Source organism: Nevskia sp. (assembly GCF_021732705.1).
Taxonomy (GTDB): Bacteria; Pseudomonadota; Gammaproteobacteria; order Nevskiales; family Nevskiaceae; genus Nevskia.
Genome location: NZ_JAKFUM010000007.1, coordinates 115,344 through 342,236, shown reverse-complemented (window position 1 = coordinate 342,236; position 226,893 = coordinate 115,344). Strand labels below are relative to the sequence as shown.

The following is a 226,893-nucleotide window of genomic DNA, read 5'->3' as shown; positions in this document are numbered from 1 at the left end:
CTGTCATCGGTCTGCAGCTCAGGGCGGGTGTCGGCCTGTTGCTGAACTTGGGGCTGGAGGACCACCGCCTTGTTCGGCGCGGCCAGCGCGACAGCCCAGCACGAGACGAAGACGAGGCAGGCGAGGTTGCGGGATGAGGTCATGGCAGTTCGTCCGTCGAAGATGGTCCGAAAGTGCCGCGACTGTAGGCCGCAAGCGCTGAACTCAGAATGAACGGTCCGCGCCGGGGGGCGACGGCAGCGTGGGCGTTACAGCGTGCCGAGCGCCAACCCTGCCGCCAGCATCGCGCCGCGTTCACGCGCCTGCGCCCGTGCGTTGTCGTCGGGATCCGCACGAACAATGAGCGGCTCCGCGACCCGCTTCCAGCGGTAGCCGGCGGCAATCCGTTCGAGCGCCCGCACCGCACCACTGCCGTCGTTGCCGGCGCTGACCAGCATCAGATAGGGCAGGCCGTCGACCTTGCCCTCGGCCGGATAGTAGGTGCGGTCGAGAAAATCCTTCACGGCGCCGGAGAGATAGCCGAAGTTCTCCGGGCTGCCGATGATCAGGCCATCGGCCCACAGCAAGTCGTCCAGCGTGGCCGCGAGCGCGGGCTGACAGCGGGTCTCGACTTCGTCCGACCAGTCGGCAGCGCCGGCACAGGCGGCTTCGATCAGCGCCGCCGTGCGCCCGGTCTGGGTGCTGAAGACGACCAGCAGATGCTTCATCCGCGCCCGAGCGAGCGCTTGAAGCGGTGGATCAATCGTCGCTGCAGCTTGTTCGGCCGATCGCTGAACTGCTCGTCCGCAGCCGCGCGGAGTTCGGCTTCGCGGGCGCGTCGTGCCAGGCTGGCGTCGGTTTCCGCATACAGCAGGCGCGCGAAAGGCGCGCCGAGGCGCTGGTCGGAGCGCTCGAGGACCGTCACCTGCATCTCGTCCTGGCCACGTCGAATGCTGATCTCCGCCCCGATCGCGACGTCCTTCGCGACCTTGGCCCGGCTGCCGTCATAGCGCACATGACCAGCTTCGATGGCTTCCTTCGCGATGTTGCGCGTCTTGTAGAAGCGGGCCGCCCACAGCCACTTGTCGAGGCGGACCGAGTCGACCGGCTTCGGATGGCGTGCCGGCGCCTCGCCGTCGTCGGCCTCGTCATCGGCCTCGTCGAGGTCGTCGTCCTGGTCATCGTCGTCGATCATGCATGTGCTCGTTCAATCGCTCGTGGGGCGGCGGCAAACCGGACCTGCGATCACCGGCAGGCCGAGGGCGAAGCGCAGTCGCCGTTGTGCCAGTGCCGTGGCCGCCGCCGAGCCGCCGTAGTCGCGGACCCAGGTCAGCAGCGCGTCGATCTCGCGGACCTGGGTCCTTGCAAGCTCGCAGGCGCGTTCGAGCGCGGCGCTGTCATCGTCGTCGAACCAGGCCGAGAGCGCCGATTCGAGCGCGGGTGGCAGCGCCGGCTTCATGCGGCCGCCGGCAGCGCCGGGCGCGTGAACACGCGGGTCAGCAGCAGCGCGCTGAAGGTCAGCGTGGCGGCCAGCAGGAACGGCGCGCCCGGCAGATGCAGGCTGGCACCCGGCCCGATGAACCACGCGAAGCTGACCGTGAACAGACCCGGCGCGACCAAGCCGGCGATGCCGACGAGGCTGGTGTTCGCACCCTGCAGCTGGCCCTGCTCGGTGGGCAGCACGCGGCGCGTCATCAGGCTTTGCAGGCCCGGGTTGAACAGGCCCATCAGCGCGAAGATCGGCATGCCGGCCCAGAACCAGATCTGGTCCGGCGCCAGCGCCATCCACAGGAAGCCGGCAGTCCCGCACGACAGTCCGGCGAACATCGAGATGCGTTCGCCGAAGCGTGCGACGAACGGCCGCACCAGTCCGCCTTCGACGGCTACGTTCAGCAGCCCGGTGAAGGTCAGGGTCAGCCCGGTGGTCTGCGCGTCCCAGTGGTAGCGGTAGCTCGTGTACAGCACGAAGACGCTCGGCAGCACGTAGCGCGCGATCTGGAACAGCAGATTGATCGCCGCGAGTCCGGTCAGGCCCGGATAGGAACGCAGCAGCTTGAGCGCGCCGATCGGATTGGCCCGCGCCCAACGGAACGGCGAGCGCCGCTCCGGCGGCAGCGATTCCGGCAGCACGAACAGGCCGTAGGTCGCGCTGATCAGCGCCAGGGCGGCGGCGGTCCAGAACGGCAGGCGTTCGCTGATGCTGCCCAGCACCCCGCCCATCGCCGGGCCAATGACGAAGCCGACGCCGAATGCCGCACCGAGAATGCCGTAGCCGGCGGCGCGCTTTTCCGGTGGCGTGATGTCCGCCACATACGCCGCGGAGACCGAGAAGCTCGACGCGGTGATGCCCGACAGGATGCGCCCGACGAGGAGCCAGCCAAGGCTCGGTGCCAGCGCCATCACGATGTAGTCGAGCCCGAGGCCGAAGCACGAGATCAGGATCACCGGGCGACGGCCAAAGCGATCCGACAGCGCGCCCAGTACGGGGGAGAACAGGAACTGCATCAAGGCCCAGGCCGTGGCGAAAATGCCATAGGTTTCAGCGGCGTAAGCGGTATTGCCGCCACGGAACTGCTCGATCAGCCGCGGCAGCACCGGAATGATCACGCCAAAGGCCAGAACATCGAGCACGACGGTGACGAAGATGAAGGCGAGGGCGGCGCGTCGGCGCGGCGCGCTCGTGAGGGAGTCGGTCATGGCGCAACTTTAGAGGATGCGCGCGGCTCGCGGCATCGCCCGTCCGGATTGGCTCGCGTCGATCGCCGTGATCGCCGCGGCCCTCCGGGCGGCGAGCACAAAAAAGGCGCGAGGGTTGCTCGCGCCTGGTGGTTCCGCCGTGCAGTCGCGTCAGGCGGCCGCATAGATCTGATGGCTGTGATGGGTCTTCGGCTCCCACAGCAGGATGCCCTGCTCGATTTCCGGCGCTCGGATCAAGGTGTCGCCGCCGCGCGTCGTGGCGGTATCGACGAACGCCGATTCGAGCACGCGGACCACGCCGCGGATGTTGCCGTGCCAGCGGCAGTCCTTGATCGTGGCCCAGGCTTCGGAGCTGAGGCCGGTCGGCGCCACCCAGTTCGAGCATTTCGACGCCAGCCGGCTCAGACAGGTGGCGACGACGGCGATCATGTCTTCCTCGCGGCGCGACAGCTCCGGCACCTGCAGGGTCGAAGCCCCCAGCCGCGTGAACTGATCGAGATTGACGGCGTTCTGCAGGAAGGTCCAGCTGCGATTGGTCGCGTACAGCACGGCGCATTCGAGCGGCTGCTTGGCCGATGCGCCGTACGGCAGGTACTGGCCGTTGTCGAGCGCTTCCATCAGCACTTCCATCACGGCACCGCTGATTTCATGGCTTTCGTCGAGGAAGCAGACGCCATCGCGCGCGTGCTGGAAGGCGCCGGTGCGGGCTCCGGCACCCGGAAACGCACCCGAGACGTGGCCGCACAGCAGCGACTTGATCGCCGCCTTGTCGCCGACGTTCTCGGCAGCGAGGTTGATCGAGACGAAACGGCCCTTGCTGCGCACCAGGAAGTAGTAATAAGCCAGCGTGGTCTTGCCGCTGCCGGGGCCGCCGAGCAGGCAGGCGCGGCTGACGCCGTTCTGGGCGAAGCCGCGGATGCGGGCGACCAGCGCCTGCAGTTCCGGGCTGAACACGAAGAAGTTCTTGAACGCCGTGTTGTCGACTTCCGTCGTCGCCGGCATCCGGATGACGTTGTCTTCGGTCACCGGCCGCAGGCGCTGGATCAGCTGCTGCGCCACGCCATCGACATCCGACGCCAGCAGCAGCCGCGTGCCCTGCAGGCGACCGGTCGGCGCGCGGCGCTCCAGCCACTGACCCAGGGCAACCAGCTGGGTCGAGTTGATCGCGACGATCAGCACCGTCTCGCGTCCGGCACCGCGGGCCGCCACGACCTGATCGGCCAGCGCGTCGAGATCGAGCGGATTGTTGAACAGGCTCAGCACGTAAGGACTTTCGATGCCGCCGGTGGCCCGCGGATCGGTCAGCGACACGGTCTGCACGCGGCGGTCGGCCGGAAGCTGCAGCGCTTCGGCGCTCAGGCGGTCGCGGAGGTAGGCCTCGGGGGCCACGACGAGGACGTCGGCGGCAGGCTCGCGGGATGCCATGTCCTGCGCCTTTCTGGAATCTGCTTTCTTGGCTGAGCCGAACACGTTTCTCTCTCCTGGGTCAGTGATGCTGCCGGGCCGACCGTACTCCGGGACACCGGCCTGCCAGCGCCGGTCTGACGAGCAGGCCGGACGATCCGATTGGCGGCGCTGTCTGGGCGGCGCTCGCGGGATTCCGGCAGGCCTCTATCATTGCAGCCGAAACGCCTGCCGACAAACCGATGACCGACGTGAAACCCGATTCCGATCCTGCGAGCGAGGCCGAGACCTTGTTCGAACTGTTGGGCGGCGAGCCCGGCATTCGGGCGCTGGTCGACGACTTCTACGCGATCATGGACGCGGATCCGTCCGCGAAGACCGTCCGCGAACTGCATCCGCCGATGCTGAACGGCTCGCGTGACAAGTTCTTCTGGTTTCTGTGCGGCTGGAGTGGCGGGCCGGATCACTACATCAGCCGATTCGGTCACCCGAGGCTGCGGGCGCGGCACCTGCCGTACGCGATCGGCGAAGCGGAGCGCAACCAGTGGCTGACCTGCATGCTGCAGGCGCTCGAACGTCAGCCGTATCCGCCGGCGCTGCGCGAACGTCTGATGGCCAGCTTCTTCGAGACCGCCGACTGGATGCGCAACCGCCCCGGGTGACCGCGTCCTGAATCGACGGCCGGCGTCAGGTCGCCCACTGGCTGGTGCCGGGCTTCAGCCACCACCACAGCAGCGCGCCGATCAGCAGCAGCGGCAGCAGTGCCGGCAGCAGCACCAGACCCAGGATCGGCAGCGCGATCAGGGCGACGCCGACGCCCAGCGGCAACAGCAGCGCCAGCAGCAAGGCCCCGCCGATGATCCCGAGCACGCCGAGCACGAGGCAGACGATCAGGTTCAGCACCAGCCCGAGCACGGTGAAGAACAGCCAGACGGCGGCGCCGATGCCGAGCACGGCCAGCAGGATCAGGATCAGGGATTCGATCATCGGGCCGCTCCGGAATGTGTATCCCGGTTGGATGCGGTGAAGTCCCGCGCCGGATGCAGTCGCGCGTCCGCTGGCGACCCCTCGGCCGTCGCGCGTCTCAGGATCGCGCCTTGAACTCCAGCGTCACGGCCTGCGAGTCCGGTGGCAGCGGGTCGCGCGAGCTGATCAGCAGCAGGTCGTTTTCGGCCAGCAGTGCGGCGCGGTCGTCCTTGAACCGGCGCATCAGGGTCTGGAACGGCGTCTTGGCGGTGAACCGGAACGCAGCCCAGCCATTCCGGCCGGTTTCCTTGACGTGGTACAGCGCGCGGTCTGCGAGTTCGACCAGATCCTGCCAGTCGAGCGATGGCGGCGTGTTGCGCAGCGGGTATTCGGCGAAGCCGACGGAGCAGGTCAGCCGCAGCGGCGTCGGCGCGCCGACCGCGAACGGATGCGCCGAAATCACGGTGCAGATGCGCGAGGCGTAGCTGATCGCATGATGCTGCGACAGCGGCCGCGACACGATCAGGAATTCCTCGCCGCCCCAGCGCGTCACGTAATCGCCCACGCGCACCAATTCGCTCAGCAGCGCACTGAACTGCTGCAGCACCAGATCGCCGCCGCCATGGCCGTGGCTGTCGTTGATCTGCTTGAAGTGATCGATGTCGACCAGCAGGAACAGAAGGATGGTGTCCTCGTCGTAGCACTCGACGCCCTTGCGCCGGTAGAACGCCAGGTCCTGCGGCAACTGGTTCAGCAGGTATCGGCGATTGCGCAGGCCGGTCAGCGGGTCGGTATAGCTGGCCTGCTCGAGCTGCTGGTTGGCCAGCGCCAGCGCGTCGGTACGCTGCGCGACGATCGTTTCGAGCACGGCGCGCCGCCGGGTCAGCGAACCGAGCCGCCAGCGGTGGATGCCGTACGCCAGCGTCAGGACGATCACCGCGATCATCAGGTAGAACCAGATGGTCTCGTAGAAGAACGGTGTGATCCGGAACGCCAGCATCGCCGGCGTTTCGCTCCAGACCCCGGCATTGTTGGCGCCACGGACCTCGAACACGTACTCGCCGGGTGGCAGATTGGTGTAGTCGGCGTAGCGGCTCAGCGAATCCTTCACCGGCTGCCAGTTCTCGTCGTAACCCCGCAGGCGATATTCGAGCTGCACCGCATACGGGTCCTGGTAGCTCAGCGCCGAGAACTTGAAGCTCAGGTCGCGCGCCCGAGCCGGCAGCGGTGCTGCCAGAAAGGCGCTGGCGCTGATCCACTTGCCGCCGGTGGACACGCTTTCGACCTTGACCGTCGGCGGCACCGGATTGCGCACCAGCGTGTCGGTCGGCACGGACAGCACGCCATCGCGTGTCGGCAGCCACAGCACGCCGCCGGCCATCAGCCCCTTGCTGTTGCCCGCACCGTTGCAGCACTCGCCGCGCGGCCCGGTGGTGCGCGCGCTCAGCTCGTTGCCGTACGGCTCGCTGCGCACCGGGCGGCGGACACCGTCCTTGGGCAGACGCAGGTCGTCGACCGGAACCCGGTACAGCCCGCGCAGCCCGGCTACCCAGAGATAGCCCTTGTCGTCGTTGGTGATGAAGAACGCCGAGTTCTGCGGCAGGCCATGGTCGTGGTTGAACTCGATCCAGCGGCTGCCCTCGTAGACATACAGCTGCTCGGTGGCGGTGCCGACGACGAGCCGGCGATCCGGCAGTTCGTGGATGGCGGTGACGTCGATGTCGTTCGGCAGGCCTTCGCCAGCGCCGATCGCCTGAACCTCGCCATTGAGCCACTCGGCCAGCCCGAACTGCGTGCCGAGCAGCAGTCGGCCATCGCGGGTCTGGTACAGCACCCGGACGCTCGGGTCGCTCAGGCCCTCGTTCTCGCCGAAGCGGGTCAGTGCGCCGCCGGCGTAGCGGAACAGGCCGTTCGAGGTCGCGAACCATAGGCGCCGGGCGCGATCGCGCAGGATGCCGTTGATGCGCAGACCTTCGAGCCCTTTCAACGCCGACAAGGCCACCAGTTCGCCGCGCCGCATCAGCACGGCACCATGCGAGGTGCCGATCCAGATGTCATCGCCTTCGACCAGCAGGCTGTAGACGCTGGGATCGGGCAGGGCGCTGCCCGGCAGCACCTGCCGGAAACGGTTGCCCGATAGCTCGCTCAGGCCGTTGTCGGTGCCGACCCAGAGCCGGCTGTCGCCCCGGTTCAAGCTGTCGCGCTCCACCGACCAGACCAGCGGCGAACTCAGCCCTTCCTGCAGGCTGTAGCGCGTGGTCAGGCCGTTCCAGAACCGGGTCAGGCCGCGGGTGCGGCTGCCGAGCCAGAGGTTGTTCTCGCGATCCTCGAACGCCGTCAGGTACTCCCAGCGCGTGCCCATGCGCTCGTTGTCGATCTGTTCCACCAGCTCGCCGTTGCGCATGCGCACGAGCCCGCTGGACGTGCCGACCCACAGATTGCCGCTGCGGTCTTCGTACAGCACGCCGATCGATGACGAGGCCAGCGTCGGCAGGCGGTCGTAGCGCTGCCAGACGCCGCCCTCGCGCACGAACAGGCCGGTGCTGGTGCCTGCCCACAGCCGCGATCCGGAAATCACCAGATGCTGCACCGTGTCGTGCAGGCTCAGGCCCGGCAGCATCTCGAACGCGAAGGTGTTGCCATGCTGCTGGTAGACGCCGCCCCAGCCGCCGATCCAGCGGTTGTCCTGGCCGGATTCGATGATCGAGAACAGCGGCCCCGGCACGGCACGGTCCTGCTGCAGCTTGTCATTGACCACCCGGAACAGGCCGGCCGTGGTCGCCACCAGCACCTCGCCGCTGGCGCTCGGCAGGATGTCCTGCACGTCCATTTCGGCACTGGCCACCGGATTCTCGACCGGCACGGTGACGAAGCGACCATCGCGGTAGACGGCGACACCCTTGTTCGTCGCGATCCACAGCCGCCCGTCGCGGTCCGTGTGCAGCGCCTGGATCGTGCTGCTCGGCAGCGCCGGCGTATTGCCGGATTGAACGTGGTGAAGCGCACGCCGTCGAAGCGGGCGAGGCCGCTCAGGGTGCCGGCCCAGATGTAGCCCTCGTGATCCTGCGCGATGGCCTGCACTGCGATCTGCGGCAGGCCTTGCTCGATCGACCAGGAGTCGCGGACGAAGTTGTGGAACGACTTGTCGGCAGACAGCGCGGCGGCGGGGCGAGCGAAGACCGCGGCGAACGCCACCAGCAGCGCCCACAGCGAGAGCACGCAGACGCGCGGCGACGACGATGCTGACGCACCGGATGTCGTTCCGCGATAGCTCAATGCGCGATCCTCGTCGATGTATCCGGGATGCCCCGGCCGCCGTCGCCAAGGTCCCCTGCTCACAAATCCCTGAAAATTGCCGGTACGAGTGTACATCCGCGCTGATCGGCGATTCATCCCCGCCAACGCGTCGTCAATGCTGTCGCTGTGCGGCTCCGCCATCGATGCGATGTCGACGTTCGTCGACGCGCGTCCATGTGGATTCCAGCAGCCGCGACGACCGCTGACTCCGGGACTTCCCTGCGCCGTGCGCGTCCGATGATAACGCCCGTCGGCCGCAAAAATTGTGATCAAGCTCAATAATCTAGCGATGCCTGCAGGTTGTCCCCGCTGCGCCTCCGGATCGATCGGCGTCCGGCCGGCGGTCGCTGGCGCCAGATGATCACGGTGTCGGGTTGGTGCCCGCTGCGGCTCGGGCGTTCGTCGCAGGTCACGGCCCGTCACCATCCGGATGGCATCATTCGGTGCGGCAGCGTGCCGACCACGAGATGCCGGCCGTCGTCGGACGAGGCGAGCCGGCCCCGATTTCCCTGACCCTGGACTGTTCAACATGCGCTTTTCGGACGTACTCGACACCCTGACGCCGGCGGCTGCGGCCGGCACCTTCACCGCCACCGTCGGCGACGAGTGGCTGCAGGGCCGCAGCGTGTTCGGCGGCCTGCAGGCGGCGCTCGCGGTGAAGGCGATCCGGCAGATCGCGCCGGAGGCGCCGCTGTTACGCACCTTGCAGACCACGTTCATCGCACCGGTGCCGGCCGGAACCGTGCGGGTCGAGGCGCGGGTGCTGCGCGTCGGCAAGTCGGCGATCCACGCCGAAGCGCGGCTGTTCGACGGCGAACAGCTGGCCTGTCTGGTCATCGCGGTGTTCGGTGCGGCGCGGCCTTCGGCCATCGCCATCGAACTGCCGGCGATCACTGCGTCGCCGCTCGAAAGTGCACGACGCCTGCCGTACGTTGCCGGCATCGCGCCGGCGTTCATGCAGCACATGAAGCTGTCGTGGGCGCAGGGTGCCTGGCCGTACTGCGGTGGTTCCGAGGCGCGGACGCAGGTCTGGGTCGCGATCGCCGACGAACCGGTGATCACCGAGGCGGTGGCGATCGCGCTGGCCGATGCCATTCCGTCGCCGGCCCTGTCGACGTTCAGGAAGCCGACCGTCGCCAGTTCGCTGACCTGGACCCTCGAGTTCCTCGGCCAGCCGCTCGATGTGCCGCAGGCGCCGTGGCTGATGGATGCCGAGGTCAACGCCGGCCGCGACGGCTACCTCGCACAGACGGCGACGCTGGCCGACCAGCATGGCCGGCCCGTGGCGCTGACGCGGCAAAGCGTCGTCGTGTTCGGCTGAAGCGCGTGCGCGCCGGCGGCGTCGGGCGGACGCAGGCCGCCACGCTGGTGCCTGCGTTCGCGTCCAACGGCGACGAAAATCGTCGCGAAATCAGCGGGAAAGGCGCGCGTCGGGCGGTCGAGCGCGCGGCCGCCGGCCGATGATCGCCGGGTTTCCGGATTGGCGATCCGCTGATCCGGGCTGACCCTGCGGCCTCGTGCTGGCATCATTGCGCGCCGCACAACCCGCGGTGGATGCAAGGCCCCATGAAAAAAACCTCTTTTCCGAAGCAGGACATCAAGATTCTGCTGCTGGAAGGCGTGTCCCAGACCGCCGTCGAACACTTCCGCGCTGCCGGCTACACCAACCTTGAATTCCATGAAAAGGCGCTGCCGGAACCGGAGCTGATCCGCTCGATCGCCGATGCCCGGATGGTCGGCATCCGCTCGCGCACGCAGCTGACCGCGAAGGTCATCGCCGAAGGCAAGCGCCTCGGCGCCATCGGCTGCTTCTGCATCGGCACCAACCAGGTCGATCTCGAAGCGGCACAGGCGCGCGGCATTCCGGTGTTCAACGCGCCGTACTCGAACACGCGCTCGGTCGCCGAACTGGTGATCGCCGAGGCGATCATGATGATGCGGCGCATTCCGGAAAAGAACGCCGAATGCCACCGCGGCGGCTGGTCGAAGACCGCCGTCGGCAGCTTTGAAGTCCGCGGCAAGACGCTCGGGCTGATCGGCTACGGACACATCGGCACGCAGGTCGGCGTGCTGGCCGAAAGCCTCGGCATGCGCGTGATCTATCACGACATCGAAACCAAGCTGGCGCTCGGCAACGCGATGCCGGCGGCGAGCCTGAACGACCTGCTGCATCGCTCGGACATCGTGTCGCTGCACGTGCCGGAAACCCCGGCGACGAAGCTGATGTTCGGTACGCCGGAGATCAATGCGATGAAGCGGGGCGCGCTGCTGATCAACGCGTCGCGCGGCACCGTCGTCGACATCGACGCGCTGGCGGACGCGCTGCGCAGCGGTCAGGTCGGCGGCGCGGCGGTCGACGTCTTCCCGGTCGAGCCGAAGGGCAACGACGACAAGTTCGTCTCGCCGCTGATCGGCATGGACAACGTCATCCTGACGCCGCACATCGGCGGTTCGACCCTGGAAGCGCAGGAGAACATCGGCGTCGAAGTCGCGGCCAAGCTGGTGCGCTACAGCGACAACGGCTCGACCCTGTCGGCCGTCAACTTCCCGGAAGTGTCGCTGCCGGAGCATCCGAACAGCCATCGCCTGCTGCACATCCACGAGAACCGGCCGGGCATGCTGTCCCGGATCAACGACCTGTTCTCGAAGGGCGAGGTCAACATCGAAGGCCAGTACCTGCAGACCAGCGGCAACATCGGCTACGTCGTGATCGACATCGCCGCCGCCGATCATCAGGCCGAAGCACTGCGCGAACAGCTGGCGGCGATCTCCGGCACCTTGCGCACGCGCCTGCTGTACTGACGCGCCTCGGCAGCGACGCGGCCTGCGCTCAGGCCGCGTCGCTGCCCGATTTCAGCGCCGGCGGCGGCTCGTCGCCGGCATGGCGGACCGTATTCCGGCCGGCCGCCTTGGCCCGGTACATCGCCTGATCCGCCGCCCGCACCAGCTGCAGCGGGGACGCGGCATCGACCGGATACAGCGCTGCGCCGATGCTGGCGCCGACCTTGACGGCCCCGCTGGCCAGTTCGACCGGCTCCGCCAGCCGGTCGATGATCCGCTGGGCGACGCGGGCCGCTTCCGTGCGATCCGGGCACTTCGGGCAGATCACGGTGAATTCGTCGCCGGCAAGGCGGGCCACGAGATCCTCGCCGCGGACGGTCCCGGTCAGCCGCCGCGCCACCTGACGCAGCAGTTCGTCGCCCGCGTCGTGACCATGTCGATCATTGACTGCCTTGAAGCCGTCGAGATCGATGAACAGCAGCGCTGCCGGCTGCCGGGTGCGTTCGGCTTCCTCCAGGGTCACGCGCAGCCGTTCGTTGAACAGGCGGCGGTTCGGCAGGCCGGTCAGCAGGTCGAGATTGGCCTGCTCCCAGACCTTGCGCTCGCGTTCGCGGCGTTCGCTGATGTCGCGGATGATCAGCACCACGTGGTTGACGGTGCCGCGGGCGTCCGGCGTCGGCATGAAGGTCAGCTCGCACCACAGCGGCGTGCCGTCGCGCCGCTGCATCGGCGTTTCCACCACCTGCGGCACGCGCGACGAGAAACCCTTCGCGATCCGTTCGGACACGTCCGGTGCCGGGTCCGGCATCAGCAGGGCGTCCATCGGCTGGCCGATCACCTGCAGCGGCGTGTATCCGAGGATCTGGGTGAACGCCGGATTGATGTAGGCGAGGTGATCGCTGGCGCCGCCGGGCGTCAGGCTTTCGAAGATCACGATCGGCTCCGACGAATTGACGAACGCCGATTCGTACATCCGCAGACGGTGCTCGCGCTCGCGCCGCTCGGTGACATCGCGGCCGGACAGCAGATAGGTGCCGCCGGTGTGCGGTGCCAGCTGGTATTCGAACGGGAAGCTGCTGCCGTCGTCACGCCGGGCGGTTAGTTCGTGCAGCTGATGGAACGCTGCCCGGCGCACCACGGCGCGCACCAGGCGGGTGGCGTCCTCGGCCAGCGCGGTCAGCGGTTGATCCTGCAGCGCGTCGAGGTCGCGGTCCCACAGCCGAGCCGCGGCGCGGTTGCTGCGCCGGATGACGAGGTCATCGTCGAGCACGAAGACCGATTCCGGGATGCCGTCGAACACCGATTCCAGCTCCAGCCGCGCGTCGTCGATCTTCGCGTGGCTGCTGCGCACGGCAGCGACCATCGGCCGGAAGATCAGCAGCGCTTCGCCGAGCAGAGTCAGCAGCACCACGGCCAGCAGCCCGTTCTGCAGCAGCGCCAGCTGATCGACCTGCTGCTGGCTGTCGGTCTCGTAGCGGCGGGTGACGGTGTCGAGCGCAGCCAGCAGCGGCGACTGTGCGGCGTCCAGCACTTGCTGCAAGGCGTCCGGACGCGCGGCGAGTGCCGATTTCGGCATCGCCAGCAGGTCCCGCGCGGCGCGGGTATAGGCCTCGATCCGGCGGTTGAGATCGACCGGTGGCGCGTCGTACATCGCCTGCAGCTCGGCCGAGTGCGGCGGGGCGATGCCGAGCCGCAGATTGCCGCGGCTCAGGGTGTCGTGCGCGGTGGTCAGCGCGGTCAGCGTTTCATCGAGCAGCCGGGCGCTGCGGGCGCGGTCGTCCGCAGTCGGCGCGGTGCTGTATTCGAGGGCGAAACGCGACACCCGCTGCGACAGCATGCGCTGGCGTCCGGCCAGGTTGATGGCCGGCGCGTAGCCGCGCTGCGTGTCGAGCAGATGGACCAGCAGCAGGTGCGAGCCGAGCGACAGCAGCGCGATCGCGGCGAGGGCGATCAGGTAGCCGCGGGTGATCCGGCGCGACAGCGCCTCGCGACCGCTGGCGAGCACGGCGGTGGCTGTTTTCTGCGATGACGACATTGCGAAAAATTCCTTTTCAGCGCCCATAGTTGCGAGCGGTCGACCACGACGGGGCCGGAGTTCAGCGCCGCGATGTTGCGCGCTATAGTCCGGCCAGCCAGTGGTATTCCTTTCCTTGCCTGCCGCCTACCGATGATCGAACACGCAAGACCGACCGATGGTCGCGTCGACCCGTCCGCAGACTGTGCCCGGTCTGCATTTTTCGTGCGCGCGCGGCCCGATCGAGTCCTGTCATGCCCGAGTTGCGCACGCGTTTCCTCGCCATTGCCGTCTCGGCGGCCACGGCCATGCTGACGTCCGATCCCGCCGCCGCTGCGGCAAAGACGCCGACGGCCGCGCCGTACGGCAGCTGGCCGTCGCCGATCACGTCGGATGCCATCGTCGCCGACAGCCTGCGGCTCGGGCAGGTTGCCATTGATGGTGCCGCGATCTACTGGGTCGAAGGCCGGCCGAAGGAGGGCGGTCGCGGCGTGCTGATGCGGCGCCGGGCAGACGGTGCCTTCGACGAACTGACGCCGGGCGACTACAACGTGCGCACTCGCGCGCACGAGTACGGCGGCGGCGGCTTCGTGGTGAAGGGCAACATCGCCTACTTCTCGAATTTCAAGGATCAGGCGCTGTACCTGCAGCCGCCGGATGGCCCGCCGCAGTCGTTCCGCGCCGAGCCCGGCTCGCGCTTCGCCGATGCCACGATCGATGTGCCGCGGGTGCGGATGATCGCCGTGCGCGAAGCCCATCCGGCCAATGGTGGCGAGGCGGTCAACACGCTGGTGGCGATCGATCTGGAAGGCGAGCACACGATACGCACGCTCGCATCCGGGGCGGACTTCTACTCGTCGCCGAAAGTCAGTCCGGACGGCAGGCGGCTGGCGTGGCTGTCGTGGCGGCACCCGAACATGCCGTGGGACGGCACGACCTTGTCCGTTGCCAGCTTCGATGCCGATGGTTTCCTGACCGGCATCGAAACCGTTGCCGGTGGTGCCGACGAGTCGGTGTTCCAGCCCGAATGGTCGCCGAGCGGCGAACTGGTGTTCGCGTCCGACCGCAGCGGCTGGTGGAACCTGTACGGCTGGCACGGCGGCAAGACCCGGCTGATCCTGAAATCGGCCACCGAATTCGGCGAGCCGCAGTGGGAATTCGGCATGCGCCGCTACGGCTTCACGCCGGCCGGCACGATCATCGCCAGCGACATCGCCAACGGCGAGGCCCGGCTCACGGAAATCGATCCGAAAACCGGCACCCGTCGTGACATCAAGACCCCGTTCAAGGAAATCAAGGAGTTGCAGGTCGGCGACGGCTTCATCGCGTTCCTCGGAGGCTCCGATACCGAAGCCCGCTCGCTGGTCCGGCTCGATCTGAAGACGCAGCGTTTCGAAGTCCTCCGACGCGGCAGCAGCCTGAAGCTTGATGCCCGCCAGCTGTCGAAGCCGCAGGCGATCGAATTCCCGACCACCGGAGGCAGGACGGCGCACGCGTTCTTCTACCCGGCAATGAATCCGGCGTTCGTCGGCCCGCCGGGCGAGAAGCCGCCGCTGGTGGTGCTGAGCCACGGCGGCCCGACCAGCCAGACGACGATGACGTTCAACCCGTCGATCCAGTTCTGGACCTCGCGCGGCATCGGCGTGGTCGACGTCAACTATGGCGGCTCCAGCGGCTACGGCCGGGACTATCGCCGGCGCCTGAATGGGCAGTGGGGCATCGTCGACATCGATGACTCGGTCAACGCCGCGAAGTATCTGGTGTCGAAAGGGCTTGCCGACGAGAAGCGGCTGGCGATCCGCGGCGGCAGCGCCGGCGGCTACACCACGCTCGGTGCGCTCGCGTTCCGGCCGGGCGTGTTCAAGGCGGGTGCCAGCTATTACGGCGTCGGTGATCTCGAAGTGCTGGCGCGCGACACCCACAAGTTCGAATCGCGCTACCTCGACAGCCTGATCGGCCCGTATCCGGCCGAGAAGGCGCTGTACGAATCCCGCTCGCCGATCCACGCGGTGGATCGCATCGACAGCGCGCTGATCCTGTTCCAGGGTCTGGACGACAAGGTGGTGCCGCCGAACCAGTCGCAAATGATGTTCGATGCGGTAAAGCGCCGCGGCCTGCCGGTGGCGTATGTGCCGTTCCCGGGCGAAGGACACGGTTTCCGTGCGTCGGCGGCGATCAAGCGCAGTCTCGAGGCCGAGCTATATTTCTACGGCAAGGTCTTCGGCTTCACGCCGGCCGATGCCATCGAGCCGGTGGTGATCGAGAACCTGCCGAAGCCGTGAGGGAGGCCGGGTCGGGCCGATTGGGATGAGGCTCAGTCGGGGCTGGCAGATGTCGCCAGCATGACGGTCATCGCGCTGGGACTGGCATCGCGCGGATACCCGGCGCTGTTTCCGGCCGCGCTCGGCAAGTACCCGGGCGATGCGCTGTGGGCGCTGTTGGTCTTCTTCGGCTGGGGCTTCGTCAGGCCGGCCGCGTCGACACGGACCTTGGCGATGCTGGCGTTCGCGACTGCCGGTCTGGTCGAGTTTTCGCAGCTTTGGCAGGTGCCTTTGCTGAACGCGATTCGGGCCACCACGGCGGGCCACCTCGTTCTCGGCTCGCGCTTTGCGTGGTTCGACCTCGCGGCGTATGGCGTCGGTGTGGCCGTCGGTGTTGCCGTCGGCGCGGTGATCGAACGGTTCTGGCACGCCCGTCGGGTGATGCATCGTGAGACGCGTGCTGGCGGCGATCGCCGCTGAATCAGGTATTCAAGCGGCCAGAAAGATCGGTGAATAGATTCGCTAATTCATATAGATAAATAATTTTATCTATTCATTATCCATGCATTTCTTTATGCTTTCGGCATGGAAAACGACCTGATTCCGTACCTGGTGGCCGGTCCGCGCACGGCGGCGGAGATCGTCGAGCGCCTCGGCGTCAGCCAGCCGACGGTGTCGCGCCTGCTGCGACGCATGGCCCCAGAAGTCATGGCGCTGGGCCGCAGCCGGGCCGCGCGCTACGGCCTGCGCCGCGAGATTCGCGGCCCCGGCCGTGTTCTGGGCGGCGATCTGCCGGTCTATCGCGTCGACCACGACGGCCGCGCGCACGAGATCGGTCTGCTTGCCGTGCTGCACGGCGGCGGCTGGTACGAATCGCTCGAGGGCGGCACCTCGGCGGTCTATGACGACCTGCCGTGGTTTCTCGACGACATGCGGCCGCAGGGCTTCGTCGGCCGGGCGCTGGCGCAGTCGGCGCAGGATCTCGGCCTGCCGCCGCGGCTCGGCGACTGGAACAACGACCACGCGCTGGTCTGGCTGGTGCAGCGCGGCGAGGATGCGATCGGCAACCTGATCGTCGGCCATGAATCGCTGCGCCGGTTTCAGGCGCGGCCCGAGCCCGCGCTGCAGTCGCGCGAGGACTATCCGGCGCTGGCCGAGCGGGCGCTGAGCGGCGAGGCCGGCGGTTCCTCGCCCGGCGGCGAGCAGCCGAAGTTCACGGCCTTCGTTGCCGACGATGACGGTCGCGCGCGCCACGTGCTGGTGAAGTTTTCGGAGCCGCTGACCACACCGTCCGGCCGGCGCTGGGGCGATCTGCTGATTGCCGAAAGCCACGCCAGCGCCGTGCTGCGCGAGGCCGGCATCGACGCAGCGCCGAGCATCGCGATCGAACGCGGCGGGCGAATGTTGCTCGAAGTCGAACGCTTCGACCGCATCGGCGCGCAGGGCCGGCGCGGCCTGTTCTCGCTCGGCGTGATCGATGCCGAGTTCGTCGGCCAGCGACGCGACTGGCTGGCCACCGCGATGACGCTCGCCACCTTGCGCAAGCTGCCGCTGGATGCGGTTGAACGGATTGCGTGGCTATCTGCCTTCGGTGGGCTGATCGCCAATACCGACATGCATTTCGGCAATTTGAGCCTGTGCTTCGACGGCCGCTGGCCGCTGTCGCTGGCGCCGGCCTACGACATGCTGCCGATGCTGTACGCACCGCAGCGCGGGGAGGTGCGTACACCGGACTTCATGCCGCGCCCGCCGCTGACCCGGCATCTGGCGCAGGCGCAGGCGGCGCAGCCGTGGGCCGTGCGCTACTGGCAGCGGCTGGCGGACGATGCCCGCATCACGCCGGAATTCCGGGCCGTTGCCGCGCTCAATGCCGAGCGGGTCGCGTCACTGCGCGTCTGAAAGCCGTTGCGTCCGTACACTGCCGCATGACTTCTTCCAATCGATTGCACCGGCCGCGCCTGCCGCGGACCGTTGCCGGACTGGTTCCGACCCTGACCGGCCCGCTGCAGACCCGCCTGCGCGACTGGGTCGTCGGCGTGTTCCCGCGCAACGAGCAGTTGGCGATCGAATACGACCAACCGCTCGGTGATCCCGGCCTGTTCGGTCCGGACAGCGTGACCTGGCGCATCCACTCGGATTTCCCCGGCATGATGGCCGGCGGCATCGGCGCCTTGATGCTGCAGACGCTGCACCCGGCCGCGTTGGCCGGCGTCTGGGATCACTCGAACTTCCGGCACGACCTGATCGGCCGCCTGCGCCGGACCACCGCGTTTGTCGCCGGCACCAGCTACGCGCCGACCGGCGAGGCTGAACGCCTGATTGCCCGCGTGCGCCGCATCCACGCGAAAGTGACCGGGCGCACCGAGGACGGGCGGCCCTACGCGGCGAACAGCCCGAAACTGCTGACCTGGGTGCATGTCACGGAAGTGTCGAGCTTCCTGCGCGGCTATCTGCTGTACGCGAATCCGGAGCTGCCGCTGGCACTGCAGGATCGCTACTACGCCGAGAACGCCCGCGTGGCCGAAGCGTTGGGTGCGCGCAAGGTGCCGAAATCGGTCGCCGAGGTCGAAGCCTACTTCGCGAGCGTGCAGGGCGATCTGGCATTCACGGTGCGTTCGCGTGAAGTGCTGGCCGTGCTGGCCGGCATGTCCCTGCCGATTCCGATGAGCGGGGTGTCCAAGCACCTGTTTCTCGGGGCGGGTGCGGCGCTGCTGCCGGACTGGGCTGCCGCGCGCATTGGCCGCACTCGCGTCGAACGGCTGCGGGACGCCGCCGCCGAACGCACGCTGCGCGCGCTCGGTCCCGTGTTCCGCGCCGCACTGCGCGATGGCATCGGCGCGCGGGCCTGCCGACGGGTTGGGGTGCCGGTGGAAACGCTGCATCAGTTGCCGGTCGATTGACGCCGAATTCGCGTTGGGGCCCACTGAACCCGTTATGAAATTGAAAGACGTTCTGACAAACGAGTTCACCGTCCGCTACGACCCAGCGGAACAATGCCTGCTCATTTACCCTCAGCTCAATCCGCCTGCAGGCACCGTTCCAATTCGACATCGGCTATCGGTGCTGCAAGAAATGTGCAGTGCGGAGGCCGCAAAATTTGTCGGCCAAACAATTCTTTTGCTGATCCCCGAGCTTCGCGCGAAGGTTTTCGGTGAGCCAGAAGAGTGAGTCCCTACCAATTTGCTCCAGCCGACCCGCAACCCATGTGTTCGTTACGGGCTGATGGTTGATTGACGCTGCATCCGCGCTAGACCAAATGGAACCTGACTTGAGCGAGTTGAAACTCCCATGAAGCCACTAGTCATCCCGCCAGCGGCACAACGAGACGAGCACTCAATTCAGATGTTGAGCGCGTGGATTGCTGAGCGTGGCCAACATTGCACGATCAAGATTGGCTTCTGGGAAGAGAACGGCCATGACGAGGCAAAAGCGTGGGGCGTCTTCCTTGCCGACACAGTTCGGCACATCGCCAATGGACTTCAAGAGAAGCACGGAAAACTCGCGCCTGAAACGACCGCTGCGATTATCGCTTCGTTCCATCAGGAACTTGGCAAGCCATCGTCGGAAGCCACGGGAAGTTTCAGCGATGGGCACCACTAGCAAGTCGAACTCGTCGTCGACGTGCTTGAGTCGGTATCAGGCCGCCACGGCCTCGCTTGGCCACGGCAGGCTGACGGTGAAGCGCGCGCCCTGACCGCGCTGCGAGGCGACCTCGATCCGGCCGCCGTGGCGTTCGACGATCTCGCGCGACAGGGTCAATCCCAGGCCGGCGCCGCCGCTGTTGCGGCCGAACTGCACGAACGGATCGAACACCCGCGCCAGCTGCCGGCGGGTCATGCCTTCGCCGCTGTCGCGGACTTCGATACGGATGGCGTCTGACCCGGCGACCACGGTGATGCCGACTTCGCCGCCCGGTGGCGTGTGGCGGATGGCGTTGCCGACGAGATTGTCCAGCACGCGCGAGAACTGCGACGGATCGAGCTGCAGTTCCGGCAGGTTGTCGGCCGTGGTGCTGACGATGCTCAGCCGACGCTCCAGTGCCATCGGCTCGAAGCGGGCGCGGGCGTCCTCGGCGATCTGCGCGAGCTGCACCGGCTCCAGCTTCAGCGGCGTGTCGGCATGACTCAGGCGCGAGACGTCGAGCAGGTCGTTGACCAGATCGGCCAGACGCTTGGTTTCCGTGTGCACGGTGTCGAACAGGTCGGCCTCGCGCGTGTCCGGCGCAAACGTCGCGCGCTCGGCCAGCAGGTCCATCGCCATGCGAAGGCCGGAGACCGGCGTGCGCAGCTCGTGCGAGGCGCGCAGGACGAAATCCATCCGGAGCTTTTCCTGCTCGCGCTCCTCGGTGACGTCCCGGATCATCACGACGAGGCCGGGCCGGGTTTCGTCGGTGAATGGCGTCAGCGCCACTGCCAGCGTTCGCTGCATCACGCCTTCGCCGATCACCAGATCCGGCTCGTTGTCCTGCGACAATTGCTGGCTGGCGATGTCGTCGATGATCCGCTGGTCGAAGCGGTCGCCGCCGAGCAGGTCGTCGAGCGTGCGGCCGATCGCTAGTTCCACCGTCGTGCCGAGCTGGCGCGCGGCGATCGGATTCAGGCGCTCGATCTGGGCGCGCTCGTCGACGATGATCAGGCCGTCGTCGATGGAGCCGAGCACCACGTCGTTGCGGCGCTGTTCGGCCAGCAGGCGGTCGATGCTGGTCGAGTTGTAGGCCTCCAGCGCCGCGGCCATCTCGTTGAAGCTTTCGGCGAGGGCGGTGGCCTCGGCGAGGTTCGAGCGCTCCAGCCGCACGTCGAAACGGCCATCGGCCACGGCCTTGGTCGCGGCGGCGATCTTCTGCAGCGGCGCGCTGGTGGCTTTGGCCTGGGCGATGCCGAAGCGGATGCCGACCACGCTGACGAACAGGCCGCTGGCGCCGAGCAGCCCGATCTCGTACCACGGGCCGGTGGCGAACTTGGCCCAGGCCAGCGCCATCAGCGCGCCGCCGACGAAAGCGAAAACGACCAGCGCGGCGTAGCTCAGCAGCAGGCGATGCAGGATTTTCATGAGTCCGTTCAGTGCGTGGTGCAGCGAAAGGGATCGCGGAGATCCCTGAAAAAAGGGGCCGGAGCGATCCGGACCCACGAAGCGGCGCCGGGCGTGACCTTCAGATGCCGTACTGCTTGCGCTTGCGATAAAGCGTCGAGGCGTCGATGCCGAGCTGCTTGGCCGCCGCTTCCAGCGTTTCGGCTTCGCCGAGCACGGTCAGGATATGTTCGCGTTCCAGTGCCTGCAGGCTCAGGCCGCTGCCGGTCTGCCGTGACGCAGTGCCGGCAGGTCCGGCACCCGCTTCACCCAGCGCGAGATCGCGCGGTTCGATCAGCTCGCCGCGACACAAAATGCTCGCGCGCTCAATGACATTGCGCAGCTCGCGAATGTTCCCCGGCCAGCGGTGGCGGCCCAGTGCCGCGAGGGCGTCGTCGCTGAAGCCGCGCGCGCGGCCGCGGTGGATGCGGATGAATTCGTCGAGGAAGCCGGCGGCCAGCTGCGGCAGATCCTCGATCCGCTCGCGCAGCGGCGGCAGGTGGATGCGGATGACATCGAGCCGGTACAGCAGGTCTTCGCGGAACGTGCCGGCGCGGACCATCGCGTTCAGGTCGCGGTTGGTCGCGGCCACCAGCCGCACATCGGCCTGACGGGTGACCGGATCGCCGACGCTTTCGTAGGCCTTGTCCTGCAGGAAGCGCAGCAGCTTCGCCTGCAGGCCGATCGGCACTTCGCCGATTTCGTCGAGAAACAGCGTGCCGCCATCGGCCTGCGACACCCGGCCCGGCGAGTTGGCCACGGCACCGGTGAACGCGCCTTTGCGGTGGCCGAACAGCTCGCTTTCGAACAGCTCCCCCGACAGGCCCGGGCTGTTGATGGTCACGAACGGCGCGGCGTGTCGCGCACTCCAGCGGTGGATGGCCTTGGCGATCACGCCCTTGCCGGTACCGCTTTCGCCCAACACCAGAATATTCGCTTCGCTTTCAGCGACTTGCTTCGCAGTATCGAGCAAGGCGGCCATCGCCGGCGCCAGGCTCACCAGCTGGGCATCGCCGGCGGGCCGGCCCTGCTCGCGCTCCAGTTCTTCCAGCCGCAGGTCCAGCCGGCGCGCGTGCAGATGGGTGGCGGCGGCAATGCGCAGCTGCTCCGGCGAGCACGGCTTCACGAGGTAATCCATCGCACCCAGCCGCATCGCCTGCACCGCGGTATCGACCGACGAATGCGCGGTGACGATGACCACGCGCAGCCACGGTGCCGCGGTCTTGATCGCCGGCAGCAGCGCCAGCGCATTGGTGTCGCCAAGGCTCAGGTCGAGAAAGCAGACATCGAACACGCGACTGTGGATCAGCGCCATCGCCTGTTCGCCGCTCGCGGCCGTGGCCACGGTGTGGCCGTCGTCCTCGAGGCAGTAGCGAAACGTCTTCAGCAGCGCGGCTTCGTCATCGACGACGAGCACGCGGCCTCCGCTCTTGTCAGCCAAGTCTGGGTCCTCCGTGATGGCGCGGGCTGCGGTTCGGCCGCAACGGTCGTGATCCTGTGCCGAAACCACCGTGATCAGCCTGCATGTTCGTCGATCCCGCCGAATCGTGCCGAATCAGGCCGGACCGTTCGCGTTTTTGGTCGGTCAGCATTGCATTTTGCAAGACCTGCATGCCGGCATCTTGCAAGATGCCGGATCGCGGCTTCCTTTCGATCTTACAAACTATTGAAAAATATAGGAAAAATAGTTGGCACGGCTTGTGAGATGTAAAGGGCACAGGCAGCCGATTCGCGGCGCCACCGCTTGAAGCCGAAGGTCGTGACGGCCGACCCCGCAGCGAACTGCCGGGAACGTCGTCATCGGCTCCGGCCACACCAGGAGAAACCGGATGCTCCATTACGCCGTCGTCTTTTTCGTCATCGCCCTGATCGCGGCCGCCCTCGGCTTTACCGGCATCGCCGGCAGCGCGGTCGGCATCGCCAAGTTGCTGTTTCTCGTCTTCCTCGTGCTCGCGGTCGTGTCGCTGCTGTTCGGCCGCCGGGTCAAGGCCTGACGACCCGCGGCAGCAGGCGTCCCCCGCCGCGCTGCTGCCGCTTCGCTTGAAAACACGCTGAAACCCGCCCGAAAACCTGCCCAGAAAATCAGAGGTAACCCCATGAACAATCGCAACAAGACACCGAACACCCCGCGCAACCTGCTGATCGCCGCCGCGCTCGTCACGGCCTTCGGCGTCGCCGCCTGCAAGAAGACGGACGGCCAGCTGTCCGACAGCGCTGCCGCCGCCGCACCGAAGGAAAGCAGCTCGATCGGCAAGGCCATCGACGACACCGCGATCACCGCGCAGATCAAGGGCCGCATCGCCAGCGATTCGCGCACCGAAGGCTCGGACATCTCGGTCGAGACCAACAACGGCGTCGTCACCCTGAGCGGCACCGCGACCAAGAGCGCGGCGAAGGAAGCGGCCGAGGAACTGGCCCGTTCCGCCAGCGACGTGAAGGGTGTCGACAACCGCATCTCGGCGCCGACCGCACTCGATACCTTCGCCAAGGAAGCCGACAAGGTGGCCGAGAACACCGGTGACGCGATTGCCGACACGGTGATCACGACCAAGCTGAAGGCGGCGCTGATCGCCGATGAAACGACCAAGGGCACGGCGATCAACGTCACCACCCGCGATGGCGCCGTGACCCTGAGCGGCGATGTCAGCAGCGGCGCGGAGCGCGAGAAGGCGATCTCGATCGCCACCCGCACCAGCGGTGTCCGCAAGGTCGACGCCGGCGCTCTGAAGGTCGCCAGCCGCTGATCGCGGCGGCCGCAGCCTGAACGCAGCGAACGCCGATCCCCGTCATGAAGCGCCGACCGGAAGGACTGGCCGTGGTGCTGGACCAGCTCGGTGATGCGCGCCGGCACTGCGAAGTGTTGGCTTGCATCAGCGCCGATCCGGCCACCGGCCAGGTCTTCGCCAGGCTGGCGACGGCCAAGGCGGAACTCGTGCAGCAGATCGCGGCGCAGCTCGGGGTCGTCATCGACCCGACGGTGCCGACGGCGAGCCGCTGCCGGCGCAGCGATCGGCTGTACCGGCGCTGGTGGCCAGCCGCCGGTCGGGCGCTGGTCACGGGCGGCGATGTCGCGGCGCTGGTCGCGGCCGAAGACCGCCTGCTGCATCGCTGCGAGCAGTGGCTGGCCGGCAAGCCGGCACCGGCCCTGCGCCTGGCGCTGAAACGGTATCTGCCGCAGGTCTCGGCCTGTCATGCCGACCTGCGGCGGCTGTGCGGCGAGGGTGCCAACCCTCGCCAGAAGGCCGGATCCCGCCCGACCGCGCGCATGACCGCGCCGCCGGCGTGGCGGGTGGGGTCCGGATCGACGACGCCGAATCCATCGTCGTCGAGATAGTGGCAAACCGGGGAAACCGTCCCCGGCGAATGCAGGAAATTGTTTCTCACACAAGGAGTTGGACATGAACGAAGACATCATCAAGGGCAAGCTCAAGCAGCTCACCGGCAAGGTCAAGGCGAAGTGGGGCGAACTCACCGACGACGATCTCGTCGCCGCCGAAGGCAAGCGCGACGTGCTGATCGGCAAGCTGCAGGAGAAGTACGGCCTGACCAAGGACAAGGCCGAGGCGCAGATCAAGGAACTCGAGGATTCGCTCTGAGACCCGACCCGTTCCGGCGCATCCCCGCGCTGAATTGAAGCCGCTGCAAGGCTGATCCGGATTATCCGACAGCCGTCGTAACGGCCGCGCAGCGCATTCCCCCGACGCGCTGCGCGGCTCGCCGCCAACCGATTTCCGGGCAACGGCACCCGTCATCCACCAAAAGACCCATCGCCTGAAACAAGGCAAGGAGCTGTCATGCACATCAACACTCGTTCCCTGCGCGCCCCGTTCGCGGCCGCGATTCTCGCCACCTTCTGCGGCAATGCCGCCGCCGGCGACGGCTGGTATCTCGGCCTCGAAGGCGGTGCCGACTGGCAGCGCCAGTCGAACGACACCCTGACCCTCGGCGGCTTCGGCGGTCCGACGGCCGAATTCTCGGAGAAGTACAAGCTCGGCTGGGTCGGCGGCGTCACCACCGGCTATGGTTTTGCCAACGGCTTGCGCCCGGAACTGGAACTGGCCTATCGCCAGAGCCGCTACAAGAACATCTTCGGCAGCCTCGGCTCCGCCGACGCCGATGGCCGCAAGGACGCCCGCAGCGCCTTCGCCAACCTCTGGTATGACCTGAAGAGCGAGAGCGGCCTGTTCAAGACCGTGCATCCGTACATCGGCATCGGTGGCGGTGTCACCTCGCTGTGGCAGGAAAACTTCGGTGCCGGCGGCACCGAGCTGGTCAATGACCACGACACCGTCTTCGCCTACCAGGCCGGTGCCGGCATCGGCTTCGATCTGACCCGCCGCCTGACCGCGTCGGTCGACTACCGCTACGTCGGCACCGAGAAGGGCCACTTCGACGCTAGCCCGGCCGTCGGCGGCCGAGTTGATTCCGGCTACAACGGCCAGTCGGCCCTGCTGTCGGTGCGCTACACGATCGCCGAAGCCAAGCCGTCCGATCTCGACGGCGACGGCGTGCCGGACAAGCGTGACCAGTGCCCGAACACCCCGGCCGGTACCCCGGTGGACGCGAAGGGCTGCCCGATCGACACCGACAAGGACGGCGTCAACGACAAGCTCGACTTCTGCCCGAACACGCCAGCCGGCGCCACGGTGGACGCGAAGGGCTGCCCGATCGACAGCGACGGCGACAAGGTTCCGGATTACGCCGACCAGTGCCCGAACACGCCGCCGGGCACCAATGTCGACGCCAAGGGCTGCTCGATCGTGCCGCCGGCGCCAGCGATTGCCGACACCGATGGTGACGGCGTGGCCGATGGCATCGACCAGTGCCCGAACACCCCGGCTGGCAAGAAGGTCACCGCGAACGGCTGCGCCGTGAACCAGTCGCTGATCCTGAAGAACGTGCATTTCGCGTTCAACAAGGCGCTGCTGACCAACGACTCGAAGACTGTCCTCGACACCACGGCGAAGACGATCATCGATTCGCCGGGATTCCAGATCGAGATCGCGGGCTACACCGACAGCGTCGGCTCGGACGCGGCCAACCAGAAGCTGTCGGAGGCGCGCGCCAACTCGGTTCGCACCTACCTGATCAGCCGCGGCGTTGCCGCCAACGTGCTGACCGCGAAGGGCTACGGCGAAGCGAATCCGGTCGCCAGCAACGATGACGACACCGGCCGCGCCGACAACCGTCGCGTCGAGATGAAGATCATCCAGTAAGCAACAGAACCTCGTGACGCGGCGCGGTACCTGAGCGCCGCGTCGCGACCAGAGGCAGGCAGCAATTGGGCGATCCGAGGTCTGGATCGCTCTTTTTTTTGGGCGGGCAGTATCCTTGGCGCCTGCACGCACCGCCGCCCGCCGTGACCCGCATCGACTTCTACGTTTTGTCCGATCAGTTCGCCGCCAGCACCAACCACGTGCTGACCGCCTGCAAGCTGTGCGACAAGGCCACCGCCAGCGGCAAGCGCGTGTTCGCCTACGTGCCGGACGCCGCCACTGCCGATGCCCTCGACGCCGCGCTGTGGACCTTTCGCCAGGGTGCGTTCATCGCCCACGAAAAGCAGGGCGAGCCGCTTGAAGAACCGCTGCCGGCCGTGCTGATCGGCCACAGCGAGCCGCCGCCAAGCTACGACGGCGTGATGATCAACCTGGGCCTCGACATCCCGGAATTCTTCAGCCGCTTCGAACGCGTGCTCGAAATCGTCGATGCCGATCCGGCCGCGCGCGCCGAATCGCGCACCCGCTACAAGTTCTATCGCGATCGCGGCTACGAGCTCGCGAAGCATGATCTGTGAATCGGCCCGTCACGACTTTCCGAGCGAATCCAATGACTTCCATCGTCCGCATCGCCGTTCTGACCGTCGCTGCCAGCGCGTTGGCCGGCTGCAGCCTGTTCAGTCAGACCCCGGATGCCGGCCGTCGCGACGAGATTCGCAGCACCGTGCCGTACGGCATGGCGATCGTGACGGCGGAATCGAAGCTGTCCGGCCTCGGCTTTGCCTGCACCCGCCGCGGCGGCAATTATCTCGACGAATCCGGCACCACCCGCAGCGCCGAGCACTTTCTCGCCTGCGAAGAGCGTCCGGGGGTTGTCAGCTTCGCCTGCCTGAACCGCGATCAGGTGACGGTGGTCGAGCGTGAAGGCGTGGTCAGCGGCATCGAGGTCACCCGCGGGCCGAGCTGCACGCAGCCGGATGCGCCGAACCGCAGCGCGCCGTACCGCGCGCGTTACGAGTAGTGCCTGCGGGTGCGTTCCCGCATACGGCGTCGCACTACAATGGCGGCCCCCAAACCAGCGTCACCCCTAACATCAAACCCCACCCGGATGCCGTGATCCGGCGCGCGTTCCGCGTGCCGTGGCCGCATTCCGACAGCAGAGATTCCATGGACAAGACGTTCGACCCGAAGCGCGTCGAAGCACAGTGGTGCGCCACCTGGGAAAGCGACGGCTGCTACCAGCCGCGCGGTACCGGCAAGCCGTACAGCATCATGATTCCGCCGCCGAACGTCACCGGCACCCTGCACATGGGCCACGCGTTCCAGCACACGGTGATGGACGCGCTGACGCGCTACCACCGCATGCTCGGCGACGACACGCTGTGGCAGCCCGGCACCGATCACGCCGGCATCGCCACCCAGATGGTGGTCGAGCGCAACCTGAAGCTGGCCGGCGAGCCGTCACGGGCCGAACTCGGCCGCGACCGGTTCCTCGACAAGGTCTGGGAATGGAAGAAGTACAGCGCCGGCACCATCGGCCAGCAGATCCGCCGCATGGGCTCGTCGGTGGACTGGTCGCGCGAAGCGTTCACGATGGACCCGTCGTACTCGAAGGCGGTGATCGAGCATTTCGTGCGCCTGCACGACGATGGCCTGATCTATCGCGGCAAGCGCCTGGTCAACTGGGACCCGGTGCTGCAGACCGCGATCTCCGATCTGGAAGTGGTGCAGGAAGAGGAGAACGGCAAGCTCTGGCACTTCCGCTACCCGCTGGCCAACGGCGCGACGTACACCGATTCCGAAGGCCGCACGCTGAACTACATCGTGGTCGCGACCACACGTCCGGAAACCATGCTCGGCGATACCGCCGTGGCGGTGCATCCGGAAGACGAGCGCTACCAGCACCTGGTCGGCCAGCACGTGATCCTGCCGCTGTGCAATCGCCAGATTCCGATCGTGGCCGACGATTACGTCGACCGCGAATTCGGCACCGGCTGCGTGAAGATTACGCCGGCGCATGACTTCAATGACTACCAGCTCGGTCAGCGGCACAAGCTGGAAGTCTTCAACATCTTCACCCGCACCGCGCACATCATCGGCAACGTCACCGACGAGGAATGGACGCTGGCGGCCGACAAGAACGCCGAAGCGGCGGACGGCATCGGCGCCACGGCGCGCGCGGCCACCGCGCTGAACTGGCGCTCGATTCCCGAGCAGTACCGCGGGCTCGATCGCGTCGTGGCCCGCAAGCAGATCGTGGCCGATCTCGAAGCGATCACCGATTCATCGGCCGCGGCACCGATCACCAGCACCGACGAAGGCAAGCCGGTCTATCCGCGCGGCCTCGTCGACAAGATCGTCGATCACAAGCTGAAGGTGCCCAGAGGCGACCGCAGCGGCGCGGTGCTGGAGCCGTACCTGACCGACCAGTGGTTCGTCGATCTGACCCGCGAAACGCGCCATGACGGCAAGCCCGGCAACGGTGGCCTGCTGGCGATCACGAAGCCGGCGATCGATGCGGTGGAATCCGGCCGCATCCGTTTCGTGCCGGACAACTGGAAAACCACCTATTTCCACTGGCTGAACAACATTCAGGACTGGTGCATCAGCCGCCAGCTCTGGTGGGGTCATCGCATCCCGGCCTGGTATGACGCCGATGGCACTGTCTATGTCGGCCGCGACGAGGCCGAAGTGCGGGCGAAGCACGGTCTCGGTGCCGGCGTGTCGCTGAAGCAGGACGAGGACGTCTTCGACACCTGGTTCTCGTCCGACATCTGGCCGATGGCCACGCTCGGCTGGCCCGACAACACGGACGCCTTGAAGAAGTACTACCCGTCGAGCGTGCTGGTCACCGGCTTCGACATCATCTTCTTCTGGGTCGCCCGGATGGTGATGATGGGTCAGTACTTCATGAACGAGGTGCCGTTCAAGGACGTCTTCATCACTGGGCTGGTGCGCGATCCGGAAGGCAACAAGATGTCGAAGTCGAAGGGCAATGTCCTCGACCCGCTCGACGTCGTCGACGGCATCACGCTCGACGCGCTGGTCGCCAAGCGCACGACCGGTCTGATGAACCCGGCCACCGCCCCGAAGATCGAGGCCAAGACCCGCAAGGACTATCCGAAGGGCATCGAGCCGGTCGGCGTCGACGCGCTGCGCTTCACCTTCGCGGCACTCGCGACCAACGGCCGCGACGTGCGCTTCGACGCCGCCCGCGCCGAGGGCTACCGCAACTTCTGCAACAAGATCTGGAACGCGTCGCGCTTCGTGCTGATCAACGTCGGCTCGCTCGATGCGGAAACCGGTACTGCGACTCCGCCGATGTCGCTCGATGGCGAGGTCACGCTGTCGACGGCCGATCGCTGGATCATCTCGAAGCTGCAGCGTCTGGAAGCCGAGGCGGCGCAGCATTTCGCCGAGTATCGCTTCGACCTTCTCGCCGCGAGCCTGTATCAGTTCATCTGGAACGAGTACTGCGACTGGTATCTGGAGCTGACCAAGCCGGTGATGCAGGGCAGCGACGAACTCGCCAAGCGCGGTGCGCGCCGCACGCTGGTGCGCGTGCTCGAAGTCTGGCTGCGGCTGTTGCATCCGATCATGCCGTTCATCACCGAAGAAATCTGGCAGAAGGTTGCCCCACTGGCCGGCAAGACCGGTACGACCATCATGCTGGAGCCGTACCCGATCGCGAACCCGGAGCGCATCGATGAAGCGGCCGAAGCCGACGTCGAATGGCTCAAGGGCTTCATGCTCGGCGTGCGCCAGATTCGCGGCGAGATGGACATCCCGCCGGGCAAGCCGCTGCCGGTCCTGATTCGCGATGCGAGTGTGGCGGATGCCGAGCGCATCGCGCGCTTCGATGGCGCGGTGCGCTTCCTCGCGCGTCTGGAGTCGATCACCGTGCTGGCGGCAGCGGATGAGGCGCCGCAGTCGGCCACGGCGCTGCTCGGCAGCATGAAGATTCTCGTGCCGATGGCGGGGCTGATCGACAAGGCCGCCGAGCTGGCGCGTCTGGCCAAGCTCAAGGCCAAGCTCGAGAACGACCTGAAGATGAACGAGGCGCGGCTGGCGAGCGAGAAGTTCGTCAACGGCGCCCCGGCCGCCGTGATCGAGAAGGAGCGCGCGCGCGTGGCGCAGCAGAAGGCGGAACTGGCAACGCTGACCGAGCAGGAAGCGCGAATCAGCGCGCTCTGAGCGGCGTCAGCGGCCTCAGCGGAAGAACGTGTACAGCGCGACCTGCAGCACGTGGTTCACGGTGTCGCGGTTCTTGCCGTTGATCCACTGGTTCAGGTAGCCGATCTCGACATCGGCGGTCCTGTTCAGACGCCAGCCGAAGGCGACGTAGGCGCGGTTCTGGTCGAACAGCGGCGCGTTCAGCGCATCGCGGCCGCTGAGGTTGACCATCGCTTCGTTCTGGAATGCGAGGAAGGCGCCCTGCGTGAAGGCACCGGTGCCGGCGTTGAGCGGCAGCTGGGCGCGCGCAAACCAGCGGAAGCGATCGGAATAGACGTCCGGCGCGCCGGGCCGACCGATGAAGCGCTGTTCCAGCCGCAGCCGCTGGCTGACGTTCACGCGCTGGAGCCGATAGCTGCTGACCCACTGCTGCCAGATGCGATGTTCGACGGCATCCTCGGCGTCGCGGTTGAAGGTGCCGATGTAGGCGTAGCCCGCGCTGAGCGTCTGACCGGGTTGCACGTACCACGACAGCCCCGGTCGAATCAGCAAGGTGCGCGGGCCGGCCCATTCATCCTGACTGCGCAACTGGACATCGGACACGATCCCGATGTCTTCATTGATCGCCGCGTTGTTGAACCATGCGCCCCAGCCGGTCTGCTGGACGATCGGGCTTTCGGCGCGCACCGACAGCAGCGGCACCGTCAGCAGCGGCAGGGCAAGGCGGATCAGGACTCGGTTCGACAGCATCTGCGGCGGGCTCGGGGGGATGGCACGCCACCATCGTACGAAACCGGACGTCGTTTTTTCGTGCGAATGCCCATCGCGCGGCGCGCGGCGATCAGCGCGTGGCCACAGCCTTCAGCTCGCGCAGCGGCACGCGCTGCGATTCGCTTTCCACCTGCTTCACGCAGCGGGTCAGTGTCTGCGAGATCATCGACTGGTTGCGGATCATCGCGATGCGCTTCCAGGTCGCCCGTTCGCCTTCGAGGATGAAGCGGGTCACCGCTTCCAGCTTCGGGTTTGCGGTGACATGCGCGTACCGCCAGACGCTGACCTTCGGCAGGATCGTGATGTTGCCGCGATAGTCCTGCTCGAGGATCGACGAGGCGTTGTCGAGCTGGCGGCGGATGCCATCGAGCGGCAGGCCCAGCCGGCCGACGCCAATGGCCGAACGGGCACCACCCCGGATCGCGCTGTACGCCACGTTGCGCAGCATGCCGCCGAGCCGCACTTCCTCCGGCGCGCCGCGCAGGAACGGGATCACGTGCGGATTGGTCTGGCTGACGATGAAGTGATTGACGTTGTGAAGGCGGCGCAAGCGGATGCCGGGCAGGTCGGATTTCAGCGAGCCATCGGTCCAGCGCAAGCTCGGCATGTACGGCAGGCGGTTGCCGTCTTCGTCCCGGGTCATCAGCTGCACCGGCGGGAACAGCAGCGGCACGGCGCTGGAAGCGAGCACCGCTTCGCGCAGGTACAGGTACGGCGTCGTCAGGTAGTTCAGCAGGCGCGGCGGCTGGTTCAAGCCCGCCGGCGACACTGTGATGTTGACGATGCGGCCGGAGCGCTCGAAGCTTTCCTCGAACGTCAGGTCGTGAGTGTTGCGGGCAATGCCGAGCGCGATCTGGTTCTGGTCCATCAGCGCGCCATGGCGCCACATGTCGCGCAGCGCCAGCGGCTTCCAGAAGTGGTAGTAAGAGTTGTCCGGATCGAGCAGCGATTCCAGTTCATCCGGCGCTCGCGTGCCGACCACCGACGCCACGATCGAGCCGGCGCTAGAGCCGGAAATGACGTCCGGCAGCAGGTCTTCGCGTACCAGCGCCTTGACCACGCCGACGTGGAACAGGCCCAGCGTGGCGCCACCGGACAGCATCAGCGCCGAGCGGCCGAAGGACTTCGCGGTCTCGCCGAAGAACTTGCGCTTGGCCTCCAGCGGCAGCTCGGGGAAGCTGTGATCGGCGATCCAGCGCAGCGCATCGCAGACTTCGTGCAGGTAGGTTTCGACCAGCCGCTTGCTGCCGCAGTAGGCGTGGCTGTACAGCGCCGGGTTGGCGCTGTTGCCGAGGTTCCAGTGCAGCCCCTGCCGCAGGTGATGGACCAGCTTGGTGATCTGCTGCGTCTGCCGGTACTGGCGGATCTGAGCCAGACGGCTTCGAATCAGCTGCCAGTCGTAATCATCCGACTCGTCCTGATGCTTCCAGTCCTCCAGGCCCGAGGCCGCATCGAATGCCAGCGCCGCTTCCCGCCAGCTGGCATAGCTTCCGGCGTGGCGCATCGCCAGGCGGCATTCGCGGATCTTGGAGTTCATTGGCGGATCGAGGGTGCCCGAAAAGGGCCGGTATGGTCGCTGATGAATGCGGTTGCAACAACCGTTCTCGACGGTCGCAGCGACGGCCGCACCGCGTGCTCGTCACCGAAGTGCAGAGGGTCGGGTGGTAACATTTGATGATCGAATTTCAGACGCCGGCCGACGCAAGCACGCGTGGGCCGGAGATCGCGGGCGTGGATGGCCCGCGGCGGGCACTCACCACAGGACGCAACACTCTTGAACATCACCATCTTCGGCTCCGGCTATGTCGGCCTTGTCACCGCTGCCTGCTTTGCCGATGTCGGCAATGACGTGCTGTGCGTCGATGTCGACCAGAAGAAGATCGAAGGACTCAAGAACGGCATCATCCCGATCTACGAGCCGGGTCTGACCGAGCTGATCCTGAAGAACGCCGCCGAAGGCCGGTTGCGCTTCACCACCGATGCCGCCGAAGGCGTGGCGCACGGGCTGTACCAGTTCATCGCCGTCGGCACGCCGCCGAACGAGGATGGCTCGGCCGATCTGAAGTACGTGCTGGCGGTGGCCAGGACCATCGCCACGCACATGACCGAGTACCGGCTGGTGATCTCGAAGTCGACGGTGCCGGTCGGTACGGCCGACAAGGTCCGTGCGCAGATGAAGGCGACGCTGGCCGAGCGTGGCGTGAGCCTGGATCACGATGTGGTGTCGAACCCGGAATTCCTGAAGGAAGGCGATGCCATCGGCGATTTCAACAAGCCGGATCGCATCGTCATCGGCGCCGACACTGCGCGTGCCGCGAAAGCGATGCAGGCGCTGTACGCGCCGTTCAACCGCAATCACGACCGCGTGCTGGTGATGGACGTGCGCTCGAGCGAGCTGACCAAGTACGCCGCGAACGCGATGCTGGCGACCAAGATCAGCTTCATGAACGAGCTGGCGAATCTTGCCGAGAACCTCGGTGCCGACATCGAGAAGGTGCGCATCGGCATCGGCTCCGATCCGCGCATCGGCTTCCACTTCATCTACCCGGGCGCCGGCTACGGCGGCTCGTGCTTTCCGAAGGACGTCAAGGCGCTGGTCAAGAGCGCGGCCGACGCCCACTTCGACGCCGAGATCCTGAAGGCGGTGGAATCGGTCAACAACCGCCAGAAGACGACCCTGCATGCGAAGCTGGTGAAGCATCTGGGCTCGCTCGAAGGCAAGACCATCGCGATCTGGGGGCTGGCGTTCAAGCCGAAGACCGACGACATGCGCGAAGCGCCGAGCCGCGTGCTGATGGAAGCGATCTGGGCCGAAGGCGGTCGCGTGCAGGCGCACGATCCGGTGGCGATGCATGAAACCGCGAAGCTCTATGGCGAGCGCGCCGATCTGAAGTTGGTCAACTCGGCACTGGAGGCTGTGGCAGGGGCCGATGCGCTGGTCATCTGCACCGAATGGCGCGCGTTCCAGAGCCCGAATCTGGCCAAGCTCAAGGCCCTGCTGAAGCGTCCGCTGATCGTCGACGGCCGCAACATGTACGACCCGGCGTGGGTGCGCGGTGAAGGCTTCGTCTACGACTGCGTGGGGCGTCCAGCCAGCGTCTGATTTGCGCGGCGGCTGTCACAATCGCCCGACGCCGCGGTCGCGTCCGAACAAGGCCCGCTCGATGTTCGAGCGGGCTTTTTCATGGGTGGCCGATCTGACAAAGATCAGCCAATTCAATGATTTGACATCCATTCCGCAAGCGCTGGCGACACGTCCCGCCGGCAGCATCGAGGGGCTTTCAGGCGGGCGCTAGCACATCAATGTGACAGTAATATTTCAATTTGTTGACTGATTGATGAAGGCCGTCTACACCTTTCACATCGGGCCGCGAAGCAGCGTGCTGCAGCGGTCGCCCCGATGGTCCGGAATGGAGTGGCGAACATGATCAACAAGACGATGCAGGCCGCCGTCGCGGCACTTTCGATGCTGGGGCTGGCCGCTGCCGCGCAGGCGGACGAATCGTCTTATCGCGTGCTCAAGCAGGTCTCGGTCACCGGCAGCCCGGCAGCGCCGGTCAGCTACCGGTCGCTGCCGCTGGACCGCAGCTGGGCCAACCTGTCGAGCAGCGATGTCGAACTGGTCCGCAGCCAGTACGACGACCTGCGGGCGCACGAGGAGCCGCCGTTTCCGGCCGGTGGGCTGGCGCAGCTCGCCAGCGAGCTGTCGGCGCTGCAGCGCAAGCAGAACCTGTCGGGCGAACTGCAGGCGATGATCAACGTCGATGCCAGCGGTCGCGTCACGGCGGTCAGCTGGCAGATCAGCCCGAACCGGGGTTCGGTGGCCGGACTGAACGAGGTCCTGGAGCGCACCCGGTTCGAGCCGGCCACCTGCGCCCACACGGCCTGCGCGATGGCGTTTCCGCTGCACGTGGAGTTCCGCGACACGCAGCTGGCGTTCAACTGACGCAGGGATTGTCGGATCAGCCGTCGCGACGTCGAACGTCGCGACGGCTTTTTTCGTGGCGCGCGGATCGGCCGATCAGGCCCGGCTGAACACCCGGCCTTGCGGCAGGCTCGGTCGCAGGCCGCTGCGGCCGTAGGTCGCCGGTGCTTCCGGGGCCATCGCGATCAGCGCGCCGCGCACCTGCTGTTCGCGCACGTCGAGCAGCGCGCCGTTGCGACGATTGGCGTCGGACAGGCTGCGGGCGAGGGTGGTGAGCTGGCGCCAGGCGGCAATCAGCGCCTCGGCGCCGTGATGCTGAGCCAGCCAGGCCTCGAATTCGGCGCCGGAGCGGCGTGGGCCAGCGAGAATCTGCAGGCGATCGCCGAGTCGCTGCAATTGCTGCGCGGCGGCCGATTTCGCGCTGCAGGCGGCTTCCAGGGCATCGAGCGATTCGGGCGAGCGCTCGGACAGCGCGGCCTGTTCCTGCTCGAGAATGGTGATCAGGTCTTCGGCGCAGCGGATCTGCGCGTCGATGACTTCGGCGAGATTGAGACTGGATTCGTTCACGGCGGCGCTCCGTCAGAGGCCGCCAGCGGTCAGGCGGCCGAAAGGTCGAATTCGAATCGCGCGAGCCTGGCGGCGATTGCCGCCGGGTTCGGCTGGTAACTGCCTTCGGCAACCTTGGCGCGCAACTGCTGCACCTTGGCGACGTTGGTATCCGGCACGCTGGCCAGTGCCTTTTCGTACTGCTGCAAGTTCACGGCGTCCCCGGTCAACTGCACGCGATCATCGGCGGCGACACCGGCCACCGGCGTGCCGCTGCTGGTGCCAGTCGCGCCATAGGCGGACTTGACCGCCGCGCCGGACGCGATCGGCCGCGGGCCACTGCTGGGGAATCCATCGATCTTGGTGGTCATGTCGGGCTCCGCGGCGCAGGTGATTGCGCCGTCGAACCCGTATCGGCCCTCCGTCTGGAAACTTGAGTGTCGGAATGGCGTCGCGCCCGACGAACGGCACGACGTTCGGTGGCGACCGCCTCAGAGACCGACCTCGACCGTGCCGCCGTCCTTGACCACGCCCTGCACCACACGTCTGGACGACAGGTTCTCGACCGAAATCCGCTCGCCGCTGCCACCATCGGCCAGTGCCTTGCCCTGGGCGCGGACCTCCAGCGCGCCGCTGCGGCCGACCAGCATCACCAGCGCACCGCGCTTGATCACTTTCTCGCTCAGCAGCACGTCCGGCGTCAGCGGTGCGCCGGGCGTGACCGGCCGCCGCAGCATCTGGCCGGCAACGGCCTTCGGATCGCTGACGTAGCCGAGGCTCAGGGCCGCGACATCGCGCGATTCGATGCTCAGCGCATCGAGTGGAATCGGCTGGTTCGGTGCCACCGGGCGCGACAGCACCACGACCGGTCGCAGGTCGAGCACCTTCACCGGCACGAAGATCGACCACAGCGGCGTGCTGCCATCGCGGCAGTTGACAAGGATGCTCCACGCGCCGCGGTTGGCCGGCGTGGCGGCACTGGCTTCCAGCGGCTGCGGGCAGCTGGGCAGGCGCAGCCGATTGTCGAGCGTGGCGGCTTCCACCGTCGCGGTCGCCGGCGACTGCGTCTGCACGAACTTCACCGCGGTCTCGCGAATGCGATTCGCCGATTCGAGGCTGACCGCACCGGCACCGGCATCGGCGAACGCAAGCACCGGCAGCACGACCAGCAGCGCCAGCAGCACCGCGAACAGACGGGCATTCGGGGAAGGTTGAACGATCATGGATGGCCTCAGGCGATTCGGGACGAGCGGGGTGTTCTCGTCGCCAGCCTCGCTACAAGCCGCGTGCCACGGCGCCGCTCGACCACGAAAGGCAGGAACCGAAGTTGCAGCGGGCGACCGTCTGCCCCTCAGGATCACGGAAACCCGACATGGCCACCGGCTTGCTCGAAAGCATCGACCGCAGCACCCAGCTTGCCGGCCACAACCGGCTTGCGCTCCTGCTGTTCCGGCTCGATGAGCGCCAAATATTTGGCATCAATGTCTTCAAGGTGCAGGAAGTGATTCCGCGGCCTTCACTGTCGTGGCTGCCGTCGTCGCATCCGCTGGTCAGCGGGGTGGCCGACATCCGCGGCCGGATGATTCCGGTGATCGACCTGAGCCGCGCGATCGGCCAGCCCAGCGATGACCGCGCGGCGCACGTCATCGTCACCGAGTACAACCGCTCGGTGCAGGGCTTTCTGGTGCGCGCGGTCGAGCGGATCATCCACATCAATGTCGAGCATGTGCGGCCGCCGCCGGATGGTGCCGGCGAAGGCGGCTATCTGACCGCGATCACGCACTACAACAACGAGCTGGTCGAGATCATCGACGTCGAGAAGGTGCTGAGCGATGTCGTCGGCGTGCAGGCGGCACTGTCCGATTCGATTCGCGACCAGGCGGCCAGCATGGGCCGTTCGCGGCGCAAGGTGCTGGTGGTCGACGACTCGCGCGTGGCCCGCAACCAGGTCGAGAAAACCCTGAACCAGCTCGGCATCGAATGCGTGCTGGTCAACGACGGCCGCGAAGCGCTGCGCTACCTGCAGGCGCTGGCGGCGAAGGACGAACCGATCAACGATTCGCTGCTGATGATGATCAGCGATGTCGAAATGCCGGACATGGACGGCTACCGTTTGACGACGGAAATACGACGCGACGAACGCATGCGCGATCTCTACGTGATGCTGCACACGAGCCTGTCCGGCGTGTTCAACAACGCGATGGTCGAACGCGTGGGCGCCGATCGCTTCATCGCCAAGTTCAGTGCCGATGAACTGGCCACCGGCGTGCTTGATCGGCTGAAGGAAGTGGCATTGCAGACGGCGTAGGCGCGCGTTCGTGACGCGTCAGGCGCAGGCGTGAGGCGCGGAAAGCGCGTCGCAGCCGCCCGGATTGACGCACCCCGCCGTGCCGTCCCCTGCCTGCCGCTTCGCGGGCACCACCAGCAAGGCGCCGCTTTTCCGTCGCGAATCGTCACTGGCACAGGCCTTGTAAAGACTCCCTCGAACGTACTTGCGGGAGGATGCAATGGCCAGTCTCGATGCGGTTTTCGGCATCCATGCCGAAGCACTTGCGGTGCAGCGTCGGCGCATGGAGGTGCTGTCCTCGAACATCGCCAATGCCGACACGCCGGGCTTTCAGGCCCGAGATGTCGACTTCGCCAGCGTGTTGTCGGCCGCGGCCAAGGGCGATGCCACGGCCAACCCGGGTCAGTTGGCGAACCTGCGCACGCTGACCACCGATGCCCGCCACATTCCGCTGTCGTTCACGTCGTCCAGCGATGGCAACACGCTGGCCTATCGCGTGCCGATGCAGCCGAGCGTCGATGGCAATACCGTCGACGTGCAGGTCGAACAGGGCAAGTTCGCCGATGCCGCACTGCATTACCAGGCATCGCTGAGCTTCGCCGATGGCCGCGTGCGCGGCCTGATGACCGCGATCACCGGCCAGTAAGCAGCCCATCCAGCAACTCCCGGAGCGCCTCGCCATGTCCAGCTTCCGCATCTTCGACATCGCCGGCTCCGCGCTCAGCGCGCAGTCGCTGCGACTCAATACCGTGGCTTCGAACCTCGCCAATGCCGATGCCGTTTCCGGCACGGCCGACGGTGCCTACAAGGCGCGCCTGCCGATGTTCAAGGCCAGTGCCGATGCCGGCAGCCCCGACGCCGCCGGCGTGCAGGTGCTGGGCGTGGTCGAAAGCGAGGCCCCGGCGGACAAGCGCTACGAGCCGGGTCATCCGCTGGCCGATGCCGATGGCTACGTCTACGCGCCGAACGTCAACGTGGTCGAAGAGATGGTCAACATGATTTCCGCCTCCCGCTCGTATCAGTCGAGCGTGGAAGTGATGAACACGGCCAAGGAACTGGCCAGCCGCACCTTGACGCTCGGTCGCTGAGCGCCGGTCGCCCGCCAGTCCCTGCCTTCATCGAGCCCGCCATGACCACTGCCGTCGCCAGCAACCCCTACGCCGACCTCGGCCTGACCCAGAAAACGACGGCCAAGAAGGCCGATTCGCTCGGGCAGGCCGATTTCCTGAAGCTGATGACGACGCAGTTGCAGAACCAGGACCCGCTGAAGCCGCTGGAATCGAACGAGTTCCTCGGCCAGATCGCGCAGTTCTCGACCGTTTCCGGCATTCAGGATCTGCAGAAATCGTTCACGTCGCTGTCGACCTCGCTGACGTCCAGCCAGTCGCTGCAGGCCGCGGGTCTGGTCGGCCACGGCGTGCTGTATCCGTCGTCGACCGGTTTCCTCGATGGCCAGAACGGGCTCAGCGGCGGTGTCGATATACCGGCCAGCGGACAGCTCGTGGTCGAGATCGTCGACGGCAGCGGACAGGTCGTGCGCCGGCTCGATTACGGCACCCAGCCCGCCGGCACCAGCTACTTCAACTGGGACGGCAAGAACACCAGCGGCGAGACGCTGCCGTCCGGCAACTACGGCATTCGCGCGTCGCTGACGCAGGGCAGCAACGCGCAGGCCGCGAGCACGCTCGCTGCCGGCGTCGTGCAGAGCGTGTCGCTCGGCGCCAATGGCTTGAGCCTGAACCTTGCAGGCTTGGGCCCGATCGCGTTCGACAAGGTTCGCCAGATCATCTGATCCCCATCGCCAGCACCGCATCGCCAGCATCCGACTGCCGAATTCCGATTCCACCCGCTGCCGCCAACGCCTCCGATCCTTCGAGACTTGCCATGAACGCCACTTCCCATCGCTCGCTCGGCACCGCTTCCGGACCGGAAGCGCGCGCCGCCTCGCATCGCATCCCGGGTCTGTTCGATTTTCCGCAGGCCGGGCATCGCCGCCGTTCCACCGTGCTGTCGCAGTTCGTCGAATCGCTGGTCGCGCCGCAGCGCCATGGCCAGCGCCCGCAGTCCACGCTGTCCGGAGTGAATTGACATGTCCTTCAACATCGCATTGACCGGGCTGAATGCGGCCTCGGCCGATCTCGGCGTCACCGCGAACAACATCGCCAACGCCAACACCACCGGCTTCAAGGAATCCCGTGCGCAGTTCGCCGATTTCTTCCTGTCGAATCCGTATGGCACGACCGAAACCGCCGTCGGCGGCGGCGTGCGCGTGGCCAAGATCGCGCAGCAGTTCTCGCAGGGCGCGATCAGCGTCACCAACAACTCGCTCGATCTCGCGGTCAGCGGCACCGGCTATTTCACGCTGTCGAAGAACGGTGCCACCAGCTACACCCGCGCCGGCCAGTTCGGCACCGACCGCGATGGCTACATCGTCAATCCGTCCGGCGCGCGGCTGCAGGCCTATCCGCCGATTGCCGGCACCGGCGCCTTCAATCTGGCGACGCTGTCGGACGTGCAGCTGTCGACCTCGGACAACCCGCCAAGCCCGACCACGCTGCTGAAGACCGGCCTCAATCTGCCGTCGACCGCCAGCGTGCCGGCCACGACCCCGTTCAGCGCGGCCGATCCGACGACCTACAACAACACGACCTCGGTCACCGTCTACGACTCGCTCGGCACCGCGCACCCGGCGAACCTGTACTTCGTCAAGGACGCCACGGCGAACAACTGGACTGTGCACACGCAGATCGACGGCAATCCGGTCGGTCCGGGCCAGCCGATCACCTTCAACGCCGATGGCTCGCTGGCCACGCCGACCAACGGCCAGCTGGTGCTGCCGGCCTACAACACGACCAATGGCTCGAACCCGGTCACCTTGACCGTCGACCTGACCAAGAGCACGCAGTACGGCGACACGTTCTCGGTCAACAGCTTGTCGCAGGATGGCTACGCCACCGGCCGCCTCAGCGGCATCGAGGTCACGCAGGAAGGCATCGTGCAGGCGCGATTCACCAACGGCCAGGCAACGCCGCTGGGCCAGATCGCAATGGCGAACTTCGCCAATCCGCAGGGTCTGCAGCAGCTCGGAGACACCTCGTGGGGCGAAACCTTCGCGTCCGGTCCGGTGATCCGCGGCGAAGCGAATGCCTCGAACTTCGGGCTGATCCAGAGCGGCGCGCTCGAGGGTTCGAACGTCGACATCACCAAGCAGCTGGTCAACATGATCGTCGCGCAGCGCAGCTTCCAGGCCAACGCGCAGGTGATTTCGACCAGCGACCAGATCACGCAGACGATCATCAACATCCGCTGATCGCGTCTGCCTGCCGCGCCCCACGCCCGCCACCGGAACCTGAAACGCCATGGATCGAGCCCTCTACGTCGGCATGTCCGGCGCCATCGCCACCCTGCGTGCCCAGACCGCGAACAGCCACAACCTGGCCAATGCCGGCACCGTCGGCTTTCGCGCTGAGTTGGCAGCGGCGGCGGCCGTCAATGTCGACGGGCCGGGCTTCCAGTCGCGGGTCAATTCCCGGCTCGGCGACAACGGCTGGGACGACGCGCAGGGCGCGATCATGCAGACCGGCAACGAGACCGACATCGCGCTGAAGGAAGACAACTGGCTGGCGGTGCAGGCGCCGGATGGCAGCGAGGCCTACACCCGCGCCGGTGATCTGCGGATCGACGCGAATGGCCAACTGCGCACCGCCAATGGCCTGGCCGTGCTCGGTGATGGCGGCCCGATCGTGCTGCCGCCATCGACCTCGGTCAGCATCGGCAACGACGGCACCCTGTCGACGGTGCCGCTCGGCCAGAGTGCCGCAACCCAGATCACGGCCGGCCGCTTGAAGGTGGTGACCGGCAACCAGAGCAGTCTCGACCGCGGGGTCGATGGCCTGATGCGGGCCAAGCCCGGCGTCACGCTGAACCCGGCAGCCGGCAACGTGCTGACCAGCGGCGTGCTCGAAAGCTCGAACGTCAATCTCGCCGGCGCCATGGTCAACATGATCCAGCTGGCGCGGCAGTTCGAGCTGCAGTCGAAAGTGATGCGCGCCGCCGAAGACAACGCACAGGCGGCGACCAGCCTGACCCGGCTGGCCTGACGCCCGCCGGTCGTCACTCAGGCCGGCGCATCGCCCCACAGCGCACGCACCGCTTCGGCCAGTGCCAGAATCGAGCGCGGTGCCGATCCCTCGGCCTTGTTGTTCAGCGTGATGAACGCGTTCTGGCCGCCTTTCGTGGTGCCGGCAATGACCCGCGCCAGCGTGTTCCGCGTGTCCGGGTCGGGATCGATGATCCGGTCGAACGGCGCGTATTGCTGCTTGGCATCGGCGTACCCGAATGCGCCATGCACGGCATTCAGGTTCCAGCGACAGACCAGCGGCCCCGGCCACAGTGCACGCAGCAGCGGCAGCTGGCCCGCGATCGGCGGCAGCTTCGCGTGCAGGCCGAGACAGACCGTCGCGCGGTGGCGCTTCAGCACGCGAATGAAGTCGTCGGCCACCGATGCCTGCAGGAATTCCGGATCGCGAAACTCGATCGCGTAGACGCCATCCGGCGCGACGGGCGATAGCGGCGGCAGCGCCGCGAGCATCCGGTCCAGCTGGCCCAGCAGCTGCGGCATCCGGGTCAGCCAGGCGGTCGGCAACGGGCTCAGCTGGAACACCAGCGCGCCGATCTTGGGGCCCAGCCCGAGCAGCGCCGGCTCGACGAACTCGAGGAACGCCCGTTCCGGGTCGAGAAAGCTGTGATTGACCATCAGCCCGCGGCCATCCTCGTTGCGGATCATCGCGTCGGTGACCAGACTCGGCGCCTTCACCACGAATCGGAAATCGTCCGGCACCTGCGCCGCGTAGGCCGCGTGCTGCGCGACGGTCATCGGCCGGTAGAAGCCACGATCGACGCTGACCGTACGCAGCAGCGGGTGCTGCGCGTAGGCCGGCAGGCCGTGCTTCGACAGCGTGGCCTCCGGGTAGTCGCCATTCCAGACCAGCCCGTTCCAGCCCGGAAAGTGCCAGGACGAGGTGCCGAGCCGCAGCGATTTCGGCAGGCCGGCCGCCAGCTGCCGCAGCGCGGAATCGACCACCGCCGGCAGCACCTTCGCTCCAGCGCCGGCGCGACCGGGCTTCGCCGGCGCCGGTCGGATGGGTTCAGGATCGCCGAACAGGGAGTCTTGCATCGGCGAAGGCTACGCGAGGCGGACCGGCGCGCGTCAAGATCATTGTCCTCCGTGCGCCCGGTGCCCGCGAATTCGACCGCAAGCGACGGAGTGTCGCGTCCAGGCTGGCTGCCTAAAGTGCCGCCATCGCTCAAGATGAGTGCGGAGAACGACGATGAACGCAGTCCACAAATCTCAGGCCGCGAGCGGCCGCGACGCCCGCGCGGCGGCCACGATGGCGGATGCCCGCTGGCCCCGGGTGCAGGCGCGCGATGCCGCTGCCGATGGCAGCTTCGTCTACGCCGTGCGGACCACCGGGGTCTATTGCCGGCCCTCGTGTGCGGCGCGGCCGGCACGGCCGGAAAACGTGACCTTCCACGCGACGATCGACGAGGCCCGCGCGGCCGGCTTCCGGGCCTGCAAGCGCTGCCGTCCGGATGACGTTGGCCAGAGTGGCGAGCAGGCGGCGCTGATCGCGCGCCTGTGTCGCGAGATCGAGCGCGCCGAACGCGAGCCGACCCTGGAGCAGCTGGCCATTCAGGCCGGCGTGAGCCGCTTCCACCTCCATCGCGTGTTCAAGGCGGTGACCGGGCTGACGCCGAAGGCCTATGCCGCCGCGCACCGCGCCCGCCGGGTGCGCGGCGAACTGGCGCGCGGCGATGGCCGCGTGACCGACGCGATCTACGACGCCGGCTACAACTCGAATGGTCGCTTCTACGCCGAGTCGAACGGCGTGCTCGGCATGACGCCGTCGCGCTTCCGCGCCGGGGGCGCCGATACCGCGATCCGCTTTGCCATCGGCCAGTGCTCGCTCGGCGCGATTCTGGTCGCCGCCAGCGACGTCGGCGTCTGCGCGATCCTGCTCGGCGACGACCCGGAGGCGTTGGCGCGTGACCTGCAGGACCGCTTCCCGCGGGCCCGGCTGGTCGGCGGAGATGCCGCGTTCGAGCAGCGCGTGGCGCAGGTCGTCGGCCTGATCGAAGCCCCGCGACTGGGCCACGACCTGCCGCTGGACGTCCGTGGCACGGCATTCCAGCAGCGGGTCTGGCAGGCGCTGCGGCAGATACCGCCGGGCGAGACCGCGAGCTATCGCGACATCGCCGAGCGCATCGGCGCACCGACGTCGATGCGCGCGGTTGCGCAGGCCTGCGGCGCAAACGCGCTGGCGGTCGCGATTCCGTGCCATCGCGTCGTGCGGCAGGACGGTGCGCTGTCTGGCTATCGCTGGGGCGTCGAGCGCAAGCGTGCGCTGCTCGAACGCGAGGCCGAGGCGTGACGGCGACTCGCGCGGAGGCAGTACTGGCATCGGTGGACTGGCCGCGCGTCGAGCAGGATCTCGATGCCGCCGGCTGCGCCGTGATCTCCGGTCTGTTGAACGTGGCGGACTGTCACGCGCTGGCCGCGCAGTATGCGGAGCCGTCCGGCTTCCGCAGCCGCGTGGTGATGCAGCGCCACGGCTACGGGCGCGGCGAGTACCGCTACTTCGACTATCCGCTGCCGCCGACGGTGCAGCGCCTGCGCAGCGCCCTGTATCCGGCGCTGGTGCCGATCGCGAACCGCTGGTACGCGACGATGGGTCTGGCGCCGCGGTTTCCGGACCGGCATGCGGACTTCCTCGCGCGTTGTCACGCCGCCGGACAGACCCGGCCGACGCCACTGCTGCTGCAGTACGGTGCCGGCGACTACAACTGCCTGCATCAGGACCTGTATGGCGAGCATGTCTTTCCGCTGCAGGTGGCGGTGCTGCTGTCGGCGCCGAACGAGGATTTCAGCGGCGGCGAGTTCGTCCTCACCGAACAGCGACCGCGCATGCAGTCGCGTCCCGAAGTCGTGCCGCTGACGCAGGGCGATGCCGTGATCTTCGCCGTGCGGGAGCGACCCGTGATCGGCACCCGCGGGCCGTATCGCGTCAACCTCCGGCATGGCGTCAGCCGCATCCGCGGCGGCCAGCGGCACACGCTGGGCATCCTCTTTCACGACGCGCTCTGACGGTCCGATCGCGCGACGTCACGCGGAAGTCCGTCCTCCCGTTCAAGCTCGGCCGATGCAAGCCGATAGCAGGAGCGGGAGCACGGAGGTTCCAGTGGATGCAGGCACACGCCCAAGCATCGACAATGACGTCATGACGGCTGACACCCCTCACTCGACATCGACTGCCGACGCGGCTGCGGGCGCGTCGCCGGCGCCGACCGTGCCCGGCATCACGGAGGCGGACACGCGCTGGATGCGCCACGCGCTGGCGCTGGCCGAGCGCGCGGCGGGCGAGGGCGAGGTGCCGGTCGGCGCCGTGCTGGTCGCGGCCGACGGCAGCCTGCTGGCGGAAGGCTGGAACCGGCCGATCACGCTGCATGATCCGACCGCCCATGCCGAAATCGCCGCGATGCGGGCCGGCGCGGTCGCGCTCGGCAATTACCGGCTGACCGGCACCACGCTGTACGTCACGCTCGAGCCGTGCCCGATGTGCGCCGGCGCCATCATCCACGCCCGGATCGCCCGGCTCGTGTTCGGTGCGCGCGATCCGAAGGCCGGCGCCGTGCATTCGCTGTACGACCTGATCGCGGCACCACGGCTGAACCATGTCGTGGCCTGGTCCGGCGGAGTGCTCGAAGATGAATGCGGTTTAATGTTGCGCGCCTTCTTCAAGGCGCGGCGGAACGCCCGAACTAGTTCATTATGGTGACTGCCGAACGCTTCTTCAGGCGGTTTAAGCTCCTGAAAGTATTGGGTTCGCGTCCGTTCGAGCCGATTGGCAGGGGGAGTTTCCGATGCAGAGATTTTCGTTGAGCAGACGGTCTGCTCGTCGCGAGATCCACGGATGGATTCGCCCGCTGAAGCTGGTCGTCGTGGCCATGGCCGCCACACTGGCGCTGTACGCGCAGACGGTATCGGCGATCGGCGTCGGCGAGCCGCGTTATCTGTCGAGCCTGTTCCAGCCGTTGCGGATCGACATCCCGCTGGATGCCGATGGCAGCGATCCCGATCGCGTCCATGTCGAGGTCTCGATCGTCGGCGACGGCGCCGGCGAGGGCGCGCCGACCACGGCGACGCTGCGCCGCGAGTGGCTGGTCGACGAGCACGGTCATCCATTCCTGCGCGTGACCTCGCCGCAGGTGGTCAATGAGCCGATGCTGACCTTGCGCGTCGATGTCGGCGATGCCTCGCTGCAGGTGCGGCGCGACCTGACGCTGCTGTTCGATCCGCCTTCCGCACCGGTGGCCGTCGCGGCGCGCGTGCCGGAAGCCCTGCCGTCGCCGACGGCCGAGATCCAGACGGCGGCAGCGACGGTCTCCGCCGATCCGCTGGCCGCGCTGCCACCGGATTCGACGCCGAGGCCGGCAGCGCCAACGGCGAGTCCCGCCACTGACGCGGCGACGGTTGCGCGCTCCGACACGCCCGCCAGCAATCCCGCGAGCAATCCGGCCAGCAAGCCAGCCGTCAGGACCGAGACGGCGCGTGCCGCGCCCAGCACGGTCCGGAAAGCGGCGAAGTCGACCGCATCGGCTCCCGATCGCCAGTGGCAGCAACTCGGGCCGGTCGAGCCGGGTGACACGCTGGAGATGCTGAGCAAGCGCGTGCGCAACGGTGCCGATATTCCGCTGCCGCTGGTCAGCGCCCTGTTGCGCTGGCTGAACCCCGAGGCGTTCCAGTCGACCACCGGCGAGCCGATTCCCGGCGCCGCGCTGAAGTTCCCGAAACCTGAGCTGCTGGCAGCGCAGTTGACCGCCACCGGCAGCGTCGCGCTGCAGCTCGATTCCGTGGCCGCTGCCGCGCCGGCGGCATCGTCGTCGCCGGAACCGGTGGTGCTGACCGGCGAAGGCCTGCGGATGGCCACGGCGCTGTCGCCGCAGTCGCTGCAGCTGGCGCTGGAAATCGATGCCCGCCGGCTCGCCGAGCCGGCGCTGGCGCAAGCCCCGGCCGAACTGCCGGCAGCAGCGATTGCCGCGAGCAATGTCGTGGCCGCACCACCGGCTGCGCCACCGCTGTCACCGGCGACCGGCAATCTGGGCACCTGGTCCAGCGGCCTGACGCTGACTGCCGTGATGGCGTCCGGTCTGCTGGTGTTCCTGATGCTGAAGGTCGTCGCCGGCACGCCGCTGGCCATCGGCACCACCTATTCGCCGTCGCAGGCGCTGTCGCACGCGGCGGCGCAGGAATCGGAACGCCTGTTCGGCGATCACGAGCGACTGCCGCAGGCGGTCGTCGCTGAAGGCTTCGATGTGCCGCTGGTGATCCCGAAGAAGGCGGCATCGGCGGAATTCGTCGCAGCGGCCGCGCCGACGCCAGCCCGCGAGGTCGAGCCTGACGAGACGCTGCTTGCGGCCAGCGCGTTCAAGCCGGTGGTGACGCCGCCGGTCGTGGCCGAGGCACCCGCCACCTGGGATCTGGCGCAGTTCGATCTGCAGGAACACGACGACCTCAATCCGCCGGACAACCGCCGTACCCACTGACACCTGCAGCATGGCCGTCCAGAACCCGTCGATCCCGGTGGCAGCGCCATCACGAACGCGCTTTGCAGTCCTCGCCTTGCTCTTCGGCGCGATCGGGGCGCTGCTGATCGACTACGTGGTCAGCGAGCAGGTCGGCATCAGCATGATGGCGCTGATTGCCTCGATCACGATGGCCATGACCAGCCTCGTGGCGATCTGGGTGTTCCGCCGCCTGCAACTGCCGCTGGAAGCCGCACAGGCGGTCACCGAGGATCAGGCTTATCGCCTGCAGGTGCTGGAGCAGGAAGTCGCGGTGAACCGCGCAGCGCTGCGGGCACGGCAGGGTGAATCGCTGACGCCGCAGCGGGCGCTGGAGGAAACGACGCAGCTGCGCGAAGACCTGCAGCAGGCGCAGGAAGTCGCCGAACTGCAGCGCCGCAGCAGCGAGGCCATGCTGGCGGCCAGCGACGACCGTCTGGTGCTGGTCGGCCTCGACGGGCAGATCATCGCGGCCACGCGCAATGCTGCGGCGCTGCTCGATCTGATGCCGGCAGAAACCGTCGGCCGACCGTTCGGAACCGTCTTCGCCCTGTTCGACGTGACGCAGGACGAACCGCTGCAGCATCCGCTGAACGCCCGCGTGCTGGCGGCGCTCGACGAACAGGCGCCACCGGTTCCGGCCTTCGAGGCCCTGCTCGAACGGCGTGCCCGCTTCTCGATCAAGGTTCGGGTCGAGTGCCTGCCGATCCGGGATCGCCGCAGCCGCGCCGCGCGTCTGCTGGTGGCGCTGCACCTGACCGACGGCGGCGCGGCCGTCGGCGGGCCCGAAGCACTCGAAGGCGGTTCGACCGGGGACCCGCTGACCGGCGCCGCCGGCGCCCAGCGCTTCGAGCGACGCATCGAGGAATTGCTCCAGGAAGCGCGCCGCAGCGGCAATTTCCACGGCGTGATGCTGATCGCGCCGGACGATTTCGAAGCGGTCTACGACCGGCTCGGCTACGCGGCAGGCGAAGAGCGGTTGTGGCAGGTCGCGTCGCTGATCCGCAGTCATCTGCCGCCGGGTGCGGAGTTCTATCGGCCGTCGGCCAAGCATTTCGCCGCGCTGATTCCGGAGCAGCCGGACAGCGCCTGCCGGGCGCTGGCCCAGCAGATGTGTGCTGACGTTGCCGCGCGCCCGTTCTATCGCGACAACCTGACCGTCAGCAGCAGCCTCAGCATTGGTGTCGTGTCGATCGGCCTCGCCAACACGTCGTGCCAGGACATCATCGACCGGGCCACGCACGCGCTGAAGCGGGCACGCGAACTGGGCGGCGGCCGGGTGCACGTCGAATCGCTGGTGCAGTCGATGGAGGAGCAGGCGCGCGAGCAGTCGCTCGGCGAATGGCTCGAGAACAAGCTGCTGACCAACAAGCTGCGACTGGCGGCGCAGCCGATCGTGCCGGCGGCGGCCAATGCCGGTGCGCCGCCGTGGCTGGAACTGCTGCTGCGGATCGAGGATGACGACGGCGTCTGGCTGCCGCCGGATCACTACATCGACGTGCTGGAAAAGCTCGGGCTGACGCCGCTGGTGGACCGCTGGGTGGTCGATCAGGCGCTGAAGCCGAGCCCTCGCGCCACGCAGATCAAGAACAGCGGCGGACGGCTGTCGATCAACATCTTCGGCTCGTCGCTGCTGCGCGACAGCTTCCTGCAGGAGATGCGCGAACTGCTGGTGCGCAGCGCCGTGCCGACCACGCAGCTGTGCTTCGAGATCGAGGAAAGCTTCATCGTGCAGCACCAGCAGCACGCCGCTGCGTTCGTGTCGATGGTCGGCGAGTTCGGCTGCCAGATCGCGATCGATCGCTACCGCGGCGGCGTCGGCCTGACCGCGCTGCGCCATGTGCCGGCGACCTACATCAAGCTGCACGAGTCGCTGGTGACCCGGCAGAACTTCGATGTGATCGATCGGGCCCATCTGGATTGGCTGACCTCGGCCGCGAAGCTGGTCGATGCCAAGGTCGTGGCCTGCGCAGTCCGTGATGACGAGATGCTCGAACGGCTGCGCGCCGCGAAGGTCGACTTCGTGCAGGGCTTCGCGATCGCGTCGCCGAGTCCTTACTCGATCTGATCGATCGGCGTTCCCCGGTCCAGTCGAGAAAGCCCTTCATGCGAAGGGCTTTCTCGTCATCGGCCGCGGATCACGCCGCGCGGGCTCAGCCGCGTTCGAACACGAGGCCGCCCTCGCTGGACTCGACCTTCACCTTGTCTCCGGCCGCGAACTTGCCGGTCAGGATCAGGTTCGCCAGCGGGTTTTCGATCAAGGTCTGGATCGCACGCTTCAGCGGTCGGGCGCCGTACACCGGGTCGTAGCCGGCTTCGGCCAGCTTCGCCAGCGCGGCATCGCTGAAACGGATGCCGATCGAGCGCTCGGCCAGCCGCTTGTGCAGGTACGCGGTCTGGATGCCGGCAATCGCGCGGATCTGCGCCGCCGCCAGAGGCTTGAACACCACGGCCTCGTCGATGCGGTTGATGAACTCGGGCCGGAAATGCTGGCCGACCACGTTCATCACGCCTTCCTTGATCGCGGCGTAATCGTCCTTCGTGGCGGCATTGCCCATCAGATCCTGGATCAGATGCGAGCCGAGGTTCGAGGTCATCACGACCACGGTGTTGCGGAAGTCGACGGTACGGCCCTGACCATCGGTCAGACGGCCATCGTCGAGCACCTGCAGCAGCACGTTGAAGACATCGGCATGCGCCTTTTCGACCTCGTCCAGCAGGATCAGCGAATACGGCCGACGGCGCACGGCCTCGGTCAGATAACCGCCCTCGTCATAACCGACATAGCCCGGCGGCGCGCCGATCAGCCGGCTGACCGAGTGCTTCTCCATGAACTCGCTCATGTCGATGCGGACCATCGCGTCCTCGGTGTCGAACAGGAAGCCGGCCAGCGACTTGCACAGCTCGGTCTTGCCGACACCGGTGGGGCCAAGGAACAGGAACGAGCCGATCGGCCGGTTCGGATCGGAGAGGCCGGCGCGCGAGCGGCGAATCGCGTTGGCGACCGACGTCAGCGCCTCTTCCTGGCCGACCACGCGCTGGCGCAAGGTGTCTTCCAGCCGCAGCAGCTTGTCGCGCTCGCCTTCGAGCAGCTTCGACACCGGAATGCCGGTCCAGCGACCGACGACCTCGGCGATCTCTTCCTCGGTCACGCGCGTGCGCAGCAGCTCGAACTTGGTCTGCGTCGAGGCGTTGGCAGCGGCCAGCTTCTTCTCGAGTTCCGGAATCCGTCCGTACTGCAGTTCCGCCATCCGCGCGAGATCGCCGGAGCGGCGCGCTGCCTCCAGCTCGACCTTGACCCGTTCCAGCTCTTCGCGAACGCCGGCACTGCCGGCGACGCTCGCTTTCTCGGCCTTCCACTTCTCGTCGAGATCCGAGTACTCGCGTTCGAGCTTGGCAATCTCGGCATCGAGCGTTTCCAGCGAACGCTTCGCGCCTTCGTCGGTCTCGCTCTTCAGCGCTTCGCGCTGGATCTTGAGCGAGATCAGCCGGCGTTCGAGCCGATCCATCGACTCCGGCTTGGAATCGCTTTCGATGCGCACGCGGGAGGCGGCCTCATCGACGAGGTCGATCGCCTTGTCCGGCAGGTTGCGGTCGGTGATGTAGCGGTGACTGAGCTTGGCGGCGGCGATCAAGGCACCGTCGGTGATCTCGACGTTGTGGTGGGTTTCGTAGCGGTCCTTCAGGCCGCGAAGGATGCCGACGGTGTCCTCGACGCTCGGTTCGCCGACCAGCACTTTCTGGAAGCGGCGCTCCAGTGCGGCGTCCTTCTCGACGTACTTGCGGTACTCGTCGAGCGTGGTCGCGCCGATGCAGTGCAGCTCGCCGCGCGCCAGCGCGGGCTTCAGCATGTTGCCGGCGTCCATCGAGCCTTCGGCCTTGCCGGCGCCGACGAGCGTGTGGATCTCGTCGATGAACAGGATCACTGTGCCATCGGTCTTGCCGAGGTCATTCAGCAGCGCCTTCAGGCGCTCCTCGAACTCGCCGCGGAACTTGGCACCGGCGATCAGCGCACCGAGATCGAGCGACAGCAGCCGGCGGTTCTTGAGCCCTTCCGGCACTTCGCCGTTGACGATGCGCTGCGCGAGGCCTTCGACGATCGCAGTCTTGCCGACGCCGGGCTCGCCGATGATCACCGGATTGTTCTTGGTGCGCCGGCTCAGCACCTGGATGACGCGGCGGATCTCCTCGTCACGGCCGATCACCGGATCGAGCTTGCCGCTCAGCGCGCGGGCGGTGAGGTCGATCGTGTACTTCTCCAGCGCCTGGCGCTGATCCTCGGCATTCGCCGAATCGACCTTGGCGCCACCGCGCATCGCGTCGATCGTGCGCTCGATGCTGTCCTTCTTCGCGCCGGAGTCGCGCAGTGCCTTGCCGAGCGCAGACTTGTCGTCGATCGCGGCAAGCACGAACAGCTCGGTCGAGATGAACTGGTCCTTGCGCTGCTGCGCCAGCTTGTCGCAAAGGTTCAGCAGACGAGCCAGGTCGGCACCCACGCTGACCTCGCCGGTCGGCGTGCCGAGCTTCGGCAAGCCATCGAGCAGCGCGCTGACGCGGCTGCGCAGGCCATCGACGGTGATGCCGCTCTGCGCCAGCAGCGGCGTGGTCGAGCCGCCATCCTGATCGAGCAGGGCCTGCATCAGGTGTGCTGGGTCGATCTGATTGTGATCGCGGCCCACGGCCAGGCTCTGCGCATCCGACAGCGCCTGCTGGAACCGGCTGGTGAATTTTTCCATTCGCATCGGGGAACCTCGTGATCGCTGCCGTACCGAACGGCGGTGCCGGCTGATGCAGCTTAGTTGCGGACAGCACACCGGCTTTCAAGCGTGTTGGCGCACACTTGAACTGCCGGCTGCTACCGCCCATATCCGTGGTCAGGGCAAGGTTGCTGCGCGATTGCCCCTTAGAATTCCGCATTGCTGAATCGAGAACTGCCGTGATCAACACCACGCTGGACCCCTCTGCCGCCGACCCGGCGTTTCCGAACCGCGTGCCGGTGACGGTGGCGTCGGTCGCCGACTATGTCCGCGACTCGATCGATGTGAAGCAGCAGTTGCTGGCCGATGCGGCCCTGCTCGGCAAGATCGTCGACGTGGTCCGCCTGTGCATCGACACCTTCCGCGCCGGCGGCAAGGTGCTGGTCGGCGGCAATGGTGGCTCGGCGGCCGATGCCCAGCATCTGGCGGCGGAACTGGTCGCCCGGTTCGAGTTCGATCGCCCCGGCCTGCCGGCGATCTCGCTGTCGACCGACACCTCGGCGATGACGGCGATCGGCAACGACTACGGCTATGAACACCTGTTCGCGCGGCAGATCGAGGCGCTGGCGCGGCCGGGTGATCTGTTCATCGGCATCACCACCTCGGGCAATTCGAAGAACGTGCTGCGCGCGTTCGAGTCCGCCGCGAAGCTCGGTGTCACCCGCATCGCGCTGTGCGGCGCCGGCGGCAAGGCGCGCGACATCGCCGAACACGCGCTGTGCGTGCCGTCGACGCACACGCCCCGGATTCAGGAATGCCACATCCTGATCATCCACATCCTGTGTGCGCTGCTCGAGGAAAACCTGTTTCCCGAGCACAAGGCGCCGAAGCCGGCGGTGCTTTGAGTTCGTTCCGGCGCGGCTGAGCACGCGAGCACGGTCCGGAACCCCATCTGCGCGGAACGATCCTTGCGCGGCAGATGGACGCGGCCGCGCAGCGCGGTCTTGACCGGCATTGATCCGATGCAGCGGCGCTTTGGATTATCGTTGCCGATCTACCGACAAAACCAAGAACAAGAAGGATCACATGGCCAAGATGACCAAGTCGTACTCCAACATGGAGTTTCTGATGGGCGAGGAAGCGCGCGGGGTGCGCATCCTCTGCGAGTACCTGGAGCCGAAGTCTCGGCTTGAGCGCAACGGCGTCAAGCGCGCGATCATCATGTTCGGCTCGGCTCGAACCCGGCGTCTGAAGCCGGCGGTCGGCGCCAAGGCGGCGCCGGACTACTACGCGTTGGCGGCGGATCTGGCCGAGCGCTTCGCGCGCTGGACCATCGACACCCATCCGCCGGAGGAGCGCTATTTCCTGTGCACCGGCGGCGGCCCGGGGATCATGGAAGCGGCGCATGAAGGCGGCGCGCGCGTCGATCGCAACCTCAACGTCGGGTTCAACATCTCGCTGCCGTTCGAGCAGCATGTGAATCCGTTCGTGAAGGACGATCACGCGTTTGAATTCCATTACTTCTTCATGCGCAAGTTCTGGTTCATGAACGTGGCGGAAGCGTTCGTCGTGTTTCCGGGCGGCTTCGGCACGCTGGATGAACTGTTCGAGGCGCTGACCCTGACCCAGACCGGCAAGGCCCGGCCGATGCCGGTGGTGCTGTTCGGCAAGGAGTTCTGGGACGGGCTGGTGAACTTCGATCGTCTGGTCGAGCGCGGCCTGATCTCGCAGCAGGACGTCGATGCGCTGGTGATGGTCGAGACCGTCGACGAAGCGTTCGAGGCGATCACCACCGGGCTGGCCGGGCCGCGCCGCGAGCGCCGGAAGTAGCCGGAAGTCGTCGGCCGACCGCGGGCGTTGCCGATCAGACCGCGAGAGTGACCGTGACGCGCGCGCCGCCAAGCCCGGGCGCGCCGTTCGGGGCATCGCCGGCGCGGCCGAGTTCGATCGTGCCGTCGTAGACCTTCACCAATTCGGCGACGGCGCCAAGGCCGATGCCCTGGCCGGGCGTGATGCTGTCGGCACGGACGCCGCGGCTCAGCAGTTTTTCGGCGTCTTCCGGGAAGCCGGGGCCGTCGTCATCGATGATCAGCCGCAGGCTGCGTGACTGGTATTCGGCGCGGAAGCGGACTTCGCCGCGACACCACTTCGTGGCGTTGTCGAGCAGGTTGCCGAGCAGTTCGTAAAGATCGCCTTCATCGGCGCGAACCTTCAGGGTTTCCGCCGCCTCGATCGCGATGCGCGGCCGCTTCGAGGCGTAGACCTTGATCAAAGCACCGCTGATCTTGTCGGCCAGCGGCTTCAGGCGGACCGGCTCGGCCAAGGTTCGGCGTCCGGCGGCAGCGGCCTTGCGCAGCTGGTGGTTGGTGATTTCCTGCATCCGGTCGACCGGGTCGCGCATGCGCTCGCGGGCGTCGGGCTGCAGCGTTTCGTCCTCGACCAGCCCGCGCAGCACGGCCAGCGGCGTCTTGAGACTGTGGGCGAGGTCGTCGAGCGCGTTGCGGTAGCGCGTCTGCTGGTTGCGTTCCGCCGCGATCATCGCGTTCAGGCCTTCGGCCAGCGGCGTCAGTTCGTCCGGATAGCCGGCCTCGATCCGCGACTGCTGCGCCGCCTCGACACCGTGCAGCTCGCGCACCAGCTTGCGCAGCGGCGCCAGCCCCCAGCTCAGCACCAGCACCTGCACCAGGATCAGCGCCACCGCCGCGCCGCCGAGCCAGGTCCACAGGATGCGCCGGAAGGTCTGCAGCTGCGCGAGGTAGTCGATCTTGTCCTCGAGCACGGCCACGGTGTAGCGCTGCGGCTTGGGCTTGCCGCTGAACAGGCGGATGCCGCCGGAATCGGCGACCCAGCGCACGCCATAGGTCATCGCGAAGCGGTCGCCGAGATCGGTGAACAGCGTGCTGCCGACCTCCGGCGCCAGCAGCTCCGGCACCTTGCCGACGAAGCTCGGGCTGCGCCAGATGACCTTGCCGCTGGCATTGAAGATCAGCGCTTCGAGTCCGGACTGCACGCGGCCGAAGCGCGGGTCGGGCAGGGCGCCCTTGCTGATCGTCAGTTGGTCGCGGTCGTCGGCGTCGGCGGCGCCGAGCAACGCGAAGATCAGGCCCTGCTGCTTGTCGCGCTGCGCCTGCACGGCGCTGCCGCGGAACGCCTGATCGAGACCGGCGCCGCACAGCAGCATGAAGATCATCAGCACGAACGTGGCGACGATCAGCAGACGGGTTCGCAGCGATTTCATGGCGCGAGTGTCGGATGCGCGGGCTCGGCGCGCCAGTCCGTGCCGTCATCGAGGCGGGCCGATGCCCGTCGCCGATGACGGCGTGCCGGCCGGTTCAGGCGCGCGGCAGGTTCCAGCGGTAGCCGCTGCCGCGCTGCGTGGCGATCGGATTCAGGCTGCTTTCGGGATCGAGCTTGGTCCGCAGGCGCCGAATGAAGACTTCGATGACGTTGGAGTCGCGCTCCTCGTCCTCGTTGTACAGATGCTCGGTCAACGTCGACTTCGACACCACTTCGCCGGCGTGCATCACCAGGTATTCGAGCACGCGGTATTCGTAGGCCGTGAGATCCACCGGCAGACCGTGCAGGGTCACGGTCTTGGCGGCGGTGTTCAGGATCACCGGGCCGGATTCCAGCTGGGGCGAACTCCAGCCGCCGCTGCGCCGGACCAGCGCGCGGGCGCGGGCCAGCAACTCTTCCTTGTGGAACGGCTTGACCAGATAGTCGTCGGCGCCGGCCTCGAGGCCTTCGACCTTGCTTTGCCAGCCGTCACGCGCAGTCAGGATCAGGATCGGATAGCTGCGTCCAGCCTTGCGCACCGCCTTGATGATCGCGATGCCCGGCGTCTTTGGCAGGCCGAGGTCGATGATCGCGAGATCCACCGGATACTCGACCGCCATGTACTGGCCCTGCTCGCCATCGGCTGCGGCGTCGACGGCGTAGCCTTCGTCGGCAAGGTGGCGGCAGACCTGCTCGCGCAGGGCGGGATCATCTTCAACGACGAGCGCACGCATCGGGGGACTCCGTGTCGGTGGTGCCGCAAACCGCGCGGCGAGAAATTTACTGCACGTAGACGACGCGAACTTCGCCGTCGCGCAGCAGCTTGACGCGATAGCCGCTGCCGCTGGGCTCGACCGACAAGACGCGACCGCCGCCGTTTTCAGCCTGCGCGCGCCGCGCCGCTTCGTTCGGCGTCATGCCGCGCGGAGCGACATCGCGATCCGGCGCATCGCGGCCCGGCGCCAGAAACGGCGTGTCGAGCCGCAGGCCGCCGCGCCGATCTGCCTGCACGGGATGGCAGATCGCCATCACCGACAGGGCCACGAGCAGGGAGGCAATCACGGCGCGCATCGTCAGGGTCCGAAGGGCAGGTTCAGGGTAGAAGTCGAGATCAGTACGAGGCCGGCGCCACGTTCACGTTGACCGGCAGCCGGTCGCCCGGATCGTACGACAGGCGAGTGTCGTAGATACGACCGTGGTAGCGATAGCGCACGTCGTAGCCGTCCACGCGCTGTTCGAAATGCGCTTCGTCGACCGTGCGGCAGCGCTGCTCGTAGCCGTAGCTCGGTTCGCGGCGGCCGCCGCCGTTGTTACGGCCAATGCTGGCACCGGCGCTGGCACCGACCACGGCACCGGCGGCGGTGGCGACGGCGCGACCCGAGCCCTGACCGAAGCGGTTGCCGACGACGCCACCGACCACCGCGCCCAGCAGCGCGCCAACGCCCTCGTTGCCGCCGCCGCGGTAGCCGTCGTCATACACGACGCGTTCGTCGCGGCAGACTTCGCGCGGTTCGACGACGCGAACTTCGCGGTAGATCGGACGGCTGTCGAGAACCTCGGCGTACTCGACGCCGTCGTCATCGTAGCGGTCGTCGTGATGGCGACCGGCTTGCGCCGAGGCCGAAACGCCGAACACGGCGATGGCCGTCAGGATCGAAGTGAGCTGGGTCTTCATGATCAGAATTCCTCGTGGGCCGGCACCGTTGCAAGGTGGAAGGGTGGGCGGTGGTACCGGTGGCGAGGCTCAATCTACGCAGGCTGGCTGAACTCATGCTGAATCTTTCGCCAGCCTGCCGGCCATCCGGTCCCGGTCAGTCGGTGCCGTCCTTCGGATAGCGAAAATCCACCAGCTCGCCGGCGTCCGGCACGATGTCCTGCCAGCGATCCACCTGGAACGCGAGCGTGACCACGGCGCAGGTCGGCATCTCCGCGAACGGCACGACCGCCAGCAGCTGCGCCAGTTCGGTGAAGCCCGGGTTGTGGCCGAACATCGCGACATGGCCATCGCGATCATCCAGCGTGTTGACCAGATGCAGCAGCGTGCCTGGCGTGGCCTCGTAGATGCGCGGTTCCACGCGGATGTCGCGCAGGGTCTGACCGAGCGTTTCGGCAAAGATCTGCGCGGTGGTGATCGCCCGGAGCGCTGGGCTGGCCACGAGGCGCGGCGGCTGCTTCAGCGTGTGGCTGAAGCGCTGCGCCATCACCGGCGCATCGCGCCGGCCGCGCGGGTTCAGCGGGCGCTCGAAGTCTCCCAGCATCGGAAAATCCCAGCTGGACTTGGCGTGTCGAATTAAGGTCAGTTGTTTCATCGGTGCAGGTTAACGTAGCGTCCGGTCATGCTGGTGACGAACGATCGGATGCGCGAGGCAGAATGAACCGGAAATGGCTGAAGTACGTGGCGCTGGCGCTGATTCCCCTCGGCGTCTACTTCGCGAATGTCGAATATCAGACCTGGCGCGGCGAAGCGGCGCTGACGGCCACCGCGCTGAACTTCCGGTCGCTCGATCAGGCGCTCGCGGAGGCACGCGCCACCGGCAAGCCGGTGCTGGCCGATTTCTCCGCGATCTGGTGCCCGGCCTGCCGCGCGATGCATGCCGACGTGTTCACCGATCCGGCGGTCAAGGCCGCAATCAACGCCGGCTATGTGCTGAGCCGCATCGACTACGAATCAGCGGAAGCCCCTGCGTTCATGGAAAAGTACGGAGTGCGAGGCTTCCCGACGCTGCTGGTGCTCGATGGCGATGGCAAGTTGCTGCGACAGGTTCCGGTCGTGCTGGATCCGGCGGCATTCGCGCGCTCGCTGTAGGTGTCGCGGAAGATTCCGCAGGTCAGCCGTTCGGCTGCCGCAGGTAGACATCGAAGCGCAGCTGCGTCCCGTCGAAGCTCAGGGACGGCTTTCGGCCGGCGAGCGGCGGCGCTTTCGCTGGCCGCTTGACCACGACTCGGCGGGACGCGGCGTGCAGCGCCGGTTCGAGCAGCGCGTCGGCATCGGCATCTCCGCCGGTGAGATCGCGCAGGAGCTGCATTTCCTTGGACGGCAGCGCCGCCTTGCCATCGTCCGGGTACATCGGGTCAAGGTAGACGACGTCCCAGCGGCACCGATGTTCGGGCAGCGCCATGAAGGCCGACGAGACCGCTTCGATCACGCGGATCCGTTCGCCGATGGCGGCGGCGCGGGGATCGTCCAGCACCCGGCGTCGGGCATCCTGCAGCAGTGCGCAGACCGTCGGGTTGCGCTCGACCAGCGTGACCTCCGCGCCCAGCGCCGCCAGGGTGTAGCCGTCGCGGCCGAGGCCGGCCGTGCCATCGAGCATGCGCAGCGGGCCGATGCCGGGCTCTCGCGGCTTGTGGAGCCCCGCGGCCTTGGCCATCGGCTGCCGGCGACCGGCGGCGATGCGGCGGGCGAGATCGGGCGTCAGCCAGTCGGCGCAGATCGAGCCGTACTGCGGCCGATGTACAGCGCGCAAGGTGAGCCTTTCGCTGCCACGGTCGATTTCAGGACCCAGCACAAACGAAAAACCCCGGGCCAGAAGGTCCGGGGTTTCGATCACGACCGGCAATGTAGGCCGATCGGACAAGCGTCAGCCGAGCTTCGAGGCGTCGAAGAAGCTGGTCATGCGCTGGGCGAGCATCATGTCGCCGTCGAGCTGCAGCTTGCCGGTCATGAACGCGGTCATGCCGTTCAGTTCGCCTTTCAGCAGCGCGACGAGATCGTCGTCTTCCATCGTCAGCGTCACGTCGGCGTTGCCGGCGGTGCCTTCGACGAGCTGGGCGGCGCCGCCCTTGATCACCAGGTGAGCCGGCGACGAGATCGCGAACTGGACGACGGCATCGGTGCCGCTGGCGGCGCTGGCGTCAAACGCGGCGGGGAGTTTCTTCAGGAAGTCGAGGGCGCTCATGGGGTGCTCCGTAAAAGGAAGGCGAATCGTACCGACGCCAATGCTGCAGTGCAATCTTTCGGTAAGGCTCGTTACTGTGCGGATGAGCGGCTGTCGATCACCCCGATCGCGGCGCGCACGCGTGCGGCGGCCTCCGGTGCCAGCAGCACCGGCGTGACCGAGCCGCGATAGAGCCTATCGCGCGCATGCAAGGCTGCAGCGAGGCCTGCGTGCGTCTGATGATCGAGCACGAGGAAGTCCTGACCCTCGATCAACTGTGCCGCCAGCTGCTTGAACGCGCGAAACGCGGTGCCCTTGGCAACACCGGCTTCGACATCGAGTTCGCGCATCGAACGCCAGTCGGAGTAATCAGCTGTACCACGATGCACGATCGTTCACTCCCGAGCTCGGGTGCTGCCTGACGACGGCAGCACGACACGGCGAAGACCGTCGTCGTCGACCTGCAGATACTCGCAATGGTCCGGCCGCCAGTCCGCCAGCACGATGCGTTCGCGGCCGGCAGCATCGAGATGGTCGGCCGGTCGATGGGTGTGGCCGTGGATGATGCGCCGTACGCCGGACTGCGCGAAGGCGGTCGTGATCGCGTCAGCATTCACGTCCATGATCTCGGCCGGCTTCGCTCGTTTGTCGACCTTGCTGCGCTGTCTTGCGGTGCCGCCGATTGCCTGCCGCCAGCGCGCCGGCAGCCGCCGAAAGATCGCCTGCGCGAGCGGGTTGCGCGAAAAGCGCCGCCAGCGCTGGTAGCCGATGTCGTCGGTGCACCAGGAGTCGCCATGGCTCAGCAGCGTTGGCGTGCCGGCGAGGTTGACGACGATCGGATCGACGAGTCGTCGCAGACCGGCGACCTCGGCGAAGGCGGAACCGAGCAGGAAGTCGCGATTGCCGGCCATGAACGCGACGCTGACGCCGGCGTCGTGCAGCGCGCGCAATGCACGCGCTTCATCGGCATAGGCGAGCAGCCCCTCGGCGTCACCGACCCAGACCTCGAACAGGTCGCCGAGCAGGTATACCGCCTGCGCCTGCCGCGCCGGTCCCGTCAGGAACTCGAGGAAGCGCTCGCGCAGCGGCGACGGGGCATCGGGCAGATGCAGATCGGACAGCAGCAGGATCGGCGACGTCATGGCGTCAAACGCCCGCAGCCGCGAACGGTGGCGGGCGTGGTGCCCGGCCGCCGTCTCACGCGGCGGCTTTGGAGTTGCTGGCGTCGGTGGTCCGTTCGACCTGCGCCAGCGCGGCCTCGATGGTGTCCCAGTCCGGGTCGCGGCTGGCATCGTGTTCGCTGAGCACGCGGCGGAACTGCTTGCCACCCGGCTGGTTGCGGTACAGGCCGAGCATGTGCCGGGTGATGTGATGCAGGTTGTTGCCGGCGGCCAGTTCGTCGTGAATGTAGTCGTACATCGCATCCACGACCTCGACCCGGCTCGGCGCCGGCCGGGTATCGCCGAAGAGCTTCGCGTCGACTTCCGCCAGCCGGTACGGGTTCTCGTAGACCTCGCGTCCGAGCATCACGCCGTCGACATGCTTCAGGTGGGTCAGGCATTCATCCATGGTGTGGATGCCGCCGTTGATGCAGATCGTCAGCGTCGGGAACTCCTGCTTCAGCCGGTAGACCGTGTCGTAGCGCAGCGGCGGAATCTCGCGGTTTTCCTTCGGGCTCAGGCCGCTCAGCCAGGCCTTGCGGGCGTGGACGATGAACGTGGTGCAGCCGATTTCGGCGATCGGTTCGACGAAATCGCGGAGGAAGGTGTAGTCCTCGCTGTAGTCGACACCGATGCGGCACTTGACTGTCACCGGCAGACCGCTGGCCTTCTTCATCGCCAGCACGCCTGCGGCCACCTGCTTCGGGCCCATCATCAGGCAGGCACCGAAACCGCCATCCTGCACGCGATCGGACGGGCAGCCGCAGTTCAGGTTCAGTTCGTCATAGCCGTACTGCGCGCCAAGTTCGGCGGCATTGGCCAGCAGCGGCACGTCACTGCCGCCGATCTGCAACGCGACCGGATGCTCGGCCTTGTCGAAACGCAGGTGGCGCGGCACATCGCCATGGCGCAGGGCGCCGGTGGTCACCATCTCGGTGTAGAGGCGGGCGTGACGGCTCAGCTGGCGGTGGAAGTACCGACAATGCCGATCCGTCCAATCCATCATCGGCGCGACGCAGAAGCGCCACGGGTTCACGTCGCTTGCCGCAGCGGGCCCAGCCGCAGGCGAGGCGACTGATGTCGTCAGGTCCATCCCGATTCCTTGTTGCAGTGTGCGAAGCGTTGCGCCTCGACACGTCGCGAGGCGTGACTCCGACTCGGGCGGACCGCCATCCCTGCGGCCCGCGCGATGCGGAGGGCCCGCAGCTGTCTGCAAGGCCAACCCTCAGGATAAAGGCAAACGCCTGCCGCGGCCAGCGAGCATGAATCGGGCGGTTGACGAGGCTTTCTCGGTTTGCCGATTGCTGCGTCGGAACCGGCGATATCCGTGGAGCGATGTGAAGCGAAGCACCATGTTCGAATCCGTTCGGCCAACCCGATTGACTCGACAAATGTTGGAAAAGCGAAGCGAATGTGAAATTGAAGCGAATGTCACCTGATTTGATGATCAGTTCGTCATTTTCATGTTGCACAGCAGCATGTTGCCATTCGTCAAAGCTCAAGACTGCCCTATGGTTTTTGACGAATGCTGTGATAGTTTCGTGACAAGACGTGCGGGATAGACCGGAACCGGATGGATTTCGGCGGCGCACGATCAACGAGCGGCTTCGGGGAGATTGTTCATGCACCAGTCACAGCGATCGATCGCCGGTGCGGGGCCGCGCCAGGCCTTGCTCGATCGGCTGAAAACGTCGCGAAACGCGCGGCGCATCCCCTTGATCCTCCGTTGAACAGCGTGGTCGTTCGCGACCACTTCCGGTCGGCTGCCCGCCGACCTGCCGGATCGGTGGCCGGCCTCATCACCGACGGGACCAACCGCAAGGATTTGGCCCGTCATCGCAGCACTCGCGGTTCGTTCGGGGTTCACTCGGGAGAATAATGATGACGATCAAAGAGATGGCGAATCGGATCTGGCGTCGCTGCACGGCGTCCAGCCGATTCCGGCCCAGCGCCTCGGCGCGACGCCTGCTGTTGCCGGTGGCATTGGGGGCGTTTGCGTCGATGTCGACCATCGGCCATGCCGGGCTTCCGTCGAAATCGCTAGCTGCCAAGGCGAGATCGGCACCTGCCGGTGTTGCGGCCCCGGCGCAGATCCAGCCTTCAGCGGCGGCGCAGATCGCCATGCTGCAGCAGATCAAGGCCTCGAAGACCAAAGCGCAGGCCAAGATCGATTCGCGGCTGTTCATGGCGATGATGAAGCAGAAGGGTGATGCGCGAATGGCGGCGCTGCCGGACTTCCGCTTCGTCAAGCCGGAAGCCGATGGTCGCGTGGCGGTCGAAATCGCCGTGACCAAGGCCACCGGCGCCCGCGCCGTGCTGCAGAAACTGCGCTCGATCGACGCCGTCATCGTCACGCCGAAGCGGGTCATCTTTGATTGGCACACGGTGCGTGCCCGCGTGCGGATGACCGATCTCGAGTTGCTCGCCGCGATGCCCGAAGTCCGCAAGGTCCGCCAGGCCATTCCGGCGGTCACCCACGCGTCGAAGACCTTGGGTCCGGTCGTCGTGCCGCAGGGTCGTCCGGGCCGCGTGCCGTTCCGCAACGCGCTGACGCGCTCCGAAGGCGTGCAGGCGCACGGGACCGATGACGCGGCCTCCCTGTACGGCGCCACGGGTGCCGGCCAGCGCATCTGCGTGCTGTCCGACGGTATCGACTCGCTGGCGGATTCCCAGGCGTCGGGCGACCTCCCGGCCGACATCCTCGTGCTGCCGGATCAGGCAGGCGGTGGCGATGAAGGAACGGCGATGCTCGAGATCATCCACGATGCCGCGCCGGACGCGGAACTGGGCTTTGCCACCGCGTTCAACGGCGAGGCGTCGTTCGCGCAGAACATCCTCGATCTGGCAGACGCGGGCTGCACGATCATCGTCGACGACATCATCTACCTCGACGAATCGCCGTTCCAGGACGGCCCGGTCGCACAGTCGGTCAACACGGTCACCGCCAATGGCGTGCTGTATTTCTCGTCGGCCGGCAACGAGGGCAACCTCGCCGACGGCACCTCGGGCACCTGGGAAGGCGACTTCGCGGTCTCGGCTGCCGCAACGCCGACCGCGCTCGCAGGCGCCGGCGAGCTTCACGACTTCGGCGATGGCGGCGTTTCGATCCGCGTGGAAGGCGGTGACGGCGGCACGCCGGTAATCCTGATCTGGGCCGAGCACGCCACCCTCGACGAGGGTTTCGCCTCCACCGATTACGATCTCTACGATCTCAACGGAACCCTGACCACGGTGTTCGATGCCAGTGCCGACAGTCAGGACGGCGTTGGCGGCGACGACTTCCCGATCGAGTTCATCGGCGGTGGCGCCTTCACGGGCGAACGTCTCGTGGTCGCGCGCTTCGCCGCCGGCACCACCACCAGCGTGCCGGCCTTCAACCTGATCCTGTTCCGCGGTCTGCTCGATGCCACCCTCGCAACGACCGGCGCGACGCGCGGCCACAGCGCTGCGGCAAACGCGTTCAGCACGGCGGCGACGCCTGCCGCTGATCCATTCGATCCGATCACGGTGCAGGGCCCGTTCCCGAATCTGTTCACCGGTGCCAACGAAAGCGAAACCTTCAGTTCCGATGGCCCGCGCCGGATCGTGCTGAGCCCGACCGGTGACGAACTGACGCCCGGCAACCGCACCTTCAATGGCGGCGTGCTGCGCCAGAAGCCGGACATCACGGCAGCCGATGGCGTTTCCACGTCGGCCCCGGGCTTCGCCACGTTCTACGGAACTTCGGCGGCGGCACCGCATGCTGCCGCCATCGCCGGCATCGTTCGTTCGGCGCTGCCGAATCTGACCATGCCGGAAGTCCGCAACCTGCTGACGTCGACGGCCATCGATATCGAAGTGCCGGGTGTCGATGTCACGACCGGCGTCGGCATTGTCATGCCGGTTCCGGCGCTGCAGGCCGGCGGCGCGGTCGGTCAGCCGTCGCTGCAGGCGGGGGCCGGTGTCGTCACGCAGATCGTCGGTGACGGCGACGGCACCATCGAATCGAATGAAATCTTCTCGATCAGCCTGCCGGTGAGCAATGTCGGCCTCGCAGCAGCCTCGCCGGTTTCGGTGCAGCTCGCCACCACCACGCCGGGCGTGACCCTGCTCAGCAGCTTCTCGGGCTATCCGGACATCGCGGCCGGCGGCACCGCCAGCAACAGCACGCCGTTCCGGTTCCGGGTTGATCCGAACTTCCTGTGCGGCACGCCGATCAGCTTCACGGCGGCGCTGTCGTCGAACAACCCGACGAGCCCGCAGTCGGCCACGTTCAGCAAGCCGACGGGTACGCCGGCCACTCCGGCTCGCTTCAGCTACACCGGTGCGCCGATTCCGATTCCGGACAGCGGCGTCTCGGTGAACGCGCCGATCGTCGTCTCCGGCGTCAACGGCGCTGTCGGCGATCTCGACGTCAGCATCGACGGCGCGACCTGCAGCACGGCCATCGGTGCCCCGGGTGTCGGTATCGACCACACCTTCGTCAGCGACCTCGAAGTGCGCGTGGTGTCGCCGACCGGTCAGGTCATTCGCGTCATCGACAACGCGGGCAGCAGCGGCAACAACTTCTGTCAGACGGTGCTCGATGATGAAAGCACCGGGCCGACGATTCAGTCGCAGGGTTCGGCCGCCGCGCCGTTCACCGGCACGTTCCGTCCGTCGTCGGCGCTGTCGGGCTTTGACGGCACGCCGGCCAACGGCACCTGGCAGTTGCAGGTGCAGGACGGGTTCGCGATCGACACCGGCAGCATCCGCGCGGTGTCGCTGATCATCACCGGCCCGGCAGCGTGCAACGCACCGGCCCTGGCAGCGCCACCGTCGGTGGTCAGCGTGACGCGTGTCGGCAGCAGCCCGGTCAATGTCGCCAACGTCAGCTACACGGTGACCTTCAGCGAAGCGGTGTCCGGTGTCGATGCTGCGGACTTCGCCGCCACCACCACGGGCGGCACGCTGGCTGGCGTGGCGGTGACCTCGGTGACCGGCTCGGGCACCACCTACACGGTGACGCTCGGCACCGGGACCGGCAGCGGCGGCGTGCGGCTGGATGTGATCGACAATGACAGCATCACCAGCATTGCCAACACCCAGACCCTGGGCGATGTCGGTGCCGGCAACGGCAACTTCGTTGCGGGCGACGTCACCATCATCGATCGCATTCCGCCGACGGTGGCACTGACGGTCGGCAACGGTCAGGGCTCGCCGATCACGACGCCGTTCGTGCTCTTCAACGTGCAGTTCGACGAAGCCACCGGGCAGTTCACGCCGGCGGATGTGGTCATCGGCGGCACCGCGCGTCCGACCTCGGTGGTCGTCACTGGCACGGGCAGTGCCTACACGGTGGCGGTGTCCGGCATGACGGCCAACGGCACGGTGACGGCGAGCATTCCGGCGGGCGCGATCACCGATGCGGCCGGCAACCCGAGCACGGCGTCGACCACGGCCACGGCGAACTCGGAAAGCATCCGTCCGACGGTGGGCTACACGCTGGCGACGCAATCGGTGGCGGAAGGTACCGGCGCGGGCAGCACGACGGTGACGATCACCGCGACGCTGGATTTCCCGATCTCGTCGGCGTTGACGGTGCCGGTCGTCGTTGGCGCAGCCAGCACGGCGACCAATGGCACGGACTACAGCCTGAGCGCCACCCAGTTCAGCTTCCCGGCCGGAACGACCACCGCCAGCATCACGGCGACGATCGTCCGCGATGTGCTGGAGGAAGCGAACGAGACCATCGTGCTGCAGTTCGGCACGACCACGGGTGCCACCGTCGGCTCGCCGGCCTCGCAGACCATCACCATCACCAACGATGACGACGCCACGCCGGACGCGTTCAGCTTCACGGCCGCAAACAACGCCGCGCTCGGCTCGGTGCAGACCAGCAACACGGTGACCCTCGCTGGCTTCAACACCCCAACGCCGATCACGGTCAGCGCCGGTGGCAGCTACAGCATCAATGGCGGTCCGTTCGTCAGCACGCCGGGTACGGTCGTGGTCGGCAACACGGTGGCCGCGCGGATCACGGCAGCCACGTCGACCGCCACGGTCAGCGGTGCCACCGTGACCATCGGCGGCGTCAGCTCGACGTTCACGGTGACCACTCGTGCGGCGATCGCGCTCGCCGGGCCGATCGACTTCACGGCGGTGGTTGACGCCGAGCGCAGCACGGTCTTCACGTCGAACACGGTGACCATCACCGCGCTCGAAGTGCCGGTGCCGATTGCGGTTTCCGGTGGCGAGTACAGCCTCAACGGCGGTCCGTTCACGACCACGGCGGGAACCGTGCGAGCGGGTGACACGGTGGCCGTCCGCGGCAGTTCGTCGGCAAACGCGGCGACCAACACGATCGTCGGTCTGTCGGTGGGAACCGGTCCGAACCTGCGCGCGGCAGTCTTCTCGATCACCACCGCGCCACCATCGGGCGGCGGTTCGGCGGGTGCGGCGCTGCTGGCCGCGTTCGGCCTCGCCGCACTGCTGCGGCGTCGGAAGGGACTGCAGGTGCGTCGGATGAAGTAACGCACGATCCGGCGGATCTGGCGGCCGGCAGGTGGATGACTGCCGGCGGCCAGAACGCCCGGGCTTGAGCTTCGGCTCAGGCCGAATTGGAAGAGCCAGCTTCGTCTCGAAGCTGGCTCTTTTTTTTGCGGTGCGTGGACAGCTGCCCTCGCGGTTCGGCGCCTGCGCCCAGCGGTGATCGCGATCGGTCCGGTTGTCCGCATGGTCCGGTCAAGCGGAACGCGGCACGGTCGATGCTAAAGTCCGGCAGTCATCGTCTACCCGAAAACCGTACCTCCATGTCCTTGCGCAAAGTCGTCGCTGCCCGGTGTTCGTCCCTGCTGATCAGCCTCGCCGCCGTGTTCGGCGTTGCCGGCACCGCGCAGGCGGCGGATCAGGCGCTGTGGGAAAAGTCGACGCTGAACCAGATCCTGAAGCGTGGCGAGCTGCGAGTCGGTCTGGAAGCGGGCTACATCCCGTTCGAGATGCGCGACAAGCGCGGCGAGATCATTGGTTTCGATGTCGATCTGGCCAAGCTGATGGCGCGTTACATGGGTGTCAAGGTGACCTTCGTCAACACGCAGTGGGACGGCATCATCCCGGCGCTGCTGACCGACAAGTTCGACATCCTCATGTCCGGCATGACGATCACGCCGGAGCGCAATCTGCAGGTCAACTTCGCCGACCCGTACATCATCATCGGCCAGACCATCCTGCTGCATCGCAAGAATGCCGATGCCGTGAAGTCGGTCAAGGAGCTGAACGATCCGAAGTACGTCGTGGCGACCAAGCTCGGCACCACCGGCGAGATCGCCGCGCGCCGTTACCTCGGCAAGGCCAGAATCAAGACTTTTGAAACCGAGGCGGATGCGGCGCTCGAAGTTCGCAACGGCCGCGCCGACGCCTTCGTCTACGACCTGCCGTTCAACACCGTCTACATCGCCCAGTACAAGGACACGCTGATCCATCTGAAGGAACCGTTCACCAAGGAGCCGCTCGGCTGGGCCGTGCGCAAGGGCGATCCGGATTTCCTGAACTGGCTCGACAACTTCCAGAACCAGATCCGCAACGACGGCACCTACGACGCGCTCTACAACAAGTGGTTCGAAGGCACGGCCTGGCTGGCGAACGTGACCGGAAGCTGAAGCGATACTGTCTGAGCGCACTCGGCGGTCGGATGTCCGCACCGTCGGGCACCCGGCGCTGCGTTCGCACTCTGTCCGCACGGTCCTCCGCAGTTGTCCGGGCAGTGTCCGCGGACAGTTTCACATGATCGGCCTTTCGCAGATAAAAACAATAATAACAATGACTTGAGCACTTTCGACATCCCGGCACGCGGATTGCGCATCAGATGTGGCGCAAACGGGAGAGGGATGATGTCGAGCACGAAGCGAAACCGGCTGGCAGCGCTGCTGATGGGTCTGGCTCTGAGCCTGCCGGCGATGTCGGCACTCAGTGATCGCGGCGGCAGCGTGGCACCCGACGATGGCGCGAAAGGCCCACCGCGGCCGATCCGCACCGGCAGCGATGTCGAGCCCGGTCACATTCCGAACAACGGCATTCCGTGCCGCCGCAGCGCCACCGACGCGGCGGCCGACGGGCTGCCGCCGTCGACCACGGTCTGCAACCTGCGGCTGGTGAAGCGCCAGCGCAGTCGTTCGATGGTCTGGGTCTAGCGGGCACGGCAGCCAGCCGGGATCGGACACGCCAGCCCGGCATTCAACGTTCACATCCAACACGATGGCCGCCGACGCGCGGTCAGGGGAGCGGCATGTTCAGAGAAACCACGGCGCAGGATCGAGTGATGGCAGCGCCGCCCGCATGGCGACGGTTTGCGCCGTGGATCGCAGCCGGAACCGCGCTGCTGATCGGGATTGCGCTGCTGGTGCCGGGCGCGCGCCGCGTGCTGTCCGCCGACGCCTCCGTGGCCTTGAGCCGGCTGAGCGTGGCGACGGTCGAGCGCGGCGATTTCGTGCGCGACATCGCGGCCGAAGGCCGGATCGTCGCCGCCGTCAGCCCGACCCTGTACGCACCGGCCGCCGGCATCGTGCAGTTGAAGGCGAAGGCGGGTGATCGCGTCGAGAAGGACGCCGTCATCGCCGTCATCGACAGCCCGGAACTGACCAACCGCCTCGCGCAGGAGCAGGCCGCGCTGGCCGCGCTCGACATCGACTGGCAGCGCGCCAAGCTGCAGGCGCGCCGCCAGCAGTTGACGGTGCAGGAAGCCGTGGACCGGGCGCAGGTCGACCGCAACACGGCGGCGCGCGAGGTCGAACGCAGCCGCAAGGCCTTCGAGCAGGGCGCGTATTCGGAACTGCAGGTGCTGCGCAACGAAGATGCGCTGGAGAAGGCCGAGTTCGCGCTGACCCGTGCCCGCGAGGACCTGAAGCTGGAGCCGGAGCAGATCCGCTTCGATGTCGAATCGAAGAAGCTGGCGCGGGATCGTCAGCAGCTGCTAGTGGCCGATCTCTCACGGCAGGTGTCGCAGCTGGCGCTGCGCTCGCCGGTGGCGGGCCAGATCGGCCAGCTGCTGGTCGCCGAGCGCGCCAGCGTCGCGCGCGATCTGCCGCTGATGACGGTGGTCGATCTCAGCGCGCTGGAGCTGGAGATCAAGGTGCCGGAAACCTTCGCCAAGGATCTGGCGACCGGCATTCCGGCCGAGATCACCGGCGGCGGAAAGTCCTGGCCGGGCGAGATCAGCGCGGTGTCGCCGGAAGTGGTGGCCGGGCAGGTGTCCGCCCGCGTGCGTTTCAGCGGGTCGCAGCCGGAAGGCCTGCGCCAGAACCAGCGGCTGTCGTCGCGCATCCTGCTCGATGAGAAGAAGGGCGTGCTGCTGGTGCAGCGCGGGCCGTTCCTCGACACCGGCGCCGGCCGCGTTGCCTACGTGGTGAAAGACGGCGGCGCCGTGCGCACCGCGATCGAAGTCGGTGCCACCAGCCTGAACAAGGTCGAGATTCTCGGCGGTCTGGCCGAAGGCGACCGCGTCGTGATTTCCGGAACTGATGATTTCAACGGCGCCGAGCGCGTCGTCCTGCACTGATACGCAAGGAGAAGCCCATGCTCAAGATGAACCACCTGTCCAAGGTCTACCGCACGCATCTGATCGAGACCCACGCACTGCGCGACTTCTCGATCCATGTCCGCGAAGGCGAGTTCGTGGCCGTCACCGGACCCAGTGGCTCGGGCAAGACCACGTTTCTGAACATCGCCGGCCTGCTCGAGGAATTCACCGGCGGCGAGTTTCTGCTCGACGGCATCGACGTGCGCGGCATGAACGATGACGCCCGCTCGCGGCTGCGCAACGAGAAGATCGGCTTCATCTTCCAGGGCTTCAACCTGATTCCGGACCTGAACCTGTTCGACAACGTCGACGTGCCGCTGCGTTACCGCGGCTTCAACGCTGCCGAGCGCAAGCGCCGGATCGAGGAGTCGCTGGCGCGCGTCGGCCTGTCGGCGCGCGTGAAGCACTTTCCGTCGGAGCTTTCGGGCGGCCAGCAGCAGCGCGTGGCGATTGCCCGCGCGCTGGCCGGTTCGCCGAAGATCCTGCTGGCCGACGAGCCGACCGGCAATCTCGATACCCAGATGGCGCGCGGCGTCATGCAGCTGCTGGAAGACCTGCATGCCGAGGGTGCGACCATCATCATGGTCACGCACGATCCGGAATTGGCGGCGCGGGCGCAGCGCAACGTCCATGTGATCGACGGGCAGGTGGTCGACATCCAGTCCGAACCGCGGATGCGCGGTCTCGGCGTGGTGCAGTCCGCCGTGGCCGTCGGCTAGGCGCGCGCCATGTTCGGCTACTACCTGACTCTGGGGCTGCGCTCGCTGCGCCGGCACTCGGTGCTGACCGCGCTGATGGTGTTCGGCATCGCGCTCGGCATCGCCGCCAGCATGACCTCGCTGACCGTGTTCTACCTGATGGGCAGCGATCCGATTCCGTGGAAATCGGACCGCCTGCATGTCGTGCAGCTCGACAACTGGGACATCAACGAAGGCTTCGATCCGAATCCCGACATCCTGCCGGATGCGCTGACCTATCTCGACGCCACGGCGCTGATGGCGGCGTCGAAGGCCGACAAGCAGGCGGCGATGTACAAGGTCGTGCTGCCGGTGCAGCCGGACAATCCGGAGGTGAAGCCGTTCCTGTCGCTGGCGCGCGCCACCGGTTCCGATTTCTTCGGCCTGTTCGACACGCCGTTCAAGTACGGCAGCGGCTGGGACAAGTCGGTCGACGAGCAGCACGGCCGGGTCACGGTGCTGACCCAGCCGATCAACGAAAAGCTGTTCGGCGGGGCCGACTCCACCGGCAAGCGCGTGAAGTTCGACGGCATCGAATACACCGTCGTCGGCGTGCTCGACACGTGGCGACCGCGCGTGAAGTACTACGACGTGAGCAATGGCGCCCTGAACGAGCCCGAGGAAGCGTTCATCCCGTTCACGACCGCCATCGAGCTGCAGATGGGCTCGGCCGGCAACAACAACTGCTTCAAGAATTCCGAGCCCGGCTGGGAAGGCTATCTGCGCTCGGACTGCATCTGGATCCAGTTCTGGGCGCAGCTCGACACCCCGGCGAAGCTTGCCGACTACAAGGCCTTTCTCGACGCCTACATCGGCGAGCAGAAGAAGCTTGGCCGCTTCGAGCGCCCGCTGCGCAGCAAGCTGCCGAACGTGACGCAGTGGCTGGAGGAACAGAAGGTCGTGTCGAGCGACGTCGAGATCCAGGTCGGCCTGTCGTTCGCGTTCCTGCTGGTCTGTCTGGTCAACACCGTCGGACTGCTGCTCGCGAAGTTCATGCGCAAGAGCGGCGAGATCGGCCTGCGCCGCGCGCTCGGCGCCAGCCGCGGTCAGCTGTTCCTGCAGCATCTGGTCGAAGCCGGCGTGGTCGGCGTCACCGGCGGGCTGGTCGGCCTGCTGCTGACCTGGCTCGGGCTGCTCGGCGTCCGCGCGCTGTACAGCGAGTTCAAGGCCGTGGCCCAGCTGGACTGGGTGATGGTCGCGACCACGCTGGTGCTGTCGATCGTCGCCGCGATGCTCGCCGGCCTGTTCCCGACCTGGCGCGCCTGCCGCGTGCAGCCGGCCGCCCAGCTCAAGACCCAGTAACGGAGCGCAATCATGGAAATCCGTCCCATCCTGTCGGCGCTGATGCGCAGCAAGGTCTCGCTGGTGCTGATCGGCCTGCAGATCGCGCTGACTCTGGCGATCGTCTGCAACAGCCTTTTCATCATCAGCGAGCGCGCCGCGCTGATGCAGCGCCCGAGCGGCATCAACGAGGCCGATACCTTCACCGTGTCGAGCATCGGCTTCGGTGAAGGCTTCGATGATGCCCGCACCTTCGCCGAGGATCTGGCGATGATGCGCAGCCTGCCCGGCGTGGTCGATGCCACGACGATCAACGCCATCCCGATGAGCAACGGTGGCTGGAGCGAAGGCCTGTCGCTGACCCAGGAACAGAAGACCTCGACCGCGCCGACCGCGATCTACTTCGTCGACGACCACGGCCTGAACACGCTCGGGGCGCAGCTGATCGCCGGCCGCGATTTCCGCCCCGATGAAGTCAGCGAGCGCAATCGGACCACGCAGGGCTGGCCGGCCGGCGTGATCATGAGCAGGGCGCTCGGCGAAAAGCTGTGGCCGGGGCAGGCGGCGCTCGGCAAGCAGGTGTATCTCGATACCGAAAAACCGCCGGTGACCATCATCGGCGTCGTCGACCGCCTGCAGTCGCCATGGCCGCATTCCAAGCGGCTGGCGGAATTCTCGATCCTCGTGCCGCAGCAGCTGGTCGGCGATGGCCGCATGCGTTATCTCGTGCGCACCGCGCCGGGGCAGCGCGATGCGTTGATGAAGCAGATCGAGGCGAAGCTCGGCGAGATCAACCACAGCCGCATCGTCCGCGAAGCGCGCAGCATCGAGCGCATCCGCGGCGAGGGCTATTCGCAGGACCGCGCCATGATGATCATCCTGACCATCGTCATCGCGGCGCTGCTGATCATCACCGCGCTCGGCATCGTCGGCATGGCCAGCTTCTGGGTCACGCAGCGCACCAAGCAGATCGGCACACGCCGGGCGCTCGGTGCCACGCGCGGCATGATCCTGCGCTACTTCCTGACCGAGAACTTCGTGATCACGACCCTCGGGCTCGCGATCGGCGCGGCGATGGCCTACGGCTTCAACGTCTGGCTGATCCAGAATTACGAGGCCGCACGCCTGCCGTGGTACTACGTGCCGGCCGGCTGCGTGGCGCTGTGGATCCTCGGCCAACTGGCCGTGCTGGGGCCGGCACGGCGCGCATCGCGCGTGCCGCCGGCGATGGCCACACGCTCGGTCTGAGTGTCCGGATCGCTCGGCAATGCGGGCGCGGCGTCAGCGCAGCTTCTTGAGCTGATAGACCGCTTCCAGCGCCTCGCGCGGGCTCAAGCTGTCCGGATCCAGGCGATCGAGCAGCGCCAGCGCTTTTGATTCGGGGGCGGCGAACAGCGACAGCTGCGGCGCGGCCGGCGCTGCGGCTTTGCTGGACGCCGGCACCGCTGGCCTCGCCGGTGCGGCATCGGCCTGCGCTTCGAGGGTCTGCAGGATCGACCGGGCGCGCGCGATCACCGGGGACGGCACGCCGGCAAGTGCTGCGACCTGCAGGCCGTACGAGCGATTCGCCGGCCCGGGCTGCACCCGATGCAGGAACACCAGCTGTTCGCCGGCGGCCGATGCGTACTCGGCGGCATCGAGATGCACGTTGACCACGCCCGGCAGCTCGTCGGCGAGCGCGGTCAGCTCGAAGTAGTGCGTCGCGAACAGGGTCCAGGCCCTCGACGTGGTGGCCAGATGCTCGGCGCAGGCGCGGGCGAGCGCGAGACCGTCGTAGGTCGAAGTACCGCGCCCGACCTCGTCCATCAGCACCAGGCTGTGGGCAGTGGCGTTGTGCAGGATGTTCGCGGTTTCCGACATCTCGACCATGAACGTCGACTGCGCGCGCGCCAGATCATCGGCCGCGCCGATGCGGGTGAAGATGCGATCGACCGGGCCGAGCACGGCGGCATCCGCCGGCACGAAGCTGCCGGCATGCGCCAGCAGCACGATCAGCGCGGTCTGGCGCATGTAGGTGCTCTTGCCGCCCATGTTCGGGCCGGTGATCACGAGGAGCCGCCGGCGGTCGTCGAGCACGCTGTCGTTCGGCACGAACGGGCCATCGAGCGTCGTTTCGACCACCGGATGCCGGCCGTTGACGATGCGGATGCCGGGTTCCGCGACCAGTTCCGGCCGCGTCCAGCGCAGGCTCGCCGCGCGCTCGGCGTAGGCGGCCAGCACGTCGAGTTCGGCGATGGCGGCGGCGGTGGCCTGCAGCGGCGCGAGGTCGGCGGCAACGCGGTCGAGCAGCGCGTCGTACAGCTGCTTCTCGCGCGCCAGCGCCTTGTCGCGCGCGCCGAGCACCTGGTCCTCAAAGCGCTTCAGTTCCTCGGTGAGGTAGCGCTCGGCATGGGTCAGCGTCTGTCGGCGCTGGTAATCGGCCGGTACGCGATTCGAATGCTGCTTGGTGACTTCGATGAAGTAACCCTGCACGCGGTTGTAGCCGACCTTGAGCGAATCGATGCCGGAGCGCGCCCGCTCGCGCTGCTCGAGATCGAGCAGGAAGCCGTCGGCATTGGTCGACAGATGGCGCAGCTCGTCCAGCGTGGCATCGAAGCCGGGACGGAACACGCCGCCGTCACGCGCCAGCAGCGGCGGCTCGTCGATGATCGCCCGCGCCAGTTCCGCGGCCAGCGCCGGGTGCTCGCCGAGCCGGGCGGCCAGCGCGCGCAGCAGCGGCGCGTCGATCTCGGCGAAGGTCTGCGCCAGCGCCGGCAGGCCGGACAGCGAGGCACCGAGGCCGGCCAGATCGCGCGGCCGGGCCGAGCGCAAGGACACGCGGGCGAGGATGCGTTCGATGTCCGCGATCGGCCTCAAGGCTTCGCGCAGCGCACGGTGCGCGCCGCTGTCGAGGAGCAGCTCGACGGCGTCATGCCGCGCGCCGACGGTCTCGCGATCCCGCAGCGGCCGTGACAGCCAGCGCCGCAACTGCCGGCTGCCCATGCTGGTCACGCAGGTGTCGAGCACGGCCACCAGCGTGTGCGGCGCGGAGCCGGACAGCGAATGCTCGATTTCCAGATTGCGCCGGGTCGACGGGTCGAGGGTCAGCGCTTCGTCGATGGTCTCGACCCGCAGGCCGGTCAGATGACCGACGCGCGACTTCTGCGTTTCCTGCACGTACTGCAGCAGCGCGCCAGCGGCGCCGAGTGCGGCGCTCAAGTCGTCGGCTCCGAAACCACGCAGGTCGCGGGTGCCGAACTGCTCGGTCAGCAGACGCCGGGCGGATGACGGATCGAAGTGCCAGACCGGGCGCGAGCGCCCGTGCAGGCCTCCGAGGTCAAGCGCTGCGTCTTCCGGCACCAGCAGTTCCGACGCCCGAAGCCGATGCAGTTCGGCACGCCAGTCGCCGGCGCTGCCGGTTTCCAGCACGCTGAAGCGCCCGGACGACAGCTCCAGCCACGCCAGTCCGTAGTGGCCGCCGCCGACGCAGGCCGCGGCCAGCAGGTTCTGGGCGCGTGAGTCGAGCAGCGAATCCTCGGTCGCCGTGCCCGGCGTGACCACGCGAACCACTTCGCGCCGCACCGGACCTTTCTCGGCACCCACCTCACCAACCTGCTCGACGATGGCGGCCGATTCGCCCTGCCGGATCAGTCGGCCGAGGTAATTCTCGAGCTGGTGATACGGCACGCCGGCCATCGCGATCGGAGCGCCGTTGGACTCGCCGCGCTTGGTCAGCGTGATGTTCAGCAGGCGCGAGGCCTTGCGGGCATCGTCGAAGAACAGCTCGTAGAAGTCGCCCATCCGGTACAGCACCAGCGTGTCCGGATACTGGGACTTGATCGCGAGGTACTGCTGCATCATCGGCGTGTGTTCGCCGGTCTTGTTTGCGGTCATGAACGAAAGGGTTCAGCGGCAGGTTCGCCGCCTCGGCAAGAACTCAGGATGAGACTACGGACCAGCGATGCGACTACCCCGGGAATGAAGCGGCTCGCTCACCGCACGCGGAGCTTTCGGACACTGTCGCGTCCGAAAATCCTGCTCCCATCGGCCGAAGCCAGACGACGACTTTCCCGCGCCGAGTGCGTGCGATCGATCCGCCGCGTTCGACTCGGCGAGGCGGCTCGCGCAACTCCGCCAGCGCTTCGGTAATCGTAATCAGCGTGCCCGTTTCCGACATCAGCAACCCCGCAGTTTCACCCGGACAAAGTACCACGCCGCCTATAATCCGCTCCCCGTTTCCCTCCGCCGAACCCCGATGACCTGGACCCCCGAAAGCTGGCAGACCCGGCCCGCCGTGCAGCAGCCCGAGTACCCGGACCGCGCCGCGCTCGACGCCGCGCTGGCCGAACTGCGCCGCCTGCCGCCGCTGGTCACGTCGTGGGAAGTCAATGCGCTGAAAGCCAAGCTGGCGCAGGCGCAGGCCGGCCACAGCTTCGTGTTGCAGGGGGGCGACTGCGCCGAGAGCTTCGCCGACTGCGAATCCAGCTTGATCGCCAACCGCCTGAAGGTGCTGCTGCAGATGAGCCTGGTGCTGGTGCACGGCCTGCGCATGCCGGTGGTGCGCATCGGCCGCATTGCCGGGCAGTACGCCAAGCCGCGCTCGGCCGATGTCGAGACCAGGGATGGCGTGACCCTGCCGTGCTACCGCGGCGATACCGTCAACGCGCCGGAGTTCACCGCGGCATCCCGCATCCCGAACCCGCAACTGCTGCTTGAAGGCCACAAGCGTTCAGCGATGACGATCAACTTCGTCCGCGGCCTGATCGATGGCGGCTTCGCCGACCTGCATCACCCGGAATACTGGGATCTGGACTGGGTCCATCACGCGCCGCTGGCCGAGCAGTACTCGAAGCGCGTGCAGGCGATCACCGATTCGGTGAAGTTCATGGAAACGCTGGCCGGCCAGACCATCGGCGAGTTCAACCGGGTCGATTTCTACACCTCGCACGAAGCGCTTCTGCTCAATGCCGAAGCGGCGCAGACCCGCCGCGTGCCGCGCCAGCCGGGCTACTACAACCTGTCGACGCACCTGCCGTGGATCGGGCTGCGCACGGCGGCGATCGATGGCGCCCACGTCGAATACATGCGCGGCATCCGCAATCCGGTGGCGGTGAAGGTCGGCGCATCGATGAGCGCGGAATGGATCGCGGAGCTGTGCCGCGTGCTCAATCCGGACCGCGAGCCGGGCCGCCTGACGCTGATCCATCGCCTCGGCGCCGGGAAGATCGACGCCGGCCTGCCGAAGATCATCGACGCGGTCCGCGCCGCCGGCCATGACGTGCTGTGGCTGTGCGATCCGATGCACGGCAACACCCAGACCGCCGGCAATGGCCTCAAGACTCGGCGCTTCGACGACATCCTGAGCGAGGTCGAGGCCTCGTTCGCGATCCACGCCGCCTGCGGCACGCGCCTCGGCGGCGTCCATCTGGAACTGACCGGCGAGGACGTCACCGAATGCCTCGGCGGCGCGCGCGATCTGACCGAAACCGATCTCGAGCGTGCCTACCGCTCGGCCGTCGACCCGCGTCTGAACTACGAGCAGGCGCTGGAACTGGCATTGAAGATCGCGGCGCACGGCGGCCACAAGCTCTGATCCGGCGCACCGCGCCGCAATCCGTGAACCGCATCTCCGGATCGCCCGATCCCGCGGCTTCCACGCGAGACGACGACCCGGTGACCGGCTAGCATCAAGGCGTCGACGGACAATCGATCCCGGAGTGGAACATGCGAAGGTACGCGATGCTGGTGGCGGTGCTGGTCGTGGCGCTCGCCGCCACCGTGTGGGCGACACGGGCGCGCTGGTCGGATGCCGCGGCCGGCCCGGATGGCGATTTCGACTACGCGAGCGCGTTCGAATCGCTGGACCCGAAAAGCACCGCGCCGCTGTTCCGCATGGCCGACGTCGCCGGCAAGACCGAGGACGAGCTTCGCGCCGCGCTCGGACCTCCCGAAAGCTGCGAAACCACGCTGTATTCGCGCCGCTGCCGCTACTCGCCCGGGAACACCGAAGTCGTGTTCATCGACGGCAAGGCGGACTGGCTGACCGTCAACGAGCTCGGTGAAACGCCGTTCGATGACGCGCTGCTGGGCCGCATCGGCCTGCCATCGTCGCGCGCCCGCAATACGGACAGCGGCGACAAGCGCTGGACCGGCGTGTCCGGCCTGCGCGAAGTCACGGCACACGGCAGCGATGGCCGCGTGGCCTACATCCGCATCAAGGTGAAGTCATGAGTCGCCGTCTGGCGGCATTCGCAGGGCTGCTGGCGTGGGGGCTGAGCACGGCTGCGCCGGTTCCGGCGGTAGCGGCCACTGCGGCCACTGCGGCCGCTGCTGGCGGCGAACTGAAGCTGCTGCGGATCACGCCGGAAGGCGAGGACGTCGAGCCCGGCAATCAGATCGTGTTCTCGTTCGATCGCGCGGTGGTGCCGCTCGGCCGCATGGAGCGCAAGGCCGACGAGATTCCGATCACGATCACCCCGGCGCTGCCGTGCGAGTGGCGCTGGCTCGATCCGCAGGCGCTGGCCTGCCAACTGCCCGAAAATGCCGAAATGCTGCCGGCCACGGTCTACGAGATCGACGTGCGACCGGAATTCGTTGCCGACAGCGGCGCGAGGCTGCTGCGCGGTCGTGAACACCGCTTCATCACGCAGCGTCCGATCCTCGAATACGCCTCGGTCGATCACTGGCAGTCGCCCACCGAGCCGGTGATCCGCGCGCTGTTCAGCCAGCCGGTGACGGCAGCATCGATCGTGCAGTCCGGACGCATCGCGGGCGAAGCACTGATCGTGCAGCCGGACCCGGACGATCGCGACACGCCGTACTACGTGCCGGCGCAGGGCGGCGCACCGGCCAGCGAGGCGCGGCGGCAATGGCATCTGCGGCCGGCCAAGCCGCTGAAACCGGATCAGGACGGCTTCCTGAAGCTGTCCGCGGGCCTCGTCTCGGCACTCGGCACCGAACCGGGCGTGGCCGACGACGAGGCGGCACGTTTCCACACCTTTCCGACGCTGAAACTGCTTGGCCTGCGCTGCAACCGGTCCGACGGCCGGGATGGCCTGTTCGCACCGGGCGACAGGACGCCGCTGGAATGCGATCCGCTGTCGCCGGTCTCGCTGGTGTTCAACGTGCCGGTGGTCCCGGCCACGGCCGCGAAGCATCTGACGATCACGCCGGACCCGTCTGGCGGCCGCAAGGATTACGACCCGTGGGCCAACGCCTCGAACAGCGTCTATGTCGGCACCAACAATGTCGATAACGGTCGCTACGCGGTCTGGTTCCCGTTCACCCTGAAGGCCAATGCCGAGTACCGCGTCGAGGGTACCGGCGACATCCGCGACATCTTCGACCGCAAGCTCGGCAAGGCGATCGATCTGCGCTTCCGCACCGCGCATCGCAGCCCGGCCTTGAGCTTCGAGCATGACACCGCCGTGCTCGAAGCCGGCATCGACTCCGAAGTGCCGGCCATCGTCACCAACCTCGACCGCCTGAAGCTGAACGTGACGCGGACGACGGCCGATGGCGTGCAGGCTGGTCTGCGGGCGGAGCGGCCGGTCGCCGCGGTCAAGGATGTGGCCTTCGCGATGCCGCTGGACATCCGCAAGCTGCTCGATGGCCGCTCCGGCGTCATCGACGGCTGGCTGACGACAGCGCCCGCAACGGCGATCTACAGCGCTGAACGGCCGGGACAGCCGCTGTTTGCCGAAGTCACGCCGTGGCAGGTGCATGCCAAGTTCGGCCACTACAACACGCTGGTCTGGGTCACCGAATTCGCGACCGGCAAGCCGGTGGCCGATGCCGACGTGACGATCTTCGGTGCCGCCCCGCCACGCTGGCAGCCGAGCGGCGACGAGGCCGTGACCGTCCGTACCGATGCCGCAGGCCTCGCCGAACTGCCGGGTTCGTCGACGCTGGATCCGCAGCTCGAACGCAGCGGCTGGGATCCGAAATCACCGCTGGCGGTCGAGGTCCGGAAAGGCGGCGACATCGCGGTGCTGCCGCTGACCAGCACGTTCAGTGTCGACACCTATCGCGCGTCGAACTACCGCATCTACGCGTCGCGCCAGCGGCGCCACGGGCATCTCAAAAGCTGGGGCACGACGGCGCAAGGCGTCTATCGGGCCGGCGATACGATCCAGTACAAGCTGTACGTGCGCAACAACGACAACCGGGCGCTGGCGCCGGCCGAGCGCGGCCCGTACCAGCTCGTGGTGCTGGACCCGGCCGATCAGGTCGTGCACGAGCGCGATGACGTGAGCCTGTCCGAATTCGGTGCCATCGACGGGGCGTTCACCGTGCCGAAGCAGGGCAAGGTCGGCTGGTATCGCTTCGAACTGCACGCGACGTTCGCCGGGGCCCGCAAGCCGGGTCAGGAAGAGGACGACGCGGCTGGCACCACCTTGAACCCGATGCAGGTGCTGGTCTCGGACTTCACGCCGGCGCCGTTCAAGCTGGCGACCGAAATCCGCGCCAAGCGCATCGAGCCCGGCCAGCCGTTCACGGCCGTGCTGCGCGCCAGCCTGCATGCCGGCGGCGCGTTCGGTGATGCGCCGGCGACCTTGATCGCGCGCGTCGAAGGCCGGGCGTTCGAGCCGGAAGGCCCGCTGGCCTCGAAATTCAGCTTCGGTGCCGATGGCGGCGACGGCAGCGATGGCAGCGATGCGCGGGGCAGCCGCAGCATCACCGAAAAGCATGCGGCGACCGACGCGCAGGGCGAGTTCAGCGCCAGCTTCACCGCGCCGGAAAGCGATATCGCGTACGGCGTCGTGCAGGTGGAAGGCAGTGCGCAGGACGATCGCGGCCGCAGCATCGCGAGCGCGGCCAGCGCACCGTACGCGGGGCGTGATCGCTACATCGGCCTGCTGACGAAGGACTGGCTGCTGACGCAGGGCAAGGCGACGTCGGTCGACACGCTGGTGGTCGATGGCGATGGCAAGCCGGTGGGCGGCGTGCCGCGCTACGTCAAGATCGAGCGCCGCGAAGTGCTGGTGGCGCGGGTCAAGGATGTCGGCAACGCCTATGTCGCGCGCTACAGCGAGCGCTGGGTCGATGTCGCGATCTGCAAGGGCCGCTCGGCAGCCGGCGCGCAGTCCTGCGCGTTCACGCCGGACGCCGGCGGCTCCTACCGCATCACCGCACTGGTGCGCGACACCCGGAATCGCCTGCATCGCTCGCAGCGATGGCTGTGGGCCGCCGGCAAGAACAGCTTCGTCTGGGAACAGGGCGACGACTACGGCCTGTCGCTCGAAGCGGACCGCAAGACCTACAAGGTCGGCGATGTCGCGCGGGTGCTGGTGAAGAATCCATACCCCGGCGCCACCGCGCTGATCACGACCGAGCGCTACGGCGTGATCGAGAAGCGCACGCAGGTGCTGGAGGGCTCCACGCCGGTGATCGAGGTGAAGATCACGCCGGATCATCTGCCGGGCTTCTACCTGTCGGTTGTCGTGCAGTCCCCGCGCGTGGCGAGCCCGCCGCCGGAAGGCGATGTCGATCTCGGCAAGCCGACGTTCCGCATGGGCTACACGACGATCACGGTCGACGATCCGTACAAGCGCATCGACGTCGAGGTGACTGCGGACAAGCCGCGCTACCAGCCGCGCGAAACGGCGAAGGTCAGCCTGAAGGCGGTGCCGGTGGGCGCCGCCAATGGCGAGAAGATCGAACTGGCGGTGGCCGTGGTCGACGAAGCGGTTTACGACCTGATCCGCGATGGCGAGCTGTACTTCGATCCGTATCAGGGCTTCAACGCGCTGGATTCGCTGGACCTCGCGAACTACAGCCTGCTGACCCGGCTGGTCGGCCGGCAGAAGTTCGAAAAGAAGGGCGCGACGCCGGGTGGCGATGGCGGGGCCGACCTGAGCCTGCGCTCGGTCGACAAGTTCGTGGCCTACTGGAACCCGGCGCTGGTGACGGATGCGGCCGGCAACGCCAGCATCGCGTTCTCGCTGCCGGACAACCTCACCGCGTGGAAGGTGCTGGTGCTCGCGGTGACGCCGAACGATCGTTTCGGACTCGGCAGCGGCAAGCTGATCGCGACCAAGGACACCGAACTGCGGCCGCTGATGCCGAATCAGGTCACCAGCGGCGATGCCTTCGCCGCTGGCTTCTCGGTGCTCAATCGGGCCGATGTCGCGCGCAGCCTGAAGGTCGTGCTCGATGCCAAGGGTGCGGCGACCGCCCACCTTGATGAAACCGTCACGCTCGCGCCGTTCGAGCGCAAGGTGGTGCGCTTCGACATCGCCGCCGAACTGGCCGACAACGCGCCCGGCAGCATCGAGTTCACCGCCACCGCAAGTGACGCCAGGGACAAGGACGGCCTGACGCTCGCCGTGCCGGTGAAGCCACGCAAGCCGACGGTCACGGCGGCCGATTTCGGCTTTCTCGCTTCCGGGCAGTACACGCAACCGATCCTCGTGCCCGACGGCAGCCTGCCGGGGGGCGCGATCTCCGTCACGTTCACGCCGACCGTGCTCGGCAATCTCGATGGCGCCTTCCGCTACGTGCGCGATTACCCGTACGGCTGCTGGGAGCAGCGCCTGACCACCGGCGTGATGGCCGCGCAGTTCGGCAAGCTGAAGCCGTATCTCGATCCGAAACTGGCATGGCCCGAGGCCAGTACGATCACACCGCAACTGTTCGCCGATGCCGCAAGCTTTCAGGCGCCGAGCGGCGGCATGACTTACTGGGACGGCGACGAGGCGCATGTCAGCCCCTACCTGTCGGCGTACACCGCGCTGGCCTTCGAATGGCTGCGGGCGGAAGGGCAGACACCACCGGAAGCCGTGCAGGCGAAGCTCGACCGCTATCTCGATGGCCTGCTGCGTCGGGACATCGCCGGGCAGTCGGCCGAAGCCTCGAGCACGGTGCGGGCCGTGACGCTTGCGGCACTCGCCCGGCGCGGCAAGCTCAAGGTCGCCGATCTCGAACGGCAGCTGCCGTCGGCGCCGCGCATGGGCCTGTTCGGGCAGGCGCTGTTCCTCGATGCCGCCCGGCATGTCGACGGCGGCGCCGCTCCGGCCAAGGCTGCGCTCGACCTGCTGCTGGCGCGCGGGCAGGAGAGCGCCGGCCTGTTCACCTTGCGCGAGACCGACGACCGCGGTTGGGCCGCGCTGCTGGGTTCCGAACTGCGCGGCAATTGCGCCGCGCTCTCGGCACTGGTCGGCGGTGCCGACCGCGCCATCGACGGCGATCCGGGTCTGGCCGAGATTCCGGCCAAGCTGGTGCGCTCGATCTCGCAGGCTCGCGGCGGCCGCGATCACTGGGAGAACACGCAGGAAAACGTGTTCTGCTCGAATGCGCTGGCAGCGTATTCCCAGCGCTACGAGTCGACCGTGCCGGCGTTCAGCTTGAGCGCGCTCCTCGATGCCAAGCCGCTGGGATCGGCCCGGTTCAAGGCGCTGCGCGATCCGCAGGCCGTGCTGTCGCACCCGATCGTCGCGGCGGACATCGGCAAGCAGCAGTCGCTCGACATCCGCCACGAAGGGCAGGGACGCGGCTACTTCGCGGCCCGCGTCAGCTATGTCGAGCGCGACGAGAACGCGCGCGCCACCAATGCCGGGCTGACCCTGAAGCGCCGTTACGCGGTGCGGCGCAACGGCGCCTGGGTGCCGCTGCAGTCGCCGATGACGATCACGCGCGGCGAGACCGTGCGCATCGAACTGACGATGACCACGCCGAGCGACCGCAGCTTCATCGTCGTCGACGATCCAGTGCCGGGCGGGCTGGAGCCGCTGAATCCGGACCTCGCGACGTCCAGCGGGCTCGATGCCGAAGACGCGTCGCCACCGGGCTCCGGTGATCCGTACCCGTTCTACCACCGGGAACTGCGTTTCGAGGCCGCTCGCTGGTTCGCGGACCATGTCGAGGCCGGCAGCTACACGCTGTACTGGATCGGCCAGGCGGTGTCGACCGGCACGTTCGCCGTGACCGCGCCGCATGCCGAAGCGATGTACGACCCGGATGTCTTCGGCAATGACGTGCCGGCGAGGCTGGTGGTGATCGAAGCGGCAACGCCGGCGCCGCCAGCGCCGGCTGCTCCCGCGTCGCGATGAACGCGGCGTGAGCGCGCGCCTTCTGGAGGTCCTGATGCAGCCGGATCGCACCGCCGTCCGGCGTGGTTGCCGCCGCGTTGAAGCGCGACCTGCGGCGGCAGATTCGAGTTAGCGTCGACGCTTCCCTGGCACGTCGATCCAGTCGAAGCCATCGCGGTTCGGCATCCGCACCTGCGGCAGCGTGCGTTCGTTCAGTTCGGCGTCTGCGCCGATGATCCCGCCGAGATTCAGCAGGTAGGCGGTGACGGCGTAGGTCTGGTCGGCGGTCAGCGAGCCGGGTGCGGTCATCGGCATCGCGCGACGGTTGAAGTCGAACAGCGTTGTGGCATACGGCCAGTAGGTGTTCGTGGCGGGGTCCGGATCGGGCCCGGTGATCGCGCCATCGCCGATCAGATGACCACCGCTGCCGCCGGTACCTTTCGGGCCATGGCAGGCCGCGCACTGCGCGTCGTAGATCGCCGCGCCTTCACGCGCCGTGCCGCGGCCGATGGGCAGGCCGCGACCATCGGGGAAGATGCTCGGCGGCAGCTTCGCGAGGTCGCCCGACGACAGCGGCTGGCCGAGCCGCGGTACGGCGGCGGTCGGCTGGCTCGCCGCCCAGGCGCTGCTCGCCAGCAGGCAGGCAAGGGCGGCCGCGAAGACGGCGCGATGCGTCCGCCAACGCAAGGCATCAGGCGTAGACATGGTGGAGCTCGCCGTCTTCATCGACCTGCCACGACACGATCGCGTGGTAGTGGAAGTAGCCGGCGCGTCCGCGTTCGGCAACCAGTGCCGCGCGCGTCGGCTGCACGCGGCCAGTCTCGTCGGTGGCGCGGCTCTGCAGCACGGCCGGACGCCCGTCCCAGACCCACGGGATGCGGAAGCGGGTGAAGCTCGTCGGCAGTACAGGGCCCTGCAGCTCGGCGCTGCGCCAGGTTTTGCCGCCATCGGCGGAGACCTCCACCTTCCGGATGCGGCCGTGGCCGGACCAGGCCAATCCCTTAATCGGATAGAGCCCGCGCTCCGGCAGTGACTGGCCGGGCGATGGCGACGTGATCAGCGATTTCACGTCCATCACGAAGGTGAACTGTCGCGCCCGGCCGTTCGGTTGCAGCTCGGTGTAGCGACCGGTCTCGTTGCGGCTCATCACCGGCTCGCGCGCGAGTTCGATGCGGCTCAGCCATTTGACGTTCAGCACGCCTTCCCAGCCGGGCACGATCAGCCGCAGCGGATAGCCGTTTTCCGGACGCAGGCGCTCGCCGTTCTGGTACAGCGCCAGCAGGCAATCGTGCCGTGCCTTGGCCAGCGGCAGCGACACGTTCATCGCGATGGCATCGGCCGCTTCCAGCACCAGCCATTCGGCCTCGGGATCAACGCCGGCTTCGTCGAGCAACAGCTTCAGCGGCACGCCCGTCCACTCGCTGTTCGAAGCCAGACCATGCAGGTAGCCGGCGCGGGTCTGCAGCGGTTCGGCATTCCAACTGCTGTTGCTGTTGCCGCCGCATTCGACGAAGCAGATGCGGGACTGCATCGGATAGCGCAGCAGATGCTCGATCGAGAAGCCCAGCGGCTGCTTCACCAGACCGTGGATGGCCAGCCGATGCTGGCTGGCATCGATCTGCGGCACGCCGTTGTGGTGGCGTTCGAAGTGCAGGCCGCTCGGCGTGATGATGCCTTCCAGATCGTGCAGCGGCGTCCACGACACCCCGTTGCCGGTGACGGCGCGGTTCGCGGAAATCCAGCGGATCGTGCGGTTTTCCTGCGGCGACGGCTGGCCGTAATTGCTGAACGGCTGGCCGGGTGAGCGGGTCGTCGGCAATGCGTCATCGGCGAGCGCCAGTGCCGGCGCGGCCGCAGCGACCGCGCTCCAGCGCAGGCCGCTTTTCAGGAACCATCGACGGTCCAGCAGGCCGGCGCGATGCGGTGGCGTGTCGTTCGGTATCCGGCTCATCGTCCCCTCGCAGGTGCTGCGACATCGTCGAAGGCCGTCTGTTGCGGCGGGTCGCGAGCAGGGTCAGACGGTAACGCGATTCGGCAAGGCGTGCCAGCCGCTGGCATCATCGCTCGGCGTTCGGAAATCCGTCATGTCGATCACCCGCCGTTCCGTCATCCGCCTGCTGGCCGTGCTGGCCGTCGCCCTGATCGGGGCCACGGCGCTGAGCCAGCGCGCGCTGCCGGATCGGCTGCTGCCGGAGGCCGACGCGGCGACTCGCGCCATCGTGCTCGACCGCAGCGGCGCACCGTTGAACGTGCGCTACCAGCAGCGCTGGAACACGGCGGATCGGCTGCCGCTGTCCGACGTGCCGGCGTTCCTTCGGCAGGCGATCGTCACGGCGGAGGATCGCCGCTACTGGCAGCACGGCGGCATCGACTGGCGGGCCCGCATCAGTGCCATCGAGCAAAGCCTGCGCGCACGCCGCGCCGTGCGCGGTGCCAGCACGATCAGCGAGCAGGTGGTGCGGCTGCTGCATCCGCGGCCACGCACGGTCTGGTCGCGCTGGGTCGAAGGCTTCGAGGCGATGCGGCTCGAAGCGCGCTTTTCCAAATCCGAGATTCTCGAGTTCTATCTCGATCAGGTGCCGTACGGCGCCCATCGCCGCGGCGTGGTGCAGGCGGCGCGCCATTACTTCGGCCGCGAGCCGGCGACATTGAGCGAGCCCGAGATGCTGGCGCTGGCGGTGATGCCCCGTGCGCCGAGTCGGCTCGATCCGATCCGCGATCCGGCGCGGCTGGCCGGGCCGATGCAGCGCGTGGCTGCACGGATGGCGGCCGATGGCCTGATCGCGGCTGATCGGATCGTGCCGCTCGCCACGCCGCCGCCTGCGCTGCGGGCGGACGACGACGAGGTGCCGGCCGCGGCGTTCATTGCCGAGGTGCTGCGCCGCGCGCCGCCGGCGCTGGCAGCGCGGGGCGCCATCCGTAGCAGTCTCGATCGCCCGTTGCAGCGCGAGGCGCAGCGGCTGCTCGATCAGCGGGTACAGGAACTGGCGCGGGTCGGCGTCCGGCAGGGCGCGCTGCTGGTGATCGACCGGATCGGCAATCGGGTTCGAGCCTGGAACGTGGCCAATCTCGACGCCGCGCCGGGCGAAACCGGGATCGACACCGTGCAGACGGCTCGGCAGCCGGGCTCCGCGCTGAAGCCGTTCGTCTACGCGCTGGCGCTGGAATCCGGCTGGACCGCGGCGACGGCGATCGAGGACGACCTGCTCGCCGCGCATGTCAGCGACGGCATCCATCCGTATCGCAACTACTCGCGGCTGAGCTACGGCACGGTCACGGTCCGCGAAGCGCTCGGCAACTCGCTGAACGTGCCGGCGGTGAAGGCCCTGCAGTTCGTCGGCGGCGATCGCTTCCTCAACCTGCTGCGGCAGCTCGGCATGAAGGGCCTCACCGCGCATCCGGACTGGTACGGCGACGGCATCGCGCTCGGCAACGGCGAGGTCACCCTGCTCGAACTGGTCAACGCCTATTCGACGCTGGCGAACCTCGGCCGGGCGCGGCCGCTGACGGTATTCGAAGGGGCGATCGAGGCGCAGCCGGAGACGCCGGTGATCAACCGCGAGGCGGCGTCGATCGTGACCGACATCCTGTCCGACCCGCATGCCCGGCTGCTCGAATTCGGCAGCGGCGGCCTGCTGCGTTTCCCGGCGCAGACCGCGGTCAAGACCGGTACGTCGAGCGACTATCGCGATGCCTGGTGCGTGGCGTTCAACCATCGCTATGTGGTCGGGGCCTGGATGGGCGCGCTGGCCGGGCAGCCGATGGATGGCGTCACCGGCTCGATCGGGCCGGCGCTGCTGGTGCGTTCGGTGTTTGCCGTGCTGAACCGCGACCTCGCGCCGGAGCCGTTGCCGCGAAGCCCGTTGCTGATCGCGCGGATGGTGCCGGCTGCCGACGGCGGCGAGTATCGCGAATGGTTCGCGCCGGATGCCGCGGACCCGGCGACCCCGGTGCCGCCCGAGGGAACGGCAGGCGCCACGCCGCAATGGCTGCAGCCGTTCGATGGCCTGCGCATCGCGATCGATCCGCGGGTGCCACCCGCGCAGCAGGCACTGGAATTCCGACTGGATGCCGCGGCCGATGCCGGGCCGGTGCGCTGGTTCGTCGACGAGCAGCCGGTCGGGCGCAGTGAGGAGCCGCGCTGGCTGTGGCCGCTCGAACGCGGCGATCACCGAGCCCATGCCGAGGCAAGCTCCGGACAATGGCGAACATCGACGGTGCAGTTCCGCGTCAAGTGAACGACGAAACTGGCAAATGCAGGCGCATTCGATGCCGCGCACGTTCGGGCCTGCGATTCCGGCGCTTATCCCGGACTGCCGACCGGCAGAGGCCCGCTGCCACGTGCTTCTGAGCCCCGTTGACGCGGACTGACGTCAAGCTTCGGCAGCCATTCCGAGTCCACGGCGCGGTAGCAGCCTGCCGCTTTGCGGCATTTGCGCCAGACCTGCGGCCGAAGGCCTTCGTTCGGGCATAATCGCGTCTGGCAGCAGTTCTCCTGCGGCTGACCATGGAGCTGCACGCGACGGAGTTGCTGATGGATCGACGCCCGATGGATCGACGCCTGCTGTCCGGACTGGCTGCCGTTGCCGTCGGGGTGCTGGCGCTGGCGTGGATCGGCATCGCGCTGACCCGCGAGACCGACCGGGTCGCGTCGATCTGGTTCGCGAACGGCTTTCTCGTGGCCATCCTGCTGCAGGTGTCGTCGCGTCGGTGGCCGGCGCTGCTGCTGGCCGGCCTGGTCGGCAATGTCGGCGCCAACCTGCTGACCGGCGATCCGGCCGGCCTCGCGCTGACGCTGAGCCTGTGCAACAGCCTCGAAGTCATGCTGTCGGTGTGGCTGGTGCGGCGGCTGGTGCAGGAGCCGATCGACCTCGCCGATGGCCGCCATCTGGCGGTATTTCTGGGCCTCGGCGTTGCCGTGCCGGTGCTGATCGTGTCGGTGACGGCCTCGGCAGTGCTCGTGGCGATGCTTGGCGAGGACTTTCTCGCCAGCTTCCGGGTCTGGCTGCCCGGCGACCTGCTTGGCCTGCTGGTGGTCGTGCCTCTGGGGCTGATGCGCGGCGGCAGCACCCGCTGGTACGCCCAACTGCTCGATTGGCGGCTGCTGCTGCCGCGGCTGGCGCTGCTGATCGTCGTCTCGTTCGCCGTCTTCTACCAGACGCGCTATCCCTTGCTGTTCGTCGTGCAGATTCCGCTGCTGATCCTCGTCTACAGCCACGGCAAGCTGGGTGCCGCGATCGGCATCTTCTTCGTCGCCGTGATCTCGGTGGCGATGACCACGGCCGGCTACGGGCCGATGGCGCTGGTGCCGACCGAATCCGGCTACGAGCGCATCCTGTTCGTTCAGTGCTTCCTGCTGTTCGGCGTCGGCGTGACGTACTTCACCGGCGTCCTGCTCGAAGAGCGCACCAAGCTGGTGGCGACGCTGCGGCAGTCGCAGATGCAGTTCCGGGCGATTGCCGACAACGTACCGGCGATGGTCGGCCATGTCGACGCCAACGAGGTCTACCGCTTCGCCAACAGCCATTACCAGACCATGCTCGGTCTGAAGCCCGAGAGCCTGGTCGGGCGTTCGATGCGCGAGGTCTGCGGTGAGACCGTCTACGCGGTACTTCGCCCGCACATTCAGGCCGCCCTGGCCGGCAACGCCGTGCAGTTCGAGCGCCATGCCGCCGAAAGCGAGCGCGGCCTGCACCTGATGCTGAGCTTCATCCCGGATCTCGATGACGACGGTCTGGGCCACGGCTTCTACATCTTCGTGCTCGACATCACCGCGCGGAAGCAGTACGAACTGCAGTTGATGGCGAGCGAAGCGCGTCTGCGGGCAATCGCCGACAACATGCCGGCGCTGATCACGCAGATCAGCCGCGAGGGTTCGGTGACGTTCTGCAACGCGACGTATGACAGCTGGCTCGGCTTGGACCGGCACGCCGTCATCAGCCGGCCATTCGATCAGGCCTTGCCGGCGGCCTGGGTCGAACCGCAGAAGGCGGCAGTGATGCAGGCGCTGGACGGCCGCCGGGTCGAGGTGACCTTCGAGTATCCGCATGGCAACGGCCTGCGCAGCTTCCGTTCGACGCTCGTGCCGCAGCCCGACATCACCGGCCGCACGCAGAGCGTCTATGTGCTGACGTCCGACGTGACGCAACTCAAGCAGGTGCAGAAGCAGTTGATGCTGCTGGCGCAGTTCGACTCGCTGACCGGGCTTGCCAATCGACGCGAGTTCGAGGAAGGGCTGGATCAGGCGCTGGCTCGCGCCCGACGCACGCGGCTGCACGTGGCGCTGCTGTTCATCGACATCGACCGATTCAAGTGGATCAACGACACCCTCGGCCATGGCGCGGGCGACGAAGTGCTGCAGGAACTGGCGCTGCGCATGCGCAATGCCGTGCGCGAGACGGATCTGGTCGGCCGCTTCGCCGGCGACGAGTTCGTGATCCTGGTCGAAGGCATCCGCTCCGATGCCGAGCCGCGGTTCCTCGCCCGCAAGCTGCTGGTCGCGGCCGGGCGGCCGTTCCTGCTTGATGACGGCGGCGAGATCGAGGTCGGCATCAGCATCGGCATCGCGATGAACTGGAGCCACGAAGCCACGCCGAAGGACCTGATGAAGGCCGCCGACAGCGCCCTGTACGACGCCAAGCGCAGCGGCCGCGGCACGTTTTCGCTGTCGAGACCGGTGTCGTGAAGCCGCGGACTGCCGTGCGGACGGCGGGTTTCGGTCACAGCCAACAAAAAGGGCCTGAGCGTTTTAGCGCTCAAGCCCTTGATTTGCTTGGTGGACAGTACAGGGCTTGAACCTGTGACCCCCGCCGTGTGAAGGCTAAAGCTCTACTTGAAGCCTTATAAATCAGTTACTTGCAACGCCGCCTATGGCCGGAAAAGGACAGAAAAGGCCACAAAAGCCCCTTTTATCCCTGCTCGCTGTCTAAATTCTGTCTAAGTGCTTCGGGCGGTCGAATGCCCTTGAGCACGGCATCCATCCGGTTGATCAGCTTGCGCCCTGACTCGCGCGCCAAATGCGCGTAGATCATGGTCGTGCGGATGTCGGCATGGCGCATCAAGTCCTTCAATTCCCGGATGTCGACGCCGGCCTGCGTCATCTGCGCGCCGAAGGTATGCCGGAAGGTGTGCGGCACGACGCGCTGAAGTTTCGCCCGCCGCGCGGCCGTCTCGATCGCCTTCTTCAGCGACAGGATGCGCTCCCCGGTGCTGTGGCAGAACACCCATGCGGTGCGCGGGCAGCGGGTGTCGCAATAGGCGCGGCGGGCCTTGAGGATGTCGACCGCCGTCGAGTTCAGGGGGATCGAACCGGGCACGCCGGATTTCTGATCGTCGTCGTCGAAGTAGACCATCCCGCGATCAAGGTCGACGCGGGACCAAGTCAAGCCCAGCGCTTCGCCGGGCCGCATGCCGGTCGCGATCATCAGCAGGACGTAATCGACGACCAGCGGCGATGTCCGGTGCCGGTTCGCCGCGATGCCGACGGCCGCGTCAACAAACGCAGCGATCTCGTCCTGCCGAAGCCATCGAGGGGCTTTCGTCCTGATCTTCGGAGCGCGCCCCTTGACCGGGTTGTTCACGTCCCATTCGAGCTGCACCTGTGCGTAGCGGATCGCGGCGCTGAACAGGTACAGCTCTTTCGCGATCGTCGCGGCGCTGATCGGCCGACCATTGTCCTGAATCGTGGCCGCGCGCTTGGCCCGGTACCCGATGATGTCCTCGCCGCGCAGTTCGTTGACCACCCGGCCGGTGAAGTAGGCCGTCAGCGGCACTGCCGATGTCAGGTCGCGGCTGTGCGACTTCTTGTCTTGGTTGTCGTCGAAGTAGCGGCCCAACAGCTCGTCGAAGGTGTGCTGCTTCGACGCGCCCCACTTTTTTTGTTCGTGGACCGCTAACCGGTGCTTCGCTTCGAGGGCGTCGGCTTCGGCTTTAACCGTCGTGCCAGATGTGACTTTAAGCCGCTTGCCGTCGACATCTGTGTAGCTGATGTACCAGAAGGGCGAGCCTTTTTGACGGTGGGGCATGGGGGGGCAGCGGTCGCCTTGGTCATGAAAGCGGTAAGGGAGGCATGCGTCACGCGGCGCGACCGGCCGACCTTGATGGCGACCAGGTCTTTGCGGGCGACCATGCGCATGACGGTCTTCGGGCTGATTTCCAGCCGGTCCGCCACGGTGTCGTAGGTGTAGGCGAGCTTGTCATCGTTCGCCGGAATCTGCGAGGCGTCGAGTTCGTTCATGACGGGTCGTACTTCGTGATGTTCAGGGTCGCCAGTTCCTCGCCGTCCGCGCAGCGCAGACTGACGCTCAGGTCGCCGTCGTCGGTCCAGGTGATTCCGTCGCGAAGCATGCTTCCGGCGTCATCGCCAAATGCAATCTCTTGCGTCAGTAGGGCGTACAGCAGCCCCCGGACACAGTCTTCGCGCCGGTCGGCCGGCACCTTCAGCAGATCGGCGATCGTGGTCAGGCGATACGTCTGCAACGGCTGTAACGGCTCGCCGGTCATGATTCGTCCGCCGGTTCGTCTGCCGAGGGCCAAAGGGGCAAATCAATCGTCTGCCCGGCCAAGGCGTGCGTGCAGTCGTTTAGGTACTGAATCCGGCCGTCGGTCACGAAGGTGTGACAGACCTTGTTGACCCTTCGCTGAACGATCTCGCCGCTTCTGATCTTCGCGGCGATCTCCGGGTCGGTTGCCGGCGGCTCGCCTTGCTCCCAGCGAACGAGGATCGACGGCGAGAACGTCGGCTTGATGGCATCGCCGTTCCACGTCCAGCGGGGGCCGCTGCCGGGGCCGTGCGCGACGTGGTGCGGCATGTCGCATCCGAGGCACCAGAACATCAGCGTGTTGTTTTCGGCGCTGCGTAGGGTCGGGGATAGGCGGCTCATCGGGTCGTGCCTGAACTGCCCGTCGGCCATCGGCTCGTCGGCGAGCACGACGCGCAATTGCACGTTCAAGCCGATGATGCGGCCCTTGACCAGATCGCTGATCCGCATGTTTCCGTCGAGCGTTATGGACTGGCCGTGCTTGTCGGTGAACACGATCGGATGCGGCGTGCTGGTCGACGGCGGGGGCGAGGGCGGCGCAGGCTTCTTCACGCTCGGCGGCGGCGGATTCGTTCCTTTGCGGCTCATCAAGCGCGCTCCGGTGCGGCGGCGAGCAGCCATCCAATGCACCAGCGGACGTGCAATTCGTCGAGCGGATGCACTTCGTGCCCGCAGTTCCAGCATACGTAGGGGGTCATCGGGGCGTCTCCGGGCAGCTTGGCTTCATGAATACCAGCCAGTGCGTGCCGGCGCGCTTGCCGGACGTGTGTCCGAACAGCGGCGCATGCGGCGTCAGCGCCAAGACTTCGCGGACCTTGACTTGCGTCTCGTTCCACTTGAACACCAGCACTCCATTGTTGGCCAGCACGCGGAAGCATTCCGCGAAGCCTTGCCGCAAGTCGTCGCGCCAGTTATCGCTCAGTCGCCCATATTTCGCGGCGAGCCAGCTTCGAGGCCCTGCATGGATCAGGTGCGGAGGGTCGAACGCCACCAGATTGAACGAACCATCCGGGTAGGGCATGGCGCGAAAATCGAGCAACGTGTCGGGGTCAATTCGGATCGTGCGCGTGCCGCTTGCGTTGCCGCGACTACGATCCGTCACAGTCAACGTCTCGGATCGACAGTCTCCGAAAACAACGTCGGGATGCTCACGGTCGAACCACATCATGCGACTACCACTGCACGGGTCGAGAATGCGCGGTTCAGCCACGGTTCACCCCCGGCATGTTCAGAAAGATGCCGATCATCACCAGCGCCCGCAAGATGCACGTCGGGGTGCGGTCGCGCGGGGGCAGGTTGGCGGCTTTGCCGCTGAAGCTGTCGATGTGGGCGCGGCTGATCATGATGCGATCTCCAAGATGGTGAATCGGCCGCAAATCGCTTCGGCAAGCGCGCCGGCGCCCATCGAATGATTGCCGTCGACCATGCGGATGAACTGCGCGAGGGCGTCGACAGGCGCGGCTTGCGGATGCACTGCGCACGGGTTCCGCAGCGAGCCGTTGCCGGACGGGCAGGAACACGCTTCACGCAACACGTCGACATCGTGGCCAACTGCCGCGCGAATCTGATCAAGGTTCGCCCCGCCCCGAAGCGCGGCTTGCACAAAGTCCCGTAGCTCCTGTTTCACTTCCGCCCCCTCGGCTTGAAAATCCAGTCGAACGCCACGGCCAGGCCCAACACGATGACGATCCATTCGGCGATCTCGTTCATTGCTTCCGTCCGGTCGGCGCAGCGCGAAGGGCGAACTCGGCCGCGAACTTCGACAATTCGGCGTCGATTTTTCCGAGAGCACTAAGGTCGGCGGCAGTCGGCTCGGATTCCGGGTCAAAAACCGCCATGAAAGAAGCGAACAGGTGCTGCGCGCCAAGGAAGAACGCCATGCGCATTTCGTCGACTTGCGTCTTCGACGCCGATGCCGGGATGACTTGCAGGCGTAGCGCCGCAAACCCGGCTTCGATCAGCTTGCCCTTGTCGGTGTACGCCTTGACCAGTGCATCGTGCTGCTGACGCTGTTGAGGGGTCATGAGCGAATTTCCTGCAATGCCTGATCGCGCGCCGCGTTGATTTCGGCCATCCGGGCATCGCTGCCGCCCGGCTTGTCCGGGTGCGACATCGACGCGGCCTTGCGATACGCCTTGTCGATCAGCGCGGTCGACGGCCGATCGCCTTCGTCGAAGCCCAGCACCGTGCGCCAGCCGCGCGCCGTGTCTTGGCCGGGGGCGGGCAGGGCGGCGAAACGGAACAGCTCGCCCATGTCGGCGACGCCGTAGCGCTCGATCGCGCGCGTCGCCTCGATGTGCGCAGCGATGGCGGCGATGTTCTGTTCGACCTCCGTGAACCGATCGCACGGCAGGGCATGCGCCTTGCCCTTGAGCTTGAAGTAGACGCACACGCCAGGATCGGCCGGTGCCGACTGCCCGCCGCGCGGCAGGCCGTCGAGTCGCAAGGCGACGTTCGTACTCAGGATGAAGTCGGCTGCACCAAGGCGGTCCAGCTCGTCCTGCAGGCGCTTTATGGCTTCGGACAAGGTCACCGACTCGTTGGACTTGTAGCCGCGGCCAGCTCTTTCCCGGCGCGTCACGAAGCGGCCGAATTGGCGGCTGCCGTTCGGCGTGCGCGGTTTGGCGTTTGGCCACTGTAGGGGGTATCGCTGATCGTTCATGGCTTGCTCGTAGAAAGTTCGTCGGCAAGGAAATAGACGTATTTCGCGTCGCCGTTGTAGAAGTAGCGGACGTAGAACTGCACGCTTTTGCTGTCCTCATAAATCGCCATCACGCGCCCTTCGACGACCAGCGGGACAATCCAAACCTGCTGGAAAATCGCGAATTGCTGACGCACTTCCAGGGTCATGAATTCAGTTCCTTCAGGGTCTTGTCGAAAAGCGATCGACCGATATATAGGCCAGACGCGCTCGAAGCCTTCGCGTGCATCAGCTTGCCAAGGCAGACCACGCGGCCGTCGGCTGCGAGCGAACGCAATGTCGTGCTCACGACGGATGTAGACACGCCCATTGCTTCGCGAAGATCAATCGGCGTTGTCGCGCGCAGCTCCAGCAGCGCGCAGAACTCGTCTTCGCGAACCCGCGGCGTGACTCGCTGCCTTCGATCCTTCCGTCGAGCCGGCGGGGGCTCGTACAGCGCGCTCAAGGCGGTGGCGACACGCTCGATTTCGTCAGGGGTCGGCTCGCCAGCAAGCCACACGACATCGGTGCGATCGGCGATGGTCACCGGCCTGATTGCTTGTCGGTCGATCAGGTCGCGCAGCACCGCCGCGCCAGCCCGCCGGCCGATCCCAAGGCGCTGAACTAGGCCAGTCATCGACAGCGGCGCGGAAGAGTTGCGCAGCAGGTCGAGGGCTTGATCGTGGTGCGACAGGCGCGGCATCGGAGCGTCTAGGGCTTCAAGGCTCATGACAGCCCCCGCGCGATCACGTCGTCGACGTTGGCTTTGATCGGCTTGAACGTCAGCACCCACACATGGGGGTTCTCTGGCCACGAACTGAGTCCGTGTAGCGACTCCCACAAGCGAATGAACTTCGGCACCTTGCAATCGCGCGTGACCGGCGAGCCGCAGCCTTCGGCCACAGCGTCACGCTCGGTGATCTTCTGCAGGCGCTCAATTCGGACGGCTGTGAGCCTCAGCGTCGTGCGCGAAGCCCAGCGCGGCATGAACCGCGCGACCTTGTGTCGCCAGCCCCAGGCGTTGCCGGTATCTGGCGACACGATGCTCGTGGTCGGCTTCGGGCCGTCGGCGGCATAGTGAATCGGCGCGTCGCGCATCGGGACATAAAGCCACTTCGGCCGGCCGGTCGGCGTCGTGCCATTCGGCCGACGCTCGCACCACATGAATGCGTCCTCCTTGACATATAGCAGGTCGCCGGGCTCGCCAAAGGGACATCCATTCTGGTCCGGGAATCGCCGTAGGATGGCGTCAAGATCATCACGACCGGCAAACTCTTTCGCGATTCGTCTCGTCTGCGTCTTGCGTCCCTCGTCGATCGCGACGATGTTCGTGCCGTTGAAGCTGATCGGAGTGACCTTCATGCCGTCACCGCCGGGAATTGGTTGTGTTCGACGCCGTCGAGCAAGCGGCCGGCGGCTTTTTTGCCGATGCGGCGCATCGGGGCGGCGTTCGACTCGATCCCGCATCCCAACGTCTCGTCTAGCACCTGTATCCGGCCATCTGCTGCGATCATCGTGTCGCCGACCCACACCATCGCGGGCTTGCCGAGTTGCTCATTGCGCGGCACTGGTGCGAACTCGCCCCACTGTTTCATCATGAATGCCACGCCGGCCGCTTCGCACTGGTCACGCAGGCTGCGGACCCAATCCGGGTGCATCGGCCGGGCATGCGGGCCGGACTCGCCGCCGGCGATGATCCAGTCGATGCGTGGACCGCCGTCGATCTCGTGCAACGCATTGGCCGAAAAACAGTTCGACAGATCAATTGCCCCAAGCATCGGCTCGATGCTCAGGAACCGGACGCGCGCTGGCACGGCCAGCAGCTTCGGCACGTCGCGGTCGGCTTCGGCTTGGTTGATGACAGTGGCACCGAGCCAGACGTTGGCGCTCGCTTCCCCGGCGTGCCACGACTCCAGCCAAGTCCGCAGCGCGTCGCGATCAACGATGCAATCCGCCGGATCGGCATCGTCCAGGCATTCGATGGCTGCATCGACGCGTGCGCGCCAGTTACCGATCCGCTTCGTCAGCAACAAGAAATCAATGTTCGGGCAGCGCCGGATACGGTCGAGCAAGTCGACAAGCCACTCGATCGGCACTTCGTTGTCGAGCCAGTCGGACCAAGAATTTACGAAGACTCGGCGGCGGGCGGGGGCTGAGGTTCCGTGCGTTCCGCACTCGGGACAAAATGTCGACTCGCCGATCCGATCAAGGCCAGCTCCGCGTCGGCCGCATGCACTGCACTCGTAGAACTGCACCTTGTTCCACTTATCAGCCTGTGCCCGCGTCGCTTCGGCCATCTGCTTCCGAGGCTTGCCAGTCCCCCATTCGGCGGATTTGAACCGCGCTGAATCGCGCTCCGCGTAGCAGTGATCACAGGCCGGGCTGACCTTCGTGCAACCAGCCCAAAAATTCAGTGTTGAGTCGCACCAGGCGATTCCAGTCGTTGCACTCACAGGGAAGGCTCCATGTCGCCCATGTTGGTATCGCCGCCGACGGCATCCGTCAGCGACAGGTCCGCGCGATTGATCGTCGCGGTGATTTGATCGGCGATGCCGACCAGCGCGGGTTCGCTGTTCAGTTCCCGGACGAGCTGAATCAGCTCGCGTCGAACGCGATTCCAGATGCGCCGCTGACGCTTCGTGACGGCCGTCATGCCACGAACTCCGCAGCGGCGACGCCCTTTGCTTCGAGCCGCTTCACCAGCGTCCGAAGCTCCGCCTCAAACTGAAGCAGGCTGTCCAGCATTTCGGCGATGAACGAGTCGTCGCGCTTGATCCGCTGCCGGTACAGGCGCAGGTTTGGTGAAGTGTTCGGGTGCCACGAACAGAAGTCCCACCATGCGGCCCCGGTACACATCATTCCGCCCTGAACCTGCCAGCGATGTTCTTTCGGCATGCCGTCGAGCCAGGTGCGGACGTGTACCCCTTCGTTCAGCGGCGACTTGATCTCGCCGCCGCCCTTCGGCGGCACGATGAAGTCCGGACTGGCACCGATGAATGGGTAATCCGGGTGCGGGGTGAACTCCGCTTGCAGGGCGATGTTCCCGGACTGGAATTCATACTCGCGCCGGGCTTCCTGTTCCTGCGCTGTGCCCCACTTCAGGGATGCGGCGCTGATCTCATGTCGCGGCTGTCCGGAAAGCCGCTCGAATGCGAGCACGCACATCAGCGACTCACGAGCGACCGGTGTTCCGTCGCAAATCGTCTGGAACTCGCTGGCCGTGAGCTTGCCGGCGCGCAGCGCGCGCCAGCCCTCGCTTCCCTGTTCGATGATCCGATCTTCAGCCATTGGCCGACAGGGTCCGTGCGCGCGACTTGCATGCCGCAGCGATCTCGCCCTGCATCTGCGGCGTCAGATGCGATGCGTCGGACTGAATCTGGAGCAGCTCGTCACCGGTTGTCGCGATGTGAACCTGTGACATCAGCCAGGCATAGGACGGAGCGTTCGGATCGGCCACGGGGCTTGCGCCGGGCTCCGCTTGCGGTGTCGGGGCGGGGGCATCCGGCGAGCCGGTACCGCGCGGCGATGCCTTCGCCTTGTCCGCCTCGACAGCATCGATCTTGATCCGCGTCCAGTCGGCGTTCGGGATCAGGCGGCGCTGTTCCGCAGTCATGCTTTTCCAGGCCGCGTCGACGGCAGCGAAGCCATGCTTCGACTCGCGCTCAAGCGAGCCGATCAGCGTCTTCAGCAACAGATCGATCGACGGGTCAGGCGCATTGCTTTTCGGTGTCACGTCGATCTCTTCGTGACGATCCTCAAGCTCGTCGCGGGTGTACACGCCCATGATCACGTCCGGGCAGTACAGCCGCGACCAGCGCTTGATCGCGAGGTACGCAAGCTGCTGCTTCGGATCGTCGGCCCACAGCGTCGAATTGCGGGTGCGGGCCTGGGTCATCAGCAGCGTCAGTTCACGCGGCTCTTTCTCGCCCCGGAACACGGCCGAAACAGTGACGCCGCAGCCGGCCTCGTCCTTGATATCCCACGCTGGCGCGCGGTACTTCTGTGCGTCGCCGTGGTCGTCTTTCTTCGTCTTGCTTTCACGCTCGACGAACTTGCCGACGATCTTTTCCCATGGTCCGAACCATTCAAACTTCGGACGATTGGCCACAGGCGCGCGGGCGATGATGACGGCGTTGACGAGCTGCGCCTCGTATCCAAGCGTGCCGCTGACCAGGTGCGTTTTCTGTGCGACGGTGAACGGATTCAGCCCCCACTGCATGCTCTGCATGATGACCGCCAGGCAGTCGCCCTTTTTGCCCCTGAAGTGCACGGGCACAGTGGCGACGGCGGTGGCCATCACTTCGGCAAGCGTCAGCATCTGCGACATCGCGTTGCTGTCCATGACGAGCGACGTGGTCGACATGAACGCATCGGGCAGCATTGGCGGCTCCGCGGATGTTACGGCTGCAACGGCTGTTACGGCTTCGGAACTCATGTGTGATCTCCGCCCGGCTCGCACCGGGCTTCAGGTGTGGTTAGTGCTTGGCGCGATCGGCTTCGTACTGCGCCTCGGTGATCGGTTCAATCCGGCCCTGTTCCTTCGCCGCAGCGTCAAGCTGCGACTTCAGGAACCGGTCGCGATCCCAGACGCGGTACCGGGCGACGTGCCGCTTGCCGTCCTTGTCGACGTGCCGCAGGTAGGTGTCGATGCTGGTCATGTCAGATGGCGGCGAAATTGATGGCGCGAATCCAGCCCTTGGCGATGGCGGAGTCGACATGGAAGGCATCCGCGACGGCGCGGACGATCTCCGTATCCGTCGGGCGCTTCGGGATCGCGGGGCTGGCCGGAAGGTCGGCAACGCCTGCGACGATTTCGGCAACGTCAGCTGCGGCAACATCCGGGGCGTCGTCGAATGCGCGGTATTCCTTCGTGGCGGTGAACTCGACAACCGCGCTGACGGGTTCCGGCGGTGCGGCAGCGGTGGGCGCTGCTTCGCGCTCGCTGGCTACGCGCTGCGCGGCAGCGAGTTGTTCGCGCAGCTTTGCGTTCTCGCGCTCGGTCTCTTGCTGCTTCGCACGCTCGTCGGCCAGGCGCTGGCGCTCAGCCTCGGCCTTGGTCGCAGCAGCTTGCTCACGATCCATCGCGGCTACCAGCGCGACGTTCAGCTTGTCGCGGACGCCGTTCAGGACGAGCTGCGCGATCTCTACCTGATCGCCGAACGAGTCTTCGGATGTGTCGATCTCGAAGGCCTTGGCGATGCGAGCCTTGATCACTTCCGACGCCGGCGCGGGTGACTCGAATTCGGCCAGCGACTTCATGCCGGTAATGCGCTCGCGGATCGCGGCGGCGCGTTCAGCCTTCGCCTTGTCCTCACGGAGCCTTTCCAGTTCCAGGCGGTTACGCTCCGCTTCCTCGTTCTTGCGCTGCTGCTCGACAGCGGCGGCATGCAGGCGATCCAACTCGACCAGCGTTTCACGCTGCACGCGCAGCGCGGCACCGGCAAGCTCTTCGTACTCGGCTTCGGTCGGGTCGATCGCCATCACTTCGGCGCGGATCGCGGCGATCTCGTCAGGCGTCTTGCCGACGGCTTCGGCAGTTCGTGCACCGATCGCGCGTACCTTTTCCTGCAGCGCGGCGACGCGGGCGGCTTCTTCCTGCCGCTTCGCTTCGGCAACCTGTTCCTGCCGCTTGTTCTCGGCCTCGATCTCGGCATCAAAGCGCGCCTCGAACGGCTCGACTTCGGCCTTGAGCTTCGCGAACTCTTCGATCAGCCGCTTCTGGATTTTCGTGACCGGCTCGGTGCGCAGCTTGCGTTCGGCGTCGCCCTCGGTGCGAATCTTCCGGAACAGGGCGCGCAGCTTTGTTGCGGTGGCCAGTCCGGCCTTCGTGGTGATGTCGTAGACCGGCGTTTCGGCAACGGTCTGCTTCGCAGCCTTCACGCGGGCAACGAACGGGTTGAATACGGCGGCGGTGTACGCCTCCGGGTCCAAGGTGACCAGCGCGCTGGGCGGCGGCGCGGGGGTCAACGAAGTGCTGTCGTCATCGGCGCGAGCGCTGTCGCCCCGCTCAATCAGTTCGGTGGTCATGGGATTCCGTAGGGGTTGGGTGCAGCGCCGGCCTATCCCGGCGCTGCGTGACGGGAGTCGATCAGGCGAGCGCGACGCTGGCGCGGATCGGGGTGATGCCGGTCTTCATGGCGATGTCGGCAAGCACCGCCTTCAGGGCCAACTCGACAACCTTGTCGGGGCGCACGATCTCGTACCAAATCTTCAGGTTGGCATCGCGAATCGAGTGCTTCAGACGGGCCTTCAGGTCGTACTTCGTGCCGTTCACGAACACCGGGATGGCGACGACGATCTCCGTCGGCAACGCGGCCTGCTGTGCGTTGTTGTCCGACTCGGAATAGGTGAACTGCGTCAGTCCGTCGGACAGCCGCTGAGACGAACGGAACTCGACCTTGCGTGACGAACTGAAGTTCAGCGCGGCAGCGAGCAGGGCATCCGACTGCGGCTCGATGATGTCTGGCAGGTTTTCTTCCAGGAACTCGCCGAACTCCTTCTGGCTCATGTGCCGATTGCTGGCACCAGTCCAGCGGCCCCATTCGTCGCTGTACGTCAGCGGACAGGTGATGTTGTGCTCGCAGTGCGACGGCGCTTCGTCGCCTTCACCGGCTTCGTGATAGTCGATCTTGCCGGTGATGCTCAGGGCCTGACCGACGGTCGTCGCGAACAGCCGCGTGCGCGGCAGCTTGTATTCCCTGACGTAGTCGACAAAGCCGCCGACATCCATCGCCGTGAGCTTCGCCTTTGTGCGCTTCGGCCGGGGCAGCAGTTCCGGGAACTGTGTGAATTTCTGACCATCCTGAATGATCAGGGTCGGGACGCCCTGAACGTCCTGCAGCGTCGGCCGTGACAGGTCGCGAACGATCGCCGCAGCCGACTGGTTTTCTTCTTCCATTGCTCTACTCCAAAAAATGCGGGTGGATTGCTACTTAGGCGTCGCGACCGCCGACGGCGCGCAGCGGAGCCTGTTCCTGAGCCGCCGATGGCTTCAGTTCCATTTCCTTCTGCTCGGGCGGGGTGATGACCAGGCTGTTGCCGTTCGCGACGTACAGATGCGCGACTGGCGAGTCGAAGCTCGGTTCCTTGACCTTCGAGTCGTAGTCAACGGCCATCGTCTGTCCGCCGCCCTTTCCGGGCTTGAGTTTCAGCGTGATCGTCATCGCGCCCGACTTCCCGGTTGCGACGCATGCGGCCACAAGATCGCGAAACTCGTCGTCGAGTCGCTTCGCGAATTTGCCTCCGTTGAACTGTTCCAGATTGGCTTTCAGTGACATTGGGGTTACTCGGTGAACTGCAGGGTGATGGCCTTACGGCCGGTTCTCGGGGGGGATTGATGCGTTCGCGACCGCAGCACGACGGGTGCGCATGTCTTCAAACGCCTTGATCAGCGCCGACGCGGTATCAAGTAAGTCGCGCGCATTTTTGATGTGGATTCGACCGTCGCGCAGCCGAGTGACCGCCACGACTGCGGTACACTCGCGCCCGTTCGGCGCGATCTCTACGCCAATGAACGCGCCAGCTTCCGCGTGCACTGCAACTGCGGGTAATTCGAGGGTTTCCGGGAGCCAGCAGCTTTCGTTTTCGGCTTGATTCAACGGATTCCCCGCGTGCGTGCAAAAGCTGCACGGCGGGGAAACGAAACAGGTGCAGCCGCGACTGGCGAGTGTCGAGTCAAATTCGACCCGATCAGCTTGCGCATCGGGAGTAAGCTCGCGGCCGTTCATTGTTTCCCGCCGCTGATCAGCCGCAGAAAACCGGCAACGGTATTGCGCGCGCTCTTGACAGGCCTCGACAAATGGAACGAGTCGCCAGCGTCTCCACTCCGCCGACATTCCAGGTTGTGCGCACGCGCAGTCGCTAGAACGGCGCGCTCAATGTCTGAGCGATCTATGTCGTCAGGCATGCTGATCGTGATGGTGCGATACGACGTGACGAGGCTCACGAGTCAAGTTCCTCGTCACCGACGAGTGCGACCGTCATGTCTAATTTCCTTCGATCGTAGTGTCCAACGCGCTCGCAGATACGCATCATCTGGTGCGGTCGATTGCGCCGTTCGTTGAAGATCAATGCGCCAGCGCAGTGGGGTGTCTTGTCGTTTCGAGCCACGAAATTGCCTTTGCTGTCGACCTTGCAAGCCTTGTGGCAAGGGAACTCGCCGCGTGCGAACTCTTCAAGGCGCTCGACTTGAAAGTGCATCTCCGGAAGAAACGGGCACTCGTCGCACGGCTTCGTCATGTCGTAGTTCACCGGATCGCACCTTTGATCTCAGTGCCTTTCACGGTGCGGTGACCTGGCAGTTCGCGAGCGCAGTACACAATCGGCGCGAGATGCTGGACTCCATTCGAGTCGGTCACGCACTCGTGTCGGCGCGCGATCTGTTCGGCGCGCAGGGCGGTACGGTTGGTTGCTGGTTCGGCTGCGGCGCGGCGCTTGTTGAACGCGAGGCGTAGCAGGATGCGGGCGTTCATGACTGCCCCGTCATGGCCAGCGCTTCGTCAGCACGGTTGCGCAACGCCACGATGGCCGGGCTGGTTCCCAGCATGCGTTCGCGGGCGTCTTTCAGGACGGCGGCAAGCGCTTCGTTCTGTTTGGTGAGAACTACGTTCCGGCGTCGCAACGACTCAATGTCATCGCGCTGTTCTTCGAGTCTTTCGTTCAGCATGTCGCCCTCCAAAAAAGCCCGGCCTAAACCTCCGGCCGGGCAAGGCTCAGGGTTCGGTTTCAGGCGTTCGCGAGGGCTTCGGAACGGCGGCGGTCGTGCGGTCCAAGGGAGCACCACGACCAGCGAATCAAACTGCCCGATCGGGTCGGGAGCGACATCAGTACATCGGTGATTCCGTCGCGCGGCACAACTCGGACTGCTTCCCGATGCTTGTGGGCCGGCGGTAACGCGGCGCTGGTGGACTGCTGTTGCATTGCGGTGCTCCCGTATGCCGCGTGTTGCGGTACGGGAGAAAGACTAGCGAACGCTATTTGAATATGCAATAGCAAACGCTAGTAATTGCTGACGAACGGTAAAACCTTTGATCGCGGTCAACGGATCACGGGTACAGCGGGCAGGTTTAGCGGCGAACCGGGTCGCGCATGAGTGCCTGAGCTTCCAGCACGCTCGACAATGCGGCGGCGCGCGCTTCGTCGGAAACGGCGTCGTCAATCGGCCGATCGCGCAGTCGCTCGGCCGCGCCTGACAGCTCGGCGTAGAGCTTGGCCGGGGCAGGGTGGCTTGCGATCAGCGCGTGAAGCACGGCCCGGTGCCCGGCCATCTCGCCGTTCAGTAGGTTGATCGCGCCATACACGATCTCCATGCCGATTTTGTGCGCCTGGTCGTGGTCGGGCGGCGTGATGTCGCGCAGTTCGGCGATCTCGTCGGCAGTCAGTTCGTCGATGTCGGGCGGCTCGATCGGTTCTTCCGGGGCATCTCGAAAGATCGTCACACCATCGTCGTCGAAGCCGGCGACACCCATCGTGTCCCAATCGTCCGCGTAAGGCGGGTAGCTGCGCAGGCACCTGAACGAGTGCGGCAGGCCAAGCGCGAGCTGCGCGCGGCCGTGCCCGCCAAGCCGCAGCGCCTTGCCATCGAGTTCGAGCCAATCGGCAGTTTGCAGCTCGCCGACGACGTTCTGAATCCGGAAGTCGAATAGGGATTGCTTGCGCTTCACGCCGGGCCGCAGCGGCGCAAGGTCAGCATCCGACAGCTTCAGCTTCGCGGCGACTACGGCGGCGATTTCCTTGATGGTCAGCCCCTGCGTCTCGCTGACGGTGCGGACGATCGGGGTGATCAGCAGATGCGCGGCCGGCAGCGCCATGCAATCAGTTCACCAGGGCGGGCGGCGATTCCTGTGGGGCATCGTCAGGGTCAAGCGAATCAGCTTCGTAGTCATCCGCTTTCGTGCTGCCAAGCGACAGTTCGCGTTCGGCCGCGCTGACGGCCGCGATGTACTCGCCGACCCACAGGGCGATGCCCTTCGCGCGGTCGGTGCTGACGACGATCTGTTTCCGATCGGACGTGAAGTTCACGTCGTATTCGATGCGCCACGTCGCGGCACCGTTCGCGTCGTCGGGCAGGTATTCCAGCACTGGCGCGAGCCGCTTCGCACGGATCAGCCGATCGCCGAAAGCGTTGCGCTCTATCGCTCGCTGCACGAAGGCGACAGCTTCTTCGCTGACGGCGGCGGGCGTGACGGCAGCATCGCCGTACGGCAGGGATAGCGTTGCCTGGCACGCAATGCCGCCACCTTCCCGCCGCTCGCGCTCGACGATGCCGGCCAGCGCCAGAGGGTGCGAAGTCGGGAATGCGCTGACGGGTTCCCGAAGATCGCTCGAATCGACCGCTGCAATTGCCGCCGGCAACGCCTCGCGATAGATTGTTTCGGAGATGAGCGCACGAACGTCGTCGTCGTGACATTGCAGGGTGCGTTCCGACAGCCCGCAACCGGCGAGGACCGCGCACACCGCGACGGCCGCTGATTCCACGATGCCCCTGCTGTTCATCCCCGCCTCATGATGTCGACTACGCAATGGATGTACTCGATGTCGGCCTTGGCGATTGTTCGCCGCTCGCCGTTGTTGACGCTGGTGACGACAATTTCGTCATTCCGCTCGACGAGCAGTTCCTTAACCATGTACTCCCCCGACTTCAGCATCACGACCACATCGTCTTCGGGCGCGTAAACCGTGTCAGGGTCCGCCACGATGATCTGCCCGCTGCGAATCCTGGGGCGCATCGAATCGCCCCGCACTCTGAGCGCGTAGGCGTTCGTGCTCCGCGTGTAGAACGGTACTTCTTCCCCGGCAACATGGCCGATGATCTCGAAAAAGCCATTTGGCCCTGCCTGAACCATTGCCACGATAGGCACCATCCGCACAGGGGCAAGGGCTGGCCCCGGTTCAACATTGGCGTCCTGTTGCGACTCAAAGTATCCGTCGGGAATCGACCCGATTTTCGCGCGCAGATTGCGTGCGGACTTTTCCCCAAAGCTCGAAAAGCCATTCAGAAGCTGGCCGATGTAACCCTCGTCTAGCCCGTATCGCCTGCAAAAGTCGGCTACCGAGTCGTAGCTCGACACAAGGTCGCGGAGCTTCCGCCGCCGATTGGCCGTGATCGGATCGTCTGGTTTGCGCGGTTTTGCCATCCACTTATTACCGCGCACCGCTAGTGAAAACTAAACGAGTGATCGCTATTGACGAGAAGACTAGCGGACGCTAGTCTCACGGCACTATGAAATTCCGCGAATTCTGGTTGCCCTTGTCCCGCCTCGACCGCGAGGCGTTTGCCAAAGCCGTCGGATCGACGGTCGGCTATCTGATGCTGGTGTCGAGCGAGAACGCGACGCCCGGCGAGAGCCTCGCCATCAACATCGAGCGCGAGACGGAGGGGAAAGTGCCCGTCGAAGTCACGCGCCCGGATGTCGATTGGGCGGTCGTGCGCGGCACCGGCTCGCAGGCGGCTGCCTGACATGGGCGCGCGACCGGCGATTGCGGTTTGGGTGCTGATCATGACGGCGCTGCTGCTGTCTCGAAATGATCGCGTTGTCAGCGCGATCGTTTGCGCCGTAGGGGCTGCCGTCATTTGGGCACTCGCGCCAGACCGGAAGAAAGGCCCGTGATCGCCCCTTCCGCACGCCCCGACTTCCACGACGTTCGCCTCGCCGAGCCGATCGTCTTGCCGCGCGACGCCACGAATTCCACGGGGGTGGCGCAGGAACAGCCGTCGTCGCCCGCACAAGGCACGGTGCCGGGCGACGGCGGCGGCGTTCTGGCGCTTGCCTTGGTCTTGATCGTATTCGTCGTTTCCGTGATTTGGGAGGAACGGCGGTGACGCTGTGGCAAGCCCTGATCCTCGCCGCCATCGCGATCGTCGCGGTGTTCATCTACCTGATGCGTGTCGCACCGGAGCGCAAGTAATGGCCCGGTGCATTCCAGTCCCGCCCCTCCGGGGCAAATGTGGAGAGAGTGATGCACAAGACGAAATGGGTCTTGCCGATCATGGCGGTCATGTGGGCGGTATGCCTGCTGGTCGCACCGCCGCTGATTCAGGGCGGTGCGGCGCACGAACCGAAGGACGACTACGCGATGACCGAACTGGCACCGGCTTCGGCCGTTCTCGCCATCAAGGGGCTGGAAGCGGCCCCGGTGGCTACGAACCCCGGAACGGCCGTCACCCTGGTCCCCGTTCAGCATTCGAGTCGTGCCGGCCTGAAGCCCGGCCGCATCGCCGTGACGCCCGCGCGGCAGTGGCCGGAGGCCGCTGCGCGTGTGCCGATACGACCGCGAATGTGGTCCATCTGAAGCGTAGTTCTGAAATAGAGCCGACGGCGTTCGCGCCGTCGGCTTCTCGAATGTTTTGTGATGCTGCGGCGTGGATGGACACGCGGGCAGGGGTGCTACCAGCGCGAACTCAGCCGACAGATTCAGCGTGCGGCGATCAACCGGATAGCCGGCAAGCCCGGCCAGCATCACAAAGCGTTTGCGAATTGACGGGTGGCGGTCGCGCCTCCCTGAACGGGTGGCCTGGGAATCAGGGAACTGCCGATCTGAGTGTTCTGCGGCGAGCGCACCCCTGCGGTGGCCGTGAAGCAGTGCAACAGTGGTCGGAGCAATACCGCGAGAACAGTGGGGCGACTGACAGCCGGGAACAGTTCGGCACCTATACAACCCTGGTGAAACCGAGGCTGCGCGACGGCCGGCGGGAACAGTCTGCATTCGAGTCCTTGCAGCCAGCACAAGCGGATATGCACGGGGGCGTGTCGCGCCGCCCCCCACGTCTCTCACTTCAATTGATCGGTCGCCAAGCGGTAAGGCAGCGGTTTTTGGTTCCGCCATTCGATGGTTCGAGTCCATCCCGATCAGCCAGTTTTTGTATGCGTTGTTCATCGGCCTTCAGCGTGCCCGTGAACAGACCTTCCATGACACTCCATTCCTTGGAGGCTGATTGTGAGTCACGTTGAAATCCCATTGACGAAAGGCTTTTTTGCCCTCGTCGATAGGCAGGACGAAGCATTAGTTGCCGCGTACAAGTGGCATGTCGTCGAAATGCCTAAGCATCGTTATGCAGCCACCACTGTGTCCGGTCGACGGGTGCAGCTTCACCGGATGCTGCTTGACGCGCCGAAGGGCGCTGTGGTCGACCACATCAACAACAACGGCCTCGACAATCGGCGTAGCAACATTCGTGTTTGTTCTGCCAGTCAGAACGCATGGAATTCGGTTTTCCCGAGAGCGGGGAAGTACAAGGGCGTTTATAGCCCTAAGCCTGGAATCTTCGTTGCGAAAGCTGGCTGCAAATACATCGGCAGTTTCTCGACCGAAATAGAAGCTGCGCTTGCGTACAACGAAGTTGCGCAAAGGTTGGGCGGCGAATTTGCCCGACTCAATGAGATCCCCGTCGAAGTGTTGCACGCGCATTTTGCCGCGCGCGTCACTGCGCTTGAGAGCGAGCTTCGTCAGGCACGCGAAGCACTACAGAAGGTGATCTATGGGAACCCTTGACCTTCGCGTGGTCCGGCCTGCTGTACCGGTCAACCTAGCCGACATCCCGCTGTGTCATTCGCTCGCGCAAGCCTGCGCGAAGTGCGCGGAGATCGCCGGATCGCAAGACAAGTCGGTCGCGCTCGACACGGGCCTTGACGCGGCGACCTGGTCGAAGCTGAAGCAGGGCGAGGCCGGTATCAAGGGCGACTTCCTTGATCGGCTCATGGACGCCTGCGGCAATGAGTTCCCGATGCTGTGGCTGCTGCACTCGCGCGGCTACGACCCGGCGTCGATCCGCAAGCGGGAATCCGAGCTGGAACGCCAGCTTCGCGAACAGACGGAAAAGCTGCATGCCGCTGAATCAAAGCTCGCGACGATCACCGAGTTCTTTGCCAAGGCGCGCGCGGCATGAGCGCGCTGTCCATCGAACTGCCGTTGAAAGTGATCAGCGCCCTGAACGCGCGCGAGCACCACATGGCCCGGTCGCGGCGGGTGAAGGCGGAGCGCAAGGCTGTCGGCCTGGTCCTGCAATCGAAGCCTCGTCCCGCTTTGCCGATCAGCGTGCATCTCGTCCGGCGGTCGCCGCGCACGCTGGATTCGCACGACAACCTGTGCAGCGCATTCAAGGGGACGGTCGACGAGATCGCCCGCGTCTTCGGCATCGACGATCGGAGCGATCTGATGTCGGTGACCTACGCGCAGGAAAAGACAAAGGCCGCGCACGGCATCCGAATCGTCATCGCGAGCCGTGACAACAACTCCACATCATTGAGGGCAACGCCTTGAGCGCTGATGGCCGCAGTTTTGAGTTCGATTTCCATGAATTGGTTGTTGACTCCTTCGCGGGCGGCGGAGGCGCGTCGACCGGTATTCGGATAGCACTCGGCCGCTGCCCCGATGTCGCCGTGAATCACGACGGCGAAGCGCTCGCGATGCACGAAGCGAATCATCCGCTCACCCGACACATCCGCGAGGACGTGTGGGCAATCGACCCTGAAGGCGCAATGGGCCATCGACAGGTCGGCCTGCTGTGGGCGTCGCCGGACTGCAAGCACTTCAGCAAGGCGAAGGGCGGGAAGCCGGTCAGCAAGAAGATTCGAGGGCTTGCCTGGGTAGTTACGAAGTGGGCGGACAAGGTCAAGCCTCGCGTAATCATCATGGAAAACGTCGAGGAATTCCGGTCCTGGGGGCCGCTCATTCAGCGGACGGTCGTGAAGATCGACGTTGCTGGCAAACCGTACACGGTTAAGGAATGGCACCCCGATCCTGATCGCAAAGGCGAATACTTCGAGAGGTTCTTGGATCGGTTTCGCAAGCTCGGCTATGCAATTGAGCACCGCGAACTGCGCGCCTGCGATTACGGCGCACCGACGATCCGGAAGCGGCTGTTCTTGATCGCCCGGCGCGATGGCTTGCCGATTGTCTGGCCTGCGCCGACGCATGGCGACCCGAAGAAGCTGCCGGCGCAGTCTGGCAAGGTGCGGCCGTGGCGCACGGCTGCTGAGTGCATCGACTGGTCAATCTCATGTCCGTCCATCTTCGAGCGTAAAAAGCCGCTTGCGGAGGCAACGCTTCGCCGGATCGCGCGCGGCGTCATGCGCTACGTCGTCAACTCCGCCAACCCGTTCATCGTGCCGATCGCGAATTACGGCTCTGGCCTTCGGGTGAATGACGCCGACGAGCCGCTGACCACGATCACGGCGAACCCGAAGGGCGGCGCGCATGCCGTTGTCGTCCCGCACATCACGAAGTTCCGGAACGGCGCGACTGGCGCTGGCATTGATGAGCCGTTGCCGACTGTCACGGCGAACAGTTACATCGTGCGTCCTGGTGGCTCTGCGCCGATCGGGCTTGTATCGGCGCATGTTGCTCCGCTGACGCACCACGGTGACCGCCGGGGCACTGCGATGACCGATCCGATGCCGACGGTCACCGGGGCGCATCGCGGCGAGCAGGCGCTGATCTCGGCGACGCTGATTCAGGCTGCGCACGGCGAGGGCAAGCCCGGCGGCGTGCAGCGGTGGGGCGATGGCACCGCCGACATCAATCAGCCGGTCAAGACGGTGACGGCCAGCAACGGGCAGGCGGTTGTCGCTGCGACGCTGGTGCAGACCGGCTATGGCGAGCGCGAGGGGCAGGCTCCGCGCGCCCTGGACATCGAGCAGCCGCTCGGCACGGTCGTCGGTGGCGGCGCGAAGCACGCGGTCATCGCCGCGGTTCTTGACCGTCAGTTCGGGGCCAGCGCCTGCAATAGCGTGGAGGAGCCTGTCGGCACAACGACTGCCGGCGGCAGCGGAAAGACAGCATTGGTCGCTGCCTTCCTCGCGCAGCACAACAACCATCGCGGCGGCGTGCCGAACGTGGGCCGCGAGGTCGGCGAGCCGATCAGCACGCTCTGCGCCAGCGGCAGCCATCAGTCAGTCGTCACGTCGCACCTGATCAAGCTGCGCGGCACCTGTCAGGACGGCCAGCCGGTCGACCAGCCAGCCCCGACGATCACGGCCAGCGGCACGCATGCCGGCGAGGTCCGGGCTTTCCTCGTCAAGTATTACGGCAACGAGCGCGACGGGGTTTCACTCGACGAACCGATGCACACGATCCCGACCAAGGACCGCCTCGGCCTGGTGATGGTGCACGGCGAACCCTACGAGATTGTCGACATCGGCATGCGGATGCTGACCCCGCGCGAGCTTGCGACGGCGCAGGGGTTCCCAGCCGACTACATCATTGATCGGAAGCCTGATGGCACCCCGCTGACCAAGACGGCTCAGGTTCGCATGATCGGTAATTCGGTCTGCCCGCCTGTCGCAGCAGCCCTTGTGCGCGCGAACTTTTCGCATGAATTGCAGCGCCCGAAGCTGAAGGCTGCATGAACGTCCAGCACTTCGCCAGCAACGAGCGCGGCCGTGACTTCGTCGTCGGCGACATGCACGGCCAGCTTTCGATGTTCCTTCGGCTACTGGAACTCGCGCGCTTTGACGCGGCATGCGACCGCGTCTTCAGCGTCGGCGACTTGATTGACCGAGGGCCGGACTCGCCGGGCTGTCTCGCGTTGCTGGCGCAGCCGTGGTTCAAGGCCGTGCGAGGCAATCATGAGGACATGCTGATCCGCACCTGGATCGGACGCCCGACGAACTGGATCGCGAACGGTGGGCGCTGGTGGTCTTCGGTCTCGGACGCACAGCGCGCGCTGATGGCGCAAGCCTGCGAAGCGCTGCCACTGGTGATCGTAGTCGGCGGGGGCAGCCGGCGGTTCAACGTGCTGCATGCTGAATGGTTTGGCGACGACTTCGATCTTGATGCCGGCGCGTTCCTCCGCGACGAGATTCAATCCTTGCTGTGGGGTCGACTTCAGATAGGCGGATTCCCGCCTGACGCAAAGCCGGGCCTGTCGACGACCTACGTCGGACACACGCCCGTCGACTCAGTGAAGCGTATTGGCAGCCACGTCTACATTGACACCGGCATCAGCCAGTTCGGCGGCAACCTCACGATGATCGAGCCGCTGACCGGTGCGACGTTCACGACTCCGCGCGAGGTCGCGCCGTGAACGATCTTCCGACCTTCATCCTGGGTCCGCACGCGGACGAAAAGTCGTTCTGGCGTCGCGTCTACGACTTCGCGAATGGAATCCTGAAAACCGGCAGGCTTGTACAGGTCGTCGTCAAGACTTTCACCCCTCGCCGCACGCTGCGCCAGAACGCGCGCATGTGGGCGATGTTGACCGACATCTCGGAGCAGATTCCCTGGGTGGTCAATGACGAACTGGTGATGATGTGCCCGGCCGACTGGAAGCTCGTGCTGACGGCCAGCCTTCGACACGAGATGCGCATTGCGCGCGGTATCGATGGCGGCATGGTGCTACTGGGCATGGGGACATCCGGAATGGATGCCGAGACCATGTCGAACCTGATTGAACTCCTATTCGCGTTCGGGAACGAGCGCGGCGTGAAGTGGGGCGATGACGCGAAACCGGAAGCGTTGCCAGCACCTAAGCCCGATCCGGCCGAAGTGGAGGCAATCGCCGCATGAGCTTCATGTCCCAATCTCTTCCTGATGCGACCCCTGCCGAACGCGAGCGTTTCCGGCTGATCAAGGAACTCGGTTGCGTCCCGTGCCGAATGCAGGGACTCGGTATCAATCCTGGCGAGGCGAATCATCTGCTTTCGGCCGGACGCCGGCGCGGCCATCGCTTCACCGTTTCGGAGTGCCCGTATCACCACCGCGGCGCTGTTCCGGCCGGCATGGGGGAGCGCGCTGCGTATGGCGTGTTTGGACCCAGCCGGGCGAAGCACCCGCGAGAGTTTGAATCCCGCTTCGGTGATGACGAGACCCTGCTGAAGATGCAGGACGACATCCTGCGGCGGCACGGGTCATTGCGCGTCGGCGGGAGGACGGTCGCATGCTGAGGCTCGACTATCTCGCCGTCGAGGCGCAGATCGCCTACTGGCGCGACGTTGCCGCTGACGCACGCACTTCCGACGCGGAAGTGTTCGTGAAGGCGACTGCAGTTGTCGTCGCCCTGAACGCACTGCGCGATCCGGCGATCGTCGCGCAGCTCGAAGCGGAGCGGTTCGAGCGCGTCCGCGTACAGCCGTCGCTGTTCGCCCTGCAGTGACAGGTCATGGCGATCACTTTGCCGCCGCGCGTCGCTTGGCGCGAGCGCGAGCCCGGCGAAGACATCCGGAGCTATTCGTCGGCGATCGAGTGGCCGGCGCGCTTCTGGTCGATCGCCGCCGATCTCGCTCCGCGGGCCAACGCCGACGTGAAGGCTCGTCTCGCGGCGTACGGCGTGAAGCACGGCGAAGAAGCGCGCCTGCGCCTACGCGAAGCGGTTCTTTGCATCCGGTCTGAAGCACAGCAGAAGTCCAACAATCCCGACCCTACCCATTGATCATGCGCAGTCCTGCAATCCAGCTTTACTTCGGCGACTGGCGACGCAACAGCAACCTGATGCGTTGCTCGTGGGCTGCCCGCGGAGCGTGGATCGAGATCATGGCGTTCATGCACGACGCCGACCGCTACGGCGTGCTGCGGTGGCCGCTGAAGGAGATCGCCCAGGCCGTCGGCTGCCCGTTCTCGCTGGTGTCCGAACTGGTCAGCAAGGGCGTCCTGAAGGGCTGCGACAAGGGCGTGTGCGAGCCCTATGTCTACACGCCGCGATCTGGCCGGCGTGACGGCGATCCGGTGACGCTGATTGGGGCGGAGGAAGGCCCGATCTGGTACTCGTCGCGCATGGTGAAGGACGAGCATGTGCGCACCAAGGCCGGCGCATCGACGCGGTTCGGTGCAGCGCAAAGGCACGATGACGACGACACTGGTCCACCGGCAAAGGGCGCATCAAGGTCTTCACCAAGCCGACGGCATGGTGAAAGCCAAGGTGACGAGCGGGGTGATGGGAAGGGTGTCGGGCAAGGTGATCGGCAGGGTGACGGCTCTTCTTCTGCATCTGCATCTGCTTCTGCAATAACAGCTATTCCGACTACGTCGGGCGGCAAGCCGCCGGCAACTGCTGATTTTTTCGCCATCGAGGAAAGGCAGCCTGTCGTGCACGGTCAGCCATCGGGGGTGTCGAGCACAGGGTCGACACCCGCTGTCGACCTGACGAAGACGGTCTTCGACACCGGCATTGCCCTGCTGACGGCTGCGGGGAAGCCGGCGCGCGAGGCGCGCTCGCTGATCGGGAAGCTGCGGGCAGCGTGCGGCGATGCGGCGGCGTTCGAGGCCATCTCGAAGGCCCAGCGGGAGCGCGCCGTCGATCCTGCCGCGATGCTGATGGCGGCATGCAAACCGCGCCCGCTGAGCCCGCATTTCGGGTTTGCTGATCGCGATTACCGCGAAGGGCTGGACGAGCACGGGCGAATCATCCAGTGACCGGCTCGACGATCCTGGCGGCACTACGCGGCGAGATCGACCAGACGACCGTGCCGGGCCATTGCGCGGTGCATGGCGAATTCGTGATCCGGCAGTTCCTGGGGAGCGACGGCTCCGTGGTCGGCGAACTGGCCCGCTGTGCCCAGTGTGCCGAGGACGCCCGTGTCGCAGACGAGAAGTCCCGGCAGGCCGAGGACAGACGCAAGCGATTCGCTGATGCCGACGTGCCCTTGCGGTTCCGGGCGTGCACGTTTTCGAGCTTCGACCCGGCGCGTGCTGGCGACCAAGCGCCCATGGCGGCGACCGTGTGCGACGAGGTTCGGTCGTATGCGCGAGGGCTTCCCGGTCACCTGAAGACCGGTCGATCGATCGCGCTGATCGGGAGCACCGGCACGGCGAAGACACACCTTGCGGTCGCTGCGCTCAAGCTCGCGATCCTGCAGGGGCTGACGGCGCGCTACGCGACGGTTGGCGACATGATCGCGACCATCCGCGGCACCTGGGATCGCGATGGCGATCTTACCGAGGCTCAGGCTCGCGCGCTGTTCCAGACCCCGGACCTGCTGGTGCTCGACGAGATCGGCGCGGAGCAGAAGGGCAGCGATCACGAACTGGGGTTGTTGGCGGGGATCATCGACCACCGGTACCGGAATCTTCGGCCGACGATTTTCGTCAGCAATGTCGGGCTCCCGGAACTGCGCAAGTATCTGGGTGAGCGCGTGCTGAGCCGCTTGATGGACAACGGCGGCAGGGTGCTGACGTTCCGCTGGCAGGACCATCGCGCGAACGGAGCGCGCCGATGAACGCGCCGCGGCTGGCAGCCAGCCCGAAGCATCCCCCGCACTCCATCGAGGCGGAGCAGTCGGTGCTGGGGGGGCTGCTGCTGAACAACCGCGCCTGGCATGACGTGTTCGAGCGCGTCGACGAGGATGATTTCTACACGCAGGACCACCGGCTGATCTTCGCCGGCATCGCCAAGCTGCTGAACACCGCGACACCGTGCGATTTCGTGACCCTGTCGGAGCACTTCCGGCATGAGGGCACGCTGGATGATGTCGGCGGGGTGAGCTATCTCGGAACGCTGTGCGCGGATACGCCGTCGGCGGCGAACATCAATGCCTACGCCGACATCGTGCGCAACCGGGCGATGCTTCGGCGGCTGATTGCCGCTGGCCAAGACATCGCGGAGCTGGGATTCACGCCGGAAGGGAGAGAGACGGCCCTACTGATCGCTGAAGCCGAGCGCGGCCTGTTGGCGATCCGCACCGGCGCTGAGCGCTCGTCCGGCGGTATGCAGGCCATGAGCGATCTGGCCGAAAAAGCCGACATAGCGATTGACCGCGCTGCGAAGTCGGACGGCACGATTGCCCTGCCATTCGGGATTGCAGACCTGGACCGGATGACGCAGGGCATGCAGGCCGGGCAGCTGATCATCGTCGGCGGTCGCCCTGCCATGGGCAAATCGGCCCTCGCGCAGCAGTTCGCGGAATCCGTGTCGGACGCACGGGCGGTGCAGTCGGCGATGTTCAGCATGGAAATGAGCGGGGAGTCGATCGCGCTCCGCAGCTACGCCCGGCGGGCGCGTGTCGACCTGTCGAGCCTGATTTCGGGATCGCTCAGCGATGGCGACTGGAAGCGCCTCGCCAGCGTCGGGCAGGCGATTCGCGAGTGCCAGATGCACGTCGAGGACGCCGGCAGCCTGTCGCACCTTGACGTGGCCTCGCGAGCCCGCCGGCACAAGATCAAGCACGGCCTGTCGGTGCTGATCGTTGACCACCTGAACCTGATGACCATCCCCGGCTACAAGGGCGGTCGCACGAACGAAGTGTCCGAGATCAGCCGCGGCCTGAAAGCGCTGGCGATGGAGCTGCAGATCGTCGTCATCGGCCTGACCCAGCTCAGCCGGGCGGTCGAACAGCGCCAGGACAAACGCCCGCTGCTGTCCGACCTGCGCGAGTCGGGTTCGATTGAGCAGGACGCCGACGTGGTCCTGTTCGTCTACCGCGACGACTACTACAACAAGAACAGCGAGCAGCCAGGACAGGCGGAAATCATCGTCGCGAAGCAGCGCAACGGTCCGACCGGGAAGGTACGCACGATGTTCCACGGCAAGTACATGGCGTTCGATGCCATGGCTCCGATGAATGTCGACCCGGAGCACTACGCGGACCACGAACCATGGGACGGCATCTGATGAACTCGAAAACGTCGCGAATCCTGAGCATCAATCGGAACGCCTTGCGGCCGATGATCGCCAAGCGCTTCGAGAATGGCCGGAGGATCGCCGGCATGACACAGGTGAGCGCAGCGGTTCGGCTCGGATACCGGAACAGCAGCCCGCTGTGCAAGATCGAAAAGGGATTGGCGGTGCCGCCGCCTGAGCTGTTTGTCCGGGCGGCGATCCTGTACGCCGTCAGCGCGGACTACCTGATGGGCCTGTCCGACTACCCCGAACGCGACGCCGCAACTATCGAGCATCTCGCGATGATGCGCTGCGTTCGCGAGCAGCTGGCGGAGCACAGTGCAGAGGCAGCCCGGAGGATCGCGGCCGCGTCTGGTGATTCGGCTGCGCTGGGTGCGCATCTCGACACGCTGCAGCGTGCCGTCGGCGAAGTCTGGAAGCAGGTGTGCGCCGTGCCCGCGCCGGCCCAAGGGCAGGCCGCAGTCATGCCGCCGCCGCTGCGCGAAGCGATCGAGACGGCCGTCGAAGTCGCAGAGGGAGCGTACGACTACCTGCGCCGCCGAAAGATGCTGCGGGCGCACGAGTATTTCGACGAGATCACGCCGGAAATCCAATACCCCCTCCTGCTGATGTTCGACCAAGGTCAGGTCGGGCAGGCGGCATCCCAATCGCACCTGATCGCTGAAGCCGATGCGATCCAAGCACAGCTATTCGAGGCCACCCGATGACCCTGAAGCACCCCCTGCCGCCGGCCGGCAAGACGTTCGCTGCACCGGAGCCGGTCGATCTGGCCCCGTTCGCGAGCACGGTCAAGACGCTGCGCGACCGCGGCGTCCCAATCTGGAAGATCGCCGACTTCCTCGTGTGCACCCGCGACGAAGTCATTTCGGAGTGTTCCTCGTGGCACGCCTGACGGAGCGCCAATGGATTGAGGCCCGCGCCTACTGGGAGGTCGATGACCGGGTCACGGCCGCAGATGTCGCCAAGAAGTTCGGCACGAGCAAACAGGCGGTCGCGAAGCAGATCAAGTCGAAGGGGTGGGCGAAGAAGCCGACGTTGTCGCAAATCGCCCAACGCGCGCACGTTGCGGCAGACGCCAAGCCCCTGATCGAAAAGAGGATCAGCGAGGAAAAGGCCGCGAAAGATGCCGCCCGCGCTGCTGCGGAAGTTGTCGGGAAAGTTGTCGGCGAGGTTGTCGATTCGGATCAAGTTGTCGCCGACAACATCAAAAGAATTGTCGATGCCGCCACGAAAGCCGCTGAAGAGCAGGCAGTCGATGCGCGCGCTGAAGTAATCGCCCGGCACCGGAAGGAATGGGACGACCACAAGCTGTTGCTGACCGCCGCGATCGAGAACTCGAACTTCGACAAGGCGAAGCTGGCCAAGATCACGGCGGAGACGACCATGATCCGGCAGACCGGCGAGCGGAAAGCCTGGGGCCTAGACGCCTACACGGAGGCCCCGAAGGAAGCCCTGCCGCAGATTCCGGATGACGCCTACGCGAAGGTCCGGCAGCGCGCGGAGGCGAAGCGCATCGAGATGGGCGGCTCGCCGGAAGTCGAGGGCGACGATGACTGACCTGGCGATTGCCGCCGTCGGCACCATCAAGCTCCCGCCGGACATCCGGCGGCACAGGCGCGTCCGAGAGGCGCTGGCGTCGGTCAAGCGGCTGACCGACTTCATCGACGGCAGGGTGCTCGGCACGTCAAACGACGATGGCCCGGTGACGCAGCTCTACGCCTGGAAGAAGAACGTGCAGCCGCATGCCGACAGGACCGGTTTCGTCTATTTCGCGCCTCTGGTAATTCCGCGCGGGGGCTCGTTGGTGTGCGCAGAGGATGCGAGCGACGTTCTGCTGAAGGTCGGCGGGGTCTACCGCTTGAACGACTTCATCACGCATGGAACGTACGAGAACGGCTCCGTGGTCTGTCTGTTCCGGGGGCCTTACCCTGCGCCGAACGACAGCGAGGCCTTGGCAGAGATGCAGGCCGGGGCGGACCGCCTTGCCGTCGCAGCGCCCGACCAACCGCGCGTGTCGCCTGGGTTCCGGATTGTCGGCCGCGGCGAGTGCTACGCCTCGGAACTGCACGAAGACGGACGCCACAGCGTGCTGATGTCGATCGCTCAGGCAAAACGCGAGGGGATGGAGATCGCGCGGTGCGCGCACTGCGGCCGGCGGGCGGTCGACCTTGACCACCATTACCCGTGGGAGCAGTCAGGCAACCGGTGCGAGCGCCATTGATGGCCTGCACCTACTGCGGCAGCAACGACCACAACATCGTTCTGTGTCCGAAGACCGTAGGTGGATCGTCGGCCCGCCGGCACCTGCGCTGTGCCTACTGCGGCAAGACCGACCACGACATCAAGGCTTGCCCGAAAACCTACAGCGGCAGTGCCGCACGCGCTTCGCATCCCGAAAGCGTCGCAGATCATTTCATCAAGGACTGAAAGTGCCTTATTCATCAAGAAATCAAGACGATGCCTTGCGGGTTATTGGCATCGGCACACGATATGACAACGACCCACGTCGCCCGACCGCGGCGGAGTGCAAACCGGCTTTTGATGTCATTCCTCGAAAGCAATGCCGGTCGTGTAATCAAAGAAAAAACGTGCTGGGCGGAAAGCACTCGAAAGGGGCTTTGGTCGCATGCAGCGATTGCCTTGCAAAGCGTAGGGAGCGGGCGGCATTGAGGGCTGCGCCATGACCAATACCGCGCTGGCGAATCAGCTCCGTGACCTATCTGCGCACATGGACTGCGTCGCGCTCGACATGCTGCGCTTCAGGGCGGTGCGGTGGCGGCATGACGATCCCGCAGAAATCGCCGCGAGGGCGCGCGAGCTACTCGGCACATCCGGCGTCGCGTTGACCTGGGCGCGGCATCTCGACGAGACGGCCGACGACAACCGCGATCCGGGGGACGAAGCGACATGCGCGTGAACACCTTTGATGTCCGGAATCACACCAGTCTCGACGGCATGAAGTCGGTCGCCGCTTTCAGCCTGTGCGGCGCGTACCGCTATTGGCTGGCGCGGCGCTGGGCAGATGGCCCGATGGCGGTGCTCCTGGCGATGAACCCGAGCACGGCGGACGAGCGCGACAACGACCCGACGATCGAGCGCTTTTACCGGCGCGTGATGCAGTGGAACGCGGCCGGGGCCAATTTTGGCGCGGTCGGCGTCGTCAACGTCTTCGCGATCCGAGAGACCGACAGCAAGAAGTTGCCTGCGATGATCAAGGCCGGCGTCGACATCGTCGGCCCGGCGAACGACGACATGATCTTCAGCCGGTGCCTCGACGCCGGCATCGTGCTGTGCGGCTGGGGGCGTCCGGGAAACCTGCTGAATCGCGGGCGACAGGTGCGCGACATGCTGGTGAAGGGCGGCATAGCCTTGCATGCCCTGCGGATCAATGCCGACGGCTCGCCCGAGCATCCGCTGTACGTCGGTTACGACGTGGCCCCGGTGCGGTATGAGGGATGGCGGCTTGAGCGACGCTGAAGTCTACCTGCTGTCTTACCTGTTGCCGGGCGTTGCGACTTGGCTCGCCGACTTCCGTTGGAGTCCGGGCAAGCTGCAACGGCTTCAAGAATCCGTTCGAGATGACATGCCAGCCGAGTCGTTGCCGTCCCCGGCGTTTCAATTCATGTCGACTGTGATCATCGACTGCATCATGTCGATCGCCTTCTGGCCTTTGCTGATTTACGGCCTTCTCGTCCAGGCATTCGACGACGGCCGATGATCCTGCTTCCCAACCGCGAGCTGCACGCCGCCTTCCGCGAACGCTACGCGCCTGACGCCGGACGCTTCGCTGTGGAGGTCTGCAATCAAGAGCCGACGCACCAGCAATTCCAGCTCTACGACGCGGTGAGCGAAGCCGGGTGTCGCGTGTCTGCAGTCAGTGGCCACGGTACCGGCAAAACCCGAGGATTCGGGATCATCGCCTTGTGGCACCTGACCTGCTACTTCAGCAACAGCAATCAGGGCAGCGAGACGGTGATCAGCGCCCCGAAGGTCGATCAGGTCCGCAAGGGTGTTTGGCGCGAGATGGCGGTCGCACTGAATGAATTGCAGCGCGGCTCGCATGCCTGGCTGCGGCCTTACATCGTCATGAATTCGCAGCGCGTCTACATCCGCGATTTCAAGGAAACCTGGTTCGTTCACGCCAAGACAGCGCCGCGCGGATCGCCGGACAACGTATCAGGATCGCACGCGGATTGGCTGCTGATCCTGACCGACGAAACCGCCGGCATCCCGGACGGCGTGATGTCGCGCTTCACTGGTGCGCTGACGGACAAGCGCAATCGCATCGCCTGCGCGTCGCAGGGGAGCCGCAACAGCGGGTTCTTTTGGGAGACGCACCACAAGACCAGCACGAGGCAGGGCGGCGCTTGGAAGGCGCTGCACTTCGACGGCGAGAACTCGCCGCTGGTGTCGCGCGAGAACTTGCGCGAGAAGGAAGACGAGTACGGCGGACGCGATTCGGTCGAATACAAGGTGCGCGTTCGCGGGCTGTTCCCGGTCGACTCCGAAAACTACTTGCTGGGGCGGACTGAGATCGAGCGCAGCTACACGCTCGGCCGCATCATCGCGGCGTCCGACAATCCTGGCTGGCTGATCGGCTTCGACGTGGCCGGCGGCGGCTGGCGCAACAAGTCCGTTCTGATCATCGCGCGGGTCACAGGCAGCGAAGAATTCGGCCCGGACGCGCGGCGTATGGAGATCGTCAAGATCATCCGTCGCGGTGGCACCGACCCAATCGCGATGGGGGGCATTGCGCTTGCTGAAGCGCGCGAGCTGACGAACAGCGCGGTCCTGATCGACGCTGTCGGGCAGGGCTGGCCAGTGTTCAAGAACATGGAAGAGCAGGGCATCTCTATCCACCCCGTCATGTGGGGCAAGCCGAACTTCCGGAAGAACTACAAGGACCGGTTCCTGAATCAGCGCGCGCAGGCCAATGCCTTCGCAGCACGCGCCGTGCGCGAGGGGCGTCTGAGCATCCTCACGGACGAGTGCAAGACCGACCTGATCCTCGAAGCGTCGCGCATCCCGCGCAAGTTCGACGGCCGCGGCAAGCAATACATCATGTCGAAAGAGGACATGGAACGAGAAGGCATCCCGTCGCCCGACTTGTGGGACGCGATCAGCTTTCTGTTCCTCGAATGGGCGCACTACACCCCGAGCGGTGAAGAGATTTCCGGCGAGACCGGCACTCGAATCAAGCGCGCCGTCAAGGAAGCGGAAGACGCCTTCGCCGACGTGCCCTAGCGCTTCGGCTTGGCCTTGCTCGCTGCGATCTTCAGCAGCTCGCGCCGCGCCCATGTGCTTTCGTCATCGGGAGCGGCAGCGGCCTTGATCGCGTCGTGTTCAGCCTGGTTCACGCGAATCTGAAACCGATGGTCGCGGCGTGATTCGGGCGGCACGGGCGGTCGGGTCATAGGGGGCTTGCGTCTGTACGGAAAAAGGACTAGCGTTCGCTAGTGAATTGGATGTACAGACACTATCACGGGAGCGTCGAAACGTGGCGATGAACAAGGCGGAGAAGGCCGAGCTTGAAGTGGCCTTGAAGGCGCGGAGCATCGCGTTCGCGCTTCGGTGGAGTGATCCGACGCAAGTTCCGAAGCCAACCGTGCGAGCGAATGACGGTCCCGGCATACAGAAAGCGTATGGCTGGAAAGTAAATGTTCATGAGTCGTCATTCGTGACTCTCCCCGGAGATGTTCGGCCCGCATGGACGAGTTCCGTCCATCACGGCGACTGCGATTCAGGATCAGCGTCTCAGAATCCTCGCCTGCTGTTCGGGGACCGGTTAGCTGGTCTGCGCGCCATGCGCGCCGAGTACGAACTGATCGCCGCCAAGCGCCTCGCCGCGATTGACGCCGAGATCAACGCCGAGATCAGGGAACCGACGGTGCATCCAGAACTGAAGGCCAAACCGTGAACGACGAATCCATCTGGCGCGCTGTGCATCGAATCGAAGCGGCAGCTGACCGCATCTGCCGCGCAGGGCAGCAAGCCGAAGAAGCAGCGCAGCGCATTGCGGGGATGCTTGAACCTGGCTATGGCGGTAACGGCCTGCGGCTGATCGAGTTGCTGGAAGAAGCCGCGCCGCCGACGCCGAAACTGTCGGCGGATCATGCCGTGCTGCCCCTTCGGCTGACTGCGGAGAACGGCGCGAAGGGGCTGATGATCGGCGAGTTCTTTGTTTCGACGCGCGTCGTCTGTGATGCGTGTGAGGGCACAGGGGATCACCCTGAGCGTCGAGCGACGGCCGCGAAAGATGTCGACGAAGATTGCCCGGACTGCGCCGGCGAGGGTTGGACCGTCGGCAAGGTCGAAGTGGACTGGACGACGATCAAGGCCATCTGGCGGAAGGCCGTCGAGCATTTCACCGCAGCGCCGGAAGTGCCGCATGGCTAAGCCGACCCCTGCCCCGAAGTGCAAACACGGCAACACTCACTACCGCAGCCTGTGCGTCGCGCAAAAAGAAGTCGACGCCGGCCGCGTGTGCAAACACGGGACGCCGTTCTACTGCGGATTTTGCAATTCGAGTACCCCGGCGGAGCCGGAGGTGGCCCGTGGCTAATCGCCCGCTGAAGGTCTACGGCTGCAACCTGGACGGCAGGCATCGCGGCATCGTCGCCGCAACGTCACAAGTCGTCGCGGCGAAGCTGCTGGGGCTGACGTTGTCGCATCTGCGGACCTACGGGTGCGAGACGGGCAACAAGGAAGAAGTCGAGCTTGCGATGCGTGAACCCGGTATCGCGTGGCAATGCGTCGACCGCGTCAGTTCGCAGTGGTCCCGAATTGAGAAAGCTCATGACTGACTCCCTGACCGTCAAAAAGCATGACAGCCGCTGGGTCATCTGGAATGAGGCCCGACAGTGCCGCGTCGTCGGCCCGCCGCAGCGCTTCGAGCACCCCGATTTAGGGGTGACGACGATCAGCGGCGCAGTGTTCTTCAACACGAAGAAAGCGGCGGAGGCGGCGCTGCAAGAACTCCGCGACATCCTGGCCGCGATCAAGGCGGCTGCAAGCAAGACTCCACAACCGAGTGACCAATGATGACCCTCACGACAAACAAGCTGGTGCTGACCCTCGCCACCGAACTGAACGGCCGCGAATACCTCAAGGAAATTTCTTTGGCCGAAGCCAACAGCGCCAAGCGTGACGGGCTTGTCGTCGTGTTCGGCGCATCGGATGACCTGATGGAGTTCCGAGGCGCGATCCATGACGAGATCGGTGCGTACGATGGCACTGAGGCATGCCTGACGAGCGCCGGGCTGGTCGAGAACGACTGCGACAACGACGACTGCCCGCACTTCAAGCGTGCGAAGAAGGCCGCGACGAAGATCAGGGCGGTATGGCACGACGACGGGGGCCATTCGTGGACGTTCGAGACGGACATCCCGCACGCCACGTTCGAGATCGTCGAAGACGGCTCGCCGTACTGCCGTGGCATCGTGTTCGCGCTCCGAGATTTGCCGGCATGAGCGGCCTTCGCTACCGCGTCGCCTATGTCCCCTGGTGGCGTCCGATACGCCTCGCGCACTGCACGCCTGACGGCTTCGAGTTCATCGGATGGGTCTGGCGCGCGAAGGCGCGACAAGTAAACAACCTGCATCACGGATGGATCGCGTTCGTCGAAGATCAAACGCCGGAATTGCTGGCGAGCTGCCCGCACTGCAACCGGCCGATGGATAGCGCCCGTGGCGCGCTTGTCGATAGAGTGAGTCGGCGGCTTCGCAAGGCCGATCAAACCCCGGCCGCGCCTACGCCGTCGCCGCCGTTCCCGCGGAACCGGCAGACCTCATGACCCCGCGCCTCACGCAAGCCGAACTGAACCATCTGCGCCGCCTGCTGGGATGGGTGCGGTGCGAGATCGGCCCGTCGCCGGAAGAGCACAAGGCGATCGTCGGGAACATTCTCGACAAGATCGGCCCTGATGAAGTGTCGGACGCCGGCCGTGCGCGGCTTGTCGACGCGCATCGGCGAATCGAATCGGTGCCTGGCTACGTCCGCGCGGCCGTCGAGTCGCTGTCGAAGGTGCTGGAACCGCATGTCGGGCGAACGCTAGACTCCGACCAAGCCGCCCTGATTGTCGAGATCAAACATGAATGACCAGACCGTTTCATCCTCGCCGACGGACAGCACGCCACGTCTGACCGGTTATGGGTCGGCAGCGTCGTCGACGGCTTCCGCAAGAGCGTATGCGGACACAGCTAATTCGGCGAGTAATTCAGCCTGGGAGGCAGCGTACATCGAGTCTAATGAAGCGGCCTTGCAGCGTGCTAAGGACAGAATGCAGAGGGCGCACGATACCGCCCGAGCGGATATTCTCCGGGAGTTTGATAGGCTGCTCTTGAAGTGCGCGCTGGCCTTCGCTGTGCTGGCTTTCGTTACCCTCGCTGCTGTCTTCTACTTCGGAGATTGAGCATGGGCGACATGGCGCAATCATCTTCGTCCCCGGCAGCGGTAGCGGCGACGCCTGCGGTAGCCTCCCGGAATGATGCGACTCCCGCTTCCCTAGAACTTTGGACGTCGATTCACGAAGAACTTGCACGCATGCCGCGCCCGAAACGAAGCGGGGACCGAGGCGAGGCGCTGTTCTTGCTCGCGATTTCAGCGGTGTTCGCCGTTGCATCCGCCGCAGCTTTCTTGATCGCCGCCTATTCCCAGCAGTAGAAATGAAATGTCCTGAGTGCCAAGAGGCAATGATTTTTTCTACCATGACGGACGAAAAGTCCGATGGCTCCCGTTTCGACGAGAGCCATCAGGATTGCCCTTCATGCGGATTCCGGATTGCAGATTCGGATGATGCTTTTGAATGGCCGTCCGAAGTGGCTTAGGCTCAAGCTCTTCCCGGCAACACGGAGCGTTCGCCATGCTGATCCTCACTCGCCGCGTAGGCGAAACCATCCATATCGGCCCTGACGTGGTCGTGACCATCACCGACCTGAAGAACGGGCAAGTCCGCGTCGGTATCGACGCGCCGCTGAAGTCGTGATCTTGCGCGGTGAGCTGGTGCCGCATGAGGCCGACCAGCCCGGCTAGGGTCTGACGCCGGGCGGAAAACCGCCCCCGGCCTGAGCCGGCCCCGATTCGACAATGGCTGCATGAGTCGAATCACCGCATCGGAAGTGCAAAGCATGGTGTCCCACTGGCTGGGATGCCCGCCGAACGGCTATTTCGGCTCCCTGTATGGGTCGGACATCCGGGCCATGCTGCAGGCCCCCCAACGATCCGGTATCGCGGAATCGTTCATCCGCAAGCTCCGCAACGACGTGCCCGTGCTGTCGGCGATCAGTGCGGCCGACGTTCAGATCGGGTTCACCGACGAAGGGCCGGACCGCCGAAACATCGTCATCGGGATCGGGTCGCAATTCGCCATCGAGGCGCAGCCGCGTGCGACCGCGCCGCCCCAATCAATCGTCACGTCCCTTGGCCGATCGCGTCGCAGCGGGTTCATCAGCTTCGCGTCGGGCGCGTTCTCGTTCAACGAGGATGACGGGCAGGCCCAGGTTTCGGTCATGCGAACTGGGGGCAGCCGCGGCATCGCCACGGTCGATTACGCGACATCCGGCGGGACTGCCGTCGTCGGCCGCGACTACATCAGCGTCACCGGCACCCTGACATGGCTTGACGGTGATTCCACTCCCAAGCTGATCGCCGTCCCCCTCGTTGACGACGACCTGCTGCTGACTGGCCAAACCCTGACGCTGACCCTGTTCAACCCGGTCGGCGCGTTCCTTGGCGTGCAGCCGACGACCACCCTGACCCTGAGCATAGATGCCGGCCAGTTCGCCGAGCTGCTGAGGCTGCGGGGGCAGATTGATCAAGCGCTCTACGTCGAATACCCGCGAGTCGAATCATGAGCGCCAGTCAAGAGCAGCTCGAAAACGCTATTGCCCTGATCCTCGAATCGGCGACGGCGCTTGATTCCGTTTTCCGTGGTGGGCCGAACACCGTCATCAGCAACGGAGTCGTTGCGCTGCCGTCGATCGCCAAGCTGATCGCGGATAGCCAGGCGGCGATCAATCAGCTGCTGGCCGGCGGGACCGGGGCCATCAGCGCCGAGATCAGCGAAGCGATCGTTCAGGTCCAGATCGCGCTTCAGCAGTCGCAGACCGCGCGCGACCAGGCAGTGATCGCGTACGAGCAAGCCGCGATTGCGGTCGAGCAGGGCGAAATCGCACAAGAGCAAGCCGTAATCGCGGCATCGCAAGCCGATGTCCAGCGGGCCGCTACCGTTGCCGCCGCCGCTCAAGTCGAGATCGCACGCCAACAGACGGCGCTTGCCGCGCAGTCGGCGGCGGATGCGCTCACCGCCATCCAGCAGGTTCAGGCGCTGGTTGCAACGGCGGCAGAGCAGGCGGAAGTTCAGCGAGAGCAGGCCGGGCTGCAAGCCGGGCTCGCGACGACGGCCGCAGAACAGGCCGAAGTCGCGAGCGTCAACGCCGCACTGGAACGCACTGCCGCAACGACCGCGCGGACTGCCGCAGAGACGGCGGCGACCCAAGCCGGGGTGCAGTCGCAGCAAGCGCAGGTCGCGCGCGACGCTGCCGCCGGGTCGGCGGCGCTGGCAGAGACGGCCCGCGTGAACACCGCCGCCGCCGCCGCGTCAGCCGCCACTGCCGCCGCGAGTGCTCAAACCTCGCGTGACCAGACCGCCACGGCGGTACAGCAGGCTGCTGTGTCGGCGCAACAGTCGGCCGCGTCAGCGACCCTTTCCGAGACCGCGCGGCAGAACGCTACTGCCGCACTCGCGAGCGTCAACACGGCGAAGACTCAGGTCGACGTTGCCGCCGCGCAGACCGTCGCGCAGGTCGCGCTTGCGCAGACCGCCGCGACCCAGGCGCAGACTGCCGCCGGCCTCGCCGAGACGGCCCGCGTCAACACCGTCGCCGCCGCCGCTTCGGCCGCGATCGCACTCGAACAGACGCAGGTCGCGCAGCAACAGACCCAGGTGCAGGCCGGGCAGGTCGCAACCGCTGCGGCCTCGGCTGAATCAGCGCGTGCGCTCGCGGTAGCAGCGAAAGACGGCACGCTGACGGATCGCAATGCGGCGTCGGCGTCGGCGGCATCGGCGCTGTCATCGGCAAACTCGGCAACCTCATCAGCAAACAGCGCGGCGTCGTCGGCGGGGTCAGCTACGAGCGCCGCCACGTCGGCCGCGAACGCCGCCACGGCTGCCGGGGCTTCACAGACTGCGGCTGCGTCCAGCGCCGGCAGTGCCGCGTCGTCGGCAACATCGGCCGCGTCCAGCGCGTCGTCCGCGACATCAAGCGCTGCATCTGCAGTCACTGCTGCGAATTCTGCGGCGGCTGCCGCGACCGCCGCAGGGGCGTCCCAAACCGCCGCCGCGTCGTCGGCAACATCGGCCGCTGCAAGCGCATCATCGGCGTCGTCCAGCGCCGGATCGGCTGTGTCGTCTGCGCAGTCAGCGGCCAGTTCGGCAACGTCGGCCAGCCAGGCCTCTACCGCTGCCGGGAATGCGCAAACTGCCGCTGCAGCTTCCGCGACTTCGGCCGCATCAAGCGCGACAAGCGCTTCGGGGTCGGCAGGATCGGCCGTGTCGTCGGCCCAGTCCGCCAGTTCAAGCGCGTCGAGCGCGCAATCGTCGGCGCAATCGGCCAGTTCGAGTGCAGCGAGCGCGCAATCGTCGGCCCAGTCGGCTACGTCGTCGGCACTGTCGGCGGCAAGCTCGGCCCTGTCTGCCGAATCGGCCAGGCAAAGCGCCGCAACCGCTGCCGCGCAGGCTGTCGCTTCGGCCGCTTCTGCCGCCAGTGCTGCCACATCCGCCAACACTGCCTTGGCCGCAGCGAGCCCGCTTCGGATGTCGGCGAACGACCCCGTCTACTCGCCGGCCGGAAACACCGGGAGCACAGCGCTCGTCACCTTGGAAGTCCCGTCGACCTATCCAACCGCCGGAGAGTCTTTCGCGATCGAGGCCTTCGGGGTGCAGCAGCAGGCCAACGCGACGAACGCCATCACGGTCGACATCATCAATCAGGCGGGGACTGTGCTCGCCACCGCCTCAGTGCAGGCCGGAGGGTCGGCGCAGGCCGCGCCTGGTCGCGGCTGGCACTTCCGTGGCCTCGTGCACGTCCGCAGCTACGACGTCAACACCCGCGTCGCGAACTTGGCCGCAGGGGCCAACCTTTCGATTTCCGGGCTGCCGCCGGGCATCGGTTCAGGGCTGGTCGATTCGAGCGCCATCACGCAACTGTCGCTGCGCATCCGCTCGTCGCAAGGCAACGCGGCGCAGTCCATTTCGTGCTTCGCAGCAACCATCACCGAAGTCCGGCCTTTCTTCACCGGCACCCTCGGATAATCACCGGAGCTACCCGTGGCCTTCATCGTCCTCGCTTTCGTTTGCATCGTCGCCGCCGTCCTCGTCGCCGTCCGCTCGCCTGCCATTCGGCTCGAACTCATCGAGGACTGGCGAGTCGTGCATCGGAAGTCATCCGCGCTCCTGGCGCTCGTCGCGGGGTTCTTGGCGCTGCTCCCGCCGATCGCAGAACAGGCCTTGGCCGTACTCCCGCAGCTCCATGCGATTGACGGGCTGCCATGGCTGACGGTGGTCCTTGAGTCCGAACGCTATCGGATGGCGGTCGGCCTCCTGACGCTGCTGATCGTCGTCGCTCGCGCCGTTCGAGTCCCGCCGCGGGCTGATGAGTAGCGCAGGACAACCCCGGCCGGTCGCGTCATGGGCGCGACCTATGCTTCGCCTGTCATCCCGACCTCGCGCCGCGCCGTGATCACCATCCTTTCTACGTTCCTCGCCAAACGATTCGGCACCGCTGCTGCCGCCATCCTCGTGCCGGCGGTGCTGCTGTTGGCCGCTGCGGCTGCCTTGGGCGGGGCATACGCACTGGGGAGCTATCAGCGCGGAGTGGCCGAGGAATCCCGCGCGGTGCGCGCGAAAGCGAGCGAAATCACCGCCGCTGCCGCCATCGTGATCAATCAAGCCCGCAAAGACATCGCCCTGACCTATGAAAATGCCGCGCGACGAGCAGCCGTTGACGTTCCGCCGACCACGATCGCCGACGATATTCGTCGTCGCGCTTGTGGTCCTACTGCCAGCGTGCGCCAGCAGGCCAGCGCCGACGGTGGTCTACCAGTGCCCGCGGGAAATTCTGGAACACCCGCTGATGAAGCAGCCGCCGCGGCCGACGCCCACGATCGATTCGTTGACGATCTCGCCGCCGACGCCCGCGCCGCAACGCTGAACCGGATCGACTACGAAGACCTGCAGAAGCTGGTGCGGGCGAACACGGCCCCCGAATGACCGCGAGGACGAGAAGCGAATATCTGGACCTGATCCGAAACTCGATCAGCGAATATCCAGACGCCGCGCTGCGGTACCAGGCCGGGGACCAGCGCCTATTGGCGTCGCTTGGGGCCATCGCGTCGATGTGCGCAGCGCTGTCGCAGCAGATCGAAGTGAGCAGCGCGGAGCCTTTCGAGAAGGTGCGCGACGCGACCATCCTCGCCGACGCCGCGCTCAAGGGCATCCTGCCGATGGCGGTCCCGGCGACGGTCCGAGTGCTGATCCGGAACAACTCTGCAGCCCCGTTCACGCTGCAGGCCGGCCGGGCAATGCTGGATTCCGCCGGCAACCTCTATTTCGCGCTGACGCCGGTCACGGTGGCGGTCGGCGGGACTGGGGTCGCGGTGCTTCAGCAGCGCAGCACCCGCACGCAGACGTACACGGTCGCCCAGTCGGTGCCGTTCCTCGCAATCGAAATTGCCGCACCGGCTGACGATCGGCTGATTTGCGGGATATCGGTCAGACGATCCGACGGCCAGGTGTTCATCTACACCCCTGAATTCTGCAACGTCGGCATCGGCGACTTCATCTATCACGTCGAGTCGGACGAGCTGCGCCGCCTTTCGGTGCGCTTCGGATATGACGGCATCGTTGGGTATCAGCCGGCGGTCGGCGATCAGTTCATCATTGAGATCGGGGAGTGCAACGGCGATGTTCGGCCGGGCATTGGCAGCCCATTCGCTCTGCAGTACACCTTCACGCCGCAGGACTCGCTGATCACCGTGGAGATGGATGCGTTGCTTGAAAGCGGCGCGGCCCCGATGGACATCCCGACTATCCGCGAGATCAGCAAGTACCCGTCGATCTACGATTCGAGCGCCGTTTTCCGAGGCGAATTCGACTTCCTCGTGCGTCGCAACGTCCCTGGCCTTCGCTTCCTGAGCGTCTGGAATGAGCAGCGGGAAGAGATCGCCCGCGGGCCAAGCGTGGACAACATCAATCGCCTGTTCGTCAGCTTCATCGAAGCGCAGGGCGATGACCGCGCGACTGTGCAAGCGCGAATCGCCGCTGTGATTCGAGACGCCGACGACGGCTACAGCATTCGGTTTGTTCCACCGGTCGATGTGCCGATCGCGGTGCAGATCGAAGCATTCGTGTCCCTGGTGCACGACCCAGTTGCCGTTGCGAATCAAATCCGCGGCGCGGCGCTGAACGAATACGGCATCGACACGCCGGCCGCGCGCCGCGGTTCGGTCGAGCCCCAGTACAAGCGCCTGTATGACCGCGTTCGGCGCGACGTGCCGGCCGTCGCCGACTCCGAAGCCGATCTTCGCGTGGTGATCACTCCGCCTGCCGGGCCTGTGCTGCCCGAACAGCGCCGCGCGGTCACGGCCGCGAGCCTATCGGTGACGGTGACCCCGCGTACGCAGCAAAGCGAGGGCTGGGGGCTCTGATGTCGGTCGACCCGCCTGACCTGTATCCGCTTCGAGCGAGCTACGACGCCGACGCCGTAGAGGCCGACCTGAAGCAAATCTTCATCGACCTGTTCGACGACACGCTGCGCGTCCCTGAGCGCGACATCAATGTCTTCGGCATGGCGCATCTCGGATCGTTTTCGCTGATCGAGCGCGTCGTGACTCAGGAAGGTCTGGCGCTGTATCGCAAGGCTGACGAGTACGCCATGCGATACCTGTATCGGGCATGGCGCGCGCGGAACCCGAAGCGCGGCCTGCACTTTCTCCGAACCTATCTGCAGCTGCTGTGGCCAGAAGGCAACCGCGCCGACCAACTCTGGCAGCGCAAGTCGCTGCCATACCCGACCGGCCTGCTACAGCGGGAATTGATCCCCGACACCGACCCGCATGAGCGCTTCATCCTGACCAGCCGTATCGGCGTCGAGATCGACGAGCCCGGCGAACAAGGTGCGGGATTGCTGCGCGTGCTGCCCGCACTGCGGTCGGTCGTTGCGGCACGCTTCATTCTGGTGATCAGCATCGCTCGATCGCTGGCCAACGCCGACGACAATGGCCTGGCGCTATCAAATGGCGGCACTGCCGTGGTCATGTTGTTCCTTGCGGGAGAAGCGACCTTGCCGCCACCACCGTCCCCAGCGCCCAGCTCGTGCGATGCCATCGCCGCCGGCGGATTGACCCCGGAAGCGCTGCCAGCCGTCGTCACGGGCAGCAGCTTTTACCCGGTCGTGAGCGCGACGATTGATTGGTCGGCGGGCACCCTGGCGTATTCGGTGACGGAATCGCCGCTGTCGGGCGTCATGATCACGGTGAACATCTCCCACCTGAATCTGCCGACGGACACGAACTGCAGGCAGTTGTCGGTCACGTTCCCGACGAACACCGGTAGCGTCCGAATCCAGTCTGGCGCACCGTCGGTAGACTCGGTGATCTACAGCGGATCGGGCACGCGGACAGTGGTCTTTACCGCGTCCGGCGGCGCGATCACGGGGCTCGCCTGATGATCGACGTGCACATGCTGATCGGCCTCACGGAGCGCGCGGAGTGGCGGCGCAAGATGCACCGGCAGATGCTGGCTGAAGGCGTCCCGCTGCACGTCGAGCAGGCCATCCGAGATCAGACCAACGCCGCGCGGCTCGCCGCGTTCGAGCACGGCATCTGCGATTGGGTTTCCTGGGTCGACCCGGACGATGAGATCATTCCTGGCATTTTCGAGACGCTGGTCGGCGTCCTCGCATCAAGACCGGATGCCGTCGGCGCGTTCACCTGGGAGGCGCACATCAGCGAAACCGGCAAGACATTGATGGCGTCGAACTCGGGCCAGCCGCTGCCTCAGCGCGCGCATCATCTCGTCGTCGTCCGGCGCGACCTGATCGCGCAAATCAGGGCCGAAGCCAGCGCGGCCGCGCACGGCATCGAGCAGATGATCGTCGCAGCAGCTCGGCGATCGGACCGCGCATTCATCGAAATCCCGCGCGTGGGCTACCGCTGGCGACTGCACCGAGACAACGCGCACGCGAACTACGGCCGTCTGGCACCGGGCGGCGTACCCGGAAAACGGCACGCTCGCTGACCGGCGCGCGTCGCACTATTGACCTTGTCCTAGACCGTAGACAGCCCCATGCCGCAGCAAACGCCAGTCATCTCCTTCAGCCTTGCCGACATCGGTCGGCGGCACACCGGCAAAAAGCGGAACTGGAACATCCCGCGCTTGGTCGACGCCATCAATAGCCCCTCGACGCAGGAACGCATCCGGAACCGCGACATGCTCGGCTACTACGGCCACTGGCCGCGCCAGCGGCTCGGAATGGACCTTGCCGAAGGCGGCGTGATCGACGGGAAGGTCGTGATCATCGAGCCCGCCCACGTCACGACGATGATGCGCGCCGATACCGACGGCACGGTGCACCATCAGGCGGAGTTCTTCGACAACGCGCCCGGCCGCGCCGCGTCCGGACTGTTCGCAAACAAGGCCGGCGGATTCTCGTCCGCGATCAATCACGACAAGCCCATGGTGTACGGCTTCGACTACGTCCTCGAACCCAACTTCACTGCGAATCGTCCGTACACGCTCGACAACGCGGCGGAGGATGATCCGGTCACGTTCGACGAAGTGAATGAGTACCTCGGTTCGGTGAAAAGCGTGGCGGGCGTGATCGCGACATTCGACAGCGCCCGCGAGGCGATGCAGGCGGAGATCGCCCGCCTGAACGATCGGCTGAAAGAGGCCATCGACGCAGCCGCCGGCCGGAAGTCGACGCTGGACAGCATGCGGTCGCGGAAGACGAAGTTCGATGACGCCGATCGGCTCGTCGAGCAGGCCGGAAGCGGAACGCAAGCGCGCCGCAGCGCTCAGCCTGCGCCGATGGCGCAACAGACGGAGTACATGGCTCTCGTGCGCGGAACCTTCGGCTGATGTTCGACGAGACCAAGGTCGGCTTCGGCCGCTATCTCGGCCGTTTTCATGCCCAGCTCGTGCCGACGACTCGCGCGCTCGAAGAGTTCTGCCGACGCGATGTCGCCAGAGCGATTGCGTGGACGCCAGCGCGCGTCTTGGACAGCGCTGACGACATGCTTTCCCAGTGGCGATCAAACGACAACAGCGGCCTGCCTGGCACGTCAGCGACGCTACCGGTGATCCTGGTCGCAATAAGCCGCGAGCCGTCGCTTTCGCCGGACTGGCAGCTGCAGGGCGGCATGCCGACGGATGTGACCCTGCCGGAAGACCCGAAAGCCCGCGTGTTCCGAATGCGGCAAGCCCAGCTCGACGTGCGGGCGCAGATCGTGATCTTCGCGTCGGACGATCCGACCGCGCGAAGCCTCGGGATTCAGTACCAGATGTGGGTCGCGGATTTTGCCAATCGGCGCTTCGACTGCCCGTATCAGTTCAGCGGCATCCGCTTCGACTACCCGTGCATGATCGAAACGCCCGACATCCTGTTCCAAAGCGTTCCGAGCGATCAGAAGAACCTCGTCATTCTCGTCGCGGACGTGACGCTTCGGGCGACGGTGCCCCTGCTGCAGTCGCCCGGCTTCGCCGCGGCGAACGATGGCCAAGGCGTACCGTCAGATGGCTTCACGCCGGACGATCTGCCTGGCTTCCGAACGCTGCGGATGATCACGCAGAACGAGACCGGGGTGCCGGTGCACATCCTGCTGACCGAGCAGCCCGACGGTACCGTCGCAGAAACGAAATCGGCCGTTCCCTTCCCATGAAACTGCAGGTCACCATAGGCGGGTACGCGGGCGGGATGGTCACGCTGTATGCGATTCATGACCAGTCCACGGACGTGATTACGGTCGGCAAGGTCGGCGAGTTCAACCGCGCGCGGTTCAAGGACAGCCTGGTAGTCGCGAACGTCGATGTCGATGCGTGGGACTCGCAGTTCTCGGACCTGAGCATGCAAGAGGCGGTTTCTGCCTGGCACAAGCGATACACGACCAACCGGCTGATGTTCAGCGATCAGGCCCAGCGTGCGAACCCGCTGAACGCAATTCAGGTGCTCAAGATCGAAGAGCGCGGCCGGAAGTACGAGATCAATGAGAGCGCGACCTCGGCGCAGATTGCCGCCATCGCGGCGTGCTGGCAGGCCGATTTGTCGATCAAGATCACGCAAGCGCAGGCATTCGGCGACGACCTGCAGACGCTGCTGAGGGGCGGCATGCTGTCGATCTGACGAGGAAAACAACCGCAGTGCGTTCGATTGGAGTGCCGACAATGGCCCATCGTCCGCCCCGGTTCCTCTACCAATGCCTCAATCCCTGCCGTTCGCCCCCAAGATCACGCAGGCGGGCCTGAACGCTGCGGTATCGGCAGCCGGGCTTCAAGTCAGCGTGCAGGTCACGCACATCGCCCTCGGGACCGGGCAGTACAACCCGGTCGGTACGGAAACCGCGCTGCAGGATCGCCGGATCGTCTCGCCGATCGCGGGCGGCGGCGAGATCGCGCCGACCCAACTGCGGCTGCACGCAGCCTTCCAAGCGAACCCCGGCCAGTCGTTCGCATGCGGAGAAGTGGGCTTCTACCTCGGACATCCGGACAGCGGCGGCACCTTGTTGGCGGTCTACAGCTCCGCCGACCCGGCGCTGCAGCCGGTGGTCTACGTCTCCGATCAGTTTCTGGTGACCACGAGCTACACCCTGGGACTGTCGGCCTTGCCGTCAGGAAGCGTGACCGTCCTCGTCGATCAGAATGCACAGGCCATCCTGCTGCTGATCGGCAATCACGAGCAGGCTGACGACCCGCACGGCGATCGAGCGTTCGCCGTGATGGCCGATCGGCTGCACACGGCCGCAGATCATCCGCACCAGCAGTACCTTCGCTCGACTGACCTTGAAGCCATCGCGATCTACACGCTGAAGAAGGAATACAGCGGCGGCGGCGTGTACACGACATACGACGACACGCGGAGCCCCGCCGAAATCTTGGGGTTCGGAACCTGGGTGATGGTCGGAGTCGGGCGAGTTTTCGTCGGGCAAGACCCGGCAAACGTCGCTTTCGCGACGATCGGACAGCAGGGCGGCGAGGAAACGCATACGCTGACGGCGGAAGAAACCCCGGCGCACACGCACTTCACGCTGAACGCCGGCACCGACAGCAGCATCGCCGTCTCGGCGGCGAACACCATGGTGCAGCGAGTCGATACCGGCGGCGCGTACAGCTACGAGGCGCGCGCGAACGACGGAGCGACCATATCGCGCAGTTCGTCCGTCGGCGGCGGGGCGGCGCATAACAACCTGCAGCCGTACGAAGTCGTCCGCAAGTGGCGGTGCACGTCGGTCAGCAACGTCGGCGGTGGCGGCGGCGGCGGTGGCGGCGGCGCGGTTGTGCCGCCGGCCGCTTTCTCGTTCAGCCCGGCCTACAACCAAGCGCTCGGAGCGACGGTCACGTCGAACACGGTGGTCATCTCGGGCCTTGCTGCGCCTGGTGCAATTTCGATCATTGGCGGCAGCTACAGCGTCAACGGTGGAGCGCCGACCGCGGTCAGCGGGTCGATCGCAAATGGCGACACGCTGGCCCTCGTGGCGACAGCTTCCGGCACCTATTCGACGACGACATCGGTCAGCGTCACCGTCAACGGCTACTCGACGACATGGCAGATCGCGACGCAGTCCGCCCCTGGCGTCGACACGGTGCCGAATGCTTTCAGCTTTTCGTCGCAATCGGGCGTCAGCCGCAACGCGGCGATCACATCGGCATCGCAGAACATCAGCGGCATCAATGCGGCGACGCCGATCAGCGTCAGCGGCGGCAGCTACAGTGTGAACGGCGGGCCGTTCACGTCGTCGGTCGGCACGGTCGTGGCGGGGGACTTCGTGCGCGCACAGGTGCAGTCGGCATCCGGCGGGCTCGTCTCGACCTCCGCAACCGTCACCATCGGCGGCGTTTCGGCAACCTTCACGGTGACTACCAGTTCGTCAGGCTCGTTCAGCGCGACCGCGTCGCCGAATCCGGTCAGCGTCAATCGCGATACTTCGACCGGGCCTGGCTCGATCGTTTCGAGCGTGACCTTGAACGTGGTCAACGGTACCGCCCCGTACACCACCACGGTGACGCTGCTGGAAGATCGCGGCGGCGCAGACCTGATCACGGTTTCGCAGACATCGCCGACCTTGATCCGCTTCTCGTCCAGCGGGAACGGCAACCTGACGCGCGAGGGCACATACCAGATCACCATCAGCGACTCTGCTGGCAACAGCATGGCGATCTCCGTCCCGGTTTATCACACGTACTTCAACTATCAGTAGCCCGTGAAAGCCGCCCGCTTGTATCAGTCCGTGCGCGACTTCTCGATCCGCGTCCCGGTGTGGGCGCAGGCGATCCGGTACCAGACGCTTCCTGATGAGCGCTACGACCTCACCTTGGTCAGCCGGCGCGTCTACGGCAATCCCGACGAGTCGCTGGTCATCCAGGCGGCTGCGGGCCTTGAGTCGACGGAGAACGAACTGTTGGAGCAGTTGCTGACTCTTCCCGGACCGGATCAGCTCCGCGAAATGAAACGTCGAGCAGGCTATGCCAATCGCGAAATCGGTAGCTGAAGCGCTGAAGAAGCGCACCGCCTCGCTGATTCGGGGGGCGGCAGGGGAGCGCGACGAGCGCCAAGCGGCCGACGTTGCTGCGCGGAAGTCCGATCGCAAGCAAATCCTTTCGCCGGACGATGTCCTCGGCAAGTACAACGCCAAGCGGCTGCTGTACACCACGTTGGGCGGGACGCTGCGGCCGATCACTGATCAGGACCTGCGCGAGTTCCAGCGCAACGCGAAGGCAGCCGGCCGGCGCTATCGGGCGGGGATCACTGCGCAGACCGTCATCGACCATAGCCGCGCCGAAGACCGCAAGCGCGCCCAGCGCGAGATCAAGTTTTCTGTGCCGCTGTCGCACGCGGCGGGGATGTTCCAGTTCGCAACGAACGCGAGCCCTCAATCGAACGTGCGCCGTCACTACGTCGCGATCGACTTCATCAATTATTCGGCGGTGCTGGCCAGCCCGCGCGCCGCGGCGAAGATGGCCGACTACCTCGTCAAGTCCTACCTGAAGTTCGACTGCGACTGCGGCCGGCATCGCTTCTGGTTTCGGTACATCTCGACGATCGGCCGGTTCAATGCCGGCCGTGATGAAACCGGGTTCCCGAAAATCAGAAATCCCGGACTGACCGGGGTGGCCTGCAAGCATGTGCTGCGGACCATGGCGGTCATTCAGCAGCCCGCGTTCAAGGCCTTCCTCGCGCGTGCCATCACGAAGGACCGCGAGCGCGTCGGGCGTGCGAAGGTCACGAAGCTGCGCGGGAAAGACATCGAGGCCATCGCGCAAGAGCAGCTGCGGCCGGCGGCGATCAAGGCGCGGGCGCTTCCGAAGCCGTCGCCGGCCGCAATCCGGAAGGCTCAGGCGAGCATTCAAGCGGTGGCTGCGAAAGTGCCGCGAGGCAGCGCAAAGGCGAAGATGCACGTCGATGCGCTGCTGGCACTCAAGGTCATCAGCGCGAAGCAACATGCCGCGATCGTGGCGCAATTGAAGGGGTAGACCGAGATGCTTCCGAACGTACCGCGGCAGATCAATACAGCCGCCCGCGCGGTCACGCTGCGGCACCCGCAGGCTATCCCGTGCGTGATCTTCAGAAAGGTCACGCGGCGATCGGATGATCCGCCAGGCCAGCTCGGGAGCCTCGCGACGCTTGGGGGCTTGGGCGTGCTTTCGTCGGAAGATGAAAGCGACTTCGACTGGGACGATCTCGGCGAAGGCCGCATCCTGTTCACCGGCACGTTCCCCGGCAGTGCGCAGGCTGAGCGCGCGGACGGGCTGGTTCCGGTACCGGAAGTCGAGGCGCTGGTCGAGGCCGTCGCGGCGATCGACTCACCGGGCTACTTCGTACCCCGCAGGAATGACGTGATCTACGTCCTGATCGGTCAGGACGTGCACCTGCCCTACGAGATCGCCGGCATCGAGGGGAACGTCAACATCGCGCCGTACACGCGCCGGTTCGTGCTGCAGGCGCGTGACGACCTCGCATTCCTCGCGAACTCCGTCACCGAGGGCCTTGGGCGAGCCCCGCAGGGATAGGCACGCGCAGCGCCTTGTACTGCCACAGCTCCCACAGTGCCGGCGGCATGTTCCGCGCGCCGCTTTCCCAGTTCTGCCAGGTCCGGAAGGTCGAATAGACCAGCGCTGCGGCTTCCGTCTGCGTCAGGCCAGACTTGGCTCGGGCGGCGGCGACTTCGGCCGGGGCGGGCGATGGCGGGAAGGCGCTCATGCCTTTTTCCTCGCCTGCATCGCCTGTCTTGCCTTTGCTACCGAAACCCCTGAGTCCCGGCAGGCCGCGCGCAATTCAGCATCGTCAGACTTCTGCAAAAGCCATGCGGCAACGCGGTGGCAGGCGGCGGCGTCCTCGGCACCCTCATAGATGTCTAGCCACTGCGCTGCAATGTGCAGATCATCAGCGCTCGGCGTGGGTATCTTGGCCATCAGAGCAGCGCCGCCCGGTACCCGGCGCGCAGCAAGATCAGCGCGTCGGACTCGCGCGTGCGCTGGTCAATCGCTTGGGTCGCTTCATCGTGCATGGCGGTCCTCATGTTCCTCGGGCATGACATCGTCAACATGGATGCCAGCTTCGTGGCAAAGCTCGCTGACGTAGTCGATCAGGTTGTCGCGGCCGTGGCCATCCTCGCAAAGCGAATCGTTGCCGATCTCGCGTTCCGCTATGGCGCGGAGGGCGGCATCGTCCGGGGCGGCGGCGATTTCAAGATACAGCGCGCGGTAGGTCGCGCGGAGATGGTCGAGGCGGGCGGTCATGAATCCAACTCGGCATTGCGCGCATCATCGGCGTAGCCCTGCGCGCTGACGGCGGCAGTGCAGATCGCCGCCGAATAGGTGGCGTCGTCCATCGCCGGATCGTCGAACACGGCCTGAAGGTCGTCGTAGAACTTGGCGCAGAGGGCTTTCACTTTGCGCTCAAGGGCGGCGTTTGCTTTGGTTGGCATGTCAGTTTCCGTTGGCGCGCAGCATCATCCGCTGTTCGCCGATGTGGGGATAGGCGACGGTCAGGGCGATGCCGTCGTTCGCAGCGACGCGCATGAACGCGCGGACCTCGGTCGAATCGACGGGCTTGCCGGTCGCCTTGGCGACGAACCGGGTCGCCTCGGCTTCGGTCACGTCGGCGATCGGAGCGCCGACGCCGGACAGGGTATAGGTCTTCGTCATGATCACAGCCCGAACGAGACGGCCAGCGATTCGGACTCGGCCAGCGGCACGGCATTGATGCAATCGGCGGCGATCTTCGCCTCGCGCCGCAGGGTTTCGATCGGCAGGCTCCCCAGCGTCGCGTATTCGAGCCGGACATAGGCTTCGACATGGCGCGGGTCGCACTTCGGTTGCAGCTTGCGGAAGATTTCGGCGTAGGCGGACATGGGCGCTCTCGTTCAGGGAAACAGCGGGTTCAGTCGGCCCGGCTTGGCAGCGGCCGGGTGATCAGCGTCGAGTCGGGTCGTTCCCCATGCCATCCACCATGCGCGCGGGTCGATCTCGGTGGCCTTGTCGCGGGCCTTGTCGACCATCGCCAGTGCTGCGGCATGGTCATTCACGAACGGCCCCAGCATCGGCCAGAAGGTTGCGCCGTCGTCCGACCGGGCGGTCACGAAGTAGGCACCGGGTTGGGTGTCGGGGGTCTGCATGTTCGGCTCCGATCAGGCTCAAGGGTGTGGCTTGTGGATGCGCCCGCAGTGCAGGCGCATCGGCAAGCCGGGTCAGCGTTGCGAGAAGCGGGGGGAAAAGCAGTCCAAGAGCTTCCCGGTGTTCCGGTCGATGTGCCGGCGGATGCCAAGCACGTCATGGCTGAAATTGAAGTCGTCGGCGTCTACCAGCCGGGCGAAATCCAGCGGGTTGCCATTGGCGTGGCACGCGGTCAGGTCCATGTGGCAGTCCATACGCGGATAGTCCAAGCCCATTTCATCGGCCAGCTTCATCGCGCGGTCGACGGCCTTCGCGATCAGGGCGGATTCATCCTTGGTGCAAGCAAAACTGAGGGTCATGTGAGGCTCCAGTAAGTCGCCCGGCGCTCGCCGGGCTGGTGGTTAAGCAACGTGGTCCGGCCAAACGCCGGTCAAGATGAAAGTCCACTCCCCGGCGATCAAGCCGGCGGCGACCCCGCGCGTACGGACTTCCCGCACCCGCTTCATCGTCAGGCCGAACTCCGTGGCGATGCCACGGATCGTCTTGCGGTGCTTCCGCATGAGGCTGCGGACCGTGCGGCCGGTGATGGCGGGGGTGGATTCGAGGGGGGTCATGGTTGGTTCCGTGTTCAGGCGGCAGCAAGGACAGCGGCGATCTGCGGAGCGATGTCCCAGCCCTGATGCTCGGCCGTGGCGACGGCGGCGCGCAGGCTGGTCAGCATCTGTTCGTACGACAGGCCCAGCACGCGCGCCATTTCGATGCCCGTGATGAAGGCGATCTGATGGAGCGAACCCGACTCAGCGGTGACGGCGATCGGCCATGTGTGGCAGATGCCCACAACGCCCTCGTCGGCAATGACCAGCACGTCGCCGTCCTTGATGCGGTCATCGCATTGGGTGGAGTCATAGGCTTCGGTGGTGTCGCTGAAAAGAAAAGTGTTCATCGGTTTGCGTCCTGTCCTGCGAGTTAATGTACAGACAAGATAGCACCCAAATTTCATAAGTCAACTGTTTCCGTCCGGACCGGAAAAACACGGCCGGAAGGGGCGGGCCGGGGCCGGACAATGCTTCACACCCAAACCCCTGCCCGTCATGTCCTGGCTACGCGGCCGATTCCTGAGCGAGTCCGAAGCAATCGGCCTGAGCGCACCCGACGCCGGGCAGCGCCAGTACGGCGCTTTCGCGCATGGCGATCCGGTCACGCTGCTGATGTGCGACTTCGAGGGGCAGCCGGAAGGCTTCGAGCACTTCCACTGCCTGGGCTTCGTGGTCGGCTGCGAGGCGGGGCGCTACGACATCGCGGTGCGCATCCCGCCATCGGCTGAACAGAACAGCGGCGCGGCCCTGTATGCGGTGCTGCGCGACATCCCGGAAGGCCGGTTGACCGCCTACAGCGGCACGGACGCGGGCGAGGGGGCGGAAGGGGTCGCTTTCGACAGCCTGAGCGACGGGCAATGGTCTGCACTCGCCGGAGGCCGACAGCTCGTCGTCACGTTCGACGCGGTCGAGCAGCCCCGCGACGAACTCGGTCGATTCGCGAGCGCCCTAGCGGCGGCAAAGGAGACGTTCAGCAGCGTCGTCGGCCAATGGCGTCGGAAAGACTTTTCAGGGTCAGCTAAGCCGCTTATGGGCGTCTCGGATGCGGTTGTCGGCGCGGCCAAAGGCTTCGGCTTGGACCTATCCGGCTACGTCCATGCGGTTGATGTCTATGCCTTGCAGCACATGCACAAGGCGCACAGCAACCCCTCTGCCGAGCGCGCGCGCGGGCAGCTTCCGATCACCGAAGACGACTGGATGAAGTTCCCCGAAGTGACGGCCGCGCCTGACTACGTCGCGTGGGGGCCGAAGACGCGAGAGGGGAAGGATTTGTTGGTCAGCCTGAAGACTCAGGCCGACGGGTCAGTGCTCGTTCTGGAAGAGATTCGCACTGGCAATCGCCAGTTGGCGTTGCATTCCGCAAGGAAGTATCCCGCTACGATTCATGCCGACGCACTGCTGAAGGCCGAGAATCTCAACGCCCGAAGCGATAGCGGGAATGCGCTGATCGTAGTCAAGCTGACGGATTCCGGCAAGTCCGGCGCGAATTCGACCGACAGCACAACCTGCGCCCCTTGGGCCGTGATTCACGAAGCCGCGCACGACAGCGCGTTCGGCGATCGGTCCCCAAAGCCGCCGACCCCGGCGCAGTGCGAGGCCGGGAACTACAAGGTCGGCCGCGCGAAGGTGCAGGGCTTTCACGTCGCGATCGAGAACCCGGCAGGTTCCATCCGGCGCGGCACCGATCCGAACGGCGTCGCCTGGGAAACCCGGATGCCTGCCCACTACGGCTACCTGAGCGGCACGACCGGCGCGGACGGCGACGGCATCGACTGCTTCATCGGGCCGTGGCCTGAGCTGCCCGACATCTACGTCGTGAACCAGTGGCTGAACGGCCGCTTCGACGAGCACAAGGTCATGTTTGGCTGCGTTGACGAGGCCCATGCCCGTTCCACTTACCTCGCGAGCTACAGCCCCGGATGGCAGGGCTTGCGGGACATCGTGCGCGTCACCCCGAAGCAGCTTCGGGCGTGGCTTCGCACCGGCAATCCCAACAAGCCGCTGACCAGCGGCGATCTTTCACCAGAGAGCACCAGCATGGACAAAGTGATGTGGGACGGGCTGCAGCCGATCGGCAAGGGCATGGCCGAAGTGCTGTATGCACTGCGCGCGAGCGACGCAGACGAGGGTCTGCTGTTCGACAGCTTGACCGAGGCTGACCTCGCAGCGGAGTTCGCGCCAGGCGATGTTGACTCCGTCACCTTGGACGCCATCGCGATCGAAAGCCGCCGCATCGAGTCGACCGCGAAAGCGCTGCAACGTGCGCTGAACGCGCAGGCCGGTGCGGTGAAGCCGGTCGACTTCACCGTCAGCAAGCCGCGAATCATGCAGGGCGTGCTGAACGTCACGCTGATGTACCGCCTGAGCGACGGGCAGACGCTGACGATCTTTTTCAACAACCCGGACGCCACCCCGCGCCGCCTGAAGCCGGAAGACGTGCTGGTGTCCTGGAAGTGGCTGTTGAACCGCAAGGACGTGACGATCGTCGTCGCCCCGGAGCGCGGCCGCGACCTGAACCTGAACACCGTCGCGCTGCGCGTCATGGCGCTGGCCGAAAAGAACAGCGCTGCGTTCACCACCGCCCAGGCCGGAGCCGCCGCTAAGGAAGCGGTGATCGCCGACCTGAAGGAACAGATCAAGGTCAAGACCGAGGAATTCGAGGGGCTTGAGCGGCAGATTGCGGCGATCAAGGGTGGCGCGACGGTGCCGGCGGTCACGGAACCGGCCGAAGTAATCGCCTCGCGCGACCTGCCGTTCTTGCAGAAGGACGGCAGCGTGTCGAACGCAGCCGGTACCGAGAACCTCCCGAATGACTGGACCGGCATCGCGGTCGATTACAGCGACACGAACAAGTTCTGGCTGATCGGCTGGGAGAACGGGGAGCGGTCATTCACGCTGCTGAAGGCAAATACCTACGAAGCAGCCAAGTCGGCAGCTGACCGCGATGCGATCATCGCCGACATCGTGTCCGCTATGGATTGGGGTGCGCTTGGCGTTACCCGCCCGATCGCGGGCGGCGACTTCACCTTCGAGCGTGATGGTGGCGGACGGATGACCGTGACGCCTGAGCTGCGCGCCGCAGTCGAGGCGAAACTCGGCAGCTCGCTGGCAGAAGAGGACTTCCCAAGCGATGGTGTGACAGCGCTGATTCCCAAAGCGCGGTCGAGAGCGACCCCGGTACCGATCCCCGAAGGTTTCTTCGAGTTCGGCGACATCACGGCCCCGGCTCGCACGCTGCTGGCGATCAGCGCCAGCCTTCCCGATCAGCGCGGCACCGCCTACACGACCGCCGTGGAGATCGAAAAGCAGGCCGCGTTGCGCGGATTCAAGGTCGCCTGGTCGACCGCGCGGAACGCGCCGACGATGGACGGCGCATCGCTGGACGACTCGTCGGCATCGCTGTTCCCGGACGCCCTGTTCAGCGAGCTGGGTTCGGACGGCTACCTTGTCGGCTCCGTCATGAAGGGCGAGAACGTCATCGTGACCGTCACCGTGCGCGGCGATGGCATGGCCTATTTCGAGGCTACGCCGTGGCTCGAAGCCAACTCGTTTGAAGCGGCGGACCTGCTGGCAAGCGAAGAGCTGAACGTCTGGACGCGCACGCCGATGGGCGCGTTCATCCTGGTGGAAGAGCACGCCGAATCGCCGGAGGAATACGAGGCACGCGACGCCGCCGAACGAGCTGCGGCAGAAGCGGAGCGCGAAGCCAAGCTGAAGGCGCAGCAAGAGGCGATGACCGCGAAGGTCGACAAGATGCTGGCAGAGGCGCGCGAGTTCGGCGCTGGAAAGCCCGGCTTTGCCGGCGCAATCGTGGGCGTCGACGGCGTGAACGATGCGCTGGTCAATCACCCCGAAGGCGCGTTCGTCTTCGTGATCGAGCGCGGCATGCCGGAGATGCACTTTTCCATGCACTCGAATCAGAAAGCGAAGAAGAAGGGCGCGCGGTACGTCCTGGACCGGAATGGCCGACTGGCGCGGATTCAGGTGGCGCGCTCCGCGAATGTCGGCCGGACTTACGATCACGGCATCGCCGCGATCAAGGAACAGGGTGGCGTCCTGCCCGCCGAACAGCCGCCCGCCCCGGCAGCCGGCGGCTTCCGCTACGCAATGGTGAACCGCCCGCCGATGGTCGGCAGCATGCCGAAGGGCATGTTCACGGTGGAGCCGCGCCCGGCCGCAGGCCAGCCGCATCACGATATGGCCCGGCACGGCGTCGCGATCTTCGAGCGCGAGCTGACCGACGCCGAAACCAAGTCGTACGAGCTTGCGCCGATGCTGGACGGCGATGCCATCACCGCCGTCGCCAACAAGATCGCCGACCAGATGAGCGGGTATGCCGACCAGTACGTCGGCATGGCCGATGAAGAGCCGGCGGAGTTCGAGAACGCCGTCCGTGTCCGGATCGAGCGCGTAACCGTCGGTCACCCCCCGTCGATCGGCGACTTCGTGCAGCTACGGAGCGACGTTCTCGCCAAGCTGATGAGCCTCGCGCGCAAGGACGAGCCTGCCCCGCAAGGCGACGAAAAGGGCGCTGACTACCCGCTTTCGGCGACCTACGCCAATACCGGCGGCAGCATGCCCTTGACCGTGCGCATCAAGGACAAGACGGTGCGATTCCACATCGCCGCGACCGATCAGTTCGTCGGCGATTACCTGTTCAGCACCATGCAGGAAATGGCGGCAGGCCGTGGCCTGGCCATCTTGAACTCCATCACGGCTGACGGCGAGACGATGAACAAGGTCCGGCAGCAGATCGCCGACTTCGGCGCGAAGACCCCGGCCAAAAAGGAACCGAGCGCCGAATTCCTCATGCTCGCGCTGACCCCATTCATGGGCAAGGCGCAGATGTCGGCCGTGCGATCCGGCTTGAAGGGTGAAGAGGGCGGCTACTTCCGTACGACCCTAGCCGAACTGTTGGGCGTGATCGACGCCATGCCGAAGACCGGGGAAACGGATGGGCAGGGCGATGAAGCGGTCGCGCGCCTGCACTACTTCCGGGGCGGCAGCGACTGGTACATCACCGAAAAGGATGTCGGGTCGGACGAAGACGAGGCCGCGCGGTATGAAAAGGCTCGCAAGGCCGGGGCGCTGATCACGACCATCAAGCGCCCCGCGCGTCAGATGCAGGCATTCGGCTACACGATTCTGAACGGCGATCGGCAGAACGCGGAGCTGGGCTACATCAACATCGAGGAACTGACCGACCACGGCGTCGAACTGGACTTCCACTTCACGCCGATGACGATCGGGGCGATCAAGAACAAGGGCAAGCGCGCCCCCGATAAGCCCACCCCGCCGGAGAAAAAGTCCGTGGAACCAACGAACCCGGCGCGCGACGCCGCCAAGCAATTCCTGATGGACGCCAAGGCCGGCGCGCTGGACTTCGCCGACCCGGCGATGACCGAAAAGCTGGAAGCGGCATACACCCCGTTCGCCGAAGACGCAGAGATCGCGGAACTGTTCAACGACGCCGTCAATGCGTTCGTGGACTTTGAAACCGCGCGCGCCGCGACCATCGCTTGAGGCCCGACATGGATACGCTCGACGCCGCACCGTCCCCGCTGGTCCGCCTGCGCCTGGCAGGCCAGCTTTCCACCCTGAACCGCGACATCGCGGCCATGCCGCGCGACGCCAAGAGCGCGCTCGCGCGCCTGAAGCTGAACCAGCAGCGCCGCGACGTGCTGGCGCAGCTCGGAACGGCCGCACTGACGCCGCCGGCACCGGAGAACGAGCACGTCCGCACGCTGCGCGAGATCGTGACCGGCGCGATGGACCGCATCGGCGTGATCGACCTGTTCAGCCGCATGAACGCGGCGATCATGGCCCTGAACGACGGCGGTCTGCTGTCCGGCGATGCGGAGTCAGCGGCCGACGCCGCGATCACGCATTGGGCCAAGCTGGAATCGGCCGGTGGCTGATTCAGGCGGCTCGCCGCCAAGCATGGTCACCCGTCGGCTGGCACTTGCCGCCGACTTGATCACGCTGCGCGCGCAGATCGGCCATGCGGAGGCGTCGAAGGCCGACACCACCCGGCGCGCGCTCGCCACCCGGATCATCCGGCTTCGGCAGGCCGCGACCCGCCGCAAGTTGCTGGGGCTGCCCGGCGAGGCCATTGACGGCGCGGTCACGGTGACCGGCGTCGCGAGCTACCTGGCTGACCAGCTCGCGCAAGCCGAAGCGGCCGGGCCGGTGGAATTCACGAAGGCGAAGGTTCAAAGGGACTTGCTGCGGCAAATGCTGCAACAACTGAGCAACGCCGAACTTGCCGCCGGAGCTTTCAACTCGCCGGAGCTTGTTAACCTGAGCGCCGGGGCGCTGCCGTCAGATGATGACCTGACGGCCGTCGCGGAGTCCTACGTCAAGGCCGCGAAGCTGCCGCAAGCGTTCATCGACGACGCCAAGGTCGGACTGATGAAGGCCGACATCGCGACAAAGGATGTGTTCCGGCAGCTTTCGATTCTTGAGCCTGACCAGCAAGAAAAATGGCTTGAACTGAGCAGCAAGATCAGCGACATGCGCCGTCGCGCGGACAAGCTCTACACCGAATCTTGGAAGAGCTGGGATGCCGTCGCCGCCTCCAAAATGCGTGATGAATCTTCGGCGATCTACAAAGAAGCCCGCGCGATCAGCGAATCACAGACGGCAGAAAGCGCCGCCGTTCTCGAAAAAGTGCAGGCGCTCGCAGCCGAAGGGAAGGCCGAACTCGTCAAGGCCGGCGGCGAGCTTTACGACCGTGTCCTGTCGAAGTCCCGCGTCACCGCCGAACAGGCTACCGCCTGGGCGACGGGCATCCCGATCAGCACGTCGGCGCGCGCGCGACTGCGCAAGATGGGGTACTTGCCGGATCAGGCCCGGATCGACATGGCGGAGTTCTATCGCCTGGTCGACGGGAAGATCGGCGCGGTGACCATCGTCTCCGAAGGCGGCAAGCGCGCCAACACATCCGGCGTCGGGAGCTTCGGGACCGACGGCATCATCCGCATGGGGTCGCAGTTCGACAAGCGGGTGCTGTGGCATGAACTGGCGCATCACCTGGAATCGGACCCGGTCGCGAGGGCTGCCGCCAGCCGCTACATCCGGATGCGCGCCATCAGCCCGGATACGAAATCACTTCGGTCGATCACGAAGAACACCGGCTACCGGCCGAACGAAACTGCATTCGAGGATCACTTTTTCGACGCCTACGTCGGGAAGGATTACGGCCACGGCACGACCGAAGTGTTCTCGATGGGCATCGAGTCGTTCAGCGACAAAGAGATGCTGGGGCGGCGGATCGCGATGGACCCGGACACATTCGAGTTCGTCGCCGGCTACATGCTGACTCCGCAGACCGCGATGGGCGACGCCATCAAGGGGCTGAACGACATCCTGCAAGACAACACGCGGGAAGCACTGGAAGAGGGCGCGGATAATCGTCGTGAGCTTGCGATCAGGGCCGCAAAGACCGTGACCATTGATACGCAGTCGCCCCCGCACCCGCAGGTTCACGCGCTCTACGGCGAGTATTACCAGCGCGCCCTGAAGTCCAAGTACATCGGCCGGTTCAGTGATTCGGTCTATCTCTATTCGGGAATGGTGAAGGCCCGCCTTGGCCGAAAAACGTCGGGGCACTTGGCGATCGTTGTGAAGCCGCAGACCGGGCCGCATGGCGAGGCAACCGACCGCGTTTCGATGTATCCGAACTACATCTTCTCGAAAGACCTGAACGAAGTGAAAGCGATCTACGCGAACTATCTTCGATCCGGGCTTTTCGTTCGCGAGATTCAGAGCGTCGACGAAAACAGCCTGGCGGAAGTCGCCAACGGAGCCGCCTGACCATGTCGACCTACACCGTCCTGACCCCGTTTGGCGTCGCGACCGCGACGTTCCCGGAAGACGAGGGCGTCGAGTGGGCAGGCAGTGAAACCGCCATCCGATTCCTGCGCGACTCCATTGCAACCCGGATCAATGGCGAGGGCTATTCGCTCACGGCCGACATGCTTGAACCGGATGACCTGTTTTATTTCTGCCAGCCTGAAGGGAGTGGCATCGTGATTCTGAAGCCCGAAGAAGACCTGATCGCCGACGCGATCGGCATGCAGGACGATGGCGGCACGCTTGACGCGGCCACCCCTGACGACGACGGTATCGACGCGCTCCGCAAGAGCCTGGCGGAGACGCGCGGCGTGCTGGCGCGGCTCGGCATCGCCGCGCAGATCGTCGAATCCCTGCTGAACGATGTCGACGACTCCGAAGACGCCAAGATCACGCGAGGCCAGCGCCAGCGCGACAACAATTCGGCCGTCGAGCTGCTGGAACGCATCGAGCGCGAAGGGCTGGAAGTCGGCCCGGCAGAGCGGGCAATCCTCGCCAAGTACAGCGGCAGCGGCGGCGGGCTGACCCGCTACAACGGCCGGCGCGGCAGCCCCTACGAGTATTACACCCCGAAGCCGGTCGCGGCCGGGGTCTGGAACCTGCTGAACGAACTCGGCTTCGCTGGCGGGCGCGTGCTTGATCCGAGCGCCGGTACCGGCATCTTCGGGCAGACCGCCCCGGAGAACACCGTCATGGACGCGGTCGAGCTTGACGACGTGTCCGGCCGCATCAATGCCGTGGTCAACAAGCGCGACGGCTACGCGGTGCGTGTGGCCCCTTTCGAGGAAGTCGCGGGCGAAAGCGAAGACGAGCAGTACGACGCCGTCGTGACCAACGTCCCATTCGGCGACGCGGGCCTGCGCGTGCATGCGAACAAGGACAGCAAGTACCGCCGTTATGACCTGGGCAGCTACTTCGTGCTTCGCTCGCTGGACAAGCTGCGGCCGGGTGGCCTGGCCGCGTTCATCACGCCGACCGGCCTGATCGACGCGATCAAGCATGAGAAGTTCCGGCAGGCCGCGAGCCTGAAGGCCGAATTCCTCGGAGCCTACCGGCTGCCGAACAAGGTCTTCGACACGGCCGGTGCGGACGTGATCACCGATGTCATGGTCTGGCGCAAGTTCAGCCGCGATGCGGCGGAGCGGATCGCAGAGTGCCGCGAGCAATCGCCAGACACCCTGACCGAAGCAGGCGTGCTGTGGCCTGAGTTCATCCGGGGCAAGTATTTCCGCGAGTCCGGCCGGCGCTTCGTGCTCGGCGAAGTGGTCGAAAAGCCCGGCCGCTTCTACGTCGACGGCAAGCTGAAGATGGTCGAAGCCGTCGTCAACGAACAGAGCATTGCCAATATCAGCAAGCTGCTGACGCGCTTCCCTGACTCCCGGATCAACTGGTCGCTGCTAGACGCGGCCGAAACCGTGCCGCTGACCTACGAAGAAGGCGACACGATGGTTCAGGACGGCGTGACCCTGAAGTTCACCGATGGCCGCTGGATTGCCCTGCAATCGAACCCGGAAGTCGACACCGATATGTCGTCGGTGCAGGCCGCGCTGTCCGACCCGCTGGTCACCCTGAACGAGCGCACGACCTGGGCGAATGCCAGCCGTTTCATTCGCTACAACGCCGCGCAGAACACGTTTCATCGCAACGTCCCCGAATGGGTCCGGCCACTGTTCTACGAAGTCGAAGCGCAACCGGAAGGGACGCACGAAGCGGTCTGGTTCGCGCTGATCACCGGCTGCGCCGTGCGCGACGTGCGCGAGGCCAATGCCGGCGTCGACGCCTTCAACTTCTACTCGACCTATCCCGACATCACGAACGCGGCCCCGGCGGCATCCGCCACGGCGCGCAAGACGACCGCCAAGAACAAGACCTGTCGCGAAGCCTTGTCGGAGCTGGAAACGCTCTACACCCGTAAGGGTGGCTTCGCGGACTGGTGGAACGGTGCGGCCGGTGAAGAGGCCACCATCCCGACCGAGACGGCCGCGAGCAAGTACGAGCGCCTGGCCTATGGCGCGACCGGCGGCGATCTTCAGTTCGTGCCGATCGAGACGATGCGGGCGGCTCAGATCGACTTCGATCCGATGGCCGATGACGAATGGTGCATCGACGCGGCCGGTACCGGCGTGATGCGCGCCGATGACTACTACTTCGGCAAGTACACCGATTTCCTCGCGCGGATCGAGGCCGACATCAAGGCGGCGGCGAACGATGACGTTCGCGCCAAGCTGCTGCGCCAGCGCATCTACGCGGAGTCGCGGCTGCTGAAGGTCGACCCGAAGCGCGTCCGCTTCGCGCTCACGTCGCCTTTCGTGACGCTTGAGCAGAAGCTCGCGTTCGCGCAGCAGTACCTGTCGCCCGCGTTCGCGCTGGACTACGACGGTCCGGACGGCAAGCCGCGCATCAAGGCCGATCTCGGCAGCAGCGACATGCCGGACCGGCGGTCTCAGCGGTACGTCGACGCCAAGGCACTCGAACTGTTCTGGTCCTACTTCGAGAAGGGCAAGTTCGACATGCGCATGCCGAAGGACATCGACCCGGATGTTCGGAGTCGCATCGTCCTGAAGCTGCGCGAGCTGGCCGAAACCGGCAACGTGCAGTTCAACGTCTGGTGCAAGTCGCACCCAGGAATTCAGGCAACGATCTCCGCGCTGGCAGACGACCCGGCCAAGCTGCGCTTCCGGCCGACCACGAATCAGGCCTATCTCGACATCCCCGGCCTGAAGAAAGGCATCGACCCGGATACCGGCAAGCCACACCCGTACCCCCATAGCTACCAGTTCCAGACGATTCGCCGGTTCAGCCGCGAGTTCAGCGGCATCCTTGGCGACGATGTCGGTCTCGGCAAGACGTTCCAGGCGCTGTGGACCGTTCAGCACGTCCAGAACATCGGCGTGAAGAAGCGGACCATTTTCGCGGTGCCGAAAGCTGTGCTGGCGAACTGGTACCGCGAGGCGAGCCGCACCTATGAATCGCTCGACAAGTGCCTGTTCGTCGGCATGACGCGCGCGGTGGACGCCAAGACTGGAGCCGTCACGAACGACCGCGGGGACGGCGCGGCCGTTCGCCGAGACCTGAAGCGGATCACGTCAGGCAAGTTCAACAAGATTTTCATGACGATCGACGATCTGTCGCTCATTCCGCTTCGGAAAGAAACGATTGATGGCTACGTCGAGTACCTTCGGAGCATTGACGAGAGCTTGAAGTCTCAGTCCTCGGAAGAGGGCGAAGAGCGCGTCCGGAAGTCGCTGAATTCGTTCTTGGAGGGATTCGACTCGCAGGATAGGTCGATCACCTATTTCGAGGATATGGGCGTCGATTCCCTCGTGCTTGACGAGGCTCACAACTACAAAAACAGCCGCTTCAGCGTCGACTACAAGGCCCCGCGCTTCCTTGCCACCCCACTGCCGTCGGGCCGAGGGGTCGACGCCCAGGCAAAGGCATGGGTGCTGCGCAGCAATCACGGCGACGGCGTCATGCCGCTTACCGCGACGTGGATCACGAACTCGCCGCTGGAAATCTACAGCATGCTGTCGCTCGCGATGGGCGAGGAACGCATCCAAGAAATGATGCTCGGCATCAAGGGTGCCGACGACTTCCTGAAGACCTTCTGCGATGTTCGCCAGGATGAAGAGACAACGATCACGGGCGACCCGCGGCCGGACGATGTCTTCGACGGCATCAATAACCTGAGCATGCTGCAAACGGTCATTGCCGGTTCCGTGCTGGGGCGTAACGCAAAGCAGGTCGGCGAGCAGATTGTGGTCCCGGAAACATCCGAGGACACGACCGAAATCGTGTTGGATCGGCACGTCATCGAACGGCTGATCAAGTACAAGGGCGCGTACGCCGCAGCTCGCGATTTGCCCGGCGGGGACGGGGCTGCGTTGGCCGAAATTCTTCGCGACGAGCCTGGCGCGACGCAGAACCTGATCGGTCACCCGTTCAATCTGATCAATCGCATGGAGCGACTGATCATGGACCCGGAACTGGATCGGCAGCAGAGTCGATTCACCGTGCCGCGCGCGCAGGTGGCGGCGGCGATTGAAGTCGTTGGGAAGTTCAACGCGCTGAAGATCACCGAAGAGCGGTCCCGGCACTCGCCGATGTCGACCGACGAAGACGTGGTCCGTCGCAAGGTCACGCTCAACGACGATGGCGACGAGGAAGAAGTCCTGATCGTCCGAATCAGAGGCGTCTTCGACGACGCAGCTCGCGCGATTATTCTCGACACGCTGGACCAGCGGACTCAGCAGAAATTCATGGCGTTGGCGCAAAAGGCCGGCCTTGACCTTGATGTGTCGATTCCTCCGAAGCTCGCCGCACTGATCGCGAACGTGCAGAAGGAGAACGAGCACCCGCGCAATTTCGGGGGCGACGGCGTGCCGCGCAGCAAGGCCAAGCAATTGATTTTCTGCGACGCCCTCGCGATGCACAACAAGATCAAGATCGCCCTGCACAAGCGGTGCGGCATTCCGATGAACAAGATCGCGTTCATCACCGCGCCGGCCGCACCGAATCCGGAAGACGTTCAGGAGATCAGCGACGGGTTCAATCTCGACGGCGACGCGAATCAGTATCAGATCGTCGTCGGCAACAAAAAGGCTGAAGTGGGCATCAATCTTCAGAAAGGTGCTCAGGCGATCCATCACATGACGCTCGGCTGGACGCCGGACAGCGAGCACCAACGCAACGGCCGCGGCATCCGGCAGGGCAACACGGTCGCGGTGGTCAACGTCTATTTCTACGAAGCGGAAGGGACGTTCGACAAGTACCGCCGCATGCTGGTCAATCGAAAGGGCGACTGGATTTCGACCGTTCTGACCGATGACAACGCCGACCAGGTCAAGGTCGGCGGTAGCTACTCGGAAAAGGACTTGGAAGCCTTGATCGACACGACCGGCGATGCAGACGCATCGGAGAAGTTCCGTCGTGAACTGGCTGAGCGCGAGGCAGCAGAAACGCGCCGCGCGCTGCGCACCCGGCAGATCATCAATCTGGCGACGATCAAGAAGCAGGGGACCGCGCTACGCCAAACCTTTGATGCGTTCTACAGGCAGGAAGCGAAAGCAACCTTCGAGTTCGCGAAGTCGCTCGCCCAACTGCGGAAGCGGCTGACGAATCCCAAGCTGGCGCAGAGCGCTCGCACGAAAATCGGCCTGACGGTCGAACTGAACGAGGCGTCGCTTGTCGGGAAAATGGAGCGGCTGCGCGAGGTCGGGCTCAATCCCGTGCTGATGCGAACCATCGAGCAGCTTGATACTCGGACGATGGACCGGTATGTGCCGGTACCCGAAGCGAGCCGAATTAACCCGGCCAGCGAGATGTATCAGGATTGGGAGGCTGGCCGCGCACAATCGCAAGAACTCGTCGACGCATCGCGCAAGGACTTCACGGACGCGGCGAAGCTCGGCGGGGGCGCGCTCACGCCAGCGTTTCTCGAAGCCGTCGAATCGGGAGACGCCGATGTCGTTCTTGGCGTGCCGGTGCGCGTCGGTGATCTCGTGCGCCTGTCGGGTACTGCGCGCGGGCTGGCGCGCGTTGGGGTTCGTGACCGCAAACTGCTGTGCTTTTCCGAAGCGTTGCGCTATCCGCAGCCCGTGAATGACGCGATCGGGGCCGGGGCCGTTGTCATCGAGCCTGGCAGCGCAGCGTACGAGTCGGCCCTTGATGAAGCTGCAGCCCTGGATGAAGCGCTGATCCTGTCGGCAGGACTGCACAGCGAATCAGGTGAGACAGCATTGTCGGCGCTGTTCTCGACCTTCATTCCGCCTGTCGCGGAACGCATGAAGTCGAGCTTACCCGTGGCGATGGATATTGAGGTTTCCGTCCTCCCAGCGCCGCTATTCCCGAAGTTCATTTCGGATTCAATCAGCGGCAATCTCGTTTCGGAGCTGGCATCGGCTCAGCGGGCAGCCGGTTTCGTCAAGGTCGGCGACTCATGGCAGCGGCTTTTCGGCGGTCCTGCCGGCGGCGTTCGGCAAGTCGCGACACGCGATGCGTTGAATGAGCTTTGCGCGGCCTACCTGTGGCAGCTCGCGAAGGTGAAGGGCTACACGTTCGACGCCGGCACGCTTTCGCCGTTGTTGGGGGCATGGCAGACAACCTGGCTCGTGCAAGCCTTGAAAGATGACCCGCAGTTCGGTGGGATTGTCGAAGCAATCAAAGCCGCCTCGTCGAAGTTTGAAAGCAATGATCACATCGATTCGTGGCTTATCGAGTTCACGAAAACGGCCGTTCCGTCAGCGCCCGTCACGAACGGCATGTATGCGAACACCCTGCGCCGAAAGCTGAATGATGGCGTGCCGGGACTGGACGCCGCGCTCGTCGCGATTTACCAGTCGCTGTCCGACCGCGCGCAGGAGATTGCCGCGAAGCGCTTGGCCGAAGAGGCGGCAGCAAGAGCAGCGGCGGAGGCTGAGCGACTGGCGCGGATGACCGCAGAAGAGGCTGCCCGAGCCGCAGCGCTTGCCACCAGTCCGTTTGTTGGACTTGCGGGGAGCGGGACCATGGCGATGAAGGAGCGCTTCAAGGAGGCGGCGATCAGCGTCGGCAGTAAGGCCGAGTTCAAGTCATCGCCGCAGCCGATGTGGACGGTGCCGCGCGCGGCGTACGAGAAACTTCAGGCACAGTATCCAAACGGCATGCCGGGCATTCAGGTCGTCCCGCCGCACCCTGATTCGGTCAAGAAGATGACGCGATGAACTACACAGCTTTCAAGATTGATCGGGTCGCGCTGGACAAGCACATCGCGGAGATCATGGCGTCGACCGGCCGCACTGCAGAGGAATGCGCTCAGGTCGCGGCCGACTCGATCGCCGGGAATCTCCGCGCGAAGCCCGGCCGCTACACCCGGTTCGGGCCTTACTGGTACGCGGTCAAGGCGGCGCTCGCGGCGCAGGGCCACGATTTCGGGCCGGAAACCAGTCCGGAGATGGTCGCGGCATACGGGCACTTCGACGGCGAGGACATCGCGGTGATGCCGACCCTCGTTGCCGGCGACGATTTCTATTCGATGGCAGGGCAAAGCTACTTCGAGGGCAACAACGAGTTCACGTTGTCGGCCGACGATGACGTGCCGCCCTACGTGCTCGCCGATCCGGACATGGCGACGCGCTGACGCGGGAAAAGCGGACACGGCCGGCCGACGGCGGCAGGGAACAATGAGTCCTGCCCGTCCGTTCATGGTCCGCGATGCCAACGAAGCGCCCGCTGCTTGATTTCATCGTCCAGTCCCTGACGCCATCTGACTGGATTCTCGCGTATGCCTACTGGCTGATCGCCGTTTTCGCTTCGACCGTGGCCGTCGTGCTCGCTGCGGCGTTCGTGACCTGGACCGAGCCGACCGCAGACATCTCCGAGTGGCCGGCGTACTGCCGCGCATTGTTCCTCGCCAACTGTGCGCTTTGCGCCTGGGTCGTCATGCGGGGGCTTTCGGCGTTTCGACAAGCGGCTGAATCCGTCGAATTGAGCTAGGTCGATGCCACCTGTCTCGCCCCGGCGCAGCTTCGCGATCACCGACATTGCGCGCGGACTAAAGCCCCGTCGTGCTGCGGCTGATACAGCCGTCGGCCGGCTGCAGGCCAGCGATGCCGCCGCAGAAGCCGTTCCGCTGGCCGATGCATACGGCTACGGCGACGGCCTCATCAGCGCCGCCTACACGCTGTTGGGCTCAGGACGGCGGAAGGCCCGCAGTCGGCAGCAGATTTATGAGAAGTGGGCGTTCATGATGGGCGATCCCGTCGTGAGCACCGCCATCTCGCTGCTGTGCACTGCGGCCCTTGGCGGGCACGAGACGACTGGCGACGTGGTGTTCATCGAGGCGACCGCAGAAGCTCAGAAGGACAAGGGCAAGATGGCGATCGTCGACGAGATCAATCGCGACATAGGCCCGCTGCTAAACAAGGTGTCGTTCACGGCCTGCTACAACGGAGCCGGGTTCGGCGATTCCTACGCGCGCGTGTACACGTCGCCGAAGCGGGGTCTGCTGGACCTTTACGTCGACGAACTGGTCAGTCCGCCGACGATCCTCCCATTCGAGCAGGGCAATCGCACCGTGGCGTTCGCCACTGCGATCGGCGAAAAGCAGCTCGACCGCATTTCGATAAAGCAGATGATTCGGCTGAAGATGCCGCGTCGAATCTTCGTTCCGCAGCTGAGCGTCACGGAAAAGGCATGGCGGGCGAACATGCGAACGGACGAGATTGGCGAACTGCCGATCATCCCGTCCGCCGCTGGCGGCTCGCTGCTGTATGAGGCCGAAAGCGCATTCGACAACATGCTTGCAGCGCTGGTCGGCCTGGTCGGGCAGCGTGTGAACGACTCGATCGACGAAAAGGTCATCGGCGTCCAGATGGCCGGCGCATCGAAGGAGCAGCAGGAAGCCTTGCTGGGCTCGATCGTCAACATGCTGAAGACGACGAAGGAACGTGCATCAAAAGCCGTTCTCGAAGGGCAGCCGATCCTTGAGCGCCTTCGGTACATTCTACCGATCTGGAACGAAAAACAAGTCGTCAACTTCGACGTGGGGTCAGCCGCGACATCCGCGCGCGCGTCCACCATTACGGTTGACGACGTGATGTTTCACGCGAAGATGCTGGCTGGCTGTTTCGGTACCGATCTGTCAAACATCGGCTTCGCCGATCAGATGGCCGGCGCATTCGGCGACGGCGGCTGGCTCCGAACGTCGGCACAAGCCGCGCAGCGAGCACGGGTGATCCGATCCGCGTTCGCAGAATTCTGCAACGACGCGATCGACCTGCACACGTTCACGAAGCACGGGGTCGTGTTCGAGCCCAGTGAGCGCCCGTGGAAGATCAATTTCTTCGGGAGCATCTCGGCCCTTGAAAACGAGCAGGAAACGACGCGCGGCACGGCCGCAGCGACGGGGGCGGCTTTGGTTCAGGCGATGGATCAAGCCAAGAACATGGGCTTCACCGAGGCGCAGATGGCGCATTTCCTGTCGAAGACCCTGAAGATCGACGAGGAGTCCGCCAAGCTCTATGCCTCAGTCGTGAACGTCAAAACCGAGCCGGACCAAGACGGCGGCGGCGGCGGCGGTTTCGGCGGCGGCGGTTTCGGGGGCTGACGTGCCTTCATCAATCCTGACTGGCAGTGCCCTGATCGCGCTGTCCGCGTACCGGAATCTGTCGCCCTACGCGCAGGCCGCAGGCAGCGCGAGTGCCCGCCCACCACCGCCGGGCATTCCGAACTCGCAGACCACTCCGCACCCGCTGTTGGGCGGGATCACGCTGGACAACGCGCGTGAACTCGCCCGCGAGTTCGCTGGGTACGAGATGGCGCAGAAGGGCATGTTCCATCTGGAAGTGACGACAGAAGCGAGCTACCGCGGCGACGCCAGCGATATCCCGCGAAAGTTTTTCCTGTTCGCCACTGGGGTCAGCTACAACGCCGTCGATTTGGTCGCCGATCGGAAGAACGTCGGTGGTGCGCGTGTCGATGGCGTGACCGGGCACGACCCGGTTGAAATCCGCATCACCACGATGGATGACCGTCACGGAACTCTCAAGCACTGGTTCCACGACCTGTCGGAAAAGGTCGCAAACAACGACGGCACGATGGGCCTTCCGGCCGATTACTGCGTTCGCATCGCAGTCCGGCACGGTTACGCCTTCGACAACATCGCCGGGGCGGGCAGCGCCTACAAGGACAGCTACCTGATGCGCCCGCAGAGCGTCGAATTCGACTTTGACCGTAGCGCGCGATCCGAACTTCAGACGATTCAGTTCGTCTTCACCGAGTTCGACACCTTCATGCCGGTCACGCGAGGCTGACGATGGCTTTCACCGATCGCGACGGCTTCATCGTTACGTCCCGCGTGCAGTTCGACGCGGAGGCAAAAAAGACCGACGAGATTCGGCGCGAGGTCATGCGCATTCGTCGGTTGCTGGAAGGAACACAGCAGCCGCAACGCCGCACCGCGGCGGTAGCGCGCAGTCCGGGGCGTCAGACGGTGGCCGGCGTGAATGGGCGCAGCGAGCCGCCTCAGACCGGCCGTGCATTCCGAAGCGGACCGGCCGCAACCAGTCGTGCAGCCCCAAGCGGATCGGCCGCAGGCGGCAAGGTCGCCATCGCGCGGCCGGTCCGTGCAGCTGCGGCTGACCGTACTGTTCAAGAGCGCGTACCTGGCTCACAGCGGGGCGGCTCGCCAACCCGCACAGCCGGAGCGGCAACCCGCGACGGCGTATCGACCCCCGCATCGCGCGGTCGCGATCGACTGGGGCGATTCACGCCGGGCGCTCGGCTTGATCCTGGCGGTGCGGCAGGTTCCGGAACTGCCGCTGACGACGCTGACGATCGGCGCATGCGCGAGCGCCAGAACTCCGACCTGATCGACGCGATCAAGGGAGTGTCTGAGGGCGCAGACAACATTGATCCGGCGGTGACCGCTGCGAACGAGGTCGCGCGCGCCGTTCAACCGGTTGCGCGGGGTATCTCCAAGCTCTTCGGTAAAGACCCGCAAAAGCAGCAGGTTGGCTGGCTCAAGAAAATCTGGAAGACGCTGTCCGAGCGCGACGCGATCGGAAGTCGGGCTGCGGTTGCAGGGCCTATCGGCAGCCTGCTCAGCAGGGCGTCAAATTTCCTGAATGGTGATCTTTTGGAAGGCGGGCTTGGGGGCCTTCTCGCCGGCAAGACGAAAAGCATTTTTGGCGCGCTGAAGAAAGCGCCAGCGTTCCTCAAGAGCATCGTCGTCAGCGCCCCCGGCGCGCTGGCCAGCGCCGGCCGTACTGCGGCGGCGCTCCCCGGTCGCATCGGCGGCAACCTGTTGTCGCGCGGCGCGGCTGGCTTGCGCGCCTTCGGATCGCGCGGAGGAATCCTCGGGGCGCTGATCGCGGCCGGGTTCGGAGTGTCGGATGCGATCAGCACCGCGCGCGACAAGTCGCTGACGCCGGAACAGCGTCGGGACAAGCAACTGACGAACGCGGCCAGCACTGGCGCGAACATCAGCGGCGGCTTGTTGGGTGCCGCACTCGGTACGGCGATCTTGCCTGGTCTCGGAACCATCGTTGGCGGCGTATTGGGCGCTACGTTCGGGCCTGGCCTGATCAGCTCGATCTCCGATTCGCTATCTCCGCTGATCGGAGCCGGGATCGACTTCATCAAGGGCGTGGCCAACAAAGCGGTCGGCCTTTACGACAAGGCCGTCGATGCGACCAGTCGCGGCATCGAGGTCGTGGCCACGAGCGCGCCTGTGCGCGCGATCAAGCGCGGCTATGACGCCGCAGTAGACATCACCAGTAGGGGAATCGAAGTGGCAGCCAACGCAGGGAAGTACGCGATCGGGCATATCAGCGCGCTGTTCGAGACCAGTGGTCGTGGGGTCGGTACCATCTCGAAAGGTACCGGGGATTTCGGAGGGAAGAGCTATGGCGCGTATCAGCTCGCCACGAAAAACGGGTCGCTCCAAGACTTTCTGCGATCGTCGCCATTCGGCGCGGAGTTCGCGGGCCTGCAGCCTGGATCGCCCGAATTCGATGCGAAGTACCGGCAGGTCGCAAAAGACCCTGCTTTCGCTGACGCTCAGCACCAGTACATCACAAACACGCACTACGCTCCCCAACTCGCAAGGCTTCGCGCGTCGGGGATCGACTTGGGCTCGCGCGGGAAGGCTGTGCATGAAGCCGTGTTCTCGACGGCGGTGCAGTTCGGGGCGAAGACTGGTGTCATTCAGAAGGCGCTGAAAGGTAGCGACATCGCTCAGCTCAGCGATGCCGACATCATCGGGCTGATCCAAGACTACAAAGCCAAGAACAACAGCACCCTGTTCAAAAGTTCAAGTGCGGCCGTGCAGGCGAGCACTCTGCGGCGCGCCGCCGACGAGAAGGCCGAACTGCTGAAATTGGCTGCATCGGGCAGCGCGTCGGCGCTGGGTGCATCAGCGCCAGCGGCGCGCGGTTCGTCGCCTGCAGTCGCTGTTCCGTCGCCGCCAAAGCCGCCGGAAGCCCCTCGCATTCCACTCGCGGCAGCCGTGAACCCGATCGCCCAAGGCGACGCTCTCCCGCCGCAGGACATCAGCCAGAACCTGAGCGACCGCCTGCTGGCGCACATTCAGACCGGTGGCATAGGGTCGAAAAGCTGACGAGGAAAACTGCGCCTGGATCGACTGGGGCAGTGGGCAACGATAGCAGCGCACCCACTGCCGCCGGTCGCGTCCCATGCCCTTGAACTCCGCTGATTTCCTGAAAGCCCAGTACCTTGTCAACAAGGCGCTTGGGAACCGTTCCCTCGCGAGTGACGCTCGTATCGTGATTTCGGGCTTCGAGCACTTGACGGTGCTGATCAAGGATTTCACCTGGCCGGTATTGAGCCCCGCCGGCGAAGTCGAAGTCTGGCTTCCGGGCGGGCAGAAAACTTGGCAGGCGCAGGTACTTGAAACTGCGATGCAGGGCCAGATCACCATCACCGAAACGGTATTGGGCCATGGGTACGATGCCATCCACCGGCTGAACGGCCGAAATGTCGACTGCACGCTTTTCGAGGGCTCCCCGGAAGCGTTTTACCGGTCGGTGAAGATTCGGGATGCATTCCTGAAGATGGACCCGGCAGAACGCAGTTTCGAGTCGCGCAGCCAGGTCACCCAGTACACCGGCACGATGTTCTACAACTTCTTCGGCGAGACCGTTCTCGGCTCTCTCGTCGGTTAAGCATGGCCGCGTCGATCGCCCGACTTGCGTCCGAGTACATCGAGAATTCGCGCTCGGTGGGCATCGTTTTGGAACTTGCGCAGGTTCAGCAGCAGGCGATGGACGCGCTGCGCTTCTACGCCGCATACGGGCCGGTTGCGTCTATTCCCGGCGGCGCTGCGAATTCAGCCGAACTGCGGACCCTGACGGAAGACACCGTATTGACGGTCGGCGAGTGGGGCATCGTCCGTCCGCTGTTCGTGCTCTACGTCGAGCGTGAGAACGCATTGCACCTTGAATCGGCGGAGTCGCTCGGGGTGCAGGTTTACGGGCGGCGGAGCAGCGAGGTCACGCAAGACATCACCCAGGCTGAAGAGCTTGTTCGATTCAGCGCTTTTTCGCGGCCGATCATCGGGGTCTGAAGGTGTCTGCGTTCGTTCGAGCTGGCGATTTCGAGGTTCCGGGCGATTCGATCGTCTCGCTGACGCTGCGCTCCGACCTGACCCCGATCCCGCTGACGGTCGAAGCGAACTTCATCCGCGACGAGCGGCTTGCCGCCGAACTCGTTGAAGGCGGGGTCATCACGGTTGGCCGCGGCGTCGAATACCGGATCATGAAGTCGGTGCCGAGTTTCGCCGCTATCGGTGAGCAGCAGGGCCGGTCGACCGCCGCAATCCAGATCGTTGCCTACCTGAACCGCGCGCACGAGATTTCGTATCGGCGGCGGACGGCCGTCGTCAAGGAAAACGCGACGCTGGGCGGCATCTATGCAGCTTGCGGCGCTCAGGTGCCAATCGCCCAAGACTTCCGGGTGCCGCGATTCGCCTGCTATGTCGGCGAAACCCCCAGCTATCAGATAGCGGCGCTGCTGCAGGAAGAGGGCGGGGCGATCTTCTGGCGGGAGGGCAGCATCCGGTTCGCCCGGCTGCGCGATCTTCAGGCTGGTGAGCCGGTATCGCGAATTGCAGCGTCCGCGACCACGCTGATCGACAGCCAATTCCTTGAACGGCATCAAGTGCCCTGGTTCTACTCCGTGCGACCCGACGGCGCGCTCATTTTCGGCAATCGATCACGCGAGCGCGCAGTGATGTACTCGCCGCGCAAAGATGAGATGACGCTTCGGAGCATGACCCGGTGCCTGATCACCCGGCGCACCGCGACCGGCCTGTTCCGCCCCGACATCAATGCCGGCGATGTGTTCGAGGTCGACGGCCGGCCGCAGGTTGTCGTGACCGCTGCGCACCACGTCGCCAGCGCGGCAGATGGGAGCGCAACGCGCACATTCAGCAAGTTCTGGCTTGGCGAGGTCGACGAGTGAAGACCGGAACCATGGTCGGCAAGTACCCGGCATTCGTTGCCGCCTACGACCCGCAGACGCGGCTTTGTCGCGTCGAGATACCGGGCGTGACCGACGGGGCTGACGTGTTCCCGGAAGCGGACTTCGAGTACTCGATCGGCGACAAGTCCGAGCACACCGAAATCCGCATCCTAGTCGGGGACCGCGTTTGGATCGAATTCGAGGCGGGCGATCCGCGCTATCCGATCATCACCGGCTACCGGCCGAAGCGTGTCGGGAACGAGGTCGGAACCCGGCGCTGGCACCACGCCAACATCGAAACCGACGCCGATCAGGCGCAGGCGCACACCGCCGGCACGAGCTACGCCATCACGGTCGGCGGCACGACGGTTGTGATTGAGCCCAGCCGGGTGACCGTCACAGCAACTGCAGAAGTCGCGATCGTCGCCCCCGTCACAGCGATCGACGGCGATGTGACGGTATCCGGCGACGTGACGGTGCAAGGCGATGTCCGGGCCGGGCCGATCAGCTTGCGCACCCACCGAACCAGCCTCGTCCAGTCCGGAAACGGTACCGGTGGCCCCCCCGTCCCATAGGAGTCAGTCCCATGCTTGCCCTTGACCTTTCATCCCCTGCCGCGACCGCGAAATCGCTGGGCGCTGCAGCGCGCCAGTTTCTGAAGCTGGGGGCACCGCTTGCGCAAACCCCGGAAGTGAGCAAGGCAACCCGTCGCAGCAACGGCATCAGTTTTCGAGAGGCGCACTTGCTGTTCAAGGACGGGCAGACCGTGAAGCTGCTCGTGAAGCTGACGGGCGACATCTTCCAGGTTCTGCTGAACGGCCGGCCGTTCCCGATCAAGCGGCAGGATGATTTGGATGGCGCGATTCGCGAGATCGTGGACGGGCTCAACGCGCGCCGCGCTGCGCGACAGAAGCGCCTCGCTGCGTCGAAAACAGCGGCCCCGGACGGCGTTCGGGCATCACGCCGGATTCGCGAAGTCCATCTGCGTGCGCAGCTCGCAAACATCACCGAGGCGGTCGAAATCGCCAAGGAAGAGCTTGCCGAACTGACTGCGTAAGCGTCAGGAAAACCGGCCCGAAAAGCGAAACCAGACCCACTAGATTCATCTCGCACAGCCAATCGCGCATTTCGCGCACTCGTTGAAACCCGGAGAAGCCATGTCGAATCATCCCACCCTTGCGGATCAGCGTCGTGCCGCACGATTCACCACTGAACTGCGCGCTGTCGCTGCCGGCTCGAACGGAACGCTTGATTCCGCCGCCGCCGCCGACTTCGTGACCGCTGCTGAAAGCCGGCCGGGCAATACCCCGGTGCCGGAGGCGCTTGCCGCAATCCTCGACTCGACGCCGCCGACCAAGCGCGAATCCCTGCTGTCCAACTTCCTCGACGGCGTCAGCAACTACGAGAAGGAGCACGGCCGCGCGCCGGGCGGCGATCTGATCCATTACGCGCTGCACATGGGGCACAGCCTCGTGCCGTCCCAGCGCAAGCTGATCGGCCTGGGCAACACCCTCGACAACACCCTGGATTCGGCCGAGTCGGGCCATCACGACCAGATCAGCTTGCACCCGAACGCCCCGGCGATCGGCATCATCACGTCGTTCGTGCAGGCCATTCCGTTCGCGGGCTACGTCTCCGCCGACATGAAGTCGAACGAAGGCCGCGTGATCATCATCAGCCACAACGCCGAAAACGATGCCGGCGAAGTTCTGGCTGGCGACTCGCTCGACGGCGTGCCGTCCGGCGACGTGTTCATGACTTCGGAGCGCTCGATTGCGCTTGCCCCAGGCGCGACCATGGCGGGCAACTTCCGTGCGCGCATGACCGACGACCAGACGGTCGACGGAGCCAGCCCGCCCGTGCGCATCCTGAAGGGCCGTACGGCGGTCTATGTCAACGGCAAGATCGCGGCGCGCGAAATCGAATCGGCTGGCGCTGCGCAGACCATCGTCGGCTCCGTGATCCTCGCCGGCACCACGTATGCAATCGGCGGCACCGTCACCCCCAGCACTGGCGCATTCGCGATCACGTCGGCCCCGGCGCTCCCGGCCGGCGCGCTCGTGCACATCACCGGTTTCATCGACTTCGAGGACAACCAGTCGGCCCTGACCGCCCGGTTCAGCACGAAGGCTGAAGTCTTCAAGATTTACGCCAATCCGGACCGCGGCATCGTGCGCGCGAGCGTCGACGCGATCGGCCAGTTCGAGGCCGAAGTCGGCCTGTCGCCGCTGACCATGTCGAGCGAGGCCGCGCGTATCCAGTTCATGAACGAACGCCACTACCGCGCGCTGCGCAAGCTGTATCGGATCGCCCAGTCGAACGGCAACGTCGAGACCTTCAACTTCGACTGGCCGAATGCCAGCCAGCAGAAGATTCGTTCGATGGTCTGGCTGGACTTCCTCGCAGTGCTGGGAATCACCGGTCAGCGCATGGCTGAAGCGACCAAGGACCATGGCGTCACGCAGCTGTATGTGCCGCGCAACGTCGGGGCGCAGATGAAGTACCTGCCGCGCGATATGTTCACGCCGGCGGGCATCACCGAGCGCGCGGGCATCTATCGCCTGGGCAGGTTCATGGATGTCGTCGACGTGTATTACTCGCCGAAGGTGGTTTCGCAGACGGCGGACAACAAGGGCGCGACGATCCTCGCGATTGGCACGTCGATGACCGCGGCGCGTAACCCGATCATCATCAGCGACGCTGTCGCGCCGAGCTTCTTCCCGCTGTCGACCGGCAACGACATGAATTCGGGCTACGGCTTCTACGCGCGTACCTACACCGAGACCAACCCGCACGACCTTTCGGCCGTCGGCGCGGCCCTGATCGAAGTCACCAACCTGTTCTAAGCAGACAGGCCGACCACTTCAGGAGCCGAACCGATGCCGAAGTCCACTCAAAACCCGTCGAGCGAGCCGACCGCTGAAGAGCAGAAGGCCGCTGCCGACGCTCAGGCCGCTGCCGATGCGAAGACCGCTGCCGACGCTCAGGCCGCTGCCGACGCGAAGGCCGCTGCCGATGCGAAAGCCGCTGCCTCTCTGTCGCCGCCGGAATGGCCAAAGGTCATGCGCGTCGTCAACAACACGGCGCGATCGCTTTCGTTCCCGGCCGTATCAGCAAACATCGCTCCGTACGGCGGCGTTGCCGACGTGACGTTCAACACGCCCGACGACGAACAGCGTCTGCGCACCGATTTGAAGCAGCTTGCTGAACTGCACCGGTGGGCCGATTCAGCCGTCGAACTCACGCCGCTGTAAGCCCCCTAACAGGAAGCTACGATCATGGTCAAGGCATTCGTCCGACAGCTTGGCGCGCAGCCTGGCGTTCAGCTCAGCCCCCTTCGCGATCTGAGCGAAGGCTTCGCGCCTGATCAATCGGACCAAGTGTTTGCAGTCCCGATGCGATCAAAGCGCGGGCGCATTGATCGCCCGTTTCTGGTCAATGCCGGCAACGCACTGCGCCGCCTCGGAAGCGGCGAATCCATTCGGGCCTCGGCACTGAACGAGGCGCTCGTACAGGTCAACGAGGCGCTGAACAGTGGCGCGGCAGCGGCGGTCGTGCACCGACTCACCACTGCCGGCGCATCCCTGAGCTACATCATCGTCACCGCTGACGCCGTCACCGGCAATCTGGCGTTCAGCGTGTCGGCCAGCTTGCCTGGCACGGCGTACCTGATGGCGATTCGGCACATGGATTGCTTTGCCGACGGCATCCGGGTCGAAGTGCACGCCGACGCGCTGATGATGAATGGGGCGCAGGTCGATGCCACGTCCGTGACCGTGCAGCTGCGCGATCCGGTCGATGGGGAAATCCTGTTCAGCGTGACCGGATCGCTGAACGCGGCGGCGCTTGATGACTTCGGCCGGTCGCTGTACCTGCCGAGCGTCGCCTCGCAGTTCGACGAGAACGAGTCGGTGCAGTTCGTCGTCCCGCCGGGCGGGACGATCCGCGTAGGGTCGAACGCCTATGGCCGCGACGCGAACGGCCTAGATCGCACCGCGCAATCCGCCGTCCTTTCGTACTTCCTGGAAGGCAGCACGGGGTACATGGCGGCGGATTACACGCTCGCACGAACCCGGCTGGCCGAAACGACGCTGCAGTTCGACTACATCGCGTCGGGCGGATCGCAGTCGACCGCCCTTCTCGCGCAGATGGCGCAGCTTGCCTACGACACCGGCCGCCAGTTCCGCTTCGACGTGGCCGGCACTCTGCTTCCGGATCAAGCCATCGCGTTCGTGAACCAGCTCGCGATCGACAGCCACTACTGCGCGGCATTTTGGGCTCCAATCCAGTCCGATGACGCCCTGAACGGCGGGCGCGCAGTCATCGGCACTGCGGCCTACAACATCGCGCGCGCATGCGCTCGCAACGCTGTGACGAACGCGCAGGGACTCGCTGCGAAGAACCGGCCGATCGCCGGCCGCGGGAACCCGATCAATCGAACCGGTATCCGTCAGCTCGTCATGCCGACGCAGGCCGACCTGTCGAATCTTGCGAACGCGCACATCAATCCGGTGCTGTTCGAGCGCTTTGACGGCGGAGGGCAGTATGTCTTCGCCGACTCGCTGACCTTGGCACGCACGAATTCGAGCTTCCGCAAGCTGATCGCGGTCTCGGATATGTCGACCGATCTCGACAACCGAATCACCGAATTTCTTCGGGGGGTCATCCATCTCCCGATTTCAGAAGCCACGCGAAAGGCCCGCGACTACATGCAGGCGCTGTTTGAATCTGCGCAGGGCGCTGGCTGGCTCGTTCCGAGCGCAGACCTCGACGGCGCGGCTTTCCGCTTCACGGTTGAACCGAATCGGCAGAGCCCGGAAGACCGCATTGATGCGGCCTACGCGCTGCGCTACGACGGGACGACTCGCCAGATTTTCGCCACCCAATCCATCGTCCGCTGACTGAGACAAGCACCATGAACAATGGCATTCCCGATTACATGCAGCGCATGAGCGACCGTGCGACCCTCGACAGCGCGGTGGATCGCGCTGCGGCGGACATGGTCAACACGTTCGACGCGGCCGAAGCCGTCGCCGACTATGTCGAAACCGATCTGCGGATGACCGCCATCAAGATCGTGATGTCCTGGGTCGAAACGGACATGGCCGATCTCGACGAGGGTGAAACCTTGTCCGATCGCCTGATCGCGATGCTGATCGAAAGCGTCGATGAAGACGGCGACGACGATCTGAACGACATGGAAATCGATGCGCTGAACATCGCGATCGAAGGCGCATGGGATTACATCACCGGCAAGGGCGTGTCTGGCGAGGACGCCGACATGCTGCTGAACGATGCGGACGAAGAGGCCGGCATGCGCGTGCGCGACATGCTCGTCGAGAAGATGGCCGACGGTGAAACTGAGTACGACAGCGCCTACACGACCGCCGTGCACGGAATGGACGGCATGACGGTCGACGCGATCAGCGCCAAGCTGCGCGGCAAGATGACGATCGGCCACAAGCACGGCCGAAAGAAGATCGTTCACCACATGCTCCGGCGCATTCGGCGCACCGGCAAGCAGCGAGCCGCGTTCCAGAAAGCCCGCCGGCGGGCGCACTCCGGGAACGCGCTGAAGCTCAACATGCGCAGCAACCGGCTGACCCGTCGCATCTTCGGTGGCCGGCGCAAGGTCGTCGGATAACCGGTGGCGGCACTGGGATCGCGTTGGGATGGGCTATCAGAGCACCTGATAGCCCATTTTTACGCGCTCGACAAAGACGGCAACGTCGACACGTCGGAGCCGGAAGTCTTCGCCCCGTTCGCCGAAGGCGCAGAAATGGCGATGCAGTACAACTGGCAATCGCCGTTCGAGCACATGGGGCCTGAATCAAAGGCCCCGGCGATCACTGCTCTTCTGCAGTCTGGTGCGCTTTCGGCGTTCAGCTCGCAAGCTCGCGGAGTGCTCAATTTTTTCGGATTTTCGGCCGATGGCCAGAATCAGAGCGCGTATGACCGGTTCGTCGATTCAGCGAAGGGGCGCACGGGGATCACGAAAATCAATTCGACGCAGATTTTCAACGGCATGCCGCCGCTGCGCTTGACGTGCACCGTGCTCTTCCGGGCCTGGGCCGATCCAGAACGGGAAGTCGAAGCCCCGATCCGCCAGCTCATGCGCTGGGCCGCCCCGAAAAAGCTGGCTGAGCGCGGAATCTTCAGCGGCGCAAGCGACGAGCGAAGCGGGATCGAGTACCTGTTGCCGTCCGAAGCGCCGACGCGAATTGCGATTGCATACGCCAATCGGACGTTCGCCGACATGGTGATTGAGTCGATCAGCGAGCCGCTGACTTCGCCTCGTGCGCGCGACGGCAGATACACGATGGTCGCGCTCCCCATGCAGATCGCAAGCCTGGCCGCGCTCGACCGCGGCGATATGCAGCGCCTGCTGCGCGGTGACGGCCGAATTGGTACGCGAGAGCCCTGATGATTTCGATAGCACCTGTGCGCACCCGGCGAATGTCGATCCGGATGCGGGAGCTTCCGATGGGGGAAGCCATCCGGCTTCTGTCCATGCACCCGACCCGGTATGAAGCCGCCGCGACTGAGTTCCTGCATGCGGTGATAACCGAAGCCGCGCAGCCGTCCTCGTCGTTCGTCGCCGATCCGCTTGCGATGACGGTTCAGGAACGCACCTTCTTGGTCTGCCATTACCTCGCGACGATGTCCGAAGAGGGCGATTTCGCCGTCGGTGACGATGCGCGCTACAGCGACTACCTGCATGTTGGCCGCGACTTCCCTTTGGAGCCTGCGATCAGCCTTGGCGGCATCGCTGGGGCGACGTGGACGCTGCATCCGCTTCTTGGCGCGCATGCGGAGGCGATCGAGCGACTGCAACTCGAAGACCCCGCGTCGTCGCGGTTCCACTGGGTCACCGGGGCGATGGCAGCCCAGCTGCGAAAAGCCGACGAGCGCGCGCCGGACGCTGTCATAGCGCACGCGGAGTTCTTGGACTGGCTGCGCTCGCGCATGGCGTGGATGAAGCTGCTTGCCGAATCCGATTACGCGGAGCTGTTTGGCGCGTATTGGATCGCCAACCAACAAGCCGCGCACTTCTTCCAAATCGACTTCGACCGCCATGGCGTTCTGTGCCAGCCGGTCAACGAACCATCGGAAGGGGCTGGGGTGGCCCCGGCGCGATTTCCCGCCCTTTCCAACATCGGCGCGGTTGCGGTCGGACTCAGCGGAAAATCTCACGTCGATGGCGGGTGACCTGGCTCTAAATTGCAAGGCGTGTTCCTACCCCGAAGCCTTGCAAATGCCGCAGTCAGCGATCAATGACCTGCTGAAGTCGAAGAGCTTCCATCGCTTCACGAAAGCCCGCGAGGCTGAAGCCAAGATGAGCGTCGCGCTGATTGAGCGCATGGATGCTGTCTCCGTCAACATCGGGAAACTCGGGGAAGGGCTCTTCAAGGCGCTTGCCGCTGCGCTTTCGTCGCGGGGCCGCAAATGAGCTACGGACGAATTCCCCTTGCTCAGATCGACCACGGGAGCACCTATCCCGCCTGGTACTTCGACTGCCTCGACGATGCCGATCTTCCCTATCGCTTTGGCGAAGACGCATCGGTTGTCGCCGAGATTCGGACATCGCTCGGAGACCTCGTGTACCGCTACTCCACTGCCGGCGGAACAGCCGCGGCAGTCGGGCAGCGCGTGTCTTTCGCGGAGATCGACGCCGCCACGACGGCCGCGCTGCGGCCCGGCACGCACACCTTCACCGCGCGCGTGACCAATGCGGACGGCTACGCCCGGACGTTTCTGGAAGCCCGGAAATTCAGCATTGCCGTGAGGGGAGCGAACTGATGGGCCGCGTGATCGTTGTTCAGCCTGGAAGGGCGGTTGTCGAAATTCCTTTGGCGCTCCCGTTCGTGCCGCTCCCGCAAGACGATCGTGCGGGCATTCAAACCGCCGTTGCGGCCGATCGCATCGAGGCTTACCGCGCGGTTCGCTTCGTCTCCGAAAACTCGGTGGCGCATGCGGCGACGCCAAGCGCTCAGCATGCAGGGGCTGTCCGCGGGGTCGCGATCGAGCCGGCAAATCCTGGGCAGTACGTTCGATTCCGCACCGACGGCGTCGAGCGCATCCGCGGCGCGCAGTTTGTCCCTGACGAGCCTGTTTTTTCGGGGCTTGCGGGGGCGCTCACGCAAAGCACTTCAGGCCTTGATGCCGACGTGCAGATTGGGACCGCGATCACCGCTGAAGCGATGCTGGTCCGGATCGAGTTGCCGGTCTACCGGGGAGTGCTCTCATGACCGCTCGCTTACCGCTGGTTCGATCCGGCATGAGGACGACCGAGCTTCCGCTTGGCGATTTCATCGCGATGACCTTGGTCGTCGCGATGCACGGCGACACGCGGCCAGACCCCGGCGGGCTGGACGCGATTGGCGTTACCGGCTGGTCAGCAGTTGCCAAGACGCCGATGCACTGGGACGGCCATGCTTGGCGCTTCTCGTCGGTGCCTGCCTCCCTGAACCACATCCGGCATGGCCAAGTCGTGGCCATCCCCGCGGATCACAACCTGCTTATCGCCGGCACCCTCGTGATTGAGGGTTCCGGTGTGCTGCTCCTGCAAGGCAATGCCATCGCTTTCGAGATCAACTGATGCCTATCGAACAAAACATGCTGTCCGACGAAGCCGCCCCGCGCCCGGCGCGGCCCGGTGCGTTCATGACGTTCCTTTCCACCGAAGGCGTCTGGAAGAAGAAGGATTATGCCGGCGTCGTCACGCTTGCATCGCCGCCTGGCGGCGGTGGGTCAATCCCGGCACCGGTTCTGTCGACGCTCTCGCTGTCCGCCGCGACTATTGATTCCGGTTCTGCAAACGGCACCCCAGTCGGCATGATTCTCGGGGCGACGGCCGGCTCGACGCTGTCGCTGACCGACACGGCCGGCGGTCGCTTCGCGCTGTCGGGCATGAACGTCGTCGCCGGCTCGACGCCGACCGACCGTGCCGTCAGCGCGGTGCACACAATCACCGTGCGCGAGACGTTGGCGGGGGCTACCGGTTCGCCTCGCGATACGACGCTCATGATCTCCGTCGCCGCAGTTGCAGTTGCGCCGACGCTTGCGCAGCTTGCTCTGTCCGGCACCGTGGTTGCCGAAGGGGCCGCGGCCGGCACTGCGGTTGGCACGCTGTCGGGGCGCACTGTCGGCTCGACGCTGTCGCTGATCGACACGGCCGGCGGACGTTTCGCGCTGAACGGCCTTGCGATCGTGACCGGAACCGTTCCGACCGATTACGCCGCATCGACGAGTCATCTGATCACGGTCCGCGAGACGCTGGCCGGCGCATCCGGCTCGCCGCGCGACACGGCAATCACCATTGCGGTGACCGACGTTGCCCCGGCCGTGTCGCTCGCTGCGCTGACGCTGAGCAACGCGACCCTGACCGAAGCCAGTCTGGCCGGCACGCTTGTCGGCGCGATCGTCGGCCGCACGCTCGGATCGACCCTGGCGCTGGCGAACGATGCCGGCGGTCGTTTTGCCCTGAACAGCGGCAACCTGGTTGCCGGTGCGACCGCGACCAACTTCGATGTGTCCCCTACGCACGAAATCGTGCTGCGCGAGGCGCTGGCTGGTGCATCCGGCTCGCCGCGCGATACCGCGATCACGGTCACCATCGTGGACGCGACCGTGCTCGCTCCCTTGACCCTCGCTGGTGGCTCGATCGTCGAGGGCAGCGCGCCCGCCATCCTGGTCGGTACCATTTCTGGCATCACGATTGGCTCGACGCTGTCGCTGACCGATACGGCCGGCGGTCGCTTCGCGCTGTCGGGCATGACGATCGTGACTGGGGCGGTCGCCACAGATTTCAGCGAGGCGCAGACGCACTCGATCACGGTGACCGAAACCCTTGCCGGTTCGCCGAATTCGCCTCGCGCGTCAACGCTGCAGGTCACGGTGACTGCCGCTGCCCCGGCGGTGCCGCTGACGCTCGCGACCGCTGCTCGGTTCCTGAACAACGCGACGATGGGAGCGAGCCCGACCGAGGCTGAAGCCCTTGTCGGCGTGACGAACCTTGACCCGTGGTTCGCTGCGCAAGCCGCTGCGCCTCCGTCGACCACGGGTATCACCGCAGTCAACCAAGGCCAGCGCGACGGGCCATGGATGCGCGGCGCGCTCCTGGGGACGGATCAGCTTCGGCAACGCATGGCGTTTGCCTTGTCGGGCATTCTGGTGTGCGCAGATTCCGGCTTTTTCGTCGAGAACCGTCAGCCCCTCGCGGTTTACGGCGATCTGCTCGTCACGCATGCGCTGGGCAGCTTCCGCAGCTTGATCGGCGCTGTTTCCCGCAACGAAACGATGGGCGTGTTCCTGTCGCACTTCAAGAACCAGAAAGCCGACCCCGCCACTGGCCGCCGGCCTGACGAAAACTTCGCGCGCGAAGTCATGGAACTGTTCACGATCGGCTTGTACCGGCTGAACTCGGATGGCTCGCGCCAGCTCGACGCCAACGGCCGGCCGATCCCGAACTACACGCAGCCGATGGTCACCGGCTCCGCCGCAGTTTGGACCGGCCTCGGCCCCAACCCGAATGGCGCTCCGTTTTCGTCCGACTACGAGCGCGGGCTGATTTGGGAGTACCAAACGTCGCCGGCCGAACGTCGTTTGTGTTCGCAGATGGCGTCCTATCCGGCATATCACGAGACCGGAGCCAAAACGATCATCGACGGCATCGTGATCCCGGCCGGCGGCACTGTGGACAGCGACATCGACGCCTTGCTGGATGCCCTCGTCGCGCACCCGTCGTGCGCGCCGTTCATCTCGCGCCAACTGATCGTGAAGCTGGTCACGTCGAACCCGTCGCCGGCCTACATCTCGCGCGTGGTCGCCGCCTGGAACGCAACGAACGGGAATCTTCTGCAGGTCGCGCGGGCGATCCTGACGGATACCGAGGCCATGAATCCGACGCCGGGCACTCCGAGCGCAGCGGGCAAGGCGCAGGAGCCCATGCTGGCTGTGCTTCGTATGTATCGGGCGTTCTCGGCGACATCGGAGAACGGCCTGTACGACAGCGATCAGATGCACATTTACTTCAACAGCGAGCTGCGGAACCGCTTCCTGTCTGCGCCGTCGGTTTTCAATTTCTATCAGCCGGCGTTCATCCGGCCGGAAGTTCCCGGCTACTTCATGCCAGAGCTTCAGCTCGCGACCGAATCGGCGCTCACCGCCGCCGCCGACGAAATGGCCCGACTGGCATATCAGTTCCGCGACGCCGCGGGCGTGCGCTATGCCAGCGAGTTCTACAGCGTTGTCCCTGCCGGAACGAACGTGGGCGTGGCCTACCTGAACACGGCGTACTGGGAGCCGTATGCGGCCGATCCTGCGGCGCTGGTGGCGCGGATGTCGGACATCCTCACCGGCGGCAGGATGTCACCGCAGAACCAGGCTGTCATCGCAAACGCGCTGACCGGCATCCCGAATCCCGCACGTCGCGCCGTGATGGCGATGTCGATCTTCATTACCTCGCCACAGTACACGGTGAACTGAAATGTTTAATGATTACAAGGCACTGGTGTACGTCTATCTGAACGGTGGACTGAGCCCGTGGGCTTCGGTTGTTCCGCTTTCGGGCTACTCGACCTATGCGGCTCGCCGCGGTGCGTTGGCGATCCCGCAAGGCTCAGCGCTCGTCCTGAACGGCACCGCGAGCGATGGCGGCATGTATGGCCTGAACCCGAATCTGTCCGCGCTTCACACCCGCTTCAACGCGGGCAAGGTCGCGCTGATCTGCAACGCCGGGAATCTCGTGCAGCCGACGACGCTGGCCCAGTACAACGCAGGGGTTTCACTGCCGCCGCAACTGTTCTCGCACTTCGAGCAGACCCGGCTTGTGCAGACCGGCACCGGGGACGCTTACGACGGCTTCGGCTGGGCCGGCCGTCTTGCGGACTACCTCGCCGCCCAAGGCCTCACGCAAGCGCTGCCGGTGAACATCAATATCGGCGGGAACCCGACTCTGCAGGTAGGCGTAGACACGTCTCCGTACGCGGTAACGGCCAACGGCGCGATCTCGCCGCGCCTACACGGCGGCGTGTTTGGCGGCGGGCCGTCGACCGCGGCCAATGCGCTTCTGGCCAACGCGCGCACCGAGACCAATCCGATCACGAGGACGCTGGGGAGCGTCTATGACAGCGCCATCAGCAAGCGCGACATCTACAACAGTGCCGTGGCTGCAGCCGGCGACGTTGTGACGACTTTCCCCGGATCACAGCTTGGCGTTCAGCTTCGCCAGGTGGCACGAACGATCAAGGCGCGCACCCAGGTCAATCCTCCCGACGGGTTCGGCCGCGAGATTTTCTTCGTGCAGCTCGGCGGATTCGACTCGCATGATTCGGAAATTGCGAACTTGCCCGGCCTGATGGCGCAGTTCTCGACGGCCGTCGACGTGTTCCTCACCGAGATGACCGCTCAGGGCGTCGCGAACAACGTGATGGTGCTCGAACAGTCCGACTTCGGCCGAACGCTCACCAGCAACGGCGACGGCTCGGACCACGGCTGGGGCACGTTTTACTTCGCCGCCGGCGGGCCGGTCATCGGTGGCTACTACGGCCAGATGCCCAGCCTCGCGATCGGCGGGCCGCTGGATGTCGGGCAGGGCCGGTACATTCCGACCACGTCGATCGATCAGATCGCCGCGACGTGCGCGAAGTGGATGGGCGTCCCGGACAGCGCCCTGAACGGCATTTTCCCCAACCTGCCGAACTTCGCGACGCGCGACCTCGGGTTCCTCGCGTGACCCCGCCCGCTCATCGCTCCAGGAAAGCTGAAATGGCGAACGACGACCGCAGGCAGACGGATTACCGGATGACCGCTCACGAGCGAATTTGCGAGGAACGGCACACGACGATCAATCGACGCCTGCAGAACGTCGAGGAAGCGGTTGCGCCGATCCCGGTGATGGCTGACAACCTGCGAACGATCACCCGAATCATGTGGGTGATCGGTATCGGCATCCTTTGCGCGGTCGGCACGCTGGTTTGGGACGCCGTAGCGCGTCACGGCGGCGGCGTCTAAATTCCGTCTAAATGAAAAAAGCCCGGTGAAAACCGGGCCTAAGTCATTGAATTTGGTGGACAGTACAGGGCTTGAACCTGTGACCCCCGCCGTGTGAAGGCGATGCTCTACCACTGAGCTAACTGTCCGAGGCGCGCATTGTAGGGAGCGATTGCCGGTACTGCAACGCATTCGCGACAATTCCGTTTCGGCGGCCGCAGCGCCGTCCCGGTCCTGCCGGAAATTCGCCTCATCGATCCGGTGGGCGTCCTCCGCGTTCTCTACAGTTGCGGTTCCAGCAGCCGCAAGGCCGCCCCTTGCCAGGAAGTCACCCGATGAACCGTGTTGCCGCCCTGCTGCGTTTCCCGTTGCGCGTCACCATGGCCAGCGTGCTGGCCGGCGGCCTGCTGAGCGGCTGCGATGACGACAGCGAAGGCACCGCGCAAGCGGCCGATGCGCCTGCCGCTGCGGCAGCGGTGGCCAAGGTCAGCGCAGCCACGCGCTCGGTGCCGGATTCGCTGAAGGCGGTGCCGCTCGACCTGCACATCCTCGTCGATCAGTTCGGCTATCGGCCGGGGGATCCGAAGGTCGCGGTGATCCGCAGCCCGGATGCCGGCTTCGACGCCAAGGATCCGTACGTTCCGGGCGAGGACTACGAGGTGCGGCGCGTCGCCGACGGCGAGGTCGTGTTCACCGGCAAGCCGCTGCTGTGGGAGTTCGGCAAGACGCAGGATTCGTCCGGCGATCACGGCTGGTGGTTCGATTTCAGCAAGCTCGACGCGCCGGGCGAGTACATCGTGTTCGACACCGAAACCAAGCGCCGCTCGGCGATCTTCTCGATCAAGCCGGATGTCTATGCCGACGCGCTGAAGGCATCGGTCCGCATGTTCTTCTACCAGCGCAGTGCGTTCCGCAAGGATGCGAAGTTTGCCGGCGCCTGCTGGGCCGACGAACCGGCCTACATCCGCGAGTTTCAGGATGTCGAGGCGCGCGACATCAACGATCCCGGCAACCCGGCCAAGGCGCGTGACCTGAGCGGTGGCTGGTTCGATGCCGGCGACACCAACAAGTACGTGACCTATGCCATGCAGCCGGTCCACCAGTTGCTGACGTCCTACGAGCTGAACCCGAAGGTCTTCTCCGACGACTTCAACATCCCGGAGTCCGGCAACGGCATTCCGGATGTGATCGACGAAGTGAAGTGGGAGATCGACTGGCTGAAGAAGATGCAGAACCCGGATGGCAGTGCTGCGCTGAAGGTCGGCGCGATCGATCTGACGCCGGCGGATCCGCCGAGCCGCGACACGGCCAAGCGCTATTACATCGGCAGCTGCACGTCTTCGACCATTGCCGTCGCCAGCATGTTCGCGCATGCCGCGCAGGTCTATCGGCAGTTCCCGGCGCTGGAGAACGAGGCCACGGCGCTGGAAATCCGCGCGATCAAGGCGTGGGAGCGGTATCAGGCGACGCCGGAGAAGGAAACGGCCTGCGACAGCCAGAAGATCCACGCCGGTGATGCCGACCTCGATGTTGGCCAGCAGCAGGGACTTGCCGCAGTCGCGGCGGTCTATCTGTACGCCATCACCGGCGAGAAGGGCTACGACGACTATCTGAAGGCCAACTACCGCGATCTGTACGCATACCGGGACAGCGGCTGGTCGCGCTACTGGCCGTATCAGGGCGAGGCGGCGCTGGCCTACACGCGGCTGCCGCAGGCCGACCCGGGTCTGCGCAAGACCTTCCTTGCCGACAAGCTGGCCGACGTCAAGGCCGGGCACGGCATCTACGGCTCCGTCGCGGGCGATGACCTGTATCGCAACTTCCTGCACGAGCCGCAGTACCACTGGGGCAGCAACAACCCGCGCGCCGGCTATGGCGCGAGCAACATCGATGTCGAGCTGTTCGACATCGACATCAAGGACAAGACGCCGTATCGCACGCGTGCGCTCGACACCTTGCATTACTTCCACGGCGTCAATCCGCTGGGCATCGTCTACCTGACCAACATGGCGTCGTACGGCGCCACGCGCTCGGTGAACGCCGTCTTCCACAAGTGGTTCTGGGAAAAGTCGAAGTGGAGCACCGCCGGAGTTTCCGAATGCGGTCCGGCACCGGGCTACGTGCCCGGCGGCCCGAACGCCACGGCGTCGACCAACGGCGTGCCGCCGACCTTGCAGCCGCCGTCCGGTCAGCCGCCCCAGAAGTCGTTCAAGGACTGGAACACCAACAGCGACGCGCCATGGGTGGTGGCGGAGCCGGCAATCTCGTACCAGGCCGGCTATGTCCGGCTTGTCGCGGCGTTTGCTGCACGGCCGTAACACGTCGCCGGCGCTTCTGTTTCGCGAGATCGTGGCTGGGATCAGCCCCGCGTCAGCGAGGCGTCATCGGTAGCGCGAGCTTCCGCTCGGCGGCGCCAACGCTCAGCCCGGCGCGGCACGGTCCCGATGAATCCGGACCGACGACTGCCGCCGCGTAGCGCCGGCCAGCATCGATGGCGCAACGACGGGCACGTTCGTGTGCCCGGCAGGCGGCGTTTCGAGGCTCAGAAGTGCGCCAGCACGCCGGCGATCGTCGCCGTCATCAGCGTCGCCAGCGTGCCGCCGAGCACGGCGAGCAGGCCGAGGCGGGCGAGGTCGGCGCGACGCGACGGGGCCAGTCCGCCAATGCCGCCGATCTGGATCGCGATCGACGAGAAGTTGGCGAATCCGCACAGCGCGTAAGTCGCGATCACGCGGCTTTCCGGCAGCAGGTTGCCGAGGTTCTTCGACAGGTCGACGTAGGCCACGAATTCGTTGATCACGATCTTCTGGCCGATGAAGCTGCCGACCAGGGTTGCGTCCTGCCACGGCACGCCGATCAGCCAGGCCAGCGGCGCCAGCACATACCCGAAAATCGTCTGCAGGCTCAAGCTCACGTCGCGGCCCGCCCAGCCGGACAGCACGGCATTGATCGTGGTGCCGCCGAGGTCCAGGGTGCCGAGTGCTGCAACCGGCGCGTTGATCAGCGCGATCAGCGCGACGAAGGCCAGCAGCATCGCGCCGACGTTCATCGCGAGCTTCAGGCCTTCGCCGGCTCCGGCCGCGGCGGCATCGATGACATTCGCGGTGTGCTTTTCGACCGGCACGCGGACATCACCGCGGGTCAGCGGCTCGCCGACTTCAGGCCGCAGGATCTTGGCGATCAGGATCGTCGCCGGCGCCGCCATCACGCTCGCCGCAAGCAAGTGCTTGGCGTAGAACGCCGATTCCACCGGATCACCGCCGCCGAGCAGGCCGATGTACGCCGCCATGACCGAGCCGGCGATGTGCGCCATGCCGCCGATCATCACCGTCATCAGCTCGGATTCGGTCATGCGCTCGATGTACGGCTTGATCGTCAACGGCGCTTCGGTCTGGCCGACGAAGACGCTGGCGCAGACCGAGGTGGTTTCAGCCCCCGACACCTTCATCACGCGCGTGATCGCCCAGGCCATGCCCTGCACGATCTTCTGCATCACGCCGAGGTGATACAGCACGCCAGTCAGTGCGGCGAAGAAAATGATCGTCGGCAGCACCTGCACGGCGAAGATGAAGCCGAGCGTGTCGCTCGAGGTCAGCGAGCCGAAGATGAAGGTCGAACCGACCTTGGCGTAGCCGAGCAGCGCGACGAAGCCACCGGCGAGGCTGTCGAAGATGTCGCGACCGAGCGGCGCCTTCAGCACGAAGGTCGCGAAGACGATCTGCAGGGTCACGCCGGTCAGCACCAGCTTGCGGTCGATCGCGCCGCGATTGTTCGAGAACAGCACGCCGATCGCGATCAGCGACGCCAGTCCGAACAAGCCGAATGCCACATGACCCAGAAGCTCCAGCATGAAACCCCTCTCCCGTGAATTTGCTTTGAAACCGTTCGATGACCCGGCCACCGCCGCGATGGCGCGCGTCGCACTGACTGCGACGTGGCGCTCGCGAACTGCCGGATCGTGTCACTGGCGCAACGCACGAACCACACCAGCTGGCGGCGAAACGCCAGTGGAAGTGGCACGACATTGACGAAACCCGCGATCAGCGTCGAGAAAACGCAGCTGCAGCCCGATTCTGCAAGAAATCTCCCCGATGGCCGTGCAGGGGCGCCACCTTTGCGCGAGGCGTAGTGGTCTGCTGCAGGCCAGACTCGGCACTGTGCGGATTTCGCCCGCGTGGCGCAAGCAGCGCTGAAGCGTGATCAAGCGCGATCAACGGTGACGGAACAGCGGACTGCGACGCGGCCGTCGCCGCGTGCGGTCGCGCTTCAGCCGTGCGGCAGACGCAGGCCCAGTTCGACGATCTTCTCGCCATCCATCTTGCGCACCACCAGTTCCATGTCGCCGAGGCGCAGGCGATCGCCGACCACCGGCTTGTGCAGCACGCTGGAAACGAACGCGGCCAGCGTCTTGCCTGGCGCGCCGGATGGCACATCGAGGCCGTAGGCGGCCACCAGATCGGCGAGCGGCGCATCCGGACTCACGACGAATTCGCCGAAGAAGCGCTGTTGTTCCGCTGCCTGCACGCCGCGGGTCGAGGTGAACAGCTTGTCCATCTCGGGCAGTTCGGACTTCGCGACGATCAGCGACAGGTAGTCGCCGCCTTTCAACGTGCCCCACTCGCGGTACGGCACGAGCCTGCCGGCACGGGTCAGGCTGACGATGCGCGAACCATCCTCGATCGGCAGCTGCTTCGGCTTCTTGCCGATCAGCGCGCTGCCGCGGGCCAGACGGTAGCTGACGATCTCGTAGCCGCGCGTGCCGGGCAAATCGATGTCGGCACGGCGAACACGTGTCGACAGCGGCGGCATCTGCAGGTCAAGCAGCCGCGCCGCGGGCGCCACGGTCCAGCCCTGCACGACCAGCGACACCAGCACGATGACGAAAGCGACGTCGAAGAACAGCGTCGAATTCGGTAGCCCCGCCAGTAGCGGAAACGTTGCCAGCACCATCGGCACCGACCCGCGCAGGCCGACCCAGGCCAGATAGACCTGCTCGCGCCACGGGAAGTGGAACGGAAGCAGCGACGCGACCACGGCAATCGGTCGCGCGACGAAGATCAGCGCGGCCGCGGTCAGCAGCGCCGGCTGCAGTGCATCGACCATCCGGCTCGGCGTTGCCAGCAGGCCCAGGGTCAGGAACATACCGATCTGCGCCAGCCAGGCAATGCCGTCGTGGAAGCGCTTGATGCTGGCGTAGGCCCGCAACGGCTGGTTGCCCAGCATCAGGCCGGCGAGGTAGACCGCCAGAAAGCCGCTGCCGCCCAGCGTTGCCGTCACGCCGTAGATCAGCAGCCCGCCGAACATGGTCAGCAGCGGGTACAGCGAATCGCCGAGTTCGACCTTGTTGATCGTCAATATCAACAGCCGGCCACCGCTGTAGCCCAGGCCGACACCGAGCGCCAGTTGCGTGACCAGCAGCAGCGCGATGTCTTCCCAGCTGTAGGTCGCCGGCGCCAGCAGGTAATGAACGAGACCCATGGTCAGCATCACCGCCATCGGATCGTTGGTGCCGGATTCGATCTCCAGTGCGGAGCTGATGCGGTTGTTCAGGCGCACCGAGCGCGTCGACAGCAGCGAGAACACTGCGGCGGCATCGGTCGAGCCAACGATCGCGCCGATCAGGAAGCCTTCGGCCAGAGGCAGCTTGAACAGCGAGGCTGCGACCGCGCCGACGATCGCCGTGGTCAGCAGCACGCCGACCGTCGCCAGCGACAGCGCCGGCCGCAGGCCGACGCGAAAATTCGACAGCGGCGTGCGCAGGCCGCCGTCGAACAGGATCACCGCGAGCGCCGCGGTGCCGGCGATATTCGCCAGCTTGAAGTCGTTGAACACGATCTTGCCCGGGCCGTCCTGACCAGCCAGCAGGCCGACGATCAGGAACACGAGCAGCAGCGGCACGCCCAGCCGCGGCGTCATCGCCGTGGCCAGAATGCTGATCAGGAACAGCGTTCCTGCGACAAGAATGGCGTGGCTGGCAACTTCCATGCGGGACAGCGGGTTCCGGTGGGCAAGGGCAGGGCGGCCGATCGCGGAGCAGGCGCGGCCGTCGGAAGAGCGGGCGAATGCGACGATGCTAACGGATCGACGACATCGAGTCCGCGTGATGCGTCACGGCGCGATGCTGCACCTTGTCAGATCCGGGTCCGGTCGTTGATCCGGGCAGGCGCGCTGAACCGTCCGGCAGGGTTTTTGTCATACTCGGACACACCCTTTCGCCGGACCTCGTCGCATGAAATTCTCTCGCCTGGCCGCCGCCGCGCTGGCCATTCTCGCAACCGGATTCTCCTGGGCGGCCGAGGACGCGGTCAGCGACGCCACGCGGGATCGACTGGTCAAAGCACTCGGCATCAAGCCGGAAAACGTCCGGCCGTCGCCGATTGCCGGCATCCTCGAAATCCAGCACGAGCGGGATTTCGCCTATGTGACTGCCGACGGCAAGTTCCTGTTCCGCGGCGACCTCGTGAACCTCGAAAATGGCGAGGAGCTGACCGAGAACCGCCGCCGGGTCGATCGCCTCGCCGTGCTCAGCACCTTCGGCGACCGCAAGTACATCGAGTTTGCCCCGTCGCCGCCGGTGGTCGCCAAGTACACGGTCACCGTGTTCACCGATGTCGACTGCGGCTACTGCCGCAAGCTGCACTCGGAAATCGCGCAGTACAACGCCAAGGGCATCGCCATCCGTTACGCGTTCTACCCGCGTTCCGGGCCGGATACGGAATCCTGGCGCAGCGCCGAAGCGGTCTGGTGCTCGGCCGACCAGCAGAAGGCGCTGACCGAGGCCAAGAGCGGCGCCACCATCAAGATCAAGGGCAAGGTCTGCGAGAACCCGATCGCGGCCGAATACGAGCTGGCGCAGTCGCTCGGCATTCGCGGCACGCCGATGCTGGTACTGCCGAACGGCGACATCTTCCCGGGTTACCTGCCGCCGGCCGCGCTCGCGAGCAAGCTGGCGGAAGTCAGCGCGAAGAAGGCGCCGACCAAGGGCTGATCCGCGTCGCCGGGGCGGTCGCAGGCGGCGTCCCAGCGCCGCTTGCGCATTCGCTGGCCTGTTCGCCGCGAGCGCTGACGGCCTGCACGGATTCGCTCGCTCCGCGTTCGCGGGGTCGCGACCGTGTCGCTTCATCAGTGCGCATCGCCCGCCGCCGCGCACGGCGGTGGGGTGCGCGACCGTCGCGCCGTGATTGGCGGGCGTCTTGCGTGCACGAGAACGGGCCGCGCCATCGTGCGGGTTTCATCCTTCCGGAGATCGTCGTCGTGAACCTGTTGCGCGCTTGTCGCGGGCGGCTCGCCTGCCTGTTGTGTCTCGCCGTAGTCCTCGGGATCGGTCCGGCGGCCGCGGCCGCACCGCCAGCGCCGAAAGGCGGCCGGTATCCGGGGACGATTGCCGTCGCGGTCGACCTGACCGACACCAGCCGTCGCTTGCTGCGGGTTGCCGAGTCGCTGCCGGTCAGGCCCGGCCCGCTGACGCTGTGGTATCCCGAATGGCTGCCCGGCAATCACGCACCGCGCGGGCCGATCGAGGCTTTGGCGGGACTCATCATCACGACCGACGATGGTCGACGGGTGGAGTGGACGCGTGATCCTGTCGATTCCTTCGCTTTCCGAATGGTGGTGCCGAAACGGGCGAGTCGGCTGAATCTCGAGTTCCAGTACGCCTCGCCGCTGCTGAAGGATCAGGGCCGCTTCGTGGCCACGCCGGAGATCGTCGGGCTGCAGTGGAACGCGGTGGTGCTGTACCCGGCTGGGTTCGATGCCCGGCGCATCGAATTCGAGCCGAGCATCACGGTGCCTGCCGGCTGGCAGTTCGGCACGGCACTGGACGTCGCGCATCGCGACGGCGATCGCATTCGCTTCGCGTCAGTCTCGCTCGACGCACTGATCGATTCGCCGATCTTCGCCGGCCGTCACTTCCGTCAAGTGCTGTTGTCGGATCCCGACGCGAAGGTTCCGGTTCGCCTGAATGTCGTCGCCGACGATGCGAGAAGCCTCGAGATCACCGCGGAGCAGCTCGCCGCGCATCGGGCGCTGGTGCAGGAAGCGCTGCTGCTGTACGGCTCGCAGCATTACGCGCACTACGACTTCCTGCTTGGCCTCAGCGGCAACTTCAGCGGCATCGGGCTTGAACATCATCAGTCCAGCGAGAACGCGCTGGATGCCGACTACTTCAGCGACTGGGACAAGTCGGCCGTCAGCCGCAGCCTGCTGCCGCACGAGTACACGCACTCGTGGAACGGCAAGTTCCGCCGCCCCGCGGACTTGTGGACGCCGCACTTCAACACGCCGATGCGGAACAGCGGCCTGTGGGTCTACGAAGGCATGACCCAGTACTGGGGACAGGTGCTGTCCGCGCGCTCGGGCCTGTGGAAAGAGGAACTCGCACGGGATTCGATCGCCGCCATCGCTGCGAGTCTCGACCGCGGCCGGCCGGGACGTCGCTGGCGGGCGTTGAGCGACACGACGAATCAGCCGCTGCTGACGCCGCGTCGCCCGCTGTCATTCGCCAGTTGGCAGCGCAGCGAGGACTACTACAACGAAGGTCTGCTGATCTGGCTAGATGCCGACACGAAGTTGCGGGAGCTGACGCAGGGGCAGCGCTCGCTGGACGACTTTGCCCGTCGCTTCTTCGGCGTCAACGACGGCTCGTCCACGCCGGAACTGTACGGTTTCGAAGACGTGGTCGCGGCCCTGAACGACGTCGCGCCGTTCGACTGGTCCAGCTTTCTCGATTCACGCCTCGAAGGCCATGGTCCCGGCGCGCCGCTCGACGGTCTCGCTCGAAGCGGCTGGATGCTGGTCTACACCGACAAGCCTTCCGAGTTCACGAAGGGCGTCGACGAAAGACGCAAGACCAAGGACTTCAGCTACTCGCTCGGCATCGTCATGGGCAAGGACGGCGAACTGTCCGACGTGCTGTGGGACAGCCCCGCGTTCAATGCCGGCCTCGCCAAGGGCATGACGCTCGTCGCGGTCGATGGCCGCGCCTACAGCTACGAGCTGCTGCGCGACACGATCAAGGCTGCCAAGTCCGGTGCTGCTCCGATCGAGCTGCTGATGAAAACCTACGATCGCTACAGCACGGTCAAGCTCGACTATCACGACGGCCTGCAGTACCCGCATCTTGAACGGATCGACCACACGCCGGATCGTCTGGCCGACATCCTCCGACAGCGGCGTCCGAATCCGTAAATGGTCGCCCGCCGCGTCCAACCGTGCGCGGTCGCACGAGGGCGACCGATCAGCCGCGGAGCCGATACCCCACGCCCGGTTCGGTAACGATCAGCGACGGCTGCTCGGGGTTGTTTTCGAGCTTGGCGCGAAGCTGGCGGATGTAGACGCGGAGGTAGGCGACGTCGCCATCGGAATCCTGTCGCCAGACTTCGCGCAGCAGGTGTCGGTGGGTCAGCACCTTGCCGGCATGCAGGACCAGTTGCTGCAGGATTCCGTATTCCTTCGGCGAGAGCTTCACCTCCATGCCATCGCGAAGGACGATCCGCCGGACGAGATCGACGCTCAAGGCGCCGCTGACGAACAGTGGTTGCGTCCCCTGGCTTTGCATGCGGTGGCGAAGCGCAGCGCGTATGCGGGCGAGGAGTTCGTCGACGCTGAAGGGCTTGGTCACGTAGTCGTCGGCACCAGCATCGAGCGCACGAACCTTGCCGCGGTCGTCGGTACGGCTGGAGAGGACGATGATCGGGATCGCAAGCGAAGTCTCGACCGCAGGATCCGAGCGATCGCCGGAGCTGGCGCCGGACCGTTTCACCCGCCCGCCGCGTACGGCTTCGATCACCGCCTGTCCATCGCCATCCGGCAGGCCGAGGTCGAGCAGCATCAGGTCGGGTCGTTCTTGGCCAACCATCGACAGCGCTTCCGCGACGCTGCCCGCTTCGATCACCTGATAGTCGTTGACCTGCAGCGTGTTGCGCAGCAGGCGGCGGATCGGCGCTTCGTCGTCGACGATCAGGACCTTTCCCAGCGTCAGGCTCATGTTGCGCGGCTCATGGCGATGCCGGCTCATCGCGGTCGGGCGCGGTTTCGGCGATCAGGTCGGGCGAGAACTCGATCAGGAATTCGGCGCCTTGGGCCGGCTGGCCATCGGTGCGGTCGGAGCGGTTGCGGGCGTGGATGCGGCCGCCCATCGCGATGATGAAGCCGCGACAGATCGCGAGCCCCAGACCGGTGCCGGCGCGCGAACGGTCGGCGTCTTCACGCACGCGGTAGAACTTGTCGAAGATGCGGTCGAGGTCGGCAGCCGGAATGCCCGGGCCGTTGTCGCGCACGCTGATGACGATGCTGAAGCGATGACGGACGACGCCGATCTCGATCGTGCTGCCGGGCGGCGTGTACTTGGCCGCGTTGTCGAGCAGGTTGACCAGTACCTGATCCATCAGACCTTCGTCGAGCAGCAGCAGCGGCAGGTTCGCAGGGACGCTGAGCTTGACCTTGTGCGCCGCCAGCGCCACCTCGCTGCGGCGCAGGGCCCCGGCGATCAGATCGGCCAGATCGCAGGGTTCGCGCTGCGGCTCGAGCGCGCCGGCATCGAGCCGGGTCATGTCGAGCAGGTTGGCGACGTGGCGATTCAGACGCTCCGCTTCATCGGACGCCGTACCGAGCATGTCGCTGCGTGTCGCGCTGTCATAGCGATCGCCATAGCCGCGCAATGACGCCAGGGTGCCGATGATCGACGCCAGCGGCGTGCGCAGATCATGCGAGATCGAGGTCAGCAGCGAGGCGCGCAGCTTCTCGGTCTCGGCCAGCATGCGGGCCTGATCGACGTCCTTGGCCAGCCGGATGCGCTCGGTGGCGATGGCGGCGAGATCGACCAGCGCATCGAGCAGGCGCCGCTCGTCCGGATCGAGCCGGAAATTCGCGCCGGGACGGCTGACCCCGACGACCCCCAGCTTGCCCTGACCGGTCCGCAGCGGCAGGAACAGACGGCGGCCGCCGGGCAGGGTGTCGGTACCGCGTCCGGTCGGCTGGTTGTGGTTCCAGCACCAGGTGGCGGCAGCGAGATCGGCTTCGTCCAGCGCCGCACCGGCGGGCGCGCTGGCCATCGGCATCAAGGTGCCGGCGTTGTCCGGCAGCAGCAGCAGCGCTTCGACCTCGAGCATGTTCGCGATCTGGGCCGCGCTGGCGGCCATCAGCGTGTCGAGCTTGCGGATGCCGGCCAGCTTGCGGCTGAACGCGAGCAGGGCCGCCGTGGTGCGCGCCTGCTCGTGCGCCGTATCCGCCTGCTGGCGTTCGCGAGCGGTCAGCGTGCTGGTCAGCACGGCGGCCACGCAGAAGAACACGAGTGCCAGCACCTGTGCCGGATCGGCCACGGTGAAGGTGTACAGCGGCTCGATGAAGAAGAAGTTGTAGGACGCCGTGCTCGCGATCGACGCGAAGATCGATGCCGCCAGTCCATAGCGCGTGGCACTCCACAGCACGGCCGCCAGATAGATCAGCGAGATGTTCGGGATCTCGACCAGGGACAGCAACGCGCGGCCCACCACCGTCGCGGTGGCGACCATCACGGCGGTGGCGGTGTACGCCGTGACTTCGCGGCCCGGCGTGCGCCGTGGTTTCGGCGCGACGCGCTCGCCGTCATCGCTCGGTGCGGCGAGGGCTTCTTCGGCCAGGATGTGGATGTCGATGCCGGCCGCGTTCGCCATCAGATCGCGCACCACCGACCCGTGACGCCACTCGAACCAGCGGCTGCGCACCGACTTGCCGAGCAGAATCTGGGTGATGTTCTGGTCTCGCGCATAGGCCAGCAGGTCATCGCCGATGCGGCGCGTGCCAGGCAGGGTCAGGGTCTGCGCGCCGAGCGATTCGGCCAGCCGCAAGGTATCGGCAATGCGGGTCTGGGCCTTTTCGCCGAGCTGGCGCGTGCGCAGCGTCTCGATGTGCAGCGCGATCCACGGCGCGTTCATGCGATCGGCGACGCGCTTGGCGCGGCGCACCACTTCCGCCGCTGCGGGGGATTCGTTGACGCAGACCAGCAGGCGCTCGGCCGCAGCCCAGGGGCCGCGGATGGCATGGCTGCGCATGTAGCTGCGCATCTGGTCGTCGACGCGCTCGGCGGTGCGGCGCAGCGCCAGTTCGCGCAGCGCCGTGAGATTGCCGGGCTTGAACCAGTTCTTCAGCGCCGAGCGGGCCTGCGGCTCGGCGTAGACCTTGCCGTCGTTCAAGCGCTCGATCAGTTCCTGCGGCGTGAGGTCGACGATCTCGACCTCGTCGGCCGTGTCGAACACGCTGTCCGGCAAGGTTTCGCGGACACGCACGCGGGTGATGCGGGCCACGACATCGTTCAGGCTTTCGAGATGCTGAATGTTCAGTGTCGACCAGACGTCGATGCCGGCGGCGAGCAGCTCGGCCACGTCCTGATGCCGCTTCGGATGGCGCGAACCATCGGCATTGCTGTGCGCCAGTTCGTCGACCAGCGCGAGCTGCGGGCGGCGGGCGAGCAGCGCGTCGAGGTCCATCTCGTCGAGCGTGCGGCCCCGGTACGGCAGGCTGCGGCGCGGCAGCAGTTCCAGACCGGCGACCAGTGCCTGCGTCTCGCGCCGGCCATGGGTTTCGACCACGGCGACGACGACATCGACCCCTTCCTCGCGCTTGCGCTGCGCCGCCTTGAGCATCGCGCAGGTCTTGCCGACGCCGGGGGCAGCGCCGAGGAAGATTCGCAGCTTGCCGCGCGCATCGAGGCGGGAGCGTTCGAGCAGCGCCTCGGGCGACGGGCGTTCCGGCTCGTCGGCGCTCATGGGCTCAGGCCGCTGCTCGCCGCATGACCTTGATCCGCTCGATGCGCGGGCCGGTGACACGCTGCACGGTGATGTCGACATCGCCGATGCGGACGGCATCGCCGCGCACGGCGATGCGGTCCAGCTTCTGCATCACGAGGCCGGCGACGGTGTCGACCTCGTCGCTGCCGTCGATCTCGGCACCGAGCACGCGCTCCAGCCGGTAGACCGGCGTATCGCCGCGCAACAGCAGGCTGCCGTCGGCGAGATGGACGATGCGGCGATCGACCTGTCCGGCACGGCGCGGCTCGTACTCATCGACGATCTCGCCGAGCATCGCTTCCAGCACGTCTTCGAGCGTGACGAAGCCTTCCATCGTGCCTTCCATGTCTTCGACCAACGCCAGATGCGGCGCGCCCTGACGGAAGCGGCGCAGCACTTCGAGCGCCGGCGAGTCTTCGCGGAAGCGGTGGATGTCGCGAGCCAAGCGGCGCAGGCGCAGGCTGAAATCCTCGCCCGGCGCTTCCAGCAGCAGGTCCTTCACGTGGACCACGCCGATCACGGCGTCATCGTCATCGAGCAGCGGATAGCGGCTGTATCCGTATTTCTGCACGATGCGGCGAACCTCGGCGTGGCTGTGATCGGTGCTCAGCGACACCAGATCGCGGCGCGCCCGCATCAGGTCGCTGGCGACCAGATCCTGCAGTTCGAGCGTGTGCGCCAGCATGATGTTGAGGTTCGATTCCGGCTTGTCGCCAGCGGCATGGCTCAGATGCAGGATCATCTTGAGCTCGTCATGGGTGTAACTGTTGTCGCCGTGACCGCCGTGACCGCCGTTAGTGCCTTCGAGGCCGGCGGCCTTCAGCGCGACATTGGCGCTGCGGTTCAGCAGTTCGATTGCCGGGTACATCAGCCAGTAGAACGCGTACAGCGGTGTCGCCGTCCACAGCGACACGCCTTCCGGTCGACGGATCGCCATCGACTTCGGCGCCAGCTCGCCGATCACGATGTGCAGGAACGAGATCACCGAGAACGCGACGACGAACGAGATCGTGTGCACGGTCCGTTCGTTGTCGATGCCGACAATCGTCAGCAGCGGCTCCAGCAGCCCGGCAAACGCCGGCTCGCCGACCCAGCCCAGCCCCAGGCTGGACAGCGTGATGCCGAGCTGACAGGCCGACAGATAGGTATCGAGACGGCCATGCACCTTGCCGAGGATGCGGCCGCGCCAGCCGCTTTGCGTGCTCAGTTCCTGCGCCCGGGTCGAGCGCAGCTTCACCAGCGAGAATTCTGCGGCGACGAAAAAGCCGTTCAGCACCACCAGCGCGCAGGCCAGAGCGACCAGCAGCGCGTTGTCGAGAGGGGACATGAGTCCGCAAGGCATGCACCGATACCGGTGCCGGACGGAGTATATCGTTCATGTTCATCGCTTCCGCGCAGCCAAATCCGGCCTCGATCGGACGCCGATCGGGCGCTTTCCGGATCAGTGAATGGTCGGAAACAGCGTGTCCAGCGCCAGATTCAGCGCCAGCACGTTGACCACCGGCTCGCCCAGCAGCCCGAGCACCGGCACTTCGCGGTGCTTCTCGATCAGCGTGCGCAGCAGTTCCGCGTCGACGCTGCGGGCGCGGGCGATGCGTGGAATCTGGAACTCGGCGGCGGCGATCGACACGTGCGGATCGAGCCCGCTGCCGGACGCCGTGACCAGATCGACCGGAATCACGCGGTGCGGATTCTCGATGCGAAGTCTGTCGACGTCCGCCTTGACCCGTTCCAGCAGCGCCTTCGAGGTCGGGCCCAGATTCGAGCCGCTGCTGGACGAGGCGTTGTACGGCTCGGGACCGGTCGCCGACGGCCGGCCGTGGAAGTAGCCGGGGCTGGCGAACGATTGGCCGATCAGTTCCGAGCCGATCGTCTTGCCATCCAGCACAACGAGGCTGCCGTTGGCCTGATGTGGGAACAGCGCCTGTGCCACGCCGGTGATCGCCATCGGGTAGGCGACGCCGGTCAGGATCGTGAACAGGGTCAGCAGCACGAGGGCGGGGCGCAGGTGTTGCAGCATGGTTTTGCTCCTGGATTCGGTGTTCTGGAGGGTGGGTCGCGACCCGCTTTACGCCAGACCGAGCGCGGTGATCGCCAGATCGATCAGCTTGATGCCCACGAACGGTGCGATCAGCCCGCCGCCGCCGTAGATCGCGAGGTTCCGCGCCAGCAGTTGTCCGGCGCCAACCGCGCGGTACGCGACCCCGCGCAGCGCCAGCGGGATCAGCACGATGATGATCAGCGCGTTGAAGATGATCGCCGACAGGATCGCGCTCTGCGGGGTCGCCAAGCCCATCACGTTCAGCGCATCGAGCTGCGGATAGAACGAGGCGAACAGCGCCGGCACGATCGCGAAATACTTGGCGACGTCATTGGCGATCGAGAACGTGGTCAGCGCGCCGCGGGTCATCAGCAACTGCTTGCCGATGCCGACGATCTCGATCAGCTTGGTCGGATCGGAATCGAGATCGACCATGTTGCCGGCTTCACGGGCCGCGACGGTGCCGGTCTGCATCGCGACACCGACATCGGCCTGGGCAAGGGCTGGCGCGTCATTGGTGCCGTCGCCGCACATCGCGACCAGCCGGCCACCGGCCTGCTCCTTGCGGATCAGCGCCAGCTTGTCTTCGGGCGTTGCCTGCGCCAGGAAGTCATCGACACCGGCTTCGGCGGCGATCGCAGCGGCAGTCAGCGGGTTGTCACCGGTGATCATCACCGTGCGGATGCCCATGCGGCGCAGTTCGGCGAATCGCTCGCGGATGCCGCCCTTCACGATGTCCTTCAAGTGGATGACGCCGAGCACGCGTTCATCACGGACCACGGCCAGCGGCGTGCCGCCGACTCGGGCCACGCGCTCGGCGATCGATTTCAGCTCGGGCGGTACCGAGTGGCTCCCGGCGATCCGGGTCATGTAATCGACGACCGAATCGACGGCACCTTTGCGGATCTTCGAGATTCCGAGGTCGACGCCGGACATCCGCGTCTGCGCCGTGAACTGGATGAAGCTGGCGTTGGCCCCGGCCAGATCGCGCCCGCGCAGTCCGAACTTCTCCTTGGCCAGCACGACGACACTGCGACCTTCCGGCGTTTCGTCGGACAGGCTGGCGAGCTGTGCGGCTTCGGCCAGTTCGCGCTCGGTGACGCCGGGCACCGGGATGAACTCGCAGGCCTGACGATTGCCGAGCGTGATGGTGCCGGTCTTGTCGAGCAGCAGCGTGTCGACGTCACCCGCGGCTTCCACCGCACGACCCGACAGCGCCAGCACGTTGAAGCGCACCAGCCGGTTCATGCCGGCGATGCCGATTGCCGACAGCAATGCACCAATCGTGGTCGGGATCAGGGTCACGAACAGCGCGACCAGGACAATGACGGGGACATCGCCACCGGCATAGGCGGCGAAGCTCGGAATCGACGCCACCGCCAGCACGAAGATCAGGCTCAGGCCCGCCAGCAGGATGTTCAGCGCCAGCTCGTTCGGTGTCTTCTGGCGCGAAGCCCCTTCGACCAGCGCGATCATCCGGTCGAGAAAGCCCGAACCGGGTGCGGCGGTGACGCGGACGACGATGCGGTCGGACAGTACCCGCGTGCCGCCGGTCACGGCGGAGCGATCGCCACCGGCCTCGCGGATCACCGGGGCCGATTCGCCGGTGATCGCCGATTCGTCGATGGTGGCAATGCCTTCGATCACTTCGCCATCGGCCGGCACCAGATCGCCGGTTTCGGCCACCACGCAGTCGCCGGCTTTCAGTGCTGTGGCCGGCACCTTCAGCTCGTCGGTCATCGTGCCGTTCAGCTTGCGGGCGATGGTGTGGCTGCGGGTCTGGCGCAGGCTCGCGGCCTGGGCCTTGCCGCGACCTTCGGCCAGCGCTTCGGCGAAGTTCGCGAACAGCACGGTGAACCACAACCAGACGATCACCTGGCCGGAGAACAGCAAAGGCGCGCCAATGGCAGCATCCCGGACGAACAGCACGCTGGCCAGCAGCGACACGAGTGCGGTGATGAAGATCACCGGGTTCTTCGCGAGGCTCGCCGGATGCAGCTTGGCGAAGGTGTCGCGCAGCGCCGGGGCCAGCAGGGCCCGGGTGAACATCGGAGTGGCTTGGGTGTTCATTGCGATTGATCTCGAACGGTCATCGCGGCGAAAGCCGGGATCCAGAGCCAGCAAAGCGCGTTGTCTTCGACGCTGGATGCCGGCGTTCGCCGGCATGACGAGAGGGATGATTCAGAACGAGGAACCGGCGAGCATCGCCAGATGCTCGACCAGCGGCCCCAGCGCCAGCGCCGGGAAATAGGTCAGACCACCGACGATCAGCACGATCGCCACCAGCAGGCCGATGAACAGCGGGCCATCGGTCGGGAAGCTTCCGGAGGTCGCGGGCGATCGGGATTTGATCGCCAGCGAACCGGCCACTGCCAGCATCGGCACGATCACCGCGAAGCGGCCGATCAGCATCGCGGCGGCCAGGGTCAGGTTCCAGAACGGCGTATTCGCGGTGAGTCCTGCGAAGGCGCTGCCGTTGTTGCCGACGGCCGAGGCATAGGCGTACAGCATCTCGCTGAAGCCATGCGGACCGGCGTTGGCCAGGCCCTTCAACGCAACGGGTGACACGCTGGCCACGGCCAGGAAGCCGAGCAGCGCCAGCGGCATGCACAGGATCGCCAGCACCGTCAGCTTGATCTCGCGCGCCTCGATCTTCTTGCCGAGGTACTCCGGCGTGCGGCCGACCATGAGGCCTGCGATGAACAGCGCCACGATCGCGAACAGCAGCATCCCGTACAGGCCGGCACCGACGCCGCCGAACACCACTTCGCCGAGCAGGATGTTGACCAGCGGCACAGCGCCGCCGAGCGGCGTGTAGCTGTCGTGCATCGAGTTCACCGCACCACAGGAGGCATCGGTGGTGACGGTCGCGAACAAGGTCGAGGCGGCGATGCCGAAGCGCGCTTCCTTGCCTTCCATGTTGCCGCCCGACTGCACGAGGCTCATCTGCTGATCGACACCGATTGCGCTCAGCGCCGGGTTGCCCTGGCTTTCAGCCCACAGCGTCGCGCCGGCGCCGGCGATGAACAGCACCGCCATCGCCGTATAGATCGCCCAGCCCTGCAGCTCGTTCTTCACCGCGCGGCCGAAGGTATTGGTCAGCGCCGCACTGATCAGAAAGATCGCCAACATCTGCACGAAGTTGCTGAGTGCCGTCGGGTTCTCGAACGGATGCGCGGCGTTGGCATTGAAGAAGCCGCCACCGTTGGTGCCGAGCATCTTGATCGCGACTTGCGAGGCGACCGGCCCTTGCGCGATCAGCTGCTTCGCACCCTCCAGCGTGGTCGCTTCGCTCGCGCCGACGAAGTTCTGCGGCATGCCTTGCCAGACGAGGTACAGCGCCATCGGGATCGACAGCGGCAGCAGCACGTAGAGTGTGGCGCGAGTCAGGTCGACCCAGAAGTTGCCCAGGCCCTTGCCCTTCTCGCGCGCGAAGCCACGAATCAGCGCGATCGCCAGCGCGATGCCGGTGGCCGCCGACAGGAAGTTCTGCACCGCCAGCCCGACCATCTGGGTGAACAGCGACATCGTCGATTCGCCGCCGTAGCTCTGCCAGTTGGTGTTGGTGACGAAGCTGATCGCAGTGTTCAGGCTCAGGTCGCCGCTCAGTGCGCCGTAGCCGAGCGGATTCAGCGGCAGCAGGCCCTGCAATTGCTGGATCGCGAACAGCAGCAGGAATCCGCCGAGGCTGAACACGAGCATTGCGACGGCGTAGTCCGTCCACGGCTGGTCTTCATCGGCGCGCACGCCGGCCAGCGCATGGAAGCCACGCTCGACCGGGCCGAGCACTGGCGACAGGAGCGTGCGTTCACCGTCGAACACCCGCTGCAGATAGCCACCGAGCGGGCGCGTCAGCACCGTCAGCAGCAGCAGGAAAACGACGATCAGCAGCCAGCCTTCGATCGTCACTGGAATTTCTCCGGCTTCAGCAGTGCGTAGCCGAGATAGGCCAGCAGCACGATCACGGCGAAGCCGCCGAGCAGGTGATCAAGCGTCATGGCCCGGCTCAGATGCGATCGCAGAACGTGACGTACGCGATCAGCACGACAAAGCCGAGAACGCCGAGACAGCCGAGCAGGATGGCCATGGCGAAACCAATGACGCTGGAACATTCCAGCCCGCACATTGGGCGCCCGGTGACCGTTGGGATTCGAGAGGGAACGGCCGCCGGAAAAATAAGAAAACCGTAAAGATTTCGGGTTCAGCCGGTGGCCAGTGATCGCTGCAGCGGTCAGCCCCGGCAAGCAAACCGTCGCAAGTCCGGCTTCAGCCGGACTGCGCCCCAACGTCAAGGGTCCGTGCAACCCTGCGGATGCCGAACCGGCAAGTTGCTTCGGGCCACAAAAAACCCGGCGCGGGGCCGGGTTCGTTGGTGTTGCGTGTCAGTTGCTGCTCAAGCGCGCTGGGTCCGCATGATGACGTCCCACAGCGGGCTCGACACGCCGTAGCCGGTCGCGCCGCTGACGAAATGGTGCTGCATATGGTTTTTCTTCAGCGTCTTGAACAGCGGGTGCTCGAACGCGTGGTGATGCAGCGCGTAGTGCAGGGTGTCATAGACGACGTAGCCGAGGATGAAGCCGCTGAACACGCCTTTCAGCGTGGCATCGGCAAACACGAGGCCGAACAGGCACCAGAAGCCATACGCGAGCGGCACGCTGACCGACGGCGGCATCACCAGCCGCAGCGCGTCGTTCGGGTGATCGTGATGGACGCCGTGCCAGATGAAGTGCAGGCGCTCGCCGATCTTGCCCGGCGGCGTCCAATGGAACAGGAAGCGATGCAGGAAGTATTCGGTCGCGGTCCAGATCGCCAGACCGCCGGCGAAACACGCGAGCCACAAGCCGACGCCCAGACCGTCGCGAACCGCGGTGATCGACATCCAGGCGAACACCGGCAGGAAAATCGCCATCGGCACCCAGTACGGAATCTTCGACAGCGCTTCCATCCAGTCCGCCTCGAACATGCGGATGGACTCGTCGCTGCGGCGGCGCACGGGGCGGGCGCTCATCGCGCGGAACTCCGGACAGCGTGGAAACGGCAGACAGGCATGGCGGCAAGACCCGGTCGCATCACGTCGGACGCCCGTGACGGTGAAAGAATTGTTGCAATTCTAGGCCAATTCGCGGACCCGCTTGCAGGCGAAGCCGTTCGGGAACTGCCGCGCATTGCCGATCAGCCCGGGAACAGCGCGTTCAGCAGCGCGGCCAGACGCAAGCCCGCGAGGTTCAGGCGCTCGTCGACGGTCGGCTGCCAGCGCGTCAGATACTCCGGGCCGGGTTTGGCATTGGCCGGATAGAAGCCGTCGCTCGCGACGATCGCACAGGATTCCAGCGCCCAGTCGAGGCCATCGAGCGTCTTCAGGTCGACATACGCCGCTTTCGGGGCCAGCCGCAGCACGTAGCGCCGCCAGTCCGGCTCGGTGCTGGCGATCAGCCCGGAATCCCACAGCGCGTGCAGGTTGCTGCCGGCGCCCGCCCACTGCAGCTGCACGGTGTTGCCGCCACGGTCCTCGCCGAGCCCGGCATGCAGCGGCTGGTGCACGTCGCCGGCAAAGTGGACGAGGTTCTTCAGCGCCACATTGCGTTCGGCCGGCGTGGCGCCGCTGTATCGGAGCGTGGCGATCGACTGTTCGATGCCGCCGATCACGCAGCGGCCATCCGGGCAATCGCGCTTCGGCGTGAACTGGCAGGTGCCCCGCGGGAAATTGACGTAGTGGAGCGGACCGGTTTCCTTGGTCCGAACCTCGTCGGCCCAGCTCGAGACGCCGGCCAGCGTCGGTTCCGGCTCGCCGGCCAGCAGCAGATTGACCGACGATGCCGCCGCCGGCGTCAGATGATCCGCGGCGATCTGCGCCACGATCCGGTGGCCGTCCTTGCCCCAGGCGAAGCTGCCGGGGGAGACGATCAGCGAACACACCGCCAGCGCTGCGCCGATGATGCGGCGCCCGATACGGTGCTCGAGGCGATTCGGCACAGCGCTGACGGGCATGCTCAGGCGTCCGTCTGGTCGTCGAACTTGGCATCCGCCGCGTTCTTGCGCACCGATTCGATGCCGTTCAGCGCCGATTCCTTGCTCGCATACATCTGCGACGAGGCAATGACCTGCCCGTTGCTGGCCTTCAGGTTGAAATGAAACTTGCCGCTGTCCGTCTTCTTCAGTTCGAACGTGCCCATCGCACCTCTCCTTTTCTCGCTGCGGGATTGAACCTCGGGGTTTCAGCCGCCGCCGGTCCAACCCGGCGACGGCACGGCATCGGCGCGCAGGTTCAGACGCGCGCGAGCTTGGTGATCACGACCGGCGTCACCGGCACGTCCTGCCCGAACGGACGGATGCGCCCGGTCGGCGTGGTGCCGATCTTGTCGAGCACGTCGAGCCCGGCGGTCAGCTTGCCGAACACGGCGTAGCCCCACTGGCCCGGCTTGCCGTCGAGGAAGCCGTTGTCGGCGTGGTTGATGAAGAACTGGCTCGTGGCCGAGTGCGGATCGCTGGTGCGGGCCATCGCGATCGTGCCGCGCAGGTTCTTCAGGCCGTTGTTGCACTCGTTCTCGATCGGCTTGCCGTTCTTCTTCTCGGCGTAGTCCGGGGCGCTGTAGCCGCCGCCCTGGATCATGAAATCCTTGATCACGCGGTGGAACGCGAGACCGTCGTAGTGGCCGGCATCGACATAGGCCAGGAAGTTCGCGACCGTCTTCGGCGCCTTGGCGGCATCGAGTTCGATCGTCATGTCGCCGAGGCTGGTCTGCATCAGCACGGAGACGGTTGCGGCATCGCTCATCAGGGTTTCTCGCTTGTTGTTCTGGGGGTTCAGGTGGCGCGATTCTAAGCGGCCGGGCGGGGCACCGGTAGCGGCGGCGCCACGACCTGTCGTCCGCCTTCGGACCGGCTGCACGCGTTCAAGTTCGCGCGACCTTGCCGATGCCTGCCCGACTTGGCGCTAATCTGGGCACCTGTCGCGTCATCGCCTGCCGATCGAGTCCGCCATGGCCGCTGCCCGCCCTGCTGTCGTGTCGAACACCGCCGCGTTGCGCCGCGACGAGGACTATCTCGACCTCGTCGCGAGCCTGATCGAGGAATTCGCCCACAGCGAAGACCTGCAGGCGTCGATGGATGCCGCCCTCGCGCGGATTGCCGAGGCACTCGATGCCGACGCCGCCGTGATGTTCCTGCTCGACGGCGATTTCGACGCCGACGGCACCCGGCTGATCTGCCGCAGCTGCGTCGGGCCGCTCGACGTGCTCGGTCTGGAATTGCCGGCGCAGGCCAGCGTTCCGGGCCGGGTGCTGAAGCACAACCAGGCCGAGCGTGTGGCCGACACCGCGATCGATCCCGATTTCGTCGCGCCGCAGACGCTCGGCATCGACTACGACATCCGCTCGCTGATCTGCGCGCCGCTCGGTCATCGCGACGAGCGCTACGGCGTCATCGAGATCCTGAATCCGCGCGAGCCGGCGCGGCGCTTCTCCGCACGGGACGAGGAAGCGCTGTCGGCGATGGCCGCCGCCGCCGGCTTCGCCATCCGCAACACGCGGCTGACGCAGGAACTGCTGGCTCAGAACCGCCTGCGGCAGGAACTGGAGCTGGCGGCTGCGGTGCAACGCAACCTGCTGCCGGCCGCGGCCGATCCGGAAGCGCCGGTGCAGGGGCTGAACCGCCCGGCGCGTGGCGTCTCGGGCGATTTCTTCGACGTGCTGCCGCTGCCGGACGGCCGCGTCGCATTCGCGCTGGCCGATGTTTCCGGCAAGGGCATGAATGCGGCGCTGATCATGGTCAAGGCGGCGACCCTGTTCCGCAGCATGGCCAAGCGCGTGCATGAACCGGGGCTGCTGCTGTCGCGGATCGAGGCCGAGCTGTGCGAGACAATGGCCTTCGGCATGTTCGTGACCATGGTGGTCGGCGTCCACGACCCGAAGACCCATGCCGTGCGAATCGCCAACGCCGGCCATCTGCCGCCATTGAAACGCGACGCCGACGGCCGGTTCGAGGAGTTTCCGGCGCTCGACCCGCCGCTCGGCATCCAGTGCCGGCTGGAGCGCAACCGCTACCGCGAGCAGACGTTCTCGATCGAAGGCGGCTGTCTGTATCTGTACACCGACGGCGTCAGCGAGGCGCGGGGTAGCGCCGGCGACATGCTCGGTGTCGACGGCCTGAAGGCGCTGATCGATGCGAACGCCTGCCAGCCGCCCGGTGCGCGGCTCGCGGCAATCGCTGGCGCGCTCGGTGACGATGTGCGCGACGATGTGACGCTGCTGGTGATCGAAGACAGTGTCGCGACGGCCGAACGTCAGGCCGCGCGGCTCAGGCCGCCGCGCAAGCGCCGCGACGCCGCGCAGCTGGTGGCGCAGAGCATTCCGGCCGAGGCCTCGCAATTGAAGGTCGTGCGCAGGCTGGTCGAGGCCGCGGCCCGCGAGGCCGGTGCCAGCGTCGAGTGGGCGCAGGACCTCGTTCTGGCGGTCGACGAGGCCTGCCAGAACATCATTCGTCATGGTTACGGCGCCACACGGCGCGATGCGGCAGCGCCCGAGGCTGGCGTTGGCGAGACGATCACGCAGGCGATCGGCGAGACCTTGGGACAGACGCTGGCCGCGCCGTTCGGGGCCTCGTTCAGCCGTTCGGTCGGCCGCTCGCTCGGCGGCACGATCGGCCAGACGCTGGGCCGGACCGTCGACGGGGTGCTCGATGGTGCGCTGGCACCGTTTGCCGGAAGCGCTGCCGGACGCCGGGCGACGGACGGTGACCGGATCGAGGTCTCGATCCGGCGCAACGGCGATGGTCTGGAAGTCGAACTGGTCGACTATGCGCCGTGCGTCAATCCGGACCGTTGTCAGGGCCGCGCACTGGACGACGTCAAGCCTGGCGGTCTCGGCACCTTTTTCATGCACGCGCTGACCGACCTCGTGCAGTTCCGCCCGCCGCCGACAGGGGCCGGCAACCGGCTGGTGCTGACCAAGAAACTGATCGGCGAGCCAGCACCGCCGCCGTCGCCGGTGCGGAAATCGCGGCGCGGTGCGGCATCATCCGCGCGGTTGACCCCGAACACGAAGGGGCACAAGAACAGGAGCGGGAAGGGATGAGTTTCAGGATCAGCGACAACGCCGGCACCTCCACCGTGTTCCTCAGCGGCGAGATCGATCTCGAACGCTCCCCGGCGGCGCGCAAGACCTTGCTCGACACGCTGGCGCGCAAGCAGGCGCTCGTGGTCGATCTCGGCGGCGTCACCTATATCGACTCGTCCGGCATCGCCAGCCTGGTCGAGGCCTACCAGAAGGCGCGGACCTCCAATCTCGGCTTCACGCTGGCCGAAGTCGGCCCGCCGGTGATGCGCGTGCTGAGCCTCGCGCGGCTGGACAAGGTGTTCCCGATCACGCCGGGTGCTTCCCATCCGGCGTAGGCCTACCAAAAGTTCTGAATCGTTTAACCCCGTTTTGCCGATCGCTCCGTTTACATCATCACCACCCACGGAGGTCGATATGAAAACCGGATTCCCGCGTTCCCGATTCCAGCACCTGGCGGCGGCAGCGTTCCTCGGCGCTGTTGCAGCGCTTGCGGCCTGTTCGACGCAGGCGCCAGCGCCGACACAATCGCCGCCGCCCGTTGCCGAGCCCGTTGCAGCGCCCGCCGCAGCGAATGCTGCCGACAGCGCGCTGGCGCAGCGGATGAAGCAAGCGCTGTCAGATGGTCTGTACCAGCAGCGGAATACCGAGCAAGAAGCGGCCATTGCGGCAGCGCCAGGCCCCTCCGCAGCGAAGCGTGCTGCCGCGCCCGTGTCCAGCGTCGCCGTGACCGGATCACGCGTGCCGGCGCTGGCACCGCCGCCGCCACCGCCGCCACCGGCCTATCCGTCGGCACCCGAGGAGCGCGAGCGCTACGAGGCTTTGAAGGCGAATCCGGTGTTCGTCGCGGCTGAAACGCCGGTGTCGACCTTCAGTATCGATGTTGATACCGGTGCCTATTCCAACGTCCGCCGCTTCCTGAACGAAGGGCGGCTGCCGCCGGCGGACGCGGTGCGGGTCGAGGAACTGATCAACTATTTCGACTACGCCTACGCGGGCCCGCAAGATCGCAAGACGCCGTTCGCGCTGCACACCGAGCTGGGCCCGAGCCCGTGGAACTCGAACACCGAACTGCTGGCGATCGGCATCCAGGGCTGGAAGCCGGCTGATGCCGCGATCCGGCCGTCGAACCTCGTGTTTCTGGTCGATGTATCCGGCTCGATGATGGACCCGAACAAGCTGCCGCTGGTCAAGGCTTCGCTGAAGCTGCTGGCGACCGAACTGACGGCGAAGGATCGCATCAGCCTCGTGGTCTACGCCGGCCGCACCGAGGTGGTGCTGGAGCCCACACCCGGCGATCAGACCGCAACCATCGTCGCGGCACTGGATCGCCTCGAAGCCGGCGGTTCGACCAACGGCGCCGGCGGCATCCAGCTGGCGTATGCGATGGCCGAGAAGGCCTTCATTCCGGGCGGCAACAATCGCGTGCTGCTGGCCACCGACGGCGACTTCAATGTCGGCATCAGCGACATCCGGCAGCTGAAGTCGCTGGTCGAGAACAAGCGCCGCAGCGGCGTCGCACTGTCGACGCTCGGCTACGGCGGCGGCAACTACAACGACGCGCTGATGGAGCAGATCGCCGACGTCGGCAACGGCCATTACAGCTACATCGACACGCTGAACGAAGCGCGCCGCGTGCTGGTCGACGAACGCGCATCGGCGCTCGAGACGATCGCGAAGGACGTCAAGATCCAGGTCGAGTTCAACCCGGCCGTGGTCGCCGAATACCGGCTAATCGGCTACGAAAATCGCGTGCTGAACCGCGAGGACTTCAACAACGATGCCATCGACGCCGGCGACATCGGTGCCGGCCACCGCGTGACCGCGCTGTACGAGATTGCCCGCGTCGGCAGCGACGGAGCCAAGGTCGATCCGCTGCGCTACGGCAACGACAAGGCGGCATCGTCGAAGCCGGCCGGCAAGGCATCGGAACTCGCGTTCCTGCGCCTGCGCTACAAGCATCCGGATGATGGCGAAGCGGCGAAGAGCAGGCTGATCGAACGCGTCATCGGCGCCGGTGACGCGGTGGCCGCGAATCAGACCTCGCCCGGCTTCAAGCTGGCGGCGGCCGTGGCCGCGTACGGCCAAATCCTCCGTGGCGGCGCGTATACCGATCGCTACGCGTTCCGCGACGCAGCCGCGCTGGCGCAGTCGGCACTTGCGGCCAGTGCCGACCAGGCCAGCGGTCGCACGGCGGAATTCATCGAACTGGCCAAGCTGGCGGGCGGCCTGCAGAGCCGTCAGGCTTCGAACACCGTGCGCGAAGGCGTGGATTGACGGGAAACCGGCGAGCCGTCGGCGGCAACGCCCCGGGACTGTCATCATTGACGGGGCTCGTTGCGGCGAAGGTCTTTTTCGCCCAGTGCGACTCGATCGGAGCGGCCAATGCTCTTGCCGTTGCCGCGACGAGCGCGGCAGCTATGAGCAAATCGATCCCGCCCCGAAAGGGTTGCGGCCAGAATGTCGCCGGACTTCGTCGCGAACCTTGACCATGGTCTGGCCATGGCCTGCGTTTCGCGCCTCGCCCGGCGGCTTTCCGACCTGCAACGCAGCGACCCACGCCATTGATGACAGGCCCTAGCGATGAACAGCTGATGCAACGCTATCAGGACGGCGATGCCGCGGCCTTCGAGCCGCTGTACCGGCGGCATCGCGATGCGGTCTATCGTTACCTACTACGCGGCGTGCAGCAGCCGGCGCTCGCCGGGGAGCTGTTTCAGGACGTCTGGACGGGCGTGGTCCGGGCGCGCGGCGACTGGCAGCCGCGTGCCCGCTTCGCGACCTGGCTGTACCGCATCGCCCACAACCGGCTGATCGATCACTGGCGCAGCACCACGCAAGGCAAGGAAGCGCTGCCGGACGAGGCCGACGACGATGGCAGGCCGCCACCGCCGGAACTGTGGGCACCGGCGCACGAACGGCCGGACCAGCGCCTGCTGCAACAGGAGCGGGCGGGGCGCCTGCAGCAGGCGCTCGCGGCACTGCCGCTGGTGCAGCGCGAGGCCTTCCTGCTGCACGAGGAAGGCGGGTTGACCCTCGACGAGATCGCCGAGCTGAGTCAGGTCGGCCGCGAGACGATCAAGAGCCGGCTGCGCTACGCGCTGGCCAAACTGCGGGAGGCCCTCGCCGATGTCTGAACCGACCGCGCCCCCATCGCCCGACCGGCCCACCGGTGCCGGCGACGATCGCCTGCTCGACGACTTCCTGGCTCGCCGCAGCGAGCTGTCGCGGCTGTATCGGGAATCCCCCGCGGAAGCGCCGGCCGCGCTCGATGCCGCGATCATCGCTGCAGCACGCGCCGCGGTGGCGCCGGCAACGGTTGCCTCGCGCGACACGGAAGCGCCGGGTCGTCGCGCGAATCGGCGCGCCGTCCGTCGCTGGACCGTTCCGCTGTCGCTCGCGGCTTCGCTCGTGCTTGGCGTCGGCGTCCTGCGTCAGGTGCAGCAGGACCCTGCCGCGCGGGCGGTGATCGCGGCCGACGCCGCCAAGGCCGAGTCGGCGAAGGCAGCGGCTGCCGACTTGCAACGCCATTTGCCGATGGCGGCGACCAATCCCGATGCCGGTCCGGGTGCGACCTTGCCGGTGGAGTCGATCCTCGAGCGCACAGCGGACGCGGAGTCGGCCCCGACTGCTGCGCCCGATACCCGCAAGTCCGCGATGCCGAAGCCGGCCGCGGAGGCGGCAACCGCACCGGCGCGATCCGATGCGCCGCCCGCGATCGCGCCGCCACCACCTGCGGCGCCGCCAGCACCGCCACCGCCATCGCCACCACCACCGCCATCGCCTGCGCCACCGCCGCCGGACGTTGCGCTGACGGCGCCGGCATCGCCGGTCGCGCCGGCGGCATCTGCACCGGTGGCCGAGGTCGGGGCCGGTGACAGTGACGCGTCGTCGCCGGCTGCGTCCGTGCGCAAGTTGCCACCGCTGGCGCGCCCCTCGGCGGAACCTGCCGAACGTCGCGTCGACGCGATCGACCGTTCGGCCGAGGTTGCCGCAGCGCTGGCGGCCAAGCGCCAGCGTGCCGACGCCGCGGCGAAGCAGGCGGCGGAAGCGGACCGGCACGATGCCGAATCGGCCCGGTCGCGTGCGGCATCGGTGGCGGCGGGTTCGGCCAACGACCATGTGACCGCGACCGGTTCGCGGATCGGCTGGCAGGCTGCGCGATACCGCGGCCTGAGTTTCGGATACGCGACCGAGGACGATGTGCTGCGGCGACTCGGCGAGCCGGCGCAGATCGCCGACGTGTCGTCAGACATCACCCTTCCGGACGGCCGGCGGGCGCACCGGTTGTTCGAATATTCCGGTGCTGCCGAGCCTCGCGGTCGTCTGCAGCTGTATTTCGACAAGACCAGCGCCGCGCTTGCCCACGGCCAGCTGGTGCTGTCGCCGCCGCTGACGCTGGCGGCCGTCGCCGTCAGCGAAGGCCTGCGTGGCGACGGCGTGGCCCGCGCGACCGACGCGCCAGCCTGTGGCAGCGAGCCCGCGCCGCCGTCGCCGCCGTTCTACCCGCAGGTTCGCGTGCATCGGGAGGCGGGTGTACAGCTGCTGCTGACCGCCCCCGACCAGGTGGTCGAGATTCGCTATTTCGACCACTGCCCGTAGCCGGGCATTGATCCGGATTCAGGGCATCCGCAGCCGGGATTGTCTCGACATTTCTTGAGAAATGGGGCGATCCGGCGCGATTCCTGCTTGAGTCATCCAACGGAAACAAACTATTTCCGCGCAGGCCAAGACGACGAGCCGTGGCTGGGTAATAATCCCCACGTGCAAAAGACCCGTCTGCAAAGGGTCAACCAGGGAGCCACCATGAGTCTGTTGCGTCCGCTGATCAGCGGCACGTTGTTGTTGTGCGCGGCATTGTCTTCGCAGCCGGCTGCGGCCGAAGACCTCATTGCCGTCTACACCCGCGCGCTCGACGGAAACCCGGAATACCAGTCGGCCGTGGCGGCCTACCAGCAGGCGCTTGAAGCGAAGCCGCAGGCGCTGGCCAAGCTGCTGCCGCAGATCGGCGTCAGCGGCGAGGCGGCCACCGCCAGCCAGACCCTGAGCGGCCGCTTCTTCGTCGGCTCGGCGTTCGCCGGCGGCGACGGCAGCGATGTCAATCGCACCGATTCGTTCAACAGCGTCGGCTATCAGGTCGGCCTGACTCAGGTGCTGTTCGACAAGGGCATCTACCTCGGGCTTGGCATCGCCGAACTGGAGATCAGCCGCGCGGGCCTGCTGACCTATGACGCACAGGATCAGTTGCGAATTTCGGTCGCCGAGGCCTATTTCGGTGCACTGGCGGCGGACGAGGAACTGCGCTTCGCCCGTGCCGAGAAGGACGCCATCGCCGCCGTGCTGACGCAGACGCAGGCCAAGGCCGCGACCGGTCTGGTCTCCGACGCCGAACTGAAGACCGCGCAGGCGCAGCTCGATCTGGCCAGTGCCGGGCTCATTGCGGCCGAGAACGGCGTTGCCGTCAGCCGCGCGCAGCTCGAACTGCTGACTGGCGGCCAGAAGTTCGGACCGCTGAAGCCGCTCGCGCCGACCTACCTGCCGGTGCCGCCGGAGCCGAACCGCATCGATGCCTGGATCGACCGGGCCGCGAACCAGAATCTTCAGGTCAAGGCGCAGAAGCTGGGGACGGAGCTGGCGAAGAAGAATGTCGACAAGGCCTACGCGCTGCGCTGGCCGAAGCTCAACGCGCTGGCGTCGTACAGCTACCAGTTCGCCGAAGGCGGCATCAGCAATGGCATCGGTGCCGAGAACAATCGCGCCCACGACGAGCGCGTGGGCCTGTCGCTGAAGATTCCGATCTTCACCGGCGGTGCCATCGATTCCGGCATCCGCGCGGCCCAGTCCGGCGTCACCCGCGCCGAGTACGACGAGTCGTCGAAGAAGGGCGAAGCACTGCGCAAGGTGCAGGTCGCGTTCCTGAATTCGAGCGCCGGCATTGCTCGAGTCGGCGCCCTGAAGCAGGCGGTGGAGTCGACGCGCGCGTCGGAAGAAGCGACGCGCGTCGGCTACGACGTCGGCACCCGGACCAACGGCGAACTGCTGCTGACCCTGCGCAGCCGCTACAAGGCCGAGCGCGACTACGCGACCGCCCGCTACGACACGATCCTGAACACGCTGCGTCTGCGCGCGGCGGCCGGCAGCCTGAACCACTCCGACCTGCTGGCGATCAACCGGCTGCTCGAGTGACTGCCGCGGCTGCGCGTTCCGCCGATTCTTTCGTTTCTTGACTGACCCGAATCCCGAGTTCCTCGATGGAAAGCTCCCGTCATCCGTTTCGCAAATTCATCTTCGGTTCGGCGGCGAAATCCGCCGACGGCCTGTACTACGCCCTGACCGGCGCCCGTCATGGCCGGCCGATCCGGCTTGATCCGGCGGAGTTCGAACTGGCACGGCTGATGGACGGCACGCGCGATGCCGCGGCCGTGCGCAAGGCCGCGCTGGAGTCGCTCGGCGTGGAACTCGGCGCGGCCGACCTCGAACGTTTCTGCAACGATCTGGCGACCGGCGACCTGCTCGCCGCCGGCAGCCAGGAGCCGCTGCCGGTGCCGGCGCAGACCGACGGCGAAGCGGCACTCGCCGGCTGGAAGGCCGGACCGAAGCCGGTCGGTGTCGGTGCCGAAACGCAGGCACCGTCGACCGTGCCCGGCTCGCTGACGGGCCCGGGTCTGCCGGGCTCGCTGACCGGGCTCTGGGGTGCGGCGCGCGGTGTCGTGGCGCCGCCGCGCGTGCCGCTGCCCGTTGGCTGGCTGTATCCGGTCGGCTTTCTGCTGAACCTGCCGCTGCTCGGCACGCTGACCCTGCTCGGCCTGGTGGCGCTGGTGATCGCCGCGGTCGTGGTGATGTGGACGCACCGGATCGAGATGGGCGTGGACCTGGTGCGACTGATCGAGCCGTGGCCGCTGGTGCTGACCCTGCTCGGCGGGACCTACCTGATCAACCTGCTGTCGGAAGGCGCACGGGCGACGATCATCCAGACGCTGACGCGCTCGAAGCCGGCGTTCGGCGTCCTGCTGGGCACGGCGCTGATTCCGCGCTTCCATACCGATACCGGTGGTGCGGCGGAAGCGGCGCCGCGTGACCAGCGGCTGCGGATCGTGGCGTCCGCGATGGTGGCGCAGTTGAGCCTGTTCGTGATCGCGGTGGTGCTGTGGCTGGTGTTCCAGCACAGCCAGTCGATCCTGCCGTCGCTGCTGGTGGCACTGGCGCTGCTGTGCAGCGCGTTCTTTTTCCTGCAGGCCAACCCGCTGACCAAGCGTGACGGCTACAACTGGCTGGTGCAGTGGTATCAGGCTTCGGACCTGCGCGAGCAGGCCCTGTACGCGATCTTCAGCCAGGACCGTCCGTGGAACGAGCTGAAGAAGCTGTCGCCGGGCGTGCTGCGCTTCTACGGCTTCCTGTGCGTGGCCTACACCTTCTGGCTGGTGATCTGGCTGGTGCTGTTCCCCGGTCGCTGGCTGCAGGGCGCGTTCGGCACCGTCGGCATCGTCATCGTCGCAGCACTGTTCGCGTGGTCGGTCTACACCACGGTGCGCAAGAGCACGGTCAGCCGCGGCTCGATCGGCGCCGGCAAGGTCAGCCTCGAGGCGCCGAAGAAGCTGGACTGGGCGATCATCGCGGTGCTGGTCGTGATTGCGCTGTTTCCGTACACCTACGAACCGAGCGGCGAGTTCACGGTGCTGCCGTCCGGCCGAGCCGATGTCCGGGCACTGACCTCGGGCGACGTCAAGGAAGTGTTCGTCAAGGAAGGCGATGTCGTGAAGGCCGGGCAGGTCGTGGCCCGCATCACCGACGACGAGGAACGCACCGCCGTGGCCACCAGCGAAGCGAACCTGGCCCGGCTGCGCGCCAATCTGGCAATTGCCAAGGCCGGCGCCAAGCCCGAGGAAATCGAGCAGGCCCGTCAGGAAGTGGCGACGGCCGAGAAGAAGCTGCAGTTCAGCCGGGTCGAGGCGGATCGCCTGAAGGCCGCGAACGCCAAGCGCGCGGTGTCGGATCAGGAATATCAGCGCGTGCTGTCGGTGGCCGAGCTCGATCAGCAGCGGCTGCTCGAAGCGCGCAAGCATCTGGCGCTGGTCAGCAGCCCGACGCGCACCGAGCAGGTGCAGGCGATCGAAGCCGACATCGTGCGCGAGCAGGTGCTGCTCGAACTGAAGCAGAAGACGGTCGAGAACGCGCAGATCAAGGCACCGATCGGTGGCCGCATCCTGTCCGGCACGCTGCGCTTCGCCGTGGGCGATTTCCTGCAGCGCGGCGAAAAGCTGGCGACGGTCGAGGACTCGACGCAGCTGCTGGTCGAAATCCGGATTCCGGAGACCGATGTCGGCGAGATCGAGGTCGGTGACAAGGCCTGGGCCAAGGCCTGGGCGTTCCCGAACGGCGGCTATGCCGGTGTCGTGCGCGAAATCGCGCCGAGCGCCGAGAAGAACGAATACGGCAAGGTCGTGCGTGTGGTCATGGCGATCGATCAGACCGATGGCAAGCTGCTGCCGGAGATGACCGGCTACGCCAAGGTGCAGGCCGAGCGTTATCCGCTGATCGTGGCCTACACGCGGCCGATCATCCGCTTCTTCCTGGTCGAGTTCTGGTCTTGGCTGCCGTAAGCGAGTCCGGGATCGAAGGCGGTCCGTTCGGGCCGGTGTCGCCGCTGCGGCGGCGTCCGCCGGCACCGCAGAACGGCCGTCTCGACGAAGCCGACTTCCGCCTGACCTGCGACAGCGGCTTCGGCGACGGCTGGAATTCGTATGCCCACAGCATGGCCTGGTTCGAAGGCCGGCTGTATGTCGGCACCACGCGCGCGACGATGCCGGGGATGAAGCTGCTGTTCCCGCCGCCGGACATCAAGCCGTGGCCGGTCGAATCGCCGGACGACATCTACGACATCGACCGCCGCGTGCAGGTCTGGCGCTACACGCCGGAAATCGACCGCTGGGATCTGGTCTACCGCGCGCCGGAAGTGCCGGGCCGCACGGTCAAGCGGCTGGTGCCGCGCTATGTCGGCATGCGTGGCATGACCGTGTTCCAGGGCCCGACCGACGCCAAGCCCTGCCTGTACATGTCGACCTGGGCGCCGGCGCAGGCGGAGCCGCCGGACATCCTGCGCAGCGAGGACGGCGTGGAGTACACGGTGGTCAAGCGACCGCCGTGGGATCCTTCGGTACGCTCGTTCCGCACGCTGCAGGTGTTCAAGGGCCGCGTCCATACCAGCCCGACCGGCTCCAACCGCGGCGGCAAGGCGCAGGAATGCGTCGGTTCGGAAGCGGTGATCTATTGCAGCGACGACCTGCAGACCGGCATCTGGCAGGCGTCGAATCCGGAAAGTTTCGGCAACCCGCGCAACCTCACCGTGTTCGAGATGGTCGAGTTCAACGACCATCTTTACGCCGGCACGGTGAATCCGTTCACCGGCTTCGAGCTGTGGAAGACCCGCGGCGACGGCGGCCCGCCGTACCAGTGGACGCGCGTGCTGCAGCGGGGCGCGTGGCGTGGCCCGTTCAACGAGGTCGTGGTCAGCCTGTGCGAGTTCAACGGCGCGCTGATCGTCGGCACCGGCATCGTCAACGGGGGCTACCACCGGGCGTTCAAGCTCGGGCCGGCCGCCGCCGAGATCCTGCGGGTCTACCCGGATGACAGCTGGGAGATCCTGGTCGGCCAGTCCAGGGTCACGCCGGATGGCCTGAAAGTGCCGCTGTCCGGCTATTCGGCCGGCTTCGACAACCTGTTCAACGGCTATGTCTGGCGCATGTGCGTGCACGGCGACTATCTCTATGCCGGCACCTTCTCGTGGGCCAATTCGCTGCCGTACCTGCCGGCCGACAAGTGGCCGGAAGACGTGCTGAAGATGATGAAGCACTGGGGGCTGGAACATCTGACCCGCAACTTCGGCGGCTTCGGCCTGTGGCGCACGCACGACGGCATCCGCTGGGATTGCGTCACCGCCTCCGGGTTCGGCAACAAGTACAACTGGGGCGTGCGCAATTTCGCGTCGACCGAGCACGGCCTGTTCGTGGCCTCCGCCAACCCGTTCGGGCCGCGCGTGGCCGTTCAGCAGGACGGCGAGTGGAAGTACGTCGACAACAACCGCGGTGGCTGCGAAGTCTTCCTCGGCGCGCCGCGTGCGGCGTCCGTTCCGCCGCGGAGCTGATCGATGCTGGCCACGCCGCTGTTGATCCTGGCGCCGCCGGGCGCCCATGCCGCCCGGCTGGCGGCGATGCTGGGCCAGCATCCGGCTGCGCAGGACCTGCCGGAGCTGAACCTGTTCCTCGCGCCGACCTTGGCCGGGCTGTCGGACATCAGCGCGCTGGCCGATGGCCGCACGGCCGAAGGCCTGCTGCGGGCCGTCGCCGCGGTCCACTTCGGTGCCCAGCGGGACGCGACCATCGTCGAAGCGCGGCGCTGGCTGGCGCGCCGGCCGGACTGGACCGGTGCGATGACGCTGGACGATTTCGCGCGCCGGTTGGCGCCGAATCTGCTGGTGGCCGCCGATACCAGCGTGGCGTGGCGGCCGGACATGCTCGACCGCCTGCTCGAGACCGTGCCCGACGTGCGCGTGCTGCACCTGACCGAGCATCCGCGCAGCTGGTGCCGCGACACTGCCGCCGCGCTGCACGACCGGCTGTTCATCGCGCCGGACTACAAGGATTACGAAGCCAATCCGCCGGCGCTCGATCCGCAGGTCGCGTGGTTCCGCGTCCACGGCAACATCGCGCGCGCGATGTCCGGGAGCTCGCCGTCGGAGTACCGGCTGCAACGCGTCGAAGCGTTGCTGGCGCGGCCGGAAGCAACGCTTGCATCGCTGTGCGATTGGCTCGGGCTGTCGAGCGGCGCAGCCGAGATCGATGCGATGCAGCAGCCGGAGCGCAGCATCTTCGCCGGCTTCGGCCCGAACGGCGCGGTCTACGGTGCCGACGAAGGCTGGCTGCGCGATCCGGCGTTCGCGCGTCGGCTGGCTTCCGGCGAGCGCCTCGAAGGACCGCTCGAATGGCGCCGCGACGGCAAGGTCTTCGCACCGGAACTGATCGCGCTGGCCAACATGCACGGCTATCACTGACGGCTGCCGGGCGTCTGCGCCCGCAATGTCGCCGCGCTGCTGGCGGCCGACCGCGACGCGGGACGGGCAGTGAGTAAGATGGCGCGTCCCGATGTCCGCCCCCATGGAGCCACACATGCACCCGGAAGCCCCCGATGCCGCCGCACAAGTTCTCGCCGATGCCTCGCGCCGGCGCTTTGTCGTGACCACGCTGGCCAGCGGCTTCGCGCTGTCGGTCCAGCCGATCGAAGCGCAGAGCCTGATCACCACCGGCACCGCCGGCATCACCGCCGGTGAAGTGAAGATTCCCGCCGCCGACGGTTTCATTCCGGCGTACCGCGCCCAGCCGAACAGCGGCGACAAGCTGCCGACGGTGCTCGTGGTGCAGGAAATCTTCGGCGTGCACGAGCACATCAAGGACGTCTGCCGGCGCTTCGCGCAGCTCGGCTATCTGGCGATTGCGCCGGAGCTCTACGCGCGGCAGGGCGATCCGACGCAGTACAAGGAAATCAAGGACCTGTTCGAGAACGTCGTGTCCAAGGTGCCGGATGCGCAGGTCATGGCCGACCTCGACGCGACCGCATCATGGGCCGCGGCGAACGGCGGTGATCCGGGCCGTCTCGCCGTCACCGGCTTCTGCTGGGGTGGCCGCATCACCTGGCTGTATGCCGCGCACAGCCCTCGCGTGAAGGCCGGCGCGGCCTGGTACGGCGCGCTGGTCCGGCCAGGCACGGCGCTGACGCCGAAACATCCGATCGATCTGGTCGACGAACTCAAGGCGCCGGTGCTCGGCCTGTACGGCGCGGCCGACAGCGGCATCCCGAACGACACGGTCGAGCAGATGCGGGCGAAGCTCGCCGCATCGAAGAACCCGGCCGCGAATGCGTCGGAAATCGTCCTGTATCCGGACACGCCGCACGGCTTCCACGCCGACTACCGGCCGAGCTACCGCGAGAAGCAGGCGAACGATGGCTGGGTGCGGCTGCAGGACTGGTTCACCCGCAACGGCGTCTGACGCGCGCTCGCCACGGCGAGACATGAAAAAGCCCCGGTGCGCGCGATGCGCACCGGGGCTTTCTGCCGCTGGCGGCGTTCAGGCCTTCGCTGCGTACGAGATGCACCAGCCCTTGGCGGACACGGCCTTGCCGGCAAAGATGCCGCAGGGACCGCTGGCGGCACCGGCAGCGCCCGAATACAGCGAGCACTTCGCACAGGCGCTGCCCGGCTTGAACGTCGGCGCGCTGGCCGCCGTCAGCTTCGAGGCATCCGGCACGTAGTTCAGCGATTTCGCAAGCGGATCATCGGCGGCCAGCGCCGGCAGGTCGGCCGCGACTGCACGGGTGGCGATCAGGCCGCTGGTGCCGGCCGCGGCGAGGGCGGCCAGCGACAGGAAACGACGACGGGACAGCGTGTTCGCATCACTCATCGACAGACTCCAAGGACAAGGGTTGCCGGAGAATAAGCCGATCCATTTTCCGATGACGAAACGAAACTGATTCCGATTTATACAAAAGTTTTACAAATGATCGCCGAGACGTTGACTGCATCGCAGCAATCCGGAATCGCGCGACGGCCGACGGATCGAACGGGAGCGCAGGGCGGTCCTCCGCTCGCGATCAGCTTTCGGCCGTGCCGCCGGGCAGAGGTGCGGCAGCGGTTTCTTCGGTGATTCCGAGAAACGGCTTCAGCCAGCCCATGACGATGGCGGCATCGCTGATCGGGAAGAAGTGCCCGCCTTTCGGCACGATCCGGAACTCATCCGCCGCGCGCAGCGCCGACAGCGCCCGGCAACTCGGCATGCAGCGCGACCATTCGCCGTAGATCCACAGGCAGGGCATCGGCAGCGCCGCGATCGCGGGGCCATCGATGCCGGGCAGCACCATTTCCGCCAGGGCGGTCGTGGAATCGATCAGTTCGAGATACTGCTTGGCCGTGCGCTGGGCGCCGCGTCCTTCGCCGAACGGCGTGAACACGTCCTTCAGTTCGGCACCGCCGCCGCCGGTGCGCCAGCGCGCCAGCACTTCGAGAAACAGCAGACCGACCTGCTGTTCCTGCTCCCAGTCGTGTCCGGACTTGTGCGCGACTTCGACCTCGAACGGCGACAGATACGGTGAGTCGCTGAGCCGCTGGCTGGGCTGCAGTGCATTGACCTTGGTATCGAGCACGGCCAGGCGGTTGACCCGTTCCGGATGGGCGCCGGCGAACTCGAGCGCGACACCGCCGCCGTAGCTGTGGCCGACGAGAGCACAGTCGGCAATGCCGAGATGATCGAGCAGGCCGAGGATGTCGTCGGCCGCGCGAATCGCTTCGTAACCGCTCGGCGGCATGCTGCTGTAGCCATGGCCGCGCAGATCGAACAGCGTGATCCGGAAGTGCTTGGCCAGCGGCATCGCGTACTGCAGGAACCAGAAGGCGCGGCTGGCTGCGAGCCCGTGGACCAGCACCAGATCAGGCCCTTCGCCGAGTTGCTGGTAGGCGATGGTGACACCGTTCAACTGCACTTCGGCCATGCGTTCTGCGGGTTCCGGTTGGCGTGGATCGACGAGCGCAAAGGATATGTCGCCCGGCACTGATCTGAAGATGTAGTCGTCGCTGCGGCGAGGACATCGACCGCCGGCATTAACATCCGGTGCGCTGTCGTTCTCCCAGCATGCCGCTCCCGTATTGCCAGAGCTTGACATGGGATTGACATTGGCGACGACGTATCGCCCTGCGTCGCGCCGAATCTCCGGAAAGCCGACGAAAAGCAGGCTCGGGGGGCGACATGCGGCAACGATAATGCAATATTCATAGCGTCTTCAATTTCCATGCCGCACGTTCGTTTCTGACTCTGCCGCCAGTCGAATTCAAGCGCTCGCCGCGGTTCCAGCGGGTGCTGACGCCGACTGGAAAGGCGCACCGGATCGAACGGCAAACGGCATCGCTGTGCCGTGATTTCGTTGTTCTCGTGCGCTGTATTGCTCAATACATTCGACTCAGGGAGATACTCATGAAATTTGCGTCATCGACAACCTTGATGGTCATCGGGCTGGCGAGTGCACTCGCCGCGCCGATGGTGCAGGCCGAAGCGCCTGCCGACACGGCAGCGCCGGTCGCCTCCGACGGCCTGCGTGTGGTGCGCGATGCGGTCACCGGCGCGCTGCGTGCGCCGACCGCCGCAGAACTGGCGACGATGTCCGCCGCCGAGCGCACGGCGCCGTCCGCCGCGCTGGTCGTGCGCACTGCGCCGAACGGCATGAAGTCGGCCCGGCTGACCGAGGAATACATGGTCCAGCTCAACGCCAGCCATCAGGGCGACGGCAAGCTCGCGGTCAGCCATTCCGAAGGCGGGCTGGAACAGCCGGCCGCCCCTGCCGCTGCCCTGCCGACGGAGTGAGCGCCATGATCCGGAAACTTGCGATCGCCGCCCTCGGCGCGGCGCTGCTGGCCACTGCCCCGGTGCATGCGGCCCAGCTGATTCTCAACAACACCGACGCGCCAGGCATCGGCTTCAACGACCCGACCCCGGCGGCACCGGTCGGCGGCAATGTCGGCACCACGCTCGGCGAGCAGCGTCTGATCGCGTATCGCCGCGCGCTGGAACTGTGGGGCAGCGTGCTCCGGAGCGATGTGCCGATCATCGTGCGCGGCTCGTTCGCGCGCCTGAACTGCACCGCGACCGGCGGCACGCTGGCTTCGGCCGGCGCGCTGTCGATCTTCAGCGACTTCCCGAACGCACCGCGTGCCGGCCGCTGGTACGGCTCCGCCGTCGCCAACTCGATTGCCGGCGTCGACCTCGACCCGGAAGGCGATGATATTCAGGCGAACTTCAACGGCGCGGTCGGCCAGGCGGACTGCATTGCCGGGCCCGGTTTCTACTACGGCCTCGACAACAACCCGCCGCCCGGCGCGATCGACTTCCTCAACACGTTCATGCACGAAGTGGCGCACGGTCTGGGCTTCCAGAACTTCGCCAACGAAGCCACCGGCGCACTGCCGGCTGGGCAGGCCGACATCTACATGGCCTTTACCCGCGACCTGAATATCGACCTGCAGTGGGATCAGCTGAACGCACAGCAGATCATCGCGTCGGCGATCTCGAACGGTCGTGTGGTCTGGAGCGGCCCGAACGTCACCGCCAACGCCCGTCGCGTGCTCGGCGCCTATGAAGGCGTGCGCCTGACCGGCACGGTCAATCGCGAAATCGTGTTCGGCACGGCCAGCTTCGGTGCGGCGCCGTCCGCCGCCACGCTCAACGGCGCGATCGTGCCGGGCATCGATGGTGGCGGTCCGAGCATCGATGACGGCTGCGAGCCGTTCACCAATGCCGCCGCCGTGGCGGGTCGTGTGGCGCTGGTCAATCGCGGCACCTGCGGCTTTGCGGTGAAGGCGCTGAATGCGCAGAACGCGGGCGCCCGTGCCGTGATCATCGCCAACAACGTGGCCGGTGCCGGTGCCATCGGGCTCGGCGGCACCGATCCGGCGGTGACGGTCGCCACGATCGGCATCTCGCTCGAAGATGGTGCGGCGATCCGTGCGGCGACGCCGGGCGTCAACGTCGAGTACTTCACCGATCAGAATCGTCGTGCCGGTGCCGAAGAAGGCTTCGTCCGCGTCTTCGCGCCGACCGTGGTCGCGCTCGGTTCGTCGATCTCGCACTTCGACACCACGGCTGCGCCGAATCTGCTGATGGAGCCGGCGATCACCAGCACGCTGCGTGCTTCGCAGACGCTCGATCTGACGCCGTCGCTGATGCAGGACATCGGCTGGCAGCTCGAGAACGTCACGCTGGGCCGTTGCGAGACGCAGGTGCCCGGCGCTCTGGCGGACGGCACGCTGGTGCTGCCGGCCGTGCAGCAGTGCGTGGCGGCCAATGTCGGCCGTCCGCTCGGCTACAGCGCCTGCATCACCCAGGTGGGCCGCGGCTATGAAGCGGCCGGGCTGATCACGACCCGTCAGCGGATCTCGTTCGGCGCCTGCGGTCTGTCCGACGCACTGCGGAGCTTCTCGCCGCGCCCGTAAGCCGGTTAGTCGATCGGGCGACGCCACGTCGCCCGATCGACCGCCGGTCTGCATGAAAAAGCCCGGGGACTCAGGTCCTCGGGCTTTTTCGTTGCGGCGGAAAGGCTGGCGAAGTCAGGATGCGGCGCGGCGTTCCAGCAGATCCCACTTGTTGCCGCACAGATCGAGAAAGACCGCCACCGTTCCGTAGGCCTCGTGGCGCGGCGCTTCGAGGAAGCGCACGCCCGCAGCAACCATGCGCGCGTGGTCCCGGGCAAAATCGTCGGTGTTCAGGAACAGGAACACGCGGTCGCCGGCTTGCCGGCCGATCGCGGCCCGCTGTTCGTCCGTGGTGGCACGCGCCAACAGCAGACCGCTTTCGGCGTCTGCGGACGCCGCCACCAACACCCACCGCTTGCCGCCCCCGAGATCGGTATCGGCGATCCGATGGAAGCCGAGCGCGGTGGTGAACCAGTCGATTGCCTCGTCGTAGTCGCGCACCAGCAAGGTCAGCGCGCCGAGGCTGCGCCGCGCATCGCTGCCAGCGGCGGCCATCGACGTCAGACGAACGCGATCAGGAAGTCTGCGATACCGCCGATGGTGAGGTCGTCGACATAGCGGCCATCCTTCATCAGCAGCTTGTCGAACGGCACCTTCTTCTTCGAGATGTCCTCCTCGATCGCGACGACGAGCTGGATGATGTCGATCGACTCGAAGCCGAGATCGCCGAGCAGCCGCGTTTCGGCATTCATGCGGCCTTCGAATTCATGATCCCAGTCCTGGGTGAAATCTTCGAGCAGGACAATCAGTTGCTGGATGTAGGTGTCGCGAGTCGTGGTCATGAGGTCGGGTAGGGTGCAGCCGTTTCAGTAGAGGCTTTCCGGCAACTGCTGCGCGGCAAAGGTCTTGCCTTCGCGCACCAGCCGCCAGGTTTGCGGGCTCAGCGTCGCCAGTGCGCCATCGGCCTGCAGGGCTTCGAGGCGATCCAGCGTCGATTCGATGTTCGAGAAATCCAGCGTCTTCTTGTGGGGCGCCAGATCGTATTGCCACCATTGCAGCTTCAGCAGGCGCTCGATGATGGGCTCCGGGAAGCGCAGCTTCAGCACCCGTGCCGGCATGCCGACGACGATCGCGTACGGTGGCACGTCGCGCGTGACCACGGCATGGGCCGCAATGATCGCGCCATGGCCCACCGACACGCCGCGCTTGACGAAGGCGCCGACGCCAACCCAGACATCGTGGCCGATGCGCGTGTGCGGCTCGGTCAGCGGCATCAGCGGCTGGCCGCTCGCCGATGGCTGGCCATCCGGCGCGAGCCGCGCGAATTCCGGAACCTGGTAGAACCCCGGCACATGCTCCGGCCGCGAGAATGCGAACGGGTGGGTCGACAGCCAGCTCACCGGATGCTCGGGCGGCCCCAGCACCGCGTCCTCGCCGATCGAGCAGAAGCGCCCGATGTGGCAACGGTAGATGGCGGTCGAGCCATGGCCGTTGATGTAGGTGTGCGCGCCGAGCGACGAATCCTTGATCCGCCGGGGATCGAACGCCATGGCGGGCCGCTCGAACTCCAGCGTGCCCTGTATCGACTTGCCGACGGTCAGCGTGATGCCGCTGAGCCCCAGTCCGGGCAGCGCCGCCACGTCAACTCCGGTTAACGGTTCCATCCTGTTCCTTGCTCGTGATGCGCCGGTTCTGTCCGGTCTCATGACCGGTCCGGCATCAGACGCGAGTCTGACACCGAACCGGGGAATTCCGCAGCCTCGTTGTTGCCCCAGCCTTATTCCATGTAGCCGAGCATCTGCAGCTGCTCGATGATCTGGCGCTTTTCCTCGTCATCCATGTCTTCGGACTTGGCCTTCTCGCCACCGCCGACGGTCGCGCGGCCGATCTTGACCGGATGTTCGGCCAGCCAGTTCTCGGTGAAGAACGGCTCGGCGGCCTTGCCTTCGAAATCGCTCGGCACCGGCAGGCCGAGGCTGTACAGCAGGGTCGGGCAGACATCGCGGATGTCGAGACGATCGACCAGGCCATTGGCCGCAATGCCCTTGCCGTAGGCCATGAAGATGCCGTCCGGATGATGCGTGCCGGCCGGGTTCGGGCGCTTGACCACTGCCGGCTTGATGTTGCGGATCGACACGAAACCGTTGTCGCGCAGCACCAGGGTCAGGTCGCAGGCGCGTTCCATGTGCTGGCCCGGGAACCATTCCTCGCGCTTGAGCACGTCGACGATCACCGGCTCGCCGTCGTCGTTCTTCAGCGTCTTCAGATCGGCGATGAGCTTGTCGCGGAACGGGATGTAGTCCTTCGGATCGATGCCCGGCTCGCCCGGCTTGGTCGACTGACGGATGTGGATGCCGTTCGACGACGGCGTCCGGCAGTACGCCGTGGTCTGCGACCAGTCGAGGTTCGCGAAGTCGCTGGCTTCGCGGCGCAGCGCCTGTTCGCTGCCGTCGTTGACGGCCCACTTCAGGTAGCCGAGATCCTCGAGGAAGCTGTTGATGCGCAACACTTCGACGGTGGCGGTGAAGCCATGGTCGGAGGCGAAGAACACCTGGCATTCCGGACCGGCCATCGTCACCAGCTTCTCGATGTAGCGGTCGACGTTCGCGAAGTACTCGCGGCAGACGCCGCGCATGCGGTTGTAGAACTCGCTGCGCTCGGCCGGGACCAGGTTCGGATCGACGAACTGCCAGGCCTGATGCTGGATCTTGTCGGTGCCGTCGAACATCACCGCCATCAGGTCCGGTGCGTCGTTCTGCAGGATGTATTCGGCGATGTTGAACCACTGCTCCTCGCGCGGCAGGTGATAGCGCACCCACTGCTCCATGTCGTTGTCGTTCAGCACTTCGAGCGCCTGCTTCTCGTTGTCGAAGTCCCAGGCCAGTTCCTTGGCGTCGAAACCCGGAATCGCTTCCTTCAGGCGCTCGAACAGGCCCGGCGTGGAATTGCGGCGCAGATGCTTGGCCGGAATGAAGCCCGGCACGATCGAGCCGTTGACGTCCTTCGGCGGCGGCGCGGTCAGCGGGAAGTTCAGCGCGGCGATCGACTTGCCCTGACGGCTGGCGATCGACCAGATCATTTCCGAGTCGACGTCGCGCGAGTCGTACAGGGTCCAGTAGACCTCGCCGCCCTTGTCTTCGGCACGGATGAAGTCGAACACGCCGTGCTGGCCCGGGCCGCGGCCGGTCATGATCGACGTCCAGGCCGGCGGGGTCAGCGGGTTCGGCGTCGAACGCAGGTTCGCGCGCGAGCCCTTGGCCATCAGGCCGGCCAGGAAGGGCATGGTCACGCCTTCGCCCGGAAGGTCGCGGGTCATCTCATTGAGAACGGTGAACGTGCAGCCGTCCATACCGATAAAAAGGGTCTTGGTGGTCATCCGATGGCTCCGCTCAGGTTCTGTTCAACGGTGAAGAAAGTAGTGTTGCAGGATTCGATTTCGATCACGCCGTGGCCGCCAGCGCTGCGACACTGGCATCGCCCGGTGCCCGGCAGACGGCGAACACTTCGCTGTCGCCGATCTGCAGCTCAACCCGGTAATCGATGCCGCCGTGATGCACCACGGCCGATGCCGGGGCAGCACCGCGACGTTCAAGCACGGCATCCGTGATCCGCCAGTCCTGCGGGCGGGCTTCGAGTCCGGTGCCGGCAGCCTTGCCGGCCGCTTCCTTGGCGCACCACAGGGCCACTGCAGCGCGCTTCTGCTGCGCCTGCGGCAGCGCGCGCAGGAAGGCTGCGGTTTCGGCTTCCGAGAACGCGCCCGCGATCAGATCGGCCGCGTCGACCCGGTCCAGGTGCTGATAGTCGGCGCCGAGTCGCGAGCCGCCTGCGGCGCAGATGCCGACCGCCCAGCGGCGGCTGTGGCTGATCGAGATCGCCGGCAGCGGCACGCTCGGCGGCAGGCCGTCCGCCCGGACCACGATCGGCTCGCCGCGCGTGCCGGTCATGATCACGACGTCGGCCGGCGCCAGCTTGATGCCATGTGTCGCCAGCGCCCAGCTGCGAACGGCATCCTTCGCCGCCACACGGCCGATCAGCCAATCCTCGCGGCGCGGTCCGGTCGTCGGCAGCTCGCGGTAGAACACGCGCCGCTCTTCGGCCGACAGCACCAGGTTCGCCAGCATCCGCTTCCAGACGCCCCAGCCCTGGTCCATGAAGCCTTCCTCGAACGGCTGCAGCCTTCGCAGGAACTGGCCTCGGGCCGCCATCGCGTCCGGCAGCCAGTCTTCCGACATGAAACGCACCTGCGGATCGAGGCGGAAGTCGTACAGGTGCTGCGGCACCGAGAACTTGCGGTCGTCCCAGTTCGCGGCGCGGAACAGCAGGCGACCGGAGTCGTCGAACAGATCGAAGTGGGCTTCGATGCGCAGTTCGTCGCTCATCCGCACGTCGCCCCGGCAGATCATCCTCGTGCCGGGCGGCGGCGGCGGTCCGTACTGCGTGTAATGGCCGAGGTGATACGGGAAGCAGTTGAAGCCCCAGGTGTGCTTCTCGGTCAGCCAGTACCCGGCGAGCTGGCCGGCGGCGTCGAGCAGCGCGGAGTCGATCCGGAACTTCGGCGTCGTGGTGAAGCTGAAGTAGTCGTGCGTCGGGATCGTGATCATGTCGGCCTCGATCGCTTCGTCGGCCCAGCGACGGATCGAGGTGACGCCCTGCAGGCGCGGCCCGTGGAACATGCCGTGGCTGTACAGCTCGCCATCCGGATTGTTGCGGGCCGGGAAGTCCTGCGTCGCGGTCCACGGCCTCACGGCCGGCGGCTGCGGGTACTTCTCGGCCAGCAGCACCTGGCCTTCGAACACCAGCACGCCGGTTTTCGGACCCGCCTCGGTGGTCTGGAACAGGCGCACCGATACCCGCTGGAAGTCCGGCTGGGTCGACGGCAGCTTCTCGGCGACGATCCGCAGCGGCAACCGGCCATCGTCGAGCCCGAGCCAGCGGTGGCCGCGCGAGCTGTCGACGCCGATCACCTTGAGCTGGTTGCCGGTCAGCAGGCACGCCGCTTCCGCAAGGATCTCCATGCTGAAGGTGAACGGGATCACCGTCAGCGGCAGCAGATGCGGCTGGCGGTCGGTCGGACGCGAGCCGATCGCATGATCCTGCAGGAACAGGTCGAGATCCGAATCGTAGGTGCGCTCGCAGACGAGCTTCGATGCGCTTTGCTCGATGACGCGACCGAGCAGCGGGAAGTGATGCGGGTTCGGCTGATTGCTGTCGATCAGCGGCAGCACCGGCACGGCCGTCGCGGCCGGCGCTGCGATCGGCATCTCGCCGGGCACCAGCGCCGGCGGCGGCGCAAAGCCACCGAGCACGCGCGACTGACTGTCGAGGAATTCCTGCATCAACGCGAAATGCGACTTCAGCGCATCCAGGCGCGGGTCGCTGGCCGGTGCGGCAACCACCGGTTCGACCCGGCGCGGAGCGCCACGGTCGATCGACACGACATTCGGATGCGGATCGCGCTCGACCGGGGCCGGCGCCGCCGCGTTCGCGGCCACGGCCGGCAGCGCCTGCGGCATCGGCTTGAAGCCTTCCGGCAGATGCACCAGCGGCATCTGCAGCTTGAGACGCGGCTTGGCCTTTGGCGCCGCCAGCGGCGGTGCCGCGAGGTTCAGCGCCGGGATGTCGCGATGCACGAACAGTGCTTCCGGCTTGAACGGCACGCCCAGCGCGAACAACTGCGCCAGCGTCTGGTGCAGGTGGGTGATGCCGGACTTGCGACGACTGTTGGTGCTGAGCGACACGACATCGTCGCGGTCGCGCAGCGTATCGCCGATGAACGACGTCAGATTGCCGCTCGGGCCGATCTCGATGAACACGCGGACCCCATCGGCATACAGCTTCTCGATGGTTTCGGTGAAGCGCACCGGGTTCTCCCACTGGGCGCAGGCGAGTTCGCGGATGTCGTCGGCGTTTTCGGGGAACGGTCCGACACTGCGCGCGCTGTACAGCAGGCTGCGGCCCGGCCCGAATTCGAGTGTCTGGTAATACGCCCGATAGGCGTCAGCCACCGGATGGAACAACGAAGTGTGGTAAGCACGGCCAAACGGCAGCTCTGCGCAGATCGCGCCATCGGCCGACAGCTGTTCCTTCAGTTCCGCAATGTCGAAGCGCGAGCCGAACAGCACCAGCTGGTTCGGGCAGTTGTCCATTGCGACCTTGACTGCGCTGTCCGGCGCGCTGTGCCGGCTCAGCAGCTGCGCGCGGACGTCGGCCTTCAATGCGCCGATGGTCAGCAGGCTGCCTTCGACGATGCGGCCTTCGCGGTCGAGCTCGCGATAGATGTGGTTCAGATCGCGGACGGTATCGGCAATCTCTTCGCGCTTCTCGTAGCGGCGCACGCCGCTCGCGGTGATCGCGGTGTTCTCGCCGGTGGAATGCCCGAGCATCGTGTCCGGCCGGAAACCGAGTTCGTCGAGCAGCGTGAACATGCCGATGCTCGCCGCGAACACGGTTTCGGCCGCGACATCCATTTCGAACAGATCGGATTCGAGCTTGTCGCGCGTGCTGCCACTGATCGCGGTCGGCGCCGGAAACACCACCGGCGCGCGCAGCGGGCTGCTGCGTCGGACGGCAGTTTCCTCGATGAAATCGAACCATTCCCGAACCTGCGGAAAGTTCAGACTCAGGTCCGCCAGCATGTTCGAGTACTGCGCGCCTTCTCCCGGAAACACGAAGCAGGACCGGCCCGGCGCCGGACCGCGACCGTAATGCACGCCCGCACGGATCTTGAACGGCGAGACTTCCGGCCGGTTCAGCTTGGTGATTGCCTGTTCGAGCTTGGCGACGAGATCGACGACATCGCTGGCGACGATCGCGAGTCGGTGCTCGCCGACGGCAGCGCTGCTGCTGGCCCGCGCCAGCATCGCCAGACTCGGCTTCGAGGGGCCGCGCGCATGCGCGAGCAGTTGCTGCGCCAAGGTCACCAGATCACCGGTGGAGCCGGCGGCCAGCGTCAGCAGTTCGGAGTGGCCCGGGGCATGCAGCAGCCCGGTCGCGCCGCGCCGCGCGATGCCGTCAGCGACATGCTTCGGCCGGTATTCCTCGAGGATCACGTGGGCGTTGATGCCACCGAAGCCGAAGGCGTTGACGCCGGCGCGACGCGGATACGGCCCGCCGTGGATCCACGGCCGTGCCTCGTTGTTGATGTAGAACGGCGTCTTCTCCATCTGCAGGTCGGGATCGACCTCGTTGCAGATCATCGGCGGCAGCACCTTGTGGTGCAGCGCCAGCGCGGTCTTGATGATCGAGGCACTGCCGGCCGCCGGCAGGCAGTGCGAGATCATCGACTTGACCGAGCCCAGCGCGATCGTCGGCAGATCGCCGGTGCGCGGGCCGAAGCACGCGGTGAGCGACTCGATCTCGGTGCGATCGCCAACCCGCGTGCCGGTGCCGTGCGCCTCGATCAGGCCGATGGTAGTCGGATCGATGCCGCTGGATTCGTAGGCGCGCTTCAGCGCCAGGATTTCGCCTTCGAGGCGTGGCGTCAGCAAGCCCTTGGCCTTGCCGTCGCTGGCCGAGCCGATGCCCTTGATCACGGCGTAGATGCGGTCGCCGTCGGCTTCGGCGAGTTCGAGCTTCTTCAGCACGAGCACGCCGACACCTTCGCCGAGCAGGGTGCCGTCGGAGCCTTTCTCGAACGGCCGAAGCTGGCCTTTCGACAAGGCGCCGAGCTGGCAGAACTGCATGTACAGCTGCGGCGGGCACTGGGCCTGGACGCCGCCGGTGATCATCATGTCGCAGCGGCCGGACATGATCTCTCGCGCAGCCAGCTCGATCGCGATCAGGCTCGAGGCGCAGGCCGCGTCGACGATGTAGTTCGGCCCCATCAGGTCCAGCCGGTTCGCGATCAGGCCGGCGATCACGTTCGGCGTCAGCAGGCCGACCATTTCCGCGTTGTACGGCGGCAACTGCTTCTTGAACGCGGCCTTCAGGCTGGCGAGTTCGGCTTCGGTCAGATCGGGACGCAGTCCGCGGATCAGTTCCATTGTCTGATCCATGATCATGCCGTGCTGCACCATGGTCAGGATGCCGCGATTGGCATAGGTGCCGCGGCCGAGCACGATGCCGATGCGCTCGCGATTGAAGGCCTTCTTCAGGTAACCCGAATCGGCCAGGGCATCGCGGGCAAAGCGCAGCGCCAGCATGTGGTCCGGTTCGCCGCCGTCGAGCGTGTTCGGCATCACGCCGAGTTCGCTCAGATCGATTTCGGCCATGTCGCGCAGGAAGCCGCCGCGCGTGGTGTAGATGCGATCGTTGGTATTCGCAGTCGGATCGACGTACGGGCCAGCCCATTCCGGACCGGCCTCGTCGACGGCATCGACCTTGTTCAGGATGTTCTGCCAGAACGTCGCGGCATCGCGTGCGCCGGCGTAGGCACCCGCCATGCCGATGATGGCGATATTCATGCGCTGGTTCATCGGATGCGCTCGATGGTTCGTTCGATGGCCGCGCCGGACCGTCCCGTTGCCGATACCGGCGCCGGCATCGGCGCCAGTTCAGGCGCTGGCGAGGGCGCGGTTCGTGACTCGCAGTCGCTGGCAGGCATCAGGAATTGCCTGCCAGACGGTTCAGCGCCGCACTCATCGTGCTTTCGGCATCCGTGATCGCCAGCCGCACGCGACCCTTGCCGTCGATGAACTGCATGTCGTAGCGCACCCCGGCGTCGTGCGTCGCCGGCTTGATCCGGATGACCGTCCGCAGCTGGCCCACGACGGGGTCGGTGCCGTAGCGCGCCACCTTGCCGAAGCTCGACGGCAGCGCCGTCTTGCCGTGCAGCAGGCGAGCCCAGACCAGCGCGAGCTGCGGTGCGGTGTCGACCAGACCGAAATCGAACAGCCAGCGCGCACCCTGCGTCCCGGCGCCAAGCAGGCTGGCCGGGGACGAAGCGTTGACCACCGCTTCGACCCCATCGGCCGAGATGTTCGTGACCTTCTTGACGAACTGGAACTGCGGGCCATGGAACAGATGATCGGCATACATCTGCTGCGCTTCCATCGACTGTCCGGGTGCCAGCGGCGAGGCATCGGCCATCGGCGCTTCCGGCACGGCCGGCAGCAGCAGTGCGGTGCAGCGATAGTTCGGCGTCTTGCGCGGCGGATCGAACAGTTCGACCGTGACCGCCTGCGAGCCGGCATCCGAATGCGTCGACGAGCGTGCCCGCAGCAGCAGCGTCTTCTCGGCGCCGTCGTTGTCGAGCACGATGCCCGAGAACGCGCGCAGGTCGCGAATCTCGACCACCTGCCATTCCGGCCATCCTGCGGCCACGAACTGCGCCATGTATTCCAGCGCCGTCGCCGCCGGCAGCACCGGCTTGGAATCCAGGCGGTGATCGGTCAGGTACGGATCCGCCTTGAGGCTGAGACTGTGTTCGAACACCACGGCACCGCCGGCACCAATGCGCAGCGGACGGCGGATCAGCGGCAGCGCCGGGACACCGGCACCGGTGCTGTCGTTCGATGCTCCCGACGAATCGGCACTGTCGCTGCCGCGGTCGATGTCCCAGGGACCGGCGCCGGCAACCAGTTCGACATCCTTGCGCGGACCGAACGCCAGTTCGTCGACGAACCAGCGACGACCGGCCTTGACCGGGATCGGCTCGATGCTGCGGGCGCGGAAGGCATCGCGAACCTGCTGGCTGGCCATGCCGGCATCCCACGGGCCCCAGTTCACCGAGATCACGCGGACACCGGTCCACCGGCGGTGCAACTGCCACGCCAGACGGTTCAGCGTCTCGTTCGCGGCGGCATAGTCAGACTGCCCGGTGTTGCCGAAGCGGCCTGACACGCTGGTGAACAGCGCCAGCAACTGCAGGCTTTCCGGCTTGAGCTTGGTCGCGAGGGTCCAGGCACTGTCGACCTTGGTGTCGTAGACGCGGTCGAACGAATCCGGCGTCTTGTCCGGAATGCGCTTGTCCTCGATCACACCGGCGCCATGCAGCACGCCGTCGATGCGCCCGTACTGGGCGTAGACCGCATCGATCAGCGCGGCGAACGCCGCGGTGTCGCGAACATCGCAGGCGCGGTAATCGACGACGGCGCCTGCCGCGGTCAGCTTGCCGACATTGCTGCGAATCTCGCGATCCGCCAGCACGGCGCGGAGTTCGCGTTCGAGTTCGACCGGGGTCGGCTTGCGGCCGGCCGCAAGGGCCGCCGCCAGCAACGCCTTCTTGAGCGCCGCCACATCGTGGATCGACGCCGTAGCGGACTGTTCTGCACCCGGCAGTGGCGTGCGTCCCAGCAGCACCAGACGCATGCCCGGCTTGACCATTTCCTCGACCACTTCGGCGGTGATGCCGCGGGCACCGCCGGTGATCAGGACCACCCAGTCGCTGCCCGGCACCAGATGCGGCGCAAACGGGTTGTCCGACACCGGTTCGGCCGCGTGCGTGTAGCCATAGCGCAGGCCATCGGCATAGCCGATTTCCGTCCGAGCCTCGGCCACCTGCAGTTCATCGAACAGGGCATCGACGATGGCATCGACGGTTACGGCGGCCTCGAAATCGACGAGGCGTGCGCGCAGCGTCGGAATCTCCGCCGTGGCGCAGTTGAACAGGCCGACGGCAGCGCCCGCCTGCGGCAGGGCCGGGCCCTCGGCTTCGCGGCCCAGGCTGCCGCCGAAGCGGCTTGCCGCGAGCGCCACGGACGGTGCCGACGCGAGATCCGCCATCGTCTGCTGCAGCAGCCAGAACAGGCTCTTCGCCTGCAGCGCGCTCTGCTGCTTCCAGGCATCGATTCCGCTCACATCGGCGCTGATCAGCGAGGCCAGGTGGATGATGCCGGCAACCTTGCCGTGCGCAGCGCGCAGCGCCGTCAGCTGCGACGCCAGCTGCGCCGGGTCGGTGGCAGCGGATGCCGGCAGCACGGTGGCGTGAGCCCCGGCAGCCACGATGCGCGCCGCGAGCTTCTCGGCGACACCGTCGGCATCCGCCGTCAGCACATACAGGCCAGAGACCGCATGGCGCTGCTTCGGAAGCGGCACGCGCTTCGCGCGCGGTGCGTAGCGCGGAATCGTCTCGCTGACGGCAGCAGCGGCTGGTGCGGCGCTGGCCGCGAGCGTCGACGCTGCCGGAGTCGCCGCCGATACTGCCAGCGAGGTCACGGCATCGAGAATCGCGTTCAACGAGCGGGCGCGGGTGAACTTCTCCATGCCAGCCTGCATGGCATCGGCATGGGCGCCCGGCATTGCCTTCTGCAGCGCGCCGAGGATTTCGACCCGCTTGATCGAGTCGATGCCGAGTTCGGCTTCGAGGTCCTGATCAAGGCCGAGCATGTCGGTCGGATAGCCGGTGCGATCGGCAACGATGTCGAGCAGCAAAGCGCCGATCGCTGCACGGTCGAGGGTGACCGGCGCTGCGGTGGTCGCCGGAGCGGCAACCGCGGTCACCTGGACCGCCGCCTGCTGCGGCG

The 226,893-nt window shown here is 66.0% G+C and carries 228 protein-coding genes, 2 tRNA genes and 2 pseudogenes (2 of these 232 running past the window's edge); 138 read left to right on the top strand and 94 right to left on the bottom strand.

Translation table 11 applies throughout. The features are described 5' to 3' along the window. The 6 genes from QZ951_RS08795 to QZ951_RS08770 form a co-directional block, all read right to left on the bottom strand. On the bottom strand, positions 1–143 hold the 5' portion of the coding sequence (locus QZ951_RS08795; protein WP_293000171.1) for a hypothetical protein. The gene continues 139 nt to the left of window position 1, outside the view; 143 of the gene's 282 nt are visible here — the first part of the coding sequence; its start codon is at positions 141–143; its stop codon lies beyond the left edge, outside the window. Positions 144–248: 105 nt separating this feature from the next. Beyond that, the gene (locus tag QZ951_RS08790) at positions 249–707 is read right to left on the bottom strand and encodes an NAD(P)H-dependent oxidoreductase (RefSeq protein WP_366943842.1); all 459 of its coding nucleotides are present in this window, start codon (positions 705–707) and stop codon (positions 249–251) included. Then, positions 704–1,174 carry an RNA-binding S4 domain-containing protein gene (locus tag QZ951_RS08785; RefSeq protein WP_293000170.1) on the bottom strand — a complete coding sequence of 157 codons (471 nt, stop codon included), beginning with the start codon at positions 1,172–1,174 and terminating at the stop codon, positions 704–706. Before QZ951_RS08785 ends, QZ951_RS08790 begins: the two co-directional genes overlap by 4 nt. 12 nt (positions 1,175–1,186) lie before the next feature. After that, positions 1,187–1,438, bottom strand: coding sequence for a hypothetical protein (locus QZ951_RS08780; RefSeq protein ID WP_293000169.1), 252 nt, complete (start codon positions 1,436–1,438; stop codon positions 1,187–1,189). Further along, positions 1,435–2,676, bottom strand: coding sequence for a TCR/Tet family MFS transporter (locus QZ951_RS08775; RefSeq protein WP_293000168.1), 1,242 nt, complete (start codon positions 2,674–2,676; stop codon positions 1,435–1,437). The genes QZ951_RS08780 and QZ951_RS08775 overlap by 4 nt, the downstream gene beginning before the upstream one ends. Before the next feature lie 150 nt (positions 2,677–2,826). Next, positions 2,827–4,146, bottom strand: coding sequence for a sigma 54-interacting transcriptional regulator (locus QZ951_RS08770; RefSeq protein ID WP_293000167.1), 1,320 nt, complete (start codon positions 4,144–4,146; stop codon positions 2,827–2,829). Positions 4,147–4,322: 176 nt separating this feature from the next. Here QZ951_RS08770 and QZ951_RS08765 point away from each other — a divergent pair, with 176 nt between their 5' ends. Beyond that, positions 4,323–4,742: a group II truncated hemoglobin gene (locus tag QZ951_RS08765; RefSeq protein ID WP_293000166.1), complete on the top strand. Its 420-nt coding sequence runs from the start codon at positions 4,323–4,325 to the stop codon at positions 4,740–4,742. Positions 4,743–4,767: 25 nt separating this feature from the next. Here QZ951_RS08765 and QZ951_RS08760 read toward each other — a convergent pair whose 3' ends face one another. The 3 genes and pseudogenes from QZ951_RS08760 to QZ951_RS20385 form a co-directional block, all read right to left on the bottom strand. Further along, the gene (locus QZ951_RS08760; RefSeq protein ID WP_293000165.1) at positions 4,768–5,067 is read right to left on the bottom strand and encodes a hypothetical protein; all 300 of its coding nucleotides are present in this window, start codon (positions 5,065–5,067) and stop codon (positions 4,768–4,770) included. Positions 5,068–5,164: 97 nt separating this feature from the next. Further along, positions 5,165–7,891, bottom strand: coding sequence for a ligand-binding sensor domain-containing diguanylate cyclase (locus QZ951_RS08755; RefSeq protein WP_293000164.1), 2,727 nt, complete (start codon positions 7,889–7,891; stop codon positions 5,165–5,167). Positions 7,892–7,954: 63 nt separating this feature from the next. After that, positions 7,955–8,254: pseudogene (locus QZ951_RS20385) on the bottom strand (hypothetical protein); the annotation flags it as partial. A gap of 618 nt (positions 8,255–8,872) precedes the next feature. On the opposite strand from QZ951_RS20385, the gene QZ951_RS08750 reads away from it, so the two are divergent. Together QZ951_RS08750 and serA are read left to right on the top strand one after the other, a co-directional pair. Continuing rightward, positions 8,873–9,664 (top strand): thioesterase family protein, encoded by a 792-nt coding sequence (locus QZ951_RS08750; protein ID WP_293000163.1) that lies wholly within the window; start codon positions 8,873–8,875, stop codon positions 9,662–9,664. Positions 9,665–9,909: 245 nt separating this feature from the next. After that, a complete protein-coding gene (gene serA, locus QZ951_RS08745) occupies positions 9,910–11,145 on the top strand; it encodes a phosphoglycerate dehydrogenase (protein WP_293000162.1) in 1,236 nt (411 codons plus the stop codon). Between the two features lie 28 nt (positions 11,146–11,173). Here serA and QZ951_RS08740 read toward each other — a convergent pair whose 3' ends face one another. Continuing rightward, positions 11,174–13,159, bottom strand: a complete 1,986-nt coding sequence (locus tag QZ951_RS08740) for a diguanylate cyclase (RefSeq protein ID WP_293000161.1) — start codon at positions 13,157–13,159, stop codon at positions 11,174–11,176. Positions 13,160–13,392: 233 nt separating this feature from the next. Between QZ951_RS08740 and QZ951_RS08735 the strand changes: the two genes are divergently transcribed. The 6 genes from QZ951_RS08735 (at position 13,393) to QZ951_RS08710 (ending at position 18,999) form a co-directional block, all read left to right on the top strand. Next, positions 13,393–15,420, top strand: coding sequence for a S9 family peptidase (locus tag QZ951_RS08735; protein ID WP_293000160.1), 2,028 nt, complete (start codon positions 13,393–13,395; stop codon positions 15,418–15,420). Between the two features lie 60 nt (positions 15,421–15,480). Beyond that, entirely contained in the window at positions 15,481–15,879 is a 399-nt protein-coding gene (locus QZ951_RS08730) for a DUF2809 domain-containing protein (protein ID WP_293000159.1), read from the top strand. A 105-nt stretch (positions 15,880–15,984) separates the two neighbouring features. Further along, positions 15,985–17,298: a type II toxin-antitoxin system HipA family toxin YjjJ gene (yjjJ, locus tag QZ951_RS08725; protein WP_293000158.1), complete on the top strand. Its 1,314-nt coding sequence runs from the start codon at positions 15,985–15,987 to the stop codon at positions 17,296–17,298. A gap of 26 nt (positions 17,299–17,324) precedes the next feature. Further along, the gene (locus QZ951_RS08720; RefSeq protein ID WP_293000157.1) at positions 17,325–18,299 is read left to right on the top strand and encodes an oxygenase MpaB family protein; all 975 of its coding nucleotides are present in this window, start codon (positions 17,325–17,327) and stop codon (positions 18,297–18,299) included. Between the two features lie 34 nt (positions 18,300–18,333). Then, positions 18,334–18,567 (top strand): hypothetical protein, encoded by a 234-nt coding sequence (locus QZ951_RS08715; RefSeq protein WP_293000156.1) that lies wholly within the window; start codon positions 18,334–18,336, stop codon positions 18,565–18,567. A gap of 120 nt (positions 18,568–18,687) precedes the next feature. Beyond that, entirely contained in the window at positions 18,688–18,999 is a 312-nt protein-coding gene (locus QZ951_RS08710; protein WP_293000155.1) for a DUF5076 domain-containing protein, read from the top strand. Positions 19,000–19,035: 36 nt separating this feature from the next. On the opposite strand, the gene QZ951_RS08705 is transcribed toward QZ951_RS08710, so the two are convergent. Together QZ951_RS08705 and QZ951_RS08700 are read right to left on the bottom strand one after the other, a co-directional pair. Then, complete coding sequence (locus tag QZ951_RS08705) at positions 19,036–20,448, bottom strand: ATP-binding protein (RefSeq protein ID WP_293000153.1); 1,413 nt, start codon at positions 20,446–20,448, stop codon at positions 19,036–19,038. Positions 20,449–20,548: 100 nt separating this feature from the next. Beyond that, positions 20,549–21,907 (bottom strand): sigma-54 dependent transcriptional regulator, encoded by a 1,359-nt coding sequence (locus QZ951_RS08700; protein ID WP_293000152.1) that lies wholly within the window; start codon positions 21,905–21,907, stop codon positions 20,549–20,551. A 70-nt stretch (positions 21,908–21,977) separates the two neighbouring features. On the opposite strand from QZ951_RS08700, the gene QZ951_RS08695 reads away from it, so the two are divergent. From QZ951_RS08695 to QZ951_RS08655, 9 genes are all read left to right on the top strand, one after another. Next, the gene (locus QZ951_RS08695; RefSeq protein ID WP_293000151.1) at positions 21,978–22,136 is read left to right on the top strand and encodes a hypothetical protein; all 159 of its coding nucleotides are present in this window, start codon (positions 21,978–21,980) and stop codon (positions 22,134–22,136) included. 159 nt (positions 22,137–22,295) lie between these two features. Next, positions 22,296–22,460 carry a DUF1328 domain-containing protein gene (locus QZ951_RS08690; protein WP_293000150.1) on the top strand — a complete coding sequence of 55 codons (165 nt, stop codon included), beginning with the start codon at positions 22,296–22,298 and terminating at the stop codon, positions 22,458–22,460. A 102-nt stretch (positions 22,461–22,562) separates the two neighbouring features. Further along, positions 22,563–23,210, top strand: a complete 648-nt coding sequence (locus QZ951_RS08685; protein ID WP_293000148.1) for a BON domain-containing protein — start codon at positions 22,563–22,565, stop codon at positions 23,208–23,210. A gap of 44 nt (positions 23,211–23,254) precedes the next feature. Continuing rightward, a complete protein-coding gene (locus QZ951_RS08680) occupies positions 23,255–23,800 on the top strand; it encodes a hypothetical protein (RefSeq protein ID WP_293000147.1) in 546 nt (181 codons plus the stop codon). A 64-nt stretch (positions 23,801–23,864) separates the two neighbouring features. After that, the gene (locus QZ951_RS08675; protein WP_293000146.1) at positions 23,865–24,062 is read left to right on the top strand and encodes a CsbD family protein; all 198 of its coding nucleotides are present in this window, start codon (positions 23,865–23,867) and stop codon (positions 24,060–24,062) included. 198 nt (positions 24,063–24,260) lie between these two features. After that, positions 24,261–25,682, top strand: coding sequence for an OmpA family protein (locus QZ951_RS08670; RefSeq protein WP_293000145.1), 1,422 nt, complete (start codon positions 24,261–24,263; stop codon positions 25,680–25,682). Positions 25,683–25,825: 143 nt separating this feature from the next. After that, entirely contained in the window at positions 25,826–26,260 is a 435-nt protein-coding gene (locus tag QZ951_RS08665) for a DNA polymerase III subunit chi (protein WP_293000144.1), read from the top strand. Positions 26,261–26,292: 32 nt separating this feature from the next. After that, positions 26,293–26,703: a hypothetical protein gene (locus tag QZ951_RS08660; RefSeq protein ID WP_293000143.1), complete on the top strand. Its 411-nt coding sequence runs from the start codon at positions 26,293–26,295 to the stop codon at positions 26,701–26,703. 146 nt (positions 26,704–26,849) lie between these two features. Then, complete coding sequence (locus QZ951_RS08655) at positions 26,850–29,876, top strand: valine--tRNA ligase (RefSeq protein ID WP_293000142.1); 3,027 nt, start codon at positions 26,850–26,852, stop codon at positions 29,874–29,876. 15 nt (positions 29,877–29,891) lie between these two features. Here the strand turns inward: QZ951_RS08655 and QZ951_RS08650 are convergent, their stop codons facing one another. Together QZ951_RS08650 and QZ951_RS08645 are read right to left on the bottom strand one after the other, a co-directional pair. After that, on the bottom strand, positions 29,892–30,605 hold the full coding sequence (locus QZ951_RS08650) for a DUF2490 domain-containing protein (protein ID WP_293000141.1): 714 nt from the start codon (positions 30,603–30,605) through the stop codon (positions 29,892–29,894). Between the two features lie 91 nt (positions 30,606–30,696). Continuing rightward, positions 30,697–32,163, bottom strand: coding sequence for a DUF3336 domain-containing protein (locus QZ951_RS08645; RefSeq protein ID WP_293000140.1), 1,467 nt, complete (start codon positions 32,161–32,163; stop codon positions 30,697–30,699). A gap of 237 nt (positions 32,164–32,400) precedes the next feature. On the opposite strand from QZ951_RS08645, the gene QZ951_RS08640 reads away from it, so the two are divergent. From QZ951_RS08640 to QZ951_RS08630, 3 genes are all read left to right on the top strand, one after another. Beyond that, positions 32,401–33,729 carry a UDP-glucose/GDP-mannose dehydrogenase family protein gene (locus QZ951_RS08640; protein ID WP_293000139.1) on the top strand — a complete coding sequence of 443 codons (1,329 nt, stop codon included), beginning with the start codon at positions 32,401–32,403 and terminating at the stop codon, positions 33,727–33,729. 61 nt (positions 33,730–33,790) lie between these two features. Beyond that, positions 33,791–33,922, top strand: coding sequence for a hypothetical protein (locus QZ951_RS08635; RefSeq protein ID WP_293000138.1), 132 nt, complete (start codon positions 33,791–33,793; stop codon positions 33,920–33,922). Positions 33,923–34,050: 128 nt separating this feature from the next. After that, positions 34,051–34,572 (top strand): hypothetical protein, encoded by a 522-nt coding sequence (locus QZ951_RS08630; protein ID WP_293000137.1) that lies wholly within the window; start codon positions 34,051–34,053, stop codon positions 34,570–34,572. A gap of 75 nt (positions 34,573–34,647) precedes the next feature. On the opposite strand, the gene QZ951_RS08625 is transcribed toward QZ951_RS08630, so the two are convergent. The 3 genes from QZ951_RS08625 to flgA all read right to left on the bottom strand — a co-directional run bounded on the left by QZ951_RS08625 (position 34,648) and on the right by flgA (position 36,320). Further along, positions 34,648–35,118: a flagellar protein FlgN gene (locus tag QZ951_RS08625; protein ID WP_293000136.1), complete on the bottom strand. Its 471-nt coding sequence runs from the start codon at positions 35,116–35,118 to the stop codon at positions 34,648–34,650. 29 nt (positions 35,119–35,147) lie between these two features. Further along, positions 35,148–35,468: a flagellar biosynthesis anti-sigma factor FlgM gene (flgM, locus tag QZ951_RS08620; protein ID WP_293000135.1), complete on the bottom strand. Its 321-nt coding sequence runs from the start codon at positions 35,466–35,468 to the stop codon at positions 35,148–35,150. 120 nt (positions 35,469–35,588) lie between these two features. After that, a complete protein-coding gene (flgA, locus tag QZ951_RS08615) occupies positions 35,589–36,320 on the bottom strand; it encodes a flagellar basal body P-ring formation chaperone FlgA (RefSeq protein WP_293000134.1) in 732 nt (243 codons plus the stop codon). A 149-nt stretch (positions 36,321–36,469) separates the two neighbouring features. Here flgA and QZ951_RS08610 point away from each other — a divergent pair, with 149 nt between their 5' ends. From QZ951_RS08610 to QZ951_RS08580, 7 genes are all read left to right on the top strand, one after another. Next, positions 36,470–37,405, top strand: coding sequence for a chemotaxis protein CheV (locus QZ951_RS08610; RefSeq protein ID WP_293000133.1), 936 nt, complete (start codon positions 36,470–36,472; stop codon positions 37,403–37,405). Between the two features lie 199 nt (positions 37,406–37,604). Continuing rightward, positions 37,605–38,030, top strand: a complete 426-nt coding sequence (flgB, locus tag QZ951_RS08605) for a flagellar basal body rod protein FlgB (protein ID WP_293000132.1) — start codon at positions 37,605–37,607, stop codon at positions 38,028–38,030. Between the two features lie 34 nt (positions 38,031–38,064). Further along, positions 38,065–38,472, top strand: coding sequence for a flagellar basal body rod protein FlgC (gene flgC, locus QZ951_RS08600; protein WP_293000131.1), 408 nt, complete (start codon positions 38,065–38,067; stop codon positions 38,470–38,472). Between the two features lie 41 nt (positions 38,473–38,513). Continuing rightward, positions 38,514–39,176 (top strand): flagellar hook assembly protein FlgD, encoded by a 663-nt coding sequence (locus QZ951_RS08595; RefSeq protein WP_293000130.1) that lies wholly within the window; start codon positions 38,514–38,516, stop codon positions 39,174–39,176. A 92-nt stretch (positions 39,177–39,268) separates the two neighbouring features. Next, positions 39,269–39,472, top strand: a complete 204-nt coding sequence (locus QZ951_RS08590; protein ID WP_293000129.1) for a hypothetical protein — start codon at positions 39,269–39,271, stop codon at positions 39,470–39,472. A gap of 1 nt (position 39,473) precedes the next feature. Further along, complete coding sequence (gene flgE / locus QZ951_RS08585; RefSeq protein WP_293000128.1) at positions 39,474–40,694, top strand: flagellar hook protein FlgE; 1,221 nt, start codon at positions 39,474–39,476, stop codon at positions 40,692–40,694. Positions 40,695–40,743: 49 nt separating this feature from the next. After that, positions 40,744–41,484, top strand: coding sequence for a flagellar basal body rod protein FlgF (locus QZ951_RS08580; protein ID WP_293000127.1), 741 nt, complete (start codon positions 40,744–40,746; stop codon positions 41,482–41,484). 17 nt (positions 41,485–41,501) lie between these two features. On the opposite strand, the gene QZ951_RS08575 is transcribed toward QZ951_RS08580, so the two are convergent. Continuing rightward, complete coding sequence (locus QZ951_RS08575; protein ID WP_293000126.1) at positions 41,502–42,560, bottom strand: DUF72 domain-containing protein; 1,059 nt, start codon at positions 42,558–42,560, stop codon at positions 41,502–41,504. A 154-nt stretch (positions 42,561–42,714) separates the two neighbouring features. Here QZ951_RS08575 and ada point away from each other — a divergent pair, with 154 nt between their 5' ends. From ada to QZ951_RS08550, 5 genes are all read left to right on the top strand, one after another. Beyond that, positions 42,715–43,815 (top strand): bifunctional DNA-binding transcriptional regulator/O6-methylguanine-DNA methyltransferase Ada, encoded by a 1,101-nt coding sequence (gene ada, locus QZ951_RS08570; protein ID WP_293000125.1) that lies wholly within the window; start codon positions 42,715–42,717, stop codon positions 43,813–43,815. Beyond that, positions 43,812–44,528, top strand: coding sequence for a 2OG-Fe(II) oxygenase (locus QZ951_RS08565; RefSeq protein ID WP_366943840.1), 717 nt, complete (start codon positions 43,812–43,814; stop codon positions 44,526–44,528). Before ada ends, QZ951_RS08565 begins: the two co-directional genes overlap by 4 nt. A gap of 133 nt (positions 44,529–44,661) precedes the next feature. Then, positions 44,662–45,219 (top strand): tRNA adenosine(34) deaminase TadA, encoded by a 558-nt coding sequence (tadA, locus tag QZ951_RS08560; RefSeq protein WP_366943849.1) that lies wholly within the window; start codon positions 44,662–44,664, stop codon positions 45,217–45,219. Positions 45,220–45,319: 100 nt separating this feature from the next. After that, the gene (locus tag QZ951_RS08555; protein ID WP_293000122.1) at positions 45,320–46,987 is read left to right on the top strand and encodes a hypothetical protein; all 1,668 of its coding nucleotides are present in this window, start codon (positions 45,320–45,322) and stop codon (positions 46,985–46,987) included. A 10-nt stretch (positions 46,988–46,997) separates the two neighbouring features. Continuing rightward, positions 46,998–49,073, top strand: a complete 2,076-nt coding sequence (locus QZ951_RS08550) for an EAL domain-containing protein (protein ID WP_293000121.1) — start codon at positions 46,998–47,000, stop codon at positions 49,071–49,073. Between the two features lie 85 nt (positions 49,074–49,158). On the opposite strand, the gene clpB is transcribed toward QZ951_RS08550, so the two are convergent. After that, positions 49,159–51,741: an ATP-dependent chaperone ClpB gene (gene clpB, locus QZ951_RS08545; protein WP_366943848.1), complete on the bottom strand. Its 2,583-nt coding sequence runs from the start codon at positions 51,739–51,741 to the stop codon at positions 49,159–49,161. A gap of 200 nt (positions 51,742–51,941) precedes the next feature. Here clpB and QZ951_RS08540 point away from each other — a divergent pair, with 200 nt between their 5' ends. Next, positions 51,942–52,607 (top strand): D-sedoheptulose 7-phosphate isomerase, encoded by a 666-nt coding sequence (locus QZ951_RS08540; protein WP_293000119.1) that lies wholly within the window; start codon positions 51,942–51,944, stop codon positions 52,605–52,607. Between the two features lie 181 nt (positions 52,608–52,788). Further along, on the top strand, positions 52,789–53,532 hold the full coding sequence (locus tag QZ951_RS08535) for a TIGR00730 family Rossman fold protein (RefSeq protein WP_293000118.1): 744 nt from the start codon (positions 52,789–52,791) through the stop codon (positions 53,530–53,532). 34 nt (positions 53,533–53,566) lie between these two features. Here the strand turns inward: QZ951_RS08535 and QZ951_RS08530 are convergent, their stop codons facing one another. The 5 genes from QZ951_RS08530 to QZ951_RS08510 form a co-directional block, all read right to left on the bottom strand. Further along, on the bottom strand, positions 53,567–54,940 hold the full coding sequence (locus QZ951_RS08530) for an ATP-binding protein (RefSeq protein ID WP_293000117.1): 1,374 nt from the start codon (positions 54,938–54,940) through the stop codon (positions 53,567–53,569). A gap of 94 nt (positions 54,941–55,034) precedes the next feature. Then, a complete protein-coding gene (locus tag QZ951_RS08525) occupies positions 55,035–55,712 on the bottom strand; it encodes a response regulator transcription factor (protein WP_293000116.1) in 678 nt (225 codons plus the stop codon). A gap of 46 nt (positions 55,713–55,758) precedes the next feature. Beyond that, positions 55,759–56,049 (bottom strand): hypothetical protein, encoded by a 291-nt coding sequence (locus tag QZ951_RS08520; RefSeq protein WP_293000115.1) that lies wholly within the window; start codon positions 56,047–56,049, stop codon positions 55,759–55,761. A gap of 40 nt (positions 56,050–56,089) precedes the next feature. Continuing rightward, positions 56,090–56,653 carry a glycine zipper 2TM domain-containing protein gene (locus QZ951_RS08515; protein ID WP_293000114.1) on the bottom strand — a complete coding sequence of 188 codons (564 nt, stop codon included), beginning with the start codon at positions 56,651–56,653 and terminating at the stop codon, positions 56,090–56,092. 136 nt (positions 56,654–56,789) lie between these two features. Continuing rightward, on the bottom strand, positions 56,790–57,287 hold the full coding sequence (locus QZ951_RS08510; protein ID WP_293000113.1) for a histidine phosphatase family protein: 498 nt from the start codon (positions 57,285–57,287) through the stop codon (positions 56,790–56,792). Positions 57,288–57,349: 62 nt separating this feature from the next. Between QZ951_RS08510 and QZ951_RS08505 the strand changes: the two genes are divergently transcribed. After that, entirely contained in the window at positions 57,350–57,784 is a 435-nt protein-coding gene (locus QZ951_RS08505) for a thioredoxin family protein (protein ID WP_293000112.1), read from the top strand. Positions 57,785–57,806: 22 nt separating this feature from the next. Here the strand turns inward: QZ951_RS08505 and QZ951_RS08500 are convergent, their stop codons facing one another. The 6 genes from QZ951_RS08500 to QZ951_RS08475 all read right to left on the bottom strand — a co-directional run bounded on the left by QZ951_RS08500 (position 57,807) and on the right by QZ951_RS08475 (position 62,139). After that, positions 57,807–58,487 (bottom strand): class I SAM-dependent methyltransferase, encoded by a 681-nt coding sequence (locus tag QZ951_RS08500; protein ID WP_293000290.1) that lies wholly within the window; start codon positions 58,485–58,487, stop codon positions 57,807–57,809. A gap of 72 nt (positions 58,488–58,559) precedes the next feature. Continuing rightward, positions 58,560–58,877 (bottom strand): SCP2 sterol-binding domain-containing protein, encoded by a 318-nt coding sequence (locus QZ951_RS08495; RefSeq protein ID WP_293000111.1) that lies wholly within the window; start codon positions 58,875–58,877, stop codon positions 58,560–58,562. Positions 58,878–58,948: 71 nt separating this feature from the next. Further along, positions 58,949–59,206 (bottom strand): hypothetical protein, encoded by a 258-nt coding sequence (locus tag QZ951_RS08490; RefSeq protein ID WP_293000110.1) that lies wholly within the window; start codon positions 59,204–59,206, stop codon positions 58,949–58,951. Between the two features lie 45 nt (positions 59,207–59,251). Further along, positions 59,252–59,998: a UDP-2,3-diacylglucosamine diphosphatase gene (locus QZ951_RS08485; RefSeq protein ID WP_293000109.1), complete on the bottom strand. Its 747-nt coding sequence runs from the start codon at positions 59,996–59,998 to the stop codon at positions 59,252–59,254. 55 nt (positions 59,999–60,053) lie between these two features. Beyond that, on the bottom strand, positions 60,054–61,109 hold the full coding sequence (gene dusA, locus QZ951_RS08480) for a tRNA dihydrouridine(20/20a) synthase DusA (RefSeq protein ID WP_366943839.1): 1,056 nt from the start codon (positions 61,107–61,109) through the stop codon (positions 60,054–60,056). Between the two features lie 706 nt (positions 61,110–61,815). After that, a complete protein-coding gene (locus QZ951_RS08475) occupies positions 61,816–62,139 on the bottom strand; it encodes a hypothetical protein (RefSeq protein WP_293000107.1) in 324 nt (107 codons plus the stop codon). Between QZ951_RS08475 and QZ951_RS08470 the strand changes: the two genes are divergently transcribed. The 7 genes from QZ951_RS08470 to QZ951_RS08440 all read left to right on the top strand — a co-directional run bounded on the left by QZ951_RS08470 (position 62,138) and on the right by QZ951_RS08440 (position 72,814). Further along, positions 62,138–66,508, top strand: a complete 4,371-nt coding sequence (locus QZ951_RS08470) for a S8 family serine peptidase (RefSeq protein ID WP_293000106.1) — start codon at positions 62,138–62,140, stop codon at positions 66,506–66,508. The two genes, QZ951_RS08475 and QZ951_RS08470, sit on opposite strands and share 2 nt — an antisense overlap. 278 nt (positions 66,509–66,786) lie before the next feature. Then, on the top strand, positions 66,787–67,632 hold the full coding sequence (locus tag QZ951_RS08465) for a transporter substrate-binding domain-containing protein (RefSeq protein WP_293000105.1): 846 nt from the start codon (positions 66,787–66,789) through the stop codon (positions 67,630–67,632). A gap of 231 nt (positions 67,633–67,863) precedes the next feature. After that, on the top strand, positions 67,864–68,163 hold the full coding sequence (locus tag QZ951_RS08460; protein ID WP_293000104.1) for a hypothetical protein: 300 nt from the start codon (positions 67,864–67,866) through the stop codon (positions 68,161–68,163). Between the two features lie 128 nt (positions 68,164–68,291). Then, entirely contained in the window at positions 68,292–69,527 is a 1,236-nt protein-coding gene (locus tag QZ951_RS08455; RefSeq protein WP_293000103.1) for an efflux RND transporter periplasmic adaptor subunit, read from the top strand. Between the two features lie 17 nt (positions 69,528–69,544). After that, positions 69,545–70,267 carry an ABC transporter ATP-binding protein gene (locus QZ951_RS08450; RefSeq protein WP_293000102.1) on the top strand — a complete coding sequence of 241 codons (723 nt, stop codon included), beginning with the start codon at positions 69,545–69,547 and terminating at the stop codon, positions 70,265–70,267. Positions 70,268–70,276: 9 nt separating this feature from the next. Next, positions 70,277–71,587, top strand: coding sequence for an ABC transporter permease (locus QZ951_RS08445; protein ID WP_293000101.1), 1,311 nt, complete (start codon positions 70,277–70,279; stop codon positions 71,585–71,587). Between the two features lie 12 nt (positions 71,588–71,599). Further along, positions 71,600–72,814: an FtsX-like permease family protein gene (locus tag QZ951_RS08440; protein ID WP_293000100.1), complete on the top strand. Its 1,215-nt coding sequence runs from the start codon at positions 71,600–71,602 to the stop codon at positions 72,812–72,814. A 33-nt stretch (positions 72,815–72,847) separates the two neighbouring features. On the opposite strand, the gene mutS is transcribed toward QZ951_RS08440, so the two are convergent. Further along, positions 72,848–75,439: a DNA mismatch repair protein MutS gene (gene mutS / locus QZ951_RS08435; protein WP_293000099.1), complete on the bottom strand. Its 2,592-nt coding sequence runs from the start codon at positions 75,437–75,439 to the stop codon at positions 72,848–72,850. Positions 75,440–75,800: 361 nt separating this feature from the next. Here mutS and QZ951_RS08430 point away from each other — a divergent pair, with 361 nt between their 5' ends. The 3 genes from QZ951_RS08430 (at position 75,801) to QZ951_RS08420 (ending at position 83,595) form a co-directional block, all read left to right on the top strand. Further along, the gene (locus tag QZ951_RS08430; RefSeq protein ID WP_293000097.1) at positions 75,801–77,138 is read left to right on the top strand and encodes a class II 3-deoxy-7-phosphoheptulonate synthase; all 1,338 of its coding nucleotides are present in this window, start codon (positions 75,801–75,803) and stop codon (positions 77,136–77,138) included. Between the two features lie 131 nt (positions 77,139–77,269). Next, a complete protein-coding gene (locus tag QZ951_RS08425; protein WP_293000096.1) occupies positions 77,270–77,776 on the top strand; it encodes a hypothetical protein in 507 nt (168 codons plus the stop codon). Next, entirely contained in the window at positions 77,773–83,595 is a 5,823-nt protein-coding gene (locus tag QZ951_RS08420) for an alpha-2-macroglobulin family protein (protein WP_293000095.1), read from the top strand. Before QZ951_RS08425 ends, QZ951_RS08420 begins: the two co-directional genes overlap by 4 nt. 108 nt (positions 83,596–83,703) lie before the next feature. Here the strand turns inward: QZ951_RS08420 and QZ951_RS08415 are convergent, their stop codons facing one another. Both QZ951_RS08415 and soxC read right to left on the bottom strand, forming a co-directional pair. Beyond that, a complete protein-coding gene (locus QZ951_RS08415) occupies positions 83,704–84,279 on the bottom strand; it encodes a cytochrome c (RefSeq protein ID WP_293000094.1) in 576 nt (191 codons plus the stop codon). Then, complete coding sequence (gene soxC, locus QZ951_RS08410) at positions 84,266–85,525, bottom strand: sulfite dehydrogenase (protein ID WP_293000093.1); 1,260 nt, start codon at positions 85,523–85,525, stop codon at positions 84,266–84,268. Before soxC ends, QZ951_RS08415 begins: the two co-directional genes overlap by 14 nt. A gap of 133 nt (positions 85,526–85,658) precedes the next feature. Here soxC and QZ951_RS08405 point away from each other — a divergent pair, with 133 nt between their 5' ends. Continuing rightward, positions 85,659–87,812: a transglycosylase domain-containing protein gene (locus QZ951_RS08405; protein ID WP_293000092.1), complete on the top strand. Its 2,154-nt coding sequence runs from the start codon at positions 85,659–85,661 to the stop codon at positions 87,810–87,812. Between the two features lie 296 nt (positions 87,813–88,108). Further along, the gene (locus QZ951_RS08400; RefSeq protein ID WP_293000091.1) at positions 88,109–90,259 is read left to right on the top strand and encodes a sensor domain-containing diguanylate cyclase; all 2,151 of its coding nucleotides are present in this window, start codon (positions 88,109–88,111) and stop codon (positions 90,257–90,259) included. Positions 90,260–90,482: 223 nt separating this feature from the next. Here the strand turns inward: QZ951_RS08400 and QZ951_RS08395 are convergent, their stop codons facing one another. The 27 genes from QZ951_RS08395 to QZ951_RS08265 all read right to left on the bottom strand — a co-directional run bounded on the left by QZ951_RS08395 (position 90,483) and on the right by QZ951_RS08265 (position 105,929). Then, positions 90,483–91,154 carry a site-specific integrase gene (locus QZ951_RS08395; RefSeq protein WP_293000289.1) on the bottom strand — a complete coding sequence of 224 codons (672 nt, stop codon included), beginning with the start codon at positions 91,152–91,154 and terminating at the stop codon, positions 90,483–90,485. A gap of 311 nt (positions 91,155–91,465) precedes the next feature. Next, positions 91,466–91,810, bottom strand: coding sequence for a helix-turn-helix domain-containing protein (locus QZ951_RS08390; protein WP_293000090.1), 345 nt, complete (start codon positions 91,808–91,810; stop codon positions 91,466–91,468). After that, positions 91,807–92,076, bottom strand: a complete 270-nt coding sequence (locus QZ951_RS08385; RefSeq protein ID WP_293000089.1) for a hypothetical protein — start codon at positions 92,074–92,076, stop codon at positions 91,807–91,809. The genes QZ951_RS08390 and QZ951_RS08385 overlap by 4 nt, the downstream gene beginning before the upstream one ends. Continuing rightward, entirely contained in the window at positions 92,073–92,702 is a 630-nt protein-coding gene (locus QZ951_RS08380) for a DUF6527 family protein (protein ID WP_293000088.1), read from the bottom strand. Before QZ951_RS08380 ends, QZ951_RS08385 begins: the two co-directional genes overlap by 4 nt. 106 nt (positions 92,703–92,808) lie before the next feature. Beyond that, a complete protein-coding gene (locus QZ951_RS08375) occupies positions 92,809–93,282 on the bottom strand; it encodes a class I SAM-dependent methyltransferase (protein WP_293000087.1) in 474 nt (157 codons plus the stop codon). A gap of 34 nt (positions 93,283–93,316) precedes the next feature. Continuing rightward, positions 93,317–93,457, bottom strand: a complete 141-nt coding sequence (locus tag QZ951_RS08370; RefSeq protein WP_293000086.1) for a hypothetical protein — start codon at positions 93,455–93,457, stop codon at positions 93,317–93,319. Continuing rightward, positions 93,454–93,807 carry a hypothetical protein gene (locus QZ951_RS08365; RefSeq protein WP_293000085.1) on the bottom strand — a complete coding sequence of 118 codons (354 nt, stop codon included), beginning with the start codon at positions 93,805–93,807 and terminating at the stop codon, positions 93,454–93,456. Before QZ951_RS08365 ends, QZ951_RS08370 begins: the two co-directional genes overlap by 4 nt. Before the next feature lie 13 nt (positions 93,808–93,820). Further along, entirely contained in the window at positions 93,821–94,138 is a 318-nt protein-coding gene (locus QZ951_RS08360) for a hypothetical protein (RefSeq protein ID WP_293000084.1), read from the bottom strand. Next, positions 94,135–94,776 (bottom strand): J domain-containing protein, encoded by a 642-nt coding sequence (locus QZ951_RS08355; RefSeq protein WP_293000083.1) that lies wholly within the window; start codon positions 94,774–94,776, stop codon positions 94,135–94,137. The genes QZ951_RS08360 and QZ951_RS08355 overlap by 4 nt, the downstream gene beginning before the upstream one ends. Further along, a complete protein-coding gene (locus tag QZ951_RS08350; RefSeq protein WP_293000082.1) occupies positions 94,773–94,964 on the bottom strand; it encodes a hypothetical protein in 192 nt (63 codons plus the stop codon). The genes QZ951_RS08355 and QZ951_RS08350 overlap by 4 nt, the downstream gene beginning before the upstream one ends. Next, positions 94,961–95,524, bottom strand: coding sequence for a hypothetical protein (locus QZ951_RS08345; RefSeq protein ID WP_293000081.1), 564 nt, complete (start codon positions 95,522–95,524; stop codon positions 94,961–94,963). Before QZ951_RS08345 ends, QZ951_RS08350 begins: the two co-directional genes overlap by 4 nt. Continuing rightward, entirely contained in the window at positions 95,521–96,156 is a 636-nt protein-coding gene (locus tag QZ951_RS08340; protein WP_293000080.1) for a hypothetical protein, read from the bottom strand. Before QZ951_RS08340 ends, QZ951_RS08345 begins: the two co-directional genes overlap by 4 nt. Then, a complete protein-coding gene (locus QZ951_RS08335; protein ID WP_293000079.1) occupies positions 96,153–97,247 on the bottom strand; it encodes a phage Gp37/Gp68 family protein in 1,095 nt (364 codons plus the stop codon). The genes QZ951_RS08340 and QZ951_RS08335 overlap by 4 nt, the downstream gene beginning before the upstream one ends. Next, complete coding sequence (locus tag QZ951_RS08330) at positions 97,244–97,447, bottom strand: hypothetical protein (protein ID WP_293000078.1); 204 nt, start codon at positions 97,445–97,447, stop codon at positions 97,244–97,246. Before QZ951_RS08330 ends, QZ951_RS08335 begins: the two co-directional genes overlap by 4 nt. Next, entirely contained in the window at positions 97,444–98,082 is a 639-nt protein-coding gene (locus tag QZ951_RS08325) for a lambda exonuclease family protein (protein ID WP_293000077.1), read from the bottom strand. Before QZ951_RS08325 ends, QZ951_RS08330 begins: the two co-directional genes overlap by 4 nt. After that, on the bottom strand, positions 98,075–99,229 hold the full coding sequence (locus QZ951_RS08320) for a RecT family recombinase (protein WP_293000076.1): 1,155 nt from the start codon (positions 99,227–99,229) through the stop codon (positions 98,075–98,077). The genes QZ951_RS08325 and QZ951_RS08320 overlap by 8 nt, the downstream gene beginning before the upstream one ends. Positions 99,230–99,269: 40 nt before the next feature. Next, entirely contained in the window at positions 99,270–99,452 is a 183-nt protein-coding gene (locus QZ951_RS08315; protein ID WP_293000075.1) for a hypothetical protein, read from the bottom strand. Between the two features lies 1 nt (position 99,453). Beyond that, the gene (locus tag QZ951_RS08310; RefSeq protein WP_293000074.1) at positions 99,454–100,821 is read right to left on the bottom strand and encodes a hypothetical protein; all 1,368 of its coding nucleotides are present in this window, start codon (positions 100,819–100,821) and stop codon (positions 99,454–99,456) included. Between the two features lie 61 nt (positions 100,822–100,882). Then, complete coding sequence (locus QZ951_RS08305) at positions 100,883–101,692, bottom strand: DUF2303 family protein (protein WP_293000073.1); 810 nt, start codon at positions 101,690–101,692, stop codon at positions 100,883–100,885. 34 nt (positions 101,693–101,726) lie between these two features. Beyond that, positions 101,727–102,071 carry a hypothetical protein gene (locus tag QZ951_RS08300; RefSeq protein ID WP_293000072.1) on the bottom strand — a complete coding sequence of 115 codons (345 nt, stop codon included), beginning with the start codon at positions 102,069–102,071 and terminating at the stop codon, positions 101,727–101,729. Between the two features lie 33 nt (positions 102,072–102,104). Continuing rightward, positions 102,105–102,521 (bottom strand): hypothetical protein, encoded by a 417-nt coding sequence (locus QZ951_RS08295; protein ID WP_293000071.1) that lies wholly within the window; start codon positions 102,519–102,521, stop codon positions 102,105–102,107. 214 nt (positions 102,522–102,735) lie between these two features. Further along, the gene (locus QZ951_RS08290; RefSeq protein WP_293000070.1) at positions 102,736–103,044 is read right to left on the bottom strand and encodes a hypothetical protein; all 309 of its coding nucleotides are present in this window, start codon (positions 103,042–103,044) and stop codon (positions 102,736–102,738) included. Then, complete coding sequence (locus QZ951_RS08285; RefSeq protein ID WP_293000069.1) at positions 103,041–103,265, bottom strand: hypothetical protein; 225 nt, start codon at positions 103,263–103,265, stop codon at positions 103,041–103,043. Before QZ951_RS08285 ends, QZ951_RS08290 begins: the two co-directional genes overlap by 4 nt. Beyond that, a complete protein-coding gene (locus QZ951_RS08280) occupies positions 103,262–103,459 on the bottom strand; it encodes a hypothetical protein (RefSeq protein ID WP_293000068.1) in 198 nt (65 codons plus the stop codon). The genes QZ951_RS08285 and QZ951_RS08280 overlap by 4 nt, the downstream gene beginning before the upstream one ends. Positions 103,460–103,859: 400 nt before the next feature. Beyond that, positions 103,860–104,603: a hypothetical protein gene (locus QZ951_RS08275; protein ID WP_293000067.1), complete on the bottom strand. Its 744-nt coding sequence runs from the start codon at positions 104,601–104,603 to the stop codon at positions 103,860–103,862. Positions 104,604–104,607: 4 nt separating this feature from the next. Continuing rightward, complete coding sequence (locus tag QZ951_RS08270) at positions 104,608–105,288, bottom strand: hypothetical protein (protein WP_293000066.1); 681 nt, start codon at positions 105,286–105,288, stop codon at positions 104,608–104,610. Further along, the gene (locus QZ951_RS08265) at positions 105,285–105,929 is read right to left on the bottom strand and encodes a S24 family peptidase (RefSeq protein ID WP_293000065.1); all 645 of its coding nucleotides are present in this window, start codon (positions 105,927–105,929) and stop codon (positions 105,285–105,287) included. The genes QZ951_RS08270 and QZ951_RS08265 overlap by 4 nt, the downstream gene beginning before the upstream one ends. A gap of 86 nt (positions 105,930–106,015) precedes the next feature. Here QZ951_RS08265 and QZ951_RS08260 point away from each other — a divergent pair, with 86 nt between their 5' ends. From QZ951_RS08260 to QZ951_RS08090, 35 genes and pseudogenes are all read left to right on the top strand, one after another. Beyond that, positions 106,016–106,252, top strand: coding sequence for a hypothetical protein (locus tag QZ951_RS08260; RefSeq protein WP_293000064.1), 237 nt, complete (start codon positions 106,016–106,018; stop codon positions 106,250–106,252). A 147-nt stretch (positions 106,253–106,399) separates the two neighbouring features. Continuing rightward, complete coding sequence (locus tag QZ951_RS08255; protein WP_293000063.1) at positions 106,400–106,615, top strand: hypothetical protein; 216 nt, start codon at positions 106,400–106,402, stop codon at positions 106,613–106,615. Between the two features lie 134 nt (positions 106,616–106,749). Beyond that, on the top strand, positions 106,750–107,085 hold the full coding sequence (locus tag QZ951_RS08250) for a hypothetical protein (RefSeq protein ID WP_293000062.1): 336 nt from the start codon (positions 106,750–106,752) through the stop codon (positions 107,083–107,085). Between the two features lie 489 nt (positions 107,086–107,574). Further along, positions 107,575–107,649, top strand: a tRNA-Gln gene (locus tag QZ951_RS08245). Between the two features lie 81 nt (positions 107,650–107,730). Beyond that, entirely contained in the window at positions 107,731–108,285 is a 555-nt protein-coding gene (locus QZ951_RS08240) for an HNH endonuclease (protein ID WP_293000061.1), read from the top strand. Then, a complete protein-coding gene (locus tag QZ951_RS08235; RefSeq protein WP_293000293.1) occupies positions 108,272–108,679 on the top strand; it encodes a hypothetical protein in 408 nt (135 codons plus the stop codon). Before QZ951_RS08240 ends, QZ951_RS08235 begins: the two co-directional genes overlap by 14 nt. Beyond that, a complete protein-coding gene (locus tag QZ951_RS08230; RefSeq protein WP_293000060.1) occupies positions 108,676–109,053 on the top strand; it encodes a hypothetical protein in 378 nt (125 codons plus the stop codon). The genes QZ951_RS08235 and QZ951_RS08230 overlap by 4 nt, the downstream gene beginning before the upstream one ends. Continuing rightward, on the top strand, positions 109,050–111,140 hold the full coding sequence (locus QZ951_RS08225; protein ID WP_293000059.1) for a DNA cytosine methyltransferase: 2,091 nt from the start codon (positions 109,050–109,052) through the stop codon (positions 111,138–111,140). Before QZ951_RS08230 ends, QZ951_RS08225 begins: the two co-directional genes overlap by 4 nt. Further along, complete coding sequence (locus QZ951_RS08220; RefSeq protein ID WP_293000058.1) at positions 111,137–111,817, top strand: metallophosphoesterase; 681 nt, start codon at positions 111,137–111,139, stop codon at positions 111,815–111,817. The genes QZ951_RS08225 and QZ951_RS08220 overlap by 4 nt, the downstream gene beginning before the upstream one ends. Next, the gene (locus QZ951_RS08215; RefSeq protein ID WP_293000057.1) at positions 111,814–112,299 is read left to right on the top strand and encodes a recombination protein NinB; all 486 of its coding nucleotides are present in this window, start codon (positions 111,814–111,816) and stop codon (positions 112,297–112,299) included. The genes QZ951_RS08220 and QZ951_RS08215 overlap by 4 nt, the downstream gene beginning before the upstream one ends. Further along, on the top strand, positions 112,296–112,676 hold the full coding sequence (locus tag QZ951_RS08210; protein WP_293000056.1) for a Ref family recombination enhancement nuclease: 381 nt from the start codon (positions 112,296–112,298) through the stop codon (positions 112,674–112,676). Before QZ951_RS08215 ends, QZ951_RS08210 begins: the two co-directional genes overlap by 4 nt. Further along, on the top strand, positions 112,670–112,885 hold the full coding sequence (locus QZ951_RS08205) for a hypothetical protein (protein ID WP_293000055.1): 216 nt from the start codon (positions 112,670–112,672) through the stop codon (positions 112,883–112,885). Before QZ951_RS08210 ends, QZ951_RS08205 begins: the two co-directional genes overlap by 7 nt. A 6-nt stretch (positions 112,886–112,891) precedes the next feature. Further along, positions 112,892–113,161 (top strand): hypothetical protein, encoded by a 270-nt coding sequence (locus QZ951_RS08200; RefSeq protein ID WP_293000054.1) that lies wholly within the window; start codon positions 112,892–112,894, stop codon positions 113,159–113,161. Positions 113,162–113,163: 2 nt separating this feature from the next. Further along, a complete protein-coding gene (locus tag QZ951_RS08195) occupies positions 113,164–114,141 on the top strand; it encodes a hypothetical protein (RefSeq protein ID WP_293000053.1) in 978 nt (325 codons plus the stop codon). Further along, positions 114,138–114,944 carry an ATP-binding protein gene (locus QZ951_RS08190; RefSeq protein ID WP_293000052.1) on the top strand — a complete coding sequence of 269 codons (807 nt, stop codon included), beginning with the start codon at positions 114,138–114,140 and terminating at the stop codon, positions 114,942–114,944. The genes QZ951_RS08195 and QZ951_RS08190 overlap by 4 nt, the downstream gene beginning before the upstream one ends. Next, on the top strand, positions 114,941–116,335 hold the full coding sequence (dnaB, locus tag QZ951_RS08185) for a replicative DNA helicase (RefSeq protein ID WP_293000051.1): 1,395 nt from the start codon (positions 114,941–114,943) through the stop codon (positions 116,333–116,335). Before QZ951_RS08190 ends, dnaB begins: the two co-directional genes overlap by 4 nt. Next, positions 116,335–117,051, top strand: a complete 717-nt coding sequence (locus QZ951_RS08180) for a helix-turn-helix transcriptional regulator (RefSeq protein ID WP_293000050.1) — start codon at positions 116,335–116,337, stop codon at positions 117,049–117,051. Before dnaB ends, QZ951_RS08180 begins: the two co-directional genes overlap by 1 nt. Beyond that, positions 117,048–117,236 carry a hypothetical protein gene (locus tag QZ951_RS08175; RefSeq protein ID WP_293000049.1) on the top strand — a complete coding sequence of 63 codons (189 nt, stop codon included), beginning with the start codon at positions 117,048–117,050 and terminating at the stop codon, positions 117,234–117,236. Before QZ951_RS08180 ends, QZ951_RS08175 begins: the two co-directional genes overlap by 4 nt. Then, complete coding sequence (locus QZ951_RS08170) at positions 117,224–117,901, top strand: hypothetical protein (protein WP_293000048.1); 678 nt, start codon at positions 117,224–117,226, stop codon at positions 117,899–117,901. Before QZ951_RS08175 ends, QZ951_RS08170 begins: the two co-directional genes overlap by 13 nt. Further along, a complete protein-coding gene (locus QZ951_RS08165) occupies positions 117,894–118,565 on the top strand; it encodes a hypothetical protein (RefSeq protein WP_293000047.1) in 672 nt (223 codons plus the stop codon). The genes QZ951_RS08170 and QZ951_RS08165 overlap by 8 nt, the downstream gene beginning before the upstream one ends. Beyond that, a complete protein-coding gene (locus QZ951_RS08160) occupies positions 118,565–118,771 on the top strand; it encodes a hypothetical protein (protein WP_293000046.1) in 207 nt (68 codons plus the stop codon). The genes QZ951_RS08165 and QZ951_RS08160 overlap by 1 nt, the downstream gene beginning before the upstream one ends. A 253-nt stretch (positions 118,772–119,024) precedes the next feature. Further along, positions 119,025–119,261, top strand: coding sequence for a hypothetical protein (locus QZ951_RS08155; protein WP_293000045.1), 237 nt, complete (start codon positions 119,025–119,027; stop codon positions 119,259–119,261). Beyond that, positions 119,252–119,821, top strand: a complete 570-nt coding sequence (locus QZ951_RS08150) for a DUF1643 domain-containing protein (protein ID WP_293000044.1) — start codon at positions 119,252–119,254, stop codon at positions 119,819–119,821. The genes QZ951_RS08155 and QZ951_RS08150 overlap by 10 nt, the downstream gene beginning before the upstream one ends. Beyond that, entirely contained in the window at positions 119,808–120,062 is a 255-nt protein-coding gene (locus QZ951_RS08145; RefSeq protein ID WP_293000043.1) for a hypothetical protein, read from the top strand. The genes QZ951_RS08150 and QZ951_RS08145 overlap by 14 nt, the downstream gene beginning before the upstream one ends. Continuing rightward, complete coding sequence (locus QZ951_RS08140; protein ID WP_293000042.1) at positions 120,059–121,588, top strand: hypothetical protein; 1,530 nt, start codon at positions 120,059–120,061, stop codon at positions 121,586–121,588. Before QZ951_RS08145 ends, QZ951_RS08140 begins: the two co-directional genes overlap by 4 nt. A gap of 253 nt (positions 121,589–121,841) precedes the next feature. Then, a complete protein-coding gene (locus QZ951_RS08135; RefSeq protein WP_293000041.1) occupies positions 121,842–122,261 on the top strand; it encodes a hypothetical protein in 420 nt (139 codons plus the stop codon). Continuing rightward, entirely contained in the window at positions 122,258–122,740 is a 483-nt protein-coding gene (locus tag QZ951_RS08130) for a hypothetical protein (protein ID WP_293000040.1), read from the top strand. The genes QZ951_RS08135 and QZ951_RS08130 overlap by 4 nt, the downstream gene beginning before the upstream one ends. Positions 122,741–122,898: 158 nt before the next feature. Further along, entirely contained in the window at positions 122,899–123,147 is a 249-nt protein-coding gene (locus tag QZ951_RS08125; RefSeq protein WP_293000039.1) for a hypothetical protein, read from the top strand. Then, complete coding sequence (locus tag QZ951_RS08120) at positions 123,140–123,385, top strand: hypothetical protein (RefSeq protein ID WP_293000038.1); 246 nt, start codon at positions 123,140–123,142, stop codon at positions 123,383–123,385. Before QZ951_RS08125 ends, QZ951_RS08120 begins: the two co-directional genes overlap by 8 nt. Then, positions 123,382–123,813 carry a hypothetical protein gene (locus tag QZ951_RS08115; protein WP_293000037.1) on the top strand — a complete coding sequence of 144 codons (432 nt, stop codon included), beginning with the start codon at positions 123,382–123,384 and terminating at the stop codon, positions 123,811–123,813. The genes QZ951_RS08120 and QZ951_RS08115 overlap by 4 nt, the downstream gene beginning before the upstream one ends. Further along, positions 123,810–124,136 (top strand): hypothetical protein, encoded by a 327-nt coding sequence (locus QZ951_RS08110; protein WP_293000036.1) that lies wholly within the window; start codon positions 123,810–123,812, stop codon positions 124,134–124,136. The genes QZ951_RS08115 and QZ951_RS08110 overlap by 4 nt, the downstream gene beginning before the upstream one ends. Beyond that, entirely contained in the window at positions 124,133–124,441 is a 309-nt protein-coding gene (locus QZ951_RS08105) for a hypothetical protein (RefSeq protein ID WP_293000035.1), read from the top strand. The genes QZ951_RS08110 and QZ951_RS08105 overlap by 4 nt, the downstream gene beginning before the upstream one ends. After that, positions 124,434–124,754, top strand: a complete 321-nt coding sequence (locus QZ951_RS08100) for a hypothetical protein (protein ID WP_293000034.1) — start codon at positions 124,434–124,436, stop codon at positions 124,752–124,754. The genes QZ951_RS08105 and QZ951_RS08100 overlap by 8 nt, the downstream gene beginning before the upstream one ends. A 450-nt stretch (positions 124,755–125,204) precedes the next feature. Then, a pseudogene (locus QZ951_RS08095) lies at positions 125,205–125,374 on the top strand (carbon storage regulator). 62 nt (positions 125,375–125,436) lie between these two features. Then, positions 125,437–126,195, top strand: coding sequence for a Calx-beta domain-containing protein (locus tag QZ951_RS08090; protein ID WP_293000033.1), 759 nt, complete (start codon positions 125,437–125,439; stop codon positions 126,193–126,195). On the opposite strand, the gene QZ951_RS08085 is transcribed toward QZ951_RS08090, so the two are convergent. Both QZ951_RS08085 and QZ951_RS08080 read right to left on the bottom strand, forming a co-directional pair. Further along, entirely contained in the window at positions 126,165–126,725 is a 561-nt protein-coding gene (locus QZ951_RS08085) for a hypothetical protein (RefSeq protein ID WP_293000032.1), read from the bottom strand. The genes QZ951_RS08090 and QZ951_RS08085 overlap by 31 nt on opposite strands. A gap of 383 nt (positions 126,726–127,108) precedes the next feature. After that, positions 127,109–128,125, bottom strand: coding sequence for a hypothetical protein (locus QZ951_RS08080; RefSeq protein ID WP_293000031.1), 1,017 nt, complete (start codon positions 128,123–128,125; stop codon positions 127,109–127,111). Between the two features lie 31 nt (positions 128,126–128,156). On the opposite strand from QZ951_RS08080, the gene QZ951_RS08075 reads away from it, so the two are divergent. From QZ951_RS08075 to QZ951_RS08015, 13 genes are all read left to right on the top strand, one after another. After that, a complete protein-coding gene (locus tag QZ951_RS08075) occupies positions 128,157–128,654 on the top strand; it encodes a hypothetical protein (RefSeq protein ID WP_293000030.1) in 498 nt (165 codons plus the stop codon). A 15-nt stretch (positions 128,655–128,669) separates the two neighbouring features. Beyond that, a complete protein-coding gene (locus tag QZ951_RS08070) occupies positions 128,670–129,002 on the top strand; it encodes a hypothetical protein (RefSeq protein ID WP_293000029.1) in 333 nt (110 codons plus the stop codon). 27 nt (positions 129,003–129,029) lie between these two features. Then, complete coding sequence (locus tag QZ951_RS08065) at positions 129,030–129,611, top strand: hypothetical protein (protein ID WP_293000028.1); 582 nt, start codon at positions 129,030–129,032, stop codon at positions 129,609–129,611. Beyond that, positions 129,608–131,047 carry a hypothetical protein gene (locus tag QZ951_RS08060; RefSeq protein WP_293000027.1) on the top strand — a complete coding sequence of 480 codons (1,440 nt, stop codon included), beginning with the start codon at positions 129,608–129,610 and terminating at the stop codon, positions 131,045–131,047. The genes QZ951_RS08065 and QZ951_RS08060 overlap by 4 nt, the downstream gene beginning before the upstream one ends. Beyond that, positions 131,047–132,066, top strand: a complete 1,020-nt coding sequence (locus tag QZ951_RS08055) for a hypothetical protein (protein ID WP_293000026.1) — start codon at positions 131,047–131,049, stop codon at positions 132,064–132,066. The genes QZ951_RS08060 and QZ951_RS08055 overlap by 1 nt, the downstream gene beginning before the upstream one ends. Continuing rightward, the gene (locus tag QZ951_RS08050) at positions 132,066–132,638 is read left to right on the top strand and encodes a hypothetical protein (RefSeq protein ID WP_293000025.1); all 573 of its coding nucleotides are present in this window, start codon (positions 132,066–132,068) and stop codon (positions 132,636–132,638) included. The genes QZ951_RS08055 and QZ951_RS08050 overlap by 1 nt, the downstream gene beginning before the upstream one ends. Positions 132,639–132,686: 48 nt before the next feature. Continuing rightward, entirely contained in the window at positions 132,687–133,481 is a 795-nt protein-coding gene (locus tag QZ951_RS08045) for a hypothetical protein (RefSeq protein ID WP_293000024.1), read from the top strand. Next, positions 133,481–134,281 (top strand): hypothetical protein, encoded by an 801-nt coding sequence (locus tag QZ951_RS08040; protein ID WP_293000023.1) that lies wholly within the window; start codon positions 133,481–133,483, stop codon positions 134,279–134,281. Before QZ951_RS08045 ends, QZ951_RS08040 begins: the two co-directional genes overlap by 1 nt. Beyond that, positions 134,278–134,742, top strand: a complete 465-nt coding sequence (locus tag QZ951_RS08035) for a hypothetical protein (protein ID WP_293000022.1) — start codon at positions 134,278–134,280, stop codon at positions 134,740–134,742. The genes QZ951_RS08040 and QZ951_RS08035 overlap by 4 nt, the downstream gene beginning before the upstream one ends. A 73-nt stretch (positions 134,743–134,815) precedes the next feature. Next, the gene (locus tag QZ951_RS08030) at positions 134,816–136,813 is read left to right on the top strand and encodes a hypothetical protein (protein WP_293000021.1); all 1,998 of its coding nucleotides are present in this window, start codon (positions 134,816–134,818) and stop codon (positions 136,811–136,813) included. 3 nt (positions 136,814–136,816) lie between these two features. Next, complete coding sequence (locus tag QZ951_RS08025) at positions 136,817–137,104, top strand: hypothetical protein (RefSeq protein ID WP_293000020.1); 288 nt, start codon at positions 136,817–136,819, stop codon at positions 137,102–137,104. Further along, positions 137,079–138,086 (top strand): hypothetical protein, encoded by a 1,008-nt coding sequence (locus QZ951_RS08020; RefSeq protein WP_293000019.1) that lies wholly within the window; start codon positions 137,079–137,081, stop codon positions 138,084–138,086. The genes QZ951_RS08025 and QZ951_RS08020 overlap by 26 nt, the downstream gene beginning before the upstream one ends. Positions 138,087–138,092: 6 nt before the next feature. Next, entirely contained in the window at positions 138,093–138,623 is a 531-nt protein-coding gene (locus tag QZ951_RS08015) for a hypothetical protein (protein WP_293000018.1), read from the top strand. Here the strand turns inward: QZ951_RS08015 and QZ951_RS08010 are convergent. The 10 genes from QZ951_RS08010 to QZ951_RS07965 all read right to left on the bottom strand — a co-directional run bounded on the left by QZ951_RS08010 (position 138,589) and on the right by QZ951_RS07965 (position 141,171). Beyond that, positions 138,589–138,813 carry a hypothetical protein gene (locus QZ951_RS08010; protein ID WP_293000017.1) on the bottom strand — a complete coding sequence of 75 codons (225 nt, stop codon included), beginning with the start codon at positions 138,811–138,813 and terminating at the stop codon, positions 138,589–138,591. The genes QZ951_RS08015 and QZ951_RS08010 overlap by 35 nt on opposite strands. Next, a complete protein-coding gene (locus QZ951_RS08005) occupies positions 138,810–139,025 on the bottom strand; it encodes a hypothetical protein (RefSeq protein ID WP_293000016.1) in 216 nt (71 codons plus the stop codon). The genes QZ951_RS08010 and QZ951_RS08005 overlap by 4 nt, the downstream gene beginning before the upstream one ends. An 84-nt stretch (positions 139,026–139,109) precedes the next feature. After that, positions 139,110–139,352, bottom strand: a complete 243-nt coding sequence (locus tag QZ951_RS08000; protein ID WP_293000015.1) for a hypothetical protein — start codon at positions 139,350–139,352, stop codon at positions 139,110–139,112. Continuing rightward, entirely contained in the window at positions 139,349–139,504 is a 156-nt protein-coding gene (locus tag QZ951_RS07995) for a hypothetical protein (protein WP_293000014.1), read from the bottom strand. Before QZ951_RS07995 ends, QZ951_RS08000 begins: the two co-directional genes overlap by 4 nt. Before the next feature lie 37 nt (positions 139,505–139,541). Beyond that, positions 139,542–139,760 (bottom strand): hypothetical protein, encoded by a 219-nt coding sequence (locus QZ951_RS07990; RefSeq protein ID WP_293000013.1) that lies wholly within the window; start codon positions 139,758–139,760, stop codon positions 139,542–139,544. A 2-nt stretch (positions 139,761–139,762) separates the two neighbouring features. Further along, positions 139,763–139,966, bottom strand: coding sequence for a hypothetical protein (locus QZ951_RS07985; RefSeq protein ID WP_293000012.1), 204 nt, complete (start codon positions 139,964–139,966; stop codon positions 139,763–139,765). A 12-nt stretch (positions 139,967–139,978) separates the two neighbouring features. Beyond that, complete coding sequence (locus QZ951_RS07980; protein ID WP_293000011.1) at positions 139,979–140,230, bottom strand: hypothetical protein; 252 nt, start codon at positions 140,228–140,230, stop codon at positions 139,979–139,981. Between the two features lie 72 nt (positions 140,231–140,302). Next, on the bottom strand, positions 140,303–140,587 hold the full coding sequence (locus QZ951_RS07975; protein WP_293000010.1) for a hypothetical protein: 285 nt from the start codon (positions 140,585–140,587) through the stop codon (positions 140,303–140,305). A gap of 42 nt (positions 140,588–140,629) precedes the next feature. Continuing rightward, positions 140,630–140,842 carry a hypothetical protein gene (locus tag QZ951_RS07970; RefSeq protein ID WP_293000009.1) on the bottom strand — a complete coding sequence of 71 codons (213 nt, stop codon included), beginning with the start codon at positions 140,840–140,842 and terminating at the stop codon, positions 140,630–140,632. 14 nt (positions 140,843–140,856) lie between these two features. Beyond that, positions 140,857–141,171, bottom strand: coding sequence for a hypothetical protein (locus tag QZ951_RS07965; protein WP_293000008.1), 315 nt, complete (start codon positions 141,169–141,171; stop codon positions 140,857–140,859). Positions 141,172–141,319: 148 nt separating this feature from the next. Between QZ951_RS07965 and QZ951_RS07960 the strand changes: the two genes are divergently transcribed. From QZ951_RS07960 to QZ951_RS07830, 27 genes are all read left to right on the top strand, one after another. After that, positions 141,320–146,347 carry a hypothetical protein gene (locus QZ951_RS07960; protein WP_293000007.1) on the top strand — a complete coding sequence of 1,676 codons (5,028 nt, stop codon included), beginning with the start codon at positions 141,320–141,322 and terminating at the stop codon, positions 146,345–146,347. 8 nt (positions 146,348–146,355) lie between these two features. Beyond that, positions 146,356–146,742 carry a hypothetical protein gene (locus QZ951_RS07955; protein WP_293000006.1) on the top strand — a complete coding sequence of 129 codons (387 nt, stop codon included), beginning with the start codon at positions 146,356–146,358 and terminating at the stop codon, positions 146,740–146,742. Next, positions 146,735–148,639: a hypothetical protein gene (locus QZ951_RS07950; protein ID WP_293000005.1), complete on the top strand. Its 1,905-nt coding sequence runs from the start codon at positions 146,735–146,737 to the stop codon at positions 148,637–148,639. Before QZ951_RS07955 ends, QZ951_RS07950 begins: the two co-directional genes overlap by 8 nt. 2 nt (positions 148,640–148,641) lie before the next feature. Then, on the top strand, positions 148,642–155,379 hold the full coding sequence (locus tag QZ951_RS07945) for an SNF2-related protein (RefSeq protein ID WP_293000004.1): 6,738 nt from the start codon (positions 148,642–148,644) through the stop codon (positions 155,377–155,379). Next, positions 155,376–155,795, top strand: a complete 420-nt coding sequence (locus QZ951_RS07940; protein ID WP_293000003.1) for a hypothetical protein — start codon at positions 155,376–155,378, stop codon at positions 155,793–155,795. Before QZ951_RS07945 ends, QZ951_RS07940 begins: the two co-directional genes overlap by 4 nt. A 74-nt stretch (positions 155,796–155,869) precedes the next feature. Then, entirely contained in the window at positions 155,870–156,151 is a 282-nt protein-coding gene (locus QZ951_RS07935; protein WP_293000002.1) for a hypothetical protein, read from the top strand. 4 nt (positions 156,152–156,155) lie between these two features. After that, positions 156,156–157,763, top strand: coding sequence for a hypothetical protein (locus QZ951_RS07930; RefSeq protein WP_293000001.1), 1,608 nt, complete (start codon positions 156,156–156,158; stop codon positions 157,761–157,763). A gap of 148 nt (positions 157,764–157,911) precedes the next feature. Continuing rightward, complete coding sequence (locus QZ951_RS07925) at positions 157,912–158,469, top strand: hypothetical protein (RefSeq protein WP_293000000.1); 558 nt, start codon at positions 157,912–157,914, stop codon at positions 158,467–158,469. A gap of 2 nt (positions 158,470–158,471) precedes the next feature. Further along, on the top strand, positions 158,472–160,775 hold the full coding sequence (locus QZ951_RS07920) for a hypothetical protein (protein ID WP_292999999.1): 2,304 nt from the start codon (positions 158,472–158,474) through the stop codon (positions 160,773–160,775). Positions 160,776–160,851: 76 nt separating this feature from the next. Continuing rightward, the gene (locus tag QZ951_RS07915) at positions 160,852–161,340 is read left to right on the top strand and encodes a hypothetical protein (protein WP_292999998.1); all 489 of its coding nucleotides are present in this window, start codon (positions 160,852–160,854) and stop codon (positions 161,338–161,340) included. A 2-nt stretch (positions 161,341–161,342) separates the two neighbouring features. Continuing rightward, positions 161,343–161,741, top strand: a complete 399-nt coding sequence (locus tag QZ951_RS07910) for a hypothetical protein (protein ID WP_292999997.1) — start codon at positions 161,343–161,345, stop codon at positions 161,739–161,741. A gap of 2 nt (positions 161,742–161,743) precedes the next feature. Beyond that, a complete protein-coding gene (locus QZ951_RS07905) occupies positions 161,744–162,637 on the top strand; it encodes a hypothetical protein (protein ID WP_292999996.1) in 894 nt (297 codons plus the stop codon). After that, positions 162,634–163,212 carry a hypothetical protein gene (locus QZ951_RS07900; RefSeq protein ID WP_292999995.1) on the top strand — a complete coding sequence of 193 codons (579 nt, stop codon included), beginning with the start codon at positions 162,634–162,636 and terminating at the stop codon, positions 163,210–163,212. The genes QZ951_RS07905 and QZ951_RS07900 overlap by 4 nt, the downstream gene beginning before the upstream one ends. Before the next feature lie 11 nt (positions 163,213–163,223). Beyond that, positions 163,224–163,694, top strand: a complete 471-nt coding sequence (locus tag QZ951_RS07895; RefSeq protein WP_292999994.1) for a hypothetical protein — start codon at positions 163,224–163,226, stop codon at positions 163,692–163,694. Positions 163,695–163,794: 100 nt separating this feature from the next. Then, positions 163,795–165,483, top strand: coding sequence for a hypothetical protein (locus QZ951_RS07890; RefSeq protein WP_292999993.1), 1,689 nt, complete (start codon positions 163,795–163,797; stop codon positions 165,481–165,483). A 33-nt stretch (positions 165,484–165,516) separates the two neighbouring features. Beyond that, complete coding sequence (locus QZ951_RS07885; RefSeq protein WP_292999992.1) at positions 165,517–165,891, top strand: hypothetical protein; 375 nt, start codon at positions 165,517–165,519, stop codon at positions 165,889–165,891. 24 nt (positions 165,892–165,915) lie between these two features. After that, positions 165,916–167,538, top strand: coding sequence for a hypothetical protein (locus QZ951_RS07880; RefSeq protein ID WP_292999991.1), 1,623 nt, complete (start codon positions 165,916–165,918; stop codon positions 167,536–167,538). A 14-nt stretch (positions 167,539–167,552) separates the two neighbouring features. Next, entirely contained in the window at positions 167,553–168,281 is a 729-nt protein-coding gene (locus QZ951_RS07875) for a hypothetical protein (RefSeq protein WP_292999990.1), read from the top strand. Positions 168,282–168,284: 3 nt separating this feature from the next. Then, the gene (locus QZ951_RS07870; protein ID WP_292999989.1) at positions 168,285–169,061 is read left to right on the top strand and encodes a hypothetical protein; all 777 of its coding nucleotides are present in this window, start codon (positions 168,285–168,287) and stop codon (positions 169,059–169,061) included. A 59-nt stretch (positions 169,062–169,120) separates the two neighbouring features. Further along, positions 169,121–169,846 (top strand): hypothetical protein, encoded by a 726-nt coding sequence (locus QZ951_RS07865; RefSeq protein ID WP_292999988.1) that lies wholly within the window; start codon positions 169,121–169,123, stop codon positions 169,844–169,846. Then, positions 169,836–170,087: a hypothetical protein gene (locus QZ951_RS07860; RefSeq protein WP_292999987.1), complete on the top strand. Its 252-nt coding sequence runs from the start codon at positions 169,836–169,838 to the stop codon at positions 170,085–170,087. Before QZ951_RS07865 ends, QZ951_RS07860 begins: the two co-directional genes overlap by 11 nt. After that, complete coding sequence (locus QZ951_RS07855) at positions 170,084–170,437, top strand: hypothetical protein (RefSeq protein WP_292999986.1); 354 nt, start codon at positions 170,084–170,086, stop codon at positions 170,435–170,437. Before QZ951_RS07860 ends, QZ951_RS07855 begins: the two co-directional genes overlap by 4 nt. Beyond that, entirely contained in the window at positions 170,437–170,886 is a 450-nt protein-coding gene (locus QZ951_RS07850; RefSeq protein WP_292999985.1) for a hypothetical protein, read from the top strand. The genes QZ951_RS07855 and QZ951_RS07850 overlap by 1 nt, the downstream gene beginning before the upstream one ends. Next, positions 170,883–171,236 (top strand): hypothetical protein, encoded by a 354-nt coding sequence (locus QZ951_RS07845; RefSeq protein WP_292999984.1) that lies wholly within the window; start codon positions 170,883–170,885, stop codon positions 171,234–171,236. Before QZ951_RS07850 ends, QZ951_RS07845 begins: the two co-directional genes overlap by 4 nt. Beyond that, entirely contained in the window at positions 171,236–174,124 is a 2,889-nt protein-coding gene (locus QZ951_RS07840; RefSeq protein ID WP_292999983.1) for a DUF1800 family protein, read from the top strand. Before QZ951_RS07845 ends, QZ951_RS07840 begins: the two co-directional genes overlap by 1 nt. A gap of 1 nt (position 174,125) precedes the next feature. Next, a complete protein-coding gene (locus QZ951_RS07835; RefSeq protein ID WP_292999982.1) occupies positions 174,126–175,373 on the top strand; it encodes a DUF1501 domain-containing protein in 1,248 nt (415 codons plus the stop codon). A 32-nt stretch (positions 175,374–175,405) separates the two neighbouring features. Then, complete coding sequence (locus QZ951_RS07830; protein ID WP_292999981.1) at positions 175,406–175,651, top strand: hypothetical protein; 246 nt, start codon at positions 175,406–175,408, stop codon at positions 175,649–175,651. A gap of 53 nt (positions 175,652–175,704) precedes the next feature. Here the strand turns inward: QZ951_RS07830 and QZ951_RS07825 are convergent. Further along, positions 175,705–175,779 (bottom strand) — tRNA-Val (locus tag QZ951_RS07825). A gap of 186 nt (positions 175,780–175,965) precedes the next feature. On the opposite strand from QZ951_RS07825, the gene QZ951_RS07820 reads away from it, so the two are divergent. After that, positions 175,966–177,948: a glycoside hydrolase family 9 protein gene (locus QZ951_RS07820; protein ID WP_292999980.1), complete on the top strand. Its 1,983-nt coding sequence runs from the start codon at positions 175,966–175,968 to the stop codon at positions 177,946–177,948. 224 nt (positions 177,949–178,172) lie between these two features. Here the strand turns inward: QZ951_RS07820 and QZ951_RS07815 are convergent, their stop codons facing one another. Beyond that, positions 178,173–179,480 (bottom strand): nucleoside transporter C-terminal domain-containing protein, encoded by a 1,308-nt coding sequence (locus QZ951_RS07815; RefSeq protein WP_292999979.1) that lies wholly within the window; start codon positions 179,478–179,480, stop codon positions 178,173–178,175. Positions 179,481–179,896: 416 nt separating this feature from the next. Beyond that, on the bottom strand, positions 179,897–181,615 hold the full coding sequence (locus tag QZ951_RS07810; RefSeq protein WP_292999978.1) for a potassium/proton antiporter: 1,719 nt from the start codon (positions 181,613–181,615) through the stop codon (positions 179,897–179,899). A 244-nt stretch (positions 181,616–181,859) separates the two neighbouring features. Between QZ951_RS07810 and QZ951_RS07805 the strand changes: the two genes are divergently transcribed. Both QZ951_RS07805 and QZ951_RS07800 read left to right on the top strand, forming a co-directional pair. Then, the gene (locus QZ951_RS07805) at positions 181,860–182,618 is read left to right on the top strand and encodes a DsbC family protein (RefSeq protein ID WP_292999977.1); all 759 of its coding nucleotides are present in this window, start codon (positions 181,860–181,862) and stop codon (positions 182,616–182,618) included. Between the two features lie 266 nt (positions 182,619–182,884). Next, a complete protein-coding gene (locus QZ951_RS07800; protein ID WP_292999976.1) occupies positions 182,885–184,816 on the top strand; it encodes a hypothetical protein in 1,932 nt (643 codons plus the stop codon). A gap of 49 nt (positions 184,817–184,865) precedes the next feature. Here QZ951_RS07800 and QZ951_RS07795 read toward each other — a convergent pair whose 3' ends face one another. The 11 genes from QZ951_RS07795 to QZ951_RS07745 form a co-directional block, all read right to left on the bottom strand. Further along, complete coding sequence (locus tag QZ951_RS07795) at positions 184,866–185,615, bottom strand: response regulator transcription factor (protein WP_292999975.1); 750 nt, start codon at positions 185,613–185,615, stop codon at positions 184,866–184,868. 10 nt (positions 185,616–185,625) lie between these two features. Next, positions 185,626–188,373 carry a sensor histidine kinase KdpD gene (locus QZ951_RS07790; RefSeq protein WP_292999974.1) on the bottom strand — a complete coding sequence of 916 codons (2,748 nt, stop codon included), beginning with the start codon at positions 188,371–188,373 and terminating at the stop codon, positions 185,626–185,628. Positions 188,374–188,377: 4 nt separating this feature from the next. Continuing rightward, a complete protein-coding gene (locus tag QZ951_RS07785) occupies positions 188,378–189,721 on the bottom strand; it encodes a hemolysin family protein (RefSeq protein ID WP_292999973.1) in 1,344 nt (447 codons plus the stop codon). A gap of 114 nt (positions 189,722–189,835) precedes the next feature. Next, positions 189,836–190,414 (bottom strand): potassium-transporting ATPase subunit KdpC, encoded by a 579-nt coding sequence (gene kdpC, locus QZ951_RS07780; protein WP_292999972.1) that lies wholly within the window; start codon positions 190,412–190,414, stop codon positions 189,836–189,838. A 48-nt stretch (positions 190,415–190,462) separates the two neighbouring features. Next, a complete protein-coding gene (kdpB, locus tag QZ951_RS07775) occupies positions 190,463–192,505 on the bottom strand; it encodes a potassium-transporting ATPase subunit KdpB (RefSeq protein ID WP_366943838.1) in 2,043 nt (680 codons plus the stop codon). 111 nt (positions 192,506–192,616) lie between these two features. Beyond that, positions 192,617–194,344, bottom strand: a complete 1,728-nt coding sequence (gene kdpA, locus QZ951_RS07770) for a potassium-transporting ATPase subunit KdpA (protein ID WP_292999970.1) — start codon at positions 194,342–194,344, stop codon at positions 192,617–192,619. Further along, on the bottom strand, positions 194,341–194,433 hold the full coding sequence (locus QZ951_RS07765) for a potassium-transporting ATPase subunit F (protein WP_292999969.1): 93 nt from the start codon (positions 194,431–194,433) through the stop codon (positions 194,341–194,343). The genes kdpA and QZ951_RS07765 overlap by 4 nt, the downstream gene beginning before the upstream one ends. 395 nt (positions 194,434–194,828) lie before the next feature. Further along, positions 194,829–195,443 carry a sterol desaturase family protein gene (locus tag QZ951_RS07760; RefSeq protein ID WP_292999968.1) on the bottom strand — a complete coding sequence of 205 codons (615 nt, stop codon included), beginning with the start codon at positions 195,441–195,443 and terminating at the stop codon, positions 194,829–194,831. 164 nt (positions 195,444–195,607) lie between these two features. Then, entirely contained in the window at positions 195,608–196,423 is an 816-nt protein-coding gene (locus QZ951_RS07755) for a S1/P1 nuclease (RefSeq protein WP_292999967.1), read from the bottom strand. 2 nt (positions 196,424–196,425) lie between these two features. Beyond that, the gene (locus QZ951_RS07750; RefSeq protein WP_292999966.1) at positions 196,426–196,608 is read right to left on the bottom strand and encodes a YegP family protein; all 183 of its coding nucleotides are present in this window, start codon (positions 196,606–196,608) and stop codon (positions 196,426–196,428) included. Positions 196,609–196,700: 92 nt separating this feature from the next. After that, a complete protein-coding gene (locus QZ951_RS07745; RefSeq protein WP_292999965.1) occupies positions 196,701–197,210 on the bottom strand; it encodes a peptidylprolyl isomerase in 510 nt (169 codons plus the stop codon). A gap of 205 nt (positions 197,211–197,415) precedes the next feature. Between QZ951_RS07745 and QZ951_RS07740 the strand changes: the two genes are divergently transcribed. The 10 genes from QZ951_RS07740 (at position 197,416) to QZ951_RS07695 (ending at position 211,526) form a co-directional block, all read left to right on the top strand. Beyond that, positions 197,416–199,506 carry a SpoIIE family protein phosphatase gene (locus QZ951_RS07740; protein ID WP_292999964.1) on the top strand — a complete coding sequence of 697 codons (2,091 nt, stop codon included), beginning with the start codon at positions 197,416–197,418 and terminating at the stop codon, positions 199,504–199,506. Further along, a complete protein-coding gene (locus QZ951_RS07735; protein ID WP_292999963.1) occupies positions 199,503–199,823 on the top strand; it encodes an STAS domain-containing protein in 321 nt (106 codons plus the stop codon). Before QZ951_RS07740 ends, QZ951_RS07735 begins: the two co-directional genes overlap by 4 nt. 373 nt (positions 199,824–200,196) lie before the next feature. Beyond that, a complete protein-coding gene (locus QZ951_RS07730) occupies positions 200,197–201,762 on the top strand; it encodes a VWA domain-containing protein (RefSeq protein ID WP_292999962.1) in 1,566 nt (521 codons plus the stop codon). Positions 201,763–202,079: 317 nt separating this feature from the next. Next, entirely contained in the window at positions 202,080–202,622 is a 543-nt protein-coding gene (locus QZ951_RS07725) for an RNA polymerase sigma factor (protein ID WP_292999961.1), read from the top strand. Beyond that, positions 202,615–204,087 (top strand): hypothetical protein, encoded by a 1,473-nt coding sequence (locus tag QZ951_RS07720; protein ID WP_292999960.1) that lies wholly within the window; start codon positions 202,615–202,617, stop codon positions 204,085–204,087. The genes QZ951_RS07725 and QZ951_RS07720 overlap by 8 nt, the downstream gene beginning before the upstream one ends. A 204-nt stretch (positions 204,088–204,291) precedes the next feature. Then, entirely contained in the window at positions 204,292–205,671 is a 1,380-nt protein-coding gene (locus tag QZ951_RS07715) for a TolC family outer membrane protein (RefSeq protein WP_292999959.1), read from the top strand. Between the two features lie 65 nt (positions 205,672–205,736). Beyond that, positions 205,737–208,085, top strand: coding sequence for an HlyD family efflux transporter periplasmic adaptor subunit (locus tag QZ951_RS07710; RefSeq protein ID WP_292999958.1), 2,349 nt, complete (start codon positions 205,737–205,739; stop codon positions 208,083–208,085). After that, positions 208,073–209,626 carry a hypothetical protein gene (locus QZ951_RS07705; RefSeq protein WP_292999957.1) on the top strand — a complete coding sequence of 518 codons (1,554 nt, stop codon included), beginning with the start codon at positions 208,073–208,075 and terminating at the stop codon, positions 209,624–209,626. Before QZ951_RS07710 ends, QZ951_RS07705 begins: the two co-directional genes overlap by 13 nt. Before the next feature lie 3 nt (positions 209,627–209,629). After that, on the top strand, positions 209,630–210,532 hold the full coding sequence (locus QZ951_RS07700) for a sulfotransferase (RefSeq protein ID WP_292999956.1): 903 nt from the start codon (positions 209,630–209,632) through the stop codon (positions 210,530–210,532). A 115-nt stretch (positions 210,533–210,647) separates the two neighbouring features. Then, positions 210,648–211,526, top strand: a complete 879-nt coding sequence (locus QZ951_RS07695; protein WP_292999955.1) for a dienelactone hydrolase family protein — start codon at positions 210,648–210,650, stop codon at positions 211,524–211,526. A gap of 78 nt (positions 211,527–211,604) precedes the next feature. Here QZ951_RS07695 and QZ951_RS07690 read toward each other — a convergent pair whose 3' ends face one another. Both QZ951_RS07690 and QZ951_RS07685 read right to left on the bottom strand, forming a co-directional pair. Beyond that, a complete protein-coding gene (locus QZ951_RS07690) occupies positions 211,605–211,937 on the bottom strand; it encodes a high-potential iron-sulfur protein (protein WP_292999954.1) in 333 nt (110 codons plus the stop codon). 190 nt (positions 211,938–212,127) lie between these two features. After that, complete coding sequence (locus QZ951_RS07685) at positions 212,128–213,021, bottom strand: alpha/beta hydrolase (RefSeq protein WP_292999953.1); 894 nt, start codon at positions 213,019–213,021, stop codon at positions 212,128–212,130. A 479-nt stretch (positions 213,022–213,500) separates the two neighbouring features. Here QZ951_RS07685 and QZ951_RS07680 point away from each other — a divergent pair, with 479 nt between their 5' ends. Next, a complete protein-coding gene (locus tag QZ951_RS07680; protein WP_292999952.1) occupies positions 213,501–213,887 on the top strand; it encodes a hypothetical protein in 387 nt (128 codons plus the stop codon). 5 nt (positions 213,888–213,892) lie between these two features. Then, positions 213,893–215,512 carry a PA domain-containing protein gene (locus QZ951_RS07675; protein ID WP_292999951.1) on the top strand — a complete coding sequence of 540 codons (1,620 nt, stop codon included), beginning with the start codon at positions 213,893–213,895 and terminating at the stop codon, positions 215,510–215,512. 114 nt (positions 215,513–215,626) lie between these two features. On the opposite strand, the gene QZ951_RS07670 is transcribed toward QZ951_RS07675, so the two are convergent. The 6 genes from QZ951_RS07670 to QZ951_RS07645 form a co-directional block, all read right to left on the bottom strand. Next, the gene (locus tag QZ951_RS07670; protein WP_292999950.1) at positions 215,627–216,046 is read right to left on the bottom strand and encodes a VOC family protein; all 420 of its coding nucleotides are present in this window, start codon (positions 216,044–216,046) and stop codon (positions 215,627–215,629) included. A gap of 5 nt (positions 216,047–216,051) precedes the next feature. Then, positions 216,052–216,333, bottom strand: coding sequence for an acyl carrier protein (locus QZ951_RS07665; protein WP_292999949.1), 282 nt, complete (start codon positions 216,331–216,333; stop codon positions 216,052–216,054). A gap of 24 nt (positions 216,334–216,357) precedes the next feature. Further along, the gene (locus QZ951_RS07660; RefSeq protein ID WP_292999948.1) at positions 216,358–217,131 is read right to left on the bottom strand and encodes a CatB-related O-acetyltransferase; all 774 of its coding nucleotides are present in this window, start codon (positions 217,129–217,131) and stop codon (positions 216,358–216,360) included. 137 nt (positions 217,132–217,268) lie between these two features. Then, a complete protein-coding gene (locus QZ951_RS07655; RefSeq protein ID WP_292999947.1) occupies positions 217,269–218,867 on the bottom strand; it encodes an alkaline phosphatase family protein in 1,599 nt (532 codons plus the stop codon). Between the two features lie 64 nt (positions 218,868–218,931). Then, positions 218,932–223,905, bottom strand: coding sequence for a type I polyketide synthase (locus tag QZ951_RS07650; RefSeq protein WP_292999946.1), 4,974 nt, complete (start codon positions 223,903–223,905; stop codon positions 218,932–218,934). Positions 223,906–224,032: 127 nt separating this feature from the next. Further along, positions 224,033–226,893 carry the 3' end of a type I polyketide synthase gene (locus QZ951_RS07645; RefSeq protein ID WP_292999945.1) on the bottom strand. The gene runs 6,922 nt beyond the window's last position, so 2,861 of the gene's 9,783 nt are visible here — the last part of the coding sequence; the start codon falls outside the window, past its right edge; its stop codon occupies positions 224,033–224,035.

Bases quoted from the DNA above. Each gene is read 5' to 3' on its own strand.
- QZ951_RS08790 (WP_366943842.1), bottom strand. From the start codon at position 707: ATGAAGCATCTGCTGGTCGTCTTCAGCACCCAGACCGGGCGCACGGCG.
- QZ951_RS08785 (WP_293000170.1), bottom strand. From the start codon at position 1,174: ATGATCGACGACGATGACCAGGACGACGACCTCGACGAGGCCGATGAC.
- QZ951_RS08780 (WP_293000169.1), bottom strand. From the start codon at position 1,438: ATGAAGCCGGCGCTGCCACCCGCGCTCGAATCGGCGCTCTCGGCCTGG.
- QZ951_RS08775 (WP_293000168.1), bottom strand. From the start codon at position 2,676: ATGACCGACTCCCTCACGAGCGCGCCGCGCCGACGCGCCGCCCTCGCC.
- QZ951_RS08765 (WP_293000166.1), top strand. From the start codon at position 4,323: ATGACCGACGTGAAACCCGATTCCGATCCTGCGAGCGAGGCCGAGACC.
- QZ951_RS08760 (WP_293000165.1), bottom strand. From the start codon at position 5,067: ATGATCGAATCCCTGATCCTGATCCTGCTGGCCGTGCTCGGCATCGGC.
- QZ951_RS08750 (WP_293000163.1), top strand. From the start codon at position 8,873: ATGCGCTTTTCGGACGTACTCGACACCCTGACGCCGGCGGCTGCGGCC.
- serA (WP_293000162.1), top strand. From the start codon at position 9,910: ATGAAAAAAACCTCTTTTCCGAAGCAGGACATCAAGATTCTGCTGCTG.
- QZ951_RS08740 (WP_293000161.1), bottom strand. From the start codon at position 13,159: ATGTCGTCATCGCAGAAAACAGCCACCGCCGTGCTCGCCAGCGGTCGC.
- QZ951_RS08735 (WP_293000160.1), top strand. From the start codon at position 13,393: ATGCCCGAGTTGCGCACGCGTTTCCTCGCCATTGCCGTCTCGGCGGCC.
- QZ951_RS08730 (WP_293000159.1), top strand. From the start codon at position 15,481: ATGACGGTCATCGCGCTGGGACTGGCATCGCGCGGATACCCGGCGCTG.
- yjjJ (WP_293000158.1), top strand. From the start codon at position 15,985: ATGGAAAACGACCTGATTCCGTACCTGGTGGCCGGTCCGCGCACGGCG.
- QZ951_RS08720 (WP_293000157.1), top strand. From the start codon at position 17,325: ATGACTTCTTCCAATCGATTGCACCGGCCGCGCCTGCCGCGGACCGTT.
- QZ951_RS08715 (WP_293000156.1), top strand. From the start codon at position 18,334: ATGAAATTGAAAGACGTTCTGACAAACGAGTTCACCGTCCGCTACGAC.
- QZ951_RS08710 (WP_293000155.1), top strand. From the start codon at position 18,688: ATGAAGCCACTAGTCATCCCGCCAGCGGCACAACGAGACGAGCACTCA.
- QZ951_RS08705 (WP_293000153.1), bottom strand. From the start codon at position 20,448: ATGAAAATCCTGCATCGCCTGCTGCTGAGCTACGCCGCGCTGGTCGTT.
- QZ951_RS08690 (WP_293000150.1), top strand. From the start codon at position 22,296: ATGCTCCATTACGCCGTCGTCTTTTTCGTCATCGCCCTGATCGCGGCC.
- QZ951_RS08685 (WP_293000148.1), top strand. From the start codon at position 22,563: ATGAACAATCGCAACAAGACACCGAACACCCCGCGCAACCTGCTGATC.
- QZ951_RS08680 (WP_293000147.1), top strand. From the start codon at position 23,255: ATGAAGCGCCGACCGGAAGGACTGGCCGTGGTGCTGGACCAGCTCGGT.
- QZ951_RS08675 (WP_293000146.1), top strand. From the start codon at position 23,865: ATGAACGAAGACATCATCAAGGGCAAGCTCAAGCAGCTCACCGGCAAG.
- QZ951_RS08670 (WP_293000145.1), top strand. From the start codon at position 24,261: ATGCACATCAACACTCGTTCCCTGCGCGCCCCGTTCGCGGCCGCGATT.
- QZ951_RS08660 (WP_293000143.1), top strand. From the start codon at position 26,293: ATGACTTCCATCGTCCGCATCGCCGTTCTGACCGTCGCTGCCAGCGCG.
- QZ951_RS08655 (WP_293000142.1), top strand. From the start codon at position 26,850: ATGGACAAGACGTTCGACCCGAAGCGCGTCGAAGCACAGTGGTGCGCC.
- QZ951_RS08650 (WP_293000141.1), bottom strand. From the start codon at position 30,605: ATGCTGTCGAACCGAGTCCTGATCCGCCTTGCCCTGCCGCTGCTGACG.
- QZ951_RS08645 (WP_293000140.1), bottom strand. From the start codon at position 32,163: ATGAACTCCAAGATCCGCGAATGCCGCCTGGCGATGCGCCACGCCGGA.
- QZ951_RS08635 (WP_293000138.1), top strand. From the start codon at position 33,791: ATGTTCGAGCGGGCTTTTTCATGGGTGGCCGATCTGACAAAGATCAGC.
- QZ951_RS08630 (WP_293000137.1), top strand. From the start codon at position 34,051: ATGATCAACAAGACGATGCAGGCCGCCGTCGCGGCACTTTCGATGCTG.
- flgM (WP_293000135.1), bottom strand. From the start codon at position 35,468: ATGACCACCAAGATCGATGGATTCCCCAGCAGTGGCCCGCGGCCGATC.
- flgA (WP_293000134.1), bottom strand. From the start codon at position 36,320: ATGATCGTTCAACCTTCCCCGAATGCCCGTCTGTTCGCGGTGCTGCTG.
- QZ951_RS08610 (WP_293000133.1), top strand. From the start codon at position 36,470: ATGGCCACCGGCTTGCTCGAAAGCATCGACCGCAGCACCCAGCTTGCC.
- flgB (WP_293000132.1), top strand. From the start codon at position 37,605: ATGGCCAGTCTCGATGCGGTTTTCGGCATCCATGCCGAAGCACTTGCG.
- flgC (WP_293000131.1), top strand. From the start codon at position 38,065: ATGTCCAGCTTCCGCATCTTCGACATCGCCGGCTCCGCGCTCAGCGCG.
- QZ951_RS08595 (WP_293000130.1), top strand. From the start codon at position 38,514: ATGACCACTGCCGTCGCCAGCAACCCCTACGCCGACCTCGGCCTGACC.
- QZ951_RS08590 (WP_293000129.1), top strand. From the start codon at position 39,269: ATGAACGCCACTTCCCATCGCTCGCTCGGCACCGCTTCCGGACCGGAA.
- flgE (WP_293000128.1), top strand. From the start codon at position 39,474: ATGTCCTTCAACATCGCATTGACCGGGCTGAATGCGGCCTCGGCCGAT.
- QZ951_RS08580 (WP_293000127.1), top strand. From the start codon at position 40,744: ATGGATCGAGCCCTCTACGTCGGCATGTCCGGCGCCATCGCCACCCTG.
- QZ951_RS08575 (WP_293000126.1), bottom strand. From the start codon at position 42,560: ATGCAAGACTCCCTGTTCGGCGATCCTGAACCCATCCGACCGGCGCCG.
- ada (WP_293000125.1), top strand. From the start codon at position 42,715: ATGAACGCAGTCCACAAATCTCAGGCCGCGAGCGGCCGCGACGCCCGC.
- tadA (WP_366943849.1), top strand. From the start codon at position 44,662: ATGACGGCTGACACCCCTCACTCGACATCGACTGCCGACGCGGCTGCG.
- QZ951_RS08550 (WP_293000121.1), top strand. From the start codon at position 46,998: ATGGCCGTCCAGAACCCGTCGATCCCGGTGGCAGCGCCATCACGAACG.
- clpB (WP_366943848.1), bottom strand. From the start codon at position 51,741: ATGGAAAAATTCACCAGCCGGTTCCAGCAGGCGCTGTCGGATGCGCAG.
- QZ951_RS08535 (WP_293000118.1), top strand. From the start codon at position 52,789: ATGGCCAAGATGACCAAGTCGTACTCCAACATGGAGTTTCTGATGGGC.
- QZ951_RS08530 (WP_293000117.1), bottom strand. From the start codon at position 54,940: ATGAAATCGCTGCGAACCCGTCTGCTGATCGTCGCCACGTTCGTGCTG.
- QZ951_RS08525 (WP_293000116.1), bottom strand. From the start codon at position 55,712: ATGCGTGCGCTCGTCGTTGAAGATGATCCCGCCCTGCGCGAGCAGGTC.
- QZ951_RS08520 (WP_293000115.1), bottom strand. From the start codon at position 56,049: ATGCGCGCCGTGATTGCCTCCCTGCTCGTGGCCCTGTCGGTGATGGCG.
- QZ951_RS08515 (WP_293000114.1), bottom strand. From the start codon at position 56,653: ATGAAGACCCAGCTCACTTCGATCCTGACGGCCATCGCCGTGTTCGGC.
- QZ951_RS08510 (WP_293000113.1), bottom strand. From the start codon at position 57,287: ATGAAACAACTGACCTTAATTCGACACGCCAAGTCCAGCTGGGATTTT.
- QZ951_RS08505 (WP_293000112.1), top strand. From the start codon at position 57,350: ATGAACCGGAAATGGCTGAAGTACGTGGCGCTGGCGCTGATTCCCCTC.
- QZ951_RS08495 (WP_293000111.1), bottom strand. From the start codon at position 58,877: ATGAGCGCCCTCGACTTCCTGAAGAAACTCCCCGCCGCGTTTGACGCC.
- QZ951_RS08490 (WP_293000110.1), bottom strand. From the start codon at position 59,206: ATGCGCGAACTCGATGTCGAAGCCGGTGTTGCCAAGGGCACCGCGTTT.
- QZ951_RS08485 (WP_293000109.1), bottom strand. From the start codon at position 59,998: ATGACGTCGCCGATCCTGCTGCTGTCCGATCTGCATCTGCCCGATGCC.
- dusA (WP_366943839.1), bottom strand. From the start codon at position 61,109: ATGGACCTGACGACATCAGTCGCCTCGCCTGCGGCTGGGCCCGCTGCG.
- QZ951_RS08470 (WP_293000106.1), top strand. From the start codon at position 62,138: ATGCTGCAGCAGATCAAGGCCTCGAAGACCAAAGCGCAGGCCAAGATC.
- QZ951_RS08475 (WP_293000107.1), bottom strand. From the start codon at position 62,139: ATGGCGATCTGCGCCGCCGCTGAAGGCTGGATCTGCGCCGGGGCCGCA.
- QZ951_RS08465 (WP_293000105.1), top strand. From the start codon at position 66,787: ATGTCCTTGCGCAAAGTCGTCGCTGCCCGGTGTTCGTCCCTGCTGATC.
- QZ951_RS08460 (WP_293000104.1), top strand. From the start codon at position 67,864: ATGTCGAGCACGAAGCGAAACCGGCTGGCAGCGCTGCTGATGGGTCTG.
- QZ951_RS08455 (WP_293000103.1), top strand. From the start codon at position 68,292: ATGGCAGCGCCGCCCGCATGGCGACGGTTTGCGCCGTGGATCGCAGCC.
- QZ951_RS08450 (WP_293000102.1), top strand. From the start codon at position 69,545: ATGCTCAAGATGAACCACCTGTCCAAGGTCTACCGCACGCATCTGATC.
- QZ951_RS08445 (WP_293000101.1), top strand. From the start codon at position 70,277: ATGTTCGGCTACTACCTGACTCTGGGGCTGCGCTCGCTGCGCCGGCAC.
- QZ951_RS08440 (WP_293000100.1), top strand. From the start codon at position 71,600: ATGGAAATCCGTCCCATCCTGTCGGCGCTGATGCGCAGCAAGGTCTCG.
- mutS (WP_293000099.1), bottom strand. From the start codon at position 75,439: ATGACCGCAAACAAGACCGGCGAACACACGCCGATGATGCAGCAGTAC.
- QZ951_RS08430 (WP_293000097.1), top strand. From the start codon at position 75,801: ATGACCTGGACCCCCGAAAGCTGGCAGACCCGGCCCGCCGTGCAGCAG.
- QZ951_RS08425 (WP_293000096.1), top strand. From the start codon at position 77,270: ATGCGAAGGTACGCGATGCTGGTGGCGGTGCTGGTCGTGGCGCTCGCC.
- QZ951_RS08420 (WP_293000095.1), top strand. From the start codon at position 77,773: ATGAGTCGCCGTCTGGCGGCATTCGCAGGGCTGCTGGCGTGGGGGCTG.
- QZ951_RS08415 (WP_293000094.1), bottom strand. From the start codon at position 84,279: ATGTCTACGCCTGATGCCTTGCGTTGGCGGACGCATCGCGCCGTCTTC.
- soxC (WP_293000093.1), bottom strand. From the start codon at position 85,525: ATGAGCCGGATACCGAACGACACGCCACCGCATCGCGCCGGCCTGCTG.
- QZ951_RS08405 (WP_293000092.1), top strand. From the start codon at position 85,659: ATGTCGATCACCCGCCGTTCCGTCATCCGCCTGCTGGCCGTGCTGGCC.
- QZ951_RS08400 (WP_293000091.1), top strand. From the start codon at position 88,109: ATGGATCGACGCCCGATGGATCGACGCCTGCTGTCCGGACTGGCTGCC.
- QZ951_RS08390 (WP_293000090.1), bottom strand. From the start codon at position 91,810: ATGAACGAACTCGACGCCTCGCAGATTCCGGCGAACGATGACAAGCTC.
- QZ951_RS08385 (WP_293000089.1), bottom strand. From the start codon at position 92,076: ATGACCGGCGAGCCGTTACAGCCGTTGCAGACGTATCGCCTGACCACG.
- QZ951_RS08380 (WP_293000088.1), bottom strand. From the start codon at position 92,702: ATGAGCCGCAAAGGAACGAATCCGCCGCCGCCGAGCGTGAAGAAGCCT.
- QZ951_RS08375 (WP_293000087.1), bottom strand. From the start codon at position 93,282: ATGATGTGGTTCGACCGTGAGCATCCCGACGTTGTTTTCGGAGACTGT.
- QZ951_RS08370 (WP_293000086.1), bottom strand. From the start codon at position 93,457: ATGATCAGCCGCGCCCACATCGACAGCTTCAGCGGCAAAGCCGCCAAC.
- QZ951_RS08365 (WP_293000085.1), bottom strand. From the start codon at position 93,807: ATGGATCGTCATCGTGTTGGGCCTGGCCGTGGCGTTCGACTGGATTTT.
- QZ951_RS08360 (WP_293000084.1), bottom strand. From the start codon at position 94,138: ATGACCCCTCAACAGCGTCAGCAGCACGATGCACTGGTCAAGGCGTAC.
- QZ951_RS08355 (WP_293000083.1), bottom strand. From the start codon at position 94,776: ATGAACGATCAGCGATACCCCCTACAGTGGCCAAACGCCAAACCGCGC.
- QZ951_RS08350 (WP_293000082.1), bottom strand. From the start codon at position 94,964: ATGACCCTGGAAGTGCGTCAGCAATTCGCGATTTTCCAGCAGGTTTGG.
- QZ951_RS08345 (WP_293000081.1), bottom strand. From the start codon at position 95,524: ATGAGCCTTGAAGCCCTAGACGCTCCGATGCCGCGCCTGTCGCACCAC.
- QZ951_RS08340 (WP_293000080.1), bottom strand. From the start codon at position 96,156: ATGAAGGTCACTCCGATCAGCTTCAACGGCACGAACATCGTCGCGATC.
- QZ951_RS08330 (WP_293000078.1), bottom strand. From the start codon at position 97,447: ATGACGGCCGTCACGAAGCGTCAGCGGCGCATCTGGAATCGCGTTCGA.
- QZ951_RS08325 (WP_293000077.1), bottom strand. From the start codon at position 98,082: ATGGCTGAAGATCGGATCATCGAACAGGGAAGCGAGGGCTGGCGCGCG.
- QZ951_RS08320 (WP_293000076.1), bottom strand. From the start codon at position 99,229: ATGAGTTCCGAAGCCGTAACAGCCGTTGCAGCCGTAACATCCGCGGAG.
- QZ951_RS08315 (WP_293000075.1), bottom strand. From the start codon at position 99,452: ATGACCAGCATCGACACCTACCTGCGGCACGTCGACAAGGACGGCAAG.
- QZ951_RS08310 (WP_293000074.1), bottom strand. From the start codon at position 100,821: ATGACCACCGAACTGATTGAGCGGGGCGACAGCGCTCGCGCCGATGAC.
- QZ951_RS08305 (WP_293000073.1), bottom strand. From the start codon at position 101,692: ATGGAAGAAGAAAACCAGTCGGCTGCGGCGATCGTTCGCGACCTGTCA.
- QZ951_RS08300 (WP_293000072.1), bottom strand. From the start codon at position 102,071: ATGTCACTGAAAGCCAATCTGGAACAGTTCAACGGAGGCAAATTCGCG.
- QZ951_RS08295 (WP_293000071.1), bottom strand. From the start codon at position 102,521: ATGAACGGCCGCGAGCTTACTCCCGATGCGCAAGCTGATCGGGTCGAA.
- QZ951_RS08285 (WP_293000069.1), bottom strand. From the start codon at position 103,265: ATGAACGCCCGCATCCTGCTACGCCTCGCGTTCAACAAGCGCCGCGCC.
- QZ951_RS08280 (WP_293000068.1), bottom strand. From the start codon at position 103,459: ATGCTGAACGAAAGACTCGAAGAACAGCGCGATGACATTGAGTCGTTG.
- QZ951_RS08275 (WP_293000067.1), bottom strand. From the start codon at position 104,603: ATGGCGCTGCCGGCCGCGCATCTGCTGATCACCCCGATCGTCCGCACC.
- QZ951_RS08270 (WP_293000066.1), bottom strand. From the start codon at position 105,288: ATGAACAGCAGGGGCATCGTGGAATCAGCGGCCGTCGCGGTGTGCGCG.
- QZ951_RS08265 (WP_293000065.1), bottom strand. From the start codon at position 105,929: ATGGCAAAACCGCGCAAACCAGACGATCCGATCACGGCCAATCGGCGG.
- QZ951_RS08260 (WP_293000064.1), top strand. From the start codon at position 106,016: ATGAAATTCCGCGAATTCTGGTTGCCCTTGTCCCGCCTCGACCGCGAG.
- QZ951_RS08235 (WP_293000293.1), top strand. From the start codon at position 108,272: ATGGGAACCCTTGACCTTCGCGTGGTCCGGCCTGCTGTACCGGTCAAC.
- QZ951_RS08230 (WP_293000060.1), top strand. From the start codon at position 108,676: ATGAGCGCGCTGTCCATCGAACTGCCGTTGAAAGTGATCAGCGCCCTG.
- QZ951_RS08220 (WP_293000058.1), top strand. From the start codon at position 111,137: ATGAACGTCCAGCACTTCGCCAGCAACGAGCGCGGCCGTGACTTCGTC.
- QZ951_RS08210 (WP_293000056.1), top strand. From the start codon at position 112,296: ATGAGCTTCATGTCCCAATCTCTTCCTGATGCGACCCCTGCCGAACGC.
- QZ951_RS08205 (WP_293000055.1), top strand. From the start codon at position 112,670: ATGCTGAGGCTCGACTATCTCGCCGTCGAGGCGCAGATCGCCTACTGG.
- QZ951_RS08200 (WP_293000054.1), top strand. From the start codon at position 112,892: ATGGCGATCACTTTGCCGCCGCGCGTCGCTTGGCGCGAGCGCGAGCCC.
- QZ951_RS08195 (WP_293000053.1), top strand. From the start codon at position 113,164: ATGCGCAGTCCTGCAATCCAGCTTTACTTCGGCGACTGGCGACGCAAC.
- dnaB (WP_293000051.1), top strand. From the start codon at position 114,941: ATGAACGCGCCGCGGCTGGCAGCCAGCCCGAAGCATCCCCCGCACTCC.
- QZ951_RS08180 (WP_293000050.1), top strand. From the start codon at position 116,335: ATGAACTCGAAAACGTCGCGAATCCTGAGCATCAATCGGAACGCCTTG.
- QZ951_RS08175 (WP_293000049.1), top strand. From the start codon at position 117,048: ATGACCCTGAAGCACCCCCTGCCGCCGGCCGGCAAGACGTTCGCTGCA.
- QZ951_RS08165 (WP_293000047.1), top strand. From the start codon at position 117,894: ATGACTGACCTGGCGATTGCCGCCGTCGGCACCATCAAGCTCCCGCCG.
- QZ951_RS08160 (WP_293000046.1), top strand. From the start codon at position 118,565: ATGGCCTGCACCTACTGCGGCAGCAACGACCACAACATCGTTCTGTGT.
- QZ951_RS08155 (WP_293000045.1), top strand. From the start codon at position 119,025: ATGACCAATACCGCGCTGGCGAATCAGCTCCGTGACCTATCTGCGCAC.
- QZ951_RS08150 (WP_293000044.1), top strand. From the start codon at position 119,252: ATGCGCGTGAACACCTTTGATGTCCGGAATCACACCAGTCTCGACGGC.
- QZ951_RS08140 (WP_293000042.1), top strand. From the start codon at position 120,059: ATGATCCTGCTTCCCAACCGCGAGCTGCACGCCGCCTTCCGCGAACGC.
- QZ951_RS08120 (WP_293000038.1), top strand. From the start codon at position 123,140: ATGACTGACTCCCTGACCGTCAAAAAGCATGACAGCCGCTGGGTCATC.
- QZ951_RS08115 (WP_293000037.1), top strand. From the start codon at position 123,382: ATGATGACCCTCACGACAAACAAGCTGGTGCTGACCCTCGCCACCGAA.
- QZ951_RS08110 (WP_293000036.1), top strand. From the start codon at position 123,810: ATGAGCGGCCTTCGCTACCGCGTCGCCTATGTCCCCTGGTGGCGTCCG.
- QZ951_RS08105 (WP_293000035.1), top strand. From the start codon at position 124,133: ATGACCCCGCGCCTCACGCAAGCCGAACTGAACCATCTGCGCCGCCTG.
- QZ951_RS08100 (WP_293000034.1), top strand. From the start codon at position 124,434: ATGAATGACCAGACCGTTTCATCCTCGCCGACGGACAGCACGCCACGT.
- QZ951_RS08090 (WP_293000033.1), top strand. From the start codon at position 125,437: ATGAGTCGAATCACCGCATCGGAAGTGCAAAGCATGGTGTCCCACTGG.
- QZ951_RS08075 (WP_293000030.1), top strand. From the start codon at position 128,157: ATGTCGGCGAACGACCCCGTCTACTCGCCGGCCGGAAACACCGGGAGC.
- QZ951_RS08065 (WP_293000028.1), top strand. From the start codon at position 129,030: ATGGGCGCGACCTATGCTTCGCCTGTCATCCCGACCTCGCGCCGCGCC.
- QZ951_RS08060 (WP_293000027.1), top strand. From the start codon at position 129,608: ATGACCGCGAGGACGAGAAGCGAATATCTGGACCTGATCCGAAACTCG.
- QZ951_RS08055 (WP_293000026.1), top strand. From the start codon at position 131,047: ATGTCGGTCGACCCGCCTGACCTGTATCCGCTTCGAGCGAGCTACGAC.
- QZ951_RS08050 (WP_293000025.1), top strand. From the start codon at position 132,066: ATGATCGACGTGCACATGCTGATCGGCCTCACGGAGCGCGCGGAGTGG.
- QZ951_RS08045 (WP_293000024.1), top strand. From the start codon at position 132,687: ATGCCGCAGCAAACGCCAGTCATCTCCTTCAGCCTTGCCGACATCGGT.
- QZ951_RS08040 (WP_293000023.1), top strand. From the start codon at position 133,481: ATGTTCGACGAGACCAAGGTCGGCTTCGGCCGCTATCTCGGCCGTTTT.
- QZ951_RS08035 (WP_293000022.1), top strand. From the start codon at position 134,278: ATGAAACTGCAGGTCACCATAGGCGGGTACGCGGGCGGGATGGTCACG.
- QZ951_RS08030 (WP_293000021.1), top strand. From the start codon at position 134,816: ATGCCTCAATCCCTGCCGTTCGCCCCCAAGATCACGCAGGCGGGCCTG.
- QZ951_RS08020 (WP_293000019.1), top strand. From the start codon at position 137,079: ATGCCAATCGCGAAATCGGTAGCTGAAGCGCTGAAGAAGCGCACCGCC.
- QZ951_RS08015 (WP_293000018.1), top strand. From the start codon at position 138,093: ATGCTTCCGAACGTACCGCGGCAGATCAATACAGCCGCCCGCGCGGTC.
- QZ951_RS08010 (WP_293000017.1), bottom strand. From the start codon at position 138,813: ATGAGCGCCTTCCCGCCATCGCCCGCCCCGGCCGAAGTCGCCGCCGCC.
- QZ951_RS08005 (WP_293000016.1), bottom strand. From the start codon at position 139,025: ATGGCCAAGATACCCACGCCGAGCGCTGATGATCTGCACATTGCAGCG.
- QZ951_RS08000 (WP_293000015.1), bottom strand. From the start codon at position 139,352: ATGACCGCCCGCCTCGACCATCTCCGCGCGACCTACCGCGCGCTGTAT.
- QZ951_RS07990 (WP_293000013.1), bottom strand. From the start codon at position 139,760: ATGACGAAGACCTATACCCTGTCCGGCGTCGGCGCTCCGATCGCCGAC.
- QZ951_RS07985 (WP_293000012.1), bottom strand. From the start codon at position 139,966: ATGTCCGCCTACGCCGAAATCTTCCGCAAGCTGCAACCGAAGTGCGAC.
- QZ951_RS07980 (WP_293000011.1), bottom strand. From the start codon at position 140,230: ATGCAGACCCCCGACACCCAACCCGGTGCCTACTTCGTGACCGCCCGG.
- QZ951_RS07975 (WP_293000010.1), bottom strand. From the start codon at position 140,587: ATGACCCTCAGTTTTGCTTGCACCAAGGATGAATCCGCCCTGATCGCG.
- QZ951_RS07970 (WP_293000009.1), bottom strand. From the start codon at position 140,842: ATGACCCCCCTCGAATCCACCCCCGCCATCACCGGCCGCACGGTCCGC.
- QZ951_RS07965 (WP_293000008.1), bottom strand. From the start codon at position 141,171: ATGAACACTTTTCTTTTCAGCGACACCACCGAAGCCTATGACTCCACC.
- QZ951_RS07960 (WP_293000007.1), top strand. From the start codon at position 141,320: ATGTCCTGGCTACGCGGCCGATTCCTGAGCGAGTCCGAAGCAATCGGC.
- QZ951_RS07955 (WP_293000006.1), top strand. From the start codon at position 146,356: ATGGATACGCTCGACGCCGCACCGTCCCCGCTGGTCCGCCTGCGCCTG.
- QZ951_RS07945 (WP_293000004.1), top strand. From the start codon at position 148,642: ATGTCGACCTACACCGTCCTGACCCCGTTTGGCGTCGCGACCGCGACG.
- QZ951_RS07940 (WP_293000003.1), top strand. From the start codon at position 155,376: ATGAACTACACAGCTTTCAAGATTGATCGGGTCGCGCTGGACAAGCAC.
- QZ951_RS07935 (WP_293000002.1), top strand. From the start codon at position 155,870: ATGCCAACGAAGCGCCCGCTGCTTGATTTCATCGTCCAGTCCCTGACG.
- QZ951_RS07930 (WP_293000001.1), top strand. From the start codon at position 156,156: ATGCCACCTGTCTCGCCCCGGCGCAGCTTCGCGATCACCGACATTGCG.
- QZ951_RS07920 (WP_292999999.1), top strand. From the start codon at position 158,472: ATGGCTTTCACCGATCGCGACGGCTTCATCGTTACGTCCCGCGTGCAG.
- QZ951_RS07915 (WP_292999998.1), top strand. From the start codon at position 160,852: ATGCCCTTGAACTCCGCTGATTTCCTGAAAGCCCAGTACCTTGTCAAC.
- QZ951_RS07910 (WP_292999997.1), top strand. From the start codon at position 161,343: ATGGCCGCGTCGATCGCCCGACTTGCGTCCGAGTACATCGAGAATTCG.
- QZ951_RS07895 (WP_292999994.1), top strand. From the start codon at position 163,224: ATGCTTGCCCTTGACCTTTCATCCCCTGCCGCGACCGCGAAATCGCTG.
- QZ951_RS07890 (WP_292999993.1), top strand. From the start codon at position 163,795: ATGTCGAATCATCCCACCCTTGCGGATCAGCGTCGTGCCGCACGATTC.
- QZ951_RS07885 (WP_292999992.1), top strand. From the start codon at position 165,517: ATGCCGAAGTCCACTCAAAACCCGTCGAGCGAGCCGACCGCTGAAGAG.
- QZ951_RS07880 (WP_292999991.1), top strand. From the start codon at position 165,916: ATGGTCAAGGCATTCGTCCGACAGCTTGGCGCGCAGCCTGGCGTTCAG.
- QZ951_RS07875 (WP_292999990.1), top strand. From the start codon at position 167,553: ATGAACAATGGCATTCCCGATTACATGCAGCGCATGAGCGACCGTGCG.
- QZ951_RS07865 (WP_292999988.1), top strand. From the start codon at position 169,121: ATGGGGGAAGCCATCCGGCTTCTGTCCATGCACCCGACCCGGTATGAA.
- QZ951_RS07860 (WP_292999987.1), top strand. From the start codon at position 169,836: ATGGCGGGTGACCTGGCTCTAAATTGCAAGGCGTGTTCCTACCCCGAA.
- QZ951_RS07855 (WP_292999986.1), top strand. From the start codon at position 170,084: ATGAGCTACGGACGAATTCCCCTTGCTCAGATCGACCACGGGAGCACC.
- QZ951_RS07850 (WP_292999985.1), top strand. From the start codon at position 170,437: ATGGGCCGCGTGATCGTTGTTCAGCCTGGAAGGGCGGTTGTCGAAATT.
- QZ951_RS07845 (WP_292999984.1), top strand. From the start codon at position 170,883: ATGACCGCTCGCTTACCGCTGGTTCGATCCGGCATGAGGACGACCGAG.
- QZ951_RS07840 (WP_292999983.1), top strand. From the start codon at position 171,236: ATGCCTATCGAACAAAACATGCTGTCCGACGAAGCCGCCCCGCGCCCG.
- QZ951_RS07835 (WP_292999982.1), top strand. From the start codon at position 174,126: ATGTTTAATGATTACAAGGCACTGGTGTACGTCTATCTGAACGGTGGA.
- QZ951_RS07830 (WP_292999981.1), top strand. From the start codon at position 175,406: ATGGCGAACGACGACCGCAGGCAGACGGATTACCGGATGACCGCTCAC.
- QZ951_RS07820 (WP_292999980.1), top strand. From the start codon at position 175,966: ATGAACCGTGTTGCCGCCCTGCTGCGTTTCCCGTTGCGCGTCACCATG.
- QZ951_RS07815 (WP_292999979.1), bottom strand. From the start codon at position 179,480: ATGCTGGAGCTTCTGGGTCATGTGGCATTCGGCTTGTTCGGACTGGCG.
- QZ951_RS07810 (WP_292999978.1), bottom strand. From the start codon at position 181,615: ATGGAAGTTGCCAGCCACGCCATTCTTGTCGCAGGAACGCTGTTCCTG.
- QZ951_RS07805 (WP_292999977.1), top strand. From the start codon at position 181,860: ATGAAATTCTCTCGCCTGGCCGCCGCCGCGCTGGCCATTCTCGCAACC.
- QZ951_RS07795 (WP_292999975.1), bottom strand. From the start codon at position 185,615: ATGAGCCTGACGCTGGGAAAGGTCCTGATCGTCGACGACGAAGCGCCG.
- QZ951_RS07790 (WP_292999974.1), bottom strand. From the start codon at position 188,373: ATGAGCGCCGACGAGCCGGAACGCCCGTCGCCCGAGGCGCTGCTCGAA.
- QZ951_RS07785 (WP_292999973.1), bottom strand. From the start codon at position 189,721: ATGTCCCCTCTCGACAACGCGCTGCTGGTCGCTCTGGCCTGCGCGCTG.
- kdpC (WP_292999972.1), bottom strand. From the start codon at position 190,414: ATGCTGCAACACCTGCGCCCCGCCCTCGTGCTGCTGACCCTGTTCACG.
- kdpB (WP_366943838.1), bottom strand. From the start codon at position 192,505: ATGAACACCCAAGCCACTCCGATGTTCACCCGGGCCCTGCTGGCCCCG.
- QZ951_RS07765 (WP_292999969.1), bottom strand. From the start codon at position 194,433: ATGACGCTTGATCACCTGCTCGGCGGCTTCGCCGTGATCGTGCTGCTG.
- QZ951_RS07760 (WP_292999968.1), bottom strand. From the start codon at position 195,443: ATGAGCGCCCGCCCCGTGCGCCGCCGCAGCGACGAGTCCATCCGCATG.
- QZ951_RS07755 (WP_292999967.1), bottom strand. From the start codon at position 196,423: ATGCCCGTCAGCGCTGTGCCGAATCGCCTCGAGCACCGTATCGGGCGC.
- QZ951_RS07750 (WP_292999966.1), bottom strand. From the start codon at position 196,608: ATGGGCACGTTCGAACTGAAGAAGACGGACAGCGGCAAGTTTCATTTC.
- QZ951_RS07745 (WP_292999965.1), bottom strand. From the start codon at position 197,210: ATGAGCGATGCCGCAACCGTCTCCGTGCTGATGCAGACCAGCCTCGGC.
- QZ951_RS07740 (WP_292999964.1), top strand. From the start codon at position 197,416: ATGGCCGCTGCCCGCCCTGCTGTCGTGTCGAACACCGCCGCGTTGCGC.
- QZ951_RS07735 (WP_292999963.1), top strand. From the start codon at position 199,503: ATGAGTTTCAGGATCAGCGACAACGCCGGCACCTCCACCGTGTTCCTC.
- QZ951_RS07725 (WP_292999961.1), top strand. From the start codon at position 202,080: ATGCAACGCTATCAGGACGGCGATGCCGCGGCCTTCGAGCCGCTGTAC.
- QZ951_RS07720 (WP_292999960.1), top strand. From the start codon at position 202,615: ATGTCTGAACCGACCGCGCCCCCATCGCCCGACCGGCCCACCGGTGCC.
- QZ951_RS07715 (WP_292999959.1), top strand. From the start codon at position 204,292: ATGAGTCTGTTGCGTCCGCTGATCAGCGGCACGTTGTTGTTGTGCGCG.
- QZ951_RS07710 (WP_292999958.1), top strand. From the start codon at position 205,737: ATGGAAAGCTCCCGTCATCCGTTTCGCAAATTCATCTTCGGTTCGGCG.
- QZ951_RS07700 (WP_292999956.1), top strand. From the start codon at position 209,630: ATGCTGGCCACGCCGCTGTTGATCCTGGCGCCGCCGGGCGCCCATGCC.
- QZ951_RS07695 (WP_292999955.1), top strand. From the start codon at position 210,648: ATGCACCCGGAAGCCCCCGATGCCGCCGCACAAGTTCTCGCCGATGCC.
- QZ951_RS07690 (WP_292999954.1), bottom strand. From the start codon at position 211,937: ATGAGTGATGCGAACACGCTGTCCCGTCGTCGTTTCCTGTCGCTGGCC.
- QZ951_RS07685 (WP_292999953.1), bottom strand. From the start codon at position 213,021: ATGGCCGAAGTGCAGTTGAACGGTGTCACCATCGCCTACCAGCAACTC.
- QZ951_RS07680 (WP_292999952.1), top strand. From the start codon at position 213,501: ATGAAATTTGCGTCATCGACAACCTTGATGGTCATCGGGCTGGCGAGT.
- QZ951_RS07675 (WP_292999951.1), top strand. From the start codon at position 213,893: ATGATCCGGAAACTTGCGATCGCCGCCCTCGGCGCGGCGCTGCTGGCC.
- QZ951_RS07670 (WP_292999950.1), bottom strand. From the start codon at position 216,046: ATGGCCGCCGCTGGCAGCGATGCGCGGCGCAGCCTCGGCGCGCTGACC.
- QZ951_RS07665 (WP_292999949.1), bottom strand. From the start codon at position 216,333: ATGACCACGACTCGCGACACCTACATCCAGCAACTGATTGTCCTGCTC.
- QZ951_RS07655 (WP_292999947.1), bottom strand. From the start codon at position 218,867: ATGACCACCAAGACCCTTTTTATCGGTATGGACGGCTGCACGTTCACC.
- QZ951_RS07650 (WP_292999946.1), bottom strand. From the start codon at position 223,905: ATGAACCAGCGCATGAATATCGCCATCATCGGCATGGCGGGTGCCTAC.